164 protein-coding genes and 1 other RNA gene (1 of these 165 only partly in view) are annotated in these 207,076 nt (G+C 34.7%); 97 read left to right on the forward strand and 68 right to left on the reverse strand.

Going from position 1 to position 207,076, the window contains the following annotated elements; genetic code table 11:
• The 3 genes from ACFSTE_RS19720 to ACFSTE_RS19730 all read right to left on the reverse strand — a co-directional run.
• On the reverse strand, window positions 1-256 hold the beginning of the coding sequence (locus ACFSTE_RS19720; RefSeq protein WP_176029954.1) for a phosphoenolpyruvate carboxylase. It extends 2,330 nt beyond the left edge of the window; only the first 256 of its 2,586 coding nucleotides appear in the window; its start codon is at window positions 254-256; its stop codon lies off the left edge, out of view.
• Between the two features lie 97 nt (window positions 257-353).
• Window positions 354-833, reverse strand: coding sequence for an Lrp/AsnC family transcriptional regulator (locus ACFSTE_RS19725; protein WP_176029953.1), 480 nt, complete (start codon window positions 831-833; stop codon window positions 354-356).
• 76 nt (window positions 834-909) lie between these two features.
• On the reverse strand, window positions 910-2,067 hold the full coding sequence (locus ACFSTE_RS19730; protein ID WP_176029952.1) for a M14 family zinc carboxypeptidase: 1,158 nt from the start codon (window positions 2,065-2,067) through the stop codon (window positions 910-912).
• Window positions 2,068-2,429: 362 nt separating this feature from the next.
• On the opposite strand from ACFSTE_RS19730, the gene ACFSTE_RS19735 reads away from it, so the two are divergent.
• The 6 genes from ACFSTE_RS19735 (at window position 2,430) to ACFSTE_RS19760 (ending at window position 8,157) form a co-directional block, all read left to right on the forward strand.
• The gene (locus ACFSTE_RS19735; protein WP_378255283.1) at window positions 2,430-2,954 is read left to right on the forward strand and encodes a helix-turn-helix domain-containing protein; all 525 of its coding nucleotides are present in this window, start codon (window positions 2,430-2,432) and stop codon (window positions 2,952-2,954) included.
• A gap of 67 nt (window positions 2,955-3,021) precedes the next feature.
• Window positions 3,022-3,393, forward strand: a complete 372-nt coding sequence (locus tag ACFSTE_RS19740) for a DNA topoisomerase IV (protein WP_176029950.1) — start codon at window positions 3,022-3,024, stop codon at window positions 3,391-3,393.
• Window positions 3,393-4,184, forward strand: coding sequence for a TerC family protein (locus ACFSTE_RS19745; RefSeq protein ID WP_176029949.1), 792 nt, complete (start codon window positions 3,393-3,395; stop codon window positions 4,182-4,184). Before ACFSTE_RS19740 ends, ACFSTE_RS19745 begins: the two co-directional genes overlap by 1 nt.
• A 176-nt stretch (window positions 4,185-4,360) precedes the next feature.
• On the forward strand, window positions 4,361-4,894 hold the full coding sequence (locus ACFSTE_RS19750; RefSeq protein WP_176029948.1) for an HD domain-containing protein: 534 nt from the start codon (window positions 4,361-4,363) through the stop codon (window positions 4,892-4,894).
• A gap of 72 nt (window positions 4,895-4,966) precedes the next feature.
• On the forward strand, window positions 4,967-5,743 hold the full coding sequence (locus ACFSTE_RS19755) for a LuxR C-terminal-related transcriptional regulator (protein ID WP_176029947.1): 777 nt from the start codon (window positions 4,967-4,969) through the stop codon (window positions 5,741-5,743).
• Between the two features lie 68 nt (window positions 5,744-5,811).
• Window positions 5,812-8,157 (forward strand): TonB-dependent receptor, encoded by a 2,346-nt coding sequence (locus ACFSTE_RS19760; protein ID WP_378255286.1) that lies wholly within the window; start codon window positions 5,812-5,814, stop codon window positions 8,155-8,157.
• Window positions 8,158-8,230: 73 nt separating this feature from the next.
• Here the strand turns inward: ACFSTE_RS19760 and ACFSTE_RS19765 are convergent, their stop codons facing one another.
• From ACFSTE_RS19765 to ACFSTE_RS19775, 3 genes are all read right to left on the reverse strand, one after another.
• Complete coding sequence (locus ACFSTE_RS19765) at window positions 8,231-9,076, reverse strand: mechanosensitive ion channel family protein (RefSeq protein ID WP_176029945.1); 846 nt, start codon at window positions 9,074-9,076, stop codon at window positions 8,231-8,233.
• Window positions 9,077-9,151: 75 nt separating this feature from the next.
• Window positions 9,152-11,818: a DNA gyrase/topoisomerase IV subunit A gene (locus ACFSTE_RS19770; protein WP_176029944.1), complete on the reverse strand. Its 2,667-nt coding sequence runs from the start codon at window positions 11,816-11,818 to the stop codon at window positions 9,152-9,154.
• Window positions 11,819-11,844: 26 nt separating this feature from the next.
• The gene (locus tag ACFSTE_RS19775) at window positions 11,845-13,704 is read right to left on the reverse strand and encodes a DNA topoisomerase IV subunit B (protein WP_176029943.1); all 1,860 of its coding nucleotides are present in this window, start codon (window positions 13,702-13,704) and stop codon (window positions 11,845-11,847) included.
• 343 nt (window positions 13,705-14,047) lie between these two features.
• Between ACFSTE_RS19775 and ACFSTE_RS19780 the strand changes: the two genes are divergently transcribed.
• From ACFSTE_RS19780 to ACFSTE_RS19800, 5 genes are all read left to right on the forward strand, one after another.
• The gene (locus tag ACFSTE_RS19780) at window positions 14,048-14,467 is read left to right on the forward strand and encodes a GlcG/HbpS family heme-binding protein (RefSeq protein WP_176029942.1); all 420 of its coding nucleotides are present in this window, start codon (window positions 14,048-14,050) and stop codon (window positions 14,465-14,467) included.
• A gap of 407 nt (window positions 14,468-14,874) precedes the next feature.
• On the forward strand, window positions 14,875-17,232 hold the full coding sequence (locus ACFSTE_RS19785; RefSeq protein ID WP_254884026.1) for a GH92 family glycosyl hydrolase: 2,358 nt from the start codon (window positions 14,875-14,877) through the stop codon (window positions 17,230-17,232).
• A gap of 308 nt (window positions 17,233-17,540) precedes the next feature.
• Complete coding sequence (locus ACFSTE_RS19790; RefSeq protein ID WP_176029941.1) at window positions 17,541-18,590, forward strand: NAD-binding protein; 1,050 nt, start codon at window positions 17,541-17,543, stop codon at window positions 18,588-18,590.
• A 49-nt stretch (window positions 18,591-18,639) separates the two neighbouring features.
• On the forward strand, window positions 18,640-19,521 hold the full coding sequence (locus tag ACFSTE_RS19795; protein ID WP_378255290.1) for a hypothetical protein: 882 nt from the start codon (window positions 18,640-18,642) through the stop codon (window positions 19,519-19,521).
• Window positions 19,491-19,907 carry a DUF3293 domain-containing protein gene (locus ACFSTE_RS19800; RefSeq protein ID WP_378255292.1) on the forward strand — a complete coding sequence of 139 codons (417 nt, stop codon included), beginning with the start codon at window positions 19,491-19,493 and terminating at the stop codon, window positions 19,905-19,907. The genes ACFSTE_RS19795 and ACFSTE_RS19800 overlap by 31 nt, the downstream gene beginning before the upstream one ends.
• Before the next feature lie 65 nt (window positions 19,908-19,972).
• Here the strand turns inward: ACFSTE_RS19800 and ACFSTE_RS19805 are convergent, their stop codons facing one another.
• The 4 genes from ACFSTE_RS19805 to ACFSTE_RS19820 all read right to left on the reverse strand — a co-directional run bounded on the left by ACFSTE_RS19805 (window position 19,973) and on the right by ACFSTE_RS19820 (window position 23,874).
• Window positions 19,973-20,404: a hypothetical protein gene (locus tag ACFSTE_RS19805; protein WP_378255294.1), complete on the reverse strand. Its 432-nt coding sequence runs from the start codon at window positions 20,402-20,404 to the stop codon at window positions 19,973-19,975.
• A gap of 36 nt (window positions 20,405-20,440) precedes the next feature.
• Window positions 20,441-20,818, reverse strand: coding sequence for a PH domain-containing protein (locus tag ACFSTE_RS19810; protein WP_176029937.1), 378 nt, complete (start codon window positions 20,816-20,818; stop codon window positions 20,441-20,443).
• Between the two features lie 90 nt (window positions 20,819-20,908).
• Window positions 20,909-22,624, reverse strand: a complete 1,716-nt coding sequence (locus ACFSTE_RS19815; protein ID WP_378255296.1) for a helix-turn-helix domain-containing protein — start codon at window positions 22,622-22,624, stop codon at window positions 20,909-20,911.
• 560 nt (window positions 22,625-23,184) lie between these two features.
• Window positions 23,185-23,874 (reverse strand): helix-turn-helix domain-containing protein, encoded by a 690-nt coding sequence (locus tag ACFSTE_RS19820; protein ID WP_378298352.1) that lies wholly within the window; start codon window positions 23,872-23,874, stop codon window positions 23,185-23,187.
• A 962-nt stretch (window positions 23,875-24,836) separates the two neighbouring features.
• On the opposite strand from ACFSTE_RS19820, the gene ACFSTE_RS19825 reads away from it, so the two are divergent.
• The 5 genes from ACFSTE_RS19825 to hmpA all read left to right on the forward strand — a co-directional run bounded on the left by ACFSTE_RS19825 (window position 24,837) and on the right by hmpA (window position 31,183).
• A complete protein-coding gene (locus ACFSTE_RS19825) occupies window positions 24,837-25,403 on the forward strand; it encodes a hypothetical protein (protein WP_176029934.1) in 567 nt (188 codons plus the stop codon).
• Window positions 25,404-25,583: 180 nt separating this feature from the next.
• Window positions 25,584-28,628 (forward strand): sensor histidine kinase, encoded by a 3,045-nt coding sequence (locus ACFSTE_RS19830; RefSeq protein WP_176029933.1) that lies wholly within the window; start codon window positions 25,584-25,586, stop codon window positions 28,626-28,628.
• 1 nt (window position 28,629) lies between these two features.
• Complete coding sequence (locus tag ACFSTE_RS19835; protein ID WP_176029932.1) at window positions 28,630-29,385, forward strand: LytR/AlgR family response regulator transcription factor; 756 nt, start codon at window positions 28,630-28,632, stop codon at window positions 29,383-29,385.
• Window positions 29,386-29,528: 143 nt separating this feature from the next.
• Window positions 29,529-30,011, forward strand: coding sequence for an HPP family protein (locus tag ACFSTE_RS19840; RefSeq protein ID WP_176029931.1), 483 nt, complete (start codon window positions 29,529-29,531; stop codon window positions 30,009-30,011).
• Window positions 29,981-31,183 carry an NO-inducible flavohemoprotein gene (gene hmpA, locus ACFSTE_RS19845; protein ID WP_378255305.1) on the forward strand — a complete coding sequence of 401 codons (1,203 nt, stop codon included), beginning with the start codon at window positions 29,981-29,983 and terminating at the stop codon, window positions 31,181-31,183. The genes ACFSTE_RS19840 and hmpA overlap by 31 nt, the downstream gene beginning before the upstream one ends.
• 62 nt (window positions 31,184-31,245) lie before the next feature.
• Here hmpA and ACFSTE_RS19850 read toward each other — a convergent pair whose 3' ends face one another.
• From ACFSTE_RS19850 to ychF, 14 genes are all read right to left on the reverse strand, one after another.
• Window positions 31,246-31,953, reverse strand: coding sequence for a hypothetical protein (locus ACFSTE_RS19850; protein ID WP_378255307.1), 708 nt, complete (start codon window positions 31,951-31,953; stop codon window positions 31,246-31,248).
• 327 nt (window positions 31,954-32,280) lie between these two features.
• Window positions 32,281-33,201, reverse strand: coding sequence for a DMT family transporter (locus ACFSTE_RS19855; RefSeq protein ID WP_378255309.1), 921 nt, complete (start codon window positions 33,199-33,201; stop codon window positions 32,281-32,283).
• Window positions 33,202-33,473: 272 nt separating this feature from the next.
• Complete coding sequence (locus tag ACFSTE_RS19860) at window positions 33,474-35,351, reverse strand: M61 family metallopeptidase (protein ID WP_378255311.1); 1,878 nt, start codon at window positions 35,349-35,351, stop codon at window positions 33,474-33,476.
• A 259-nt stretch (window positions 35,352-35,610) separates the two neighbouring features.
• Window positions 35,611-36,246, reverse strand: coding sequence for a hypothetical protein (locus tag ACFSTE_RS19865; protein ID WP_378255313.1), 636 nt, complete (start codon window positions 36,244-36,246; stop codon window positions 35,611-35,613).
• 218 nt (window positions 36,247-36,464) lie between these two features.
• Window positions 36,465-36,929: a hypothetical protein gene (locus ACFSTE_RS19870; RefSeq protein WP_378255315.1), complete on the reverse strand. Its 465-nt coding sequence runs from the start codon at window positions 36,927-36,929 to the stop codon at window positions 36,465-36,467.
• 115 nt (window positions 36,930-37,044) lie between these two features.
• Window positions 37,045-37,971, reverse strand: a complete 927-nt coding sequence (locus ACFSTE_RS19875) for a DUF4249 domain-containing protein (protein ID WP_378255317.1) — start codon at window positions 37,969-37,971, stop codon at window positions 37,045-37,047.
• 16 nt (window positions 37,972-37,987) lie between these two features.
• The gene (locus ACFSTE_RS19880; RefSeq protein WP_378255319.1) at window positions 37,988-40,576 is read right to left on the reverse strand and encodes a TonB-dependent receptor; all 2,589 of its coding nucleotides are present in this window, start codon (window positions 40,574-40,576) and stop codon (window positions 37,988-37,990) included.
• Entirely contained in the window at window positions 40,577-41,539 is a 963-nt protein-coding gene (locus ACFSTE_RS19885; protein ID WP_378255321.1) for a FecR family protein, read from the reverse strand.
• A gap of 75 nt (window positions 41,540-41,614) precedes the next feature.
• The gene (locus ACFSTE_RS19890; RefSeq protein ID WP_176029921.1) at window positions 41,615-41,926 is read right to left on the reverse strand and encodes a hypothetical protein; all 312 of its coding nucleotides are present in this window, start codon (window positions 41,924-41,926) and stop codon (window positions 41,615-41,617) included.
• A gap of 320 nt (window positions 41,927-42,246) precedes the next feature.
• Window positions 42,247-42,630, reverse strand: coding sequence for a hypothetical protein (locus tag ACFSTE_RS19895; RefSeq protein WP_176029920.1), 384 nt, complete (start codon window positions 42,628-42,630; stop codon window positions 42,247-42,249).
• A gap of 67 nt (window positions 42,631-42,697) precedes the next feature.
• Window positions 42,698-43,210 carry an RNA polymerase sigma-70 factor gene (locus ACFSTE_RS19900; protein WP_378255325.1) on the reverse strand — a complete coding sequence of 171 codons (513 nt, stop codon included), beginning with the start codon at window positions 43,208-43,210 and terminating at the stop codon, window positions 42,698-42,700.
• Window positions 43,211-43,227: 17 nt separating this feature from the next.
• Window positions 43,228-45,432, reverse strand: coding sequence for a tetratricopeptide repeat-containing hybrid sensor histidine kinase/response regulator (locus ACFSTE_RS19905; protein WP_176029918.1), 2,205 nt, complete (start codon window positions 45,430-45,432; stop codon window positions 43,228-43,230).
• A 154-nt stretch (window positions 45,433-45,586) separates the two neighbouring features.
• Window positions 45,587-46,483: a DMT family transporter gene (locus ACFSTE_RS19910; RefSeq protein WP_176029917.1), complete on the reverse strand. Its 897-nt coding sequence runs from the start codon at window positions 46,481-46,483 to the stop codon at window positions 45,587-45,589.
• A 124-nt stretch (window positions 46,484-46,607) separates the two neighbouring features.
• Window positions 46,608-47,702 carry a redox-regulated ATPase YchF gene (gene ychF, locus ACFSTE_RS19915; protein ID WP_378255328.1) on the reverse strand — a complete coding sequence of 365 codons (1,095 nt, stop codon included), beginning with the start codon at window positions 47,700-47,702 and terminating at the stop codon, window positions 46,608-46,610.
• A 343-nt stretch (window positions 47,703-48,045) separates the two neighbouring features.
• Here ychF and ACFSTE_RS19920 point away from each other — a divergent pair, with 343 nt between their 5' ends.
• Complete coding sequence (locus ACFSTE_RS19920; protein WP_378255329.1) at window positions 48,046-50,871, forward strand: TonB-dependent receptor; 2,826 nt, start codon at window positions 48,046-48,048, stop codon at window positions 50,869-50,871.
• Window positions 50,872-50,922: 51 nt separating this feature from the next.
• Here the strand turns inward: ACFSTE_RS19920 and ACFSTE_RS19925 are convergent, their stop codons facing one another.
• Window positions 50,923-51,534 carry an outer membrane beta-barrel protein gene (locus ACFSTE_RS19925; protein WP_176029914.1) on the reverse strand — a complete coding sequence of 204 codons (612 nt, stop codon included), beginning with the start codon at window positions 51,532-51,534 and terminating at the stop codon, window positions 50,923-50,925.
• A gap of 128 nt (window positions 51,535-51,662) precedes the next feature.
• Complete coding sequence (locus tag ACFSTE_RS19930) at window positions 51,663-52,013, reverse strand: 4Fe-4S dicluster domain-containing protein (RefSeq protein ID WP_378255332.1); 351 nt, start codon at window positions 52,011-52,013, stop codon at window positions 51,663-51,665.
• A 66-nt stretch (window positions 52,014-52,079) separates the two neighbouring features.
• On the opposite strand from ACFSTE_RS19930, the gene ACFSTE_RS19935 reads away from it, so the two are divergent.
• The 6 genes from ACFSTE_RS19935 to ACFSTE_RS19960 all read left to right on the forward strand — a co-directional run bounded on the left by ACFSTE_RS19935 (window position 52,080) and on the right by ACFSTE_RS19960 (window position 57,343).
• Window positions 52,080-53,141 carry an acyl-CoA reductase gene (locus ACFSTE_RS19935; protein WP_378255334.1) on the forward strand — a complete coding sequence of 354 codons (1,062 nt, stop codon included), beginning with the start codon at window positions 52,080-52,082 and terminating at the stop codon, window positions 53,139-53,141.
• A 126-nt stretch (window positions 53,142-53,267) separates the two neighbouring features.
• A complete protein-coding gene (serC, locus tag ACFSTE_RS19940; RefSeq protein WP_378255336.1) occupies window positions 53,268-54,332 on the forward strand; it encodes a 3-phosphoserine/phosphohydroxythreonine transaminase in 1,065 nt (354 codons plus the stop codon).
• Window positions 54,333-54,359: 27 nt separating this feature from the next.
• Entirely contained in the window at window positions 54,360-55,310 is a 951-nt protein-coding gene (locus ACFSTE_RS19945; RefSeq protein ID WP_176029910.1) for a D-2-hydroxyacid dehydrogenase, read from the forward strand.
• Between the two features lie 262 nt (window positions 55,311-55,572).
• On the forward strand, window positions 55,573-56,208 hold the full coding sequence (locus ACFSTE_RS19950; RefSeq protein WP_176029909.1) for a DUF937 domain-containing protein: 636 nt from the start codon (window positions 55,573-55,575) through the stop codon (window positions 56,206-56,208).
• Between the two features lie 148 nt (window positions 56,209-56,356).
• Complete coding sequence (locus ACFSTE_RS19955) at window positions 56,357-56,782, forward strand: DUF6146 family protein (protein WP_378255338.1); 426 nt, start codon at window positions 56,357-56,359, stop codon at window positions 56,780-56,782.
• A 39-nt stretch (window positions 56,783-56,821) separates the two neighbouring features.
• A complete protein-coding gene (locus ACFSTE_RS19960; RefSeq protein WP_378255340.1) occupies window positions 56,822-57,343 on the forward strand; it encodes a DUF6787 family protein in 522 nt (173 codons plus the stop codon).
• Here ACFSTE_RS19960 and ACFSTE_RS19965 read toward each other — a convergent pair.
• Window positions 57,340-57,639, reverse strand: a complete 300-nt coding sequence (locus tag ACFSTE_RS19965; RefSeq protein WP_176029906.1) for a hypothetical protein — start codon at window positions 57,637-57,639, stop codon at window positions 57,340-57,342. The two genes, ACFSTE_RS19960 and ACFSTE_RS19965, sit on opposite strands and share 4 nt — an antisense overlap.
• A 57-nt stretch (window positions 57,640-57,696) precedes the next feature.
• Window positions 57,697-58,293 (reverse strand): GTP cyclohydrolase I FolE, encoded by a 597-nt coding sequence (gene folE, locus ACFSTE_RS19970; protein ID WP_176029905.1) that lies wholly within the window; start codon window positions 58,291-58,293, stop codon window positions 57,697-57,699.
• Window positions 58,294-58,635: 342 nt separating this feature from the next.
• Here folE and ACFSTE_RS19975 point away from each other — a divergent pair, with 342 nt between their 5' ends.
• A complete protein-coding gene (locus ACFSTE_RS19975; RefSeq protein ID WP_176029904.1) occupies window positions 58,636-61,065 on the forward strand; it encodes a DUF5916 domain-containing protein in 2,430 nt (809 codons plus the stop codon).
• Window positions 61,066-61,130: 65 nt separating this feature from the next.
• On the forward strand, window positions 61,131-61,793 hold the full coding sequence (locus tag ACFSTE_RS19980) for an ABC transporter ATP-binding protein (protein WP_176029903.1): 663 nt from the start codon (window positions 61,131-61,133) through the stop codon (window positions 61,791-61,793).
• Between the two features lie 82 nt (window positions 61,794-61,875).
• Here the strand turns inward: ACFSTE_RS19980 and ACFSTE_RS19985 are convergent, their stop codons facing one another.
• On the reverse strand, window positions 61,876-62,721 hold the full coding sequence (locus tag ACFSTE_RS19985) for a M57 family metalloprotease (protein ID WP_176029902.1): 846 nt from the start codon (window positions 62,719-62,721) through the stop codon (window positions 61,876-61,878).
• 1,266 nt (window positions 62,722-63,987) lie between these two features.
• Between ACFSTE_RS19985 and ACFSTE_RS19990 the strand changes: the two genes are divergently transcribed.
• The 4 genes from ACFSTE_RS19990 (at window position 63,988) to ACFSTE_RS20005 (ending at window position 69,599) form a co-directional block, all read left to right on the forward strand.
• Window positions 63,988-64,752 (forward strand): TIGR02757 family protein, encoded by a 765-nt coding sequence (locus ACFSTE_RS19990; protein ID WP_378298361.1) that lies wholly within the window; start codon window positions 63,988-63,990, stop codon window positions 64,750-64,752.
• Window positions 64,753-64,938: 186 nt separating this feature from the next.
• Window positions 64,939-66,402, forward strand: a complete 1,464-nt coding sequence (locus tag ACFSTE_RS19995) for an alkaline phosphatase PhoX (RefSeq protein WP_176029901.1) — start codon at window positions 64,939-64,941, stop codon at window positions 66,400-66,402.
• A gap of 68 nt (window positions 66,403-66,470) precedes the next feature.
• Complete coding sequence (locus ACFSTE_RS20000) at window positions 66,471-68,198, forward strand: cytochrome-c peroxidase (RefSeq protein ID WP_378255344.1); 1,728 nt, start codon at window positions 66,471-66,473, stop codon at window positions 68,196-68,198.
• Window positions 68,199-68,396: 198 nt separating this feature from the next.
• Window positions 68,397-69,599, forward strand: coding sequence for a GAF domain-containing sensor histidine kinase (locus ACFSTE_RS20005; RefSeq protein WP_378255346.1), 1,203 nt, complete (start codon window positions 68,397-68,399; stop codon window positions 69,597-69,599).
• A gap of 11 nt (window positions 69,600-69,610) precedes the next feature.
• On the opposite strand, the gene ACFSTE_RS20010 is transcribed toward ACFSTE_RS20005, so the two are convergent.
• Together ACFSTE_RS20010 and ACFSTE_RS20015 are read right to left on the reverse strand one after the other, a co-directional pair.
• Window positions 69,611-70,333, reverse strand: coding sequence for a copper homeostasis protein CutC (locus ACFSTE_RS20010; RefSeq protein ID WP_378255348.1), 723 nt, complete (start codon window positions 70,331-70,333; stop codon window positions 69,611-69,613).
• 32 nt (window positions 70,334-70,365) lie between these two features.
• On the reverse strand, window positions 70,366-71,919 hold the full coding sequence (locus tag ACFSTE_RS20015) for an NAD(P)/FAD-dependent oxidoreductase (protein ID WP_378255350.1): 1,554 nt from the start codon (window positions 71,917-71,919) through the stop codon (window positions 70,366-70,368).
• 326 nt (window positions 71,920-72,245) lie between these two features.
• Here ACFSTE_RS20015 and ACFSTE_RS20020 point away from each other — a divergent pair, with 326 nt between their 5' ends.
• The 14 genes from ACFSTE_RS20020 to ACFSTE_RS20085 all read left to right on the forward strand — a co-directional run bounded on the left by ACFSTE_RS20020 (window position 72,246) and on the right by ACFSTE_RS20085 (window position 88,585).
• Window positions 72,246-72,917 (forward strand): class I SAM-dependent methyltransferase, encoded by a 672-nt coding sequence (locus ACFSTE_RS20020; RefSeq protein WP_254884024.1) that lies wholly within the window; start codon window positions 72,246-72,248, stop codon window positions 72,915-72,917.
• A gap of 23 nt (window positions 72,918-72,940) precedes the next feature.
• On the forward strand, window positions 72,941-73,384 hold the full coding sequence (locus ACFSTE_RS20025) for a GNAT family N-acetyltransferase (RefSeq protein ID WP_378255352.1): 444 nt from the start codon (window positions 72,941-72,943) through the stop codon (window positions 73,382-73,384).
• Between the two features lie 252 nt (window positions 73,385-73,636).
• Window positions 73,637-74,953 carry a short-chain dehydrogenase gene (locus ACFSTE_RS20030; protein WP_176029895.1) on the forward strand — a complete coding sequence of 439 codons (1,317 nt, stop codon included), beginning with the start codon at window positions 73,637-73,639 and terminating at the stop codon, window positions 74,951-74,953.
• 235 nt (window positions 74,954-75,188) lie between these two features.
• Entirely contained in the window at window positions 75,189-77,114 is a 1,926-nt protein-coding gene (locus tag ACFSTE_RS20035; RefSeq protein ID WP_378255354.1) for a vWA domain-containing protein, read from the forward strand.
• Complete coding sequence (locus ACFSTE_RS20040) at window positions 77,111-78,364, forward strand: dihydroorotase (RefSeq protein WP_176029893.1); 1,254 nt, start codon at window positions 77,111-77,113, stop codon at window positions 78,362-78,364. The genes ACFSTE_RS20035 and ACFSTE_RS20040 overlap by 4 nt, the downstream gene beginning before the upstream one ends.
• Window positions 78,365-78,385: 21 nt before the next feature.
• Window positions 78,386-78,715: a hypothetical protein gene (locus ACFSTE_RS20045; RefSeq protein WP_176029892.1), complete on the forward strand. Its 330-nt coding sequence runs from the start codon at window positions 78,386-78,388 to the stop codon at window positions 78,713-78,715.
• 216 nt (window positions 78,716-78,931) lie between these two features.
• On the forward strand, window positions 78,932-79,528 hold the full coding sequence (locus tag ACFSTE_RS20050; protein ID WP_378298354.1) for a hypothetical protein: 597 nt from the start codon (window positions 78,932-78,934) through the stop codon (window positions 79,526-79,528).
• A gap of 12 nt (window positions 79,529-79,540) precedes the next feature.
• On the forward strand, window positions 79,541-80,203 hold the full coding sequence (locus ACFSTE_RS20055) for an alpha/beta hydrolase (protein ID WP_378255358.1): 663 nt from the start codon (window positions 79,541-79,543) through the stop codon (window positions 80,201-80,203).
• A 385-nt stretch (window positions 80,204-80,588) separates the two neighbouring features.
• Window positions 80,589-81,209 carry a GNAT family N-acetyltransferase gene (locus tag ACFSTE_RS20060; RefSeq protein ID WP_176029890.1) on the forward strand — a complete coding sequence of 207 codons (621 nt, stop codon included), beginning with the start codon at window positions 80,589-80,591 and terminating at the stop codon, window positions 81,207-81,209.
• Between the two features lie 219 nt (window positions 81,210-81,428).
• A complete protein-coding gene (locus ACFSTE_RS20065) occupies window positions 81,429-82,403 on the forward strand; it encodes a sterol desaturase family protein (RefSeq protein WP_378255361.1) in 975 nt (324 codons plus the stop codon).
• Between the two features lie 23 nt (window positions 82,404-82,426).
• Window positions 82,427-83,524, forward strand: coding sequence for a heparan-alpha-glucosaminide N-acetyltransferase domain-containing protein (locus ACFSTE_RS20070; protein WP_378255363.1), 1,098 nt, complete (start codon window positions 82,427-82,429; stop codon window positions 83,522-83,524).
• Between the two features lie 63 nt (window positions 83,525-83,587).
• Window positions 83,588-84,679 (forward strand): alpha/beta hydrolase, encoded by a 1,092-nt coding sequence (locus tag ACFSTE_RS20075; RefSeq protein WP_378255365.1) that lies wholly within the window; start codon window positions 83,588-83,590, stop codon window positions 84,677-84,679.
• 37 nt (window positions 84,680-84,716) lie between these two features.
• On the forward strand, window positions 84,717-85,556 hold the full coding sequence (locus ACFSTE_RS20080; protein ID WP_378255367.1) for a crotonase/enoyl-CoA hydratase family protein: 840 nt from the start codon (window positions 84,717-84,719) through the stop codon (window positions 85,554-85,556).
• Between the two features lie 158 nt (window positions 85,557-85,714).
• Window positions 85,715-88,585 (forward strand): esterase-like activity of phytase family protein, encoded by a 2,871-nt coding sequence (locus ACFSTE_RS20085; protein WP_378255369.1) that lies wholly within the window; start codon window positions 85,715-85,717, stop codon window positions 88,583-88,585.
• A gap of 412 nt (window positions 88,586-88,997) precedes the next feature.
• Here the strand turns inward: ACFSTE_RS20085 and ACFSTE_RS20090 are convergent, their stop codons facing one another.
• Window positions 88,998-89,495: a hypothetical protein gene (locus ACFSTE_RS20090; protein WP_176029885.1), complete on the reverse strand. Its 498-nt coding sequence runs from the start codon at window positions 89,493-89,495 to the stop codon at window positions 88,998-89,000.
• Between the two features lie 2 nt (window positions 89,496-89,497).
• Window positions 89,498-90,259 carry an MBL fold metallo-hydrolase gene (locus ACFSTE_RS20095; protein WP_176029884.1) on the reverse strand — a complete coding sequence of 254 codons (762 nt, stop codon included), beginning with the start codon at window positions 90,257-90,259 and terminating at the stop codon, window positions 89,498-89,500.
• Window positions 90,260-90,646: 387 nt separating this feature from the next.
• Here ACFSTE_RS20095 and ACFSTE_RS20100 point away from each other — a divergent pair, with 387 nt between their 5' ends.
• Window positions 90,647-90,904, forward strand: coding sequence for a hypothetical protein (locus ACFSTE_RS20100; protein ID WP_176029883.1), 258 nt, complete (start codon window positions 90,647-90,649; stop codon window positions 90,902-90,904).
• A gap of 180 nt (window positions 90,905-91,084) precedes the next feature.
• Window positions 91,085-92,530: a TonB-dependent receptor gene (locus ACFSTE_RS20105; RefSeq protein WP_176029882.1), complete on the forward strand. Its 1,446-nt coding sequence runs from the start codon at window positions 91,085-91,087 to the stop codon at window positions 92,528-92,530.
• Window positions 92,531-92,620: 90 nt separating this feature from the next.
• On the opposite strand, the gene bcp is transcribed toward ACFSTE_RS20105, so the two are convergent.
• Entirely contained in the window at window positions 92,621-93,070 is a 450-nt protein-coding gene (gene bcp / locus ACFSTE_RS20110) for a thioredoxin-dependent thiol peroxidase (protein ID WP_176029881.1), read from the reverse strand.
• Window positions 93,071-93,342: 272 nt separating this feature from the next.
• Here bcp and ACFSTE_RS20115 point away from each other — a divergent pair, with 272 nt between their 5' ends.
• Window positions 93,343-94,011 carry an endonuclease III domain-containing protein gene (locus ACFSTE_RS20115; RefSeq protein WP_176029880.1) on the forward strand — a complete coding sequence of 223 codons (669 nt, stop codon included), beginning with the start codon at window positions 93,343-93,345 and terminating at the stop codon, window positions 94,009-94,011.
• Window positions 94,012-94,025: 14 nt separating this feature from the next.
• Here the strand turns inward: ACFSTE_RS20115 and ACFSTE_RS20120 are convergent, their stop codons facing one another.
• Window positions 94,026-94,169 carry a hypothetical protein gene (locus ACFSTE_RS20120; RefSeq protein ID WP_176029879.1) on the reverse strand — a complete coding sequence of 48 codons (144 nt, stop codon included), beginning with the start codon at window positions 94,167-94,169 and terminating at the stop codon, window positions 94,026-94,028.
• 78 nt (window positions 94,170-94,247) lie between these two features.
• Entirely contained in the window at window positions 94,248-94,832 is a 585-nt protein-coding gene (locus ACFSTE_RS20125) for an RNA polymerase sigma factor (protein ID WP_176029878.1), read from the reverse strand.
• 239 nt (window positions 94,833-95,071) lie between these two features.
• Between ACFSTE_RS20125 and uvrA the strand changes: the two genes are divergently transcribed.
• The 8 genes from uvrA to ACFSTE_RS20165 all read left to right on the forward strand — a co-directional run bounded on the left by uvrA (window position 95,072) and on the right by ACFSTE_RS20165 (window position 105,724).
• Window positions 95,072-97,852: an excinuclease ABC subunit UvrA gene (uvrA, locus tag ACFSTE_RS20130; RefSeq protein WP_378258905.1), complete on the forward strand. Its 2,781-nt coding sequence runs from the start codon at window positions 95,072-95,074 to the stop codon at window positions 97,850-97,852.
• A gap of 71 nt (window positions 97,853-97,923) precedes the next feature.
• Window positions 97,924-98,559: a peroxiredoxin-like family protein gene (locus tag ACFSTE_RS20135; protein ID WP_176029877.1), complete on the forward strand. Its 636-nt coding sequence runs from the start codon at window positions 97,924-97,926 to the stop codon at window positions 98,557-98,559.
• Between the two features lie 137 nt (window positions 98,560-98,696).
• Window positions 98,697-99,359, forward strand: a complete 663-nt coding sequence (locus tag ACFSTE_RS20140) for a hypothetical protein (RefSeq protein ID WP_378255374.1) — start codon at window positions 98,697-98,699, stop codon at window positions 99,357-99,359.
• Window positions 99,360-99,526: 167 nt separating this feature from the next.
• On the forward strand, window positions 99,527-100,252 hold the full coding sequence (locus ACFSTE_RS20145) for a helix-turn-helix domain-containing protein (protein ID WP_176029875.1): 726 nt from the start codon (window positions 99,527-99,529) through the stop codon (window positions 100,250-100,252).
• Window positions 100,253-100,390: 138 nt separating this feature from the next.
• Window positions 100,391-101,065 (forward strand): peroxiredoxin-like family protein, encoded by a 675-nt coding sequence (locus ACFSTE_RS20150; protein WP_378255376.1) that lies wholly within the window; start codon window positions 100,391-100,393, stop codon window positions 101,063-101,065.
• A 20-nt stretch (window positions 101,066-101,085) separates the two neighbouring features.
• On the forward strand, window positions 101,086-102,159 hold the full coding sequence (locus ACFSTE_RS20155) for an L-dopachrome tautomerase-related protein (protein WP_378255378.1): 1,074 nt from the start codon (window positions 101,086-101,088) through the stop codon (window positions 102,157-102,159).
• Window positions 102,160-102,604: 445 nt separating this feature from the next.
• Window positions 102,605-104,128, forward strand: coding sequence for a hypothetical protein (locus ACFSTE_RS20160; protein WP_378255380.1), 1,524 nt, complete (start codon window positions 102,605-102,607; stop codon window positions 104,126-104,128).
• Window positions 104,129-104,419: 291 nt separating this feature from the next.
• On the forward strand, window positions 104,420-105,724 hold the full coding sequence (locus ACFSTE_RS20165) for a hypothetical protein (protein ID WP_378255382.1): 1,305 nt from the start codon (window positions 104,420-104,422) through the stop codon (window positions 105,722-105,724).
• 68 nt (window positions 105,725-105,792) lie between these two features.
• On the opposite strand, the gene ACFSTE_RS20170 is transcribed toward ACFSTE_RS20165, so the two are convergent.
• The 4 genes from ACFSTE_RS20170 to ACFSTE_RS20185 all read right to left on the reverse strand — a co-directional run bounded on the left by ACFSTE_RS20170 (window position 105,793) and on the right by ACFSTE_RS20185 (window position 111,325).
• On the reverse strand, window positions 105,793-107,253 hold the full coding sequence (locus ACFSTE_RS20170; RefSeq protein WP_378255384.1) for an MATE family efflux transporter: 1,461 nt from the start codon (window positions 107,251-107,253) through the stop codon (window positions 105,793-105,795).
• Window positions 107,254-107,284: 31 nt separating this feature from the next.
• Complete coding sequence (locus ACFSTE_RS20175) at window positions 107,285-108,568, reverse strand: glycosyltransferase family 4 protein (protein ID WP_378255386.1); 1,284 nt, start codon at window positions 108,566-108,568, stop codon at window positions 107,285-107,287.
• 6 nt (window positions 108,569-108,574) lie between these two features.
• The gene (locus ACFSTE_RS20180) at window positions 108,575-110,914 is read right to left on the reverse strand and encodes a YfhO family protein (RefSeq protein ID WP_378255388.1); all 2,340 of its coding nucleotides are present in this window, start codon (window positions 110,912-110,914) and stop codon (window positions 108,575-108,577) included.
• A 138-nt stretch (window positions 110,915-111,052) separates the two neighbouring features.
• Window positions 111,053-111,325 carry a DUF4834 family protein gene (locus ACFSTE_RS20185; protein ID WP_176029867.1) on the reverse strand — a complete coding sequence of 91 codons (273 nt, stop codon included), beginning with the start codon at window positions 111,323-111,325 and terminating at the stop codon, window positions 111,053-111,055.
• Between the two features lie 100 nt (window positions 111,326-111,425).
• Here ACFSTE_RS20185 and ACFSTE_RS20190 point away from each other — a divergent pair, with 100 nt between their 5' ends.
• The 3 genes from ACFSTE_RS20190 to ACFSTE_RS20200 all read left to right on the forward strand — a co-directional run bounded on the left by ACFSTE_RS20190 (window position 111,426) and on the right by ACFSTE_RS20200 (window position 114,942).
• Window positions 111,426-113,087 (forward strand): transporter, encoded by a 1,662-nt coding sequence (locus ACFSTE_RS20190; protein WP_378255390.1) that lies wholly within the window; start codon window positions 111,426-111,428, stop codon window positions 113,085-113,087.
• A 91-nt stretch (window positions 113,088-113,178) separates the two neighbouring features.
• On the forward strand, window positions 113,179-114,297 hold the full coding sequence (locus tag ACFSTE_RS20195; RefSeq protein ID WP_176029865.1) for a GTP cyclohydrolase: 1,119 nt from the start codon (window positions 113,179-113,181) through the stop codon (window positions 114,295-114,297).
• 150 nt (window positions 114,298-114,447) lie between these two features.
• The gene (locus tag ACFSTE_RS20200; RefSeq protein ID WP_378255392.1) at window positions 114,448-114,942 is read left to right on the forward strand and encodes a hypothetical protein; all 495 of its coding nucleotides are present in this window, start codon (window positions 114,448-114,450) and stop codon (window positions 114,940-114,942) included.
• Between the two features lie 118 nt (window positions 114,943-115,060).
• Here ACFSTE_RS20200 and ACFSTE_RS20205 read toward each other — a convergent pair whose 3' ends face one another.
• The 3 genes from ACFSTE_RS20205 to ACFSTE_RS20215 form a co-directional block, all read right to left on the reverse strand.
• Window positions 115,061-116,320, reverse strand: coding sequence for an aminotransferase class I/II-fold pyridoxal phosphate-dependent enzyme (locus ACFSTE_RS20205; RefSeq protein WP_176029863.1), 1,260 nt, complete (start codon window positions 116,318-116,320; stop codon window positions 115,061-115,063).
• A 248-nt stretch (window positions 116,321-116,568) separates the two neighbouring features.
• Entirely contained in the window at window positions 116,569-117,609 is a 1,041-nt protein-coding gene (locus tag ACFSTE_RS20210; protein ID WP_378255394.1) for a PLP-dependent cysteine synthase family protein, read from the reverse strand.
• A gap of 74 nt (window positions 117,610-117,683) precedes the next feature.
• Window positions 117,684-119,822 (reverse strand): S9 family peptidase, encoded by a 2,139-nt coding sequence (locus ACFSTE_RS20215; RefSeq protein WP_176029861.1) that lies wholly within the window; start codon window positions 119,820-119,822, stop codon window positions 117,684-117,686.
• Window positions 119,823-119,892: 70 nt separating this feature from the next.
• Between ACFSTE_RS20215 and ACFSTE_RS20220 the strand changes: the two genes are divergently transcribed.
• Window positions 119,893-120,216 (forward strand): YbaB/EbfC family nucleoid-associated protein, encoded by a 324-nt coding sequence (locus ACFSTE_RS20220; RefSeq protein ID WP_378255397.1) that lies wholly within the window; start codon window positions 119,893-119,895, stop codon window positions 120,214-120,216.
• A gap of 76 nt (window positions 120,217-120,292) precedes the next feature.
• On the opposite strand, the gene ACFSTE_RS20225 is transcribed toward ACFSTE_RS20220, so the two are convergent.
• Window positions 120,293-121,396, reverse strand: coding sequence for an OmpA family protein (locus ACFSTE_RS20225; protein WP_176029859.1), 1,104 nt, complete (start codon window positions 121,394-121,396; stop codon window positions 120,293-120,295).
• 234 nt (window positions 121,397-121,630) lie between these two features.
• Here ACFSTE_RS20225 and ACFSTE_RS20230 point away from each other — a divergent pair, with 234 nt between their 5' ends.
• Window positions 121,631-121,951, forward strand: a complete 321-nt coding sequence (locus ACFSTE_RS20230; protein ID WP_176029858.1) for a YegP family protein — start codon at window positions 121,631-121,633, stop codon at window positions 121,949-121,951.
• Window positions 121,952-122,028: 77 nt separating this feature from the next.
• Here ACFSTE_RS20230 and ACFSTE_RS20235 read toward each other — a convergent pair whose 3' ends face one another.
• Together ACFSTE_RS20235 and ACFSTE_RS20240 are read right to left on the reverse strand one after the other, a co-directional pair.
• Entirely contained in the window at window positions 122,029-123,039 is a 1,011-nt protein-coding gene (locus ACFSTE_RS20235) for a threonine aldolase family protein (protein ID WP_176029857.1), read from the reverse strand.
• 24 nt (window positions 123,040-123,063) lie between these two features.
• Entirely contained in the window at window positions 123,064-125,397 is a 2,334-nt protein-coding gene (locus ACFSTE_RS20240) for a zinc-dependent metalloprotease (RefSeq protein ID WP_378298356.1), read from the reverse strand.
• 192 nt (window positions 125,398-125,589) lie between these two features.
• Here ACFSTE_RS20240 and prfB point away from each other — a divergent pair.
• From prfB to ACFSTE_RS20255, 3 genes are all read left to right on the forward strand, one after another.
• A protein-coding gene (gene prfB, locus ACFSTE_RS20245) for a peptide chain release factor 2 (RefSeq protein WP_378255402.1) occupies window positions 125,590-126,688 on the forward strand; the annotation gives its coding sequence in 2 pieces (ribosomal slippage) (window positions 125,590-125,652 and window positions 125,654-126,688; 1,098 coding nt in all).
• Between the two features lie 18 nt (window positions 126,689-126,706).
• On the forward strand, window positions 126,707-127,048 hold the full coding sequence (gene arsC, locus ACFSTE_RS20250) for an arsenate reductase (glutaredoxin) (protein WP_378255404.1): 342 nt from the start codon (window positions 126,707-126,709) through the stop codon (window positions 127,046-127,048).
• A 153-nt stretch (window positions 127,049-127,201) separates the two neighbouring features.
• Window positions 127,202-128,203: a hypothetical protein gene (locus tag ACFSTE_RS20255; RefSeq protein WP_378255406.1), complete on the forward strand. Its 1,002-nt coding sequence runs from the start codon at window positions 127,202-127,204 to the stop codon at window positions 128,201-128,203.
• A gap of 73 nt (window positions 128,204-128,276) precedes the next feature.
• Here ACFSTE_RS20255 and ACFSTE_RS20260 read toward each other — a convergent pair whose 3' ends face one another.
• Window positions 128,277-129,779, reverse strand: a complete 1,503-nt coding sequence (locus ACFSTE_RS20260; protein ID WP_378255407.1) for a hypothetical protein — start codon at window positions 129,777-129,779, stop codon at window positions 128,277-128,279.
• Window positions 129,780-130,117: 338 nt separating this feature from the next.
• Here ACFSTE_RS20260 and ACFSTE_RS20265 point away from each other — a divergent pair, with 338 nt between their 5' ends.
• Window positions 130,118-132,559 carry an outer membrane beta-barrel family protein gene (locus tag ACFSTE_RS20265; RefSeq protein ID WP_176029851.1) on the forward strand — a complete coding sequence of 814 codons (2,442 nt, stop codon included), beginning with the start codon at window positions 130,118-130,120 and terminating at the stop codon, window positions 132,557-132,559.
• A 79-nt stretch (window positions 132,560-132,638) separates the two neighbouring features.
• Here ACFSTE_RS20265 and ACFSTE_RS20270 read toward each other — a convergent pair whose 3' ends face one another.
• Window positions 132,639-132,815, reverse strand: a complete 177-nt coding sequence (locus ACFSTE_RS20270) for a hypothetical protein (RefSeq protein ID WP_176029850.1) — start codon at window positions 132,813-132,815, stop codon at window positions 132,639-132,641.
• Between the two features lie 184 nt (window positions 132,816-132,999).
• Between ACFSTE_RS20270 and fumC the strand changes: the two genes are divergently transcribed.
• Window positions 133,000-134,397: a class II fumarate hydratase gene (gene fumC / locus ACFSTE_RS20275; RefSeq protein WP_378255409.1), complete on the forward strand. Its 1,398-nt coding sequence runs from the start codon at window positions 133,000-133,002 to the stop codon at window positions 134,395-134,397.
• 543 nt (window positions 134,398-134,940) lie between these two features.
• Window positions 134,941-135,396, forward strand: coding sequence for an Lrp/AsnC family transcriptional regulator (locus ACFSTE_RS20280; RefSeq protein WP_176029848.1), 456 nt, complete (start codon window positions 134,941-134,943; stop codon window positions 135,394-135,396).
• A 17-nt stretch (window positions 135,397-135,413) separates the two neighbouring features.
• Here the strand turns inward: ACFSTE_RS20280 and ACFSTE_RS20285 are convergent, their stop codons facing one another.
• Window positions 135,414-136,664: a cystathionine gamma-synthase family protein gene (locus ACFSTE_RS20285; protein WP_378255411.1), complete on the reverse strand. Its 1,251-nt coding sequence runs from the start codon at window positions 136,662-136,664 to the stop codon at window positions 135,414-135,416.
• A gap of 293 nt (window positions 136,665-136,957) precedes the next feature.
• Here ACFSTE_RS20285 and ACFSTE_RS20290 point away from each other — a divergent pair, with 293 nt between their 5' ends.
• Window positions 136,958-137,692, forward strand: coding sequence for an SDR family oxidoreductase (locus tag ACFSTE_RS20290; protein ID WP_176029846.1), 735 nt, complete (start codon window positions 136,958-136,960; stop codon window positions 137,690-137,692).
• 11 nt (window positions 137,693-137,703) lie between these two features.
• Here the strand turns inward: ACFSTE_RS20290 and holA are convergent, their stop codons facing one another.
• Entirely contained in the window at window positions 137,704-138,708 is a 1,005-nt protein-coding gene (holA, locus tag ACFSTE_RS20295) for a DNA polymerase III subunit delta (protein WP_378255413.1), read from the reverse strand.
• 26 nt (window positions 138,709-138,734) lie between these two features.
• On the opposite strand from holA, the gene ACFSTE_RS20300 reads away from it, so the two are divergent.
• From ACFSTE_RS20300 to ACFSTE_RS20315, 4 genes are all read left to right on the forward strand, one after another.
• Window positions 138,735-139,178, forward strand: a complete 444-nt coding sequence (locus ACFSTE_RS20300) for a type I restriction enzyme HsdR N-terminal domain-containing protein (RefSeq protein WP_378255415.1) — start codon at window positions 138,735-138,737, stop codon at window positions 139,176-139,178.
• A gap of 38 nt (window positions 139,179-139,216) precedes the next feature.
• A complete protein-coding gene (locus ACFSTE_RS20305; protein ID WP_378255417.1) occupies window positions 139,217-140,203 on the forward strand; it encodes a glycosyltransferase family 2 protein in 987 nt (328 codons plus the stop codon).
• A 107-nt stretch (window positions 140,204-140,310) separates the two neighbouring features.
• Window positions 140,311-141,177, forward strand: coding sequence for an OmpA/MotB family protein (locus tag ACFSTE_RS20310; RefSeq protein WP_176029842.1), 867 nt, complete (start codon window positions 140,311-140,313; stop codon window positions 141,175-141,177).
• Between the two features lie 193 nt (window positions 141,178-141,370).
• Window positions 141,371-143,473 carry a DUF5723 family protein gene (locus ACFSTE_RS20315; protein ID WP_378255420.1) on the forward strand — a complete coding sequence of 701 codons (2,103 nt, stop codon included), beginning with the start codon at window positions 141,371-141,373 and terminating at the stop codon, window positions 143,471-143,473.
• A gap of 93 nt (window positions 143,474-143,566) precedes the next feature.
• On the opposite strand, the gene ACFSTE_RS20320 is transcribed toward ACFSTE_RS20315, so the two are convergent.
• Window positions 143,567-144,187, reverse strand: coding sequence for an L-threonylcarbamoyladenylate synthase (locus tag ACFSTE_RS20320; RefSeq protein WP_378255422.1), 621 nt, complete (start codon window positions 144,185-144,187; stop codon window positions 143,567-143,569).
• Between the two features lie 81 nt (window positions 144,188-144,268).
• Window positions 144,269-146,602 carry an ATP-dependent helicase gene (locus tag ACFSTE_RS20325; protein WP_176029839.1) on the reverse strand — a complete coding sequence of 778 codons (2,334 nt, stop codon included), beginning with the start codon at window positions 146,600-146,602 and terminating at the stop codon, window positions 144,269-144,271.
• 269 nt (window positions 146,603-146,871) lie between these two features.
• On the opposite strand from ACFSTE_RS20325, the gene ACFSTE_RS20330 reads away from it, so the two are divergent.
• The 6 genes from ACFSTE_RS20330 (at window position 146,872) to ACFSTE_RS20355 (ending at window position 154,031) form a co-directional block, all read left to right on the forward strand.
• The gene (locus ACFSTE_RS20330) at window positions 146,872-147,159 is read left to right on the forward strand and encodes a hypothetical protein (protein ID WP_254884021.1); all 288 of its coding nucleotides are present in this window, start codon (window positions 146,872-146,874) and stop codon (window positions 147,157-147,159) included.
• 249 nt (window positions 147,160-147,408) lie between these two features.
• Window positions 147,409-149,793, forward strand: a complete 2,385-nt coding sequence (locus ACFSTE_RS20335; RefSeq protein ID WP_378255425.1) for an Ig-like domain-containing protein — start codon at window positions 147,409-147,411, stop codon at window positions 149,791-149,793.
• A gap of 211 nt (window positions 149,794-150,004) precedes the next feature.
• Window positions 150,005-150,625, forward strand: a complete 621-nt coding sequence (locus ACFSTE_RS20340; protein ID WP_176029837.1) for a DsrE family protein — start codon at window positions 150,005-150,007, stop codon at window positions 150,623-150,625.
• A gap of 4 nt (window positions 150,626-150,629) precedes the next feature.
• A complete protein-coding gene (locus ACFSTE_RS20345) occupies window positions 150,630-151,922 on the forward strand; it encodes an amidohydrolase (RefSeq protein WP_378255427.1) in 1,293 nt (430 codons plus the stop codon).
• A gap of 4 nt (window positions 151,923-151,926) precedes the next feature.
• Window positions 151,927-153,498, forward strand: coding sequence for an FMN-binding glutamate synthase family protein (locus tag ACFSTE_RS20350; protein WP_378255429.1), 1,572 nt, complete (start codon window positions 151,927-151,929; stop codon window positions 153,496-153,498).
• 20 nt (window positions 153,499-153,518) lie between these two features.
• Entirely contained in the window at window positions 153,519-154,031 is a 513-nt protein-coding gene (locus ACFSTE_RS20355; RefSeq protein WP_176029834.1) for a DUF7935 family protein, read from the forward strand.
• A 70-nt stretch (window positions 154,032-154,101) separates the two neighbouring features.
• Here ACFSTE_RS20355 and ACFSTE_RS20360 read toward each other — a convergent pair whose 3' ends face one another.
• Genes ACFSTE_RS20360 through ACFSTE_RS20370 form a run of 3 tightly spaced genes read right to left on the reverse strand, consistent with a single transcriptional unit; the run spans window position 154,102 to window position 158,042 of the window.
• Window positions 154,102-155,025 (reverse strand): patatin-like phospholipase family protein, encoded by a 924-nt coding sequence (locus ACFSTE_RS20360; protein ID WP_378255431.1) that lies wholly within the window; start codon window positions 155,023-155,025, stop codon window positions 154,102-154,104.
• A 3-nt stretch (window positions 155,026-155,028) separates the two neighbouring features.
• Window positions 155,029-155,922 carry a patatin-like phospholipase family protein gene (locus ACFSTE_RS20365; protein WP_378255433.1) on the reverse strand — a complete coding sequence of 298 codons (894 nt, stop codon included), beginning with the start codon at window positions 155,920-155,922 and terminating at the stop codon, window positions 155,029-155,031.
• An 8-nt stretch (window positions 155,923-155,930) separates the two neighbouring features.
• Entirely contained in the window at window positions 155,931-158,042 is a 2,112-nt protein-coding gene (locus ACFSTE_RS20370) for a M1 family metallopeptidase (RefSeq protein ID WP_378255435.1), read from the reverse strand.
• Window positions 158,043-158,240: 198 nt separating this feature from the next.
• On the opposite strand from ACFSTE_RS20370, the gene recG reads away from it, so the two are divergent.
• Window positions 158,241-160,343, forward strand: a complete 2,103-nt coding sequence (gene recG / locus ACFSTE_RS20375; RefSeq protein ID WP_176029830.1) for an ATP-dependent DNA helicase RecG — start codon at window positions 158,241-158,243, stop codon at window positions 160,341-160,343.
• Between the two features lie 72 nt (window positions 160,344-160,415).
• Here the strand turns inward: recG and ACFSTE_RS20380 are convergent, their stop codons facing one another.
• A complete protein-coding gene (locus ACFSTE_RS20380; RefSeq protein ID WP_378255437.1) occupies window positions 160,416-161,996 on the reverse strand; it encodes an endonuclease in 1,581 nt (526 codons plus the stop codon).
• A 405-nt stretch (window positions 161,997-162,401) separates the two neighbouring features.
• On the opposite strand from ACFSTE_RS20380, the gene ACFSTE_RS20385 reads away from it, so the two are divergent.
• Together ACFSTE_RS20385 and ACFSTE_RS20390 are read left to right on the forward strand one after the other, a co-directional pair.
• Complete coding sequence (locus ACFSTE_RS20385) at window positions 162,402-163,139, forward strand: outer membrane lipoprotein-sorting protein (RefSeq protein ID WP_176029828.1); 738 nt, start codon at window positions 162,402-162,404, stop codon at window positions 163,137-163,139.
• A gap of 180 nt (window positions 163,140-163,319) precedes the next feature.
• Window positions 163,320-166,388: a WD40/YVTN/BNR-like repeat-containing protein gene (locus ACFSTE_RS20390; protein ID WP_378255439.1), complete on the forward strand. Its 3,069-nt coding sequence runs from the start codon at window positions 163,320-163,322 to the stop codon at window positions 166,386-166,388.
• Between the two features lie 512 nt (window positions 166,389-166,900).
• Here ACFSTE_RS20390 and ACFSTE_RS20395 read toward each other — a convergent pair.
• Window positions 166,901-167,602 carry a VWA domain-containing protein gene (locus ACFSTE_RS20395; RefSeq protein ID WP_176029826.1) on the reverse strand — a complete coding sequence of 234 codons (702 nt, stop codon included), beginning with the start codon at window positions 167,600-167,602 and terminating at the stop codon, window positions 166,901-166,903.
• Between the two features lie 912 nt (window positions 167,603-168,514).
• On the opposite strand from ACFSTE_RS20395, the gene ACFSTE_RS20400 reads away from it, so the two are divergent.
• From ACFSTE_RS20400 to ACFSTE_RS20440, 9 genes are all read left to right on the forward strand, one after another.
• Window positions 168,515-170,332, forward strand: a complete 1,818-nt coding sequence (locus tag ACFSTE_RS20400) for a type VI secretion system Vgr family protein (protein WP_378255443.1) — start codon at window positions 168,515-168,517, stop codon at window positions 170,330-170,332.
• 20 nt (window positions 170,333-170,352) lie between these two features.
• Entirely contained in the window at window positions 170,353-170,817 is a 465-nt protein-coding gene (locus ACFSTE_RS20405; protein ID WP_378255445.1) for a PAAR domain-containing protein, read from the forward strand.
• 12 nt (window positions 170,818-170,829) lie between these two features.
• Window positions 170,830-175,437 (forward strand): hypothetical protein, encoded by a 4,608-nt coding sequence (locus ACFSTE_RS20410; protein ID WP_378255447.1) that lies wholly within the window; start codon window positions 170,830-170,832, stop codon window positions 175,435-175,437.
• Window positions 175,438-175,446: 9 nt separating this feature from the next.
• Window positions 175,447-176,274, forward strand: a complete 828-nt coding sequence (locus tag ACFSTE_RS20415; RefSeq protein ID WP_378255449.1) for a hypothetical protein — start codon at window positions 175,447-175,449, stop codon at window positions 176,272-176,274.
• Window positions 176,275-176,296: 22 nt separating this feature from the next.
• Window positions 176,297-176,725, forward strand: a complete 429-nt coding sequence (locus ACFSTE_RS20420; protein ID WP_378255451.1) for a hypothetical protein — start codon at window positions 176,297-176,299, stop codon at window positions 176,723-176,725.
• On the forward strand, window positions 176,716-177,564 hold the full coding sequence (locus ACFSTE_RS20425; protein WP_378255453.1) for a hypothetical protein: 849 nt from the start codon (window positions 176,716-176,718) through the stop codon (window positions 177,562-177,564). Before ACFSTE_RS20420 ends, ACFSTE_RS20425 begins: the two co-directional genes overlap by 10 nt.
• A gap of 280 nt (window positions 177,565-177,844) precedes the next feature.
• On the forward strand, window positions 177,845-178,777 hold the full coding sequence (locus tag ACFSTE_RS20430; RefSeq protein ID WP_378255455.1) for a hypothetical protein: 933 nt from the start codon (window positions 177,845-177,847) through the stop codon (window positions 178,775-178,777).
• A 59-nt stretch (window positions 178,778-178,836) separates the two neighbouring features.
• Window positions 178,837-179,361, forward strand: a complete 525-nt coding sequence (locus ACFSTE_RS20435) for a hypothetical protein (protein ID WP_378255456.1) — start codon at window positions 178,837-178,839, stop codon at window positions 179,359-179,361.
• Window positions 179,345-180,340 (forward strand): hypothetical protein, encoded by a 996-nt coding sequence (locus tag ACFSTE_RS20440; RefSeq protein ID WP_378255458.1) that lies wholly within the window; start codon window positions 179,345-179,347, stop codon window positions 180,338-180,340. The genes ACFSTE_RS20435 and ACFSTE_RS20440 overlap by 17 nt, the downstream gene beginning before the upstream one ends.
• Before the next feature lie 223 nt (window positions 180,341-180,563).
• Here the strand turns inward: ACFSTE_RS20440 and ACFSTE_RS20445 are convergent, their stop codons facing one another.
• The 3 genes from ACFSTE_RS20445 to pta all read right to left on the reverse strand — a co-directional run bounded on the left by ACFSTE_RS20445 (window position 180,564) and on the right by pta (window position 184,742).
• Window positions 180,564-181,169 carry a hypothetical protein gene (locus ACFSTE_RS20445; protein ID WP_176029818.1) on the reverse strand — a complete coding sequence of 202 codons (606 nt, stop codon included), beginning with the start codon at window positions 181,167-181,169 and terminating at the stop codon, window positions 180,564-180,566.
• A 285-nt stretch (window positions 181,170-181,454) separates the two neighbouring features.
• Entirely contained in the window at window positions 181,455-182,639 is a 1,185-nt protein-coding gene (locus ACFSTE_RS20450; protein ID WP_378255460.1) for an acetate/propionate family kinase, read from the reverse strand.
• A 9-nt stretch (window positions 182,640-182,648) separates the two neighbouring features.
• On the reverse strand, window positions 182,649-184,742 hold the full coding sequence (pta, locus tag ACFSTE_RS20455) for a phosphate acetyltransferase (protein WP_176029816.1): 2,094 nt from the start codon (window positions 184,740-184,742) through the stop codon (window positions 182,649-182,651).
• Between the two features lie 455 nt (window positions 184,743-185,197).
• Between pta and ACFSTE_RS20460 the strand changes: the two genes are divergently transcribed.
• The 5 genes from ACFSTE_RS20460 to ACFSTE_RS20480 all read left to right on the forward strand — a co-directional run bounded on the left by ACFSTE_RS20460 (window position 185,198) and on the right by ACFSTE_RS20480 (window position 192,343).
• Window positions 185,198-186,535, forward strand: a complete 1,338-nt coding sequence (locus tag ACFSTE_RS20460) for a hypothetical protein (protein WP_378255465.1) — start codon at window positions 185,198-185,200, stop codon at window positions 186,533-186,535.
• Between the two features lie 133 nt (window positions 186,536-186,668).
• A complete protein-coding gene (gene pheT / locus ACFSTE_RS20465; RefSeq protein WP_378255467.1) occupies window positions 186,669-189,095 on the forward strand; it encodes a phenylalanine--tRNA ligase subunit beta in 2,427 nt (808 codons plus the stop codon).
• Between the two features lie 263 nt (window positions 189,096-189,358).
• Window positions 189,359-191,221, forward strand: coding sequence for an outer membrane protein assembly factor BamB family protein (locus tag ACFSTE_RS20470; protein ID WP_378255469.1), 1,863 nt, complete (start codon window positions 189,359-189,361; stop codon window positions 191,219-191,221).
• Between the two features lie 189 nt (window positions 191,222-191,410).
• Window positions 191,411-192,124 carry a hypothetical protein gene (locus ACFSTE_RS20475; protein ID WP_378255471.1) on the forward strand — a complete coding sequence of 238 codons (714 nt, stop codon included), beginning with the start codon at window positions 191,411-191,413 and terminating at the stop codon, window positions 192,122-192,124.
• A gap of 21 nt (window positions 192,125-192,145) precedes the next feature.
• The gene (locus ACFSTE_RS20480; RefSeq protein ID WP_176029811.1) at window positions 192,146-192,343 is read left to right on the forward strand and encodes a hypothetical protein; all 198 of its coding nucleotides are present in this window, start codon (window positions 192,146-192,148) and stop codon (window positions 192,341-192,343) included.
• Window positions 192,344-192,397: 54 nt separating this feature from the next.
• Here ACFSTE_RS20480 and ACFSTE_RS20485 read toward each other — a convergent pair whose 3' ends face one another.
• The gene (locus ACFSTE_RS20485) at window positions 192,398-194,020 is read right to left on the reverse strand and encodes an ABC-F family ATP-binding cassette domain-containing protein (protein ID WP_176029810.1); all 1,623 of its coding nucleotides are present in this window, start codon (window positions 194,018-194,020) and stop codon (window positions 192,398-192,400) included.
• A 159-nt stretch (window positions 194,021-194,179) separates the two neighbouring features.
• On the opposite strand from ACFSTE_RS20485, the gene ACFSTE_RS20490 reads away from it, so the two are divergent.
• Window positions 194,180-195,610: a TlpA family protein disulfide reductase gene (locus ACFSTE_RS20490; RefSeq protein WP_378255473.1), complete on the forward strand. Its 1,431-nt coding sequence runs from the start codon at window positions 194,180-194,182 to the stop codon at window positions 195,608-195,610.
• 188 nt (window positions 195,611-195,798) lie between these two features.
• On the opposite strand, the gene fsa is transcribed toward ACFSTE_RS20490, so the two are convergent.
• The 3 genes from fsa to ffs all read right to left on the reverse strand — a co-directional run bounded on the left by fsa (window position 195,799) and on the right by ffs (window position 197,562).
• Window positions 195,799-196,452 (reverse strand): fructose-6-phosphate aldolase, encoded by a 654-nt coding sequence (fsa, locus tag ACFSTE_RS20495; RefSeq protein ID WP_176029808.1) that lies wholly within the window; start codon window positions 196,450-196,452, stop codon window positions 195,799-195,801.
• A 77-nt stretch (window positions 196,453-196,529) separates the two neighbouring features.
• On the reverse strand, window positions 196,530-197,351 hold the full coding sequence (locus ACFSTE_RS20500) for an SDR family oxidoreductase (RefSeq protein WP_176029807.1): 822 nt from the start codon (window positions 197,349-197,351) through the stop codon (window positions 196,530-196,532).
• 112 nt (window positions 197,352-197,463) lie between these two features.
• Window positions 197,464-197,562: signal recognition particle sRNA small type (gene ffs / locus ACFSTE_RS20505), an RNA gene on the reverse strand.
• Between the two features lie 89 nt (window positions 197,563-197,651).
• On the opposite strand from ffs, the gene ACFSTE_RS20510 reads away from it, so the two are divergent.
• The 3 genes from ACFSTE_RS20510 (at window position 197,652) to ACFSTE_RS20520 (ending at window position 201,478) form a co-directional block, all read left to right on the forward strand.
• A complete protein-coding gene (locus ACFSTE_RS20510) occupies window positions 197,652-198,701 on the forward strand; it encodes a glutaminyl-peptide cyclotransferase (RefSeq protein WP_378255476.1) in 1,050 nt (349 codons plus the stop codon).
• A gap of 106 nt (window positions 198,702-198,807) precedes the next feature.
• Window positions 198,808-200,562, forward strand: coding sequence for a DEAD/DEAH box helicase (locus ACFSTE_RS20515; protein WP_176029805.1), 1,755 nt, complete (start codon window positions 198,808-198,810; stop codon window positions 200,560-200,562).
• A gap of 136 nt (window positions 200,563-200,698) precedes the next feature.
• Complete coding sequence (locus tag ACFSTE_RS20520) at window positions 200,699-201,478, forward strand: carboxypeptidase-like regulatory domain-containing protein (protein ID WP_176029804.1); 780 nt, start codon at window positions 200,699-200,701, stop codon at window positions 201,476-201,478.
• A 237-nt stretch (window positions 201,479-201,715) separates the two neighbouring features.
• Here the strand turns inward: ACFSTE_RS20520 and ACFSTE_RS20525 are convergent, their stop codons facing one another.
• The 4 genes from ACFSTE_RS20525 to ACFSTE_RS20540 all read right to left on the reverse strand — a co-directional run.
• Entirely contained in the window at window positions 201,716-202,381 is a 666-nt protein-coding gene (locus tag ACFSTE_RS20525) for a TrmH family RNA methyltransferase (RefSeq protein WP_378255478.1), read from the reverse strand.
• An 86-nt stretch (window positions 202,382-202,467) separates the two neighbouring features.
• The gene (locus ACFSTE_RS20530; RefSeq protein ID WP_176029802.1) at window positions 202,468-204,432 is read right to left on the reverse strand and encodes an OmpA family protein; all 1,965 of its coding nucleotides are present in this window, start codon (window positions 204,430-204,432) and stop codon (window positions 202,468-202,470) included.
• 11 nt (window positions 204,433-204,443) lie between these two features.
• The gene (locus ACFSTE_RS20535; protein ID WP_176029801.1) at window positions 204,444-205,397 is read right to left on the reverse strand and encodes a PorP/SprF family type IX secretion system membrane protein; all 954 of its coding nucleotides are present in this window, start codon (window positions 205,395-205,397) and stop codon (window positions 204,444-204,446) included.
• Between the two features lie 117 nt (window positions 205,398-205,514).
• The coding region (locus tag ACFSTE_RS20540; RefSeq protein WP_378298359.1) for a T9SS type B sorting domain-containing protein at window positions 205,515-207,076 on the reverse strand (1,562 nt) is incomplete at its 5' end.

A 207,076-nucleotide genomic window follows, 5' to 3' on the forward strand; every position in this document is an offset into this window, starting at 1 on the left:
GAATAAACCGAAATAATAAATCGTGTTTATCTTTATCCGAAGGATTGTTTTGATACTGCTCAAAAAAACTTTCTACAATTTCTTTTGGGTTTTGCTTATCAGCATACCCTTTAATACATACTTCCTGAAATAATGGGAGTAGTACTCCTGTGTTTGTAATCGTATCAAACGGTAAGGTAATAAATATACTATTGTATATCTGATACTTAGAGAGAACGTTGTGGTTAAAACGTTCGATTTTTGGTTCTCTTGCCATCTTAGGTTATTGGTTACTATATGGTTAATAATCATAAAAAAGCCCCTTAAAAGGTATCTTTTAAAGGGCCGTTATCTTTTCTAAAGAGAAAAACCCTTTACAAATCTTTAAAAATAGAATGCATTAAACGTTTCTTATCATTAATGCTTTCCTCTAAAGAGATCATAGTTTCTGTACGGTACACTCCTTCGATATCATCTAATAAAAAGATAATGTCTTTTGCATGAGTAGTATCTTTCGCTCTAATCTTACAGAAGATGTTGAACTTTCCTGTAGTGATATGTGCTACAGTTACAAAAGGAATATTGTTAATCCTTTCCAACACAAACTTAGTTTGTGATGTGTTTTGAAGATAGATCCCTACATAAGCTATAAAAGAGTAGCCTAGTTTTCTATAATCTAATGTTAAGGAAGACCCTTCTATAATTCCTGCTTCTTCCATTTTCTTTACTCGTACATGAACTGTACCTGCAGAAATCAATAATTTTTTCGCAATATCCGTAAAAGGGGTACGGGTATTTTCAATCAACATGTCTAAGATCTGGTGATCAATTTCGTCTAATTTAAACTTTGCCATAGTTCGTTTTTATAATTTTCCCTATTATTTATATATGCAAAAATAAAAGAAAAATAATGTCTTAACCTGCGTATCGTTAACTTTTTGACAATTCTAATGAGAATATTTCAAAATCCAGGGTGATTTTAGGTAACACAACCTCTCGAACTATCTCTACTACATCGTTATAGTAGCGTATCGCTCTTTTTTTTCCAAAAATCTCTCTATGACCAAATTTTTTTTCCAAATTTCCAATTTCAGCCACTTTTGGGATGAATTTCACTTCATTTTCGATCAATTTTTCCTCATACTGGACACCTATATCGACAATTTCCCCTTCCAGAAGTACCTCCCTGATGATGATATCATAAAAGCATTTTTCATTTTCCGGTATGGTAAAATATGCTTCGAACTGATCTCCTGTCACAGTATTTGATGCCAGATATAACGCAGACGATATCAGTGAATAGTAGATAAGAGCTCTTGTTTTCTCTCTATCATAATCGGTAGGGTAATGTCCCGCTTCAAAAAGAACCGTAGGAATCCCTCTAAACTCCATCGTATCTCCCGTACAATTGATATTAAACCCATCATCATATCTTCCTACACTATCCGGGATGCATTGCTGTAATATAGTATTCATCTCTGCAATTACCTCCATCGCTATTTTTCGACTGGGAGATATCGATCTTTCCTGATCTCCTGCCGCAGACAAAAAAGAAACAATAGCTGATGCATTCGTTTCACCTGCACTAAAAATAGTACGTTGCCCATGTAGATTAAAGGCAAAATCAGGTTGTAATTCATCAATTACCTTTTTAAGAACCACACTTTCTTTCTGTGTTAAGTCCTGAGCATCTCTATTAAGATCAACCGAGTTATAATTTAATCGGGTATACGCTTTTGCGCCATCAGGATTAAGTATTGGTATAATATATAAGCTGCAATTTTCTAATACTGTAGAAGATATTTCGTTATCAGCAGCTATCAATGTATTTATAAAATCAAAGACCGCCTTGGTGGTGGTACTTTCATTTCCATGCATCTGAGACCAATATAATAGTTTCTTTTTTCCGTTTCCTAAACGAGTCATATAAATAGGAGCATTGTTTTCTGAACGCCCAATAACAGTTACCTCAATGGTGTCTGACAAGGATTTTAACAACGGTTCTATATGTTCTAAATGGATGTATCTCCCAAACAAACTCGATTCTTTATAGTTTGCAAATGCGGTCTTTAATCTCTCTATATTCATAAAAATGTATCGAAATGGAAACACGAAAATACTATAGTTTACTTTGGTATCATAAGAAAAAGAAAGAAAGTTACAATTGTAAAACTCTTCCTTGTTTACAACTGTAAAACACCTGTATTTACAAATGTAAACCAATGTGTTTCGATTAGTTGTTTAGTATTGTAAACAGTGGTTTATGACAAAAATATTTTACAACAAAAGCTTTATTAAAATACTTTCAATTAATTAATTTCTAGATATTTAAGTGTTATCATATAAATTTATAGTTTAACACTGTAAAATTCTTTTTTACAGGGTTTACCATTTGTAAACACTCTTTTGTTTATCTTTGTAAACATATAACTTTTAAACTGTAGTTTACAATGGTAAACAGTGAAGATTTCTCAAAAAGATTGGAAGAATTAATGAATTATTACGCACTGTCAGCTTCTGCTTTTGCGGATTCTTTATCTATAGGACGTTCTTCTATTTCTCATATTCTCTCAGGAAGAAATAAACCGAGTTTGGATTTTGTTTTAAAAATTACGGAGCGTTATAACGAGGTTGAGTTGGAGTGGTTACTTCAGGGAAAAGGAACTTTTCCTGCTAGTAAACAAACTGCCCCACCGGTAACGAGCTCCCCTCCTGTTTCCGTTTCTCCACAGGTTCCTGCTGAAACAGCAACTGACACAGCTCAGGATTTATTTTCAGAACCAGCATCGACACCAGTCGTAAACACACCTGTACATGCCCCCACTGCTCCCTCTTCACATCAAGTGCCTGATACATCTGCTCCTGTAGAGGCTATAAAAAAAGCAATCGTTCCTTTTAGTAATGATATTGATCGAATCGTTATTTTCTTTTCTGATGGGACCTTCACCTCCTATTGTCAAAAAAAATCTCAATAATTTTTTTCAGCATTCTTGTATTTTTTCTGGAAATAGATTTATTTTCGTTCAGCCTTATTATTCATATATGAAGCCAATCGCTTTTATCTGCATTTTTTTAATGCTTACCGGATGTTATCAACAAGAGAGAAATTGTAAAAAATTTCAAAACGGGACATTTGAGTTTGAAACATACCTCGACGGGGAACTCGCCAAAACCCAATTCATCAGAAATGATTCTATAGAAATTGATTTTTTTCTTGGCAAAAGTGACACTTCCAGTGTACGCTGGATAAATGATTGTGAATATATCGTCAAGAAACTTCATCCTAAAAACAGATCTGAAGAAAAGGCTATTCATATGAAAATTTTGACAACCGATGGAGATTCCTATACTTTTGAATACGGACTTGTCGGGTCGTCGACAAAACAACGTGGAACCGCTAAAAAAATAAAATAATGTTTGACATTTTATCATCCCCGGATGCATGGGGAGCCCTGGTTACTTTAACCTTCCTGGAAATTGTATTAGGAATAGACAATATCATTTTTATATCTATTGCTTCTAGTAAGCTAGAAAAGACACAACAAAAAAAAGCCACTAATATTGGATTATTCCTGGCTATGATTATGAGAATTGTATTGTTATTCGGTATTTCTCTTCTGGTAGCGATGGAAGCTCCATTCTGGCATATCAACCTCCCCTGGTTAGAAGCGGGAATTAGTGGTCAGGCACTTATACTATTTGGAGGAGGGATTTTCCTTCTTTATAAAAGTGTACATGAAATCCACGAAAAAGTGGAAGAAAAAGGAGAAGAAGAAAAAGAAGTCAAGGCAAAAAGCTCTAATTCATTATCACGAGCTATTCTTCAAATCACTCTGATTAATATTGTTTTTTCATTTGATTCAATCCTGACAGCTGTAGGAATGACAAGCGGTCTTAGCGAAAATCCTAATGATGCGTTGATCATCATGATTATCGCTGTCGTTTTATCTGTTTTGGTTATGATGATTTTTGCTGTACCTGTCGGACGTTTTGTCAATAAACACCCTTCTGTTCAAATTTTAGGTCTTTCTTTCTTAATCCTGATAGGGTTTATGCTTATCACAGAAGCTGCCCACCTGGCTCATTTCAAAATTTTTGATGAAGAGATTGGTGCAATTCCTAAAGGGTACCTGTATTTTACCATTACCTTCTCTCTATTTATTGAATTTTTAAACTTTAAGCTGAGAAAAAAGAACAGTCAATAAATTTTAACATATACCGGGAATACCAAAACCCGTCATACAATATATTTAAAGCTAGTATACTATCAGATACTAGCTTTTTTGTTTTGCTTCGCCTCCCCTGTTCTTCTTTCAATTTCCTGTAGTATAATTTGCTGCTCAATTTCCTTAATAGTATATTTATCGAAATCACCTATGTTTTGACAAACGAGTTATATCAAAAAGCGATCAAATTTGCAGGGGAAAAACACGCTACGCAAAAAATTCCCGGATCTGAGGCAAATTATCTGGTTCATATTTCTAATGTCGCTATGGAAATCCTAATGGCATATAGTGCACAGAAAAATTTCAACATCGATCTCGCAATTCAGGCAGCAATTTTGCACGATGTAATCGAAGATACTGACACCACCTATGAAGAGGTAAAAAAGAATTTTGGAGGTTCGGTAGCAGATGCTGTATTAGCGCTGACCAAAAATGTGAGCCTTCCTGATAAACGGGATCAGATGAAAGATAGCCTATCCAGAATAAACAAGTTATCAAAAGAGGTAGGCATGGTGAAACTCGCAGATCGAATCACCAACTTACAATCCCCTCCTCCTCATTGGAAAAAAGAAAAAATACAGGCATATCATGAAGAAGCAAAATTAATTGCGGATACATTGACAGAAAAAAATACTTATCTTATGACTAGATTACTAGAAAGAATAGAAGCATACCATCAATATCTATAAATCTTTTTTGTAACGAATACTATCTAATTATAATCTTCTTAAAATTATTAATAAATCTAACCCTTTAAAAAAATGGATGATTTACAAAAAATCATGCAAGAATACTACACTGTTCTTGACCAACAAAAATTTGTAGAAGACACCCTTGATTATTCTATATTCGAAAATCAAATTCCTTTTTTGGACCAAATGGCAAAAGTAAATAATAGTGGAATTACTGTTTTTGACCTTTTTCAGAAAAGACATATTTATTCTTCACGTAACTTACAGGATATTTTTGGATATGATACCGAAAAAGTAAAAGATACGACTAATGAATACAGTAATTCCAGAATACATCCTGATGATTTAATGCAATTAACCGCACATGGTATTGCTCTATTAAAATTCATGTATTCCATCGCCCCGGAAAAAAGAAAAGACTATAAACTACAAAATGAATACAGGGTCCTCAACCACGAAAATCAATATGTTCGTGTTATAGAACAGCATATGGTCTTAGAATTAGATACGCTTAATAATTTTTGGCTGGCTCTTAATGTTATGGACGTATCTCCCAACCAAGAAAGTTATCCCGGAATCAAAAGTCAATTGATAAACAGTAAAACTGGTGAAGTTTCTTCTGTAAAAGAACAATTTCTTAAAAACAATACTACAGATCTGCTCTCTAAGAGGGAATCTGAAATTCTAATTTTGGTAAAAGAAGGTTTTTTGAGTAAAGAAATATCTAATAATCTATCAATTAGTATTCATACAGTAAATACACACCGTCAGAAAATACTCAAGAAATTAGGAGCGAACAATTCTTTCGAAGCAGTTGAATATGCCTCCCGTTTAGGCTTAGTATAATATAAATACTGATTAATCAGTATTGCGGTTCCTTATAAAGAAAGATAGTTTTGATATCAAAAAAGTAAATGAATATTAAAGCTTTCTTTCTTTATGTACTACTCTTTGCTTTGGCTCCATATTGTGTTTTTTCTCAAGAACTTACACAAAACATTAAGGGAACCATCATTGACGAAGTTACCCAAACCCCGCTACCCTTTGCTACAGTAGTATTAGTCGGTACAGATCCTGTTATCGGAACAACCAGTGATATTGATGGTCAATTTTTGTTTGAAGATATTCCTGTAAAACGATATGATATTCAGGCTTCTTATGTAGGATATGAACCTGTTATTATCCCTGAAGTTTTAGTAACCAGGGCTAAAGAGGTGGTACTGACATTCAAACTAAGAGAAATGGCTGCCAGCTTAGACGAGGTGGTTATCAAACCGAGAATCCAAAAAGAGAAGGCATTAAACGCCATGGCTACTGTTAGTGCCAGAATGCTCAGCGTAGAAGACGCTAATAAATATGCCGGAGGATTTGATGATCCGGCACGACTTGCTTCTGCTTTTGCTGGAGTAGCCAGTAGTGTCAGTAGTAATGCAATTGTGATTCGTGGAAATGCTCCCAAGTTTCTACAATGGAAAATTGAGGGGATAGAAATTCCCAATCCTAATCATTTTGCAGATCTCAACTCTTTTGGAGGCGGTGGATTAAGTGCTTTAAGTAGTAACTTACTGGCGAATTCCGATTTCTTTACCGGAGCTTTTCCCGCAGAATATAACAATGCCCTTTCTGGTGTGTTTGATATTCGTATGCGATCAGGAAACAGTGGTAAGCATGAACATAGCGTACAATTAGGATTGATTGGAATCGACGTGGCTTCTGAAGGTCCTTTAAGTAAAAACAGCAAGGCATCTTACCTGTTTAATTATCGATATTCTACTCTTAGCCTTATCTCTCCTATTCTTCCTGAAGGAACAGAAGGAATAAATTATCAGGATCTGGCCTTTAAATTTAAATTTCCAACCAAAAAGGCCGGTACTTTTTCTCTTTGGGGAATCGGACTCATCGATAAATCCGGGAATGAAATAGAAGAGGTTGTTGCCGATCGTCAGTATTATGATGATATCGAAAATGAAGATGCCAGACAATACATGGGAGCTGCCGGAATCAATCACAAGATTATGCTCTCGGATAAAAGCTTTCTTAACTCTACCCTAGCGATAACAAATAATGGGCTGGATATAGAAACAGACCGGTTAAACAATGCTCAGCATCTGGTACCTCAAAGTACGATTGATAATCGCTATTATAACATTGTTTTTAAATCATTTATCAAAACAAAGTTTTCTAAAAAGCATGCTAATAAAACCGGGGTTACTGCCACCAGAATGACCTATGACTTATCGCTTAAAGATGCTCAAAATACAGGGGACCCGCTAAATACCATTGTTTCTGAAAACGGATCTAGTAACCTGCTGGCTTTCTTCTCTAATTCCAAGTTTTCTGCACAAAACTTTACCCTTAACCTCGGTATAAATGCTCAATATTTTACCTTAAATGACAATTATACGATAGAACCGAGAGTCGGACTTGCTTATCAACTGCACAAAAACCATGAACTGAGTATCGGATATGGATTACACAGTAGACTGGAACCTATTAATTTCTACTTTATAAAACCACAAACTGCTAATGCTGCTGTGACGAATAAAGAGCTTGATTTTACAAAAGCACATCATTTTATTCTTGGATATGACTGGAATATTAATGAGCACTTGCACCTAAAAATAGAACCTTATTATCAGTTATTATATGATATTCCTAGTATAGAAAACAGTAGTTACTCACTTTTAAATTTGCAAAATGACTGGTTTATTACCGATACTTTTACCAATTCTGGAGAAGGAAAAAACTACGGAGTTGATGTAACTCTGGAACGGTATCTCGATAATGGACTATACTATATGTTTACCGGGTCTATATTCGAATCAAAGTATAAAACTGATCTAAACGAATGGTATAATACCCGATTTAATAAAGGATACTTAGTAAACGCTCTAATCGGAAAAGAGTTCCCTATGGGAAAAACCAAACAAAATATACTGGGAGTAAACCTGAGAGTAGGACTTCAAGGAGGAGAAAGACATTCTTTAGTTGATGAAGAAGCTTCTCTAAATGCAGAGAAGGTAATTTATGATGAGACCACTCCATTTACAGAACAGGTTGATCCTTCTTTGGTTTCTCATATCACTGTCAATTATACTTGGAATAAAAAGAAATCATCTCAACAATTGTCACTAAAAATTATAAATGCGAATAAAAGTGAAGAATTTTTCGGACATCGCTACAATTTTAAACATCAGACCGTAGATGAGCAAAATGAAACCATCATGATTCCTAATATAAGCTATAAACTCTCTTTTTGATTTTTTACATATACCCTGAGTGCTGTCTATGTTGAATTGCAATAAGCCTATTTGACGCAGGCGGCACTCCTTCTTAAGCTTCTGAAATAATTTTTCTGAGAGGAATCGGCATCTCTACCCCTTCTGCCAGAAAGCGCTTATGTATATTTTCTTTCAGTTTGCATTTCATTTTAAACTCTTCAAAAGGTTCGGTTATCCATACATAAGCACGAACATGAATATAGGATTCATGTACATCAATCACCCGTACTTCTGAAGCATCTTTTACTTCATTACTAAAATCCGCAATGTATTCCAGTTTATTCGCCTCCTCCAAAATGATTTTTCGCACCAGATCCAAATCTGCATTAATCCCCACTTTAAAATTATTAAAACTCAAAACCTTACTATCCTCGATTGTATGATTCAGGATAGATTCTGTACTAATAATGGAATTAGGGATAATTAATCGTTTATTCTCAAAGGTATTTATCACGGTATGTCGAAGCGTGATATCCACAACAATACCTACTCGCTCCAAATCCAATTTTATATAATCCCCAATTCTGAAAGGCTTGAAGATAACGATAAACATCCCCGCAATAAGGTTAGAAATCGCTGCCTGCGCTGCAAAACCTATAATTGCTGCAAGAATTCCTGCCCCTGAAAAAATTAAACCTGCTTGTCTTCTTAGAAAAGGTACTGTGCCTATTACAATAATAAAGGCGATTATAAAAAATATAAATCGCACCGAATTACTGACAAATCGCAAGCTGGTCACACTATACCTGGATTTTTGCTCTTTTTTATTCAGAAAAAGCATCAGCATTTTCCTGAAAACTATTGAAATTCCCCAGCTAATAAAGAAAATAATGAAACTGTATAGAATAATACCTTCTATACTATCTACATCTATATATTTTTTAATAATCTCTGTCAAAACATCACTTCTTTATGGGATATTCACTCCCTGAGATTCTACTATTCCTAGATCGTATCAAAAGACTTTTTCTTTCTAAAAAAGAGAAGTTTGCTCTCCATTATCTTCAGAAAAATCATCATCAAGCTCTATTGTTTCTCCATTTGCTGCTCCTGCCGCTTCATCTTCTGTAGCTTCTTCCGCATCAGGAACATCTGCTTCCTCTTCCGGCAATTCATATGGCAATGGATCCAGCAAGTTTATCTGTTTTATTTTTTCTGTTGTCAACTGATTCCCTAATGCTTTTAATCCTTTGATAGCAATAAACTCTTCCAGGTTTACTTCCCAGTTTGGTTTTTGGTCTTTTCCTCTGATTTTAGAATAAACTACTTCGGCAATAGGTCTGTAATCCGTAGAAACGATCTCCATTCTCGATTTTGGATGGTCTGTAATAAACAGATCTTCTCTGTCAGCACTTTCTATCAGGAAACGTTTCACATAATACCGTTCTTTATCCCCCTCCCAATAAATAGCTGAAATTGGCTTTTTAGGTTCCCACTTTTCTAATACAATCATATCAGAATCAAAATGCAAGGTCATTTCTGGCACTAAGGTTTTGATATATCCTTTCTGAGTAACAATTAACAAGCGGTCCTCTCCTTTAAATTCTCCTAACAACTCTCCTCTTCCATCAACATTTAATCGCTGTACCGTATCATCAAACCATATTTTTCTCGGTTTTAAGGTAGAAACTCCTTGTTCTTTTAATTCTATTCGTTTGATATTATACTTAGTTACTACATTCCCTTTTACGCCTCTTCCTTTGATCAACAAATCGGCAAAGTTAAGGTCGAATTTCAGTTTTTTGATACTTCCTGCTTGTCGTAATAAAATGGTTACTACTTCAGCTTCTCCATTTGGATTTGCAGAAAAATAAGTAACCTTAGAACCTTTTTTTCCTTGTGTAAGATCGTATTCTTTATCTCTGGTTACTCCTGTTACTGCGAATCGTTTCACATAGGATGTACCTCCTCGCCCATCCTGATAGATCATATTATAGATGGTTCGTTTATCTTTTTTCTTAAAGACTGCTACGTGAATAATATCCTTACCGACAAAAGTTTTGGAATCAACTCGAGTAATCATCATTTTTCCTGACGCCATAAAACAAATTACATCATCAATATCCGCACAATCTGCAACATACTCATCTTTCCGAAGAGAAGTCCCTACAAATCCTTCTTCTCTGTTCACATAGAGTTTAGTGTTTCGGATTACAACCTTAGTTGCTTCGATATCATCAAATATCTTCATTTCTGTTTTTCGCTCTCTTCCTTTTCCGTAAGTATCTTTTAATCTTTGGAAATAAGAAATCGCGTATGCTACCAGATGTTCCAAATTGTGTTTTACCGCTGCAATATCTTCTTCTAATGCCTCGATACGTTGCTGTGCCTTATCAATATCAAATTTTGAGATTCGCTTGATTCGGATTTCTGTAAGACGAACAATATCTTCTTCTGTAACATCTCTTTTCAGATGTGTTATATGTGGTTGCAGCCCTTTATAAATAGCAGATATAACTCCTTCCCAGGTTTCTTCTTCTTCTATTTCCCGGTAGATGCGGTTTTCTATAAAAATTCGCTCTAAAGAAGCAAAATGCCACTGTTCCTGTAATTCATTTAATTGAATTTCTAGTTCTTGCTTCAATAATTCTACTGTATTATCAGTAGACCTTCGAAGCATTTCTGATACCCCAATAAAATTAGGTTTATTATCTTCAATTACGCATCCCAAAGGAGAAATTGATACCTCGCAATTCGTAAATGCATACAATGCATCAATTGTTTTGTCAGGAGATATTCCCGAAGGCAAGTGTATCAATATTTCGACTTCTGCCGCAGTATTATCTTCTATCTTCTTGATTTTTATCTTGCCTTTATCATTTGCTTTAAGAATAGAATCAATCAGAGAAGTCGTAGTGGTAGAAAAAGGAATTTCTGTTATGACCAGGGAATTCTTTTCGTGCTGTGCTATTTTAGCTCGTACTCTCGCTTTTCCTCCTCTATTCCCATCATTATAGTTTGTAAAATCCGCAATCCCCGCAGTAGGGAAATCCGGATATATCGTAAACTTTTTCCCTTTCAGATGTTTTATAGAAGCATCGATTAATTCTATAAAATTATGAGGCAATACTTTGGTACTCAACCCTACTGCAATTCCTTCTGCTCCTTGTGCTAATAGTAAAGGGAATTTTACCGGTAAGTTTATAGGTTCTTTTTTCCTCCCATCATATGACAATTGCCAGTCGGTAACTTTGGGATTGTACACAACATCCAATGCGAACTTAGACAATCTGGCTTCGATATACCTGGAAGCAGCCGCCCTGTCTCCTGTGAGAATGTTCCCCCAGTTTCCCTGCATATCGATCAATAAATCTTTTTGACCAATCTGCACCATCGCATCTGCGATACTGGCATCTCCATGTGGGTGATACTGCATCGTATGCCCGACTATATTGGCAACCTTATTATACCTACCGTCATCCAGGTCCTTCATAGAATGAAGAATCCTTCGTTGTACAGGTTTTAACCCATCTTCGATAGCCGGAACAGCACGTTCCAGAATTACATAAGAAGCATAATCCAGGAACCAATCTTTATACATTCCGGATACCTTGGTTATCACTTCTTGTTGCTCTTGATGCTCCGAAGATTCTGAAGGGTTATATAATTCTTCGTGTTCGTGTTCGTTTTCTATATCCATATACTATAATGCCCTCACTTTAATAATTATGCTTCATCTTCCGGGGTATCTAATTCCACTTTTAGATTATCAATGATAAACTCTTGTCGCTGTGGTGTATTCTTACCCATATAGAACGACAATAACTCTTCTATTGACTTATCTTGATCCAACATTACAGGATCTAATCGTATATCATCTCCGATAAAATGTACAAATTCATCAGGAGAGATTTCCCCAAGTCCTTTAAATCGTGTTATTTCAGGTTTTCCGGATAGTTTATTGATCGCTGCAATACGCTCTCTCTCGGAATAGCAATAAATCGTTTCTTTTTTATTTCGTACCCTAAAAAGTGGTGTTTGCAATATATACAGATGTCCTTCTTTGATCAGCTCCGGAAAAAACTGCAAAAAGAAAGTTATCAATAATAAGCGTATATGCATTCCGTCGACATCGGCATCGGTAGCGATCACAATATTGTTATATCGCAAATCTTCCATTGATTCTTCGATATTGAGCGCCGCCTGAAGCAGATTAAATTCTTCATTTTCATATACAATCTTTTTAGTCATATTATAACTATTCAAAGGTTTCCCTCTAAGACTAAAAACCGCCTGCGTATTTACATCTCTTGATTTCGTAATGGAACCACTCGCCGAATCTCCCTCCGTAATAAACAAGGTACTCTCCAGGTTTCTTTCTTTTTTACTATCCGAAAGGTGAATTCTACAGTCTCTTAGTTTTTTATTGTGTAAGCTTGCTTTTTTAGCTCTGTCTTTCGCTAGTTTCCGAATTCCCGAAAGCTCTTTTCGCTCTCTTTCTGCTTGTAGTATTTTGCGCTGTAGTTTTTCTGAAGTCTCCTGATTTTTATGTAAGAAATTATCGAGATCTCTTTTTACAAAATCATTGATATACGTACGCACAGTAGGTAAGTCTCCTCCCATCTCCGTAGACCCTAATTTTGTTTTTGTCTGACTTTCAAAAACGGGCTCCATCACCTTAATGCTGATCGCAGAAACTATTGATTTTCTTATATCACTCGCCTCGTAATTCTTTCCATAAAATTCGCGAATTGTTTTTACTACTGCCTCTCTAAATGCTGCCTGATGGGTTCCTCCCTGGGTGGTGTTTTGCCCATTGACAAAAGAGTGGTACTCCTCGCTATACTGAGTCTTACTATGCGTTAGGGCAACCTCTATATCATCTCCTTTGAGGTGAATAATATCATACAGTCTGTCTTCTTCCTTGATACTTTCTGATAATAAATCCTTTAATCCATTTTCCGAAAAATACCTTTCTCCATTAAAGACAATGGTCAACCCCGGATTCAGGTATACGTAGTTTTTCAGCATTTTTGCTACATACTCTAACCTGAACTTGAAGTTCTTAAAAATCGTTTCATCAGGAACAAAAGATACTTTGGTTCCTCTCCTTCTGGAGGTTTCGTCCAGGCTCTCCTGATTCGTCAGGTTTCCTTTTTCGAATTCTGCCGAAGCTGATTTTCCATCCCTGGTTGATTCTACTCTAAAATAGGTGGATAATGCATTTACTGCTTTGGTACCGACTCCGTTTAGTCCTACCGATTTTTTAAATGCTCTGGAATCGTATTTTCCTCCGGTATTCATCTTTGATACCACATCGACAACTTTTCCTAATGGAATTCCACGTCCGTAATCTCTGACAATCACTTTGGTACCTTGTATGGATATTTCAATTATTTTACCGGCTCCCATCACATATTCATCGATAGAGTTATCCAGTACTTCCTTGATCAAAATATAAATCCCATCGTCTGCCGATGAACCATCTCCCAACTTTCCTATATACATCCCGGGACGCATTCGAATATGCTCTTTCCAATCCAGGGATCGTATATTATCCTCTGTATACTTACTTTTTTGACTCATATATTTTTAGGTAGAATGCTTGCTAATATAAGGTTTCACCTAAAGAATTAAAATAGTGTTCTTACAAAGTAATTAACAATTATTCCCTCTTTTTTGTTGATTATTTGAAACAGAATATCTTACCTTTTCCCGCATTACTTTCTACAAATAAAAAACTAAAAGTCTCCTTCATTATTGTCTTTCTTTTACTACCTTAGTTTGGTACTAGAGGAGCAACATTGTTTGTTGTTACAAGCCGATTCTTTTTTTACTGAGTATGCAATATTATAATTAGTAGGAATACCGGTAGTATCAAAAATAGTATTCTCCTAATTTTATTAATCCTTTAATTTCACACATAATCATGAGTATCACCCTAAAACAAGCCGAAAAAATTATTGAAGTTGCCAAGCAAAAATCTATTGACTTAGACACAAAGATGAATATTGCTATTGTAGATTCTGGAGCGAATCTATTGGCATTCGTGCGCATGGACGGAGCCTGGATTGGTTCTACTGATATTGCTCTCAAAAAAGCAAAAACAGCTCGTTTATTCGATATGAATACTGGTAATATCGGTGCCTTATCCCAGCCCGGAGGCACTCTGTACAATATAGAACATTCTAATAATGGACTGATCACTTTTCCTGGTGGAGTTCCTATCAAAAATCAGGAAGGAGATGTCGTTGGTGCTATTGGTGTTAGTGGTAGCACTGTAGAAAATGATCACGCCGTAGCAGAAGCAGGAGCTAATGCATATAGCACTGCTCCGGTACTACAATAGAAACGTTCGCTAATAAATAGTAAAAACCCCTCAGGTATGATCAATGCTTGAGGGGTTTTTAAGTATTCTCCTGATCATCAAATGAAAATATTTAATTTTTAGTCATTAAAATAACATTCATTGTAGATAGAAAACGGCATTTGGGATAGCAGGATTCAAAAAAACTCTTATCGCATACCATAAAAGGAATAAAAACTACAAAATCTCATTATCCCCATAATTATCACTTAATTTTAGCTTATAAAAAGAATCGATGATTAAGTTTTGTATTTTGGGCAATAGATTTTAATAAAAACAGATGACGATTTCCCGAATTAAAAGGAGATTGTATCCTCAAAATGACCTAATGAGTCATTTTAGTTTTTAACTATTTTCTCTGAACTATGAAAAACACAAAGAACAAACGAATGAAACAACTAATCATTCTCTCTGTATGCCTTTCTATGGTATATAGCTGTAACTCGGAAAAAAATACTTCTACTAAGGAGGAAACAACTCCAAAAGAGGTGGATACTCCCAAAGAAACACCTCCTGTTTCAGATCTTGCTCAATATGTAAACCCCCTGATCGGAACTAAAAATATGGGACATACTTTTCCTGGTGCTACAGCTCCTTTTGGAATGGTTCAGCTAAGCCCTGAAACAAACCAGCAAGCCATGTTCAAAGAAGATGGCAGCTACAATAAAGACACGTATAAATATTGTTCTGGATATCAATATGATGACCAAACCATTTTTGGGTTTAGTCATACTCATTTTAGTGGTACCGGACATTCTGATCTTGGAGATTTTCTGGTAATGCCAACTACGGGAGAACTTACCTTGGAACCAGGGAAAGCGGAAACTCCTAAAAGTGGTTTTCATTCTCAGTTTGATCACGCCACAGAAAAAGCAACTCCAGGGTATTATGCTGTAGATTTAGCAGACTATGGAATCAAAGCCGAGTTAACAGCTACAGCCCGTGTTGGTTTTCATCAGTATACATTCCCAAAATCAGATAATGCTCATATTATTCTGGATTTAATTTCCAATATATACAACCACGATGATAAAAATGTCTGGACCTTTGTCAGAATTGAAAATGATTCCCTGGTGACCGGATATCGTCAGACCAATGGATGGGCACGAACTAAAAAAGTGTTTTTTGCCATGCAGTTTTCTAAACCTTTTCATAGTTATGGTCATAAACGATATGAAAAAGTTATTTATAACGGATTCTACAGACGCTTTAATGAAGAAGAGAACTTCCCTGAAATGGCAGGAAAAAATATACGAGCTTATTTTAACTTTAAAACAGAAGAAAACGAGAAAATAAAAATAAAATTTGCCTTGTCTCCTGTTAGCACAAATGGAGCTGTCAAAAATCTGGAACAGGAAATTCCACACTGGGAATTCGACCAGGTAAAACAAGAAACAAGAGATAAGTGGAATACTGAGCTTTCCAAAATACAGGTCAAGACAAGCACTAAGGAACAAAAAGAAACATTTTATAGTGCACTATATCACACCATGCTAGGACCTATTATCTACGAAGATGTAGATGGATCTTATAGAGGACTGGACCAAAATATCTATCAATCTGAAGGATTTACGAACTATACGATCTTTTCTTTATGGGATACCTATAGAGCACTGCATCCACTGTTCAATATTACACAACCTTCCCGAAACAATGATATGATCAAGTCTATGATAGCACATCATGATCAAAGTGTTCATAATATGCTTCCTATCTGGAGTCATTATGCGAATGAGAATTGGTGTATGGTAGGATATCATTCTGTATCAGTTATTGCGGATGCGGTTGCCAAAGGAACCACAGATGTCAATTTAAACAGTGCTTTGACCGCAGCAACTAATACCGCGACAGTTCCTTATTTTGAAGGTCTTGATAGTTATATGGAAAAAGGATATGTACCAGAAGACAAAAGCCCCTACTCTGTTTCCAAAACATTAGAATATGCTTATGACGATTGGTGTATTGCCCAAATTGCAAAAAAGAACAACAATCAGAAAGTAGCTGATCTCTACACCAAAAGATCTAAAAACTATCTTCATGTTTATGACAAAGAGATCGGATATATGCGCCCTAAATTATCTGATGGAAGCTGGCGCCCAAAATTCGATCCAATAAATACACATGGACAAGGTTTCATAGAAGGGAATGCCTGGAATTACGGGTTGTATGTTCCTCATGAAACCGAAAATATGATTCGTATCATGGGAGGAAAAGATGCTTTCTCTCAACATCTGGACAAAATATTTACCACTGAGATTGAAGATAAGTATATTGAGAAAAATGAAGATATTACCCGCGATGGAATTATTGGTAATTATGTACATGGCAATGAACCCGGTCATCACATTCCTTATTTATACAACTGGACGAATGATCCCTGGAAAACACAAGCACGTGTACGAATGATTCTGGATACCATGTATAGTAATGGTGTAGATGGTTTATGTGGAAATGATGACGCAGGACAAATGAGTGCCTGGTATGTATTTAGTGCATTAGGTTTCTACCCTGTTAACCCAGGATCTGATCTATATGCAACCGGAAGCCCAATGATAGAAGAAGCAGATATCTATCTGGAAAACGGAAAAAAATTAACAATTAATACTGTTAATCAAGGAAAAGAAAATGTTTATGTATCCAAAATAGAGATTAATGGTAAAACTTTAGAAGGTACCAACATCCGACATAAGGACATAACAAACGGAGGCATTATTACTTTTCATTTAAGTAACACCCCTAAAAAGTAATCATATTTTTTTATTTTTTTCCCTTTTCGTATCTATTCACAGGTATGGGAAGGGATTTTTATTTTTATGATTTACCGTTATAACGTATCTTCTTTAGGTTATAGTTCCCTTAAAAAAGGACAAGCTGCACCACCCGATATTGATTAGCAACTCATTATTAAGATTTTAACAAAAAAAAACCTTATTAAATAGATTTCTAAACAAACTGTTAAAATAAACACAAAAGACTCATAAACAAAATATTAAAAGTGTACAAATCATAAAAATTGTGATTAAGTTGCTGTAAAAACAACTTAAAACCACATGCTATGAAAACCCTGTTTCAATTTATTGATTCGATAAAGAAAGAGTATCCAGATTCGGAACTCCCTTTTCTAAAACGACAATTAAAACGAGTACAATCGTCAAAACCCTATCAGGGAATCCGTATTCTTCACAATATCCCCTTTACTAAAGAAACCATTGTCAAACTGGAGGTTTTATATGCTGGCGGAGCAGATGTTACGGTAATTTCCCCCTCATTTATGGAAGTAGATCCGACTCTGGTAGCTTCATTTATTGATGCGGGAGGCATATGGAAAGACGCTCTTACTCCTAATGATTCTTTCGACATTCATTTAGACTGCGCAGCAGAGTTACTAACTCATAAACAACCAGCCATAGGTACCGTAGAGATTACAGGTACCGGAACCAATAAATATAAAGCAACTACCACATACCCTGTTATCTCTGTGGATCAAAGTGCTATCAAGATGTTAGAAGGAGTACTAGGAACAGGGGAAGCATTTATACGAGCTTTTAAACAACTTGCTACAGAAGAAATACATAATAAGCATTTCATGATATTCGGGTATGGAAAAGTAGGGAAAGGCATTGCTCATTATCTAAAAAAAGAAACTCCTCATATAACAATCGTAGAAAATGACCCGCTTAAGGTAGCACAAGCCCAACAAGCAGGGTTCAATGGATTAATTGCCCGGGAAACCACTCAAGTACAAGCGGCAGCAGATAAAATGGATGCAATTGTCACAGCTACCGGAGTTAGAAATGTAATTTCAGATACTTATGACTCTACATTCTTCGCTTCTAAATATCTGGCCAATATGGGAGGTGAGGATGAATTCGGGACCGCTTTTGCTACAGAAGATGTGCTGTGCAATAAAATGCCAATCAATTTTTTTATAGAAAAACCAACACTGATGCGGTATCTAGATCCTGTTTTTTATGCTCATAATTCAGGGGTCGACCTCTTATTATTTGCCAACTTAAAAAATGGGCTCCATCCTTTTCCTGCTTTTATAGCAGATGAAGTTGTAGAAGAATGGAAAACACTCTTTAAGGAATCAATTCCTTCTTAACTTTTTTTCAAAATAACTATCTCTTAAACAAACAAATCAGCTTACTCTTATGAAAACCTTACGTAAACTTGTCAAAGACTGCGATTTAATTGCTGTCAATAAAGGGAAATGTCCTATGCTATTAAAAATAGCAACAGAGTATAAAAATAAGTATCAAATCAAGCACAAACATCATCGATACCGGGATAAGATGTGTCAGAAAGCAGGCGTATTAATTGCCGATCTATTCGAAAATGCTGTACACAGCCCTTTTGATCCAATGGTACAGGCAGCATATACTCAATTAGCGGAAGAGGTCGTGTCTCAATTCTCCTTTCTGAAATCCAAAGAGAATATTGTTTTCGAGCCATATACAGGAGAAGGAGAACCATATGCTGATAGTTTTGAAATGTTAAAAGACATACATCAACATCATCTGTACTTCTTTACTACTTCTTCTGGTTTTGGAGAAGATACCCTTCCTGAAAGTAGTATTATGCTACAAAAAACAGGTATCTATATCGATGATTACGAATTGGTGATCAACGATATTTTTAGAATTGTTCATGATATTTTCGGGCATGCCATGGAAGGTTATGGATTTGGTCCTATTGGAGAGGACTACGCTTGGTTCGAACATCTCAAAATGTTTTCTCCTCTGGCAGCTGCTGCCCTTACTACAGAAACCAGAGGTCAAAATTGCTGGGTTAATTTTGGTCCTCATATGAGAGATACGAAAGGTAATTTACGTTCTAAAGAAGACCCTAAGTGGCTTGCTCCTAATAAACGCCCTTTTGCCGAACAAAAAATGGCTTTATTACCTGAATATGTCAGCGGAATACAAATTACCAAAGAGAATACAGAATTTAAAACCTCTTTATGTGATTTTTGGGATCCTTGTCTTAGTCTAAAACATGATGCATGGAAGCAAGCTTATACAACGCCTATTTAGAGACAACCTATCAGATCAGTCAGGGTAGCCTTCCTATTTCTCTAAAAATAGGGCATAAAAATGGGAGGTTTAAAAAATGGTGCGAGGAAAAAAAAGTACTTTCCTGGGCAATTATAACTGCATACAACCCTTATTCTATGCTGTGTTCCAATGTAGAAAACGAAAACCGGCAACAGATGCTCAAAACTTATTTGGTTCAAAATAAGCTTTGTAGTATTAATGCTCTGGGGGTTCCTGCTGATGCTAACTGGGAAGCTGAAAAAAGTCTTTTTATCTATAACCTAACTATTGATAAGGCAAAACAAATCGGGAAGCTTTTTGAACAAAATGCCATCGTTTATGGTAATACTCTCACCCCTCCCCGATTATGTGTTCTCGTGACGTAACCCCCTAATAACTCAAGAAGTGTTTTAGCAAACACTTCTTGAGCTTATAAAGTATTGTGATTATGTTATGGAATAGTAATCATTCCTTCAAACCAGTATGTATCGTTTTTTTTTCTAAACATATAAATTCGATTCCATCCTTCTAGCCTAAAAATATTCTCTTGAAACTCATAACTGATTCGTACAATGGAATCGTCCTCATAAACCGTATATGATCTGTTATTTAACTCATTCTTATTGTATAATCGGTCTCTGTAGTTCTTATATACTAGCCAGGCAGGCAATCGTTGTTGGTCTGCTCTCTGATTACAGTCTACACAATCAATCGTATCTAGTGAATGTGCTAACAAATATGCTACATCTCCTGTTTCTATTTTTTTTGTAAAAACTTCCCAAGCCTGATGTTTTTCACTGCTAATATCAGACCGACAAGAGCTAGTTGTTATCCATAGAAGACAATAAATACCAGCAAGCTTTATACAACCTTGTATTCTCATAATTCCATGGAATTAACAGCTACTAACTAAGTCTACTTACATGACTTTTGTAGCCAGATATCTTTGCACTTCATAAATATCAATACTCTTATTAAATTTTTTGCTCACTGTGGGGGTATTCTCACTCGATATCCAGATTTTTAGTTCCGCGTCCAAATCAAATGTCCCTGCTGTCTCGAGAGAAAATCTGGAAATGTTTTTATAGGGTAAGAACTTATATTCTACTTTGCTACCTGTAAGCCCTTGTACATCTATTAAGATTAAACGCTTATTCGTAAACATAAACACATCTCTCAGCAGCATAAATCCTAATTCTATTTCTTCCTTTTCAATAAGGAGTTGTCCATATTTTTCCTGAAGTTTATCAATAGAGACTTCGCTGGCATTCCCTAACAATTTATTTAGTATTCCCATTTTTTTGATTGTTTAGCTACTAAAATAGTAAAAGAAAACGTATGATTTCAACCAATAGGAATTATCGTGGAGTCGATCAATAAGTAAGGGTTATACGACTTCTTTTAACTCTCTGATATAGTGAGAAGGACATACTCCTACATTCTTTTTAAATATTTTAGAAAAAGAAGAAGCATTAGAGTATCCTACATCTTTTGCTATTGCATCTAACGAGTGTTTCCTTAATCGAGGTTCTTCCCGCAATGCTTTCATTATATATTGAATACGTAAATTATTAATATACTCTTTTACTGTTTTTTCTGTATGGTGATTTATTATTTTCGAGACATATGAAGTATTACTTCCTAGCTCTTTGGCTATATAATTAAGGTTAAAATCATCTCGTAAAAAGGCTTTTTCCTTTTCTAGTTTTGTAAGCCCTTCTATAACCTTTTCTACAATCTCCTTTTTAATGTTCAACTGCATGGTTTGTGGTGGGGATACTCCCTCCTTTAGATTAACTACTTCTGTCTCTTTTATCCTGGTTTTTCCTGCTAAAAGCTCTTTCTCTTTCTTCTTTTTCTTTTTTGAAATTTCGGTACAACAAAAGCGCCCAATAACTATTAATAAAAGTATTAATCCTACAGCAACAATGATCTTATGTTGAAACCAAAATGATTTCTTTTGCTCCAACAATAACAACTCATTTTCTTCCTGTATCTGTTTCAAGGCTAAAAAATTAAGTTTATCCAAGCCTTTACTTTTTAAGGTGTCTAGTTTACTATTTTCGATTAAGGCCAGGGCTGAAAAATTATAGGCTTTTTGTAGCTCCTGTAGCTGATGGTGTGCATTGGCTAATAATGTATAACATTCCAACTTTAACTGATCATTCCTTGCGTATTTTTCATTTTTTTTCAGGAATTGATTGCCGTAATAGATAACAGAATCTGGTTTTTTTAATTTATCGAATGTTTCTGCTATTAGAAAATCTATTTTTTGGTCCGTAAAATGTCTGATCTCTATCAAGGGGATTTTTTTTGCCCTTTTAAAATATGATAGTGCTTCTTTCGTATTTCCTTTATGTTGTGCAATAACGCCTTTATTAATAAAATTCAATTGTTTGGTATAAGCTTCTTGCCCTTTGAGGTCTTTAGCTTGTTCAAAGTGTTTTTCATAATATATCTCTGCCGAATCAAGATCTGTCTGTTGCTGAGAAACTTCATAGTTTTTTATATATAAATCTCCCAAAGCCATATAAATAGATGGGATTGAAAGATTGCTTAATAAACTTGTGGCATCATCAAGCAAAATATTATGTAAAGTTGTTATTGCTTCTTGATACCTCCCTAATTCTTTATATATCAATGCTGATTGATACAATACGGAGATTGCTGATCTTTTCGAGGGGGGTTCTTTAGTCGCTTTTAACAACTTCTTATTCATCTCTATATATTCCAGTGCTTTTGTGTAATTCCCTAAGCACTTTTCTATATACATCAGCCTGCCTAGAACATGGGATTTTAATCGCAAATAGCATTTTTCATCTTGTATTTTATCCAGTTTTCCCAAAATATTTTTGCATAGCTGTTTTGACGCTTCACAATCTCTCGAAAAATAGATAGCATTCGCTTCGAACATTACTCCATCGACATATTGACAGGATGAAGTTGCAGTTTCTTGCATCTTTTTGGCATAATGCATTGTACTGTCATTATGTATTCTGTAAAATTCATCTGTTTTTTGACGCCAATAGGAGTACTCCTGGGAGTATTGTTGTCCGTGTACAGAAAAAAGTATCAAAAAAGGAATAAAATACAATTTGCTCATGGAGGGGTTATTAATTTCTGTGTACAAATAATTTTATAATGTTTTTTTACGTGTCACTTACTTTATAAATGATTCGTTAGCTGCTCTATATACTAATGTCTTCAATCAGAAAATTGTTACAGGCTTTCTCTTATTTTTATGGGTCTTTTTAAAGCCTATTCTCAAAAAATTATCTCTTTTGATCATCGGGAAGTCTCCAAATATCAACAGCATCTACTTTTACAACAAATAAACAATGGTTCAACCTTTTATTCGCCCCAATAGAAGACTTGATACCTTTTTTAAAACTCTGTTTTACTATCTAATAAGGGAATTTTTTCTATTTTTTTTCTGAATCGTATCGAAACGTATCTGATAGATTTCTCATGTATACATTTTTATCCATACGGAATAATACAGCCTTATATCCTGCAAAGAAATAGTACATTATACCCTTATACCTGACACATTTGTGACTAACTTATTTTTATCTTTATTGGCACCGCCAAAGAGTATAACATCCTTAGACACTTGCCATAAAATTGAAAATTTGTTTCTAACGAATACCCCAGGTAGTTTATTTATAGCTGTTTTGTATTGCTATCTGAATGAAGTTTTTTGTATTCGGATGGAGAGATTCCTTCTATTTTTTTAAAAATTCTATTGAAGCTTGTTTTTGAATTAAATCCACTGTCATATGCTATTGCCAATAAGGTAAGATGATCAAAAGTTCTATCATTTATTTTTTTCTTTACCTCCTCTACCCGATATCCATTTATATAATCATAAAACGATATGTTCATATATTGATTTAATAATGCTGATAGTTTTTTATCTGTTATCGAAACTAAGGACGCTAATGATTTCAACGATATATTGGGGTCTAGAAAAGGTTTGTCTTCTCTCATTATTCTTTTTAATAACCCAATCTGTTCTTTCACTTCTGAAGCATCTATTTCTTCCCCTTTCTTTTGTTCTTTTACAGCAGTACCGCCAGAAGACTTTTTTTCTATATCGAATGTGTCTTTTAGTAAAAATTCAGGTAATAGTACCTTTGATTGCATAATCCCATAATACCCCACATATCCAACAAATACACTAACTCCTATTGCTATAACATAAAATGAATTAAACGGTAGTTCTTTTTCATCTATCAACAACTCCATGATGGTCGTAAAAATATCCAGGCTGATAACGATAATACCTCCATATAATAGTTTTTTTATCCATATCAAATCTATTCCACTGGTATTAGAATAATAATGCTCCATGATATGACGAACTTTTTTCAAGACATTCAACGATACAAAACAATATATCAAAGAATAAATAATTGATAATGAAGATAGATCTTCAACATATTCGAGATAGGAAAAAATAAACAACTGACACCATGTAGAAACAAGAAATGGTATACTGATAAATATGAGATAAAAGAAAGGAATAATAAAATGTATCAGATTCTTCTTTATCAATGAATCTGTTGGTAAAAAAATGGACTTTACATAGAGTAATAATAAAGGACCAAAACAAACATTTGATACATCTTCAAAAACAAAAGTGCTATAAAACAGAAATGGTATTTTATGTAGAAATCCGTAGAAACATATCAATACTAACAATACCAAAAAAAAGATAGCAAATAATATTCTCCTGTGATATTCTTTATGTTCATTTTTAAAAAGTATAAACAGAATCATACTATTTACCAATAGTCCCATTACTAAAATGAAATCCAGTAGTAATTTCATATACAAATTCGATATCTCTCGTTGATAAATTGTTTTTAGAGAAATCGAAGTTACTACTATTCATGTTTAAAATTTCATTTTAATGTTTTTTTTTAACAAACAACAAACTGATGCTTTTTCTAATATTTTATAACCATAATGGCATTCTATCACAGGTTGACTACAACAGAGATCCCATAACATTATCTGTTTCAATACGGTATAGCCCTTTTCTCTATACCAGAAGAGCCAGTCCTTTAGAAATTGCTTGTTATGCTGTAATATTAAGCACGTAACTACAATGCAATACACTATCAAAAACGAATTCTAGTTAGGTATCGACGAATTCTAGTTTACCTACATTTCTCATGTGTTTTGACTGTACATTTACATCACAAATCATCGGAATATTTTCAAAATATGAGAAACGGATTTGCCTTATGCAATCCGTTTCCATATAACAAAAAAACGATGTTATTCAGTAATCATTAAAATCCAAACAGATGAAAAAAATAGCTTTTATATTTATCTTGATTTTGAGTTTACACACAATTAGTGGTCAAGAGTTCACAGCTTCTACTGACTACATTTACACGAAAACGATCAAAAAAACAGGTAAAGAATATCCATCGTATGTGATTGATTTATATCAGAATAGTGATAACGATAAATCGCTGGTTTCTTTTACTATAGAAGACACAGAATTGTTTGAGGGTATCTTCTTATCTGTCAATAAAACTCCTGGATTAGAGGGTATCACTGAAGTTATAAAAATAGAAGTTGAATACCTGGGGTGTTGTGCTCATGTAGATGCATTATATTATATGCTTACAGATGAGAACAAAGTAATCAAACTTCCTAATCTAACCAATGTGTATTGTACAAATTCTAATGCTGATTTTCAATATACATTTCCAAATCAGCAACACGGTATTAAAAATAATATCTTAAAAACTAAAACTACCTATACAGATTCGCACAATAAAGGATTTGTGACCACAAAAGAAAGTTTCACATGGAATAACATGAATTACGCCCCTTCTCAGTCTACAGCTATAACAAGCAACTAACTATTAACACAAACTCAACAACAAGTATACAAAAGAAGGGGAATCCTTTTGTCTATTCGCCGGCTATTCTATTACGTGAGGAATAGTCGGCTTTTTCTATGATACAATAAATTGGTTTATTTATATTTGTGATACTCACAGAACGAGATAAATATCATAAAAAACACTTCGGTTCTTCTTATGCAATCATTTCTATATCGATATGTGCAACTTTTATTCTTCTTTCTTCCGCTACTATCAACAGCTCAAAATAGTCAACTAAGAGCCTATTCTTCTGAAGATGGGTTACCGCAATCAGAAGTATTTGATATCATACAGGATGATAAAGGGTATTTGTGGATTGGAACACAAGGAGGTGGTCTTTGTCGTTTTGATGGAGATGAAATAAAAGTATGGAATGAGAACCAGGGATTACCATCTAATTATATCAATGCTTTATTATATCAGGCTGATACGCTTTTTATTGGTACAAAGCGAGGATTATCTTTAAAGACTAAATCAAGTTTTTATCATGTAGAAGGTCCCAGAATCAACAAAATATTCACGATAAAAAATACGCTATATCTCAGTAGTACGATCGGATTATATACGTATAACAAATCAAATGGAATCCAAAAGGTTCCCCTCCATCCCAAAATCAATACCAGTAGTATTAAAGATATTGTATACGATGGAAAACTATATTGGATTGCAACAGATAAAGGATTGTGGAAGCTCAATTCTCTACAACAAAATGCTAGTATTATTGACCTTCATAGTCCCTATCATTTTACTACAGCCCGAATGCATCAGCATATTCTCTATGCTGCCGTAGCCAACACGGGAATTTTACGAATTAATACTCGTGGAAAAAGTTATGAAAACATCTGGATCAGGCACCGAAATATCAGAATTAACCAATTGTCATTTCAAAAAGAAAATGAACTATGGATGGCTACTGATAATGCGGGTATTATTATTTTAGACTTACATAACTACCATATAAAAGAAAAAATAAACCGAAGAAAAGGGCTTGCTGTTTCTCATATAAAAAAGACATTTACCGATACACATGACAATATATGGATTGCAACTGTAGGAGGCGGTTTTTATAAATATTTTACGAATAATTTTATTCATTATAATAAAAACAATGGCTTAAAAGGCAACCGGGTATATGCGGTTCATCATATCAAAAATAACATATGGGCTTCTAACTCTGAAGCCGGACTGGTTCAAATTGATTCCAGTGGTGTTACACACTTCGAACAACATCCATCATTATCAGATGTCCGTATCAAAACAATTACACATGATTCTAAAGGAAGCCTATGGGCTGGTACCGAAGGAAAAGGAATTCTCTATAGGCGTTTTTCATATAGAGACAGTATTGTAATTGATAGTAGTATCGCTACATTACCCAGTATTGACACAATACGAAAAAAAGTGAGTACGGATTATGTCATTGATAAAGCGACCTATAAAAAACTCCCTTCTGATTGGATTAAAGTACTCAATGCGCATAAAAATACGATCTGGGCAGCTTCTTATTCTTCAGGTATTTTCAAATTTCAATTTGACCCTGATCAAAAAAAGATACAAGAACTTACAGTTTTTAGAAAAAAACAGGGGATTAAAGACTTGCTTATTAATGATATGAAGACAGATTCGCTGGGAAGGGTTTGGTACAGTACCCAAAACGGTCATTTAGGATACATCCTAAACAATAACGTCTTTCATTTCGATAGTATCATCAAGCAAAAAACTTCTATCCGTTCTATTTTATTTCACAAAGGAATTATTTATATCGGAACCGCTGGAAAAGGTATTTGGGCTGCAAAAATGACCGACAAACCATACTTCACACAATTAAAAGGCGTCAAAAAACTGTATTCTAACAATATTTATCAAATTATCTTCGATAATGAAGGGTATTTATGGGCTGGAAGTGAAAGTGGTGTCGATAAAATTAGTCTGGATAAAAAGGGGGCGATTCTCGATGTGTTTCATTATGGAAGAAACGATGGTTTTCTGGGGATTGAAACCTGCCTTAATGCAGCTACTAAAGACGACGATGGGAACTTGTGGTTTGGAGCCATATACGGATTAACCAAATACAAGCCTTCAACTATTGAAAAACGAAGCCATGCTCCCTCTATTTATTTTGAAAATATAGAAGTATCCTATAAAAGTATTGATTCCATCAACCTCAACCAATGGGTACAAGAAGAAAAAGTACTACAACTTACCCCAGAACAAACTGAACTATCCTTTGATTATATAACAGTAGATATCGATCACCCACAGGATATCGAATACCGGTTTAAACTCAACAATTCGGAATGGAGTGATTGGTCAACCGATAGTAAGCAAAATCTGGCAGGGTTAGCATATGGTCCTCATACTTTCACAGCACAATCCAGAAACTACCGATGGCAGGAAAGTAATCCGATATCATTTCATTTTTTTATAGATAGTCCCATCTATGAAAAAGTATGGTTTCAATGGTCCATGGTAGGGCTTAGTATCTTTTTATTACTCGTTATAACTGCTTCCTATATCAGACGAGTAAAACGTGCCGGAAAAATTGAACGGGAAAGATTAGAACTTAAGAATCACCTTTTATCATTAGAGCAGAAAGCATTGCGATTACAAATGAATCCTCATTTTATCTTTAATGTACTGAATGGTATTAAGGCTATGGGAACCCGGGATCCTGAACGTATGAATACAACAATAAATACATTTGCTGTATTACTAAGAGAAACTCTATATAATTCGAGAAAAGATTATATCTCCCTGGATCAGGAAATAAAAACTATAAAACACTATATCGAAATTGAACAGCTGATGTCCAGCAAGCTGTTTACTTATGAAATTAATACAGATACAGAACATGATCCAGAAGAGATTCTAATTCCCCCTATGTTAATTCAACCTTTTGTAGAAAATGCCATTCGGCATGGAATTCTTAAAGCAATCTACCCTGGACACCTAAAAATATCATTTCATACCAGTGAAGATTTCTTATATTGCAGTGTACTTGATAATGGGGTTGGTATTTTTCAATCTCAAAAATCAAAAACCAGTACAGATCATCAATCAATGGCACTTACTGTAACGGAAGAAAGATTAGTTTCTATTTCAGGAAAAGATGCGCTGAAAATTAGTGAGATCATTGATGATGATCAAACCGTAAAAGGTACACAAATACAATTTAAAATTCCCCTAGAAACTGAATATTAATATGAGCCTACTAACTGCTATACTTGTTGAAGATATGCCTGATGCGCTTCAGCTTTTAGAAAAAGAAATAACAAGCCACCACACTGACATAAGTATCTTAGGAACAGCTCAAAGCGTCGTAGAAGCAGCAAAACTCCTACGGGTCAAAGAACCGGATATTCTCTTTCTGGATATTATGCTGGGTGATGGAACCGGTTTTGATATTCTCGAAATTTTCCCACATCTAAAGTCTAAAATTATCTTTGTTACAGCCAGTGATGAGTTTGCCATTCGCGCATTCAAATTTGCGGCTATTGATTATGTATTAAAACCCTATTCCAGTGAAGAACTAAGCCTGGCGATTAGCAGGGCAAAAGCTCAAATACACCCTACTAAAGAGCGATTGGATATTTTAAAAAACACCTTATCTGCTCCAGAAGAAAAACCGAATAAAATTTCTCTTCATACACTAGATAAAATTATTATTGTCAGCCTGGATGATATCATTCGCTGTGAATCTGATAGTAATAATACTATTTTTTATCTCCTGGACGGTCAGAAAATATTTGTAACCAAAACATTAAAATATTTTGCTGATATGCTTAAGTCATATCAGTTTATTCGGGTACATCAAAGTCATTTAATCAATTTACAACAAATCAGTGCTTTTATAAAAACTGACGGAGGGTACCTTTTATTAAAAAACGGAGAAAACATCCCTGTATCCGTTAGAAAAAAAACAGAAATCATAGAAATTCTGGATCAAATGCACCGCTAATTTCTTTAGTTTACTAACTCAATAACCAGCTCTAACATATTCATACGCTTTTTTTCTCTTTTGCGTTTATGATTCTAATCATAAACACCTCTCTATACGAGGTATTATTTTTGCCTTCTCAAAAAAATGTACAAGTGAAAAGAATGCCTGAAATACTTTTATCATTTATACTGGTAGCTAGTTGCTTCTCCTGTATATATCTGGTTCATGCTATCTTTTTTGCTACAATAAAGGAAGATGCCATTCTTGCGGCATTTGGAGCTTCTGCCGTGTTATCTTTTGGAAGTCAAACCACTTCCTATGGTACCAAAGACGCCTTTTTTGGTGCAGTTATCGGAGCTATTGTAGGTGTTAGCATTACCTATCTGGAAATTCCCGCTACTGTAGGCAGTATTCTCTCTATAAGCATCTGCATTGCAATAATGCAGGCAAGTCAAATTATCTATCCTCCCGGAGGAGCAATATCTTTAATCCCGATTATGGCAAATCAGCAGCTACAAGAACTCGGGTTTTTATTTGTCTTATCTCCTGTTTGTACAGGAATCTGTGTACTACTATTATTTTCTAAACTTAAAAACCTCATAAATAAAACCTCATGGCAAGTACAAAAACAATCGAAATCGTAAAAGCCACCGCTCCAGTACTGGAAGTACATGGAGAGACCATTACAAAAGTCTTCTATAAAAGACTCTTTAACCAGCATCCTGAGCTCAAAAATATTTTTAATATGAGTCATCAAAAACAGGGAACGCAACCAAAGGTCTTAGCAAATGCCATTTTTCAGTATGCACGTCATATTGACCAATTAGATCTATTAAAAGGAGCTGTAGAGTCCATTGCTCAAAAACATAGCAGCTTATCAATACGTCCGGAGATGTATCCTATCGTAGGAGAAAACCTACTGGTAGCAATAAAAGAAGTATTAGGCGATGCTGCAACTCCTGAAATCATGAATGCTTGGGAAGAAGCTTATGGGGATCTGGCAGCTATTTTTATAAATAGAGAGGAACAACTCTATAATGAAAAGGAAAAATCCCTTCATGGATTCAGAGGGCAAAAAGAATTCATCGTTTTTAAAAAAGTAGCAGAAAGTAATGTCATTACCTCTTTTTACCTAAAGCGAATTGACGGTACTCCTGTTCCTAGCTTTATTCCCGGACAATATGTAGGTATTACACTGGAAATTCCCGGTACCTCTCATAAACACACCCGTAATTATAGTTTATCAGATGCTCCGCAAAAAGACTATTTACGCATCAGTGTCAAAAAGGAGAAAGGAGACCCTGATGGGATTGTTTCTAATTATTTACATAATAATATAGAAACTGGTGATACCTTATCTGTAGGTATGCCATCAGGAGAGTTTGTAGTAAGAGATTCTAATGCTCCTGTTGTCTTATTAGCAGGAGGTGTCGGGATCACTCCTCTATTAAGTATGTACAAAGCTTTGGTTAAAAATCCACATAGAAGGGTGATTTTTATTCAATGTGTATTACATAGCGGCACTCATGCTTTTAAACAAGAAATAGCAACCCTAGCACATCCTGATGTTTCATCTGTTCATATATATAGTGCTCCTCTGACAACTGACACATTAGGCGAAACTCACGATTTTGAAGGGTTTCTAAGCAAGGAAATTCTCAAAACGATTGGTATTACTGCAGAAAGCGACTTCTACTGCTGTGGTCCTGCTCCTTTTATGGCTAATGCATTACACCTATTAGATGAATTGGAGATTCCCACATCTCAAATTCATTATGAGTTTTTTGGTCCCGCAGAAGAACTGGAATTGGTTTAATACTAAAAATAGCACCTCTAAAAAAGAGGTGCTATCTAATTTTCTCTCCTATACCGGAAGTATCACCATACCTCCACAAAACCGAGACTCTCTAATCGATTAGGTTCTCTGGATATTCCAGGAATTCTAGGTGCAGAAGTCAGACTCTCTTCTATAGTTGGCGTACCTATAATCTCTCCTGTATCTTTTCTTAGTTTATAAAATGACCCCTTATATGCGCTATTGGGGTTTTCTGGCTTTTCTTCTATAGCATAATGATCTAGTTCTTCAAAAATGGTCATTTTTATATTCCAGGCATATGTATTAATAGCTACCTGCTCTCCATAAATTACCTTCATGGCTTTATTAATAATATTTCTATGATCAACAGATTCAAGATATAGTTGTGTTTTAGAGGAAAATCCGGTACCACTTGCTTCATAAAAATTCCCTTTATTACCATAAAAATTATTACGATACCCACTTAATTGTACTTTTCCTGAAGGCAATTCTACTTGTATGTCATAAAAAAACTTAGCATACATAGGAACGAATCGTACATTTCTTTCAAAGGAAACGATTATTTTTCTTTGATTAGTCATAACTCTCACAAAGTCAAAATCAGCAATTGTCATAGCTGGTCGAATCGTTCTGTCTTGTTTGATTAATTGTAGCGCAATATCTATGATTTTTTCCCTACCTAATCTTAACGTTTGTTGAAGGTTATACCTCTTTTTGATGTTTTCTAATAAAAATAATTGCCCTTTTTCTCCAATAACTTGCGTGTTCATAGTCAAGATTTTTTCTTTTAGTTTTAAGATGTAATATGGTGGGGATAAAGTAAGCTAGTACATTTCATATTTTTATAAATAAACAGGTATGTGATTAAGTATAAAAACCATATGTACTTCTTATAGTGCTATATGGATATTATATGTATTGTACTTCTGTAAAAGTAAGAGGCTTTTCTTCAGAAAACAATAGCTCAAAGGGGGGATTTTTCCCCTAATTGCAATAGTTTCAGTAGATTTTTAGAATAATGAAGATGATAAATTTTCATTATTTGTTTTTTAAAGCATTTAGATAGGATTTCTTTGGGAATAAGAACTATGATATTCTTAAGACATAATACTATGCAAAACCATTCCTATACAAATCAGTAGCATACCAATAATTGCATATTCATCGGGCATGTGTATTTGTAAGAGAATTACCTCTCCTATAAATGCGAATACAACTTCTGTTGCTTGAGTTGCTTCTACCGCTGCTAACCTATTTTTATTTGTTCTAACCTTATCTGTAGCCATAAAAAATAAGGTAGTTGCTATTACTCCCGATGCTATAGCAACAATAAAAGTTTGAGATACTTCTACTATGGTGGGTTGAGGTGCCGTGAAAATTCCAACAATGGTTATCACAAACCAAAATGGCATACTTGCTATGGTCATTCCTAAAGTACGTTGCAATCCACTCAATTTCCCATTCGTTAATTCCATCATTTTTCTATTCCCTAACGGGTAAGCAAAAGCAGCTAGAATCACCGGTAGTACACTTATAAGCAAAAGGGATCCTGATATTTGTTCTAGTTGCCCAATTTGAGTTAAGAAAACACCTTTCAATATGATCCCTGAAAAAAGATATCCTTTTTTCTGTTTATTTTTATGATAAAAGGTCCCTTTGGATAAGGTATCTAATATAAGTCCTGCAACAATGGTTATCTGCCAGGTACAAGCAATTAACCAGGAAGGAGCATATGAAGCTGCAAAAGTAAGTGGTAGATAGAATACCCCAAAACCAATAGTACTCCAGATCATCCATTTACTTGGTTTTTTTAAGATCTCTCTTATCAATGGTTTTATTTTTTGTTGGCTTCCTACTACAATTAGTAATAATGGCAACATCCAGAAAAAACGAAAAGAAGCACTCCATATCCAGTGACCGCCAGATACAGACATAAAACGATTCAAAACAAAAGTGACTGCAAAGAACAATGCTGATAATATCCCTAAAAAAATTGGGATTAATTTTCTAAATTTCATAACTAATATTTTTTAATGGCCCGCAAAAAAAAATATTATTGTGTTATGAAAATTGTAAAAAAACGAAATATAAATTCAAAACATTAGCACACACCTCCTCTTTGCTAATACACATGGCATACATATTCAGAGTAATCCTCAAGGCATTTAAACCTTATTATCCAGTAAAATACTTTATATGGACAACCTTATAGATTTATCCCTATAAAAAAGCAGCAGTGTTAATTATCGAATTAACACTGCTGCTTTTTATTTTATTTTCCTGAAAGGTTTTATCCTTTTAACCAAGATTTTCTAAGAGATTGTTGTTGTTCTGTCGCGTTTTCTAAAGTACCTAATATTTTACCAACGGTATAAGACTTGGCAACTTTGGTATCTATCACTACTTCTTTACCTGCTCTATTTAGTTTTAGAGTAACCGGGTCTCCTTCCTTCCACTGCATTGTTGCTCCTAATACATCTTGCGCATTCATAATGGTTACTTCTTTCCCATTCAATGAAACGATCTCATCATTAGGTAAGACTCCATTATCAGCCCAGAAGCTATTATTTTTAACCAATTCATTAAAGTAAATGGTTCGTTTCTCCTGATTACCTGCCAGAATTAATGCCCCGTTATTCATAATATAATTGGTTTCGACTTTTTCTTCTTTCTTTCCCAATCCTACTTTATCAAAGAATTTTTGATAATCAATAGGGGTTGTTCCTACTACATGAGTTTTTAGAAATTCTCCAACAGAAGGATATGTCATTTCTGTAATTTCATCAATAATTTTATCATCTTCAAAAGGTTTGTTTTTTCCATATTTCAATGATAACTCTTTCATTAATGATAATATTCCTCTGGTACCATTACTTTCTTCTCGCATAAGGATATCAATACACATTCCTATCAGTGCTCCTTTTTGATATACATTATAATAGTTCGGAGCATAAGGGTCTTCCAGAATATTTTCACTCATCACCGTAAAACTCATGGAATCATCCATCGTTTTTGAAGTTTCAATTTTTTCAGTAATCTTTTTATAGAATTCTTTTTCTGACACTAAATCCTGATCTACCTGAAAAATACTTGCAAAATATTCAGTTACTCCTTCATACATCCAAAGATGTTTAGAAAAAGTCGGTTGGTCATAATCAAAATAATGAACATCTTCTGAATGTACACTTAGAGGAGTTACAATATGAAAGAATTCATGAGAGACTACATCAATCATTGATTGTGCTAAAGCATCCGCAGGCATTTGTTCTGGTAATACTACTACTGTAGAGGTATGGTGTTCTAAGGCTCCAAATCCTGTTGGTGCTGTTTCTGTTGCTGGAGCCAAGTATAAATAGATATCGTATCTCGGAGTACTATTAATATCTCCTAAATATGTCTTCTGCGCCTGCATCATCTTGTATACAGTCTCTTTTATCCCTGCTGCAGTATGTACTTTATTAGGAGAATACACACTCAATACAATTTTGATATCTCCTACCTGAAATTCTTCTACATCCAGATTTCCATAAAACATCGGATTATCGGTTATATCGAAATAACGGTTTGCTGCATACTTATCAATAGTAACTGTTTTTGCTTCGTTTTGTACAGAACTTACTTTTTGTAATGCAGAAGTTCTCTTCATAGAACTAGCTGCTGATACATCTAATGAATACTGTGCATTTTTTAACACATCAAAATACCCAATAAATCCGTGAAGGTTTAGTACGAAGTTATCTGGTTCTATGTTTGTTCCTGATGGAGAAAAAGGAATTTCTTCTTCTTTATTTTCTATATCATACGTATCATTAACCTTATAGGTAATTTTATCTAATTCTTTGGCATTGACAATCTTCCAGGAATTCGCATCCTTTTTTTCTACAGATAACTCATTCCCGTCATAATCCAATGCTTTAAAATCGTCTACAAATCTCCCAAAATCACTTACAGCATATGTTCCCTGTACGACACGTGGCAATAAGTATGTTACGGTGTCCTGTGTAAACCTACCAGGGTTTACGGTTACCGGAACTTTATCCTCTACTACTTTTGTCAAGTCTATAGAGGTAGCTATTGGTGTAGTTGTTGCACCATCTGTAATTTGTTTAGTCGCTCCACATCCAACAAGTAACATTCCTATCGAAATTGTGGCTAGTGTATTTTTCATCTATAAAGTTTTTTGTTTTCATACAATTACTTTTACAATAATAACCTTCTTTCTCAGTCTATCCTAGAAAAATAAATTGTATTGTAAAAGTAGACGCTTATTATGGGGCAATGTTACATATTCTCAAATTAAAATGACATTTTTATTTTTAATTCGCAGCTAATCATGTTTTTTTAGTTTAAAAAATTTCAAATTAATAAAAAACTCCCCCAGATAAACTATGTCTGAGAGAGTTTTTAAATGCTTTTATATTCTTTTTTTAGAATTGATATGAAATTCCCACATTTCCAATTCCTTTATATCCATATCCTGCTTCTAATGATACGCCCAGACGCTTTCCGAATCGCACTCCCAATGCAGTAACATGAAAGTTAATCAGGTTTTCATTCTTTTTATAAGAAACAGCACTACTATTCGCTGATGATCTAAAATCTTCTTTGACATTTGTGAAACCAAGTCCTAAACCTGAATACAACTTGAACCAATCTTTATTCAGGTATTTATAATTAGCTTCAATAGCTATTGTTCCATGCTCCTGCTCTCTTTTTCCCAAAAGGTTTTTTCGGTCAGAAACTAATTGTCTCTCAACAATATCATCTTTAATTTGTTCATATGATACAAAAAGACCTAATTGAAACCTTTCCGATACGGAATGATTGTATGCCAGATATAATGTTCCTGTTCCGGATTTAAAATCACTTTCTAGCTTATTAAATCCCTGGCTTATACGAAAATCTTTTCCCAAATCTGCACTCTTGATACTGTTTTTAAAAATTAAACTTGATGAAGGTAGTCCTAAACCAATTTTCACTTCATGTTTTTTACTCTCCTGGGCATAAGTAGCATAACTACTGATTGCCACTACTAAAAATGTAATTACTTTAATTGTTTTCATAACTATTTATTTATTAATTATTAGGGTATTTATAGATTGAGTACTCTACACATAGAGTAAGTTTCACTACTCTAAAAAATCCAAATTACACCTCGACAGCTGTGTTTTTCGATAAAAGAAACCTTTACTTCTAATAAGTTCTCTATGATATCTTTTTCTCCAATCAAGCTCTTACTTAAGTGCACTTTGAAAGGTGTGAAGTTCTCAGGTTATTCATTTTAATTTTTATTTGTTTCGAGAAAAGTAAAACTATAGGTATCAGACACACTCACATGTCCTTTACTATCAATAGCTTCTACACTCCAGAAAACTCTTACTGGATTTAGTACTTCTACTTGATTTCCAGCTGTGAGAATACTTAAATCATTTAATTGTTGAATTCTTCTCGCTAATTTTTGAGAAAAAACAAATGAGGTTTCTTCCCCTACATCAAATTTTTCTTCCAGAGAAGTTAATGAGGTATACACTATTGTTACCCTATATGTAACCGCTTCTTTTTCTTTAGAAACCGATGGAGTCCATTTTAATTTTAAACCTTCTAAAAAAACGCGCTTTGCATTATTGATGGGCAATACCAACTTAGGTGGTGATAGTAATGAACTTTTAATCGGCGCATCTTCTTTTTCACAGGAAGTGAGTATACATAGAGTGGTCATTACAAAAATGAAAATACTCTTTTTCATAGTTTTAAAATCGTTAAAAATTAATAATACAAGGGCTGTCTACCTACATTTTGTAAGCAAACCACCGTGTAAAAACCAGAATATATTATACTGGTTGGTTATAAAAAATGATTGATTATTGGACGACTACAACATTGGATTGTTCGAATAATTGATATCCGCTAAACACGCCAATTCCATTAGTAACATTACTTCTAAAATTGGAGGGTTCATAGAATGGGTGATTAGGATTGTATTCTGACAACAATTTATGGAAATCATAATACAGTTTATCGACGGTGTATAGATATGTTTTAATTCTCATCTTCTGTCCTTCATTTCTAGTAAACAAGGCCTTTCCATAGAAATCGATAATTCCATCAGGAGATCTTTTATCGGTTAGAAATTTAGGCGACGGATAAATTTCATCAGATATCTCTGAATAAAAATTATCAAGCATATCACTATTAATCCCAAAAGATATCGCCCTCTCTGTACCATCTGAAGGTCCATCCGAAGTTTCGTAAGTATCTGTAGCAAACACAATATAATAGTTCTCTTGATCTGGTATATCCCCGATCTGAAAAAACACATTTTCTGTCTGATATGTTCCCCCAGAAAAAAACTTAGGTTCCAAAATTGTAGTATTCATAGAAGGGATGGTCGTCTCTGCTGTCACTTTTTGGAAACCATCTACTATAACTTCCAGGGTATACATCTGCCCTTCTTTTATAGGAAACTCAGTACCTGGCAACATATATTTCTTACGAACCGGGTTATATGATAACTCTTTTCTCAGTCCATTTCCCTCAATGGTTACTTTGGCATCTTTAACCAATAAATCATCCAGTAAGGTGTCTTCCAATCCTAACTGATCAGCTCTATTAAATGATTTTGACACATTTATCTTTATAGTATCTTCTTGAGGTGATATAAAACCAAACACTACTATTTTTTCTCCATATATGTCTAATCTATCTGATAAATCTACTTCTTTTTCACAGGATGAACTGCATATTAGCGCTATGCATAGTACCCCATAAAATAACTGTATATTCTTCATGATCTTATGTTTTTTTTTAAAATTCTAATTTGTATGAAAAAGAAGGAATAATCCCCAATAGAGATATACGCTGTAATTCATACAAATTAGAATCGTAATTTTTCTTTATTCGATACCCAAAAGGGTTATATCTGGCATACGCATTATATATACTAATCTCCCAAGTTCTTTTTCTTCCTTTCTTCTGTTTGTGAAACTGAATCCCTAGATCCAATCGATGTGTACTCTCTCCTCTAAAATCATTTTTTTGACTAAAAACCCCTAGATTACCGATAACATCGTCTCCATTGGGTCTGTACAAATCATTAATCGGAGTATTAAAAACAGTTTTAATACCTCCATTAGCCAAGCTATAGTTATTTCCTGATCCATATATCCAATTCGCTCCTAATGTTATTTTCTTGCTCGGTTTATAACTCAATACGACAGATGCATCATGTCTTCTATCGTATTTTGCTAAAAACTTTTTCCCAAAATTAACGTCATCAAATTGTCGTTCTGACCAGGATAATGCATACCCAATCCACCCAGAAAACTTTCCAAATTTCTTTTGTAAAAAAAACTCTGTTCCGTATGCCCATGCTTTTCCCGATGTTACTACTTCATTAAAATCGAATTGTTCTACACTTGATGAATTTGTTCCCAAAAAACCAGCTCCTTCCTTATAACCTATTACATTGTCTGATTTTTTATAATACGATTCTATTGAAAGTGATATATTATTTTTAAAATCTTTTATTGCTCCTATTGCTAGTTGTTTTGAAGATTGGGGTCGGATTTTTTCGGTAGATGGCACCCATAAATCTGTGGGTAATAAAGCTCCGGAACTGGTTAATAAATGCACATATTGATTCATTGATGAATAAGAGGCTTTTATTGCCAGGTTTTTTTGTATTCTATAACCGAATGATATCCGTGGTTCTGGTTTAATATAAATTTTACTCCCGCTTTTAAAGCTACTGATCCGCGCTCCGATATTAGCCTTCAATCGTTGGGTTATTTTCCAGTCATCTTCTACATAAACTGCCAACTCATTATTGATATATTTTCTTCCCAGAAAAGTCGAAGCATTGCTCGAATGGTCTACTGATAATACCCCTGGATTAAATTCGTGATTTGTAAAATGTACTCCTGTTCGAATATGATGTTCCAGAGAGGGTATTATATCCATGTCATACTTAATCCCCAAATCCCTTATATTCGATTCATACATGGTTGCGACAGTATTTTTTTCCAAACTTCTCTCTGTTTTAATATAGAAAGAATAATCACTATAGATTAAAGAGGTATTGGCAAAACTTTTGGCATTGAATTGGTGGTTCCATCGAAGGGTTGTAGTTGCATTTCCCCATGACATTTCTGAAAAATCATCTCCAAAAACTTTATCTTTTTCTTCTGAACCAAAACTATCCCGTCCAAAATACCCACTGGCATACAACTTATCTTTTTTACCCAGTTCAAAATTGACTTTCATGTTCATATCAAAAAAACTAAGTGTCGGACGTTCACCTTCTTTTTTAACAAGAGGTCTTACAATTAAATCGATATAACTTCTCCTTCCTGAAAACAAAAAGGAACTTTTATTTTTCTTAATTGGTCCTTCTATGGTAACATTCGAAGAGATTAATCCTATTCCTATTTTTCCGTGATATTCTTTTTTATTCCCTTCTATCATTCTCATATCAATAACAGATGATAAACGACCTCCATATCTGGCTGGAAAGGCACCTTTGTATAATTTTGCACTTTTTAATGCATCTCCACTAAATACTGAAAACAGCCCCAAAACGTGATTTACATTATACACGGTAGCATCATCCAATATAATCAGATTCTGATCTGGTCCTCCTCCTCTTACGTACAGCCCGGTATTCCCTTCTGCTCCTGCATGTACTCCCGGCATTAACTGAAATACCTTGAGCATATCTTTTTCTCCTAATAACATGGGAACATCTTGTGCTTGTTTTATCGGTAACCCTATTTCACTCATCTGAGAAGATCTGCTTTCTTTTTCCTTTTCTTTTTTATCAGAGACTACCACTACTTCATTGAGATATGTAATATCTTCTTCCATAAAAAAATCTTCTTGTATGTTTGATGTCAAAACAATGTCTCTGGAGATTGTTTTAAACCCTAAAAACGAATATGTAATTTCATGTGTCCCCTCTGGTAATGTCAATGAATAAAAACCATATCCATTGGTTATTACCCCTTTCTGTAAAGAGGTTGCGTAGATCGCAACTCCTGGTAATAACTCCTGACTATCTTTATCTTTAATATACCCTGAAATAGTATATTTTTTTGGAGGTTCTACTTCAAGAATCACGACCGTTTCTCCTATATATTTATAGGAAAGAAACGCCGGGGATAATATCTCTTTTAATATGTAATCTAGACTTTTATTTACATATGTTTTATCTATTTTATTTTGAAGCGATTTCAGATTATTATTGAAAGCAAATGAACCTTTTTTGGTATTCTTTTCTAATCTTTCTAATGCTTCTTTTATTGTTATATTCTCTAATACTATTGAAATACCACTCTCTTGCGCTTGTATTGTTTTTGCAATACAGAAAGTGAATAAAATCCAAATAAGTTGTCGCATTTATTCTATTTTATAACTCTCTTTTTCTTCTATTATCTGAATTCCACATGTAATTCTTAAAATTTCGATAACTTCTGAAAGGGCTATTTTACTAAACTTGGTTGATAAATTACAATCTATTGATGTTTCATCAACTACACTAATTTGTTTTTCGTAATATTGATTAAGATATGTTATTACTTCGGTAAGCGGTGTATTATTAAACTCGAATATTCCTGTCTTCCAAGACATAAAATTTTTGTCTCTGTTTTCATATGCTACTAGTTCATGAGCATTCAGGAATGCAGTATATCCGGGAGTCACCACAACAGAAGCATTTATATGAGATGCTTTTACCCCAACTTTTCCCGTTGCTACTGTCACTTTTGTTTCTGTACTATCGTTTTTAATATTGAATGAAGTTCCCAGTACTGTTACCTCTGAATCATTCATTGTAATTACGAAAGGTTTCTCTTTATTTTCTGCTACATCAAAGAACGCTTCTCCTTTTAGCTCCACATTTCTTATATTAGAAGAAAAGCGATTCGGATATTGTAGTGTTGCATTTTTATTTAACCATACCTTTGTTCCATCAGCCAGTATAACTTCTTTTCCTTTTGAGGAATTCGTATTTTCTGCTATAACAATGTTCTCCTCAGTCATATCCGAATACAAATAATAGCCGGCAGCAGTAACCATAAATAACACTACTAATATCGCAGCTATTCTTCTTAGATATGTATATAATGGAATGACTTTGGGCGTTTCTTTTTTTCTAGCCTGAACAGCTTTTTCGATCTTATCCAATGCTGTTTCTGTATCAAAATCAATTATATTAACCTCTGCCCCTTCTAAGTCCCATAGCCGCTTAAGCATTAGATATTCAGTTTTATTTTGCTCTATAAACAAACTTACTTGTGCTTCTTCTGCAGCTGTTGTTTCTTTTAAAAAGTGCTTTGATAATATTTCATAAAAATTATCCATATTCTGGTGTTCTTAGATGGCTACACTAATATGTCGATAAAAATTGACCACCCCCCTATTCCGAGCTTCTTTTTTTTAATTGTATCTCGTTGGTTGGTCAAAAACCATGATATCATATAACTCTCTCGTCATTTTATCAAACATTGCAGTAAATTCTTCATTCTCGTTTTGAAAAGAGCATTTAGTATTCTTTTTACAAAGGCGCTTCTCTCTTCCTTCCCGAGAATTCTTTTCTATTTTTAGCAAGCCTCCATCTAAATTACTAAAAAACGGAAAGACAACTGATATTTCATTAATATTATCACATCTTTTTATGATATCAAATCGTAACTCATTTGAGTCTGATACTGCTATAAAAGCAATCATAAGTAACACATATAGTTTCATATCGATCCTTTTTATGGGTATTACCCTATTAAAAGATAGCCGATATTTAATTTGTGCTCGAAAACACCATTGAGTAAAAAAATTATCCTAGATCTAAATTCCTCAAAGGTTCGTACAAATCATATATCAAAACTTCCTCGCGATTTTTAATTCCTAATAAATTCATTAACAAAACTGGTTTCTCGTTTTTCTCATAAAAAGTTCTTTCTGAGAAAGTGTTTTTTTTTGGGTACATCATATTAATTTGTTTATTTCTATGTCGAATAAAAAAAGAAAACACCCCTATAGGTGGATTTCTTTTTTTAATATTTATCTTATTTTTAAGCTATAATTCCTAATAAATAAATCAAAATAAGAAAATCATGTCTGCTTAGGATTTTATACATATGTCTGAAAGTTTTCTCAATCTGACTTTGTATAGAATCATCTTTTACGGAAAATTGTGTAAACATTTCCAGGTACGATATATTTTCTTTATTTTTTTCAAAAAAGAACTCTCTTATATTTGGAGAAAGCTTACAAGCAAAATATTGAAGTAAGGTACCTAAATATTCATTGTCCAACCGAGTCGTCACATAGGTCTCTAAATCATAGATTAGAAATTCGTTTTTGATTCTCTCTTTGAATTGCATAATCATCATTTGCTCCTGATGATTATTTTTTCCTAAGATTGATTTAGACAAAACATAATTTATACTATACATAAAGCAACATCTTTAATAGTTCTTTTACTTTATGTCGTAAGAAAACAGTCCCTCCCCTATTCTGGGATTAAAAAATTTTAAGTAGGACTAATAATGCGAAGAAATCATGAGTTTTGAGAAGGCTTCTCATTTCTTTTAAAGCTTTTCCCATTTGGTTTTCGACTGTTTTTATCGATACTCCTTGTTCTTCTGCTATTTCTCTGTATGTCAGACCGGATTTTCTACTTAAAAGAAACACTTCTCTGGTTTTGAGTGGGAGTTTAGAAGCAAAAAACAATAGTAGCGGTTCAATATCCTGTTCATCCATATCTGCAGTTTCTACAGTTCCAAAATCAGAAAAAGAATCAACTGCTACTTCTTTTTGAGTAGTTTGTTTCCGTAAATAATCAATACATTTAAATTTTGTACTTCTCAGGAGAAAGCGCTCTGGTTTATCTATAGTAGTAACCTTATCATTTTCCCATAATTGTATAAACAACCCTTGCACAATATCTTCTGCAATATCATTGTTATTGACAATTTTAGTCGCATAATTACATAAGGGACTATAATACTCCTGAAATAAATCTTTGATTGACAATTGGAATTTTTTTGGGTCTATTCACGCTGTAAAGATAAATTTTTTAGAATTATATTTTTCAAATCATCTTTATTTAACGGTTTATTTATGATATCATTCATTCCGATTTCAAAGCATTCTTCCTGAACCTCACCTAATTCCGAGGCTGTTAACGCTATGATAGGAATGCTGGTATTAAACTCCCGAATCTGCTTGGTAGCTTCTACTCCATCCATATATGGCATATTCAGATCCATCAAAACAAGGTCAAAATCGTATTCTTCGACCATACGTTTTGCATTAAATCCATTCTCTACAATAACACATTCATATCCTATAATTTTTAACAGGTTTTGAGTAACAATCTGGTTTATTTTATTGTCTTCTGCTACTAGGATTTTTTTCCTTTCCACTTCTCTGGATACCTCTATGTTATCTGGTTCTTCTTTTTCTGCTACTATTTTCAATTCTATATCGAAGAAAAATTTCGTTCCTTTTCCTTCACAACTTTCCAGATGAATATCACTATTCATTGTTTTGAGCAAGTTTTTTACAATGGAAAGTCCTAAACCGGTTCCCTCTGATGTATTGGTCTTGCTATGTATTTGAGAAAACTTTTCAAACACATATTCTTTCTTATCTTCAGGTATTCCTACCCCATTATCCTCTACCTCAAACTTTAAAACCGCATGGGTATCTGTTACTGACTGAGTATTAATTCGCAACCATATTTTTCCGTCATCTGTAAACTTAGAAGCATTTCCTATTAAATTAACCAGTATCTCCGACAGACGAAGAGAGTCTACCATTAATGATTTAGGGATATCTTCTGATACCTCTAAGACTAACTCATTGTTTTTACTTTTTGCCTGATATTCGAATGAGTTTAATAAATTTCTGGACAGCTTTAAAATATTGGTTGGTGTTTCTGTCAGTTTTATTTTCTTAGACTCTATTTTACTAATCTGGAGCACATTATTTACCAGGTTTAATAAGTAGTCTCCTGAAAATTTTAAAGAATCTAATAATTTTCGGTGTTTTCCTAATACCCGATTATCTTCGAGTAAGAGTGATGTAATTCCTACCACTCCATACAAGGGAGTTCTCAATTCGTGGCTCACCGTAGAAATAAACTGAGATTTCATCAGGGTCAACTTTTCTGCTTCTTTTTTAGCTTCTATTAACTCCTGATTTTTTTCTTTGAGCACTTCACTTAATTTCTTTTCAGAACGATACACTTTATTAAAAAAGAATACTGCTCCCAGTAATGAAATTAACCCCACAACAGAAATGACATTAATACTTCTATTATTTCGCGCTACACTTGCCTGATAGTTTTTTTCTTTTTTAGCAGATTCTAACTCCCTTTCATATTCGGCTACACTAAAACTAACTTTGGCTATTTCTATTTGTTTTAGTTGTTCTTTATTGTACAATCTATCCTTGAAATGCTCATATGTCTTTAGATCATAGTAGGCATTTTTATAATCTCCTTGATTAAAATACAGCTCCGAGCGTGCTTTATAAACATCTGATAACTCTATCAGCATATCATTTTTTCGAGCCATTTCTATGGCTTCGTTAAAACATTTTTTGGCGATAGCCAGCTTTTTTTTGCTCATGTAATATCTTCCAAAAAGATATTTTACATTACAGAACATACTATCATCCCCAATTAACTTTAAAAGCTTATCTGCTTCTAGCAGGTATGCATACGCTTTATCAAATTCTTTTCTATCTATATATGTCCAGGCTAGGTTGATTAATGGAGTAGCATATTGATAACTATCGTCTACTGATCGACCTATTTCTCTGGCTCTATTATAGAATTTTAATGACTCTTCGAGGTTATTATAGCCATCAGAGTATACATTCCCAAGACCATTAAGATTCCATAAAATCAATGTAGAATCTTTAGCTAGCTCTGCATACCTCAGTGCTTTTCTATAATTTTTTTCGGAACTTTTGAAATCTACCAGTACCTCATAATTGGTCCCTAAGAGGAAATAGGCTCTACTTTTGTAATAATCACTATTAATTTCATATGCATAATTTGTTGCTTTTATTGCATAATCAATTGATTCTTTTATACGGTATTCTTCAATAAGTATATGTGATCTTTCTATGAGTTTTTGCAAGCTATCATTAACTACATGGGTAGGCTTTTTTTGGGCAACAGCAGCAAAAAATGAGTAAAACACCAAATATGTCACCATTAATATCCTTCTCAAATTTCGTTTCATTTTATTTCAGTATTTTCCTCTATTTTTTCTCTTAATTCATTTAGTGTTGTGAGTTTTTTAGATTAAATATTGCCCTTAGTTGTTTAAGTTACTAAAAAATATTTTTAAAAAACATTGTTTTCCACATTAATTAATAACTTTTTTTTATTCGTGTTTATTGTCTTTTTTTTCGCGTAACTATATATATTCCAATTATTACAATACCAGATCCAATCATTTGTACAGATGAAAGCTGCTCCCCTAGCAGAAAATAAGCTAATACAATGGTAGAAGCCGGTCCTAAACTCGCTATAATAGAAAAATTAGATGCTCCTAATCTGGCAATAGCCGCCGAAACCAAATACGAAGGGGCTAAAGTAGAAAAAATTGCCATAATTCCTCCTATTAAATACACTTCTGTTGGATAAACTGTCAAATCTTCTCTATCAAACAACAAATACTGTACTAGTACACATATCGAAGAAACAATCATCACATACGAAGTAAATGTTACAACCCCAAACTTAGGGATAAGCCATCCGCTTCCTACCAGATAAGATGCATATGTTAATGCGCTTAGAAATATTAAAAATGCTCCTAGTTCTAAGTGTGAAGAGTTGGCTCCCACCTCCTCCCAGAATGTTATTGTGACTCCCACATAAGTTATCCCTATAGCGATCAACTGCCTATTACTTATTTTCTTCTTAAAAAAGAACCGAGAAATCAGAAGAACCAGCGTCGGATAGATAAAAAGAATAATTCGTTCTAAACCTGCCTTTATATATTGTAATCCCAAAAAATCAAAGTAACTAGCTAAATAATATCCAATTACTCCAAAAAACAAAACCCAGCCATAGTCTGATTGTGTTACTTTTTCTGGATGTTTCAGACGACTCCATATACCGATAACAATATAGAACGGTAATGAGAAGATCATTCTAAACAATAATAAATGTTCTGAAGAAATCTGATATTCATACGCCATTTTTACAAGCACTGCTTTTGCCGAGAAAAGAATAACTCCCAAAATAGCGAATACGATTCCTGTATATGTGCTACTATTTGTTTTCATAAAACCAAAATAACTTCTTTGAAATGACATAGGAACTACGAAATAAATATGAATTACGATTCCCAATAAAAAAAGCCTTTTGAATTATCAAAAGGCTCTCTTTCTATTTTTTTATATTTTAATTTTAGACATTAAATAAGAAATGCATCACATCTCCATCTCCAACGATATATGCTTTCCCTTCTACACCTAATTTTCCTGCTTCTTTTACTTTCGCTTCACTTCCATACGAAACAAAGTCTTCATATTTTATCACCTCGGCTCTAATAAAACCTTTCTCAAAATCTGTGTGAATAACTCCGGCTGCCTGAGGGGCAGTTGCGCCAATAGGAATTGTCCAGGCTCTTACCTCTTTTACTCCTGCGGTAAAATACGTCTGTTGATTTAATAGCTTATATGCTGCCCTAATTAATACAGAAGCTCCTGGTTCCTCTAATCCCATATCTTGTAAGAATAACTGTCTTTCTTCATAATCTTCCAATTCTGTAATATCTGCTTCTGTAGCCACAGCCAAAATAATGACTTCTGCATTTTCTGATGCTACTACTTCTTTTACCTTATCCACATATGCATTTCCTTTAGTAGCAGCTCCTTCGTCTACATTACATACATATAACACAGGCTTATCTGTAATAAACTGTAATGGTTTTACATATGCTAAATGATCATCTTCAGATACCTCTATTGCCCTAACAGAGACTCCTGATTCCAAACCTTCTTTCAGCTTTAATAAAACAGCTTCTTCTTTTTGGGCTTCTTTATTTCCTGTTTTTGCTGCTCTTTTTACCTTATCCAGTTTTTTATCAACTGTTTCTAAATCTTTAAGCTGCAACTCAATATCAATAGTTTCTTTATCTCTTATCGGATCTACAGACCCATCCACATGGACTATATTATCATTCTCAAAACATCTCAAAACATGAATAATAGCATCCGTCTCGCGAATATTTCCCAGAAATTGATTTCCTAACCCTTCTCCTTTACTAGCTCCCTTTACCAATCCTGCGATATCAACAATTTCTACAGTAGCAGGGATTACTTTTTCCGGATTTACTAAATCTTCTAATTTTTCTAATCGAGGATCCGGAACGTTTACCACTCCTATGTTAGGTTCTATAGTACAAAAAGGAAAATTAGCACTTTGGGCTTTTGCATTCGATAAACAATTAAACAAAGTAGATTTTCCTACATTGGGTAACCCTACAATTCCTGCTTTCATAGTTGTATTAAATTATTTGTAATCTAAAAATAAGATATAACGTATTCTATTTTTTTAAAGAGAGCAAAGATAAGAGTATTCCTCTATAGAAAACAATATTAATTTTCTGAATACAACACATCTTTAGTGGTTTCATAATCTTTATCCTGTTTTCATTCTAAAACCAATCAAATTATTGATGTAAAAACATAATTAAATTACGGAAAAACCGCTAATGTTTTAACATTAAAAATTATTTTTAATCAATAAACTTAACCGTTCATTAGCAATTCCTCATATTTTTATGTTAATAAACAATAGTTTTTAAATATATTTAGCGTCAAATTAATTTAAATATTCTTTTATGAAAAAATTCACAATCATCCTTTTTGGCTTAATAACCAGTGTTTGTTTAGCCCAACAGACCGTCACAGGTACCATTACGGATTCTAATGGTTCTCCCTTACCTGGAGTTAATATTATAGAAAAAGGGACAAATAACGGAGCTTCTTCTGATTTTAATGGAAAATATTCCATTGATGTCGATGCAGGTGCTACTTTGGTATTCAGTTATGTTGGTTTTACCACAAAAGAAGTTGTCGTAGGTAGTCAAACTGTAATTGATGTAACACTTGCTAGTGGAGATGAATTAGAAGAAGTATTATTGGTTGGTTCCAGAGCCTTACCCAGAAGTAATACAACATCCTCTCTTCCTATTGATGTTTTACCAGCTAAAGAACTTTCTTCTACTGGTCAAATCACATTCGATAAAGCACTACAATACAAAATTCCATCATTTAACACCGTACAAACGCCTGTTAATGATGCTACCTCCTTATTAGATCCATATGAAATCCGAAATATGGGACCTAGTAGAACTTTAATTCTGATTAACGGAAAACGAAAAAATCTAAGTGCGCTATTATATACACAAACATCTCCTGGTAGAGGTGAAACTGGAGCTGATATCTCGGCGATTCCAACTGATGCGATCAAACGAGTAGAAATTTTACGTGACGGAGCATCTGCTCAATATGGATCTGATGCAATTGCTGGGGTAATGAATATTATCCTGAAAGATGATGTGAATCAAGGTTCTGCAACCTTACGTACAGGAATTACTTCTGAAGGAGATGGAGAATCTATCGCTTTTAGTCTTAATAACGGAAGTACTATAGGAGATGATAAAGGATATATTAATTATACTATAGACCTGTCCAAAGTAAACCTGGCAAATCGTCCGGGTACTGTTGATGCAGCAGGAGAAGCTGCCGATTTCGAAGCAGACATAGCAGATGTAGAAGCCTTTCTAAGATTACATCCTGATGCTGGAAATATCAATGGTTCTCCAGAAACTGCAGCTTCTAAGTTTCTGGTAAATGGAGCATACAATGTAAATGAAGACTCTGAATTATATTTTAATGCTGCCTATGTTTATAAAAAGGTAAATAGTTTTGCTAACTACAGAACTCCATACTGGAGAACCGAAAGTGACTTCCCATACTTAGCTGACTTTTTTCCGAATGGACCAAATGGTGAATATATCGGGTATCTTCCTACTTTTGAAGGGGACTTAAATGATTATAACGGTACGATAGGTTTCAAAACTAAGAAAAACGGATGGAACTACGATATCAGTTATACTACAGGAGGAAACTCACAAGACTATTCCGTAAACAACTCTCATAACAGAAGTGATGTAAGAAACCCAGATACATATCTTGGAGATATAAATAATAATGGAACTGTAGATCTTACACCATACGATCTTAATAATGATGGTACCGTAGATCCTAATGAAGGAGTTGAACTATTACAAGGAGATTTTAAGTATAGAGAAAACAGTCCTATTTCATTTGATCCGGGTGGTACAAAATTTAGACATAGCGTTGGAAATATCGATATTGCCAAGTTATTATCAGAACAAGTTAGTATTGGTTTTGGTGCGGAGTTTAGAACAGAAACATTCGAGATCATTGAAGGTGATTTAGCTTCATATGACGGAGGAGGTGCAGATTCTTTTGCTGGAAACCGTCCTGAAAACTCTGGAAAATTCAATCGCTATAACTTTGGAGGATATTTCGATATCTCTGCTGATATTACAAAAGATTTCCTTGTTAACGGAACCATTCGTTTAGAAGACTATAGCGATTTTGGAGAAGCATTTGTCTGGAAATTGAGTACCCGATACAAGTTCCTTGATGACAAATTAACGATAAGAGCCTCTGCATCAACTGGTTTCAGAGCCCCTACATTACATCAAATTTACACCCAAAAAGCACAATTTAGTTTTGTTCCTGGACAGGGAATACAGGTAGGTGGATTAATCAATAATGTATCCCCTCAGGCTAGATTACTGGCAATTCCAAAATTAGACGCAGAAAAGTCAACCAATATTACGGTAGGTTTTGGAGCAAAATTAAACAGAAATATCAATTTTACATTTGACTACTATAACATTCAGGTAAAAGACCGAATTGTATTAAGTACAGAAATTACTGGAACAGAAGCTGGAAATACTCCACTGGATCAGGTATTACAGGACAACAACCTATCTGATGTAAGTTTCTTTGTTAATGCATTAGACACTAGAACTTCTGGTATAGATGTAGTAGCCAGCTATAGAAACATTGAAGTAGGTTCCGGAACTCTTGGTTTTAGTCTTTCTGGTAACTATACTATTGAAAACGAAAGAGACGGAGATGTAAAAAACCCTACCTTAATAGCCAATGCAGGACAATCTGTTGTAAATGATACCCAGGAAGCCTTATTCTTTACCTCCAGACCAATAACAAAATGGATCCTGGGGACTAATTATAAAGTAGGTCAGTTTGGTTTCTCTTTAAACAACACATACTTCGGTAAAACGACGTTCAGACAGCAAGGGATGAGCAATGACCTAAAAACCGAATTTATCCCTAAAATTGTAACAGATCTAGGAGTGAATTATAATGCTACAGATAACCTTACATTTAACCTTAATATAAATAATATTCTGAATGTACTGCCTGAATGGGAATTTAAAGCAAGAAATGCTGCCGGAGAAGCGATCCTGAATGACCCTGCACAGGTTGAAAATCAATCAAACCTGATTACCTTTAACCAGCGATATTCTCAAATGACATATGATGGATACCACTTTAGTCAATTAGGGACGTTATTCAATCTGTCGATGAATTATAAGTTTTAAAAAACGAGAATTATATAACAAAAAAACCTGCACAAAGCAGGTTTTTTTATTTTATCTCGTTGCATCGTATATCCTGAACCTAATTCCTATACGGGCATAATAATCAAAAAATTTACTTTCTACATCTACCAGGTTATCTACGAAATCATTTGTGATCCCTGCTTCTGCCATCACATCTACCATTTCTCCAATTCCCCAACTTGCTCCTACTCCATAAACACCACTAATGATAATTTGTTCATATTGATCCGATTCTAATTTCTGATCTCCAATTTCAAAACCGGTATTTACTCTAAAAGAAGGTCCTACATTAGCAAAGACTCTGAACTCTTCTCCTCCTATAAAATACCGAAACTTAGGACTGAACCCTACCTGTAGTGCTTGAAACTGATCTCCATAGGCAACTCCTAATCCAGTATTACTCTCGGTTATTTTACTATTTCGCTGTAATAATTCAAAAGAAAATACAATACTGGATCTGGCTCTGTTATCCAACATATATCCATAGCCGGCATTTAAATAAAAACCATTACTAAAAACAGTCTCTACATTCTGATGATCCATTTTGGATCGGAGTAAACCTCCTGTTACTTCCCATCGATACTGTCCGTAAGAAGCCATTGAGGAAATAATTAGTACTAGTAAAAGTGCTATTCTTTTCATAAATAAAAATAATTACATCTGTTGTATTCGGTTAAATAATGTACAACACTGCGAAAATACTAAAAAATTAAGGGCATAAAAAAACCTGTCTATACAGACAGGTCTTCTTTATTAACACGTGTTATATATTACAATTTGTGCATGAACGCTTGTTTCTGTAATAAAAATTCTTCTGTTTCTTCAATATCCTCATCAGGCACGCAACAATCCACTGGGCATACAGCTGCACATTGTGGTTCTTCATGAAACCCTTTACATTCAGTACATTTATCCGGAACGATATAATATACTTCGTCACTTATTGGTTCTTGTGATTCATCAGAGTTTACTTCTTTTCCTCCCGGAAGTACTACATCTCCTTCCAGTTCGGTACCATCGGAATATCTCCAATCGTCGGCACCTTCATAAATAGCGGTATTTGGGCACTCAGGCTCACATGCTCCGCAATTTATGCATTCATCCGTAATAATAATTGCCATAGCTTTTTTTTCTTCTAAATTTGTACTACAAAATTAAGTCCTAAACTAGTTATAAACAAATTAGAAATGATTTTATCTGAGCGAATTGCTGCTTTTTCTAAGTTGAGTAAATTTTTAAATCAATTCACCCATCCCGATTATACAAGGGATGAAAGCGTTTTATTAAACCATAATTTTTTTGATAAAATGACCGAACTTATCCATGCGGCTAGCCATCATAATGGCTGGTTTACCCCTGATAATGTCATTTTTTCACTATCCCAATGGAGCAAAGCGCTTCAAAAAGAACAACTTACCAACTGGATTTCAGCATACAAACTCGAGGAAAAACCACCCAAAAAGATTGGACTTATATTAGCTGGAAATATTCCACTTGTCGGTTTTCATGATTTTTTATCTGTTTTGATCTCAGGAAATGATGCTATTATCAAACTCTCTTCTGATGACACCAAACTATTACCTTTTCTCGCTTCTTACTTAATCGCAGTGGAACCCAGATTCAAAGAAAAAATCAGTTTCACAGAAGAAAAACTACAATCTTTTGACGCTATTATTGCTACTGGTAGTAATAACACTGCCCGATATTTCGAACATTATTTTAATAAAGTTCCCAACATCATCAGAAAAAACAGAAATTCTGTTGCTATACTTACCGGAAAAGAAACTCCTGAACAATTAAATGCCTTAGGAGAAGATATTTTCCGCTATTTTGGTCTAGGTTGTAGGAGTGTTTCCAAATTATTTGTTCCCGAAGGATATGACTTTGATACTTTTTTCAAAGCTACTTTCCAGTATAATGATATAATAAACGGTGCAAAATATGCGAATAACTATGATTATAATAAAGCGGTGTACTTAATGAGCAATTATACCTTATTAGAGAATGGTTTCCTAATGCTCAAAGAAGATAGTAGTTACTCCTCTCCTATCGCAACCTTGTTTTATGAGAAGTATAAATCCTTAGAAGAGCTAGATAAAAAACTAACAGCAGATCAAGATAAAATCCAATGCATTGTAAGTGCCTATCTAGACAAAAAACACATTGCTTTTGGGCAAACTCAATCTCCCCAGCTTGATGATTATGCTGATGGGGTGGATGTTATTGAATTTTTGATAAAAATTCAGTAAATAATTTATTATTTTCACAGCTGTTTTGTACCTAATAATTAGCACCTTTGTAGAGGTTCTTTTAATAACGTAGAACCGTAAAGGGAAAATGTGAAATCAATTAATTAACAACAATAAAAACTACTGATGAAAAAGCATAATTTTAGCGCTGGACCTTGTATCTTACCACAAGATGTATTTAAAGAAGCTTCTCAAGCCATATTAGATTTTAATAATTCCGGCCTTTCCATTTTAGAGATATCGCATCGTAGCAACGATTTTGTTGATGTTATGGAGGAAGCCAGAAGCTTAGCATTAGAGCTTTTAGGGCTAGAAGGTAAAGGATATAAAGCGCTATTTCTTCAGGGGGGAGCCAGTACACAGTTCTTAATGACCGCTCAGAACCTACTCAGTAAAAAAGCGGGATATATCAATACCGGAACTTGGAGTAGTAAAGCGATCAAAGAAGCAAAGTTATTTGGTGAAGTAGTAGAAGTTGCTTCTTCTAAAGATGCTAATTTTAACTACATCCCAAAAGGTTATGACATTCCAACAGATTTGGATTACCTACACCTAACCAGTAATAACACTATTTTTGGAACTCAAATAAAAGAGTTCCCTACAACCAATGTTCCTTTGGTCTGTGATATGAGTAGTGATATTTTTTCCAGACAATTAGATTTTTCTAAGTTTAGTTTAATTTATGCTGGAGCACAAAAAAATATGGGACCGGCGGGAGCAACATTGGTGATTATAAAAGAAGATATCCTCGGGCAGATAGAAAGAGAAATCCCTTCTATGCTGGACTATCAGATTCATATAAGTAAAGGCAGTATGTTTAATACACCTCCTGTATTCGCCGTATACACTTCTATGCTTACATTGAGATGGGTAAAGAAAATGGGAGGAATTGCTGCTGTAGAAGAACTCAATGAGAAAAAGGCTAAACTGATATATTCTGAAATAGATGTCAACCCATTATTCCAAGGATTTGCTGCTATAGAAGATCGTTCTGATATGAATGCCACTTTTAAACTTGTTGACGGAGACCTAAAAGAAGCCTTTGATTCTATGTGGAATGAAGCAGGAATTAATGGTCTAAACGGTCACAGAAGTGTGGGAGGCTATCGAGCAAGTATATACAACGCATTAAGTTTAGACAGTGTAGCCGTACTGGTAGACGTAATGGGGGATTTAGAAAGAAAAGCATAAACATTTTAATTTTTTTAAGAATCTATAATGAAAGTATTAGCTAACGACGGGGTTTCTAAAAGCGGAGTTCAAGCGCTGGAAAATGCCGGTTTTGAAGTAATTACTACCAATGTAGCACAAGATCAGTTGGTAGATTATATTAATCAAAATGAAATTACAGTATTATTGGTACGCAGTGCTACCAAAGTGCGAACAGATATTATTGATAACTGCCCTTCTCTGAGAGTTATTGGTCGTGGAGGAGTAGGAATGGATAATATTGATGTAGCCTACGCCAGAGAAAAAGGATTGAGTGTTATCAATACCCCTGCAGCTTCTTCGGGATCAGTTGCAGAATTGGTATTTGCACATTTGTATAGTGGGGTTCGTTTTTTACACGACTCTAACAGAAATATGCCACTGGAAGGCGACAGTAAATTCAAAGTATTAAAGAAAGCATATGCTGCCGGAACTGAATTACGAGGAAAAACCCTAGGAATTATAGGAATTGGAAGAATCGGACAAGCAACTGCTAAAATTGCTTTAGGAGTTGGGATGAAAGTGATCGCTTATGATCCTTTTATTGAAGAGGTTAGCATTCCTTTAGAATTTTACGATGGACAAAAGGTAACCTTTGACATAAAAACTATTTCCAAAGAAGAAGTACTTAAAAATTCAGATTTTATTACCCTGCACGTACCTGCTCAGAAAGAGTATGTAATCGGTAAAGGAGAAATCGAACTTATGAAAAATGAAGCAGGAATTATCAATGCTTCACGGGGAGGAGTTATTGACGAGGTTGCTCTTGTCGATGCACTTGACAAAGGAAAACTAGGTTTTTCTGGCTTAGATGTGTTTGAAAATGAACCAACTCCTGCAATAAAAGTATTAATGAACTCGAAAATATCTCTTACTCCTCATATCGGTGCTGCTACCGGAGAAGCACAAGATCGAATCGGGAAAGAGCTTGCAGAACAAATTATCGATATTTTAAAGTAATTTTTTAATATCATATTTATTTTATAAAACATCGTTTTTTCTGATCAGAAAAAACGATGTTTTCTTTTTAGAATAAAAAATATACACTCTCTATAAAAAATTAAAAGAAGCTACAAGTCAAAAACATTAATAAAAAAGCCTTAAAAAAGCTCTTTAGCGACAAAAAGCAACATTTTATCGATATTGATTTAAAAATCATATAATACAATTCTATTCCTTCGAAATAAAATGTAAATTTATGTTATAACAAAATAAACAAAATATGTCTGGAATTTTAGATTTATTAAATAGCCCTATTGGTAAGCAAATTATTAGTGGTGTTAGTAATCAAACAGGTCAGTCTACTGACAAAACAAGTAATTTATTAAGTATGGCTATGCCTGTATTAATGGGAGCAATGCAACGAAACGCATCTACTCCTGAGGGAGCCTCTGGTTTATTAGGAGCTCTTACAGGTAAGCATACCGGTGGAATTTTAGATAATTTAGGTGGTCTTTTTGATGGAGGAGTTGACGAAAGTGTAACAAACGATGGAGCAGGAATATTAGGACATATTTTAGGAAGTAAACAAACAGCTGTAGAAAACAGTCTAAGTCAGAAATCAGGTATCGACGCTGGTTCTGTCGGACAAATCCTGAAAGTAGCGGCTCCAATCTTAATGGGAGTACTAGGAAAACAAGCTTCGCAAAACAATGTAAGTGATGCTAGTGGGTTAAGTGGTCTACTTGGCGGAATGCTTGGTGGAGGAACTGGTTCTAAAGAGCAATCACTTATCGAAACATTCCTTGATGCAGATGGAGATGGAAGCGTGTTAGATGATGTAGCTGGTATGTTATTAAATAGTGGAAAGAAAAAAGGTGGTCTGGGAGGATTATTAGGAGGACTTTTTGGTAAATAACCTTCTGATATTATCCGGCAGACGTCATTATACGATGCATAAAATTAACGCTCTTTTCTACAAAGGAGCGTTTTTTGTTTTCCTTCTAAAATGTTAAAGACATTCTATTATCAGTATCTTTTTCGTACCTTGATCACCGTATAAGCATATGAAAACTATCCTACAAATATCATTACTCTTCATTTTTATTTATAGTTGTTCTTCTACAAATAAAGGAAAAGATATGAATGCTCCAATCACCACAGATATTGGTTCTGATACGATTAGAATTAGCAATGATAGTCTGTCATATGAAATTATCATTATAGAGCCCGGATTCAATGCCTGGCTAGTAACCCAAAGACCCAGAGGATTTTACTCTAAACAATTTCTTGCGAATCGAAACAGACAATATGTAATTGAATACAATCAACGAGTATTACAACCTCAGCGATTTAACCCCAATATATACGAGCAACAAATCAATTATCAAAGCAATATTGATTATGGATATGAAGTAAATTACTTACTGTTTAATTACTTCTTATTCTTAGAGCAGCGGTATCGACAACGATTCATATTAACAAGATCTTAAAGTTTTGATTCTGGATCTTTTTAATTGTATTTTCGTGCTATGAAGAAACTAAAAGATCGGTGGGAAATCAAAAAAAACTGGCAATTAATTTTTCCCTTTTTAGGTCTGGTTGCCCTACTCTTTTGCTCTTATTTATTAAGCAAAGCTTTTTTGAGTTTTTTTCCTTCCTTATTACATACTATTACCTACAAGAGTATTTTATATCCTCTTATCTTATTAATTACATACGTGCTATATAGAGTAACCATATATCTATTTCATAAACTGGAAAAAAAATGGAAGATCAACTATAAATGGGAAATGATAGCCATCTTCATTGTGTTTGCAATTACGGGATCCGTTTCTGCAAAAATATCAGAGCCTATCATTTCTTTTTTAGGAATTCATAAAGGCAATACAAACGGTTGGATTTATTGGCCTGTACGGTTACTATTAATATTTCCCGCCTACCAAATATTACTTTTAATTACCGGGTGGCTATTCGGGCAATTCACATTTTTCTGGGACTTTGAAAAGAAAATGCTTCGAAGAATGGGATTTGCCAAGATGTTAAGAGATTAAGAAGGATCAATATCTACAATTGTATCTTCCTTTTTCTTTTTGACAACATAGGTATACAGCCACATAATAGAAAACGTAGGAATTACATCTAATCCTGGAAGTGCTTCTTCAATAAGAGTAAATATCCCAGCTGCTTTTCCTGTATTCCCTTTATACATTCTGGTCATCAACCAAGCAGCGATCGGAGCCCAGACAATATCCCCGAACTCCCCTACTCCGGGAATAAAAAAAGTTACCATTCCCATGGCATCAAAAAGTATACTCAGAGCTAGTTTTTTGTATTTATCATCTTTCATATAATAACATAATAGGTTTTATATCATAAAGATAACAAATAGTATTCCAAAAAAATACTATGTCAAATCGGCTGTAATCAACCTCAAAAACTCCGTTCTTGTTTCTATTTTTTCGAACTGTCCTCTAAAACCAGAAGTTGTAGTAACTGAATTTTGTTTCTGAACTCCTCTCATCATCATGCACATATGAGATGCTTCAATAACTACTGCCACTCCCTTAGGCTGTAAAGTACTATTAATGCATTCCAAAATATCATGCGTCAATCGTTCCTGTACTTGCAATCTTCTGGAAAACACATCGACAATTCTTGGAATTTTGCTCAAACCTACTATATATCCATTAGGTATATAAGCAACATGTGCTTTCCCAAAAAAAGGCAACATATGATGCTCACATAAGGAATACAGTTCAATGTCTTTCACTATAACCATATCATCATAATCTTCCTTAAACATAGCACCTCTTAGAATTTCTTCCGGGTTAAGGTGATATCCCTGGGTAAGAAATTGCATCGCCTTAGCTGCTCTTTCTGGGGTTTTTACAATTCCTTCTCTTTCTACATCCTCTCCTATATCTTCTATTATCGATCTGTATTCATTTTTAATACTTTCAGTAACTTTTATATTGTATTCTTCAAAATTTTTATACGCCATTTTTTTTCTTTTACCAGGTTATCTTTCCTCTTTTCATCTAGCATAATTCATACCAAGTTCAGAGATTTTACAAACCTAATTGTTTCCTTTTTTTATCAGTTGTTAAAAATAGTCAAATAATACCCGTAAACATATTTTAGGATCAAGAAATTGATCGGAGTTTATTTCTTACTTATCATTTCTTTATTTTTCATAAATTATTGTTAAAAACAATATTTATTTAAGAAAAACAAAGGGAATCAAGTCGCTATAATCCAGTTTTTAACTTTTTATTAGTAAGGGTGCATGTATTACAAAGCTAGTTTTGCAAATGAAAACAAAATAAGAAACGCCAAAAGATTTATGAATTTGCAATTTCCTCTAAGAATAAGCCTTCTTCTTTTATTCTTTAGTACCGCTGTAATCGCACAAGATAAAAAGGTATTAACTGCGACAAGAATTGATACTCCCCCTACTATAGATGGCATTCTTACGGATAAGATTTGGGATGAACTTCCTTCTTTTGGAGATTTTCATATGTGGCAACCTGGAAATGACGGTGATATTCCTTCTTCAATTCGAAGTGAAGTAAAAATGGGATATGATGATAAAGCTGTTTATTTTGCTGCATATTTATATGATGACAAACCGGAACAAATTTTACGACAAATTAGTCAAAGGGATGATGTTTTTGTTCAAGCTGATTTTTTTGTTATTTCTTTAAACACCTATAATGACGGTTTAAACGAGACGCGTTTTTTTGTAACCAGTGCTGGTACCATCGGGGATGCCCGTGCTGATCAGTTTCAAGAAGATTTTAGTTATAATGTAGTATTTGATGCCAAAGTATCTATTGATGAAAAGGGATGGTATGCTGAGTTCAAAATCCCGTATAATGCCCTCCGGTTCCCTGATACAGAAATACAGGATTGGGGGATCAATTTCTATAGAAAATTAAGTCGTCAGAACGAAACACATACCTGGAACAGAATTGATAACTCAATAGGACAGCAAACACAATATTCAGGAATAGTAGAAGGCGTTAAAAATATAACTCCTCCTATTCGTCTGACCTTTTTCCCTTTTGCTCAGGTTGTAGAAACCTTTAAAGAAGGAAAAGCAAAAACTGATTTTACTGCCGGAATGGATCTAAAGTACGGTATCAGTAACAGTTTCACACTGGATGCTACCCTTATCCCTGATTTTGGACAAGCTGCTTTTGATGAAGTCCGGTTAAACTTAGGTCCATTCGAACAGACCTTTGATGAAAACAGGCAATTTTTTACTGAAGGAACAGAACTTTTTAATAAAGGAGATATTTTCTTCTCCAGGCGTATAGGAAATGCTCCTACCAAAAGAGTTTCTGATGATGAACTTTCGGAAAATGAAGTAGCAGAAGATGTTCCTGCAAAGGTAAATCTGCTCAATGCGTTAAAAATTTCGGGAAGAACCAAAGATAATTTAGGAATCGGCTTCTTTAATGCTGTCACCGAAAAAACCGAAGTCACTATTACAGATACTGTCTCGCTAGAAACAAGAAAAAAAGTAGTTGAGTCCCTAGCTAATTATAATATTCTGGTATTTGACCAACAATTTAATAACAATTCCTCTATCTCTCTGATCAATACTAATGTCACCAGAAATGGTAGTGACTTCAGAGATGCTAATGTTACTGGACTGGTATGGAACTTAACAAATAAAAGGAATTCTTACCGGTTAACCGGTAGAACTATAATGAGTCAGGTTAATACTCCCGGAGATAATATTGCTGGTTTTGCAACTGAAATTGATTTTGATCGAATTAAAGGAAATTTCAGATATGGTTTTGGATATGACCTAGCCAATACTTCATATGACATTAACGATATGGGGGTTAATTTCAGAAATAATTTTAACAATTTTAGAGTAAATGCTTCTTATGAAAGTTTTAAACCTGTAGGCTGGTTTAACAAATATCGGGTCAATGTATTTGTACGACATAATCGATTGTATGACCCCAGTACACAAACAAGGAATGTATTTGGCGGAAATGCTTTCTTCAGTACTAAAAATCGAACTGCATTCGGTGGGTTTACTTCTTTTAATACTAAAAATAAAGACTATTTCGAACCCAGAGTTTCCGGTAAATTTGTATTGATTAATCCGAGTTACGGAGGATCTATGTGGATATCTACTGATTACAGAAAAAAATTCGCTTTTGATGCTGATCTCCGCTATAGAAAATGGTTCGATGACCCAAGACGATTTTATAGAATGGAATTCTCTCCTAGGTTTCGGTTTTCCGATCGTTTTCTGCTCATTCTCTTTTCTCAATATCTAAGATCTGATAATGAGTTTGGCTATGTAGATAATGATGATACAGATGTATTTTTTGGTCAAAGGGATATTACTTCTTTAGAAAACTCCATTAGTGCCAGCTATAATTTTGATCCCTTTAAATCAATCAACTTAAGGTTTAGAAACTTTTGGAGCACTGCTGATTATTCTGATAATATCTTTACGCGATTAAATGATAATGGGACCCGTTCTTTGATTGAGAATTATGATATCTCTGAGAATGATCCTAATCGAAATTTCAACATTTGGAATTTAGACCTTAGTTTTAACTGGAGATTTGCTCCCGGAAGTCTTGCTACTCTTCTATACCGAAATCAAATTTTTAATCAGGATGAGCTCTCTGATATTGATTATATAGAAAGCCTGGATACCCTATTTGATCAGAACATTACTCATAATGTATCCCTGCGCATTGTTTACTTTCTGGACGTAAATAATGTAAAAGAATTCTTTTAATTCACGATCATTATGATTAAGCAGTATATTTTGATTATTTTCACTGCTTCAAGCTTGATGATACTATGATAAAAGCAACCGATATTCATAAATACTACGGAGATTTACATGTTTTGAAAGGTGTTAACCTTCATATCAAAGAAAGTGAAATCGTCTCAATTGTAGGTGCTTCCGGAGCAGGAAAAACTACATTACTGCAGATTTTGGGTACTTTGGACACTCCTAATCGTACAACAAGTTCCTTTCTGGAAATAAGCGGTTCGGATATTACCCGGCTTTCCAAAAAACAACTGTCTAAGTTCAGAAACGAAACCTTAGGGTTTATTTTTCAGTTTCATCAGTTGCTTCCAGAATTTACCGCTTTGGAAAATATATGTATCCCTGCATTTATAAAAAATACTCCAAAAGCAGTTGCAGAAAAAAGAGCAAAAGAATTATTGCATTTTTTGCAGCTATCCCACAGAAGTAATCATAAACCTAGCGCATTATCCGGGGGGGAGCAACAAAGAGTTGCTGTTGCCAGAGCATTAATAAATAACCCCAGAGTTGTTTTTGCTGATGAACCATCTGGAAATCTGGATAGTGAAGCAGCAGAAAACCTACACAAATTATTCTTTAAGCTTCGGGATGAATTCGGACAAACCTTCGTCATAGTTACTCACAACCAAGAACTTGCTAATATGGCAGATCGAAAATTGGTGATGGTAGATGGTAAAATCAGTACTTAAAAAAAATAATCGCATACAAAAAGAGTTGCCTTTGGGGAGACAACTCTTTTCTTACCATTAATTCAAAATTTCCCTTATAAAATTAATATAAGTATTGTATTGCCCTAACATCGTTGGCTGTGAATTCTCCGCTATAAGTATTAGGGTCTGTTCCTGGTGGGGGGCATGAAATCATAATGGATGTAATATCAATATAATTTGGAGTTCCTGGAATATGGATAGCTCCTATTCCTCCATCTCCTTCATTTACACCATTACATACTCTATTAAAATAATCTGTGTGACGTAATCCGATACAATGTCCTATTTCATGAGTGATTACATGTTCAATAAAATTTGTAGGATAACTTTCGTTTCCCTGATTCAGTTGAATCCATTTAAAAGCTCTTCCTCCTTCAGGAAATCCTGCTTCTCCTCCTAAATTCGGAAGATTATTATTGTAAACAACCATATCAGCTGCCTGGTAGTTTGTTCCAAATGTCAGCCTAAAATGTAAAGAAGTATTTAGACTATTATAGTTATTTACAGCCCATTGCAATGCCGTACGCATTTTTCCTGTCAATGCATTTCCATTACCAGTATATCCTAAAATATCGATGGTTCTATTAAAGTTAGAAATAAGGTTCCTTGTTCTGTAGTGCTTATTTCCTTGTTTATTTTGTCCTAAATCATCATAAGAGCTCAAATCATATGAAAACAATAAATCAGTATCGTTCTTAAGAAAACTTTGAGTTACTCCATCTAAAAAAGTCCTCTTAACAACAGTAACATCATCTGTATTCACCCCCATTGCTGCGAGCTTAAGTAATTGTTCTTTTGACACTTCTTCTTTTTCATCTTGTATTTCTTCTGCTACATCATTCTTCTGACATGAAATAACACTTCCTACTAATAAAGTACAGATAGCTAAGTATTTAATTCTTTTCATAATATTTTGAGGTTTGTTTAACTGTTAATTATATCTTAAAATTAAGTTAACAATATGTTTATATGAAATACAAATACACCAACTGTATGTTTTAGCGTACGAACCGTACATTTTTTACAATAAAACCGTAATTTAATGTAAATAAACGTAACATTTTAACATTTTAACCGTTAAAAATCAACCAAATACCTGTTTTCAGAACAAAAATCACATACTAGCAAACACTACTCGCATACTTTATAAATGATTTCCTATCTAAGTAGTTCTCTTATTTCTAAATAATAGATGTTTTTAATCAATGTATAAGTGAAGTACTTCTGAACAAAACGTTTTGGAAATATTCATATGTAGGATACGATTTTTTTAATTTAGAGGTAAACGTAACCGTATTTACATATCCTACGATATAAGAAAGAAAGTATTTATAATACATCTCAAGAATACAGGGATGTGCTACTTATCCCGAAGATAGTTAAAAAAATAAAAGAGGTTTCCAGTTAAGAAACCTCTTTCTTTCAACAATAATATTGTCTTTTAGATTACTAAAGTAGGTAAACTATTGCTTTATAGAGATAGATGCATACAATACCAATCTATTAAATAAATTGCGCACCCGTTGATATTGTAATTTATGTGAAAAAGATACTATTAAAATAAGATATGGGTTTATGTCATCGGTAATAAACAATCTTATACATCTTGATAATATCCACTCTATATTAAAAAACCTACCAAAAAGACAATGCTTTGTCACATATGAAAAACTATTCCATATGCAGTAAAACTCTTCCCATAAACATATAACTATAACCTAATATTTATAAGACTTTTTTAATAATGGGTTTACCAATTTCCTAATACAAAATATCTTTTTCCTTTGGAATAAGAATAAAATACCTCCGATGTTCGTGCAAGGGACACAGGTGAGATAAGAGTTTTCATTTGAGCTTGTGTTAAATTAAAAAGTTGCAACAATTTATACTTAAAGTAAATTTAATGAAAGTTGCAACATACTAAATGTCGTTTTCACTGTACGAAGTGTATTAAATCAATGACTAAATCCATTTTTATTATAATTTTCACTTCCCGTATAAATAATACTTAGTTATCACCTTCTGAATCGTATCTTTGCCTCTGTAACATCTATCATTATAGTAACTTTAGTAACATATAGAGGCTTAACGGGAAATTGTATATTCTTCCCACATAACCTCTCATAACAAAGGACTTAGTGATCTATTTTATACAAACTTCTTAGTGAAAAAATTGACAAAATCAGAAATAAAGAGCTTTTTAAACGAAAAAGCTTCCTTCTATGAACATCCTAAATTCATTGAAACTGACCCTATTCAAATTCCTCATTTGTTTTCTCTCAAACAAGATATCGAAATTGCAGGATTCCTGACTGCCACCATCTCCTGGGGGAATAGAAAAAGTATATTGACGAATGCTCATAAGCTAATGAAATTACTGGGAGATAGCCCGTATGATTTTGTTATGTCTCATACACAATCACAATTAGAAGGGTTGGATGGTTTTGTACACCGTACCTTTAACAGTATAGATCTTGCTTATTTTATTACTGCGCTAAGGCATCTTTATACCATACATGATGGATTGGAGCCTTTTTTTGCCATACATGCAGAAAAAGACACATTACAACATGCAATCCATGAATTCAAAAAAGAGTTTTTTAGCATCCCCCACCCCAGTAGAACACAAAAACACATTAGTGATCCTCATAAAAATTCTGCTGCTAAAAGAATCAATATGTTTCTCAGGTGGATGGTTAGAGACGCCAAAGCAGGAGTTGATCTCGGCATATGGAATAAAATCTCACCTGCGCAGCTATCCTGCCCTCTAGATGTACATTCTGGCAATGTTGCCAGAAAATTAGGGCTTCTAAAAAGAAAGCAAAATGATGGGAAAGCGCTTGCTGAATTAGATCAAACACTACGGAAATTCGATAAAAATGATCCTGTGAAATATGATTTTGCGCTATTTGGTCTGGGAATATTCGAAAAGTTTTAACCTACTATATAGTAATAATATAAACCAAAAACAGTTCTTAATAAATTAGATTCATTCTAAAAAACAACACTAATTTTACATAAGAAACAGTAACTTTACCATACCTTAATACTTATAAAATATCTACATAAGAACTAAGTAAGTACTCTTAAGTTATTTTGTGATTATAAAACACAATGCATAATCATGAAAAATTACTTACAAGTAACTACACTAGCTTTTCTATCACTATGCGCATCATGTAACAAAGATGATGATCAGGCAAATAACTCTTCCAGAGGAGAAGCTATAGAATTAAAAAGTCACTCAAAATCTCCTTCGTTTTTAAAAAAAATGTCAGGATTTGAAGATGTCGAAGTATATACTCTTTTATCATCAGAAGATACCTATATTCCTAATTTCACCTATGGATCTATGGCCGATGGTGCGGGCTTATTATATAATGAAGATGAGACATATACTTTAATAAATAATATAGAGGCTGATTATGCCATTGCCAGAATCACACTGGATAAAACCTTTAAACCAATCAAAGGAGAACATATCCTTAATGCAATTGCTACTGCTGAGACAGCTCAATGTTCCGGATCTATGATCTCTTTGGAGGAACACGGTTTTGGTCCGCTATATTTATCAGGAGGTGAATGGGGAGGTTCTTCCAAAGGGGTATTTGCTACCAATCCATTTAAAGCTGCTACTGCTGCCAGCTCCCCAAAAATGTTAACTGCTATGGGACAGTGGTCCACTGAAAATGCCGTAGCAATCGGGCAAGATGCATATCCGGGAAAAACAGTTGTATTCATAGGAGATGATCACTCTGATAATGAAGTCCCTTCCGGACAATTAGGTATGTACGTAGGAGATAAAGGAGAACTGGAAAATGGAAAACTATACGGTCTAAAAGTAATCGCTCCTGGAATCACCTATGAAATGGATATGAAAGAAGGAACCTCTTACGATATCGAGTTTGTAGAACTAAAAGAAAAAGAAGTAAGTCTTCTAGATGCAGAAGCCAAAGAAAAAGGAGTTATGGGATTCTCTAGATTAGAAGATATCGACTGGAGAAGAGGATCTGCAGCTAATAACAGAGAAGTTTATTTTTGTGTAACTGGAAGAGATAAACCTGGATTGGTAGGAAAAGGAAGTAGATCTGGTCGCGTATACAAAGTAGTTCTTAACGAAAATGACCCTACCAAAGCAGGGAAAATAACCTGCATTCTCGACGGGGATAAAACAGATGGAAAAGCTGGAGAGTTTCACAGTCCTGATAATATTCTTGTTACAGAAAATTACCTTTATATACAGGAAGATCCTAATGGAATTCAGGATTTCAAACCTGCTGCAAATCATTATGCCAGATTATATCAATACGGGATCAACACTGGTCAATTAAAACCTGTATTCGAATGTGATCAAGTAGCTGCTGCTGCTGCTGGATATGGAAATACTGAAAAAGCATGGGAAATAACAGGAATGATTGATATTTCTGATATTATCGATGTAAAAGAAACATTCTTGCTTATTACCCAGAATCACGGATGGGAAAAAGCAGATGGAACTCCATTTACAGATCCTACAGCCAATCCGAATATCGCTGAGAGTAGAAAAGAAGGTAGTACCCTATATATAATCAAAGGTTTAGATCGTTAACATTATAATTTTACAATTTGAATTACAGAATATTTAAAGGGGCTTATCTATGTATAAGCCTCTTTCTCATGTTCCTTACTGCCTGTAAGCAATCTCCTGAGAAAACAGAAGCCATCCCTCCTGAGGTTTTATCCAAAAACAAATTTACAAGAGATATTACCCTGGCTATTCAATACCTGGATAGTATTATTATTGATAGTACAAATGCGAAAAAACACTTTCTAACATCCAGAAAGTATTTTAAATACATGGAACCTCTTCTAGCATCACTGGATGAAGAAAATTATAATTTTCTCAATCAGCCAAATATTTTAAAAATTGAAGAAGAAGACTATACAGACATCAAAATTAAATCTCCGGGTGGTTATCAAGTGATCGAAGAAACATTATTCGCTGACACACTGATTCCTGATGCTATTACCCGGCATACAACTCTTGCTAAAAACAGACTAAAACTGGTAAAAAAGAATATTTCTTTCAAACATATAAAACCATATCATTTTTTATGGATGTTTCGAAAAGGAATTCACCGGGTAGCACTTACAGGAATTACCGGTTTTGACTCTCCTGTGTTAGAAAATTCGCTCTTCGACGCTCAATCCGTCTATACTAGTCTTAAGGAATACTTATCATTTTATAAAACTGAATTCCAGGAGATTCAATTATACCAAGCATGGAATCGAGAAATTGATCAAACTATTCTTAGCTTACAGGGTGACTTTAACGATTTTGACAGGTATCATTTTATCAAAAATCATACACACCCGCAAATGGAACTTTGGAAGAACACTGTTACAGATTGGCATGTTACTTTTCCTTTTGAACTTGCTATTAAAAATGAGGCGACTTCTCTTTTTTCTAATTCGACATTCAATACGAACTATTTCTCTGACAGAAATTCAGGAGCAATCACTAAAGAAAAAATAGCTTTAGGAAAAAAATTGTTTAATGATACTAATCTAAGTGCCAATCAGAAAATCAGTTGTGCTACTTGTCATCTAAAAGAAAAGGGGTTTACAGATGGTCTGAAAACACCAAAAGGATTAACCAGAAATAGCCCTACCCTGCTATATGCTTCCCTACAAAAAGCTTTTTTTTATGACAAAAGAGCCGGAAGCTTAGAAGGACAAATTGTTTCGGTAGTAAACAATAAAAATGAATTTCATACAAACCTTCTGGCATTAGAAACTGTAATTAAAACTGATAGTTCTTATAGAAAGCAATTTGCTGATGCATATTCAGGACAAGACATCTCAGAAAAGCAAATCAGAAATGCCATTGCAAACTATATACGAAGCCTGACTCCTTTTAATTCTAAATTCGATAATAACATCAATGGTTTGGAAAATACACTAACCGCAAGTGAGATTAATGGTTTTAACCTGTTTAACGGAAAAGCTAAATGTGCTACTTGTCATTTCCCACCTTTATTTAATGGTACCGTCCCTCCTAATTATAAAGAATCCGAAATAGAACTATTAGGTGTTCCCTCTACAAATGATACTATAAATGCTATGATCAGTGACGATCTGGGCAGATATTACGTATATAAAACTCCCGAACGAAAACACTTTTTCAAAACCTCTACAGTAAGAAATGTCAGTAAAACGGCTCCCTATATGCATAATGGAGTATATACAACTCTGGAAGAAGTAATTGATTTTTATAATCGTGGCGGGGGAAGTGGTATTGGAATCCATCAGGAGTACCAAACCCTCCCTTCTGATCCTTTACATCTCAATCAACAGGAAATTAATGATCTCATTGCATTTATGAATGCATTGGAGGATTACTAAAAACAAGGCACATCTAAAAGAGAGATGTGCCCTATTTTTTACGGAAAATCCCCTAAAAAAAAGGAATATATATTGTCATTTTATCCTTTTATCATGTTTTTACAGTAATTGAATAAATAAGCACTAGGTAATTAACTAATTTTTAACTAATTTTAGTTTGAATTGTATATAAGTAATGCAATTACTCTTAAGAAGCCCATGATCATACCTGAAACACCTACTAATGAAAGCTTTAGAATCAAAGCATTAAAATCTCTTCATATTCTGGACACAGAATCTGAAAAAGAGTTTAATGAAATTACAACATTGGCTGCTCACCTCTGTGAGGTGGAAGTAGCTTTGATTTCTTTAGTAGATAGTAATCGGGAATGGTATAAATCTAAATATGGAATTTCTGTATGCGAAATCCCGAGAAAATATTCTTTCTGTGCTCATGCAATTCTGACTCCAGAAAAACCCTTGATTATATCGGATACCAGAAAAGACCCAAGGTTCCATAAAAACCCATTTACTGAAGGTGATCAACCCTTCATCTTCTATGCAGGAATTCCGTTAATTGATCACAATGGATTTGCCCTTGGTACTTTATCAGTTATTGATAGTGCCCCCAAAACCTTATCTGATACACAAATCAGCTCCTTAAAAGCGCTAGCTAATCAGGTGATTATTCTTTTTGAACTTAATAAAAAAAATAAGGATTTGGAAAAAATGCAAGGCAAATTAAAGCATCGAAATGAAACCCTGAAAGAATTTGCTCAGGTTATATCACATGATCTCAAAATGCCTTTGGCCAATATTATAACTACCTCTGATGTTTTAAAACTCAAATTGACTAAATATCTGGATAAAGAAACACTAAAGTATTTTGACTATATCAGACATTCTTCTTTCTCCATGAGTACATATATAAATGATGTACTGGATCACTATGAAAGTGATTCTCTGATCCAAAAAGAACCGGAACAATTTCTTTTTGAAGATTTACTCCGTGAGATTCTGAATTTATTAAACATTTCTAGTAACTGTACTATTCAATTTCCTAAAAACACTCAAACATTAAACTGTAATCGATTGGCTTTAAAACAGATTTTGATCAATCTTATTGGTAACAGCTTAAAATATAACGACAAAGAAAAAATACATATCAACATTGACACTTCAGAGGATACAAGCTATTACCGTTTTAAAATCACTGATAATGGTATGGGAATTCCTGAGGAGAAATTAAAAACCATCTTTGATTTATTTGCAACTGCCAATACAGTGGATCGTAGTGGAAATAAAGGAAATGGGATTGGTTTATCTACTGTAAAAAAAATAATAAATAATTTAGGAGGTTCTATCAATGTCGCTTCTACTATGGGGGTTCAAACAACTTTTGAGTTCCTGATCAAAAAATAAAAAGCACGAATTTACTTTATCCTTTCTAATAGCCCTTTAATCTTTTGCTTATCAGATATTATTTCTTTCCCATCATCAATCATAGCGGTGGTATTCATAGATATTCCTGTACCAATACCAGAAGCTATAATCTTCGTTGCCGAGGAGTGTACCTCTTCAAAACCCTGCTCTTTAAAAACGGATACATTCGATGCTGTAATCCCTCCTCCAGGCATGATAATCAATTGATTCGAAGCAATCTTTTTTAAACGATTCAGTAAGTCTATTCCTGCCACGGCACTTTTTTCTTGCCCAGAGGTCAATACTCTATCAACCTTCAGAGACAATAATTTTTGAAGTTCTATTTCCGGAGACAATACCCAATCAAATGCCCTGTGAAATGTAAAAGACATGCCTTCTGATGCAGTCATCAATTCTGCTGTTTTTTCTACATCAATCGACTGATTACGATCTAATACCCCGGATACAATACCTGCACACCCAATTTCTTTACAAAACTTAATATCTGCTTTCATTACAGATAACTCTTCTTCAGAATAAGTAAAATGACCTCCTCTGGGACGAATCAATACATGAACCGGAATATTCAATGTTTCCATTACCTGCTTTAGCATGCCATAGGACGGAGTGATTCCTCCTATTCCCAGTGCAGAACATAACTCTATTCTATGAGCTCCTGCTTCCTGTGCACATACTGCTGATTCGAAAGAATTCGCACAAACTTCTAATAACATTACTATATTTTTTCTTAGACAATACTATAATTTTATAACGAGCGAATGCAAGCTTCCATGCACTTTTCGCCGTCAATAGCAGCAGAAATAATCCCTCCGGCATATCCCGCTCCTTCTCCACATGGATACAATCCTTTTACGACTATGTGTTCTAAGGTTTGTCTATCTCTGGGAATCCGGACAGGAGAAGATGTTCTGGACTCAGGAGCATGCACAACAGCCTCATTGGTTAAATACCCTTTCATGCTTTTATCAAAATCGACAAAGCCTTTTTTCAAAACATCATGAATAAAAGGTGGAAAAACAGCTCCCATATCTACTGAGCTTAGTCCTGGTTTATAAGATGTCTGTGGCAAATGAGTAGAAACTTTTCCTGCTACCAAATCCATTAAACGTTGTCCCGGAACTCGTTGGGTTTTTCCTGCCAGCTCCCAGGAACGTTGCTCTATTTCTTTTTGAAAATAAACTCCCGCCAGTGGGCCAAAACGTTCATACGCTGCAAAATCCTCTAATCTCAATTCTACCACAATCCCACTGTTAGAAGTTGGATGATTACGCTTTGAGGGAGACCAGCCGTTAGTAACTACCTCTCCAGGACTAGTAGCACAAGGAGCAATAACCCCTCCTGGGCACATACAAAATGAGTACATCCCTCTTCCATTGACTTGTTTTACTACACTATAAGGAGATGGTGGTAAATATCGACTTCGTACATCACACTTATATTGAATCTGATCTATTAGTTCCTGGGTGTGTTCTACTCGAACACCAAGTGCAAAAGGTTTCGCCTCAATAGCAATTTTTTTTCGATATAGCAGCTCAAAAATATCTCTGGCAGAATGCCCAGTCGCTAGAATTACCTTGTTGGTATCTATTACCGTTCCTCCCTGAGTAATAACCGCTGATATCTCCCCATTTTTCAGTTCAAAATCTGTAACCCGGGTTTCGAATCGAACTTCTCCACCATGAGCCACTATCTTTTCCCTAATTTCGGCTATAATAGCCGGCAACTTATTTGTTCCTATATGTGGATGCGCTTCTACTAAAATTTGCTCCGTAGCGCCAAATCCAACCAGTAATTTCAAGATTCGTTGTACATCTCCCCTTTTTTTAGATCTGGTATATAGCTTTCCATCACTATAGGTACCTGCTCCTCCTTCTCCGAAACAGTAATTAGAGTCTTCATTAACAATATGATCATTGTTGATAGCTTTTAGATCTCTTCTTCTGGCTCGTACATCTTTCCCTCTCTCTAATACAATAGGTTTATATCCCCACTCTACACAACGTAATGCTGCAAATAATCCTGCTGGTCCAGCACCTATTATAACAATTTCTCTGGCAGTATCAACAGTCGGGTATTCTGGTAATTCAATGGGCGTTTTTACAAAATCTTCATTTACAAAAACCTTTACTTTTAGATTAATCTTTACAATTCTTTGCCTGGCATCAATAGATCTTTTTAGTATTTCTATATACCGTATTTCTTTCAGAGAGAGATTGTTCTTTACTGAAATTTCTTTCTTTAATAATTCTTCTTTTGCCGCTACCTCCGGAAGTACCTGGATTGTAAATTCGTATTGCACCTGCTCGTATGTGTTTATCCTTATATTTAGCGAAGATACAACAATAGATATTTCAAAATTCTATATTCAAGTCTTTACACGCCTAAACAATTTTGTATTCGTTAAAATTTTGTTAGAACTCTTTCTACCTGTTCTATTGTTTTTATTTTTACTTGTTAGACATTGATTTTTATTTGTGCTAACAATAGTACAATTATACTGTCTATAAACCATTTACTGGTTTATACTTTTATTTTTGTTACGGAAAACCATATATTCAATACAATCTCCTAAGATGCCCCCAATATCTAATGTAGTTTTTAAGAATGTATTAATCATCCATGCCCATGAAAACAGTACAAGAACTGTCAGAAACAGAAATTAAAGAACTTGCCGAACAACTTAGCTGCCCTAATGGCAAAAAAGGGATTGATATCGCCAATCTTATGAATGAGACGAATATCAGTATGACCCTTCAGACCGCTAATGCTTTAAAAATAGCAGACTATGACATCATTTTAGAAATTGGTCACGGAAACTGTGAGCATCTATCCAGATTGTTTGATATCAAACAGACAATCAAATATAATGGTCTTGAAATTTCTGAGTTAATGAGGGAAGAAGCCATCCACATTAATCAATTTTTTATAAAAGAGAATGGGGCTACTTTCACACTTTACAATGGAGAACAGATTCCATTTCAGGATCATTATTTTGATAAAATAATGACCGTCAACACAATTTACTTTTGGAGAAACCCTACTACTTTCCTTAATGAACTATATCGGGTATTAAAAGGGAATGGTCGAGTAAATATCACTTATGCTCATAAAGATTTTATGGAAAAATTACCTTTTACAAAATACGGTTTCACCTTATATGATGATGAAAAAATAGTAGAACTAATTAGAAAATCTCCTTTTAAAATAGAAAAAAAAACTACGTTTACAGAAACAATTACCAGCAAAACAGGAACAGCTGTTGAACGCTTCTTTTCTGTTGTTTCTCTGATTAAATAACCAGTATTTTAGTTTGATCCTACATGAATGTTTCCATCAGAATAAAAAATGCGACACTTGATGATATGCAATGGGTAAATAACACCTATTCCAGCATTGGGTTTACACATTCTGATTTTTCAAATGAATTTATTGTTATCGCAGAAACTGATCAACAAAAATGTGGAGTCGGACGCCTGGTATTCATTAATAACATACATAAAGAACTAGGAGGAATTTTTGTTGCTAAAAAATATAGAGGACTAGGAATTGCAAAAAAAATTGTCTTGCGGCTTCTCCAGGAAAAAAGCAAAGGACAAAAAATATGGTGCCTTCCTTTTAAACATCTATTTCCCTTTTATAAACAATGTAATTTTATACTATACGATCATAAAACACAACGCGATGTCCCCCAGAGTATTCTAGATAAGCATCAATGGTGTAATAAGACATATGATCAAAAAGTACTAATTCTTGTTCAAGAATAACGTAAGACAAACAGTTTCTCGAAATTCCTGAAGCTGTTTGTCATATATTTTGTCTCTATATTTAACAGGACTTTTAGTTTTAAGAATGACGTAAATTCGTTTTTTAGTTGATATTTGTCAGCTACAATCCTGTATTGTCTTTTTATAGAACGTTCATATATTCAGGTCTCTTGTGAATGATCTATAGATAGTCAATCTGTTTTTTTATTAAAATGTAGAAGATCGATCTGATGCACTTGTAACTTAGACCCTATGAGAATTCAATTTTTACTTATCATTTCCTTTCTTTTTTGTAGTTGTTTTAATGAAAAATCGGATAAAGCCCTCTTAGAACAAGATAAATTAGCCTTGGAATCGCAATTAGACTCCGATAAAGTACTCCTCTATAAGTTTGGAAAAATATGTATTCGATCCGCTGGTGCCGAAAATCATAAAAATCAGGAATATCAAAAATTCAAAAAAACATTAGACAAAGTATCGAATACTTTTCTCTCAGAACAGGCTAAATCTCCTGAAGAATGGTCTCTAATGGATTATATAAACCTGTATAAAGATTATAATTCTATTAAAAAATTTATAAAAAAAACAGATGAAGATTCTTTTCCTACCCTCTTAGAAGTATTCCATAAAATTAGTGGAGACTCCATCTTGGTACAACATCCGATTGCCGAAAAAAATGATAAAGAATTTATTCAAAACATGGAACATGCTTTATTAAGCATTATTGTCATTGCCAGCCGTGATCTGGGAAAAGAAATTTCATTATATGAAAGTGCAAAAACGCATCCAGAACGTCTCCCTGATGGAGAAATCAAAGCACTATTACAATTCTTCAGAGGATTTCTCTTCTTTGAGAAAAAATTATTTTATTTATCAGAAGATGAAATTTCTAAAAATATCGAATGGCTGGAAAAACACCCTACAATAGACCTGGCTTTTACCAGAACAATTTTTCAGTGGGGAAAGCTGGATAATAAAAAAACGCACATTGCATTTCATGCGATTAATCATTTGTTCAGAGGTTTCGATCGATTAATGATGGATCGCGAAATTGATGAAAAAAGAGCCCTTAAGGATTTTGAAAGTTTTATTTCAGATGCAAAAGAAATAGGATTAGACAATGAAATTGTCTGGGCAATAGAAACGTTTTTGTACCTAAAAAATGAAGAACCCGAAAAAGCAATTATTGCCATAAAAAAACTAAAAACCAGTCCCCTGCTATCAAATACCGAAAGAGCATCTATGAATGAATCAATAACATACCTGCAAAACAGAGAGACCGGAAAAGTACTAAATGGGGTATACGACAAATATTTCCTCAGTAAGGTTGCCACAAAATATATGATTTCGATACTTATCAAAGTGGATTGGAAAAAGCTGATGAAAGCACATGAAATCCCTTATACTGACGAGGTTTTTGACACGATCGATTCCTTTAATCATTTTATTGAAAATATCGACAAATACTCAAATATGGAAACTATCGAAAATGCGGGAAAAACACTGAAAGATGAAGGGAGTAAATTATGGGATAAGGCAAAGGAATTATTACCCGAAAAAGAAGAATAACCTCTTAAAATAAGTATCTATCTAAAATCTTCTTTTATAAAGAATCTTAATTCCGATGCATCTAAGTACTGATGATCAGAAAATAACTGTGTTTCAAATTGACCATTCGCATGAAAATTTCTCTCATACTAAATCATTAAGTTTAAATCTTATAGTATATTTACGAAATAGAAGAAAATCCTCATTTTTTTTAGAGGATATGTATAACTAAACTTATTACCTACGTACCATAGAAATGCAATTCAAACATCCTGATTTTCTATATGCACTTTTAGCACTTATCATTCCGATACTCGTTCATTTATTTCAATTAAGAAAATTCAAAAAAGTTGCTTTTTCTAATGTACAGTTCTTACAATCAGTAACACTCCAGACCCGAAAGAGTTCTAAAATAAAAAAGTGGCTAACTCTCTTGACCCGTTTGTTGCTTTTGGCATGTGTTATTATTGCTTTTGCTCAGCCATACTTTTCTGCAAAAGAAAATAGCAGTAAGCAAACTGAAACTGCAATCTATCTCGACAATTCATTTAGTATGCAGGCTAAAGGACAAAAAGGACCTCTGTTGCAACGAGCCATTCAGGAATTATTAGCAGCAATAGACGATGATGAACAAATTTCTATTATTACCAATAATGAAAGTTATAGAAAAGTCTCCAAAAAAGATATTCAGAATGATTTACTCCAATTAGATTATAGTGCTAATCAATTACCGTATAGTGCAGCCTATCTAAAAGCGAAACAATTACTCAGTACAGATTCCAAAACGAACAAACGGGTAATCATGATTTCAGATTTCCAGCAAAAAGAAGAATCCTTGTCAATCCCTACCACTACAGATACTCAAACAAACCTCGTACAACTACAACCAGTAACGCATCAAAATCTTTCTATCGATAGTCTATATGTAAATTACGATACGAATAATGAGTTGCAACTTCATGTAGAGCTTAGTAGTTCTGATAATGCAGTGGATAATGTTCCTGTGGCGGTATACAATGAAGAGCAGTTATTGGCTAAAACAACCGTTTCTATCCCCGAAAAAGCAAAAAACACCGTTACCTTTAGGTTAGAAGAAAACACAAAAATAAATGGGCGTGTTCTAATTGAAGACCCAACGATCTCCTTTGATAATTTTAGATATTTCAATATCAATACCCCTGAAAAGATTAAGGTTATAGCAATTAATGAGAGTGATGATAAGTTTTTAAAAAGTATATATACTCCTGATGAGTTTACCTTAATCAGTAGCCTTTTACAGGATGTTAACTACAATAATTTACAAGATGCCAATTTAATTATACTGAACGAAGTAAAACAAATCCCGGTATCGCTTATTGATGTACTTCAATCGTTCTATAAGCAAGGAGGAACACTTTGTTTTATTCCTGCTACTGACGGTAATATTCCTTCGTATCAGCAATTAACCAGTCAACTTGGGGTTACAGGACTAACAGCAAAAAAAACACAGGAAAAGCAAATCACAACTATTGCTTTTTCTCATCCATTATACAATGGGGTTTTTGATAATACGGTTCGTAATTTTCAATACCCAAAAGTAAACAGTCTCTATACAACAAATGCATCCAACACGATCCTCGCTTATGAAGATAAAAGCCCGTTTCTCTATACATCAGGAAATTTTTATGCCTTTACTGCTGCTATAAACACTGAAAATTCTAATTTCAAAAATTCTCCTCTAATCGTTCCTACTTTATATAACATAGGAAAACAAAGTTTACAATTATCTGATATATCATATACTATAGGGCAAAATAATTCTTATGATGTCGCTATAAAACTAGGACAAGATGGGATCCTCTCATTGGTGAATGAAGAAGAAAATATCATTCCCCAGCAACATAGTTTTTCTACGAAAGTTAGAATTACAACAAATGAAATTCCGACAAAAGCAGGAATTTATTCCCTACAAAACAAAGAAAATATCATACAGCATATCAGTTATAATTATGACACCTCAGAAAGTGATTTACAATACTATAGACTAACTACTAACGATCAGTATGAGGTTTCTGATGCAGTATCCAGCCTTTTTAATCAAATAAAAGAAGACTCCAGAGTCAACGAACTTTGGAAATGGTTTATTATTTTTGCGCTGTTATTCCTCATTATTGAAATACTATTATTAAAATATCTGAAATGAACTTTTTATTAAAGGCAGCTACCATAATCGATCCACAATCAAGTTTTCATAATAAAACTGTAGATATTCTTATCAAAGACGGAATCATTAGGTCTATCGGTTCTTTAATTGAAAAAACAGAAGACACCACAGAAATCAATTTAAAAAATCTTCATATATCACAAGGATGGTTTGATAGTAGTATTAGCTTTGGAGAGCCCGGGTATGAAGAAAGAGAAACTATTTCTCAAGGGCTGGATGTTGCAGGAAAAAGTGGTTTTACTACTATTGCTCTTAATCCGGATACGAATCCTATTATCGATAACAGTACAGCAATAGGATTTGTAAAAAACAAAGCATTGGGACACCCGGTAACCGTACACCCGATTGGAGCACTAACTATCGGATCTAAGGGAATAGATCTGGCAGAATTGTACGATATGAAAAAAGGGGGAGCAATTGCTTTTGGTGATTTTAAAAAATCAACTCCCAATCCTAATCTGATGAAACTTGCCCTGCAATATGCACAAAACTTTGACGGGTTGGTGTTATCTTATCCACAAGACAATGATATTGCAGGAAAAGGTATGGTAAATGAAGAAGAACAAGCTACGTTATTAGGATTAAAAGGAATTCCTGCCCTCGCTGAAGAATTACAAGTATCCAGAGATCTATTTCTATTACAATATACAGGAGGTAAATTACATATTCCAACAATTTCTACCGCTAAATCCGTAGCCCTGATAAGAGATGCTAAAGAAAAAGGATTACATGTAAGCTGTAGTGTAGCGATCCACAATACAGTGTTAACAGATGAGGAGCTAAAAGAATTCGATACTTCTTTTAAGCTACACCCTCCTTTAAGAACGCAAACAGATCTGGATGCCATTTTAGAAGGAATTAATGATGGAACCATTGATATGCTTACCTCTGATCATATCCCTATGGATATTGAACATAAAAAAGTAGAATTCGACAATGCTAAATATGGAAGTATTGGGCTAGAGAGTGCTTTCGGAGTACTCAATAATTATTTGGGAACCTCAAAAACAATAGACGTACTAACGCAGGGAAAGAAAATATTCGGAATTCCCAACACTCCTATCGAAGAGGGCGCTATTGCTGATATATCATTATTTAATCCAGAAGGAACTCAAACATTCTCTGAAGAAGCAATTTTATCCAGTTCTAAAAATAGTGCCTTTATAAATAAGGACACTAAAGGGCATGTATATGGGATTATTGCGAATGGAATACTTTTAGAAAAATAAATCATAAAATCAATACAACGTATGCAATCAGATTATGCCAAACAAGGAAAAACAGCAGCTATCGTTGCCTACCTGTCTGTCATCGGAACCATTATTGCTTTTTTCATGAATCATGATGATAAAAATGAATTTGCCAGTTTTCATATCAGACAAGGATTTGGGTTATGGGTTACATTTTATATTGTCGGGGCGATTGCTAATATTTTTAATAACTGGATTATCGATACGCCACTGTATATTGGAGTTATTATTCTTATCATTTACGGTTTAGTTACCGCAATAAAGGAAGAACAAAAAGAAGTCCCAATTCTGGGAAAATATTTTCAGGAGTGGTTTACTTTTATCCGATAAAATCTCAGTATTTTGATCTTGTTATTCAAAATACTTTCCAAATGTTTTTTAGTAATATTTCTTACTATACTAACGCAGCTAGGAGGAATATTATATCTGATTACGGAACTTGTTATTACTAGAAAAACTCCTTTCTATCGGCTAAAAAAAATACTCGTATTTGTTCTGGTTTACAGCTTGACTACTTTTTTTATTATTCCTAATACAGCTCCTCTATTGGGTCGAATAAAAATAAAAGACACCCCTTCTATAACTGCACATACATTGCTAACTAAAATATGTAATAGAGATTATGTCACTCCAGATACATATAAAGTATTAACTACAGTAGCAAAACAGTTATCACATAAGTATCCTTCTATCAAGTTGGTATACCTGGATGCCAATTTTCCTTTTATAGATGGATACCCCTTGTTTCCACATCTAAGTCATAATGATGGAAAAAAAATTGATCTTTCTTTTATATATAAAACAACTAATGAAAAACTAACAAATAAAAAACCCGGGATTACCGGTTATGGGGTTTTTATTCCTCCTCCTAATAACAACAATCAAACTGAGTATTGCAAAAAAAAAGGATACTGGCAATACGACATTACTCGTTTTTTTAGTTTAGGAAACTGGAATAGAAAATTAATACTGTCAGAGAAAGCTACAAAAGATTTACTTTTGTTACTTTCTAATCAGCCAATGGTTCGAAAAATTTTTATAGAACCTCATCTAAAACAACGTTTAAGAATCAGTAACACTAAAATACGATTTCATGGCTGTCAAGCAGTAAGACATGACGACCATATACATATACAATTATAAAATAAAGTACACATGCAAACTACAAAAGCATTATCCCTTCATCATATTATAAAAACCCCTACAGTACAAAAAGAAAAAACTCCGGTATTATTTATGTTTCATGGATACGGAAGTGATGAAAATGATCTTTTTTCCTTTGCTTCAGAATTACCGGATGAACTCTGTATTATCTCTGTTCGTGCTCCGTATCCGATGCAACCAAGCGGAAACGCCTGGTATGCTATCTATTTCGATGCTGATAACGGAAAATTCAGTGATGATGAACAAGCAATCGAATCCAGAGATAAAATAGCAACATTCATTGACGAAGCAATAGAAGCCTACCATTTGGATGCTTCTAATGTATCCATTCTCGGGTTTAGCCAAGGGACTATTCTAAGCTATGCCGTAGCCTTATCATATCCCGAAAAAATTAAAAATGTTATCGCATTAAGCGGTTATCTGAATGAAGCTATTCTTCATGAAAACTATTCTAAGAATGATTTTTCTAAACTCAATATCTATTGCTCTCACGGAAGTGTAGATCCTGTTATCCCAATAGACTGGGCCAGAAAGGCACCAGCATTCTTCGATACACTTGGAGTCAAAACAACATTACAAGAGTTTCCTGTAGGTCATGGGGTTCATCCTCAAAACTTTTATCAATTCAAAGAGTGGTTGCAAAATCGCATCTAATTACATACACTTTACATGCTGACTATACTGTCAGCATGTAATTCTCCCCCCTATACCTTCCTATTCCTTATTCCTTGACAGGCTATAGCAACAAAACAGTCCCATTAATACGATAAAACACTTCGTATAAGACTCTTTCTTCCTTCTTAGTTTACAAGAATATTTTGAAAAAAATATACTTGAACGAATTAGATAGTTTTAACGTCTTTTTTATTCCCCTTATCGTCATTTTATTATTTAAGTGCCTTCTATTTTTGTATAACATTATTTAGATTAAATAAAAACAGTAAAATAACAAACGTAATACCTCATTTAATAGAAAAACTAAATTATTAATAAGGTGTTTAAGAAATATTAAAAGCGAAAATACGGCTCTTAAACATACATGATACAACGAACTCAATTACCAAATAAAAGTAATGAAAGTACAGTGTACTCCATATTTATAGAAAATTTCGGCCATGTATCTTTAAAGCATTTTGATATCAAAAGGGATGCTTCGATTTTACATACATGGGTGAATGAACCATATGCTTTTTTTTGGGGAATGCAAGGTTCTTCTTTAGAAGAAGTAAAAAAGGAATACATCGAGCTGCTCAAACCTGATCACTATGATATTTTTACAGGATATCACAATGATCAACCAGCTTTCTTTTTAGAGCGTTATACTCCATCAAAAGACATCATCAGTAATTATTATGATGCAAAAAACAGCGATTGTGGAGTTCATATTATAGTTGCTCCTCCGGTACAAAATAAAATCCCAGGGTTTACACTTCATTTATTTCAAACCATTATGGATTTTGTATTTACCAACACTACTATAGACCGAATTCTTGTAGAACCGGATATACGCAATAAAAAAATGTTTACGCTTTGCGAGCGCATTGGTTTTGTAACCGATAAAACGGTAGAATTACCTCATAAAACTGCTCAACTAGCATTCTTAGATAAAAACAGATATCAACAACAGAAAACACACAAATTATCCATACATAAACAATGATAAATACAATTTAAAATCAACTAGAAATTGATATTATTCCATTTCTACAATCTCTAAAACAAAATTAAAACCTAATGCTCTTACAAACCTCCCCCTACTACAATTCAAGAAAAATATAAAACCTCTTGATTAATAAATTTCAGATTAATCAGCATACGATCCTATTTGGCGTATTGTGTCGTATGATACATCAATCATATCTATTAATCAAAAAAAATTATGAACCAAGCAATACAATCATTTTTCGGGGAATCCAGAAGTCTGTTTTTTATAGTTTCAATTAGCTTAATAGTTCTTGAATGGATCATTCTTTTATTCTCAAAAGATATAAAAAGTAATAAAGAAGGTTTTGTGAATATCCTATCTTATTTACTAGAGATAATTCCCTACACCCTTTTGGGGAAAATTGTTATTCTGGGTGGAATGATGTGGATGTACCAATATCGCCTGTTTACATTAGGAACAGAATGGTATATCTGGGGTTTAGCATATCTATTATATGATTTTATGTTCTATAGTATTCATGTACTAGGGCATAAAGTACGATTCTTCTGGTGCATTCATGGGGTACATCATACTGTAGAAGAAATGAAATTAACTGCTGCCATCAGAGGATCTTTTATTGGTTTTATTCAAGGACCACTTACAATTATTTTTATTCCACTCCTGGGTTTTGATCCCTTTATGGTTTTTATTGTAGAATCAATCGCTCGAATTTATGGACTATATGAACATATTCACGAAAAGTTCGTAGGGAAACAACCTTGGTTGGAAAAAATATTTATTACCCCCTCTGTACACAGAGTACATCATGCAAAAAATCACAAGTATTTAGACACCAATTACGGAGAAACTTTTTCTTTCTGGGATCGCATATTTGGAACTTTTCAAACACAACTTGAAGACGAAGTTCCTGAATATGGGATTGTTCATGATAAAATAAACAGTGAGAACTTATGGGATGTACAGTTTATTTTATGGAAAGACCTCTGGAAAGATATCAAAAGTGCTCCCCGGTTTATTGATAAACTAAAATATATTGTTATGTATCCAGGCTGGAATCATATTGATGGTGGAAAAAAAGCTAGTAAATATAGAAATGACGCCTGGGAATCAGACGTAAAACAAAAAGAAGCTACTCAAATACTTCTCTCTGATACTACACCTAAAACGCTAGAAAATAACACTAACTAAAACTTCAAAAAAACAACTCAAAAATGAATCCACAAAAAAAGAAGAATCGAATACTAGCCATAGACTTTGTACGAGGGTTTAGTGTGCTTGCCATTATACCGGTTCATTGCATGCTAATCTATGGAAGTTCTGAAGCCTGGGGCTCTTTTATAGGTCAAATTATTAGAGTTATGGAAAAAGGGACTCCTATATTCCTGGTCGTAATGGGAATTTCATTTGCCTTTTCTTCCAGAAATTCTTTTTCTACCGCTATCAAGAGAGGTCTTAGTATCTTGGCGCTCGCCTATTCATTAAATATCATACGATTTGTTATTCCTCTTTCTATAGGTATCATCCCGGACTCTTTCGTGCTTAGAAACAGATTAACTCTGGGAGACCCCTATAACTATGTATACTTTTTCCTCTTAGGGGATATTCTGCAATTAGCGGGACTTTCTCTCTTACTAATGGCTGTTATCAATAAAATTTCAAAAAACAAATATGTAATATTATTTTTTGTCTTACTTATCGTATCTGTCTCCAAAGAACTAAGTGGTTACAGAGTCGGACATCCCGTATTAGACTACCTCTGTGATTTATTTTGGGGAAACAAATTCAATATATATTTCCCTGTATTTCCATGGGTATCCTTCATCCTTATAGGCTTATTTTTTGGAAAATGGTATAAAGAACTCAATCAGGACGCTGTAAAAATGTACACCTGGATGTGGCGTATAGGACTTTTATTTGTCACCGCAGGAATTGGTTTATGCTCGTATAATTACGAATACCATTTTGGAGACTACTACCATCTGGGGCCAGGAGGATTTGTATTACTCATAGGGATTAATTTATTGGTGGTTTGGACAGGACATATTATTGTCAAATTTTGTAAACACAATAAGTTCTTCGAGTTACTATATTTTGCCAGTAGAAATGTCACCGTATTTTATATTATCCAGTGGATTCTTATCTATTGGGGAATTGCTCTTTTTGGGGTTTCTATTAAAAACGAATATACTATTCTGATGATAATCGTTTTAGTCACTCTTACTACTTTTTCAATTTTATACTTAAAAAAAATCGGAATGAAATATCTAAAAAATCAAAAAAAGCATCGGATGCAAAATTCTCTAAGTTAGTAAAAGAAGTACTACTACTACAACTATTACTTATATAACTACTACTTCTTTCTACTACTACATATGAAATATTCAGTACTAATAATTAAACTCATATGTTTTTCATATATCTCATTTTGCACGGGACAAGAAAAACATAACGTTCTAAACAATAAATACTTAGATAAAGACGTAAAAGCTTTCCTGGAAACTATAAATTCATATACAGGACCTCCTATTGAGACTTTTCCCGTATCCAAAGCCCGGCAAAGTTATATCAACTTACAGGCTGGTGAAACTGAACACTCGAATTGTTCTATGACCCATCATCAAATAACTATGCCTTCTGATCAAAAGGTAGATATTACAATAGTAACCCCCAAAACTACTATTAAACCTCTTCCCGTTCTCCTCTATTTTCATGGAGGAGGATGGATTCTTGGTGGATTAGAAACACACGAAAGGTTTATAAAAACAATCTCAGAAAAAGCAAATACTGCGGTTGTATTTGTTCATTATTCACTAGCTCCCGAAGCGATATACCCTACAGCATTAGAAGAGGGCTATGCCGCACTGGAATGGATAAAAGAACATGGGGATTCCTTTGGGCTAGACTCCCAAAGAATCGCAATCGGAGGCGATAGTGCCGGGGGAAATATGGCTACTGTTATATCCTTGTTGTCTAAAGAGAGAAAAGGACCAAAAATTGATTTTCAATTATTGTTCTATCCTGTCACTGATACCCGAATGAACACTGTATCCTATAAGAGGTTTGCAGAAAAGCATTATCTGACAAAATCAGCAATGGAATGGTTTTTATCCTCCTATGCTCCTGATAAAAAACTACGAAAAAAACATACCGTTGCTCCCCTGAGAACGAAAAGAAGGAAACTATCTCAATTACCTCCTGCACTAATTATCACAGCAGAATACGATGTATTAAGAGATGAAGGAGAAGCCTACGCTAATAAATTAAGAAAAGCAGGAGTTCCTGTAATTTCCACCCGATATCGTGGCACGATACATGATTTTGTAATTCTAAACCGATTAGCAAATACAGCACCTTCTAAAAAAGCAATAGAGCAAGCTACAGCTGCTTTACTATTTTTTTATAATAAGAAAAAACCCCTCTCCCAACAACCATTTTGTTCTGTACATAAAGGCAGTAATGACTAAAAAAGCATCAAAATGGTAATCAAAAAAAGATACTAATATGAAAACATTCAATTGTGTAACCATAGATTACTACAGAGACCATGAACTTCTACTCTGGAAGATTAAAAATACAGGAATGCCCAATTTTTGCTATCACGGATTAAAAGAGTTTAAAGATTGCATCCAATGGATACAATCTTATTTCTCACATCCTGACCGCCCTGTAAAATTCGTTGTATCTGCCTCAGAACACGAAGGAATCTATAACATGGGCGGAGACCTTCCTTATTTTTTAAAGCATATCAAAACAAAGGATAAAGAGGCATTAACACGATATGCACACTTATGTGTAGATGCCATTTATGCAATCTATACTGCCTTTGGCTTGCCTGCTATCTCCATAGCTTTAGTAGAGGGAAATGCTTATGGAGGCGGGTTTGAGTGTGCCCTTGCTCATGATTTTATTTTGGCAGAAGAACATGCCAAATTCTGCTTTCCTGAACAAAAATTTAATCTCTTCCCAGGAATGGGAGCCTATAGCTTTCTTCCCAGAAAAGCAAACTTTCTGGATGCACAAACCATCCTGAAAAATGGAGAATTATACAGTGCAAAAGAATTATATAAAAAGGGACTCATTCATCAAGTAGAGCAAAAAGGACAAACAATGATGGCATTGTACGATTTTATAAATAAAACTAAATCTGCCTTTAATTTTGAATATCACCATATCCAATGTCTAAAGAAAATGAACCCTGTTTCTAAAGAAGAGCTCATAGAAATTACCGATTTATGGGTAGACGCTTGTTTAAAAATCGGAGCATTTGATCTTAGAAAAATAGAAGCTTTTGGCAATGCACAATCCAGAAAAGCTGGAGTTTCTCTGAATGCAACTACCTAGTTTGGTAATTCCAATATTCTGGCAACTTAAAAAACATTTTCTTCATTTTTTAAAAGTAGAAATTCATAACCATATCGTAATCTTTTATTTATAAAAAGCAAACAAGAAAAAGCGGTTCTCATAATATCTTTATGTCATAAACTTAAAGCTTATCACACATGAACCGCTCTTATTACCCTAAGTCTAAAATAATGTTAGTAGTATGGTGTTTAACCTTGTTATATCTGCCAGGCGCTATCAACGCACAAGAACGTACAGTTACTCAAAAAGGGGTTTCCTTACTGATAGAGAAGACATCTCCCACATCCTCTTTGTACAAAAAAATATATCCAAAAGGAACCGGTAAATCTTTCTACAACTTTGGTGACATTCTTGTAGCAAGAGCCGTATTACCTGCTGCTAGTTTTTCTAATGGGCCGACCTCAGGAAATTACATTGGTACTGCTCCTATCAATGATCAAATAATTCCTTTCCCTAACAAACAACCTATTCAGGGGTTTTCTGCCGTATTAAACAATCATGACGGAACTTTTTTGGCTATGTCTGATAACGGTTTCGGAACCATTGAAAATTCTGCAGATTACCATCTGAGGATCTATACAATTCGTCCTAATTTTAAATCCATCTTTGGACTTGGAAAAGGAACCATCGAAATAATAAATCACATCGAATTAAAAGATCCTAATCGTTTAATTCCTTTCGCGATTACAAATGAGTTTTCTTCCGATAGGATATTAACTGGAGCTGATTTTGATATCGAATCAATCCAACAAACTCCTAATGGAGATCTGTGGATTGGAGATGAATTTGGTCCTTTTTTACTTCATTTTGATCGTAACGGTATTTTACTAGAAGCTCCTTATACGCTTCCCGATTATGACATTCCTGGAAAAGAGCTTCGTTCTCCCCAAAATCCATTTAGTGAAGAATCCAGTGCTATCCGTATCATGAATGCTATGAGAGCACATGCATTTCAGAATGGGGCTAAAGCTCCGGTTATGTCACCATGGTATGTAATGCTTGATGACGAAAATAAAGCGACATATGTTTCTTCGAGAAAAACACCTCCTTCGGGGTTATCCCCTGCTTCTAGCGAGCTTTTTAATGTAGAATCACTGCAAAAATCAGGACATCCCATCGTAGTATATACGGTTAATGATAGCATACATATCAATCAATTGTTAGATACTGGTATTAATGGCATTATCAGTGATCGTCCTGACTTATTACTGACTGCAATTCAAAACTTTGACAAAAATAAAGATGGAACTCCTGACTACATTGATAAGGATGGATTAATTGACATCAATAAATTTGATGCGCAGGGGCATCGAGGCGCCAGAAATCTACGTCCAGAGAACACACTCCCTTCTATGGAAGCTGCCTTGGATTTTTTAATGCCTACACTGGAAACTGATTGTGGTATAACTAAAGATGGAATCCCTGTTCTTGATCACGATCCACATATAGAAGCTGCCAAAACCAGAAAAGTAGACGGGGCTTCTTACGAATATAAAGACGAGGTACTGGTTAAGGACATGACATTAGCCAGTATACAAACTACTTTTATAGCAGATAAACTTTTATCCGGCAGACCTCATCAAACCAATGAACTCTCTCTATCTCCTGTATCCGTAGCATATGCAAACCAACAAAATTTTATACATCCATACATCATTCCTTCACTGCAGCAAGTATTCGATTTTGTAACATACTATGTAGCTTACTATAAAGACGGTGCAGGAAAAACACATCCGGAGGCTCAAAAAAGATGGAAAAATGCTGCTAAGGTTCGTTTTAATATAGAAACCAAAATAAATCCAAGAACAGATCGCGATGAAAGAGGTGATGTCTTTTCATTAAGAACAGTAGATTTTGCCTCTTTTACAAAAGCTATTGCAGAAGTTATCCAGGCGAATAAGATGGAAGAACGTGCTGATATTCAAAGTTTTGATTTTCGTACATTATTATACACACATAAACACTATCCAGCCATAAGAACAGTCTGTCTGTTAGGAGATTTCCCTAAAGTAGAAAATGCTGGTGATGGAACCAACCTACAAGATCAAAATGGTGAAAATACTCCTTGGTTAGCAGGAATGTATTGGCCTTATAGAAGTACAAAGTTAACTACTCCCTTTAAAGTGAAAAAAAGTGGCGGTTTTGAAGGAATGGCATTATCCAAAGACAAAAGAAAATTATTGCCCTTATTAGAAAAGCCATTAGAAGGAGAAGAGGAAAATCACCTTCTTATCCATGAGTTTGATATTAATTCAGCTTCGTATACGGGAAAAAAATACATTTACCCACTACACCAGAAAGCTACTGCAATTGGAGAGTTTATTATGTTCTCTAAAAAACGAGGAGTTATTATAGAACGTGATGGCACTCAGGGAGATTTAAAAGGGTTTAAAGCAATTTATGAAATACAATTAAATCCAAAGCAGGAAAAAATAAAAAAGAAAAAAACAATCAATCTTCTTAAGATCAAAGATATCAGAAGAATTTCCGAACCAGGATCAGAAGGAGACATTGGTATCGGTCGTGCCTTTGCTTTTCCTTTTGTTACTATCGAGAGTGTAATTGTTTTTAACCCATTTTTAATCGGTGTGGTCAATGACAACAACTATCCTTTTAGCGTAGGTAGACATGCAGGGACAAAACTACCAGACGATAATGAATTTATCTTAGTCTGGCTAGATACTCCATTAGGTATGTCCTGGAAAAAGAAGAATGCCTCTCGGGTAAACGATCACCTAAAAGTATTCCCCACTACTTTTGATAGAGAAGTAACATTTTCTATCCCAGAGAACACATTAACACAAGATCATACGACAATTACTATCAATATTTACGATTTATACGGAAAACAAATTAGATCATATACTCAAAAAAATGACTTATCCCTTCCTTTTTCATATAGCTGGAATGGTATAAGTGATAATGGTCTGCAGGTAGCAAGCGGAGTATACATTGCAGTAATTGAAATCAATGGAGAATTTATCAAAAGAAAAATAATCAAAAAATAACAATAATAATTGTGTTAATTGATGATCAGAAAAGACCCTGTCTTAACATTGATACACTTCAATTTCATGACAGGGTCTTATTGATATCATTTTTATGTTTTTACAAAATGCTCTATAAAACAAGTATTTTTTCATTATCATCTAAAACAATACTATGACTGAAAAGTGCAAAACTCAATCGATATTTTGGACTTATCCTATAATACCACCTCCTCTTAGCCAGTGCATAGTAATTTTATAGGGCATTTTTATGTATTAGCATTTCATAATAAAGTTTGAAAATGAGACAAATAAGATGTTTCATCTAGTTAAGCATAACAATACGATGGTTAATAAGAGAAATATAACGGAATGACATCTATTGAAGTCGTGTCCGATTGTAATAGATTTCTAATATACAATCTTAATTAAATCAGTTTCTAGGGTATAAAAAAGACTTTTCTACCTCAAAATCCACTGTTTGATCTTTATTTACTTCATAAGAAATGAACAATTCTCCCCAATATACTCCATCGGTAAAATCTGCAATAATCCATTTGTGATTCAATAAACGTACTTTATTAATTTTCATATTTCCTTCCATTCCTGCAAATGGAATTATCGGATTATCATCGTCTACTTTATTCTGTCCTATAATCTGATCAGATATTGTTGAGGCCAGCTCTGAAGCATTGTATCCATTTTCTTCAAAATAAGAAACCGCTTCTTCACTACTCTCCAAAGAAAAATATGTCAAATCCATCGTTACATCTACTAACGAATCAATGGCAGCTTCTTTTTCTTTAACCTTAGTTGTTAACCGATCAATTTTTTTATCATACGCTTCTTTTGCTTTTTTAGCATTCATAAACATAAAAAGGATGAACAATAAGGAAAATACAAACAGATACAGAAATATCTTACTTCTCATTTTTAAATAGTAATTTTTAGGTTGTCATATGCAATAAAAACATGCTCTGGCAATGTTTTTTCTACTGCTGCATGAAATCCAAGATTAGGGCTTATATGCGTTAAATACGCTTTTTCAGGAGCAACTTCTTCAATAAATTGCAAAGCTTCTTCTAAATTAAAGTGTGAATGATGCGCTTCTATTCTCAATGCATTTACCACCAACACTTTTAATCCTTTTAATTTTTTTACTTCTTCTGCGGCTACAGTCTTTACATCTGTGAGATAAGCAAACTCCCCAAATCGAAATCCAAATACCTGTAACCTGTTGTGTGATGCATTAATCGGAATCACATCCAGGTTTCCCAGCGCAAATGGTTGGTTAGTTAGTACATTTTCTATGACGCTGGGAGCTCCCGGATATTTATTTTCTGAAGAAAAAATATAATCAAATCTAATTCGTAATGCTTCCATCACACGTTTATGTGCATAGATCGGAATATCTCCTTGTCTGAAAAAGAACGGACGAATATCATCCAATCCCATGGTATGATCTGCATGTTCATGTGTAAACAATACCCCATCTATTCGTCTAACGTCATTAGACAACATCTGCTGTCTAAAATCCGGTCCACAATCTACCACATAGGTATAATCATCCCAGGATACCAATACAGAGACCCTTAATCTCTTATCTCTGGGATCTTCACTTTTACACACAGGATGATCACTCCCTATAATCGGAATCCCCTGAGATGTTCCCGTACCAAGAAATATTACTTCCATTCTTTATTGAAATCAATAGACTCGGAGCAAGCTCGCGAGGGATGCTTCCGAACAAAGATCCTGAGGTAGTCTCAGGAAATTCCTTCCAGAAGAAGGATTAAAAACAAATGTACTTATATTTTTTTTACCAAAAAGTACGCACTTCTTTATTTTATTCTTCTCTTAGAAGAATCTTTCCTCTTTTCTGCAAAAAACAGCCTCTTATACTTCTAATATATAATTACATCTTATACCGCTATGAGGATAAGCAATTACACTTTATAATAAAAGCACTAAAAAAAATGTAATTATGTATATGACTAACAGTAAAAGTTTTAAAACTAAAAATCGTTACCAGCGTTCCCCTTTTCTCTGTGTAACGAGCTAATAAATAATTAAACACTACTTATGATAAAACGAGCCAATATCCGGGTACACAATTTAGATTGCCCTCAATGTGCGGAAGGACTAAAAAAAGAATTATCGAGTATAAAAAATATTTCTTTTATAGAAATACGACATACACAAGCTACAATTGCTTTTAATTTTACAAAAGCGAACGATATTTCTACAGTAGAAAATCAACTTACATATCTGGGATACCCTCCTTTTGGTGATAAAATAAGTTCGAAAAAGCAATTTGAATGCTATTGCGACAATGCTTAAACCACCCATACAAAGTGTTGATTCCCTTCATTTACCCAACTAGTAAGCATAGGCTTATCGATGCCAATACACATTTTTATTATTTTGAATTAATAAAAAATACAGAATTTCCTTAGGCTCCTTTTTTATTTTTATACAGGTATTAGTACCTTTACATAAACAAAAAAAGCCCATTCAGCTATGCCTATCACGATTATGGGAGACAAAGAATTCGAATCTGTCCCCTCTATTAAAAGTAAAGCGCTACGAATTAACCTTAATGAAAATATCTATGGTACTTTTGCAGAAATAGGTGCGGGCCAAGAAACTGTTCGAAATTTTTTTAGAGCAGGAGGAGCATCTGGTACGATTGCAAAAGCGATGAGTGCATATGACAAGGATTTTAGTGATGCTATCTATGGAATCGAAGATGATAAAAGATACGTCACAGAAGCGCGATTGAAAAAAATGCTTGCTCATGAAGTAAACTTAATTGAAGAGCGAATATCACGAGACAAACATCCTAACAAATTATTTTTTAGTTATGCTAATACCGTAGCAACTATTGATTTTGCTAAAAAATACAAAGGACACGGGTGGGTTGGTATTCGATACCAAACTACACCTAATGAAGCATATAACGAGATTGTTTTACACATCCGTTTTCATGAGAATGATGCCCGGTTACAGCAAATAACTTTGGGAGTATTAGGAGTGAATCTTATTTATGGTGCATACTATAAATACGATAATCCGAAAAAGCTTCTTCGTTACTTGTACGATAATCTTGATAAAGATCAAATAGAAATCGATACTATTAATTTTTCTGGTCCAAGATTCTCTAAGGTAGATAATAGACTTATGAGTCTTCAGTTAGTGAAAAACGGAATGACGGAAGCTGTCATGTTTGGTCCTGACGGAAATAATATCCTTCCTGCCAGAATCCTGTACAAGAAAAACATTTTAGCCCTTAGAGGTAGTTTCAGACCTGTTACCAAGGTAAATATGGATATCTATGAGAAATCGTTAAATATGTTTCTCAAAGAAAATAAGGTAAACAAAAACAAAACTGAAGTTATTTTTGAAATTACTTTATCTAACCTTAGAGCAGAGGGAGAAATCGATGAAAAGGATTTCATGGACAGAGCACAATTGCTTTGTTCTCTGGGACAAACTGTAATGATTTCTAATTTCCAGGAATATTATCGAATGGTTGAATACTTCTCTAACTATACCAAAGAGCGTATGGCCTTAGCTATGGGAGTGAATAACCTTATCGAAATTTTTGACGAGAAATATTATCGCCATCTGAGTGGTGGAATCCTAGAAGCTTTTGGTAAACTATTTTTCAAAGATCTCAAAGTATATTTATATCCGCTAAAAGATCATAAAACCGGAAATATCACCACTAGTGATAACCTAAAAGTTCACCCTCGTATGAAAGAGCTGTACAAGTTCTTTAAATACAACGGAAAATTACAAGACATTGTAGACTACGATCAAAGTATCATGGATGTATTCTCCAGAGAGGTGCTACAATGGATACAGGAAGGGAAAGATGGATGGGAAAACAAGTTACCAGAAGGAGTTTCTCAAATAATAAAGGACAATCATCTATTTGGTTATAAAGAGAAAGAAACAGTATAATACTTTATTCTTTATTATATATAAATTAAGAGCGGTTAGTATTTTTCTAACCGCTCTTATTATTTTTATTGTGTAATTCAATGCTGTTCTCTACAGTATCTGAGCAGCGTGTTCTTTAGTTTTTACCTTGGAGATTACATCTGTTATTACGCCTGATTCGTCAATAACAAAAGTAGTTCTGTGAATTCCATCGTATTCTCGTCCCATAAATTTCTTAGGTCCCCATACACCAAAAGCTTCTATTACTTTTTTATCTTCATCTGCTAATAAAGGATAAGGCAGTTCATTCTTGGTTTTAAAATTTAATTGACGTCTGGCACTATCTGCACTTACTCCCAGAATCTCATATCCTTGTGCTAAAAATGTCTGGTAATGATCCCTTAAATTACAAGCCTCTGCAGTACATCCCGGAGTACTTGCCTTAGGGTAAAAGAAAACTACTAGTTTTTTTCCTTTATAATCTCCCAATGTTATCGTATTTCCTTCCTGATCTAATGCAGAAAATTCAGGAGCTTTATCTCCTATTTTTAATGTTGTCATAAATCTGTTATAAAATTAATAAGACCGGTTCTTATTTCTGAAATTAAAAAAAATAGTACCTGGCAATTTTTGCTATAAAAGTATAACAAATATTTAAGGTCTCTCAGATTGGAATTATAATATTTTTCAATCTGCTTATTATCTTTTCATATTATAAAAACCTTGCTTTTTTTATAAAATAACTCCATTTTTGATATCACATATTCAAAATATGAAGCCCTCTGACAGCAGATATGCGTCTTTGATTTTATATTTTAGCAAAAAAATACACCATGACGAAACAGGAAAAAGTTGATTTTACCATAAAAACACTTCAGGAGCTCTATCCGAGAATTCCTGTTCCTCTTGATCACAAAGATCCATATACATTATTAATCGCTGTACTAATGAGTGCCCAGAGTACGGATGTACGGGTTAATCAAATCACTCCTTTATTATTTGAAAGAGCAGATAATCCTTATGCAATGATTAAACTCTCGGTAGAAGAAATCAGAGATATTATCAGACCTGTAGGATTAAGCCCTATGAAATCCAAAGGGATTTATGAATTATCCCATATCCTGATTAATAAACACAATGGAGAGGTTCCTCAGACTTTTGAAGAACTAGAAGAACTTCCTGCAGTAGGACATAAAACTGCTGGAGTGGTCTTATCCCAAGCATTTGGAATCCCTGCTTTCCCTGTAGACACTCACATTCATAGGTTGATGTATCGCTGGGGTTTTAGCAACGGAAAAAATGTTACACAGACAGAAAAAGATGCCAAACGATTATTCCCTAAAGAACTATGGAATGACCTTCATCTTCAGATTATATGGTATGGAAGAGAATACTCTCCTGCACGTGGATGGGATCTGGAAAAAGATATAATTACTAAAACTATCGGAAGAAAAACCGTTATCAACGAATATCTCAAAAAAAATAAAGCCTCTATTAAATAGAGGCTTTTTGTTTCTTAGTTAAGAAGTGCTTCAAACTTTAACTTCTTATATTCTAAAATTTCTAATGCTTTCGAATAATTAAGAATAAAGTCGATTGTACTTTTTCTTGGGTTTAATTGTTTATCTCTCTGTGAGGATTCAAAGTAAAATTTTGCCATAAATAATGTTATTGTTTTGTTATAATTTAATAACGAGGCAAAAAATACTTTATTACATTCTTAACACTTTTTAACTTTTTAATTAGTTAATACGATATTATTTTTATCTATCACTTTTCTTAAATTAATCAAAGCATATCTCATTCTTCCTAATGCCGTATTGATACTTACTCCTGTTTTATCAGAAATTTCTTTAAAACTCATATCTTTATACATACGCATTACCAGTACTTCTTTCTGGTCTTCAGGCAATTCTAGGATAAGATTTCTCAAATCTTCCTCTACCTGATCTTTAATCAATCTTCGCTCTGCATTTAAATTATTATCACTAATCACAGAAAAAATACTGAACTCTCCATTATCTTCGAACTTAGGCATGCGATTTCCTTTTCTAAAATGGTCAATGACCAAATTATGAGCAATACGCATTACCCAAGGAAGAAATTTTCCTTCTTCGTTGTATTTTCCTTTTTTTAATGTTTGAATCACTTTTATAAAAGTGTCTTGAAAAATATCTTCAGAGATATCTCTATCAAAAATTTTCGAATAAATAAAGCTGTAGATTCGTTGTTTGTGACGTTCGATTAAAATAGACAAAGCACTTTCGTCACCTTTGATATAATTATTAACCAAAACAGCATCAGTCAGGGTGTACTCTTTCATACTTTTTACTTTTTACTGCACCAACAAGCTTGGGGTCGGGCCATGTTAAACTTAAAAGTAAAAATGTACTATAGGCTATCTTTTCTTAGTTAATAATATGAGTGTTTCGGTCGCTAATATAATAACTATCCTTTAAAATCAAGTATTTTTTGTTAATTTTTTTATCAAAACTTCATTTATAAAAGCATTATAATACTTTTATCGTAATGATTATCTTTGCTGTTTTACTGTATTTAATCATGGTTCAGGACATCTCAACTAAAGACCCAAAACATCATATTTTAATCAAAGGCGCTAAGCTCCACAACCTTAAAAATCTGGATGTATCAATTCCCAGAAATAAATTGGTAGTCATTACAGGCTTATCTGGTTCCGGAAAATCCAGCTTGGCTTTTGATACACTATATGCAGAAGGACAACGTAGGTATGTAGAGAGTCTTTCTTCTTATGCCAGACAGTTTCTGGGGCGATTAAATAAACCAAAGGTAGATTATATAAAAGGAATCGCTCCTGCTATTGCTATAGAACAAAAAGTAAACTCTACCAACCCAAGATCGACAGTCGGAACTACTACTGAGATCTATGATTATTTAAAACTTCTCTATGCGCGTATTGGGAAAACCTACTCCCCTGTTTCCGGAAATCAGGTAAAGAAAGAAACTGTTAGTGATGTAGTCGCCTATGTAAAATCATTCGAAGAAGGCGCTAAACTATTACTTTTATCTACTATAACCGTAGAAGAAGGCAGAACACTCGAAAAAAAGCTGCAGGTACTCCAACAACAAGGATATGCCAGAATCAAAGTAAATGATACTGTATACCGAATTGAAGAAGCTGAATACAAAGAAACTGATGAGATACATTTAGTCATTGACCGAATCATCAAAAGAGATAATGAAGATTTTTATAACCGATTAGCAGATGCTGTCGGTACCGCTTTTTTTGAAGGAAAAGGAAGCTGTTATATACAAACCCTACAAGACAATACCCTAAGAGAATTTAGCAATAAGTTCGAACTGGATGGGATTACTTTTTTAGAACCTAATGTCCATCTTTTTAGTTTTAACAATCCTTATGGAGCTTGCCCCACTTGTGAAGGATATGGAGATGTTATTGGAATTGATGAAGATCTGGTAATTCCCAACACAGCACTTAGTATCTATGAAGGCGCTGTATTCCCCTGGAAAGGAGAAAGTATGAGTTGGTACAAAGATCAATTAGTCAATAATGCATATAAGTTTGATTTCCCAATCCACAAACCATATTATCAGTTATCAGAAGAAGATAAAAGCTTGCTGTGGAAAGGAAATGAATACTTTGAAGGAATTGATAGTTTTTTTAAAGAACTAGAAGCCAAAGCATATAAAATCCAAAATCGTGTTATGCTATCCAGGTATCGAGGTAAAACCAGATGTAACACCTGTAAAGGGACCCGTTTACGTCCAGAAGCTAACAATGTAAAAGTAGGAAATAAAACTATAACGGAGCTGGTAGAAAAACCACTTCATGAAGTCAGTGATTTTTTTAAAAATCTAGAACTAAGTACACATGAAATATCTATTGCCAAACGCCTACTAAAAGAAATTAATAGCCGTTTGGGCTTTTTGGAAAATGTAGGGCTTGGATATCTTACACTCAACAGAAAATCCAATACACTATCAGGAGGAGAATCTCAACGTATAAATCTGGCAACATCACTGGGAAGTAGCCTGGTAGGTTCTATGTATATTCTGGATGAACCCAGTATTGGGCTACACCCTAAGGATACGGAAAAATTAATTAATGTATTGCTATCTTTACGTGATCTCGGTAATACTGTGATTGTTGTTGAACATGATGAAGATATTATGAAAGCCGCAGATGAAATTATCGACATAGGACCGGAAGCCGGGAGTTTTGGAGGAGAAGTTGTCGCTACAGGTACCTATGATCAAATTATTAAAAAAGACTCATTAACCGCAAAATATCTCAGTAATAAGTTATCAATTGAGGTTCCTGAAAAAAGACGTACTTCTAAATATCACATCGATATCGTAGGAGCCAGAGAAAACAACCTGAATAATATAGATGTAACTATTCCTTTAGGAGTTTTTACTGCTATTACAGGAGTATCCGGAAGTGGAAAAAGTACTTTAATAAAAAAGATTGTCTACCCTGCACTCCTCAAAGAACTGGGAGGTTATGGAGAAAAAGCTGGACAATTCACAGAAGTAAAAGGAAACTACAGCAATATAAAACATGTAGAGTTTGTCGATCAAAATCCAATAGGACGATCGTCCCGTTCTAATCCTGTTACATATATTAAAGCTTATGATGATATTAGAGCTCTTTTTGCCAATCGGAAACTATCTGCAATAAGAAATTATAAAAGCAAACATTTTTCTTTTAATGTAGATGGAGGAAGATGTGAAACCTGTAAAGGAGAAGGAGAAGTTACCATAGAGATGCAGTTCATGGCTGATGTACATTTAGTCTGTGAAACTTGTAATGGAAAACGCTTCAAAAAAGAAATTCTGGAAGTTACTTTCCAAGATAAGAATATCGATGATATCCTCAACATGACCATTGATGATGCTATTGATTTTTTCTACACTCATAAACAAACTAAAATCACCAGAAAACTTCAACCGTTACAGGATGTCGGGTTAGGGTATGTCAAATTAGGGCAAAGTTCCTCTACACTATCCGGAGGAGAAGCACAACGAATCAAACTGGCCTCTTTTCTAGTAAAGGGAAATACCAAAGACAAAGCCTTATTTATTTTTGATGAACCTACTACTGGATTACACTTTCATGACATCAAAAAATTGTTAAAATCTTTTAATGAATTATTAGATAAAGGACATTCTGTTTTGGTTATAGAACATAATATTGATCTGATCAAATGTGCAGACTATATTATTGACTTAGGTCCTGAAGGAGGGATACTTGGAGGTACAATTATAGGGCAGGGAACTCCGGAAGAATTAATAAATATTAAGGCTTCTCATACAGGAAAATACCTCCGTGATAAATTATAAAGCTTTGTTAATAGATGTAAACCAATCACTGTGCTTACGACTACAAGGATATAACAATAAATATAACCTATATGTCACTCACAAAAGATTTAAAAGCATATGCAGATCTTTCTGCTACTAAAATTCCACAAGCTTCTCAAAAAGTAATGGGCGCTGCAATTGAACAATTACGCACCGAGAAAATCCTTGCTCAGGCATTAAAGAAGGGAAATAAAATTCCTGAAATTACGCTTCCTAATGCTAATGGAAAACAGGTATCTGTACAAGATATTTTAAAAGAAAAGAAAGTGGTACTTTCATTTTATAGAGGAGGATGGTGCCCTTATTGTAATTTAGAACTTAAGGCCCTCCAAAATGTATTACCAGAAATAGAAAAAAACGGAGCTACCCTGGTCGCCATCTCTCCAGAAACTCCTGATCATTCTCTGAGTACAACCGAAAAAAATGAACTCAGTTTTCAAGTGCTTTCTGATAAGGATAATGTAGTTGCTAAAAATTTTAATCTGACTTTTGCACTACCTGATGAACTGGTAGAAATCTATAAAAGTTTTAACATTGATGTAGAAACAAGTAATGGCAATTCAGACCACGAATTACCCATCTCTGCTACCTATATAATTGAACAAGATGGAACCATTAGCTATGATTACCTAGAAGAGGATTACAAAAAAAGAGCAGATCCTCAAGACATTATAAACCAGCTATAAAGCCTATAATACCTATTAAAAGTATCATTTTTTTTATCCAAATAACTGCTTTTGGCACATCCTTTGGTTATTTCTATCTCAAAAACAGTGAATACCGAAATGCTAGCCAGTAGGTGTACACAGTAAACGTTTTAGATATGAAAAAAATGGTACTTTTATTTGCAGCTATGCTACTGGTGGTAGCAACTGCTCAGGCAAACCATCCAAGATACACACAACATCACACAAAAGGAAAAAATTCCTTTTATCACGGGGAAGCTGTTATTTTTGAAGAAGCTGGAGTTAAGTTTTTTGTATTTCCAGGGGGGCAATTAGATTATAGAATTCCCAGGTATCACCATCGTGATCACTGGACAAATGCAAAACGCTACAAAACTCCCCATAGAGATCGGCGCTATCGCCATCCCAGGTTAGACATACGATATGATCAATTTGGCAGGATACGAAGAATTGGACGTGTGTCTATTAATTATGATCGATATGATCGAGTTCGAAGAATTGGTACTGTCGGGGTACGCTATAGAAGAAATTTAGTATCTCAGATTGGTGGATTATATATCTATTATGATCGTTTTCATAATATTAGGTATACAGAAGGTGATATCTTTTTTGACTATTGTCAATATTGTCGCTATTCCGAAGAAGATAATTGGTACTACCTGGATGGCAAACGATACAAGCCTTATAGAAAAGGTGATGTTCATCATCATAAAAGAACATTTAGGAAAAGAAAATATGACGACGATGATGACGATGATGACGATGATGACGATGATGACGATGATGACGATGATGATTAAAATAAATATCCTCTTTTGAATAGTTCTCAAAAGGGGATTAATCATATTTATTTTTTAACGAGGAATCGATAAAATTGATTCTGTTAATAAAAAAGCTGTTTTTTTTCGATTTTATAATTAGCTCCTGTGCAAGTTTTTGCATATATTAATCTAGTATTTTTTAAGAAATGATATCTTTTGTCAAAAACAACCAAACTATTACTCCCGAAAGCAAAAATGTATGTATTCTTTTTGGAGGAACTATTAGTATAGAAAGAAATGGGAAACAACAGATTATTCCTTCCAAAACATATTTCTTTTTTGACACTTCTTTTGATATCATTACAGCTTCCCCTTTTATAGACGGTTTCATCATTAAACTGACTCCTGATTTCCTATCGTCTTTTCCAGAGATAAAAACAGGGCTGGAACAGTTGCATTCTAATTTTGAATTTCACACTATAAAAGATATCCCACAGAAAAAAAAACAAATTCAATCACTTCTTCACAACAAAAACAACAAACCTATAACTAACAGCTACTTACACATTTTATGGAATGAGTTGTTAAACGATTACATTAATAGTTTACAAGAATTATCAATTGTTGAACAATTTTCTGAGCTCATAGATCAGCATATAGATCAAAACTATTGCGCTGGAACCTATGCCGAAATGTTGGGAATACCTTTAAAACAACTTATCAGAGAGGTCAAAAAGGATGAAAACAAAACTCCCTGTAATTTCATTACCGGAAAAGTGATTGAAAAAGCCAAAGAAAAATTACTAACCACAGACGATACCAGTCAGATGATTGCCTACCAATTAGGGTTCGAAGATCCATATTATTTTATTAAATATTTCAAAAAAAACACACTCTTTACTCCTACTCAGTTCAGAGCTCAATTTCAATAGAAATACGGGGAATTTTTTCCATCTTTTTGTTTTTTTTTCTATTTCCTTCCTCCTCCTATAGTTCCATCTTTGTTCTATAAATAACTCATTATTGTTTGAGTTCATTACAACAACTATAACAATATAATACATATAAAGATGAAATTATCAAAAACACTTGCTGCCAGAAAAGCAAAAAACAAAGAAAACATCCCGGCAGCTACCTGGGATATTATGGAACGAAGTACTGAGGAGCTCAAAAAGCAATCTTTGAGTAGTAAAGCCATTCAGAAAGGAAACAAACTTCCTGATTTTAAGCTCCCAAACAGCACTAACAAATTAATGTCTATTGCTGATTTTACACATGATTTTTTAGTCATTTCTTTTTATAGAGGAGGATGGTGTCCTTTTTGTAATATGGAATTACGAGCACTTCAGGAAGTACTACCTAAACTTAAAAAACTAAATACTGAGTTAGTAGCAATTTCCCCGGAAACACCTGATCATTCACTAACAACAACAGAAAAAAATGCACTGACATTTTCTGTTCTTAGTGATCTTAATAATGAATATGCTACATCACTGGGACTTACTTTTGCCCTTCCTAAAGATTTGATAAATGTCTATCACTCCTTTAACCTTCATGTGGATATTCATAATGGGAATACAGACTATGAATTGCCTATGCCTGCTACCTATATCATCAATAAAAACAGAGAAATTCTGTACAGTTTTATTCCAGAAGATTACACCCACCGATTAGATGTAGAAACAATTTTGGAAGTGCTCAGCTCACACCAAAACGAATCTTCAACTCACCATAATCATCACTAAACAAATAATTTATACTATATATGAAACTTCATATTATTTCTCTGGTTCTACTAGCGATAACGGCTTGTACTACCAATAAAGAAAAAGAAACGAATCCTATATCCAAGGAAAAACCCATAGGTACGCTAGAAGTTGTAGCAGAAATGGATATCAACCCAGGAAATGTCGCTGTATCTAAAGAAGGAAGAATTTTTTCCAGTATTCATCCATTACGAGCTACCAATCTACAACTTGTAGAGATAACAGATAGCACTAGCTATAAAGCATTCCCTACTAAAGTAGTGCAATCGACCATAGACACCAAATCAGATACCAAATTAGACACTCCGTTAGGAATCATTTTTGACACCGAAAATCGTTTATGGGTAATCGATGCTGGATTAAACATTGGTAAAACAAGAGTATTTGCTTTTGATATTGATCGTAAAAAAGAAATCATGCGTTTTGACATTCCAGTGGAACTTGCCCCTAAAACCAGTTTCGTTCAGGATCTGGCTGTGGATGAAAAAAATGGGTTTGTATATCTGGCTGATTTTGGTAACCCAGGAATCATCGTAGTAGATATTCATAAAAGAACGTATAGAAAAATAAGCCATCCCGCGAGCATGAAATCAGAGGACATCGATATGATTATCGACGGAAACGTTCAACACTTTTTGGGTAACCCTGCCAGAATAGGTCTAAACCCTATAACACTTTCGGCTGATAGAGAAACCTTATTTTACGGAGCTATGAATGGTACTAAATGGTATCAGGTTCCTACCAAGATAATACGAGATCAAAGTGAAGATGCTGAAATTTTCTCACATATCACCATAACTGGAGCAAAACCGATATCAGATGGCGCTGCAACTGATCGTCAAAACAATCACTATTTTACCAATATTCAAAACAATAGTATTGATGTCTTAACAGCTAATAAAAAATTAAAGACACTAAAAAAAGATCCTTTATTAGATTGGTCTGACAATCTACGAATTCATAAAGACTGGCTTTATATCGCCGTAAATCAATTGCATAAATCTTCTGCTTTTACAGGAGGGAAAGACCTGGCAAAAACTCCATTCAGAATATTAAAACTAAAATTTAAATAAAATGCTAAAATAATCTCAGAGTAATACCAAGTACACAACAAGCAAATATATGAACTAAGAATAGCTGGAGTGTATCAGATAACCCCTTATTTATCAGATACATTTACATTTTAACGTTTATAGAAATTCCCAATTAACAACTGTTTAACGTTCAGAAAGGATATTAATAATACTTTTGCGCACGCATTGATACCAGATAATCTTAGTACGATACTAAGAGGTATATTTTAGTTGCTATACCATCATAATATGGAACTCCCCGTAGCATCTCATGCAAAAGCATATTATCTTCTTGTTAGCTCATAAGATATTTGCTTGTTTTTTTTCGTTTCGAAATTCAAGCTGAAACATCAATTGCTCACTTTGTGAGTTATATATCATTGTAATATTAGATTGAATTGCAATGCTTATTAAGTATATAATAAACCTTTAGAAAACAATTAAAATGAAAAAAACAGTGTACTATCTCGGAGTTCTTCTTTTATTTATCTACGCCTGTCAGAGTGATGATGATACTAGTAACGCTCCAAACTCCCCAATTATTAATCCCGAAAATATCTATAAAGGAGACCTCTATCTAAATAGTCAAGAAGCTCTCATTGATTTTTACACTAAAAACAACTACCTACGTATTGATGGAAATGTATTTATTGCTGGTATTCATGATATCTCTCCATTCAAGGATGTTGTAGAAATCACAGGAAATCTTTCTATAAGCTATACTAAAGAAAATGCTTTATTAGACACTCCTGACCTGAAAACAATCTCTCCAATAGCCTTAGAAAAAATAGGAGGATCACTCTCTATTTCTAAAGCAGAAGCATTGACTAATATTAGTGGTTTATCACAATTGCAATTCATAGGAGGTGATTTATCTTTAAATAATAACGGACAATTAAGTTCTCTTAATGGATTAACGTCCCTTACCGAAATCGGAGGAAGTCTTATCATTGCCAACCATCCCTCTTTTATTCAGTGGAAAGGACTTAACCTATTACAAAAAATAGGAGGATCGGTTCATATTCGATCCAATAACAATCTTTCTGATCTGGAAGGACTACAGCAGTTAACATCAATAGCAAAAGATCTTTCAATTACATCCAACACCTCCTTATATAATTTTTGTGCTTTGCAAAATACAACTATTCAGGGGAACATCATTATTAACGGAAATGGATATAACCCAAGTAAAGAACACCTTACTAATGACAATTGTAAAACCGCAGGGGAAAAAGTATTTACAGGAAATAAATTTATTAGTAATCAAGACGAATTAGAAATATTCGCTGCCAAACAATACACTAAAGTAGAAGGAAGTCTTATTATCAATAATGTTATTGATATGAGTTCCCTAAAAGATTTGAAAACAATTACTGGCGAACTACGTATCAAAAACAATCGTTCAACAGTATATTCCAACGGAACAAAAAAAAGTTTAAAAAACCTGAGAGGATTAGAAAACCTACAAACTGTCGGTGCTAAGCTAACAATACAGTATAACACTTTTTTAGAGAATGTTGATGCACTGGAAAACCTTACTTCCCTAACCAATCTCTTTATAGAAGATAATGGATCCTTACACAATCTTCAAGGCTTCAAAAACCTCGAAAATATCACCGAAGAATTACGTATAAAAGACCTTCCTTCACTTACCGCTCTTACAGGTTTTGACAATCTGCGCACAGCAGGCTTTATTCGCATTGTCTCTAATGATATATTGGAAAAAATCAACACATTCGAATTGCTTCAAAAAGTTGATAATTTATGGATTCTTGCTAATCCAGAGTTAATCGATGTAAAAGGATTTACAACCCTAAATAATGTTGATAACAGACTATGGATTTTTAATAATAAAAAATTATCCAATCACTGTGCTTTTAAAAACACCGTGATTCATACGTTTCAATGCAGTAAAAATGCTTATAACCCAACAAAGGAAATGTTAGCCACAAATGCATGTAGTCCCTAAACACTAATCCGTATTATAATATATATAAACAGTAATGATATTCCATTACTGTTTTTTTTATTTAAAAAAGTAAAAAAATCTGATTTTCCGAGGTCTTTCCTCTACTCTATCAGGAGGATTTCTTCTCTATAACTATTATCATTATATCAATAAATTCAGCACTTCACAACAGATTACCCTATATAAACTCCACTTTCTTTAACATATTCTCATAGTTTTTGGCACGCTGCTTGCATATAACTAATCGAGTTCGGAATTAAAATTTCTGCACTTTCTTAAAAAACACTGATTATGAAAAAATTTATGCTATTATTTGCCGGGGTTATGTTAGCGACAATATCTGCTAATGCATATGAATCAAATGAAGGAACAAGTTATAATAGATCCTATAACTACGGAAAGTCTTTTATCTTTACAGAAGGAGGCATTGAATTTTCTATATACCCGGATGGTCAATTTGATTTTTATATCAACAGACCTAACAATCACATTAATGTAAATGTAAACGCTCCCGGGATTAACATCAGTTTTAATTCAGGATACAACTATGATCCGTTTGTACAGTACGATGATTATGGAGCTGTAGTACAGGTAGAAGAAGTACCTATATTCTATGATTATTACGGAAGAATTATACAAGTAGGTGATGTATTTCTTAACTATAATAACTTTGGTCGTTTATCCAGATTAGGAGGGTTATATATCAACTATAACAGCTACGGAAATTTCACTTATTGTACCGGATATATCAATAGGTTCAACAGACAGTACGTATACAGACCTTACCACAGATATTTTACAGTACCCGTTGTGAGCAGATGTATTGTATACAATAGACCATATAGAAGATATTACACTCCTTTTAGATGTTCTTACAGAACCTATAGAACTAATTACTATAGCGGGTATTACAGAACTCCTTATAGAAATAGAAATTATTACAGACCTAGTCAGCGTTCTGTAGCATATCACAGAGGATCAAGAGCTCGTTCTGCCAGAAGTCTGGCATATCAGTCTAGAGACCGAAGAGCTGCTATGTATTCCAGAAATGACAGAAACTATACTGCATATTCTTCTAGAAGCAGAGGTGCTAATCGATCTAATGCAACTACCAGAAGCCGATCTAATTATAATACCAGATCAGTAGCTCCTACCAGAAGCAGAAGTACAAGTCGTTCTACCGTGAATACCAGTAGATCTACTCATACTAGCAGAAGCACGACTCCTTCCAGAACCAGTAGAAGTAACTATTCGAATTCTAGAAGCAAAGCGCCAAAAGCAAGAACGGTGACAACTAGCACCACCAGAAGTAGAAGTAGTGTAACAAATCGTCCTTCGTATACAAAAACAAGAACACATACCACTACTAGAACTACAACAAATCGAGCTCCAAGAACTGTTTCTCGATCTGCGAACAGAAATTTCTCAGGAAATAGAACTAATGGTGCAACAAAACGCTCATATAATCGTCAATATAGTAGTAAAAGCAATGCTGCTACCAGAACGCAGACAAGAAAAAGTAACGCTTCCCGAAGTAACAGAACTTCAGGTTCGAGAGCTACAAGTTATCATAGTCGCTCCAGGAGAAGCATTTAAAATAAAATATACTTAGTATATATATTTTTTGGTTGGTTAGTTGAAAAATCCCTCAAGAGTTGAATGCCTTATGCACCTCGAGGGATTTTTCTTATTATGTCAGTAATATCAGGAGAAAGCTTTGTAAGTAAGACAGCTCCCACATAACTTATCCCGATCAAAATACTCTTTAAAACAATATTCACTATCGGAGAAAAAGAAAATTCCCAAAAATAAAAAGCAGCAGTAGCCGTGAGAATAAGAATCCCTCCTCCAACAATACGCTTCGAAAAAGGATGCATCCCGAATTTTTGATAAACAATCCAAAGCTTCATTGTGTTATATACAAAAACAGCAATGAATGTAGCCAAAGCAGCTCCTTTTATCCCAAAAAAAGGAATACACAATGCATTTAGTACAAAAGCTAACAAAGCCATTCCAATCCCTATGATCAATACAATTCGATAATAATCCGAATTATATAAAACCGCATTATTATTCCCTAAAAAATTATCATACAATTTGGTAAGTCCTATAAAAAGAATAACCCAAATATGTAATTGATACTTATCTGAAATCAATTCGAAAAGCTGATGTACATTACACAAAATCAAGACAAAAAACAATCCGCTAATCACAAATAAATTCAAAGCACTTTTTCGATATAAAGTTCTCAGAGCATCATACTGCTTCTCATTAATCAACTTTGCTGTTAATGGATATGTTATTTGATGCATAGCTCTGGAAGGCATAATAATCACACTGGCGATATAAGCACAAATCGTATAATTGGCTAAATTACCGATAGGCATAAAACGTTCAATCATTACTTTATCCAAATCAATCAAAAAAGAAGCTACTGACCCCGCTAATACAATTAAACCGGAGTATTTAAAAACAGAGCTATAATTAGATGGAAGCGTCCATCGAAACCTAAAAGTACGATGAAGCGATAAGGCATAGCCCATCATTATAAATAACCGAAGTATATAAACCGCCATTAACCAATAAACAAATGCTTGGACTTCTATTATCTTTACTGCTACTAATATCAATAAAACAGCAATTCCAAATCGGGTAAATATTTCTTTGAGAAAGTTTCCAAAAGCACTCTGCAGTTTTACTTTGGTCCAGGCATAAAACACTTCAAAATATGTAATAGCAAATGCCAACACAAAAATAGTCCACACATAAGGCTTTACAATCGCATTCTCTCCATCAAAAAATACGAGTAACTGCTGATAAAGCAGTATTCCCATTCCTGCTAATACTACAGACAAGAATAATGGAATTAGTAATAACCAACTCAATAAACGATGCTGTTCTGATGAATCTGTATAGGCGGAAAAAAACTTCACTAATGTATTATGAGCTCCAAAAATTAAAAAAGGCCAAACAAGATTGGCTGCAGATATTACATAACTAATCAATCCGTAATACTCCTGCTCCAGAAACCAGGTCATTAAAAACAAGGTATTAACAGCTCCAAGACCAAAGCCCACACAGGTAGTAATTATATTACGTATGGATTGTTTTATGACGACCCCCACTCAAGATATTTTTGATATTTGTAGTATAAAATTATAATTTCTTCAGGACTTCTGATAACGTACGGGTTAATTCTTTTCTACTAAAACGCTGCAAGCCTATTGGCTGCGTTTGTAATGTCCCTTTTAAAAACTGCTGATAGTATTCCCACAGTTGTTTTTTGATATCAGTATAATCCCCATATTGATAAAAAACTCCAGTATTTGTTTCTTTGATCAACCCTTCAATATCTGCTCCTTCCGGTCCAATAGCTAATATCGGGCGATTTGACACCATATACTCAAACAATTTACCAGGGATGATACAGCGTGTCTCTGGAACATCGATTTCTATTAAAACTAATAATTGACTGCTACGCTGAATAGCCACTGCTTCTTGATGAGACACATATCCTTTTAATGTTAAAAAAGAGGTCAATCCTGCTCCTTTTATACTTTCTAATACATCCTCACTTACTGCTCCTACCAATTGTATCTCTAATGAAGTAGCAAAATCAGGATGTTCTTCGGTAAGATCGTATAGTGCTTTCCATAACATAACAGGATTTCTCCCTGACAATAAAGAACCAATATGAGAGATCGTAAAACGATCTGACAATGAAACTTCTACTCCCTTCTCGTAATCATAACCATTAGTAATTACTGTTATTGGTTGTAGTGTGATGGCTTCAAACTCATGTTTTGTAGTATTACTTGTTACCAAAACATGATCTGCATTCGTCAATACTTCCTCTTCCAATAATGTGTGTTTTTCTTTAGCCCGTTTTCCCAGCTTCAATTTATCATGATACCCGATAGTAGTCCAGGGGTCTCTAAAATCTGCCACCCATTTACTGCCCATCTCTTTTTTGAGCTCTAAGCCTATAAGATGAACACTATGTGGAGGGCCGGTTGTAATAATCGTATCTATCTGATGTTTTTTGAGATATTTTTTTAAAAAGCGAACCGATGGTTTTACCCAAAACTTTCTGGCATCCGGGATAAAGTAGTTCCCTCTAATATACAATAACAACCGCTGTATAAATGATTGTTTTTCTCCCCTAGCTATAATTCCTTTACTAATTGTATTGGTGTCTTTTTTAGAAAAAAACTGAGCAAATCGATAGGGTTCGAAAATAGAACGCTTAAGTACCGTAATATCCTCAGGTATTTCTGTCGATAATGAGGTATCTTTTATAGGATATGTCGGATTTTCCGGGACAAACACCACCGGATCTATAGCATATTCTCTAAGGTATTTTACGAACTTTAACCATCGTTGTACCCCTGGACCTCCTGCTGGCGGCCAATAATATGTTATAATCAATACTTTCTTCATACTAACTTAATGCACCTGATCAGTATGTGTTCCTTTTTTATTTTTTCTAAAGTCATAGAAGATAAAACCTGCCAATAACAGTATAAACAAAATAGAGCTTGCAACTGTAATTGTACTTCCTGTTTGTATTACCTGTGGTTCAAAGGCAAACGTAACTGTATGCTTTCCTTCTGGAATCTCTAACCCTCTTAGTATATAATTTACACGAACATGAGATACTGGCTTCCCATCAATATATGCCTGCCATCCATCTTTGTAATAAACTTCAGAAAAAACAGCAAATCCTGCCGCTGAATTATTCGTAGTATATACTAGCTTATTAGGTTGATGAGTTTGTAACTTAATCGTTGCCAAACTATCTACCGAATACTGAGTATTTTTTACAGAAAAATCAGTATGAATAAGTGCCGTCTCTTTATTTTTTAATCCTTTTAATCCTAGAATTTCATCATCAGCTGTTGTTACTTCCTTCAGAGAAGAAACAAACCAGGCATTCCCATTCGTATAAGGGTTTTCCTGTACTATCGCTCCTTTTTCATCTTTGGTAATAAAATACTTGACATTAAACATATTCAATATACTTACATCTCCTTTGGAAATATAAAATTCGAATAGATCTTGAATTCTTCCCATTTTTGCTGCATGATATCCTCCTAATGCATTATGAAAATACGAAGCTCTTCCACTATTAAAAGGATCTCCTAATAAATCGTATACACGATAATGTCCTTTATCTTCTAATATCTTGTTATCTGCTTTAGTGGCTACAAAAGCACTTCGAAACTCTTTAGCAGATACGAAGTTATCATTATTCACATATTTGCGATCTATGACCACTAAATCAAATACGATCAATATCGCTATTCCTACTATGAGCAGCGGTTGTTTAATTTTATTCTTTAGGTATGCCCAACAGCCTCCGGCAACTAATAACACTAATACTAAAGATCGTAAAGTATCTGCCGTAAAAATAGCTTTTCTATCCTCCTTAAGTGCATCGACAAAATCAAGCCCTAGTTGCTGTATCAACATCCCATCTCTGGCTCCAACAAAATTAAAAAGAGTCCCTTTTAGCAACAAAAACAAGATAGCAATTCCTCCGACAATTCCAGTCGCATACTTCAGAGCTGTTGTTTTTTCTTCTTCAGTAACCTTATTACTAAAAAAACGTTGTAAACCAACAACTGCTAATATAGGTACACATAATTCTATAATGACCTGTATAGAAGATACCGCTCTGAACTTATCATACATTGGGAAATAGTCAATAAACAAAGTAGTCAATACACTAAAATTCTTCCCCCAGGATAATAGTAAGGTTAGTACAGAAGCACCTACTAACCACCATTTTAGTTTTCCTTTCACTAAATACAACGCCAATACAAACAAAAATAGTACTACTGCTCCTATGTAGGCCGGGGCGCCTACAAAAGGCTGATCTCCCCAATATGTTGGAGCTCCCTCTGTATACATAGATGCCTGAGAAGGACTGGCCCCCATAGCCAATAATTTCTCATAGATATGCGCATCTTTTCCTATATTTTCAGAAGAAGACCCTCCCATAAAACGAGGAATAAATAAATTAAAGCTTTCCAGAATACCATAACTATAAGTAGTAATATACTCATAATCTAAGCCCGAACTTGTTTTTTGCGAACCATCTGCCGTGATCGTTATATCAGAAGACCCCCTGGTACTGTATTTTGTGTATTCTTTTGTAGCCAGCAAGCTTGTGGCATTCATCAATACAGAAAACAACACTGCCACAACCATAATTCCTACAGATTGAAAAAAAGCAGGAAGTGTTTTCTTCTTAAACGCATCGACCAAATAACATATTCCCATAATCAATACTGCCAAAAACAAGTAGTATGTCATCTGAAAATGATTAGCCGCTATCTCTAATCCCATTGATAATGCTAATACTCCGAACCCTAAGATTCGTTTTTTCTTAAAAATCAATAAAATTCCACTTAATACCAAAGGCATATAGCCTATAGCATGTGCCTTTGCATTATGTCCCACTCCAATAATAATGATGAAATAGGTAGAAAAACCAAAAGCCAAACTCCCTAGAAAAGCAAGCTTATAATCTACTTTTAGCACCAATAACAAAATATAAAACCCTATAAAATAAAGAAATAAATAATCTGCTGGTCTGGGTAAAAACCGAATCAATCGATCTATTTTTTTTAAATAACTATGTGGATACTGCGCTCCCAACTGGTAAGTTGGCATTCCTCCAAAAGCACTATCTGTCCAATAGGGCTCTTCTCCGGTATTATTTCTGAAATCTGTTTGCTGACGTGCCATTCCAGTGTATTGGACAATATCACTTTGCCGCATTTTTTTCCCACTTAACACCGGGTTAAAATAAAGAAGTGAAATAATAACAAAACCTATAAAAACAAATATATGCGGTAAAAATCTTTTGAAAAAAGATGTCATGAAATGTGTGTTTTTAGACCTATTGAAAAAGTCAAATTAATCAATCTCTTCATAATCGATATACTCCCCTACCTCTTTATTAGAAGTGCTTCGTTTCGATTTTTTAGTATAGTTAATTTCTCCATCAGTAGACGGCTGCTGTTGCTGTTGATACTGATCGAATTGTTGTTGGAATTTCTCTCCTGCTTTCTTTGTTACATACTTAAGCAATAGAGGACCAAATATTCGCGTTATAATCTTTACCCCATAATACACTAATGCGATAATGAGAATAATTTTTAATACCCCTACAACGGAAGCTTCTTGCATATTATTTTTTTTCAAAAATAATGAACTCCACATACAAATACCCGCATTCAATCCCAAAAAAATGATAATTTCTCCTATATTTGGTCTAAATCTGTTGAATATGAGCCCAAAATCTATTCTGATACTTATTAGCTTTCTCACAATAAGCTATTCTTTATCAGCGCAGTACACCAAAAAAATAAACACAAACAGACCTGGAAGATCTCAGGGAGCATTCTCTGTGGGGAATAATGTGCTTCAAGGAGAAGGTGGTTTCGGGTTTGGTAAGGAAAAGCATACATTGCGCGATACCCAAACAAGCTTTTTTACAATGGACTACGAAGCACGCTATGGGTTATTGATAGAACAATTAGAAATACGCCTTGATGGAACTGCTCGCGGGGATGTAGTAAAAAGAACTGTTGGTGCTAATGAACAGAAAACAACTCGTTTTAATTTTGTCAACAATACAATTGGAGCAAAATATTTGGTATTTGATCCTTATAAAAGACCTAAGAAAGATTCTATAGACCTCAATAGTTGGAAAGCACAACATCGATTTAAATGGAAAACACTTATTCCAGCAGTTTCTGTATATGCCGGAATGAACTTCAATACAGCTGATAACCCATTTACACCTGTAGATGACCCTAGTATCAGCCCTAAATTTGTACTAATTACCCAAAACAACTGGACTACCAATAATTTTAAAAACTGGGTATTAGTCACGAATATCATTATAGATAAGATCACAACCGAAAACCCTACATATGGATGGATTATCACCACCACGCATACGATCAATGACAACTGGGCTGTCTTTGGGGAATATCAAGGGCAAAAAAGTGATTTCTACAGTGATGATCTTTTTAGAATCGGAGGAGCTTATCTATTAAATAACGATATACAGTTTGATGCCAGTTTGACTACAAATTTTAAAGACACTCCTTCTATATTCTCACTAAACTTTGGAGGGGCCTATCGATTTGATTGGCACAAAAAAGATGAAATCATCTTAGAAGAAGGAGAAAGTATCGGAATACAAGAAAACCCGGATGACCTCGAAGATAATGAAGGGGATAATTTCGAAGATATTGATTCTGAATTCGAAGAAGAAGAAAACGATACGTTAAACGCTAGAAAAACACCATTCATTAACGACTTCGAAGATGATGATCATCGACAGGAAATCGAAAGAGAATTGGATGAACGCAGAACAGCAGAACGATTAGAACGAGAGCGAATCGCTAATGAAAAACAAGCTAAAAAAGACGACAAAAAATTCAGAAAAGAAGAACGAAGACGTCTTAAGCGAGAAGCAAAAGAAGCTAAAAGAGCTGAAAAAGCCCGTTTAAAAGAAGAAAAAGAAAAGGCTAAGATGATCAAGGAAATTGACAAAGAGCTTGATCAAATGGAAAAAGAACAAGGAGTCGATCAGGAACTGGATGAGATTGATAAAGAACTACAAAAACTAGACAATCTAGAAAAGGAGCTCTTCAATGAAGAAGAAAAGGATACGAAAGAACTTGAAAAAGCGAAAGAAAAAGAGCTGGAAGAAGAGGAAGAAGACATTGATGCTCAATATGAGCAAATGAAAAAAGAAGAAGAAAGGGCTCAAAAGGAAGAAGAAAAGCGATTAAAGAAAGAAGAAAAGAGAAGAAAAAAGGAAGAAAAGAAAAGAAAGAAAGAAGAGGCAAAAGCTAAAAAAGCTGCAGAAAAAGCCAAGAAAGAAGAAGAAGAAAAGGAAAAAGAGTTAGAAGAGGATGACGGAGAAGGATTATAACATATTTTCTCAAAACATATAGAAATCATTCCTCTCTAAGCAGTATATTTTCATAAAAGAATATATATTTGCTATGAACTAGAGAATATCTATGATTACGACAAAAGAAATTACCTCAAAAGGAGATTTAACCACGTTTGTTAAATTTCCTTTTGAAATATACAAGAATTCCCCTTATTATGTTCCCCCAATCATAAAAGAAGAACTGGATGCCATTGACCCTTTAAAAAATCCTGTCTTCAAAAATGCCGTAGCTAAATATTTTTTAGCCTACAAAAACAATAAAGTTGTGGGACGTATTGCCGCAATTATCAACTGGATAGAAGTAAAAGAACAAAAAAAGAAAAAAGTTCGCTTTGGTTGGTTAGATATGATTGATGATATCGAAGTTACCAAAGCATTATTACAAGAAGTAATCAAATTTGGCGTAGAACATTCTCTGGAATTTATGGAAGGACCGGTTGGTTTTTCTAATATGGACAAGGCGGGAATTCTTATTAAAGGTTTTGAAGAACTCAATACCATGATCACCTGGTACAATCATCCTTATTATCGTACCCACCTAGAACAGTTAGGTTTTGAAGATGCTGCTACCTGGGTAGAATATCGCATAAAAGTCCCCACCAAAACAAAAGACAAGGTTGTTAAGTTTGCAGATATTATTAAGGATCGCTATAATCTAAAACTTATCACTTTCAAAAACAGTAAGGCAATTTTACCTTATGTAAATGAAATGTTTGATCTTTTAAACAAAACCTATAGCAGCCTACAAACCTTTGTCCCTATACAACAATATCAAATCGATATGTATAAGGAGAAATACATCCCATACATCAACCCTGATTTCATTACCTGTATTAGCGATGAAAAAGGAAAACTAATTGCATTCTCTATCGTTATGCCATCTTTCTCCAAGGCACTGAAAAAAATGAAAGGAAAAATGTTTCCTTTTGGCTTTTTACACATTCTTAAAGCACAACGAAAAAACAATACAGCAGCCTTTTATTTAATAGGAATTGATCCTGAATATCAAAACAAAGGAGTAACAGCACTCATCTTTAAGGAAATGAATGAAACCTTTATCAGAAAAGGGATTAAAATTGTAGAAACCAACCCTGAACTGGAGGAAAACAAAGCAATACAAGCATTGTGGAACGGCTATGAGCACGAACTACATAAAATGAGAAGAACCTATAAAAAAGCATTGTAAACAACCCCATAAAAGAAAGAAAGCAATAGTTCAACCCCTAGTACAATTGTCTGATCACTTTCTAAAAACAACCCCTTATTTAGATTACTGAATTCTTACGTCCCTTTCCCTATACGATAATATTAATTTTTAATACAGAAAAGAGACGAAATGAAAAAGTTTGTAATGTACAGTTCGGCAATCACATTGCTGGCATTAACCGCAATCACTACTGGAGCTTGCTCATCAGATGATGATATTTCAGCAACTCCGGTCGGAGATATCAGCCCCACTCTAGATTCCGATGGAGACGGAGTTGTTAATATTACTGAAATTAGTATAGGAACCAATCCTTATAACGGATGTGATTTCACCACGCAAGATCAAGATCGGGAGCTTATTGACGACGATTGGAAATCCGGTGATTGTGATAATGACGGATTAGAAAACGGTATTGAGCTTGATCTGGATATCGATCCTCTGGACAGGGATTCTGACGATGATGGAATTGATGATAAAAAAGAAATTGACTGGGAACTGGATCCTAATGATGACGATTCTGATGATGACGGAATTCTTGATGGAGATGATGATTTTGATAACGACGGTACTCCCGATAGAGATGACGATCACGATGACCGTGATGACCGTGGAGAAAAACTCTAACCCCTTTCCCTGCTTTTAAAAATTCAAAAAACAATTGTACGAAATAAAAAAGGAGTTTACTTTATCAAGTAAACTCCTTTTTCTGTTTGGATTCAGCCTTTATAAAGACTGTTAATATTTATTCTCCCATTACAGAAATTAATTCCGCAGAGATTTTTCTATATGTTCCATTTTCCAGTGTTTCTCTAATAGCAGAGAAAGCTGCAAGAGTCTCATCTATATCCTCCTGTGTATGAGAAGCTGTAGGAATTAATCTTAATAAAATTAATCCTTTAGGGATTACCGGATACACTACAATAGAACAGAAAATCCCATAATTTTCTCTAAGATCTTTTACCAATGCCATTGCTTCAGGAATACTTCCTTTTAAGTATACCGGAGTTACACAACTCTGAGTAGTTCCTAAGTCAAACCCTCTTTCTCTCAATCCGTTTTGCAACGCATTGACATTCTCCCAAAGTTTATTTTTAAGCTCTGGCATTGTTCTGATCATATCCAGTCTTTTTAATGCTCCAACCACCAATTGCATCTGCAATGATTTAGCAAACATCTGAGATCGTAGGTTGTACTTCAAAAAGTTAATAATTTCCTGATCAGCAGCAATAAAAGCTCCAGTACTAGCCATAGATTTTGCAAAAGTAGCAAAATACACATCTATTCCATCCTGAACTCCTTGTTCTTCTCCTGTTCCAGCTCCTGTCTTCCCTAAGGTTCCAAATCCATGTGCATCATCTACAAACAATCTGAAATTGAACTTTTCTTTTAGGGCTACAATTTCTTTTAGCTTTCCTTGCTCTCCACGCATCCCAAAAACTCCTTCAGAGATCAATAGTATTCCCCCTCCGGTTTTTTCAGCCATTTTGGTAGCTCTCATCAGATTTTTCTCTATACTAGCCATATCATTATGCCTATAGGTATATCGCTGTCCCTGATGAAGTCTAACCCCATCTATAATACACGCATGTGCATCTACATCATATACGATAATATCATCTTTGGTAACCAAAGCATCAATGGTAGAAACCATTCCTTGGTATCCAAAGTTTAATAAATATGCTGCCTCTTTATTGACAAAAGCAGCCAATTCATCCTGTAATTGCTCATGAAGGTCAGTATGCCCACTCATCATTCTTGCTCCCATAGGATATGCAGATCCATAGGCCGCTGCTGCCTCTGCGTCAACTTTTCTCACCTCTTCTTTATTTGCTAATCCGAGATAATCATTGATACTCCATGTTACTACTTCCCTTCCCTGAAACTTCATTCTATTAGATATGGGTCCTTCTAACTTAGGAAAAACAAAATATCCTTCTGCTTGATCTGCCCATTTCCCTAATGGTCCTTTATCTTTGTATATCTTATCAAATAAATCTTTCATTTATCAAAAAATTGACTTTATTAAGATTGCGAAAATACATAAAATCGAGTTCATGACATAATATTATCTCCATTGAGTTTCATTATATCCAAAATTGTCATTATTATTTTCTACTATACTCTTACGAAAGAGCAAACAATTCTTATTTACTAGTATTCTTATATTATTAAAATAATTCTCAAAAAAAATAAGCACTATAAGATACATCCTTATAATGCTTTATTTTCTATATCAGTTTATACCGTTAGCTACTTAACAAACTGAACTTTTATATCTTCTAATTCGTGATTACTATCTGAAAAACCTTGTTCCATCATCCAATCATCACTAAAAACTTTACTCATATACCTGGATCCGTGATCTGGTAATATTACAACAATATTGCTATCTTCTGTAAATTCACCTAATGCTGCAAATTGCTTTATTCCCTGAACAGCAGCACCACTAGTATACCCTAAGAACAATCCTTCTTTTCTAACCAGTTCTCTTGCTGTATGAGCACTATCTTCATCACTTACTTTTTCGAACTGATCAATTACATCAAAATCAGTTGCCGTAGGAATCAGGTTTTTCCCTAATCCTTCTATTCGGTATGGGTAAATTTCTTTATCGTCAAACTCTCTGGTTTCATGATATTTTTTTAGAACAGATCCATACGCATCTATTCCTAAAATCCTTATATCATTATTTTGTTCTTTTAAATATTTTGCTGTTCCTGAGATAGTTCCTCCGGTTCCACAGCAAGCTACTAAATGTGTAATTTTACCATTTGTTTGGTTCCATATTTCAGGACCTGTAGAATTGTAGTGCGCATCAATATTTAATTGATTAAAATACTGATTTATATACACTGATCCTTTGATCTCTTCATGTAATCGTCTGGCTACTTGATAATAGGATCTAGGATCATCCGCACTAACATGAGCTGGACAAACATATACTTTGGCCCCCATATTTTTTAGCATCGCTATTTTATCCTTAGATGACTTGGAGCTAACTGCCAGAATACACTCATATCCTTTTATTACACTCACCATTGCCAAACTGAAACCAGTATTTCCACTGGTTGTTTCAATAATGGTATCTCCCGGCTTAAGGATTCCCTGACGTTCTGCTTCTTCTATAATGTAAAGTGCGATTCTGTCTTTTGTGGAATGTCCCGGGTTAAAGGATTCTATTTTAGCATAAAAATTCCCAGGAAAGTCTTCTACTATTCTGTTAAGTTTAACAAGTGGGGTGTCACCTATAAGCTCCAGAACATTGTTATACGCTTGTATGTCTTCTCTCATAAGGTAGTGTTTAACGCCTTTTTATTTTTTCAAAACGTTACAAAAACTTCACGAAGTTACGTTATTTTTTTTAATTACTTATTTATCCCTTCTAAATCTAATAAAAATGCATATTCTTCCGCCACATCTTTTAGCGCTTCAAATCTTCCTGAAGCCCCACCATGACCTGCATCCATATCCGTATGCAGTAATAAAACATTTTTATCAGTTTTTAATTCTCTTAATTTGGCTACCCATTTTGCAGGTTCCCAATATTGTACTTGCGAGTCATGAAATCCTGTTGTCACTAATACATTTGGATACTCTTTTGCCGCTACATTATCATATGGCGAATACGATTTCATATACTCATAATATTCTTTTTCGTTAGGATTCCCCCATTCATCATATTCTCCGGTAGTTAAAGGAATCGAATCATCAAGCATTGTTGTTACCACATCTACAAATGGAACCGCTGCTACAACTCCATTATACAATTCTGGTGCCAAATTCATCACTGCTCCCATCAATAATCCTCCAGCTGAACCTCCCATTGCATATAAATGTTCTGGAGTAGTATATCCTTCTGCTATTAAAAACTTAGAACAATCAATAAAATCTGTAAAAGTGTTCTTCTTTTTTAGCAATTTCCCGTCTTCATACCAGTTTCTTCCTAAATATTCGCTCCCTCTTATATGAGCTATTGCAAAAATAAACCCTCTATCCAATAAACTTAATCTAACTGTAGAGAAATAAGGGTCAATCGTTGATCCGTACGAACCATATCCATATTGCAATACTGGATTCTTTCCATTTTTTTGTATTCCTTTTCTATAAACTAAGGACATTGGAATTTTAGTTCCATCAGCTGCTGTCGCCCAGATTCTTTCTGAAACATAATTTTCTTTATCAAATCCTCCTCCGAGAACTTCCTGTTCTTTCTTGACTTCTTTCTCCTTAGTTTCCATATCGAAATCGATAACGGAATTTGGAGTTGTCAATGCATTATAGGAATATCTCAATACTTGTGTATCAAAGTCTGGATTGGTACCTATGTATGCTGTATAAGTCTCATTGTCAAACGGCAGGTAATAATCAGCCTTGCCATCCCATCTTTTTATATTGATTTTATTAAGACCATTATCTCTTTCTGTAATAACCAGATAATCTTTAAAAATTTCGATATCTTCTAATAAGACATTTTCTCTATGAGGAATTACATCCACCCAATTTTCTTTTGCTGTTTCTTTTTCCGAAACTTTCATCAATTTAAAATTAGTGGCATTGTCTTTATTTGTCAACACATAAAACTCATCTCCATAATGTGCAATAGAATATTCGAGTCCTCGTGTTCTTTCCTGAAAAACCTTAAATTCTTCCAGAGGCGCATCTGCCTTTACGATACGGCACTCTGTCGTCATAGTACTATTAGAACCTATAATGATATACTTATCTGATTTTGTCTTGTACACATAAGTATTAAAAGTATCATCATCTTCACTATACACAACTACATCTTCTGATGCTGGTGTTCCCAGGATATGTCTGTAAATTTTATGTGATCTAAGTGTCTTGGGATCTTTCTTAGTATAAAACAATGTTTTATTATCTGCTGCCCAGGTACTGGATCCGGTAGAAGCATCAATTGCTTCTGGATACAACTCCCCTGTTTTCAGGTTTTTTATACGAATAGTGTAATTTCTTCTACTTACTGTATCAACACCAAAAGCCACTAAAGAATTATCAGGACTTACATTCAGTCCTTTCATATTAAAATAACTATGACCTTCTGCTTCTTTATTACAATCAAACAGCAATTCTTCTTTGGCATCCAGACGCTCCTCTTTTCTTAGGTAAATAGGATAATCTTTATTTTTTTCGAATTTGGTTATATACCAGTATCCGTTATATTTATATGGTACTGAAGCATCCTCCTCCTTAATTCTTGCTTTCATTTCTTCAAAAAGATTTTTCTGAAAATCTTTTGTATGAGCCGTCATCTTATCATTATAATCGTTCTCTCTTTCAAGATAATCGATCACTTCAGGGTTTTCTCTTTCTTTTAACCAGAAATAATTATCCAAGCGTCGGTCCCCATGTTTTTTATGATATGTTTCTTTTTTTTCGGCAATTGGTGGTTGATGCACTTCTGTCTCCAATGTCTTCTTTGAATTAGTATTACACGAAGCTCCAAAAATAAGTGATAATAGGAACATAACCTTCAGACTTTTCATAATATTATTTTAGTTTATTAACAAGCAAAGTACTAATTTTGTTCTTAACTAATTCTTAAAAGACATATAAATGTTTGGAGACATGATGGGAATGATGGGTAAATTAAAAGAAGCCCAGCAAAAGGTTGAAGACACCAAAAAAAGACTTGATACTGTTTTGCTAGACGAGACAAGTTCTGATCAATTACTAAAAGTAACTATCACTGCTAATCGCACAATAAAAGACATTAGCATTAGTGATGAATTATTAGAGGACAAGGAGCAATTAGAAGACTACCTAACCTTAACAATCAATAAGGCAATTACCCGAGCCTCTCAGATTCATGAAGCAGAGTTGGCTGCAGCAGCTAAAGAAGGAATGCCTAATATTCCAGGAATGGATATGTTTAAGTAATATTATTTTCTTTATATAACAAAAAAAACGGAAGCTTAAAAGCTTCCGTTTTTTTTGTTCGTTAGTCTCTATTTGATTAATTGTTGATTAATCTAAATTCTGTTCTTCTGTTTACTGCATGCTGACGTTCTGTACAAGAAACTCCATCTGCACATCTATTCTTCAATCTGTTCTCTCCATATCCATTTGCTACCAAACGGCTCGTATTAATTCCTTTTGTTATCAGGTAATCAACTACCGCTTTTGCTCTTCTGTCAGAAAGATCTTTGTTACTAGCTTTACTACCTCTGGAGTCTGTATGAGAAGCGATTTCCATTTTAGTTCCCGGGTTGTTTGCCAATACCGGCATTAATCTGGTATCAATAATATTTTTAGCTTGTGCTGTTAATGTTGCGCTTCCTAAGTTCCAGTTGATTGGTAACGCAGAATACTCTACTAAAGAACATTCTACTTCTCTCCAGGTAGTTAATCCTCCTTTTTTAGAAACAACCTCTTTTTTCACCGTCTTATAAGTAGCTGGCACTACAATTTCTTCTGAATATGCATCTTTTACCAATACCGTTTTCTTTACTGTAGAGTATTGTGCTGGAATTTCTTTTTCTACAACTCTAGCTGGTTCAGAAACCACTCTTTTAGTATATGTTGCTGTTTGCTCAGATATAGGCGATTTCTGCACATTTGCATTACTTGCTAATGTCTTGGTAGGAATTGTTGTAAACTCTGCCGGGTATCCTTTATAACACCAGTAACGACAATCATCAGGATTAGAAGAAGCACAATCAGGTGCAGGCGCTCCTAATTCCCATTGTGCATATGCAGGTTTAATTTCTACTGTTTCAGACCCATTTCCTAATTTTGCAGGAATAACTTTTAATGTAGAAGCTCCCTGTTTCTTTACATAAGTAACCGTTTCTGTTTTGTATTTAGCAGGAATAACAGTTAATACTTTAGATGCTTCTTTGACTAAAACTTTCTCAGTAACAACTTCATAAGTTGCTGGATACGATTTTAATTTTTTATACTCAGGAGTTACCATCACTTGTACATCTTGATTTTCATACACATCTGGAGTAGTACAGCGAACATAACATTTCCCTGGTTCCGGATTTTGGGGTAAATCTTGAGCTTTAAGCCCTGTACCTAAAATTAAAAAAGACACTAGTAAAGCGATTTTTTTCATAGTCGATTATTTATGTGGTTATTACTTGTTGATTTTTAAAGGTACAAAATTAAATACATGAAAAACAGGACTTCCAACTCTTAGTTTAAAAAAAAGATGCTTTTCGACCACTTGTTCTTTTTTTCGACAAAAGGCAATCCAGAAGGTTTTTGAGATCAGAATATATTTTTCATTTTCCTTTTAATTCCATATTTTTATCAAATTCATCATTAGTAATAACTAAAATTTGACACTATGTTTGAACTTAAAAATAAGGAAGGATCACAATATCATTTTACACTCAAAGCAAAAAACGGACAGGTGATATTAAGTAGTGAAGTTTACAACAGCAAAGCTGCTGCTCAAAATGGAATTGCTTCTGTTCAGAAAAATGCTTCACAGGATAATCGATATGAACGAAAAACAGCTAAGGATGGAAGATTCTTCTTTAACTTAAAAGCTTCTAATGGTCAGGTAATCGGTAGTAGTCAGATGTATACCTCAGAATCCGGTATGGAAAACGGAATTAATTCTGTAAAACAAAATGCTGTTGATGCACAAATCAATGAAATTTAATTTTTTTTAAGTGTTTATAAAAACATTAGAAATTTATTTGTCTGGACATCCCTTACGATATATAATTTCTAATGTTTTTACTTTTTCAAAAGCTTCAGCACATAGTTGTGCTGCTCTTGTGTATAATCTAAGTGAGTAACAAATCGCAACTTCCCTTCTCCCATCCCATAAAAAAGGACTCCTTTTGCCTCCATATCTGCAATAAATTTTTGTGCGTCTCCTTTTATTTTAAAAATAACAATATTAGTATCCACTGGCGCTACTTCTGAGACAAATGAAGCTTTTTTGAGGGTTTCTTCCAATTCTTTTGCTTTCTTATGATCTTCGGCTAATCGATCAATATGATGTTCCAAAGCATATAAACCTGCTGCTGCCATATACCCTACTTGTCGCATTCCTCCTCCAAGTACTTTTCGAACCCTTATCGCCTCTTTCATAATAACCGAATCTCCTAATAAAACAGATCCTATCGGTGCACCTAAACCTTTACTCAAACAAACAGAAATCGTATCAAATACAGCTCCGTATTGAAGCGGGCGCTCCTTTTTTTCTACCAATGCATTCCATATTCGGGCTCCATCCAGATGATACCCCAATCTATGTGTTCTGCAAACCTCTTTTATCCTTTCTATTTCTGAAAAATCATAACACGCCCCTCCTCCCTTGTTTGTTGTATTTTCGATACACACTAAACTTGTTTTAGGACTGTGATAAAAATCCGGAGGATTTATAGCTTCCTGTACTTGATCATATGTGATCCTTCCTCGTTCTCCAACCAGTAGCTTACAGGAAACACCACTATTAAAGGACACTCCTCCTCCTTCATAGTTATAAACATGCGCATAATGATCCGCTATTAATTGTTCCCCGGGATTGGTATGCAATTTAATTGCTGCCTGATTCGCCATGCTCCCAGAAGGGAAAAACAACGCTTCTTCTTTACCAAACATGGTGGCGAGTTTTTCCTCCAATGCATTCACACTTGGATCTTCTTTATACACATCATCCCCTACTGCTGCACACATCATCGCTTCTAACATCTCTGGAGTAGGTTTGGTTACCGTATCACTTCTAAGGTCTACTTTCATTTCTTTTACAACTATACATTTTAATTAATACATGCAAGAATCACTTCCTATAGGAGAGCCATCCGGAATTTTTGGAGCAGAAATCACTTTAAAACCTTCCGGCTTTTTCATAAAGTCCCGAATTTGTTTTTCATAATATTGATCATACATTCGCTGAGCTCCCTGAGCTGTACTTTTTTTAAGCATATCCATAATCGAAATAAGTTTAGCCTGTGCTATTGCATTCACCTGAGGATATACTTCTTTATGCACACTTAAATTCTTTAAATATTTCAGCAAGTTCCGTTTTACAACCTCCTGAATTTCCTGATAGTACCCATCTTTTTGTTTCTTTTTAAAAACCTCGGCAATCAATTCATCCATAACCTCTGACAATCCTAACTGAGAGGAATCCATTCCTTTTTGTAGCACTAATCTCGAAGCCCTCTGAGGGTGGAGCAATAATGACAAGCTCATATCACTGGCCGTCTCTGCTACACTAATCGGATCGAAACTCACTCCTGTTTTCCCTTTAAATGATTCTCTTGTTCGCCAATACCCATAAGCTCTCGGAGGAAATAGCTTTAATTTATCTTGTGGAATTGCCAGTGTTTCCGGCAATATTGTTTTTATCAATGTATTAAGTGCTACTCGTTGTTCCACATTAGAAACTACCGAAGTAATATGTTGCTCATCTCCTTTCACAGCATAATTATAAGACAATCCTCCTATCAACTTTACTGCTGCTTCTGTTTGATACCTGTGAAAAAAGTATAAAGGAACAAATACATCTTCCAAAACAGTATAGGGCTCTCCGCTTCTGATATTATCTTTAGAAAAATGTGCAATCGCAGTATTACGTACTTCAAGTACCCTTTTTAACTCTTCTGAAGCACTTGCGCCGTTATCCCACAAATGTGCTCCGGCATGTGCCCCTCCAGGGGGTCTCGCATCACTATCTGAGATAAATCGATGCCCTTCCTGATATGCTTTATCCAAAATTGCATTCAACGCTTTTTTCTCCTCTATTCCAGCTTCAAATTGAGAATAACTGTATGCCACAGTCACTTTATCCCAGTCTCCTATTCCTACAGCGTATGCATTCGACAAGTCAATCTGCCCATCTTTGAGTGTAATAAGCGGATGCGGATAATCCATAACAGAAGCTCTATTATGCATACTTGCTGCAAAATTATGTGCAAACCCAATAGTATGCCCCACCTCATGAGCTGATAATTGACGTATACGACTTAGCGCCATTTCCAGCATCTCATTATAATTATCATCTCTTTGCTCGAAAGGTTTGTTCAACAATGCCTGGGCTATTAAGAAATCTTGCCGTATTCGCAAGCTTCCCAAGCTTACATGACCCTTTATAATCTCTCCTGTTCGGGGGTCCACAACACTTGCCCCATAACTCCAACCTCTCGTCGAGCGATGCACCCATTGAATAACATTATACCGTACATCCATCGGATCTGCATCTGCAGGTAACATTTTTACCTGAAAAGCATTTTTAAACCCAATAGCCTCAAATGCTTCATCCCACCATTTTGCTCCATCCAGTAAGGCCGATTTTACAGGCTCTGGCACTCCCGGATCCAAATAATATATAATAGGTTCTTTTGCCTCACTTATTGACTGTGCAGGGTCTTTCTTTTCCAAACGATGTCGTGTCACAAACCTTTTTACGATTGGCTCTTGTACAGGAGTAGCATAATCCAGATACGATATAGAAATTGCTCCACTTCTAGGATCAAAAACTCTTTTTTTATACCCTTTATCTGGCAAAGCTACAAAAGAATGATGCTGTACCAAACTAAAAGAACGAGCATCCGAAGCCACAGACCGAACTTGATGCCCTTTTGGTGTTCCTTTAAAAGTAACCAATGCTTCAAATTCTACATTATTAGGGAACGCCTTGGTTCTTTCTAACTGAATAGCACTCCGGCTCTTATCAATCGAATACACCCCGTCTTTACGCCTTTTTAACAACCCGATAACCCCATTAACATCTTCTAATAGAAAAGATGTGATATCAATTATATACGTATTCCCTTTTGTTTCTTTAATCGGAAAACCATGTAAGACAGAACTGGCAAAAGCTTGCCCCACACTCTTTTTTTCTAACTCATTCGAAGTAATCGCCCTGTATTTCAGATTTGGCTGAACTAATAACAATTTATTTCCGGCTTTCTGAAACTTAACCACAACCCCATTTCCTATTTTTCCTCTATCCAAACCTACATCATTAGACCCTAATCCCGAAGCAAGAGAATACACATACAAAAACTCTGTATCCAGTTGATCCACTGCTAAAAATATCTTATCCTCCTCCTGACTGTAATAAAAATCAAAAAAACCTTTATAAGAAGACATATTTTTTTGTTTTTCTAAAAATTGCCCATGTGATAACAATCCTATCAATAAAAACAAGAAAAAGTTATATTTTTTAAAAAAAGAAGCCTTCATAATGTTAAAATTTTATAAAAGCCTAAAACTATAAAATTATATCAAATTTGTTTCTTGCTGAATTGTTAAATCTTATTTTTGCCAAAAAAGTAAACGATTATGATCAATACTGAGACGATATTAGATCTTAGAAAGCGCCTGGTTGCGTTAAGGAGGTATCTTTGACATTGATGCCAAACTTATAGAAATAGCTAACGAAGAAGAAAAAACCTTTGCTCCCAATTTCTGGAATGATGCACAGGAGGCAGAAAAGATAATGAAAGCCTTAAATGCAGAAAAAAAGTGGGTAGCAGATTATGACAAAGCAGTCTCTTTGGTAGATGATTTAGAAGTTCTCTTCGAATTTCATAAAGAAGGAGAAAGTAGCGAGCAGGAAGTAATGGATCGCTATAATGAATCTATTACTGTTATTGAGGATTTGGAATTTAAAAACATGTTGAGTGATGAAGGTGATAACATGGGTGCCGTATTACAAATTACAGCTGGAGCCGGAGGAACGGAAAGTTGTGATTGGGCAAGCATGCTTATGCGAATGTACTTAATGTGGGCAGAAAAACAAGGATACAAAGTAAAAGAACTCAATTATCAAGAAGGAGATGTTGCAGGAATTAAGACAGTCACCTTAGAAATTGAAGGCGAGTATGCTTTTGGATGGCTCAAGGGTGAAAATGGTGTACACCGCCTTGTCAGAATTTCTCCTTTTGACAGCAATGCTAAGCGTCATACTTCCTTTGCTTCCATCTATGTTTATCCACTTGCAGATGATAGTATCGAAGTAGCCATTAACCCTTCTGAATACGAAATCATCACCTCTAGATCCAGTGGAGCCGGAGGACAAAATGTAAACAAAGTAGAAACGAAAGTGCAATTAACTCACTTCCCTACAGGAATTCAGATTTCTTGTTCAGATTCCAGGTCACAGCATGACAATAGAGAAAAAGCTTTACAAATGCTAAAATCACAACTGTTTGAAATCGAATTAAAAAAACGCCAAGCGCAACGTGATGAGATAGAAGCCTCTAAAATGAAAATCGAATGGGGATCTCAAATTCGCAATTATGTAATGCACCCCTATAAATTGGTTAAAGATGTTAGAACCAGTGAAGAAACCGGAAATGTAGATGCTGTAATGGATGGTAATATTAACCCATTTTTAAAAGCATATCTAATGATGATGGGACAGCGAAACGATGAATAACACAACCGTATAATAATTATGACAACAATATATCACAATCCCAGATGCAGTAAATCCAGACAGACGCTGGCTATTGTAGAAGAAAACACAAAAGAAGTGAACATTATCAAATATTTAGACACTCCTCCTACAATAGAAGAATTATCTGAAATCATTTCTCTTTTGGGTATAAAACCAATCGAGCTCATTCGAAAAAATGAGGCTATCTGGAAAGAAAATTTCAAAGGAAATGAATACAGTGATCAGGAGCTTATAGAAATTATGAGTCAACATCCAAAGCTCATTGAGCGTCCTATTGTAATCAACAATAATAAGGCTGTTATAGGCAGACCTCCTGAAAATGTAAAAAATATTCTTTAAAAGAAGAATATATCATACTATCTAAAAGAGTTGTTTTCTCAGGAAAGCAACTCTTTTTTACTGCTTACAAATTCATTTCGCTATTCATTAAGTAATTTATATTCACTTTTAGTGGGCTTCTTATACTTGCGACGTATTACTAAAACACTATATATGAAAAAAATTACTTGGCTCACATTACTGATAATTTGCTTTATTGATTTTTCCAGAGCACAAGATCAAACCCAACAGCTGACCAATATTCAAAAGGGGAACTATCTTTCTTACCTAACAACCCGAAATTCTTCAGGAAAGTACGAAGGGGGTCTCAGAGACTTAACATATCGAATTACCAGTATTAAAGACTATAGGATTTTCCCTGAACACAAAGAAGTTTATATGATACGCGGTGGGGATCCTGATCGACCAGACAAAAATAAAGAACTTATGTTTCTTCCTGATAATGAAGCATACCCTATCACATACATAGAAAAGGTTTTTGAAGGAAATAAATCAATGCAAGAGGAGCTCGGTTTTGCTCCCAGAATTAATCCTTATACAGACGGAAACAGACTGGTTTTTCTGGACCAAAAAATCTATATGATTGAAAACTGGAAAGATAAAGATAACTACACCCTCCTGGCCGTACTGGAATATCAACCCAAAAAAGTAAGTAAATTTAAGTTAATGAAAGAGACGATGAAGTCTCCCAAAAAGATGAATGCGTTACAGCCCCATGAGAAACTTCAGCAGTATCTGGATACCGCTTTTAAAAAACAAAAAGAGCACTATGCTACATGGATTAAAAAAGCAGAAAATACTAACAAAGTAGCACACACTAAATCAGTACTTGATCTCACCCTCAAGGCTATCAAAAAGAAAAATGAAGACTGGAGAAACTCTGCAGAATACAAACGTATTAAGGAGCGAAATCAAATGGCAAAAAGTCATGCTCAAAACAGCTATGCAATTGTTATCAACCAAACCGGACAAGATATCTACCTCTATACAGAAGGCTCCAATAACGGTTCTGTTATAAGAAATGGAAGTAGTGTTTCCACTATAGATTGCACTAAAAATCAATATTATACCTTTAGCGCAGGAATGTCATCCAGAGAAGGAACTAAAATCATAACCGCTAACCAATCATGTGGTTTACAAGTCATCGTTAAGTAACAATCATCGTTATTTAAAAATAAAAAAGCTCAGGAATTCCTGAGCTTTTTTATTTTTAAATATGTCAAAACTATTATTCACATATTTCTTTATATTGTGTATGAGTATCCTTAACCCACTCATAAGAAGTATTCGAATTCATGTACGTTTCTGCCTTCTCTATATCATCTACCTGCACACATTGTAGTTCAGGGTTATCACTGGTATCTAATGATTGAAGTACTTCATTATTTCCATTATTAATATTCAAAAATGTCAGTTTATTTTCGGAAACATTCAGATAATTAATCTTGGTAAGATGAGATATATTTACAGATGTCAGTTCATTACCTGCTAAAAAGAGATGTTCTACATGTTTACTCAATGGAATTGATAACTCCTGAAGCCCACTAAAGCCACATGACAATTCTCTTAGTGCTTCACTATTTACTTCTAGCTTCACTAAGTTATTTTGAAATAGTTTTATGCTTTCTATCTTTTGATTCTTACTTAAATCGATAGCCGTCATCCCATTTTTTTCTGCCTGAATATCTTTTAAGTGCAGATTCTTAGAAAGATTTAGTACCGCAATTTGATTATTATCAATATTCAACCTTTCTAGATTTTTAAAATATTTAATCTCATCCAAACTGTTAAGTCCTTTATCTTTCAAGTTTAATTCCCTAACTGTTTCTGCTTCTATCAACGAAATTTCTCCATCATTATTAAAATCTACATCACTATCTAGGTTAACTCCATTTAATGAAACAACTTTTTCAAAACGAAGCACTTCTTTGAATGTTTCATTTGTAAAGACAATGATTTCAGAACGATTGCAATCAGTAGCATACAATGTAATTGTATCTTTTTTCCAACTGATATTCGTATCCGCATAGATAACATCTGGCACTCCAATACATTCCAACTCATTATTTACAACATTAAGATTTTGCAAAAGTTCAATTTTGTCAATATTCAAAAGTAACCGCGACAATCGGTTATTAGCTACTGATAACGAAACTACTTTTTCATGAGCATTAATATCTAATGTTATCAGCTTATTATTATCCAATTCAATAGTATGAAGTTTTTGATTCCAAAAGAAATCTACTTCAACTAACTGATTATTCTGTAACGATACCTTTTCTAAATTAGGAAGTTTTTTAGTATCGACAGATCTAAGAGCATTCTCATCAGCTACCAACTCTCTTATTTCTAAATTTGTTAATGCTAACGTTTCTAAATCATGCCCACTTACATCCAGAGTAAATAAGTTTTCAAAATATTTAATTCCTTTTAGGGATGTTAATTTTTCATCTCCCCCTTGCAAATCACTTCTCTTAAGAATCATATTAAAAACTGCATCCGCTTCTGTTTTTTGAATTTTTCCATCTTTATTTTGATCCAGACTTGCATCTCCTTTTCCATCAGAATCCGTATCAATCACCAATTCATTTAATAATATGTTTTCCAGGATAGGGTTTTCTAGCGTGATCACTGTATCCAAAAAGCTTTCTTCTTGCACATCATTCTCTGATGAGCATCCAAAAATCATCATAACTAAAATAAATACAACACTAATTTTACCTCTTGTCATTTTTTCTATATTAATTCGTATTAAAAACCAATAAATCAATAGATTAATACATCTATTTCTTTTTTTTGCAAAAAAAAAATTTTAAACCATTTTAAAAAAAACATCATATACATTTTTCTTATGATAAGTATAAATTATTACTATTGTACTTTTTTAATCCTTCTTCTGACAAGAATAAACACACAAACAAATGAATACCAATAAATTACCTAAAACCCCCTTCCCTATTAACAATACTTTAACTTTTAAACAATTAATCCTTTAAACAATTAATTGGTCTTAGATCTTATGTGCTACAGCCCTACTACACATTAAAAGTTTATATTAAAATAGATCAAATGAAAAAAACTACATTAGTAATTCTTTTTTGCCTTTTATCCCTCTTTACTTTTTCGCAAAGAAAAGAGGTCTCTATCAGCGGTACTGTAATTGACAAAGACTCTTCCATTCCTCTGGAATATGCCACCATTTCATTTTATAGCCCCAAACAAAAAAAGGTAATTACAGGAGGAATAACTGATCAACAAGGAAGGTTCTCCATTAGCATTCCAGTAGGTCTTTACGATATTCGGATAGAATTTATTTCATTTGAAACCAAACGATTCAATAAAAGAAAGCTTTTTTCAGATGTAGATCTGGGAACGATCGCATTAGCATTAAACACTGAATCTCTTGATGATGTCCTTGTTGTTGCAGAAAAAACAACGGTAGACATTAAACTAGACAAAAAAATATATAATGTAGGAAAAGATCTAACAGTTAGCGGAGGAACGGTTAGTGATGTTCTGGACAATGTACCTTCTATTTCTGTTGATGTAGAAGGAAATGTCGCATTGCGAGGAAATGACAATGTACGCATCTTAATCAACGGAAAACCTTCGGGTTTAGTAGGATTAAACAGTACCGATGCTTTGAGACAACTCCCTGCCGAGTCTATTGAACGGGTAGAGGTAATCACCTCCCCTTCTGCCAGGTATGATGCTGAAGGAACTGCAGGTATCGTCAATGTTATTTTAAAAAGAAGTAAACTTCAAGGACTAAACGGAGCCATAACAACCACAACCGGATATCCTTTTCTTGCTGGAGTATCAGGAAACATCAATTACAGAACAGGAAATTTCAACTTATTTACGACCTCTGGATACACATATAGAGAATCTCCCGGAAATTCTTTTTTAGAAACGCACTATTTTAATTCAGAGACTCCAGATACCTTTCTTGAAGAAGACCGCACATTCGATAGAATTCGAAAAGGGGTAAATGTCAACACAGGAGTAGAATGGTATATCAACGACAGTTCTTCATTAACCGCTTCTTTTCTTTATCGATCCAGTGCTAATGATAATAATACAACAAATATAACTACTCAAAAAGATATAAATGGAGCCCCTATCAGTAGCTTTACCCGTTTTAACCCCGAAAAGGAAGATGATAAAACCAGACAATATTCATTAAATTACACAAAGGACTTTGGTGAATCCAATCACAAACTAACAGTTGATTTTCAAATAGAAAACAGCGAAGAAACAGAATTATCCCATATCACCCAGGATAACATTTCGGTAATTGAAATGGTGGATACACAAGAACAGCAAGATCGTATTTTATTACAAGCAGATTATGTTATTCCTCTGAACGAACAACAACAAATAGAAATCGGATATCGGGGAAATTTTAATGATTTAGCTACAAACAATCTCGTAGAAAAAGATAGCTTAGGTACTATTATTAAAGATGAAGGACTTTCTAACATACTACATTATGGAGAATCAGTAAATGCTGTATACGGACAATTTGGAGGAAAAACACAAAAGCTGTCATACTTAATGGGATTAAGAATGGAAGGAACCAGAATCACTATAGACCAACAAACCAGTAATGATTTCTCCAGGAAAAACTACATAGATTTTTTTCCGACAGTTAATTTAGGATACAGCATATCAGAAAACGAAACCATAACACTCGGTTACAACAGGAGAATCCGACGTCCCCGATCTCGTTTTATCAATCCATTCCCTTCCAGATCAAGTGCTACCAGTCTTTTTCAGGGAAATCCAGACTTAGATCCTAGCTACTCCAATGCTTTTGACCTGGGATACATTAACAAAATAGGAAAACTTACATTGCAATCCTCCATCTATTACAATCGGGCTACTCAGGTATTTACATTTATACGAGAAGATACTGGGGAAACCATCGTCATCAAAGAAAATGATACTGATCCGGGAGTCGAAGTTCCTATAACAAGATTAAACCCTATCAATTTATCTCGTTCTGACCGGTATGGAGCTGAATTCACCATCACATATAGCCCTAATAGAAAATGGCGCATTAATGGAAACTTCAATGCTTTTGCCAACAGTATCAGAGGGTCACACAATGAAGAATCATTTGATGAAGATACGTTTAGCTGGTTTGCCCGTGTAAGTAATAAACTCACACTTCCCTATAAAATCAATTGGCAAACCACTATGATGTATAGAGGACCTAATGAGAATGCTCAGAACGAATACAAGAGTATGTTCAGTGCCAACACAGCTTTCAGTAAAGATATATTCAAAGAAAGAGCTTCTTTGACCTTAAGTGTTAATGACATATTCAATTCTCGAAAAAGAATGAGTATCACTACTACAGATACTTTTAGAACAGATAGTGAATTCCAATGGAGAGAACGAAGTTTTGTCCTTGCATTCACTTATAGGTTTAATCAGAAAAAGAAAAGACAAAGATCTCGGAATACTTTTGACAATGAAGGAGGTGAAGGTTTTGGCACCCCATAAACCTCTGTTATCACCCCATTAAGAACTAAAAAAGGAGCTATTTGAATAGCTCCTTTTTAATAGTATATATCAAAATATATTATGCCTGCTCTCTTGCTTTTTTCTTAGCCTCTCTTCTTAGCTTAAAGTTTTCTAAGTTAGCTCCTATAATCCAATAAGGTACTACAAAAGTTAATAAAAATATCAATAACCAGAATCCTATGGTAAGAATCGTTAAAAATGCTAAAAAACCAAGATATTGATCAAATTCAAACATAACAATTTATTAATTTTCAATTTTGAGCAAAGATAGCAACTCTATCCTATATCTCATAATATAAACTGCAATTATTTAAAAAATAAAAAAAGCCCTTCAGGAAGCGTTAAAAATTGAGCGTTTATGCTAAAATAGTGGCTCAAATTCTTAAATTTGCCTTCCTAAAAATTCAAATCATCGTACTATGGAATTTAGAATAGAAAAAGACACCATGGGTGAAGTAAAAGTACCAGCTGATAAATTATGGGGAGCACAAACAGAGCGTTCCAGAAATAATTTTAAGATTGGTGCTCCAGCCACTATGCCATTAGAAATCGTATATGGTTTTGCTTACCTAAAAAAAGCGGCTGCTTATACGAATTGTGAATTAGGTGCTTTACCTATCGAAAAAAGAGAGCTTATCTCTCAGGTATGTGATGAAATCCTAGAAGGTAAACACGATGATCAATTCCCGTTAGTTATCTGGCAAACAGGGTCCGGTACCCAAAGTAATATGAATGTTAATGAGGTGATCGCTAACAGAGCACATCAATTAGCAGGAAAAACGATAGGAGAAGGAGAAAAAACCCTACAACCAAATGACGATGTAAACAAATCACAGTCATCAAACGATACATTCCCTACCGGAATGCATATCGCAGCGTATAAAAAAATTATAGAAACGACAATTCCTGGAATTACTAAACTAAGAGACACTCTTAAAAAGAAGTCGGAAGATTTCAAAAATGTTGTTAAAATCGGGAGAACGCATTTTATGGATGCCACTCCACTAACGATAGGACAAGAGTTCTCCGGATATGTTTCTCAGTTAGATCACGGATTAAAAGCGCTGGAAAATACCTTGCCACATTTAGCTGAATTGGCATTGGGAGGAACAGCAGTAGGAACCGGACTGAATACTCCTAAAGGATACGCAAAACGAGTTTCTGAATTTATCGCTCAGTTTACCGGACTTCCTTTTATTACTGCCGAAAATAAATTTGAAGCATTGGCGGCACATGATGCATTTGTAGAAACACATGGAGCACTAAAACAACTAGCGGTTTCATTAAACAAAATAGGAAATGATATCCGTATGCTTGCATCAGGACCTAGAAGTGGTATCGGAGAATTAATCATCCCTGCAAATGAGCCTGGAAGTTCTATCATGCCTGGTAAGGTAAACCCTACGCAATGTGAGGCACTAACTATGGTATGTGCTCAAGTAATGGGTAATGATGTAGCGATCAACGTAGGAGGAATGCAAGGACATTTCGAATTAAATGTATTCAAACCTGTAATGGCTGCTAATTTACTACAGAGTGCTCAGCTTATAGGAGATGCTTGTGTATCATTCGATACGCACTGCGCACAAGGTATTGAACCTAATCACAAAAGAATTACCGAACTATTAAACAGTTCATTAATGCTTGTAACAGCATTGAATACCAAAATAGGTTACTATAAAGCTGCAGAAATTGCCAATACCGCTCATCAGAACGGAACCACATTAAAAGAAGAAGCTATCGCACTTGGACATGTAACTGAACAAGAATTCGAAGATTGGGTAAAACCAGAAGATATGGTAGGTAGTCTTAAATAAAGACTTCAATACTACTAAAAACAAAACCTCCTGCATTATTGATAATACAGGAGGTCTTTTTGATATGAGATTTATTGTATTTTGATTTGAAAAATCTGGGCCGGAATAAACATTTTTATATGTATAACTGATAACAATCCTTCCATAAAACGAGTAATATCCTTTTCCTAAAAAAAATGTACTCTATTCAATTTACAGAAGCACAGACTTCTAAAAATTAACCACTAACTTCCTAACCCAGACATCACAAAAACTATCCTATTTTTGTTATTGCCAGTTATTTACCCTTCATAAAGTTTTTGTTATTCTATCCAATGTCCAATGGATCTAGAAAGCCTATCTATTAATTTACACTAAAACTCTACTCAGGATAAAAGCCTGGCAAATCTATCTCTGAAACAGGTTAAAAGTAAGTAATACAGAATTTAAACCATAATAAAAAGAAAGAAACAGAATATTTAACCTACATTTACGTTTTAATAGAATTAAATTCTATTAAAAGGAATTTTAGACATCATTTATAGAAAAATAATATTCTCACACATGGACAAAATTGACAAATCTATACTACTACTCCTACAAAAAAATGGCAAAATTACCATAAAGGAGATCGCTGAACGATTAAACCTTACCACTACTCCTATATTCGAAAGAGTAAAAAAATTGGAACGCGATGGGTTTATAAAAAACTATAAAGCAATTCTGGATAGAAAAAAAGCCGGCTTGCAATTAATGGTTTTTTGCAATGTCACTCTAAACCTTCATCAAACCGATTACCTCAAAAAATTTGAAAAAGATATTCTTCAATTTCCAGAAGTTGTAGAATGTTATCACGTAGCCGGTATGTTTGACTATCTAATCAAGATATATGCTCAAAACATGGAACAATACCAGGATTTTTTATCAAACAAGTTAGCTTCTCTGGAAAATATTTCCAAGGTACAAAGCTCTTTTGTTATGACAGAGGTCAAAGATTTTTCTTTCTTACCGATTCCTTAAGCAGTATCATAAGATTATCATTCTACCCCTAAAGCTTGTTCGATATCCCAGATAATATCATCACTATTTTCTACCCCTATCGAAAGACGAACTAGCTTCTCTGTGATGTTTATTTGTCTTCTGTGTTCAGGATCTACTCCTGCATGTGTCATCGTCATTGGATGCTGAGCCAAACTTTCTGTACTCCCCAAACTAACCGCCAGTTTTATTAATTTTAAGCGATTTAGAAACGTAAACGCTTCTTTCTCTCCTCCTTTAATATCAAAAGAAAGCATTGCCCCTGGGGCACTACATTGCTTTTTATAAACAGCATATGCCTTCTCTTCTTTTTCCAAAAGTCCTAAGTAATATACCTTTTCTACTTTTGGATGCTCCTTCAGGAACGCTGCGATTCGACTTGCGTTTTTTGTCTGTTGATCCATCCGAACCTTTAATGTCTCCAAACTTCTCAATAACAGCCATGCCGTATGCGGGCTTACCATATTCCCTAAAAAAGTACGTAGAACTTTGACCCTGCCTATCAGCTCGCTATTACCTAAAACAGCCCCCGCAATTAAATCACTATGCCCTCCTATATATTTAGTCGCCGAATACACCACTAAATCTGCTCCACATTGTAGAGGATGCTGCCAAAGCGGTCCCATATAAGTGTTATCTACTCCTATCAATACTTTTTTATCTCCTGTACTATAGCGTTTAGCTAGCTCACTGAATCCCTCTATATCAAACAACTGATTTGTCGGATTTGCAGGAGTTTCTAAAAAAAACATAGCTAACCGGTCTTTCTTTCCACTAGCCTCTATTAAAGCCGCAACTTCTTCTATACTTTGATTAGGCATCACCCCAATAGTATGTACTCCTATTTTTGATAAAAAATGATTGATAAAATGATCCGTACCTCCATACAATGGATTACTATACACTAATAAATCTCCCGGATTTAAAAACTCTAACAAACAAGTACTTATCGCTGACATTCCACTCTCAAAAACAGCACAATCATCCGACTGATCCCACAAGCATAAGCGATTTTCCAGTATCTCTAGATTAGGGTTATTAATCCTGCTATATATCAATCCTAATTCTTCTTTTGGTTTTTTTTGCCGAAGCCCATAAGCCAATTCAAAAAATGCTTTTCCTTCTTCCGCAGTTTCAAAAACAAATGTGGAAGTTTGAAAAATAGGACACTTAATAGCACCTTCAGAAAGCTCTGGCTTATACCCATAAGTCATCATCAGACTTTCCGGATTTAAATCTTTTCGTTTCATAAATGAATTATTCCTTTATTTTTAACAAATTATCTACGTAAATGTAACCAAAAGACAAATAAATCTGAATTTATATCAAAAAATAGATTTATTTTATTTAAAAATGAAAATAATAGATTATTTTTCTTTATACCGTTTTTTCAACACTCGAATTTAGAAAAATAAACTTCTCAAAATTGCTGACAGACAATTACACTGATAAAACTGAAAATTAAATTACAAAACACCTAACCTGTTTAACAAAAGATTTAGAACACATACCTTATTTTTGAATAAAAACAAATACCTATAAAATGAATATCAGAGAAGCAAAAGTATTAATCACAGGAGGAAGCTCCGGAATAGGAAAAGAAACTGCTAAATTACTAAAAGAAAAAGGAGCTGCTGTTACTATTAGCGGAAGAAACGAAACTACCCTAAAAGAAATTGCAGAAGCCCTAGATATTTCATATGTCAAAGCAGATATCACTAATGAAGAGGATGTAATAAAAATGGTGGCTACTGCCAATCAAAAAATGGAAGGGCTAAATGTACTGATTAATAATGCTGGTTTTGGCTACATATCAAAACTCACCGAAATAGATGCTGTTAAATTCACAGAACAATTTAAGACTAATATTCTGGGAGCTACTCTAGCTGCTAAAGAGAGTGCTAAACTATTTATAGATCAAAACAGAGGAAACATCATTAATATTGGGTCTACTTCTGCTCTAAAAGGTTCTCCTAATGCTTCTCCTTATGTAGCTACTAAATTTGCTCTGAGAGGAATGACAGAAAGCTGGAGAAATGAACTTCGAGCACATAATATCCGAGTAATGTTAGTCAACCCCAGTGAGGTAATGACCAACTTTGCTAATAATATATTGAACAATGGCGATACTAGAGGACAAAAGGAATATACCCAAGAAGAAAAACGCACTAAATTACGAAGTCTGGAAATTGCACACACCATTGCGAGTTTACTGGAAATGGATGATAGGGGCTTTATCACAGAAGCGACTGTATTTGCGACCAATCCCAAAGTATAAGGTATTTGTGTTCATCCCATGATCTTCACCAGCAGTTCTTTTAGAATATCTCCGGGCGGTAAACTTGCCGCCCCTACTCCTTTACTTTTTACATCTGCATTTCTTAACAATGCAATAATCTGACTGACTTTTTTCATGGGATAGTTTTTTGCAGCATCTGCATAATCACTCACAAAATAAGGATTAATCTTTAAGGCACTCGCTACATTTCCCTTGGATTTATCGCTAAGACCATGATATTGCAACACCTGAGAAAAATATGCATATAACAGGGAGATTGTTACAACAAGAGGATTATCCTTTGGATTTTGAGAAAAGTAATTAATAATACGATGAGCCTTTATAACATCTCTCATTCCCACTGCTTTCCGCAATTCGAAATTATTAAAATCCTTACTAATTCCTATATTTTCTTCTATATGAGATGCTGTAATAGCAGATCCTTTGGGAAGGATGAGTTTTAATTTTTCAAGCTCGTTATTAATTTTTCCCAGATCCGTTCCTAAAAACTCTACTAACATCTGGGCGGCCTTGGGTTCTATCTGATATTTAGCTCCAGAAAGTACTCTTCTAATCCAATCAGCTATCTGGTTTTCATATAACTTTTTACTCTCATAAATCACTCCGCTCTTTGCTACCGATTTATAGAGTTTTTTACGCTTGTCTATTTTCTTATACTTATAGCACATCACCAAAACAGTTGTCGGTTGTGGATGATCTGCATACGACACTAATTTTTCTATTGTTCGGGATAATTCCTGTGCTTCTTTGACAATAACGACTTGTCGTTCTGCCATCATAGGAAATCGTTTAGCATTAGATACGATTTCTTCCACTGTTACATCCCTACCATATAAAACTACCTGATTAAACCCTTTCTCCTCCTCCGCTAAAACATTCTTTTCTATATATTCACTAATCTTATCTATATAATATGGTTCTTCCCCCATCAAAAAATAAATGGGTTTAATATTTCCATTTTTTATATCACTTACAATCTTCTTTACTTCCTCCATTCAGAAAAAATCATCACTTTTGTGGTATGGTCAAACTTAATTTCCCTAATTATAACTTTCGATTCAAAAATAGCGAAAATAAAGTTTCTATTTTTGATCGGATTCGCAAAAAATTTATCATATTGACCCCCGAAGAATGGGTCCGTCAGCATGTTGTACATTTCTTAATCGAACACAAAAAATATCCCGAAAGTTTAATCAATGTAGAGAAAATGATTAAAGTCAACGGATTGACCAAACGATATGATGTAATTGTATACAAACCAAATGGGAAAATTAACGTTATTGTAGAATGCAAATCTGATAAAGTAAAAATCACTCAGGAAGTTTTTGATCAAATTGCCCGGTACAATCTGGTGTTAAATGCTGATTATCTTATGATCAGTAATGGCTTAAATCATTACTATTGCCAGATGGATTACCAAGAGCAATGTTATAGTTTTCTAAGAGATCTTCCTGATTATAAATAAGAGGCAGAAAGTTACTTTTTGTTTATTTTTTTTAACATATGAATGTAGCCGTAGTAATATTAAACTGGAATGGCAGGCAAATTCTGGAAGAATTTCTTCCTTCTGTAATACAACATTCCAAAGAAGCAACCATCTATCTGGCAGATAATGCCTCTACTGATGACTCTATTGCATTTGTCAGTGCACAATACCCAGAAGTTAGTATTATTAAAAATAAAACCAATGGAGGGTATGCCAAAGGATATAATGAAGCCTTGGCCAAGATTGATGCTGATATTTATTGTTTATTGAACAGTGATATCGAAGTAACAAAAAATTGGCTTCCTCCGATTATCAATGCATTTGAAACATCTGAAACAATTGCTGCAGTACAACCCAAAATACTGGATTATAAAAAGAAAACTCATTTTGAATATGCCGGTGCTGCCGGAGGTTTTATCGATCGTTTAGGATATCCTTATTGCAGAGGTCGTATATTCGACACTCTGGAAGAAGACAAAGGACAATACGATGATATATCTCCTATATTCTGGGCTAGTGGTGCTTGTCTCTTTATCCGAAAAGATATCTTTGAAAAAGTAGGGAAATTGGATGAAGATTATTTTGCGCATCAAGAAGAAATTGATCTCTGTTGGAGAATTCACAATTACGGATACCAGGTACTTTATGTCGGTACCTCTACCGTGTACCACCTGGGAGGGGCAACGCTAAACAATATGAACCCAAAAAAAACCTATCTTAATTATAGAAATAGCTTATACTCTCTATTAAAAAATGTTAAAGGAAGAAACGTCTGGCTAATCATTCTTTTGCGTTTGTTTCTTGATGGAATTGCAGCTATTAAATTTTTAATCGACAAAAAACCATCTCATATCCCAGCCATTTTAAAAGCGCATTTTGGCTTTTATACCGCTATAAAAAGCTTACTAAAAAAAAGAAAAAAACTCCCCAAAAAGGAAAAATATTATTCTATTTACTCCGTTGTATGGGTATACTATATACTAAACCAAAAAAAACTAAATTAGTTCTGGGATAAAAAAACTAAATTATTGTTAATAGCCGTACGTCCTGTCACATTTTTAATAATTTTGAGTCTTATAAACTAGAACTAAAGACTAAAACAAATTTTCTAATGAAAAAAGCGATGATTATTGGGGCCTCTATGGCGGTATTTTTATCTTCCTGTGTATCTCAGAAAAAATTTGCCGAGCTAGAAGCCAAACAGAAAGAAACCCAAGACTTACTAAACACAGCTACCGTAAAGCTAAATAGCTGTCTTGAAGAGAAAGCTAGTTCTAAATCTGAGTTAAAAGTACTTCAGGATCAAGTAAAAAACCTAAAAAATACAAATGCTGCCCTACTTAACAATGTTGGTAACCTTGCTACCCTATCAACAAAAGAGGCAGAAAACTTAGAGCGCTCACTGGAAAGCATCAAAGAAAAAGATCTACAGATCAAAACTATGAATGATGCATTAAACAAAAAAGACTCTGTGACATTAGCCTTAGTTACCAGTCTAAAAGGAGCCCTAGGAAACCTTGCAGATGAAGATATCGAAGTAAATGTAGAAAAAGGAGTTGTTTACGTTTCTATCTCTGATAAACTTTTATTCAAAAGTGGTAGTTATAATGTATCTAGTAAAGCAAAGTCTGTGCTAGGTAAAGTAGCAAAAGTAGTAAACGACAAGCCAGATATCGAATTCCTGGTAGAAGGACATACTGATAATGTGCCAATTAAAAATAAAGTTTTATTAGATAACTGGGATTTAAGTGTCAAAAGAGCAACGGCAGTAGTACGGGTATTACAAAATACATTTGGAGTAGATCCTAAACGTATGACAGCAGCCGGACGTAGCCACTACATCCCTGTAGCCGATAACAGTTCTGCCGAAAACAGAGCAAAAAACAGACGTACAAGAATCGTTGTACTTCCAAAACTAGATCAATTCTACAATATGATAGAAGATGGAATGAAAAAAGCTTCCAATAACGGACAGTAATTACTGATTTCCAGAAAGAATTAAAAAAAGGGTTGCCAGTTGGCAACCCTTTTTTTAATTTTAAGAATATCAACCACTTAAAACCTATTTAATGAAAACACTGCAATTAACTAACACTTCCCTTGATTTTTCAAAAAAAATAAGAATACTTTTGCATTGCTAAAATCTAATCATAACTTAAACCAATTAAACTATGAAAAAAACCTTATTTCTAGGGCTATGTCTATGCGCATCTGTCTCTATTAAGGCACAATCATTTATCGGTTTTTTAACTGATAATTATAGCGGTGTAAATAGTGTTATCAGTAACCCTGCTAATATTGTTGACTCGCGATTCAAGACAGATATCCATTTAGCCGGAGCAAGTGCTCTAGGAGGAAATGATTATTACAGTACTGATCTTGATAAACTCCTGGACAGCGACTTTGATTTTGATAGAGATGGAACCAAATCCCCGAAAGAAAAGAATTATGGATTCGGGAATGTAGATGTATTTGGACCAGCTTTTATGTTCAATCTAAATGAAAAAAGTTCTATTGCCGTTTTTACCCGAGCCAGAGCCTTTGTCAATGTCAATGAAATAAATGGAGATACTTTTGATAATTTTGAAAATGACTTAGATACCAGTAATGACTTCTTTATAAATGAAGGAGATATTTTTGCAACCACTCATGCCTGGGCTGAAATTGGTGTCTCATATGCACGCGTTATTCTTAATAATGACACAAATTTCCTGAAAGGAGGAATCACACTAAAATATTTACAGGGATTAGGAAATTCTTATGCCTACGGTAGAAATGTACTAATTGATTACGATGCAGACGGTACTTTATTACCCGGAGGAAACAGAACAGGTAGCATCGATACTCAAGGAGAAGTCGCTTATGGATATAGCAATAATGTAAAAGAAGATTTTGAAGATTTAAAACTGCAAAGCGGTGCCACAGGAATCGGTGTTGATTTTGGAGTTGTATATGAATGGAGACCAGAAATTGACTCTTATAAAATCAAGGATAGTAAAGGAAAAACTTACTTACCAAAAGATGTTAACAAATACAAACTAAAGTTTGGTTTATCAATTACCGATCTCGGGGCAATCTCATATGATGAATCTACCGAAGAAGTGTACGATATAACAAACGCTATAGGAGAAGATGACTTTAATAACTTCGACGATTTTGATGATAAGTTAGAAAACCTATATACCTTAGTACGATCAGGAGGTACTTCAAAAGCAGTACTTCCTTCTGCATTACACCTTACCGCTGACTGGAACATAAACAATTACTTTTATGTAAACCTGAACACAGATTTGTCACTGGTATCAAAAACAAAAGAAAACGCTAATCAAGTTGCAAACATGCTATCTCTAACACCTCGATTCGAGAGAAAATGGTTTAGCTTTTACTCCCCTATTAGCCTACAACAATACTCAGGATTCCAATGGGGAGCAGGGTTCAGAGCAGGTCCTCTCTATGTAGGTTCTGGGTCTGTATTATCAGTTTTACTAAGTAATGATTCCAAAGCTGCTGATGTATATGCAGGATTAAAAATACCTGTATATCAATCTAGGTTAAAGGACAAAGACGGAGATGGTGTATTAGACAAAGTTGATGATTGTCCTGAAGAAGCAGGCCCAGAAGAAAACTTCGGATGCCCATGGCCGGATACGGATGGTGATACAGTACTTGATAAAGATGATCAATGCCCTGAAGAAGCAGGACCTGTAGAAAACAACGGATGCCCATGGCCTGATACAGATGGAGATACGATCTTGGACAAAGATGATCAATGCCCTGAAGAGGCTGGTCCTGTAGAGAACAAAGGATGCCCATGGCCAGATACAGATGGTGATAGTATATTGGACAAGGATGATAACTGTCCTAATGAAGCAGGTACCGTAGCAAATAACGGATGTCCGGAAGTAAAGGTAACTCAAGAAGTTCAGAAAACACTTAATGAATATGCCAAGACTATTTTATTCGACTCAGGAAAAGCTACCATCAAGAAAAGCTCATTCGAAGTATTAGATGATATTGTAAAAATATTAAATGAATATCCTAAAGCTGCTTTCAAAATAGAAGGACACACAGATAGTTCAGGAAGTAACGCTTTCAACCTAAAATTATCAGATGCCAGGGCCAATGCAGTAAAAACACATTTAATCAGTAAAGGTATTAACGCTGTGAGACTGTCTTCTATAGGTCATGGAGAAGAAAAACCTATTGCGACCAATAAAACTAAAACCGGAAGGGAACAAAACAGACGAGTAGAAATAAACCTCATAAAAGAATAATCCCTTCTCTATAAAAAAAATCCCTGATGTATTCAGGGATTTTTTTTATTATAAATTTTCCCGGAGTATAGAAACCCGAGTATTAGACACTTATTAAAAGATGTCAATCTCTCCTCTTCCTTCTCTTACTATCACAGGGTCTTCATCAGTTAAATCAATAATTGTAGAAGGAATATTCCCTCCGTAGCCTCCATCAATAACAATATCTACTAAGTGATCCCACTTCTCCAGAATTAATTCTGGGTCTGTTGTATATTCAATTACCTCATCTTCATCATGAATCGAACTAGAGACAATAGGATTCCCTAACGCTTCTACAATTGCATTACTGATAGAATTCTCTGGAATTCGAATTCCAACTGTTTTCTTTTTCTTGAAGACAGTTGGCAAGTTATTACTCCCAGGCAATATATAGGTATACGGTCCCGGCAATGTTCTTTTTAGCAACTTAAAAGTACGATTATCAATCTGTCGTACATAATCTGATAAATTACTAAGATCTTTACAAACAAAGGAGAAATTAGCTTTTGCTAATTTTACATTTTTGATTTTTGCAATGCGTTCCAATGCTTTGACATTTGTAATATCACACCCTAAGCCATACACTGTATCCGTCGGATAAATAATAACACCGCCTTTTTTCAGACATGCTACAATTTTTTCAATCTCCTTTGGATTAGGATTATCATTATATAATTTTATAAATGCTGCCATACATTGGTTTATTATTCTTTATTAACAAATAAAAAATAGCGGTTATTAGTGAATATACATATAATTAACAAAAAAGCTCTATTACTCAATAACTTTCAACTTAGCAAAGCGAAGTAACAGTTTTTTTAACCCTCCGTTATCAAAATTAATTTCTGCTTTCCTGTCTTGACCCATTCCCTCTACTCTAACAATTTTCCCTAGCCCAAATCGCATATGTTCTACTCTCATTCCTGCCGCTAGATTATCAGACGGGGTACTTGTAATTCTTGTCGAACCTGAAGGAGCATTAGACACAGGTCGTAACTTACGTAATTTCCTTAACTGTTCTTCTGTCGGTTTATGTGCCAATGGAGGAGTTCCTGAGATAGGCTTTTTTAATCGTAACTTACTCTTATCTACTTCTCCAAAAATATCCTTATCCACCAGAGGCTTATACCTTCGAGTTTCTATTGGTGTTATATACTCCAGGTATTGGTCATCAATTTCTTCTATAAAACGGCTAGGCTCAGCATCTACCAGCTTCCCCCAACGATACCTTGATTGTGCATAGGTAAGATATGCTTGTGTCTCTGCTCTGGTCAGTGCTACATAAAAAAGACGTCTTTCTTCTTCCAGTTCACTTCGGGTATTCATACTCATTCCCGATGGAAACAAGTCTTCCTCCATCCCCACGATATAAACATATGGGAATTCCAATCCCTTGGCTAGGTGAATAGTCATTAACGCAACACGATCATCATCCCCTTTATCCATATCCATATCGGTTGCCAAGGCTACATCTTCCAAAAATTCTGATAAACCTCCTGTACTATCTACTACTTCTTTTTGCCCTTCTACAAAATCCCGAATACCATTGAGTAACTCTTCTATATTTTCCATTCGAGCCACTCCTTCCGGGGTACTGTCTTTTTTAAGTTCTTGTACCAAACCTGTTTGTTTTGCTACCATTTCAGTAAGAGCAAAAGCATCCATTGTTTGATTACTAACCTGAAAACTTTTAATCATATTCATAAAGTTCTCTAGTCGGGTCTTCGTACCACTATTAATCTTAAGATTAATTCTATCCAGATGTTCAATAACTTCAAAGATAGATCGTCCGTAGTGATTCGCCGCTACAATCAACTTATCTACAGTCGCATGACCGATCCCCCTTGCCGGATAATTAATAACCCGCTTTAATGCTTCTTCATCTTTTGGGTTTACAATCAATCGAAGGTACCCCAGCAAGTCTTTTACCTCTTTTCGCTGATAAAATGACAGTCCTCCATAAATTCTATACGGAATTCCGCGTTTTCTCAGCGCATCTTCCATGGCTCTGGATTGCGCATTGGTTCGATATAGAATGGCAAATTTTCCATTATCTAACTGATGTTCCATTTGGTTTTCAAAAATAGAACTCGCTACATATCTTCCTTCATCAGCATCAGTAATCAGCCGGTTTACTTTAATCTTTGGACCATATTCATTAGCTGTCCAAACAACCTTATCCAGTTTCGTTTTATTCTTATCTATAATTGAGTTCGCCGCTTCTACAATATTACGAGTAGAACGATAGTTCTGTTCCAAACGGTACATCTGTACATTATCATAATCCTTCTGAAAATTCAGAATATTATTAATGTTCGCCCCTCGAAATGCATAAATACTCTGCGCATCATCCCCTACCACACATATATTCTGAAACTTATCAGACAGTGCTCTTACAATAAGGTACTGAGAATGATTCGTATCCTGGTACTCATCTACTAATATATATCTAAAACGATCCTGATACTTAGCTAACACCTCGGGGAATCTATTTAACAGCTCATTGGTTTTTAACAACAAATCATCAAAATCCATAGCACCTGCTTTGAAGCAACGATCCATATAGGCTTCATAAATTTCTCCCATCCTCGGGCGTTTAGCCATAGCATCTGCCTCCATTAACTCTGCATTCTGATAATATGCTTTTACGGTAATAAGACTATTCTTATAGGACGAAATACGAGATTGAATCTGTTTATATTTATAAATATCTTTATCCAGTCCCATTTCTTTTATAATAGAAGAAATCAATCGCTGAGAATCCTGAGTATCATAAATGGTAAAATTAGAAGGGTACCCTAGTTTATCTGCTTCATACCTCAGTAATTTTGCAAAAATAGAGTGAAAAGTTCCCATCCATAGGTTTTTAGCTTCACTTGCTCCTACAATCTTAGCAATACGGGCTTTCATCTCTCTGGCCGCTTTATTAGTAAAAGTCAATGCCAATATATTAAACGAATCCACTCCCTTATACATCAGATAGGCAATCCTATAAGTCAATACCCTGGTTTTTCCGGAACCTGCCCCTGCAATAACAATCATCGCTCCATCAACCTGAAGCGTTGGTGCTCGCTGCGCATCATTTAATTCTGCAATATAATCTTCCAAATCTTTACTCCTTTAATAAGATGTGAAATTTAAGTAATGTATCGATCTTTTAGAACCAATATGCATATAAATTATGAACAAAATATAAAACGATTATTTATAAGAGATAAAAAACGTCTTTCACCTCTCATTTTTCCTACCTTTTAATATAAAATTAAAAAAAACATCGACAAAAAGCATAAAATATAGATAAAAAACACTATTTTTACATAAATTAACAAACAAACCAAAAAGTAAAAATTGCTGAAACCCCAAAATTCTTAATGCATATGACCCCAAACATGAACATTCAAACCATTGAAAAAGAACAAATTAAATTTTTAAAATTTCCAAAAAAAGAAGTACTCAATAAAAGAAAAGATCAAATCGATCGAATTTTAGAATTACAACGTGCAATGGTTCTTGGAAATATAGAACATCAAAAAGTAAAAATTGTTTTCGTAGACGACAATGGGATAAAAAGAGTGGAAACTACTATATGGGGAATTACTGATAAAGAAGTAATCCTAAAAGGATCCACGATTATTCCATTAAAAAGAATTATTAGAATATCATAATCATGAAAAACTGGTATATAAAAAAACTCTCAATAATTCCTACCATATACATACGTTCTACCTACAACATTGAGAGTTTTTTATATTCAGCTACCAAGAGCATGTTTACGAAAAACGCAATTATTTAAAAAAAATAAACGAAAAAATATTTATATGTTAACAAAGCCCCTCTTAAAGCTAAAAATATTTAATTACCTTGCGTCGGTCCCCCTTTAAAAAACAAAGTAAACAAACTCGTTAATTAAAAAAATGAATCATACGAACCTAACCCCCTTTATCTTACTAAACCTACTGTTTATTACTTTTATTTCTTTTGGTCAAGTTCCCGCTGATTATCTGATTTCATCAGATATAAACAACTTTATCCAGGAAATTGAATCAACGAAATCAAAAAACCTTGACATTACAATAGAAAAGGGCATATCAATGTCTTTTGCTATAAAAAATAAAATAACTTCAGGACATACTTCCTCTTATCTGGGAAACATTGTTAATGAACCCAATTCTTCTTTTGTTTTCCTTGTACACGAAAACGTTGTAGAAGGACATGTTCTTTTAAAAGATAAAGAAAGTGCCTATAAAATTTTTGCCAATACAGATGGCAAAATCTATAGTAAGAAAGTTGATATTCACAGTATTCTCTGTGTTAATTATGAAAAACTAAAAAAACCGGAAAAATCCACCGGAAAAAACAATCAGGTAATTCCGGAACTAGAAAGTTTGCCTGGTGCCGCCGGAGTTGTATACCTTGATTTTGACGGGGAAATTGTAGAAAACACCTGGTGGTTGAATGGAGCTAGAATTGATGCACAACCGACAAACTTCTCTACCAGACAGATCGAAGAGATATGGCATATCATGGCAGTTGATTTTCGTCCTTTTAATATTAATGTTACAACGAGAAGAGCTGTATTTGATGCTGCTCCAAGGACACAGCGAATGAAGTGTATCTTTACACCGACTACAGATGCTGAGCCGGACTCTGGAGGTGTTGCTTATTTAAACTCTTTTTCCGAAGGGCAAACCGACAATCCATGTTGGGTATTTAATATTGGAAATGCCAGAGTAGCTGGAGAAACAGGTTCTCATGAAGTAGGTCATGCACTAGGATTATCTCATGATGGTCAACAAAACCCTAATCAGGAGAAAACAGAATATTACAGTGGTCATGGCAATTGGGGACCAATTATGGGATGGAGTGCCAGTAACTCCATTGGTCAGTGGAGCCGTGGAGAATACACCAATGCTACTCAGCGAGAAGACGATATCGCCATCATTGCGAACAATAGAAACAATGTAGGTCACAGAGATGATGACCATGCTGATACCAGTGAACAGGCTACTCCTATTCTAGTCAGTGATCAGGGAGTTGTAAGTGCAGATAACAATAAAGGCATTATCACTACCCGTGCAGACAAAGATGTTTTCTCTTTTGTTACAGAAACAGGAGATGTTTCTCTATCCATAGAAACAGAAGCTACTCATGCCAACTTAGACATTCAAGTTCGGTTATTAAACGGAATTGGAGAAGAAATTACCCTTTCTAACCCAGAAGGGCAACATGCAGCTATCAATCAAACCTTAGAAAAAGGGCAATACTTTCTGGAAATAGATGGTGTTGGAGATGGGACCCCTTCTAATGGATATACTGATTATTCTTCTCTTGGTAATTATTACATTTCCGGCACCTATACTCCTGGAGATAACAACCTGCCGCCATTGGCTAATTTTTCTGTACAGGTAAGTTGTGATGAAGTACAATTTACAGATGAAACATTTAATCAGGCTACTGAATACTTATGGGATTTTGGAGATGGAACTACAGCTACCGAACAAAACCCTACACATACGTATACCGCTAATGGGAACTATACAATTACCTTGACTTCTACCAATCCATATGGTAAAAATGTAAATATTAAAAAAGACATTGTATCAATAAATCTTCCGGATTCCCCTACAGTAAGTGATCAAAACATCTGTACAGGAGAAACAGTTATGCTTTCTATTTCCGGAAACAGTAATTACAGCTGGTTCGAAGCATCTACAGGTGGAGAGGCAATCGCAACCGGAAATGAATTTACCACACCACAATTATCTGAAACTAAAACTTATTATATAGAAGGTGCACTCAATAACTGTATTTCCAAGACACGAACACCTGTACAAGTGGTGGTAAATGACACCCCAGAAAAGCCAATAATACAGATAACAGATACCAAAACACTATCATTATCCACATCTCATACTAATTACAAATGGTATATTAATGATGTCCTTATAGAAGAAGCCACATCCCCTACACTACTTCCTGAAAAAGAAGGTTCTTATACTGTAGAGGTGTTTAACGAATTAGGGTGTAGTTCTTTTACTGATCCTTTCTTCGTTTCCCTAACACAAGTAAATATTAGCCAATCGACAGAAGTATTAAAATATTATATAGACCCTATAACCAAAGAATTGATTGTAGAAGGGCTCACTCAAAAAGATCGTTCATTAACAATTGTCGACCTGAAAGGAATTATTGTTCAGGAAATGGACCCGGTCAGAGAGATTAATATAGATGTATTATCCAGTGGATTATATATTTTATTAATAAACAATAAAGCCAAAGGTAAATTCGCAAAACTATAAGGTATTTACAGGAACGAATCTCTACTTTCTAAAGAGACTTTTCTCAAATACTTTATTCTTTAGGATCAGATATATTTCCTGTACCATATAAATACCTCTTATAAAAACTCAATCTTTATAAGAATCAAAATATCAGAAAATCACATCTTAACTTGTTTAAGATGTGATTTTTTAAATATATTTAAGAAAAAACATGTATTTTGGGATAAACATGGAACAAAATAAGAATTCGACACATATTGATGCTCTGTTTACATCGCACTATCAATTCGTTATTTTATACATACATTCCTCTCATAAATATAGTATCTGGACATTATGTTTCTTACTCTCTTTTACATGTATGGGACAACACTCTAAACAAAACAACGACATTATAAAGGAATATGGAAGTACTTATACTGTAGAGAACCCTGATTTTAAAACTGATCTTTCTCAAGACTTTAAAGCCGTATTTGATGTAGGGCGGTCGTTTGGTGCTCCTGCTAAGGTCAATCCACTAATCAATACGGCAGCCAGGTTTATAAATATGCATTACAAAGCAGGAGTTCCTCTTGACAAGATCAAAGTGGCGCTAGTCATCCATGGAGATGCTGCATTTGATGTTTTAAACAATACTGCATACCAAAAAAAATACCATATAAAAAACCCAAATACACCATTGATTCAGCTACTTTCAGAGCAAGGGGTAAAAATTATTCTCTGTGGACAAACAGCTGCATATCGCAACATCACGAAACAACAAACACTTCCACAAGTACAGTTTGCTCTTTCTGCAATGACTGCATTGGTACAATTACAAAACACAAACTTTCGTCTTATCAACTTTTAACTCCATGAAAAACAATCAATACCTAGTAGGCATCACATTTCTTCTTTCCTGTTTCTTTCTTCAGGCTCAAAAAATAGATCCTGCTATCAATTCAACTGCTGAAAATGTAGAAGAACAAGTAATTAAATGGCGACGTGACTTTCATCAAAATCCGGAATTATCCAACAGAGAGTTCAAAACAGCTAAAAAGATAGCCACTTTCCTTACCTCATTAGGAATGGAAGTAACAGAAAATGTTGCAAAAACTGGAGTAGTCGGCATTTTAAAAGGAAAACAACAAGGCAAAACAGTAGCCTTAAGAGCTGATATTGACGCCCTTCCTGTAACAGAAAAAGTGGACATCCCATTTAAATCTACTGTAAAAACAACCTTCCTTGATCAAGAAGTAGGTGTTAGTCATGCCTGCGGTCACGATACACATACCGCTATCCTTATGGGAGTAGCCAAAACACTCAGCAGTCATAAAAACAAACTAAACGGGACTGTCAAATTTATTTTCCAACCAGCAGAAGAAGGTCCTCCTCCAGGAGAAGAAGGAGGTGCTAAACTAATGATTAAAGAAGGAGTGCTGAAAAACCCAGATGTAGATGCTATTTTCGGGTTACACATCAACTCAGGGACACCTGTTGGTATGATTCGATATACTCCGGGAGCTACAATGGCTGCAGTAGAAAGATTCGTGATTAAGGTTCAGGGAAAACAAACCCATGGATCTGCCCCCTGGACTGGGGTCGATCCTGTGATTATCTCTGCTAAGATTATAGACGGATTGCAAACTATTGTGAGTAGAGAGGCTCCGTTGGTAAAAGAAGCTGCCGTTATTACAGTAGGAAAAATTACCAGTGGGGTTCGTTTTAATATTATTCCTGATACGGCAGAAATGATCGGTACTGTACGTACCTTAGATACACAAATGAGAAGCCTTATCATACGAAGAATGCAAGAAATGGTCCCTGCTATCGCCAAAGCATACGGAGGAGAGGCAACTATTGAATTCCAAAACAATACCGCAATTACCTATAATGATCACAAATTAGTAAAACAAATGCTTCCTACAATAGAAGGAATCGCAGGAAAACAAAATGTAATCCTGGCACAAGCGACCACCGGAGGAGAAGATTTTTCTTATTTTCAGGAAAAAGTCCCCGGTTTTTATTTCTTTCTGGGAGGAAAAGCCATTGACGATACTAATCCGCCGTCGCATCATACCCCCTATTTTAAAATTGATGAAAGCGGCCTTTTATTAGGCGTAAAAGTGCTTTCGCAATTAGCTATTGACTATTTAAATCACGAATAACTATATGGAAGTTTTTTTTACGTTTATTCAATCAATCCCATGGTGGGGATGGATTCTAATTATTCTCTGTCTCGTCGCAATCAGGGATGTCTTTTTTAATAAGAGACATACAATTAGTCATAATTTTCCGATTGTTGGGCACTTTCGATATGCCCTGGAGAGTATCGGACCAGAAATAAGACAGTATTTTGTAGCGAATAACAGAGAAGAATTACCTTTTAACAGAATTGAAAGAGGCTGGGTATACGCCTCTTCCAAAAAGGAAAACAATTACGAAGGGTTTGGAACTGATAGAGACATCTATCTTCATCAACACATTTTTATAAAAAACTGTATGATTCCTTTTCAACCTTCGGAAAATCATCCCAGTAAAAAAGACAAAACATTTCTTCCCTGTGCCAAAGTTATGGGGAGCTATAATAAAAGAAGAAAACCATATCGCCCGGCATCTGTAATCAATATTTCGGCAATGAGCTTTGGGTCTCTATCTGCAAAAGCCGTGGAATCTCTTAATCTTGGAGTTAAGGGATGTGATGCATACCACAATACAGGAGAAGGAGGATTATCTCCCTATCACAGTAATGGAGGTGATGTTGTATTCCACTTCGGGACAGGATATTTTGGAGTAAGAGGAAAAGACGGTAATTTTTCCATGGATAAAATGAAGGAACTGGTACAAAATAACCCTTTTGTCAGAGCCATCGAAATAAAGTTATCTCAGGGAGCCAAGCCCGGGAAAGGCGGAGTACTCCCAGGATCAAAAATTACTCCTGAAATTGCAGAAATCAGAGGAGTTGAAATAGGAAAAGATGTACTATCCCCCTCTGCACATACCGCTTTTAGTACTGTTCCTGAATTGTTAGAGTTTATAGAAGATATTGCCGAAGAAACCGGATTGCCTGTAGGTATCAAAGCTGCTATCGGAAAAACTGAACAATGGGAAGTACTCGCTAAACTCATGAAAGAAACTGATAGAGGACCTGACTTTATTACGATAGACGGAGGTGAAGGTGGAACAGGAGCTGCTCCTCCGAGTTTTGCTGATCACGTTTCCTTACCCTGGGTTTACGGATTCACTGCTATTTATAAAATATTTCAGAAATATGAACTTACTGATCGCATTGTTTTTATCGGAAGCGGAAAACTAGGGTTTCCCGCAAAGGCAGCAATGGCATTTGCTATGGGAATTGACTGTATCAATGTTGCCAGAGAAGCCATGATGAGTATCGGGTGCATACAAGCTCAAATTTGTCATACCAATAAATGCCCTACGGGAATTGCCACACAAAGTATGTGGTTGCAAAGCGGAATCAATATTCCCCTCAAGGCTGATCGATTAGCACAGTACTTCAAAACCTTTCGAAAAGAATTTGTAGAAATAACTCATGCTTCAGGTTATGAACACCCCTGTCAATTTACTATGCAAGATGTTGATCTTAATGTAGATGACGGAGAATTGACAAAAACGCTGGAGACCTCTTTTAAATATTCAAAAACTCCTGTTCCTTTTTCCGGTATGCAAAGTTTAAAAGATTGTATGTATCTTGGCGGACATTCTAAACAAGTAGAAGCTTAACCTTATTTTTTTACATTACAATGACTATTGAAACCATTTTATTATCCTTAATCCCCTCAGCACTTATTGCTGTCATTACCATCTATTTTTTTAATCTTCATACCAAGAATGAAGAAAAACGCCGCCGGTATTTATTACACAGGGAACATCAAAAACAAGCATTGCCCTTACGATTACAAGCCTATGAACGAATGGCATTGTTTCTGGAAAGAGTTTCTCCTGGGAAACTGTTATTGAGAACCCCTCCAATTGCCGAAGATAAAAAAAGCTATGAATCCCTACTAATCAATACAATAGAACAAGAATTCGAACACAATCTCACGCAGCAAATCTATCTTTCTGATGAATGCTGGAATCGAATAAAAGCTGCTAAGAATGGCATCATTACCCTTATCAGAAAATCTTCTTTACAGGATAGTATAAAGGATGCTGATGCACTTAGAGAAGCTATTCTTACAGAAATAGTTGAAAAAGGATCTCCCAGCGATATTGCACTAACCTTTATAAAAAATGAGGTTGGAGAATTGTTTTAATCCTATCCTAAAAGGAATAACAACTACAGCAACTTACATATAATATACAACGAGGTGTCCGGGTATACTGTTATCCGGACATATCTATATCTTTCAATTTGTTCTCTTCTCTTCGTTTGGCTTTTTGAGCAGCATATTCATATCCTTGCTTCCACCACGTACGCATCAGTTTTTTATTAAAGATCAATGAATTTTCTGTCAATTTACTAGGCGTATAATACAGGTTTAATTTGACATCATTATGCGTAGCTGCTAATTTGCCCAGTAAGGTATCATGTCGTTCCACCTGATCCAGCATAAAACCATACAGTCCAACCATTAATGAGAATGGGTTTTTCCCCAATACCTTGTGATATTCCATATTTTCTGATTCCAGAATAATTGCATCGACCTCTGTTGCTCCACGGCGAATCGCTTCTCTAATGGGTACGATACAACCGAACCCTCCATCTGCATATTCACAGTTTTCTTTGGTAACCAAACTCATAAACGGAACATAATTACAGGAAATCCAAATCCAATCGCAAAAATCCTCATATGAGAAATCGTTAATCGACTTATATTCTGTTCGGTTCTTCGTCAGGTTTGATACGGTAACAACAATATCCTTTACTTTCGTCTTAGCCTCATCAAATTCTACTTCAGAAAAACTTCTGCGTATAGAACGTCTCAGATTTTTACTCTCTCCGAAGGTTCGTTTCATTTTGATAAACTGTAATAAAGAAGAAAAGAAATTTATAGAGACAAACTCCCTATTTCCTTTTTTTCGTACGATAAAGGGATTGATATTAAAAATAGTATGTTGGGTAACATTGGTATAAATCTCTCTTACCTTGGATACATTGCCCAGCGCTAATTGAGGAATCAATAAGCTTCCGGTAGACGTTCCTAAGAAGAGGTCGTATCTTCTTTTTTCCTGTTCTATGAGGTATTCTGCCACTCCTCCAGCATAAGCTCCTTTACTACCGCCTCCAGAAATAACTAATGCTCTCATACTTTATACTCTATTAAATCGGTTTTGTTTTTTAGCAAATTCATAGCCATCTTTCCACCATTTGGTCATTTTTACTTTGTCAAAAATCAAAGAATTAGTCGTTAATACCGTTGGAGTATAATACAGATTCATCGACACTTCCTGATTCATTGCTTTGAACTTTCCTATTCTTATGTTTTGTATTTCGATCTGATCCATCATAAAGTTAACCATATTGGTAATCAAGGAAAAGGGGTTTTTAGTAGGCATTCTATTTAAGTGATTTACTTCAGTTTCCAGAATAATAACATCTATTTCTTTAGCGCCTCTGGTAATTGCTTCTTCTATGGGGACCATTGACCCTAATCCTCCATCTACATAATCACAATGGTTTTTTCGTACCAGACTCATAAAAGGAGGGTAATTACACGAAATCCATATCCAATCCAGAAAGTCCTCATATGTACACGCTTTGATCGATTTGTATTCTACTTCATTAGTAGACAAATTTGTTACCGTAACGATAATATCTTTTGAGCTTTCTCTAAGGCTCGTATAATACTCCCGGGGAATAGATTTAGAAAGTAACGTTCTAAGGTTTGTACTATCTCCAAATGATTTCTTCCTCCGAATCAGATTCCGCAATACATTATAATGATTAATTCCTATAATCTCATACCCTTTTTTTTTCTTGATACTAAAAGGGCAATTAGAAAAAATTGATTGCTGAGTAACAGAAGTATAAATTTCTTTTATTTCTTCGATTTTAGACAATGCCAGATGAGAAACTAATAAGCTTCCGGTAGAAGTTCCCAGAAACAAATCATACTCCATTCCCAAATCCTGGATCAAATGCTGCGCAACACCTCCTGCAAAGGCTCCTTTACTCCCTCCTCCGGAAATGACTAATGCTCGCATAGCTTTGTTTACTTTGGGGTTAACTTTCGCTCCAAAAATGCTTGTTGCTTTTCGGACAATCGATCCTTTAAAGCTACATATTTCTTTTGATATTTAGAATCCTTCAGTAAATTATCTACTATTTTTCTGCAAAAATTTCTGAATCTCCAGTTATGATGTGTCGCTCCCTCTATCAGATAGGCTAATGATGCATCAGAAAAAGCACCTAGGCTCTCCAGATATGAAAAAGCATTCTCCCGGGTACTAAAGTGATATGCAGGAGAGGTATATGCTGATAATTCACTATAAAAATCCTGATGTTTATCAATGTGATACCCTTTAGTACTCAATGCCAGAACCAACCATAAGGTACGTACATTTTTATCAGAAAAACCGATTACGTCTTTGGTTTGATCCAGATAGCTTGCTCTATCATTGGGAAAATTTACCCAAAGGTGATATAACGCCGCTTCTTTAGTCGCATATGAAGCATCAGACAATAATGATTCGAATTGTTTTTTAAGGCTTTTAGGAATCGTATTCATCGTAGTACCTATGGTCTGCCGAACAATCAGATTATCCGTATCAAAAGCTTTGTCATACAGAGCAATCGCTTCTGGTGATGTCTCTCCCTGTAATTGATAGATAACTTCCTGCCCTATAAAATCATTCACCAATCCATCTAAACCCCTTGCCAAAGTTCCCCATTTTCCTGCCAATGGTTGTGTTCGTTCCTTAGCTAAGCTCAGGTAGTTTTTAATAAAAGGAATCTGTGCCAATATTTCCAATGCTTCTTGAGATGGAAATGCTACCTGTTCCAACCACAATTTTCTGTACAATGACATGTCTTTTCCACTTACTTCTTCTACAATAGTTATAAAATCATCTGTATTTACATTTTTGAATCGATGTGTTTCTAGGTAATTATTGATTGCTATTTTAAAATTAGTTGCTCCAATCTCATTTTCCAATGCAAACAACGCCCAGGCTCCCCGCTGGTAAAAAGTCAGTGAAGTTGCTTTGGCATCTAGTAAACTGGTCGCTTCTTTTTTCTCTGAAGCTGCTGTCAGTTGCTCTGCACTCTCATACAATTTATAATAAAAATGATCCGAGCCAAAAATCTCTTTTTCTGCCAGCAAGGCATAATAGGTTGCAAAACCTTCTTGTAACCAATGATGTTTTCCTTCTGTTTCTGTAACCAAATCACCAAACCACTGATGTGCCAATTCATGGGCATTGACATTTATATAGTTTCTGTCCTGATAAGCCACCTCATCCACTACAAAAGCATCTGAGAATATTGTAGTTCCCGTATTTTCCATGCCGGCATATAAAAAGTCTTTTACAGGGATTTGTTTATAATTTTGCCAGGGAAAAGGAACTCCAATGGTTTCTTCCAGAAAATTAAAAATTCGGGTACTATGGGCATAGGTCGATTCGAACATATCCTTATCCGCAGGATAATAGTACATCTCTAATGGAATTCCACTCTTAGATGTTTCGACAATTTTATCATACTTCCCTACGACCATAGCCAATAAATAACTACTCATCGGATCTTTCATATCATAGGTCCAGGATTGAATAGAATCATTGATCATTTCTTTTTTCTGTAACTTCCCATTGGCGATCACTTCATAATCTTTATGGTAGCGAATCGTCAGGTCAAAAATTACCTTCTCATTCATATCATCAAAACTAGGAATCCAGTTCGAACTGTATTTCCCTTGACCTTGTGTCCATATTTGGTCATTTCCCTGATAATCTTTTAAGAAATACAATGCTTTTTGAGGTTGTGCTTCATATTGGATTTTTAAGGTATATTGTTTCCCTTTTTTCAACGAATTCGTTATCCTTATTTTTTTATCGTCATATGAATAGTTCGCTTTTACTCCATCCAGTGTTACCGAATGAATTACCATCTTCTGTGCATCGATAAACACCGTCTCTGTTGGTTCTTCTACCGTCATTGTATAGGTAACTGTCCCCGTTACTTTTTTATTCTTTGCATCTAGCGATATACTGGCTTTTCCTGTTAAGAAATCAATGGCAGGCTGTTCTTTTTCTATGTAAGTATCAGAAGCCTTTACTATCGCTATAGAATAGATACTAATAATAAGGAATGTCAAAAACTGTTTCACACGAATAAACTTTTAATTACGCATACTATCTGTCAGTAGAACTGGTATGTTCTCTCTAACAAAAGATCTGCCAAAATAACGATTTTAAAACCGCATTGTGGCAATATTGCGATGTATTTCTACCGATTCTTCCTATCTGTATCTCAAATTTTATGGTCTGTATTGAACTATTTTATCAGATGTAGTATCTTCGCTCAGATGAATCCTACTATCCTACAAACCCCGATTGATTATTTAAAAGGTGTTGGTCCTGCCAGGGCTGACTTACTTCGGTCGGAATTAGGAATCCATACGTATCAGGATTTGATTAACTTATTTCCCAACCGCTATATTGACAAAACCAGATACTATAAGATCAATGAATTGCAGCGTACTTCTGCTGAAGTTCAAATGGTAGGAAAGATCATTCATCTCAAAACGGTTGCTCAAAAAAGAGGAAAACGCCTGGTCGCCAAATTTATTGATGATACCGGAGAGATGGAACTGGTATGGTTTAGAGGTCATAAATGGATTAAAGAAAATATAAAACTAAACACTCCTTATGTTATTTTTGGCAAAACCAAATACTATAATGGTTTTAATATGCCACACCCCGAGATGGAGTTACTTACGGAGCATGAAAAAAATCTTAGAATTTCGATGCAACCGGTTTATCCTTCTACAGAAAAGCTTACCAATAAAGGAATTACGAATCGGGTGATTAATAAAATCATGCAACAGCTCTTTATTGAGACCAAAGCTCGGTTTTATGATACGCTTTCACAGGAAATTTTAGGCGAATTAAAATTGATTTCGAAAAGTGAAGCCATGTTTAATATTCACTTTCCCAAAAACCAGGAAGTTCTCGCTAAGGCACAGTATCGTTTAAAATTTGAAGAACTCTTCTATATCCAATTACAACTCATTACAAAAAAATTAGTCCGCAAACGAAAAATAAAAGGGTATCCATTTACACATGTAGGTGATCATTTTAATGATTTCTATTCTAATCATCTTCCTTTTGAACTGACAGGAGCTCAAAAACGAGTGATCAAAGAAATCAGAAAAGATATGGGAAGTAGTGCCCAGATGAATCGTTTATTACAGGGGGATGTAGGTTCTGGAAAAACAATCGTTGCCCTACTGACTATTTTATTAGCCATGGACAATAATTTTCAGGCATGCCTAATGGCTCCAACTGCTATTTTGGCAAATCAACATTATCAGGGAATTACAGAATTAACCAAAGACCTGCCTATCAATGTTCGATTATTAATGGGAAGTACTAAAGCAAAAGAAAGACGAGAAATTGCCGCAGCTCTCGAAGATGGTTCCCTACATCTATTAGTAGGAACACACGCTATTCTGGAAGACAAAGTACAATTCAAAAATCTGGGGCTTGCCATTATAGATGAACAACATCGGTTTGGAGTAGCACAACGTGCCAAACTATGGCATAAAAACACCTACCCACCTCATATATTAGTGATGACGGCCACTCCTATTCCCAGAACACTTGCAATGAGTTTATACGGGGATTTGGATATCTCTATAATCGATGAGCTTCCTCCCGGAAGAAAAGCCATTAAAACAGTACATCGGTATGATAGTAACCGACTAAAAGTATTCAAATTTATTCAGGAAGAAATCGAAAAAGGACGACAAGCTTATATCGTCTATCCGCTCATTCAGGAATCCGAAGCGATGGATTATAAAGATCTGATGGATGGATATGACAGTGTTGTCCGGTATTTTCCAATGCCAAAATACCAAATATCTATTGTACATGGTAAGATGAAACCCGCGGATAAAGATTATGAAATGGATCGGTTCGTACGAGGAGAAACACAAATCATGGTGGCTACCACGGTAATAGAAGTAGGTGTGAATGTCCCTAATGCCAGCGTGATGATTATCGAAAGTGCTGAACGATTCGGACTCTCTCAATTACACCAATTACGCGGACGTGTAGGACGTGGAGCAGATCAGAGTTTTTGTATTCTCATGACCGGATACAAGTTATCATCGGATAGCAAAGTACGCATAGAAACCATGACACAGACCAATGATGGTTTTGATATCGCAGAGGTCGATCTAAAATTAAGAGGTCCCGGAGATATTATGGGGACCCAACAAAGTGGTGTTCTCAACCTGAAAATAGCAGATATTGTACGTGATAATGACATTCTAAAAACAGCACGTTATTACGCCCTCAAAATATTAAAAGAGGATCCAGCGCTATCCTTAGAAAAAAACAAAATCATTTTATATACCTACCAGCAACTTGCCAAGCATAAAAATATCTGGAACTATATTAGTTAGCAACCATTAGAAAAAAACACCCCTTTTTTTAAGCGGTGTTCTTTTATAACGCATAACCAATACCAATTCTCGTTATCTTTTTATAAATTTCTTTGTAATGATTGAGTTTCCCCTTTTAAGGGATACAAAATACAACCCGGGTTGTAGACCTTCTATAGGAATTACATTCGTATACAGGGTTCCCTCTTTCACCAACTGTCCGGCATAGTCTAGCATCCGGTATTGTTGTCCTTCTTTTGAGGAAACCTCTAAAGTAATGGAATCCGAATCTACCCCAACAATAGAAAAATCCCAAACAGGAATCATTGCTCGTTCTTCTATGGAAGATTGCTGGGATATATCGGTCGTTAGATGAATTCCATCTATAGCCATATCTCCTTTCCAGGTAGTTCCAGTAACCCCATTCAATCGTAGTTGAATCTTCTTTCCGGCATAATCTGATACATCTATAGTTGCTGTTTTCCATGAATTCCCCTGATTTCCCGAACGACTCCATATCGAAGACCAGTTTTTTCCGTCTAGACTGATTTCTACATCCAGGCTTCCCATAGAAGAAGCTCCATACATATGATATCGAAAAGAAATAGAAGCCTGATGCACACCTGATAACTCATAGCAGGGACTATAAAGAATGGCTTTTTTTCTTGAATAATTCGGTCGAGAAGACTCCATATAAATATAATAAGTTCCTAAGGCAGCCCCACCGGGACCTGTATAAGAAGATGAAGTCTTTCCTCTATGCCGGGTCCAGTTAAAATCATCTGAAGAAACTGCCTGTTTCCACTCGCCAAAATCAGTTTCAAAACTTTCTAGATAAGGGAAATTAGCTACCGTAGAACGGCACAATGTATTTCCTCCTCCATCAGTATCTCCAAATCGGTTCTCTGCCTGTGGTCCTCCCCATATACTAGTAGCAAATGCTGGATTATCTATAAATGGATTCCTATTTCCCTGTAATTCCTCCAGAATAGGATTTCGTTGTAGCTCCAACGAAGACACAGGATCTTCTGCATTCCACCTCAGGAATAACTGTAACATGTTCGCATCACTTGTTGCCACAGCTCCGATTCCCACATTTGATGGCAGACATCGGTTACCATATCGGATATACATATACATCATCATTCTAGCGACATCTCCTTTGAATTCATCACCAGGATACCAATATCCCTGAGGAGTAATGGTTGAATTCCCTGATCCATCGGCAAATTTCCTGTTTCCTCGTTTCGAATTTCGGCTTACATCCGCAGGTCTCAGGTGATGTGCATCTGCTCCGGCACCTGAAGTTCCCAAATTCGGATTTCCTAATGATTTTGGATATACATGCTCTCTGTTCCAGTCTGTTGTCCCTCCTCCATTTTGATGTATACTTCGGGTTCTATCTGTCGATGGTGTATTATCTGTATCATCATACCCGTAAATCAAAATAACTTTTCCTGATCCCGGAGCAGTAAGATCCGTCTGTTTTAAAGCATTCCAGACTCCAGGTGTATATGACAGATCTGTATGATGTGTATGAATTACTTTTGAGGATAGTTCATTTTTTAATGCAGTTCCTGTAGCATTGATATTAACATCATTATAATAAGAAGGAACCTGACTATATCCTATATAAGAAATAGGAATCAACAAAAATAAAAGAGCATTTTTCATGAGTATGTAAGTGGTTTTAAAATTAGGCTAAAGGTACACCCCACCAGATCACGATATTGTAATGTACAGGTTACAAAATCATTACTATTTTTCTACGACAACTTTCTTCATACGATAATGGGTATTTATATAACGTTACGAATCTATTTTTATTCAGGTATTATCTAATTAGATCAAGAAATGGTCTTAATGCAAGCTAAGCTTCCGAGTATTTTAAACATTTGATTATCTGGTACAATTATGTTCAAACCTCCTTATTCTTCTAACGAATACTTGTTTTGATTTCTTAAAAAAAAGGAATGATATCTGGTCAATTCACTATATATTAATTTAATACACAAAAAAATAATGTAACAAAAAAAACTTTTTACAGACTAACGTTATACAGATAAAAAATACACACTCATGAACGCACTTAAACATTTTATAGTAGGGCTTTTTTTTATAGCTGCACTCTCTTCACAGGCACAGACTGCCGATGAAATCATTGACACCTATTTCGAAAATACCGGTGGAAAAGAAAACTGGAACAAGTTAAAAGGTGTCGAAATGATCGGAGTTATGAAAATGCAGGGACTGGAGATCCCTTTTGAGCAATTGATGACCAAAGATGGAAAACAATCTACTACCATTGAATTCCAGGGACAGCGCATGATATGGGCTGCTTATGACGGAACCACTTCATGGTCTAGAAATCAAATGACAATGGAACCCGAAAAAAGCGATAGTGAAGCTACGGAAAATATGAAGAATGCGGCAAAAGACTGGCCTTCTCCATTCCTTAATTATAAGGAAAAAGGATACACTGTAGAATTAATCGGTAAGGAAACTGTAGATGGTACAGAAACCTTTAAGGTTAAAATTACTAAAACTCCACTACTGATTAACGGACAAAAACAACCTAATATCTCTCACTATTATTTTGATACAGAAAACTTTGTTCCAATTGTAGTTGAGGAGCAAATTACAGAAGGTCCTATGAAAGGACAATCTATAAAAAGTTCAATCAGTGATTATCAGGAGGTAAACGGATTATATTTCCCGTTCTCTCAGAGTAATCAATTCCAAACAATGGAGTTCAAAGAATTCAAAATTGATCCAGAAATAGCAGCAGAGAAATTCGCTTTCCCTGAAAAAAAATAATCCACTACTTTGATCTCTATTGTGCTATCGCAATAGAGATCTGTTTTTAAGTATTAAATAACATTCCCCCTTCTATCTGTTTTCTACTAAAAGCTATTTTCTACTTTTGGTTACTGCCTAAAGTATACACCACCAATGTGGAACTCACTCAGTGAGCAAATCATCAAAAAACAATATACTATGTACAGAAAATTAACCATTGCCTGTATGGTTATTGCTATGTCATTATCCATACAAGCTCAGGAAATCGTACTCAAAGGAAAAGAACTCTTCGGTAATCTCGAGGCCAGACATATTGGTCCTGCTCTTATGAGTGGTCGTATCATTGATCTACAAAACCACCCTACCAATGATCGTATTATATATGCTGGTGCAGCAGGAGGAGGAGTTTGGAAATCCACTAATGGCGGAGCCAGTTTCTCTCCCATATTCGACAAACATGCGCAATCTATCGGGGCGATTGCTATAGACCCTAATGATCCTGATAACACGATCTGGGTTGGAACTGGAGAAATCTGGACTAGAAATAGCGTCTCTATCGGAGATGGGTTATACAAATCTAATGATGGAGGAGCCAATTGGAAAAAAATAGGTTTCGATAAATCTGAACGTATCAGTAGTATTCAGATCAATCCTAAAAACTCAAATGAAATATATGTAGGTGTATTAGGTGCTTTGTGGGGGGATAGTGAAGAACGAGGCGTATATAAAACCACCGATGGAGGAAAAACATGGAATAAGGTATTGTATATAGATGCAAAAACCGGAATCAATGACCTGGTTATGGATCCAGATAATCCGGCAATTCTATATGCTGCCATGTGGGAATTCAGAAGAACCGCCTGGGGATTTAACTCCGGAGGTCCTAACAGTGCCTTGTATAAATCTACAGATTCCGGAAAAACATGGAACAAAATACACAATGGATTTCCAGAAGGAGACTTAGGACGATTGGCAATAGCAATAGCTCCTTCTAATCCTTCTATTATCTATACCGTAATCGAAAGTAAAAAAGACAAAGGGCTATACCGATCGGATGATGCGGGAGCTAGCTGGAAGCTTCTCAATGGAGATTTTGGTTTAGTGGTACGCCCTTTTTATTTCTCCAGAATTGTGGTAGATCCTAAAAATCCGGACATACTGGTCAAAGGTGGTTTATTCGGGTCTATCTCCAGAGATGGTGGAAAAACCTTTAAGAACCTGGGAAATATGCATGCTGATATTCATGATATTGTATTCGATATTCACAATTCGGATCGTATGTATGTAGGAACTGATGGAGGAGTATATCGCAGTTGGGATGGAGGAGCTACTATGGATATGGTTGATAACCTGCCTCTTTCTCAGTTTTACCACATCAGTGTAGACAATCAAGAACCATACAATATCTATGGAGGATTACAAGATAACGGATCCTGGTACGGTCCTTCTACTTCGCCGGGAGGTATCGAAGCAAGAGACTGGAAATCGGTGGGGTATGGAGATGGATTCAGGGTATTAAAACATCCTAAGGAACATATTATTTATTCCGAAATGCAGGGAGCACAAAGCGTATGGAGATACGATGTCACCAAAAACAAGGTAAAAGACATTAAACCCCTACAAATAAAAGGTGAAGCGGAGTTACGGTTCAACTGGAATGCCCCCATTGCCATCAGTGAGCATCAGGCTGACAGAATCTATATTGGTAGTCAGTTTGTACATATCAGTAATGACAAAGGAGATACCTGGACTAAAATATCTCCGGATCTTACTACCAATGACCCTGCAAAACAAGACAAAGAATCAGGAGGGATCTCTACGGACAAATCAGGAGCAGAAACGCATACGACTATCTTTACTATTGCCGAATCTCCTATAGATGAAAACATCATTTGGGTAGGAACCGATGACGGGAATGTACAAATTACCAAAGACGGAGGGAAAACCTGGCAAAATAAAACTTCCAATATTCAGGGAGTTCCTGCCCATACCTGGGTCTATCATATAGAAGCAAGTGTACATCACAAAGGAACTGCCTATGCAGTATTCGATGGTCATACGCAAAATGACATGAAACCTTATGTCTATAAAACCACGGATTATGGAGATACCTGGACCTCTTTGGTTACTGATGACATTGTAGGATTCGCCAGAAATATTCAGGAAGATTATGAAAATAAAGACCTTTTATATCTGGGAACAGAATTTGGTTTATTTATTACTATTGACGGAGGAAAACATTGGTCGCGTTTTACCAATAACATGCCGGCAACCGCAGTACATTTTATAGACCTGCAAAAGAAAACCAATGATCTGGTCATGGGAACTCACGGACGAGGAATTATCATTATTGATGACATCTCTCCCCTGCGTCAAATCAATCAGTCTATGCTACAAAAAAACGTTCACTTTTTTGATAGCAAACCTATGGTTATTAAGGAAGAAGGTGGTTTTGGCGGAGGAAGTACCGAACTTCAATTTGTCGGAGATAATCCACCCTCAAATGCCCAGATCATATACTATCTCAAAAAGCGACACACGTTCGGAAAAATGAAGCTGGAAATTGCAGATATGAATGGGAATGTATTAGTAGATCTCACTCCTGGAAAATCCAAGGGAATCAATATTGTTTCCTGGAACTACAGAACAAAAGCGCCTAAAGTAGCAGCCGGAAAGACATTTACTTTTGGAGGATTTACTGCCCCCAGAGTCCCTGCCGGAACCTATAAGGTACTCTTGACTAAAGGAAAGAAAACATACGAGTCGCTTATCACCCTGCAAAACGACCCCACCTCTATTATCACTTCTGAGGAGCGAATTGCTCAACAAAAAGTAACAACAGCTCTGTTTAATGATATGGAAACTCTTGCCTATCTGGTATATCAAATCGATCAGCCACTACAGCGAGCACGGCAATTATTAAAAGAAGATCCTGCTGCTAAAAAAGTAGCCACTCAGGCGATCACCGCCTTAGAAGAGTTAAAAAATAGTTTGGTTGTTACCTCTGGGGATAATTATGTAAATGAAGCTGAACCTCAATTACGTGAAAAATTAGCCGATCTATATGGAGATGTTGCCAACCAGTTCGAGAAACCATCTGCAGCACAGTTAGAAAACAAAGAAGTACTGGAAACTCGTTTGAAAAAAGGAAGCACTGCTTTTGAAACAATTTCAAAAAAACAATTGGCAAAATTGACGAAATACCTGGCTAAAAAGCAGCTACCACCAATTGAAGTAAGTAATAAAACTGATTTTCTCAAAAAATAACTACCCAGAGAATAAAAAACGCTTCTTTATACTTATAAAGTGGTTTAAATTCATAAAAAAGCACCCTCAGGAATAATGAATATTCCTGAGGGTGCTTTTTTTAAAGGGTTTAGGGGGCTCTTATCTCCTATAGCATCACTAACCGCTTTTGAGTTGATATGATACCCCTCTGCCCCTATTGTCAAACTTCTTTTGACATCCTATACAACTATCCCTAATAATCAATGTGATGTTTTGAAACAGTATATAGAAAGCATAGCTGCCCAAAAATCGGGCAATCACCCCTCACAGTAAGCCCTATAATTCATTATTTTGGGCAACTATTTATACATCTGGTAGATCCTCATGTAATTGTTCTCATTTACTACATCATATATTCACCGCAAACAGATTCCCTATTACTGCTTTAAATAAGGAGTACAAAACATTCTTGCTTATGATAGTATCAAAAATTTTTAGAATCCCATTCTTATTCTCGCTGGGGCAAACTCGCAAAAATCGCTACTTTTATATCACATTTTAGAAGTCACGAAGGTTCCTCCATTCTCCTGTGCCAGTGTTCTCATAAAATTATGATCCGCATCTTCTCCAAATGCAATGGTATGAATCACAATTCCTTTAGTATTGCTTTTTCGTATTTCTTCCAGTATCTGATCAGGGTTTGTATTTGGTAATCCATCACTCATTAATACGATTTCTTCTACTCCATTCAGAACCAGCCCTTCTAAGAGTGCTTCCATCGTATGAGTTCCTCCGGAAGCTTTGAGATGCTCTACAAAAATATTAGATGAAGTTCTCGAAGTATTACTGGCTATTCTCAACTCATTCGATTGTTTTGTCACCTTATCCGAGTATGCATATACCGCAAACTTTTTACCATCAGGTAACCCTTTGATTGCAGGAATTAGTTTACGCTTTACTGCTCCTAGTTTTGTCGCTTGTTTCGTTACTTGTTTCCCCAACAGACTTCCGATCTTACCTCCTATTAATTTCCCTACTTCACTTCCTGCTTTGTTTCCTGCTTCCCGCATCAACTGATCTTTTACAGACCCTTCATCTATTCCCTCCATACTCCCGGAAATATCAATCACGTATAAAGTATTCTTACCCGTAGTTCCAATCCCATAAAAATCATCTGATTTTTTTAATACATAACAAGAGTTGAAAGACAGTAAAAGAATACAGCAGCTTACGGTAATAATAATTCGCTTCATAATCAATTAAGATGTTGTTTTTTTTTTAAAAGTACCTGTGTTTTAATGTTGAATTTGTGTTCCTCAAAGAATACATTTCTGTTCCTTTTCGGTTCTATTCATTATACCAAGTTGTAATCGTAACTCCCTTACTAAACACCGTTTCGGTATTGATAAATTCAAATCACAACGGGTATAACACCTACGAAAGTACGCTGTTTCCGTACAGCATCTCTCAGGCATTAGAATTCTCTAGTAAAAGAATAGAAAACACGGGAATTTGATGAGAATTCAACAATAAGAACAACAATCATCATCGTTCTTTTCTAGCCCCCCTCTCTCTAAAACAATTCAGCGCGAACCTGATCTTCCTCCACTCATCTGATTTTTTTATAAAATAACCTATTTTATAAAAACGTGATATAGAACAAGAAAAAGAGCCTGTCATTTTATAAGAAGCTTATACTTCTTCACACCAGAGCTTCCTAAAAGTAAGAACTAAGCTATAAAAACACGGCTTTACAGAGAGATTTTTAGTTCAAAAACATTAAAAAATGCTGTAAAATCAGCAGTTTATCTACTACTTTTTATACAATAATCAAGGGACATATTTGAATGAATTTCTCTTAAGTACCCCGCTGTATGTAATAAGGATTCCCCGCTGTGAGAACTATAAATACAGTTTTTTTTGAGTATCAATAAACGATCTACGCAAGAATTGAAATTTAATGTCCTGAGGCATTCTCTGAATGAATCCTCTTTTCTCGTAAGAACATTTCTCGTTTTTACGTTGAAGTGATTTACTGAAACTACTGCAAAAAGGGGAAAAATCCCCTCCCTGTCTTATTTTTTAATTCATTTTTTCTTTTTATTTTTGGAGCTCCCCGCGCTTAAAAACCTAATTAATAACCATATACAGACTTTTCTCTCAACATGGCAACGCTTAGCAATACCCAAATAGCAATCTCCGGAAGGGTCATTCCTTCGTTTCGCAGCTTATCTATTCAACAACATTTAGGGGATCATCACCATCTCGAATTGGTGTGTAGAACCGATGTATTAGAGCATGCTTCTGATGAAATTATCGGAGACAGCAAGGATCTTTTAGGAGAAACCATTATTGTACAGGTACAGGCAGAAGCACAGTATCAGGATTATCGCGAATTACAGTTCAAAGGATTAATCACAGCAGTTAATGCGACCAAAGCACATCAGTCTGGAGCTTCAGGAGATATTGTGATCATTGAAGCAATGAGTACGACAATATTGGCAGATGATGGAATCCATACGACTTCTTATATGGATCTCGACCTCACAGAGTTGTTAGAACGAACCTATCAGGGGTACGATGTAGGGAAGTTAGCCACTGCTTTTGCTCCCAGACAATCTGATACCATTCATTATAGTGTACAAAAAAACGAAAGTAATTTTGCCTATAGTGCCCGCTTAGCAGCTAGTACGAATAACTGGTTCTATTACGATGGTGTACAACTGGTTTTTGGAACCCCTTCTAATGAAGAGACCCAACTTGTATATGGAAGAGATCTGGAATCTTTTTCGGTACGAATGCGGCCTACACCTAATAAGTTTGCCTATACAACACAAGATTACTTAACCAATGAACTGTATCAGAAACGAAGCAGTGAAGTCGCAACCGCTGCAGCAGGCTATCACAGTCTGGCAACCAATAAAGGGAATGTACTCTATAGCAAGGAAACCAATATCTATCATCACGGAGTAACGGATCAAAATCTCCAACAACGTTTTGAGCAGCAAGTAGAGTTCCATACACAAGCTATAGAATCCAAGCAGGTGATTGCTCATGGTGTCAGTGACAATCCCGGAATACAGTTGGGAGCAGTGGTTCGGGTCGAAGGCTATGGAAGCTTTCGGGTAATTGAGGTACGACATACGAATATAGAAGGCGGAAATTACAAAAATCACTTTCAGGCAATTACCACAGAAATAGATGTATATCCTTTAGCCACTATGTTACAGCATCCGGTTAGTACTATCGAAATAGGGAAAGTAACGGACAATGCTGATCCGGAGGGGATGAGCCGGGTAAAAGTACAATTTCCTTTTCAGGAAATTACCGGAGAGACCACTCCCTGGATTCGGGTATTAACACCTCATGCCGGGGCAGATAAAGGATTTCATTTTATTCCGGAAATAGGAGAAACCGTAGTATGTCAGTTCGAAAATAACCATTCAGAACGTCCCTATGTAGCAGGGAGTTTATATCATGGAGTCGCTAAGGCAGAGAACTGGCAGAGCGAGCAGAATAATGTCAAAGCTATTCGAACCCGAAGCGGTCATACCATAGAACTCAATGATACCGAAGGAGAAGAAAAGATCAATATCTATGATAATGATGGTAGTATCATCACTTTTGATACCCAGGCAAAATCATTGACTATTAATGCTACAGAAGATATTAATATCTCGGCAAAAAATGTACATATCACTGCCGAAGAAAACATCACCCTTGGTGCCCAGCAAAATGTAGAAGTCGCTGCCGAAACAGCGGTAAAAGCGATCAGTCAGGGAACCGTAGAACTGCAATCCGAAGCAGATACGACAGTACGCAGTAATGCAGCACTGGCAATAGAAGCCAGTAGTGATATGACTGCCAAAGGACAAAATGCCATTGTAGAGGGACTGGCTGGGGCAGAGCTCAATAGTCCACAAACCAAAGTCTCCGGTAGTGCCATGACTGAAGTATCCGGAGGAATCTTAAAATTAAATTAATCGCTAAAACCTAGAGTATTATGCCAGGACCCGCCGCCACCATCGGAAGTATGCATACCTGCCCTATGTGCAGTGGAACCACTCCTCATGTAGGAGGACCTGTTACCGGTCCCGGAATTCCCACCGTACTGATCGGAGGTAAACCCGCCGCAGTTATCGGAGATCAATGTACTTGTACCGGCCCTCCAGACACCATCGTTATGGGGTGTGCGACTGTACTAATCGGGGGAAAACCTGCCGCTACTGTGGGGGATATGACAGCCCACGGAGGAACGATCACCGTAGGAGAAACTACCGTATTAATCGGTACCGGGTGTACTGCCCCAACAGCAGTAATGCCTGTCCCCGAAATCCCTTTTCCTGAAATCAGTATCCTGAATCGCATCCTGAGAAACACCCGGGAAGCACAAACGAATCAGGAAAAGCTTAAAGAAAAGAGTGAACAACAGCATGGTTATTTATCAGAATTTAATATGAGTTTTTAATAAATCAATAGTATGATTATTACATTCCCTGCGGATAAACTTGATAGTGAAAAATTTAACTTTAGAAGTGAACAAGGTAACTTTCTTATTGGTAGAGAGAACACTTGGCATGGAGGAATTCATATTGAAGGAAAAGGTATCGGTATCAAAGCCATTGCCGATGGAAGAATTATTGCCTATCGTTTTGAAGAAGCATATAAAAAAATCACCAAAAATCAAGGAAAAGATAGCAAGTATACATCCGAATACTCCAATTGTTTTATTATAATGCAACATGATTTTACGTATGTAAAACACATCGTTAATAATAAAGGAAAAGAAAATGAAAGTACAGAAAAGAAAGAGGAACATATAACTTTCTATAGTCTATATAATCATTTATTACCAATTAACGCCTATTCTGATAAAGACACATCTAAAAATGTTAAGTTTCCTCCTTTTCTGGCAAAAAAGGAATATCAAACAGGGAAAGACCAAAAAATAAAAGGTTTAGGAGTCTATCAATTTGAACAGCATGAAGAAACTAAAACGTACAAAAAGCTAAAGAACACCGAAGTGGTATTGCCTGTCAATACAGAATTCACTTTGGCTGATGATTCTAAAAAAGAAAATACGATTGTTATACGTTATAAACGTAATGGAAAAACCAAAACAAGTACGTATAAAAAACTTGCGCCATTTAAAGACTTAGCTGGTGAGACTTGTACCAATTATTACGCTAATGTAAATCGTGGAATTAGCACCAAGCTTACTGAAACAACCTATAAAACTACCTATAAAAAAGACATTTCAAAAATTAAAGGAATTCCGGTATATAACAACTCATCTACTAATGCACCCGTCATCAGGGTTTTAAAAAGTACGCAACCATTACAGACAGATGGAGAAATTAAAAATGGATATATTCCGATCAAAGGAACCAATGAATTTGTAAAGCTTAAACATCTAACAACCGTACATACACTGGATGAATCTAAGTTTAAAAAAAATACGATTGTTGCTTGCGACATTCCGGTAAAAGCAAAGACACAGCTAGGGTATACAGGTTTAAAACAAATTAAAACAAATAAGGATTATTATGTATGCCATCATGAAATATTTATGGCTGCAGAGAATGATGATACGATTAAGAAATTTATAAACCATACTTTTGATATTTATTCTGAAGAAGAAAACCCTTTGGATAAAAAGAAGTATTATAAACTGCCAAAAAATGCTATCCTTTATAAAACACTAAAAGCCCCCAATAATCCAACTATAGAGGCTAAAACCCCTGTCAAGGTAATTGCTAAAAAAGGGAATTTCTGCAAAGTAAAAATTCTAAACACCATAGAACGCACTGTCGAAAAAGGCGCATTATCCATCAACAAAAAAGAGTCAAAAGGAAAAAAAATAGTTTATGACATTATAAATTATGATTATATCTCTAAAATATTTGATGGAACTATTACTAAAAAAGATACTCTTACTCATATATCAGGTGTAAAAAACAGTTTAGTAAAAGTCCGGCACACACCAAAGAAAAGAGTTGTTGATTATGATTTTTGGGTTCCTATTTCGGATTTATCCACTAACTATGAATATGAAACTAAAACCACTCAAACAAAAATATATAAGAGTGTTAGAGATGCAGAAAGTATAACAAATTATGTAGAAAGACCTAAAACACTATTAGAAGAAATAGAATATTTACACTTTAATTTTCTACTAGATCCGGCAAAAAATAATGAACCACAAGAAGTAGGAAGAAAAAATGTAACTAAAAAAACGTATCAGAAAGAAACTGAAAAAAAAATATCAGGTGTTGTTAAACGTAGTCTGATGAAAACTACAGAAGGGAAATTAATAAAATGGACAAAAAATGATCCCAAAGAGCCCAAACATCATTATCCTGTAATCCCTAAAAACACGCCAAAATTTAATGAGATAAATGCGGCTTTTAATGGAAAATTAAGTCTGACAGAAGTATCTCGCTTATTTTCGAATGGTTCTTTTTATTGTAATAAAAATGGAATTAAAGGAGATAAAAACTCTTTATACAGAGGGTTAACTTATATATACATAGAAAAAGAGGAAGCAGCTATAGTCCCCAATATTATACACGAAGATGAGAAAGTAATACAAGCCATACTGCCCGTAGATGTGTATAAAAAATTTGAAATCAGTGAAACCAATTATAAAATCTTACCCGTAGACAATACAGGAAAAGACCCTAAAGTCCATGAGGATGTAGACACCCTATTTGCTTTTTTCGAAAATAAGCTACCTAATGTATCCGGTTTTGAACTCAAATGGAGAGGAGCCTGTAATGAAAAAGGAGATAAAGTGAGAGCTTCAAGCAAAGCAGCCACTCATCGAATTGTAGAGTTTAATATAGAAGAGTTTAACAAAAAACAAGAAATACAAAGCCATGAGCTAAAAGAGAGCTATACCCCAAAAGTTGGAGACGAAATAGGTCTGGTCAAAGATGTAACTGATATCTGGCTGGCTAGACCTGATAACAAGGACGATATCGATTTTCTGCTGGAAAAATCAACAGTAGTAAAGCTCACTAACAAAAAAGATATTATCTTAGGAGAAGAAAATGGTGAATTCCATTACAAAAAAGTAGAGACCCATAACCTATACCTTGGTAACGAAAATGAGATAAGTCAAAAGGGGTGGGTAAAAGTTCAGGAAATGAAGGACAACAAGTTTTTTAGCCCTTATAATTGGGGTCAGTTTGGGTTCAATATTTTGGATGGTGGGGATGAGTACATCTACGAAATAAAAGATTCACAGGATTTTACCAAAACCAAAAGTAAGTTTATTAAAAAGATATGGAACAACTTCAACATAATGGATCATGTGATAAACGCAGATGAAGTTAGATTTGCATTAGGATTCAATGAAGTGCGGTATGAAATGAGTAGGATCATTGCCAAACATAAAAACGAATGGAATTATACCTATGAGGAAATAAAAGCCGATGTAGAAAAGTTTTATAGTGCACAAATCAACTTTGCCAAAAATAATAAATGTGAGCAAAGCATAATTGATGAAATGGAAAATCTAAAACAAGAATACCTTGCTAACTTAAAACAACAAGTTACAGATTTAATGTTTTGGGATGCTGCTGCTAACACGACCTATCAACCAGAACCCCCTAAAGAAAAGAATCCAAAACCTAATAAAATAGATTTTGGAATTACTGATCAGGAAAGGGCAATCAGTGAAGGATCAGTAGCAACCACTACCCTACCAAAACCTGCAGAGACAAAAAAAGAAAAACCGAAACAACCGGAACGTATCTTTCCTGCTAATTCTACCGTATATCATTTTCATCCTATTGCTTTTGTTAATCAAATGAAATTGATGTTTGAGCAGCAGGGTGGAAATGAAGATTGTCCTGAGCTTGTTTGGGGTAAAAAAGTCTCTTGTGAGTTTAGAAAACGAGTGGTACAAATCTCTAAACGTCTGGAATGTGACCCTAACCACCTAATGACTGCAATGGCTCTTGAAACTGGTGGGAAATTTAGTCCTAGTATTGATAATGGGTTAGCAAAAGATGCAAATGGTATAGGGTATGTAGGATTAATTCAATTTGGTAATGATGCTGTAAAAGATTTGAATAAAAATTACTTTATACATAAAGCAAAAATTAAAAAGATAGATTTAAAGAACATGACAGCCGAAGATCAATTATGTTATGTGGAATGTTTTTTATCTCGACACAAGGGTAAATTAAAAACATTAGCAGATTTTTATTTAGCCATTTTATGGCCAAGTGCTGTTGGTCAAGGTGTAAATCCAGATTTTATAGTTTTTGATGATAATGCATCGGGAGACAAAAAAGATGCGTATCATAGAAATCCTACTTTTCATAGAGAAGAAGACGAATTTAAAAAGAATAGCAAAGGAAAAGTTTATGAAAGACATGGAAAGGTTGGAGGTAAAACCTATGTTTGGGAAATAGCCGAAGCGATACAGGAATGGTATGATAAAGGAGTTCCGCATACAAATACTTCTAATGATTGTCCAGCATGCTCTTGTGAAGAAAAATGCATTGATCTTACTGGTAAAGTTGCTTGGATCTCGCAATTTAATAACTCGGAATGGGCTGTGTACAAAACAGGTAAAAATAAGGGAAAAAAATACATGCAAACAGATGGTTGTTGGAGGACTTCACAAAAACTATTAATGAGTGCAGGACTTAGTAAAACCTCTGGTTATAAAACAGGAATGATTATAACTGCTTTGGAGGATAATGAGCATACTAAGTTAACATTAACCGCTAAAGCAAAAGAAGGTGTTGAATATATCAACAGCCAATTAAAAAAAGGTAATCCTGTATTAGTCGGTTTAAATCATACAATTAATTATAGACATAATGGAAAAATAATTAACAGGGATCCTAAATTAGGTGATCCTGGAACAACAGATCATTATGTTGTCATAGTTGGACGAGGGTGTGAAAACAATAAAACTTATTATAGATTTTATGAGGTAGGTACTAGTTGGTTACATTATGGACAACATGCTAGTAATAAGTTGTTTTTAGGAGATGATTTTTCTTTAAAAGGAACTCCTGCCCATAATAAAAGTAGGAACTATACCGTAACACAAGTTCGTAAAAATTAATACAAAAAAATGATCAGACTAATACAAATATTTTGCTTGTTTCTTTTTTTAAGTGCTTGTTCTAAAGCGAAACAAACAAATCAGTCACAAAAAGGTAATCCAAGCCTTACTGCTGTTGAACAACAGTCAAAAGAGCCTTCACAAGAACAAGAGTACTTTTCTAATATCGAGGATTTTAAAAAATTTGTTAGTAGAAAATGGGTGGCTTTGATAGGCGATGAACCTTGTGCATCGTTCAAGAGAACTATTAAATTTGAAAATAATTTTCTTTACGAGTATGACGGAATGGAACCTACACAATATAAAATAGAAAAAATTAAACAAATTGATTCAAAAACACTGGATATAAAAATTGAGAATGATTTAGATTATGATGTTATATTTAGAGTTGAAGTCTTAGACTTAAAAGAAAAGTTAGTGAAATGGACTGTAAATGGAGAAGAATATTACGAAAAAACTAAACCTTATGATATTGTTTGTGGTGGTTCTGGTGATTATAAGGAAGGTGCTATTATGTCAAATGAAAGTAGTTTTTCTAAAAAATGGGAAGGATTTTATCAGTTTACTAGTGTAGAAGAAGGAGAAGAAAACGTAGAATTAGGTGAAGGTAAAAGTTATGACTTATATATTTCTTTAGATTCTGTTAATTTAAAAAGTTATGGTTATCGACATTTAGAAAATAGAAAAAGTTATGCAATAGAAAAAGAAGGGGCTTTATTTATTTATAACCAAGACCCTGATGAAGGGTTGTTATTAAAGCTTATTCTTAAAGATAACGAATACATTGCTACTTCTTTAACCGATAGAAAAGGAGAGTTTAAAGTTTTGAAAAAATAGTCCCCCTGCTACCGCAGGCTTCTTGAAAAGGTTTGGAATTAAAGAGCCTGAACCACAAGACCCCATAGAGAATAAAAAAGAAGGACTTGATCTAAACAAAGTAATCAAAGGATTGAACAAAAGAGCCAGTGCTATGGATGTAGCTGTAGGCTATTGTGCTAAGTATGTGAGATGGGCGTTAGAAGCAGGTGGAATGAGTACTCTAGGAAGACCTTTGTCAGCGAAAGACTATGGTCCTTTTTTGCTTAAAAAAGGATTTGTAGAAATTTCTGATGGAGATTATGAAATAGGTGATATAGCTGTTATGGAGTCTTTCAAAGGAAATCCAGATGGTCATATCCAAATGTATAATGGAGAAAACTGGGTTTCTGATTTTATCCAAAGAACTTTTTACCCTGGGAATTCTTATAGAAAAGCAAAACCTAATTACAAAATATACAGATGGAAATAAATAAAATAATAAAACTTTTGATTCTTTGTTTTTTTGTACAAGCCGTTGTTTCATGCAAACAGCAGGTCAAAAATGATAACAGTTTCACTACCGATACTTTAGCAATAAAAGTTGAAACGGAAAAAACAGAATTAAATAACGATAATAAAAATGACAAAGATAAAATAATCAATTTTATTATAGACTTTTACACTTCATATCTTATCGACTTTAATAATAGTACAAACACATGTGACATAAATAAATATTTATCTAAAGATTTTAGTAAATATTTAGGTAGCCTAGATTATGATGGTATTATACATGCCCAAGATTATGATAAATTTGATTTAAACACATTAAAAGCTTCAAAAACTTCTAAAAACAATGTTTATAAAGTCGAATTTATAAATATGGGACATGAAACGGTTTTGTATGTAAAAGTTAAATTAATTAATAAAAACTACAAAATCACTAATATCGCAAAAGACTCTAATCAGATAGCCGATATCATCCTATCAGAGATAAAACAAAATGAGTATGATTTTGATTTTTTAAAGTATAATACTAATCCTGATGATCCGCATTTTTCAATTATTTATACTCTTGAAGACTTTGATTCGGATACTGCTATTTTTCAAAAGGTTTCAAATGATGAAAGTTTTGAGTACTTCTGCCTTAAGAAGAATACAAAAAAAGGTCTAGAACTATATTATGAAGAAGATTCAAAATATAATACATATACAGGGGATACGAGTAAATCATTAATCACTATCTACAAAAAGGGAGACGATTTCTATGCAAAAAGTCCTCTAATAGAGGGAGGTAAAGAAATAAAGCTAAAAGAACGAGGGTTTTAAGTCCCGAACCCAAAAAAAGAGAAGAAAACAACAGAAATATGATAAAACTACTGATCATTATGTAACAGCAGTAGGTCGTGGTTATGAAAATGGGAAACGGTTTTTTATATTTTATGAAGTAGGAACAAGCTATCCAAATAAAGGACAACATGATGAAAACAAGCTTTTTGTAAATGAAGATTTGTCAATCACAGGGAATCCACAACATAAAACAGAACGAACATATACTTTAACCCAAGTAAGAGGAAATAAAACTAATGGTAATTTTAAGTAAGCTGCTATGAGAATTTTAATTGTTATATTCTTTTTTTGTGCTTTTAACATAACATGCAAGAATAAAGTTGATAAAGGAATTTCTTCTGAAAATATTATTTCTCAAAAGCAAATAACTAGTTTGCCATCTGAAATAAGTTTAAAAACGTGGATTTTATTAGACGACATCAGTTCTTCATATGAAGAAATATTAGATTATTCAGAATCATCTTTGATAAAAACAGAATTGAATAATTTAAATATGACTGTTGATGTATATGAAGATAATCTTTTAGAAATAGGCATCAAATATATATTGAAATTAGAAAGCGGATATAAAATAATTTTAAATAGTACAGATGTTGAATACTGTATTTTTAGATGGAAAAATCAAAGCAAAGGTATTGGAACTTGGACAATTAAATATCTTCGTTATGAAAATGGTCAAGAAGCTACGTTTACAAATGACTACGTTATTAAAAATTATGTTACATCTGAAAATTTCCCCAAACCAAAAGAACAAACTGTTATTATAGAAAAAGATCCTTCTATGGATTCTAAGTATGTTAAGGTGAACAAAATAGGAGTCACAGGTAATTTTTCTTGTGATTATAAAGAAAATGGTAACATATATAAATTAGGTAAAACAAGAATATCTGATAATAATATAATTGAAATAGAATTAGGCGAATATTTTAATGTTTCTTGTCAAGTCAGAAAAATAAGTGGTGTAGAAAATAAATATGCTTTGTTTTTCGATTATTTTTTTGACACCAAATACAAGATCAATGATATTGAATATTTTTCAAAAACAAGACCAATAGCAGAAATAGAAATTATAGATTCCAATACTATAAAAAAGAAGTGGTTTGGTTTGTATAATAACAAGACAAAGAATTACCCCAAACTATCAAATCATGATTGGAATAATGATACCTGTGAGATTATAATAAAACAGTAACCGCCGATACTTAGGGATCACATAGTCATCAAAGCTGGATGTGCTACAACACCTCGTTAATGATTCTACAAGAATTTGTAGGATTAACAGCTGGAGGTAAAAGAGGAAATAAATCAACAACTGTAAACGGTAGAGATTTAGGCACTTCTAATAACCTAATTCAAGTAGCTTTAGAAGAGACTGAAGCAGATGGAAGTTATACTACAACTACACCTATTGCAGAAAATACTAAAACAGGTATTGATTATTTAGATCAAGAGTTAGAAAAAGGGAATCCCATATTAGTTGGTGTTCGCCATACATATAAACAAGTAAAAAAAACAAAAGGGTTTAAACACGAGCAAAATCATGATAAATCTACTGATCATTTTGTAATTATAGTAGGTCGTGGTTATGAAAATGAAAAAAGATATTTTCTTTTTTATGAAGAAGGAACAAGTAATTCTGCTAATGGACAACATGACCAAAATAGATTGTATGTAAATGATGATTGGTCAATTACAGGAATACCGCAACATAATCTAGCTAGAACCTATACACTAACTCAAATCAGAGGTAACAAAACCAATGGAAACTTCAAATAATATGAATAGATTAGTTTTCTTACTTATATTACTTTTTACAATAATATCTTGTAAAAATAATGCTCAAGAGAATATTTCGTTAAATAATGAGCAAAAAATCTTAAAAGGTTTACCTGATGATATTGCCAACAAAACATGGATATATATCCATAGTAACCCTGAATATGATAAGTATAACACTTATAAAAATATACTAGATTATAATGCAGGAAATTCGATTAAAACAGAAAAGAATCTTTTTCATACAGTACTTGATGTTTATGAAACATATTATTTTGAAATACCATTTGATTCTGTAACCTTAATTAATAATATATATCAGATAAATTTTAAGCATTCAGAAATAGACTATGCAAAATTTAAATGGTTAAATAAAAATAAAGGTATTGGAGAATGGGAGATAAGATATTTAAGATATTTTGATGGACTTGATAGTATTGTTAAAAACAAAAGTGTTATAAAAAGTTTTGTTACTAAAGATAATTTTCCAGAACCTAAAAAAGAAGATAGAGTTTTAGAGAAAGAGAAATCCGAAGATAATAAGTTTGCAAAAATAGAGAAGCTTCCTATTATAGGTGAATTTGCTTGTGTTAATGAACCTTCAAGCTTTTTGTCATTTAAATATGAAGAAGTAAAATTAAGAGATAGTGAAGGAGAAGTTATAGAAATACAACCTTACAAGGTTATTTTATCTCTTACCAATCAAATTTATTTGTCTTGTACTTTAAGAAAAGTAAAAGATGCTAAAAATAAGTATGCGCTTTTTTATAGACACGCTGAGAATACTGAATATTTTCCTGAGGATATTTTGTCTTTTTCAAAAACCCATCCCATAGCTGAAATAGAAATTTTAGAAAACAATACCATAAAAAATAAGTGGATTGGCATGTATAATAGACGTACAAAAAAAGTAGAAGGATATGGTGTTTATAATTGGATAGATAAATGCGATAATACACTTAGTAAGGTAGAAGATTAAAATCCGAAACGTATCTTTCCTGCTAATTCTACCGTATATCATTTTCATCCTATTGTGTTTGTTAATCAGATGAAATTGATGTTCTCTGGGAAAAGAAAATAACATACTTATACGAAGTAAGTTCAAATCTGTTTGGTTAGTAACTGCTCTATTTCCCTTTAAGAAACAACACCTCTTATAATAAACAACTGCCTTTACTAAGTAAAGGCAGTTTTGCTTTCTTTTAGAAAAAAGAATCTGCTTTGTTGTCAAAGGGAGTATGGACAACAGCAGTGGGTCCTGGAATAATGGAAAATAAGACAAACTTACTTCCTTTAAACCATTTCTTATCACATAACACAACTGTTCCCGGGCTTATAGGTGACCAGCTGGATGCTTTATTTCTCTTGCTGGCTTTCAGGTTCAAAGGGATAGTGGTTACACTTAAAAACCCAGTAGCATGACCATCCCATAATATCCCGTTTGTCGATTTGTTATATACTTTATGATTACTATATTTTTGCTGTATTTGCTGGCTGTATTTCTTTTCCACATCGGGATCTGTTAAGTCCAGTGTACTTGCATACTTCATCTCTTTTTGGAATAGGTTAATCTTACCTATCGCATTTTTTACTGCCTTGTTATTTTGATCATAGCGTTTGGCTATAATTACTTTTACTTCATCAAGACTTTTTACCGTAATGGTTTCATCTACATCTGCCAGATATAATGTAATTGATTCCTCTTCTGTAATATTTACCTCTTCTGCAGGAAGCGCTTCTTTAGTACAGCTTAGTAATGTCGTGAAAGAGAGTAAAACCAGTAATAATGTAATGTGTGTATTGTTCATAACGTTAGATTTTTTTTCCTACTCTTTTTATCAATTGGATTTTCGGATTCCTCCACATGGGTTTCTATTGATAAGAGTGTACGCATGTATTTCATTACCCAAAAAAGAGGATTTTTATTAAAATTATTTCCAGTTACTGAATTATCTATTTAGAACAACAAAGAAATTACCTGTGACCTTTTAGCAATCTACCGAGGAAAAGAGATTGAATACTGCTTAAAAAAATACCCGGTATTTCTTGTTAAGAAACACCGGGTACTATTCGTACTATCATTTATATCGCTATTATTCTAATAACGCTACAGATTGTTTGGCGATTTCCAACTCTTCATTAGTCGGTACTATTAAGATTTTTACCGAAGCATCTTCCTTGTTAATCGCTCTGATTTCTTTGGATCGTACTGCGTTTTTTTCTTCATCCAGCTGAATTCCCAGAAAATCGAGATCAGTACATACCAATTTTCTGATCACGTCTGAGTTTTCTCCAATTCCTGCAGTAAAGACAATAGCATCAAGTCCATTCATAACAGTAGCAAAAGCTCCTATAAACTTTTTTATCCGATATGCATTCATTTCTAATGCCAGCTGACATTCTTTATTTCCAGCTTCAGCGGCAGCTTCTATATCCCGGAGATCACTAAAACCTGTTAAGCCTAGCATACCACTTTCTTTTTGTAGTAACGAACTCACTTCCTCCATGGTATACCCTAATGAATCTACCAAATGAAAAATAATTCCCGGATCAATATCTCCGGAACGAGTTCCCATAATAAGACCATTCATAGGAGCGAATCCCAATGAATGCTCTATACTTTTTCCATCTTTTACAGCAGTCATACTACACCCATTCCCTAAATGAATGGTAATTATTCGGGAAGCAGCCTTCCCTAAAAAAGCATTGGCTTTTTCTGATACATATTTATGACTGGTTCCATGAAACCCATATACCCGAATATAATGGGTATCCAAAAACTGATTTGGAATTGCATATTTATATGCCACTACAGGCATCGTCTGATGAAATGCGGTATCAAAAACCCCTACCTGAGTAGCTTGGGTAAAAATAGTTTCTGCTACTTCAATTCCTATCAGATTAGCTGGATTGTGCAACGGAGCCAAAGGAGCTAATTCTGCAATCTTTTGTTTCACCTCCTCTGTAATTACTACCGTCTCTGCAAACGAGCTTCCTCCATGTACCACTCGGTGCCCTACAACGGCAATATCATCTGCGGCATTAATCACCCCTGTCTTCTGATCCATCAGATAGGATGCAATGCACTCTAATCCTTCTTTGTGATTGGTTATAGATACCTCCTCCTCTAGAGTATTTGTATCGGTTTTATACGTAATCCGGGCATTCTCCAAACCAATACGTTCTACCAGACCTGCGCAGATTACCGTCTCCTCTGGCATGGTGAATAATTGAAATTTTATAGAAGAGCTTCCTGAGTTTAAAACGAGTACTTGCATATAAGCTTTTTATAATCCTTGTGCCTGAATGGCTGTTATTATTACGGTATTGTATACATCATCAGCAGTACATCCACGACTGAGATCATTTACCGGTTTATTTAGTCCTTGTAGCATCGGTCCGATGGCTAATGCACCTGTCTCCCGCTGAATTGCCTTATACGTATTGTTTCCGGTATTGAGATCAGGAAAGATCAATACACTTGCTTGTCCAGCGACTTCAGAATCCGGAAGTTTGCTTTTTCCTACTTCCATATCTACCGCCGCATCGTACTGTATCGGTCCTTCGATTTTGAGATCCGGACGTTGTTTTTTTACAATCTCCGTAGCAGAACGCACAATCTCTACATCTGCTCCTTTTCCTGATGTTCCTGATGAATATGACAGCATCGCTATTTTAGGTTCTATACCAAAAGCTGCTGTAGAATCAGCAGAGGTAATTGCGATTTCTGCCAGTTCTTCTGCATTTGGGTTGGGGTTAATCGCACAATCTCCAAATACCGATACCCGATCGTCCAGACACATAAAAAAGATAGAAGAAACAATATTCGCACCTGGTTTGGTCTTAATAAATTGTAATGCTGGTCGTATCGTATGCTGAGTAGTATGTACAGCTCCGGATACCATTCCATCTGCATGACCTTTATAAATCATCATAGTTCCAAAATATGACACATCAGCCATCATATCTCTAGCCATATCCATGTTCACATTTTTGTGCTTTCGCAACTCGTATAATGTCTGCGCATATTCCTCAAAATATGGAGATTCAGTTGGAAAAACAATGGTTACCTTATCAAAATCGATGGCAATATCCAGAGAAGAAGCCTTGCTTTTTATTTTCTGTTCATCCCCTATCAGGGTTACATCCACTACCTCTGATGCTACTAAACGTGCAGTGGCTCTCAGAATGCGCTCGTCTGATCCTTCTGGTAATACGATATGTTTTTTATGGAGCAAAGCTCTTTTAAACAAATCATATTGAAACATACTAGGTGTCAACCCTTCTGATGTAAAAGTGATCAAAGAATTAGATAAGTGTTCCTCGTCTACATACTTTTCGAAAGTACTGATAGACGTATTTATTTTCTGTAAGTTATCAGCGTATATTTTGGGCTTTATTGCTCCAATCTGATTGGCTATAGAAAAGGTCCCGCTAGGTACTGATACAATAGGGAAAGATAGGGAGACTCCTTCTATCAATTTCAGAATAGGTTCTTCCGGCACAATACCTCCGGTAAGAATAATTCCTGAAATTTTAGGGTAATTCGCAGAAATATCTGCCTGCAATACACCCAAAATAACATCTGCCCGATCCCCTGGAGTAATGACTAGGCTATTCTCTTTGAGATGGGTAAGGTAATTTCGCAACTGCATTGCTCCAACACCAAAGTTAACTGCCTGATTATTGAGATGTTCTTTTCCAAATAGTACCTTGCCATCTAACTCTTTTACAATTTCTTTAATTGTCGGACTAATTAAGGAAGCTACCTGTGGAATGACTATCTTATCAATTTGATCTCCGAATTCTTTTGACAAATCAACTTTTAACTGCTCCTCTTTTCCGTTTAATACCTTATTAGCAAAAACGCCCAGTACTTCCACGTCTTTTCCATGAAAGGTATCATGTGCTAATTTTAGATTCGAAACAATCTCTTCATTGGTTTTATCCACTCCATTTGCTACAATAATCGCAGGAATCCCTAAATTTTTAGCAATCACAACATTGATATCAAATTCGATAATACTCCCTTCATCAGAAAAATCAGTTCCTTCTACCAGAATAAAATCGAATCGCTCTGTCAGATTCTTATATTTTCTGATGATTCCATCGATCACCTCTCCGGATTTTCCCTGATTGTATTTTTGTAATACCTCATTGCGAGTAAAAGCATAGGCATTTTTGAAATTAATATCCAGTTCGAAATGGGAGATTACCGTATTGATATGATTGTCGACCTCTCCTTCTTTGGGGTCATCAATAATAGGTCTGAAATATCCTACTCTGGCAACCTTTCCTAGCAGCATACGCATTAACCCTAAAACAATTATGGATTTACCACTGTTTGGTTCAATGGTCGCTATATAAACAGATTTACACATGTACAGTTAATTTGGTGCTGCAAAGATACGCCAATATTGAATATTTTCCACAAAAACAGCCAAATCAAAGAAATGTTATAGGAATTTTACAACAAATTAACCAATATTGTAATAATACCATAATTTTAATTTAAAAAACAAATGTACTTTACTAAATAACTCTTCATTTTTTAACAAGTAATTTCTGTCTTTATACATTTCGAAGAGTCTTCCATAAATATTTAGTAAAAACAGCCCTATGATTTCTCTCATATTCCTTTTACAAAGAGGAATCGAAATATCTTTTATACACAGCGTTTTTTCTGAATTCCCCATTAACTTATCGCTTCGTTTTAACAGCTTTTTACTTTTTTTTAAGTAATTTGCTTACAATCGGATCTAGTGCGGGATCATTCTTAGTGAAAAACCATACCCCCCTATTAATTTTCCGGTTGATGTACTACTAATAAATCAATATGAAAAAGTATTTACTTAGCTCTTTTATATCTATACTTTGTATCCATAGTTTTGGACTCGCTCAAACAGGTCCGGGAGGAGTTGGTACCAATGATGGAACTTCATCTCTTGTCCTTTGGTTAGATGCTAATACGATGACAGGAACCAATGGGAGTGTATTAAACAGTTGGGGCGATAACTCCGGGAACAATTTTAATTTATCGGCAGGAAACGGGGCTACATTTATGTCTGCGGCGATCAACGGATACCCTGCATTTAATTTTAACGGGACTTCCCAATACTTTGAAAGACCGTTTACAGCTGCAATTACTCCTGCAAGTTTCACTGTTTTTTCCGCTACGAGAGTTACAGCTACAAATCGATATAAAGCGGTTATCTCCAATAGAGATGATCCTGGAGGAAGACCGACTGCCGGTTTTATATTGTACGCTACCCCTAACTCTAATATATGGCAATTCTGGACCGGAAGAGCCAGTGGTCCCTGGCAGGTAAATTCATCTGGAGTTTCTACCGCAGGAAATTGGGCTTCTCAGATGATCGAATATCAAAATGCTGCCAATGGAAAACGATTAGCTGTCAACGGGACAATCAATTCGACAAGCTCTCATGTAATGACATCTAATCCTTCTCGACCTATTCGGGTTGGTGCCGGAAGAAACGAAGGAACTCCTAATTATTATTTTTCCGGAGACATCGGAGAGGTTATCATGTTTAATACAGTTATTAATGATGCACAAAAGATCATTATTCATAACTATCTGGCTGCCAAATATAATTTTGCCTTATCTGTGAATGATGTTTTTAATGAGGATAATGCGACAGCAGGAAATTACGATCATGATGTGGCAGGGATCGGTCGAATTAGCGCTACTCATCTTCATACAGATGCCCAGGGTACCGGAATTGTACGGGTACTCAACCCTACAAACCTGGGAAATAATGAGTTTTTTATGTGGGGGCATGATAATGCTGCCTTAGAATTCAACACCACAGCTGATATCCCTGGAGGTATTCGTACACGACTGGACAGGGTCTGGCGAATCAGTGAATCCAATACAGGAGGGACAGCTATAGATGTAGGTGCTATTGATCTTCGATTCGATTTATCGGGAATTCCTGCTGCTACTGCTGCCAATTTGCGGTTGATTATCGATACGGATAATGATGGTACATTCAGTGATGAGCTTCCTATAGGAAATGCTACAGCGATTGGAAGTGGGGTATTTAGTTTCGCAGGTATTAACCAATTTACTGATAATACCCGGTTTACCTTAGGGCTAGGAATCACCACTATTATTACCAATAGAAAAATAACGTTCAGAGTGCGAAATAACTAATCCGATTTTTGAATTTACCCTCCTTTTTCTTCGCTTCGACATTTTCTTTATTTTTTTAAAATCTACACTAGTTGCAGTTTGTCAGCTGTATTCAATATAGTATCTTTACCAACTAAATTCAGAAAGTTCACAAATGAAAATTTCATACAACTGGTTAAAGCAGTTTATCAAGCTAGATTGGGAAGCAGAAAAAGCAGGAGAATTACTAACTGACCTAGGACTAGAAGTCGAAGGAATTGATTCCTACCAAAGTGTAAAAGGAGGATTACAAGGAGTAGTAGTAGGTCATGTTTTGAACTGTAGCCAACACCCAAATGCTGATAAGCTAAAAATAACCCGTGTAGATATCGGAGAAACAGAACCATTACAGATTGTTTGTGGGGCTCCTAATGTTGCAGCAGGTCAGAAAGTACCAGTTGCCACGATTGGTACCAAACTGTATGATGAAGATGGAAAAGAATGGGTGATCAAAAAGGGAAAAATCCGAGGAGAAGAAAGCCATGGTATGATCTGTGCCGAAGATGAATTAGGTCTTGGAAAAAGTCATGACGGAATTATGGTACTCGATCACGATATCCCTGTAGGGACGCTGGCTTCTGAAATTTTTAATATTGAAAATGATGCTGTTTTCGAAATTGGTTTAACTCCTAACCGGGCTGATGCAATGAGTCACTGGGGAACTGCCAGAGACCTAAAAGCAGGATTACAACAACAAGGAACCAAACTGGAACTAATCACTCCTTCTGTGAGTAATTTCAGAGTAGAAAACAGATTGCACAAAATAGATATCGATGTTATCAATAAAGAGTTAGCTCCCAGATACTGTGGTGTTACTATTTCTGGATTACAAGTTGCAGAATCTCCTGCCTGGTTACAACATCGATTGTTAGCCATAGGAATTACTCCAAAAAACAATGTAGTAGATGTTACTAATTATGTATTACACGAATTAGGACAACCATTACATGCTTTTGATTCTCAATTAATTGAAGGAAATAAAATCGAAGTAAAAACAGTAGCCAAAGGAACAAAATTCACTACCCTTGATGAAGTAGAACGAGAATTACACGAAGAAGATTTAATGATCTGTGATGCTAATAAACCACTGTGTATCGCCGGAGTTTTTGGTGGTATTAACTCGGGAGTGACCGAAAATACTACTTCCATTTTCCTGGAAAGCGCCTATTTCAACCCGGTAAGTATTCGAAAAACAGCTAAAAGACACGGATTAAATACCGATGCTTCTTTTAGATTCGAAAGAGGAATTGATCCGAATATAACAGAATACGCTCTCAAAAGAGCAGCACTGTTAATTCAGGAATTGGCAGGAGGAGATATCACCAGTGATATTATCGATTTATACCCAAGAAAAATTGAAGATTATCAGGTATTTCTTTCTTTCGACAACGCTACAAAATTAATTGGAGAAGAATTACCAAGAGAAACGATCAAGAGTATTCTCACATCACTGGATATTAAAGTAAACAATGTAACTGAAAGTGGAATCGGGCTCACAATCCCTTCCTATAGAAATGATGTCCAAAGAGAGGTTGATGTCATCGAAGAAATCCTGAGAGTATATGGATATAACAATATTAATTTCACTCAAAAATTAAATGCCTCTATCTCTAATTCAGACAAATTTTCTGATCACAGTGTGCAGCAAACCATATCATCTCTATTAGCGGCAAAAGGGTTACATGAAATGATGGCTAATTCACTTACTTCACCTGCGTATATCGAATTGAGTGAAGATCTACAAGCGGATAATAACGTCAATATGCTCAACCCGCTAAGTAATGATTTATCAGTGATGAGGCAATCCATGCTTTTCTCAGGTCTGGAAGCTGTATCGTATAATGTCAATCGAAAAAGATCCGATATCAAACTTTTTGAATTCGGAAAAACATATCACGCATATGATGATAAGCGTATAGAGAACAAACATCTTAGCATTATCATTAGCGGAAATCAGCACAAAGAAAACTGGAACACTCCTACACAAAAAAGTGACTTCTTTTTCTTAAAAGGAATTGTTCAGGCAACATTAGAACGACTTGGTATCAATAATGCCAGAACGACTCCTCTAAAAAATGACGTATTCTCTGAAGGACTTGCTCTAAGCATTGGCAAGACCAAATTAGTAGAATTCGGTATGATCAAAAAAACAGTCTTAAAGCATTTTTCTATTAATCAGGAAGTACTCTTTGCTGATTTTAACTGGGATAATATTTTAGAGGTAGCAAAACGTACCAAAATAAAGTACACAGATATTCCTAAGTTCCCTGAAGTTCGAAGAGACTTTGCGTTACTATTAGACAACAAAGTTACCTTTGCCGAGATTCATACCATCGCAAAACAAACAGAAAAACAACTGTTGAAAGACATTAATCTGTTTGATGTATATGAAGGTAAAAATCTTCCTGAAGGGAAAAAATCATATGCGGTAAGCTTTATTATTCAGGATGAAAAGAAAACCCTGACAGATAAGCAAATTGATAAGGTAATGAATAAACTGCTTCACAATTTTGAAAATAAATTAGGAGCAGAATTACGATAGAACAATACGCCCGCTTTGATACAAACAAAAGGCGCTACACTAAAAAATAAATCCTACTTCAAAACTCTCCGAGAAGTAGGATATCACGATAATCGAGTCAACGTAGTACTCAAAAAAAGCAGGTTATAAAGACTTTATAACTTGCTTTTTTATAAATGGACATGTCTATTTTACACTTTCTTCATTATAAAGCTGACGAAATTTTGTAGTATCAAAAAAACAGTAGATATTTAACAAAATTTAACATTATCAGCTATATTTTTATGAAAAAAATCATACTAATAGCACTACTTATCTTGAGTAGTGTCCCTACTATCTATTCTCAAAAAAAAATATGGGAAGTCAACCTAAAAGAACAATTATATGAAGTAGGTTGGATCAAACAATCCAATGATGGATATATTATTGCTTCGGGTGCAAAAGGTTTATTAGCCATGAACAATGCCACCGGAGAAATCATATGGCACAACAAAGAACTCAAAGCTATTGACAAAAACACTTTTCTGACGATAGATGGTCTTCCTCTTTTCTACATTGAATATGTTCCCATTGCAGGAAAAACTCGTGGAATAATCATCAATTCCAGTAACGGAAATATCGTATACGATACCAAAGATGAAGGAGCTAGAATAAAAAATTTCTCCCTCTATCCGGATAATAAAATCATCCTTTTTGAACTCCTAAAAGACAAAACAAGAAAACTAATGTGTTTTAGCCTGGAAAGCTGGTCTAAAAAATGGGTTGCAGATCTTGGAGAGTCAAAAGGACTTATCCAAAAATACTTCTCAGGATCTTTTATTAATCAAGGTCCCTATTTTAGCAAAGAAAACAACTTAATTCTGGGAATTAAAGAAAAGATATATACGATCAATGCAGAGACCGGTGCTATCGTTTGGACACATGAGGCTAATAAAAAAATAAAAGCATTAGTATACTCTGAAAAAAATAACAGCCTATACCTTGGAGTAAAAAAAGCAAAAACCCTAAAAGTATTACAACCTGCTACAGGAGAAGATATCACTCCTGGAAAACTAAAACTACGAGGAACATTAATCGATGTACGTCCAGATAAAGACAATAACCTCATCCTGGTTGAGACAGAAGGGTTTAACATTATCGATCCACAAACAAATGAGTTTAAATGGAAAAAGAGTTTTAAAATTGATTACCTGGATGAAGTAATTCCTCATGAAAAAGGACTAATTGCTATTGGGAAAGACGAAAAAGACGGAACTATATCTTTAGTAGATCCTAACGGAAAGAAAATATGGACCAGTAAAGTAAAAGGATATGCTTACTACATTACCCCTACAGAAAATGGAGTATTATATGTATCTACCGAGCGTTCTAACATCCTCGATTACGACAAAGGAAAAGATGTATGGGACAAAGATGTAAAGTTCAAAAGCATTCCTGCCGTTACTTTTGATGAGCAAGAAAAAAAGGTAATGCTTTTTGAAAATAAAAAAGGATACAAATTTGACTTATCTTCTGGAAAAATTGATCTTTTTGCGCAAGATATCGAATTGGAAAATGTAAAGAGAAAAACCCCTTTAATGGCTGAGTATGTAGCCGGAGCTGGATACCTTATCCAAACACCTCAACACATCTCTTTATTAACTCCTGACGGAGCTGTTAAGTACAGTAAATATTTTGATCCTCCTTCTTCTATCGGAGGACTGGTACAAGTAGCACAACTAGGGCTTAATATTGCTGGAGTTGACCTGGATATCAAAGGAAACCTGGACAATATAAAAATGTTGTCTTCCTTATCAGGAGGAGCATTACGCGTATCCAATGATCAAACAGATGCAGTTGTAGAGGAATCCGTTGTTGCTGGATTATACACAGGTCCGGACAGTAGTAGTATGACCCCTGTTTTTGAAGTTACCAAAAAACGTTTTTTTAATTCTAAATCGATTCAGGGGCACAAATTTATCGTAGCAAAAATAAAATCAGAAAATGCCCCTACTAAACATCATATTTATATGATTAACAAAAAGACCGGAGCCATTGATACTCAAATAGAATTACTAGATAAAACTCCCAATTATTTTATTGATGAAATAGACAATGTTGTATTCATCAATGAGAAGAATCATTTGATATCTGCACATCAGTTTTAATATCAAACAGACAATCCAACAAACAAAAGCACTGTCTCCATAATGACAGTGCTTTTTTTAAACACTTATGGCTTCATTTCTTCTTAGCAAGAAGTTAACATTTCACCTCTTCTAGTTGTTAAAGCTTTCTTTACCCATTGATTTCCCCCTCAAAAATACGTACCTTAGTATACTATAAAGCTGCATCGTATGCTACTAAAAAGGACAAATATCCATGAAAAACTTACTCAGGTAAGAGCTCGTGAATTCAATGAAGACAGCTGGGAAGAGCAAGTAAAAGCTATTTTTGTTCGCGAAGCAAAAAGAGAAGACAGAATTGCAGCTACACTTGCTTCTACTGCCCGTGAAACCATTTTTAACTTTGATTTACTGGATACTAATCGCATTTATTATATCGATCAAATAAAAAAAATATGCATTGACTATCGTCTTCGCTTTTTAGATACTGAATACTTTAAAGGAGCACTTCCTCCTGAAGCTATTCGTATTATAAAAACTCTAGAAAGAGAACATCAAACCACTATTGAAGGGTATAAAATTATAGCTCCTTCTAAAATGTTTAAATTAGAAAATGAAGATGACCCCCTGCTGTTTACTCCTATAGGGAATGATTATTTCTACCTGATTCACAAATGGGGAAACGATCTTCATCCTGCGAGAAAACTTTTAGTATGGTCCTTCAAAAGCCTTGAGAATCTAGTATTGTTAATTTTTCTTTTAAGTGTTATAACTACTTATTTTATTCCTATAGGACTCTTTAGCAAGACTCCTTCTCATTCACAAACTGTTATCGTATTTCTATTTGTTTTTAAATGGATTGCAGCCATAGCTCTTTTTTATGGTTTTGCTCTAGGAAAAAATTTCAATCCCGCAATCTGGAATAGTAAATTCTATAATTCATAATTTGTTAGTATTTTCGTTCCTATGGAAGAAAACAATCAACAACCGAGAAAACACTGGGACTTATTAATTGGCTTTGCATTAGTCATTTTTGGAAGTTTCAGGCTGTATAACAGAATCAATAACGGAGGAGAATGGAATTTCAGAGCCTTTTTTACTGTCGCAGTAATTATCTATGGAGGGTATTCTATTGTCAAATACTTCTCTAATAAAAAACAATAAAAAAAGGCTACTGTATAAGTAGCCCTTTCATTTTCTTTCTTTTTAATTCAGGTATTACGAATACATTTTTTCTCGTAATTCTTTTACTTTGGCATCTCCCATATACTCATCAAAAGCCATGTAACGATCAATTACCCCCTTAGGTGTCAATTCAATAACACGATTTCCCACTGTCTGTGCAAATTCGTGGTCATGAGTAGTAAACAATACGGTTCCCTTAAATTTCTTTAACGCATTATTGAACGCTGTAATTGACTCTAAATCCAGGTGGTTTGTAGGTTCATCCAACATTACCACATTGGCACGGGTCATCATCATTTTTGACAGCATACAACGCACTTTTTCTCCTCCTGATAGCACATTACATTTTTTCAAAGCTTCTTCTCCGCTAAAAATCATCTTTCCTAAGAATCCCCGAATATATACTTCTTCTCTTTCTTCTTCTGTAGTTGCCCACTGACGTAACCAATCCACCAAAGAGAGATCACTTCCAAAATACTCACTGTTATCAGCCGGTAAGTATGATTGTGTAGTTGTTACTCCCCAGGCTACAGTTCCTGCATCAGCTTTTTGCTTATCATTTACAATCTGATAAAAAGCTGTTGTCGCTCTTGAGTCTTTTGAGAAAACAACAACCTTATCTCCTTTATTCAGGTTAACATCTACATCCTTAAACAACAATTCTCCATCTACACTTGCCTCCAATCCGCTAATATTCAGAATTTGATCTCCTGCTTCTCTATCTCTTTCAAAAATGATTGCTGGATATCTTCTGCTAGAAGGCTTGATATCTTCTATGTTTAATTTCTCTATCATTTTCTTACGAGAAGTCGCTTGCTTTGATTTTGCAACATTAGCACTAAAGCGTGCAATAAACTCCTGTAATTCTTTTTTCTTCTCTTCTGCTTTCTTGTTTTGCTGTGCTCGTTGTCTCGCTGCCAGCTGAGAAGACTCATACCAGAATGTGTAATTACCACTATAATGATTGATCTTTCCAAAATCAATATCTGAAATATGTGTACACACTGCATCAAGGAAATGACGGTCGTGAGACACCACAATTACCGTATTATCATAATTAGCCAAGAAGTTTTCTAACCAGGTGATCGTTTCATAATCAAGATCATTGGTAGGCTCATCCATAATCAATACATCTGGATTACCGAACAATGCCTGAGAAAGTAGAACCCGAACACGTTGTTTAGTGTCCAAATCCGCCATCTTGGTGTAGTGAAGATCTTCTTTAATCCCCAGATTGGATAACATTGATGCCGCATCACTATCTGCATTCCACCCATTCATTTCTTCGAACTGCACCTGAAGTACTCCCACTCGCTCCCCATCAGCATCACTAAAATCAGGTTTGGCATAGATCTCATCCATCTCCTTTTTGATTTTATACAACGGTTTATTACCCATAATCACCGCTTCTAATACTGTATACTCATCATATGCATAATGATCCTGTTCTAATACTGACATTCGTTTTCCCGGTTCCAGATGTACATGACCGGAAGTTGGTTCCACTTTCCCAGAAAGTATCTTTAAAAAAGTAGATTTTCCTGCTCCATTAGCACCAATAATACCATAGCAGTTACCCTGTGTAAAGGTAGTATTCACTTCATCAAACAAGACGCGTTTACCGAACTGAACAGAAAGATTAGAAACTGATAACATGTTGTATAAATTCTATTGAGTTTAATTTTTCGGCAAAAGTAGACAAATCAAACAAAACCCTAAAACATTCTGTACACAAATACAGAATTAACATATTATTAACTGCATACAATATGTATAGCTCTATTTTTGTAGGTTAGTGCACTAATTAACAAACAAATGCTCACCCTCAAAATAAGATTCTATATTTGTATATTATTTTCTCTGATACTTTATAGTTGTGGAACAGAAAAAGAAGAAATCAGAGAAAGCACCTATTTTGGAGGGGAAATTGTCAACCCTAATTCTCATTATATCATTCTTTACAGAGAATATGGAAAAGGAGATACTATATATCTGGATAAAAACAATCGATTCCTATACAAAATGGACAGCCTACAAGAAGGAGCATACCTTTTTTACCACAGCCCTGAGAATCAGATTGTACTTCTGGAAAAAGGAGATAGCACCTTGATACGTCTCAATACACTGGAGTTTGATGAATCTTTGGTCTTCACAGGAGATGGGGCAAAAAAAAATAATTTCCTGATAGACATGTTCCTTCAGAATGAAAAAGAACGAAAAAACCTAAACCGGTATTACTTTAATTTTTCTCCTGAGGATTTTCGCAAAAAACAACAATATCTACTAAAAGAGCGGTTAAACAAACACGATCAATTTGCTGCAAAAAATACACTTAGCGATCTGGCAAAAAAAATAACAAAAGCCAGCTTTACTTATGATTTTTATTCCAGGTACGAAATCTATTTCTACAAACATTACGGAATTACAAATCTGGATTCTATCACAGATTTACCCAAAGATTTCTTCAATTATCAAAAGGAAGTAGATTTTAACGATCTCGTACTATCCAATTTATATTCGTACAATCGTTTCTTAAGCAATTACCTGACTAATGCTGCCTATACCAAATATACCAAAGGAGGTCTGATAAACAGAAACTCTCTGGGAATAACCAAATATGAAATAAACCTGGTCGATAGCCTTATTGATCAACCCTATATAAAAGACAATCTACTCAGAGCCATTACCAAGCGTTATATCTTAAATTCAGAAGATGATATTGCTTCTAATAAAGTTCTGAAGTACTTCCTGTCAAAAAGTAATAACAAAAACAACCAACGTGAGTTAAAAAAACTAGCAAAAGCCGCATACCGGTTAAGACCTAGAAGCAGTATTCCAGAACAGGACTTATTAACACATAAAGGAGAGATTATCCCGCTTACTTCCTTACTAAAAAAACCAGTTACTGTATTTTATTTTTGGTCGCTACAAGAACATAGAGACCTCTACCTAAAAGCTCATAAAAAAGCAGCTGCGTTAGAAAAACAGTTTCCTCATACTGAATTTATTGGGATCAATATTGATGAAGAATACAATAGTAACTGGAGAAGAACCATTCAGAGAAACCAATACGATCTCAATAAAGAATTTGCTTTCAGATTTCCTAAATGTTCTTCCGAAGACTTAATTATTTATTATAGAAACCAGGTCATACTTGTAGATCAGGATGGTAAAATCATTAACGCCCGATCTAACTTGTTCTCAACGCAATTAAAAGAAGAACTAAAACAACAAGGTAACTTGTAACAGTCATATCATTGATTCTTTATATCAATAAAAAAACAACATTAAGAACAAATACAATCTTCCTCTAAAGCTTTTATCAATAAAAAACTTTTATTTGCCAATCATCACTGGATGTACAGGATCATTTACAATATAAAAAACCTCCCGAAATAGGGAGGTTTTATTTATAATAAGAACCTGTATCTGGCTTAATTTCCTTTGTTATAATCTGCTAAAAACTTAGCCAAACCAATATCTGTCAATGGGTGTTTTAACAACCCTTCGATAGAAGATAACGGACCTGTCATAATATCTGCCCCAATTTTAGCACAGTCAATAACATGCATTGTATGACGTACTGAAGCTGCTAAAATTTGCGTATCAAAATTATAGTTATCATAAATCATTCGGATCTCAGCAATCAGATTAAGTCCATCTGTAGAGATATCATCCAAACGACCAATAAATGGCGATACATATGTAGCTCCTGCTTTAGCAGCCAATAAAGCTTGTCCTGCAGAAAATACCAATGTACAATTTGTTTTAATTCCTTTATCACTAAAATATTTAATTGCTTTTACTCCATCCTTTATCATAGGAACTTTAACAACGATCTTATCATCCAATTTTGCCAACTCTTCTCCTTCTCGAACCATTCCTTCAAAATCAGTAGAGATAACTTCTGCACTAACATCTCCGGTTACAATATCACATATTTTCTTATAGTGATTGATAATGTTTTCTTTTCCTGTAATCCCTTCTTTTGCCATTAAAGAAGGATTCGTCGTTACTCCATCTAGCACTCCTAAATCCTGTGCTTCTTTAATCTGGTCCAGATTCGCTGTATCAATAAAAAATTTCATGCTGTTGTGTTTAGATTTATAACTTTTTCTTAGACTCGGCGAATATATAAATAATCATTGTCGCACAGTCATTAAAATTACAATTTATAATGATTCATTATTAATTTTTCATATATCGTATCCGGTAATATCCGTTTAAGGACAATCGAAAACTTCTGCATAAACTCCCCTACCTTATAATGTACCCTGGGACTCGAACTATTTATAATCTTATACATTGCCTTTGCCATTTCCAGCGGATCTTTCCCATTATCGACATGATCATCCATCAGTTTTAATGTATTTCCATATACTTCTTTATATGGAGAGCCATCTAATACCGGAGCGTGGTATCTTCCAGCTGCAATATTGGTCGCAAAATCTCCAGGAGCCACATTCGTCATTTGAATATTGAATTGTTTCAGCTCCATTCTCCATGCTTCGGTAGTTATTTCCAGAGCTGCTTTTGAAGCACTGTATACTCCCCTATAAGGCAATCCCATATACCCGGCAATAGAGGTAACGTTTATAATCAATCCGGATCGTTGCTTCCTCATCTGGGGTAACACTGCCTTAATCACATTGACTGGCCCGAAATAGTTAGTAGTAAAATTCTTTATGATTTCTTCTTCAGGAATTTCTTCTATAGGTCCTGTAATTCCTGCTCCTGCATTATTGATCAGTACATCAACCCTCCCTTCTTGATCTACAACTGCTTTTACTGCCGATACAATGCTATCAACATCTGCCACATCCAGTCTAAGCAACTCAAAATTAGAAGTCTTCTTATAGTTATCAGGATTACGACTTGTTCCATAAACAATCATTCCTAAACTCGTAAGATAATCTCCTACCGATTTCCCTATTCCCGAAGATCCTCCGGTAATGAGTACTACTTTTTGCTTAGCCTTTTTATTCATGGCTACAAATATCAGACATTTTTTAATGCTTCTAAAGGAGAAATCAAAAGAAAATACGGGATACTAAAAAACAAGCACGAAAGAAAAGAAGATAGAAACTTTATTGCATAAAAAAAGGCAAGCTACCTACATCACACTGCTACAACCGTCTACCTTTGCTGCGTTCCCGCCCTGGAGGATTCAACAGGAGCTAGTTGTGTAGGACTTGCCGGGTGCAAATATACAACCTTTCCTATATTTTACAACCATTTTTTAAACTCAATTAAAATAAATATCTTGCTTTGCATAATATTAAACTCAATGAAAAAACGTAACCTATTAGCCCTCATAACATTAAATTTACTCCTGTTTTCTTGTGGAAGTAATCCGGACAAGAAAAAAAATTATTTTTCTTTGTCTTTAGCTCAAAAAAACTCAAAATTTAAGGCTGGAGAGACTATAAAAGGTAGTATTACGAACAAAAAAAATATTCAAATTGACTCTACCTCTTTCTTTTTAGGAGATACAAAAATAGAAAGTACCTCCAATACTTCTTTTTCTTTTAAAACTACAGATAGAAAATTAGGGAATCATCAGTTAAAGGCGACTGTATATTTTGAAGGTACTCAACAAAGCATTACCAAAAATGTGATTATCCTAAACAAGACTGCTCCTAAATTATATTCTTATGAAATTGTAGCTACATATCCGCACGACAAAAATGCATTTGTACAAGGTTTGGAATTCTATAACGATACTTTATATGAGAGTACTGGACGCTACGGAAGCTCCTCACTCAGAAAAATAGCATATACTACTGGAGAGATCCTTGCTAAAAAAGATATCTCTAAAGAATATTTTGCCGAAGGAATTACGATTCTTAACAATAAAATCATTCAACTAACCTGGAAAAAAAGAGTTGGTTTTATCTACGACCTAGCCACACTAGAAAAAAAAGGAGATTTTGGATATAATCAAAGTAAAGAAGGTTGGGGATTATGCAATGATGGTACCCGAATCTACAAAAGTGACGGAACAGAAAAAATATGGATTCTCGATCCCGAAACACTTGCCGAAAAAGAATATATAGAAGTTACCACTAATAAAAGTGTCAAATCCAAATTCAATGAACTCGAGTGGATAGAAGGAAAAATATATGCCAATACCTGGCAGAAAGATGGAATTGCGGTGATCAATCCTTCTAATGGGGCATTGGAAGCGGTGATCGACTTATCTGGTTTACGTGCGAAGGTAAGCCAACACCCAGAGCTTGATGTACTAAACGGAATTGCCTACAATAAGAAGACCAAACAATTATTTGTAACTGGTAAAAATTGGGATAAACTATTTGAAATTAAGATTCTTAAATAGGCTTTTGAAGAAAAAGAGCCAATATTTTCATGCAACATCATAATTAATAGCTCGTTATTATTGTAGACAGAGAATAAAGCGTACCTTTGCAGCTTATTTATTTTATATGAACAAATTTGAAGCGTTAGGTCTGGATGAGTCTATTATAAAGGCTGTGAATGATATGGGGTTTGAATCTCCAAGTGAGGTACAGGAAAAGGCAATCCCTATCCTATTAGAAGAAGAGACCGATATTGTTGCCCTTGCTCAGACTGGAACAGGTAAAACTGCGGCTTTTGGTTTTCCATTAATCCAAAAGACAGACAGCAGTAGTCGAATTACTCAAGGGTTAATCTTATCTCCTACCAGAGAACTTTGTTTGCAAATAGCAAATGAATTAAAAAATTACTCTAAGTTTATTTCGGGATTACACACTGTTGCAATCTACGGTGGTGCCAGTATTACTGAACAAGCAAAGCAAATCAAACGTGGCGCACAAATTATTGTTGCTACTCCAGGGCGTATGCAGGATATGATCAACAGGAAGATGGTTGATATTTCTAATATCGGATACTGTGTATTGGATGAAGCTGACGAAATGCTTAATATGGGATTCTATGAAGATATCAACAGCATTTTATCACATACTCCACAGGATAAAAACACCTGGCTATTCTCTGCTACTATGCCTAGAGAGGTATCAACAATTGCTAAAAAATTCATGTCTAATCCGGTAGAAATTACCGTAGGTCATAAAAATACAGGGTCTAAAAATGTATCTCATGAGTATTATGTAGTAAACTCCAGAGATCGTTATAACGCCTTAAAAAGGTTAGCTGATGCCAATCCTGATATCTTTTCTGTTATTTTCTGCCGTACTAAAAGAGATACACAGAAAGTTGCAGAAAACTTAATTGAAGACGGATATAATGCAGCTGCATTACATGGAGACCTGAGTCAAAATCAGCGTGACCTTGTAATGAAAAGCTTTAGAAACAGACAAATACAAATGTTAGTAGCTACAGATGTTGCTGCTCGAGGGATTGATGTAGATGATGTAACCCACGTAATCAATTATCAGTTACCTGATGAAATAGAAACCTATACTCACAGAAGTGGTAGAACCGGAAGAGCTGGAAAAAGTGGGGTTTCTATGGTAATTGTTTCTAAAAGTGAAATACGAAAAATCAAATCCGTAGAGCGAATCATCAAAAAATCATTTGAAAAGAAAGAGATTCCCAGCGGAGAAGAAATATGTCAGGTTCAATTATTTCACCTGGCGAATGATATTAGTAAATCAGAGATCAATCATGAGATTGACAGTTACCTGCCTTCTATTAATGAAGTACTGGAAGCATTTAGTAAAGAAGAACTTATTAAAAAGTTTTTCTCTGTTGAATTTTCGCGTTTTCACAATTATTACAAAAACGCAAAAGATCTCAATACGGTTTCTGATCGCGATCATTATAATGACAGAGAGTCTTCTACCCGTTATTTTATCAACGTAGGTGAGAAAGACGGATTTGACTGGATGAAACTAAAAGATTTCCTCAAAGAAGCTTTAGATCTGGGTAGAGATGGGGTGAATCGTGTTGATGTTAAAGAAAGTTTCTCTTTCTTCAATACCGGCTCCGAATTACAGGATAAAGTATTGGAGGTTTTTGATAATTACACCTTAGAAGGAAGAAAGGTTAATGTAGAAATTTCTAAAGATTCCCGAAGAAACAGAGGAAAAAGAAGAAATGGCGGAGGGGAAGGAAAAAACTTTAAGGGTCGCAGAAGAAGTGAAGGTTTTAAAGGTCGGGACCGAAGGAGAAATGAGGATAAAAATAATGGTGGAGGTCGCAGAAGAGATCGCAGAAGACGTAATGATCGAAAGTAAGCTCTTATGAGATTACACAAGAAACGAGCTCAGGATTTGCTTATTGAGCTCCGATAAAATAACTATTGACTATTGGGAAAATCCAAAGTTACAACGTCTCACCTGGTGAGTACTTATTAAATTATTGAACAGCTGTATGAAAAAACTTTTTTACATCTTATTTCTTATATCTCATATTGGACTATATGCACAAGAGACTTCTACTGAAACTCCTGAGAATCATGAAATTCACGGAAAAGTTCTCAATGCTGCAAATGATGTAAAGTTGGAAAATGTACATATTGTCAATCTCAGCCAGGTTATTGGAACCATTACAGATGCTGATGGTGCTTTTACCATTCCCGCTAAGGTTAATGATACTTTATACTTTTCGTATATCGGATACAAACCCTTAAAAGTCAGAGTAACCAATGACTGGATTAAATTCGGAGATGTAAAAATAAAAATGACTGAACTGGGTATTGCTTTAGAAAAAGTAGTTGTTTCTAAAATACAATTAACTGGATATCTGGAGATTGACGCAAAAAAAATACCTGTATATAACAACTACCGCTATAGCATTTCCGGATTGAATTCTGGTTATGAAGGAGGTAGCAAACAACCCGGAGCGGTTAATAAAGTCCTGAGTGCCATTTTTAATCCTGCCGATTTTCTCTATAATATGTTTAGTAAACGTTCTAAAGAACTAAAGAAACTGAGAAAAATGAAAAAGGACGATGAAATTCGAAACTTATTAGAAAATAAGTTCGACAGAGAAATGCTACAGGCTTTACTACAAGTAGAACGGGTAGATATTGATGAGATCTTACGTAACTGTAATTACTCTGCGGATTTTATAAAGTTTGCCAATGACCTGCAAATTCTGGATGCTATTAGTGAGTGCTATGAAGAATACAAAACACTAAACCGGGAATAAACTGATTTCCTTAAGAAAAATAACTAAGATCGGTGCAGATTATTTAATCTGTGCCGATTTTTAATATAATGGAGTTCCTTTCCGCTGTGTTTTGTAGAGATATAAAATTAACTTGACTAAAAATAAGATAATTCCAATTACTAGTCTAAATGTTTCCATGTTAGTTCCAGCACCTCTAATATTTAATTTGTTTTAAAATGACACATAATTACATATCAGGAAAGGAGTAACAACATTCTATTTCTTTTGATCTTCATCAAATCGCTGAATAATTTGCTCATAGCTCTTGACCGTATTTTTAGCCCATTGCATTCTAAGACTACATTTTTCCTCTTCCGTTAATTGCCAGTTGATCTCTTTATTACTTCTCATTTCTCCGGATAGGTATTGTAAAATAATTGCTGCCGAAACAGAAATATTCAGGCTCTCCGTAAATCCATACATAGGGATATGCAGCATGGAGTCAGCTTTCTGGATTACTTCATCACTCAACCCTCTAAGTTCACTTCCAAAAAAAATAGCAGCGCGTTTTGTAACATCAAAATGTTGAATTGTTGCTGCATGTTCATGAGGAGTTGTCGCTACAATCTGATACCCTTGTTTTTTCAAGTTGGCAATACATTCTTTGACAGATGTATATCTATTAATATCAACCCATTTCTGAGCTCCCATAGCAATTTCTCTATCAATATTTTTCTTATTTACCTCCTCAACTACATGAATATTTTGAATCCCAAAAACATCACAGCTTCGTATTACTGCACTGGTATTATGTAACTGATATACATCTTCAACTGCTACTGTAAAATGATTTGTTCTTTTTTCTAATACTTCTTTATATAGTGCCAGCCTTCTCGGGGTTAGAAAAGATTCCAAATACTCCAGTAACTCATGATTTATCATATTACAGAATTTAAAAAAACGCCACTAATACTAGCGGCGTTATACATATATGTGTTTATTCTTCTAAATATTCACAAAAATAGGATTTATTTCTTTACAATAATAAATTCACTTCTTCTATTTAATTGATGTTTCTCTTTACTACACGGAGTTCCATTGGTACATGAATTAACTAATTCCGATTCCCCATACCCTCTACCTGTGACTCTCGATGGATCAATTCCTCCTTTTTTGATAATATAGGCGATGGTACTCTTAGCTCTTCTATTACTTAATGCCAGATTATAAGCATCATTCGCTCTACTATCCGTATGAGAACGAACATCTATTTTTAATTGAGGATATTCTTTTAGCGCTGCAATAATTTTTTGTAATTCTATCTCTGCATCTTTTCGGATTCTGGACTTATCCAAATCAAAATAAATTGGAGATAACACTAATAGTTTTGCTAAATCATCTCCTTCATTTACTTCTTTTACCTCTAATAGACTATCTCCTATTTCTAATGGTACATCGTATGAATACTCTAACACCTCTGTTGTTACCAAACTCTTTTCTGTAGGTTTATAATCTTCTTTTAAAGCTCTGACAATATAGGAAGAAGCACATTCTACATTAAACTTATATGCTCCAAATGTATCTGTTCTGGTTCTGTTTATTTCCTGGTTATTATTATCTAACAGCACCACTTCTGCATCTGCTACAATAGAACCATCTGATTTTTTTAATACTGTTCCTTTTACATATTGCTTACAACTGGTTATTAATTCATCTGTTTGTTTAAAACTATAAATATCGTCATTTCCTTTCCCTCCATTTCTATTACTGGCAAAATAGCCTATTTTCGTTTCTTCATTTAACACAAAAGAGAAATCATCTTCCGGTCCGTTAACTGGTCGACCAACATTATATGGCACAGAAAAAGCACCTTCTTCAGGAACTGATACAAAAACATCTAACCCTCCCAATCCAACATGACCATCACTGGCAAAATACAACCTACCTGAATCACTGATATAAGGAAATGTTTCGCGTCCTTCTGTATTAATCAGATCTCCTAAATTCTCTGGAGTACCATAACTTCCGTCTTCATGAACAGCAACTTTATATAGATCTGATAGGCCTTTACTTCCAGGCATATCACTAGCAAAATACAAGATTGTACCATCAGCATTTAAGGCAGGGTGTGCCACCGAGTACTCATCCCCATTAAAAGGTAATTCTTCTATATTGCTCCATTTATCTCCTTCTAACGTTCCTTTATACAACTTTAACAAAGTAGTTCCTTCTGAATTAGCTTTTAAACGTCTCTTCGTATAATTATTTCTGGTAAAATATACTGTTTTTCCATCTTTACTAAATGAAGTTGAAGATTCATGGAATTTTGTATTAATACGTCCTTTTAGCTTCTCAGGAGCCTCTAAACTGTTATCTTCTCCTATTTTGGAAGAAAATAAATCCAGAAAACGCATTTCATTCCACTCATGTAATGTCTTGGTCATCGAATTTCCAAATCGAGAAGAAGCAAATACTAAAGTCCCCTGGTTTGTAAAACTAGGTGCATAATCTGAATCCTTGGAATTGACATCCAATTTCACCAAATCAAACTTACCAGACTGTAGTTCTATAAAATTTAGATAATCTTTGGAACTCATATAGTTTGAGGCTCTGGTGTCTGCATTAGTCAATGCATTAAATTTTTCCATTACCTGATCAGATTCATCGTACCGGCGAACACTTTTTAAACTCTGTGCATAACGAAACAAATACTCAGGGTCTACTTCTTGCTCATATTCTGACAGTAAACGCTCATACCATTTTGAAGCATCTTCTAGCTCTCCATTAAAGTAGTAAGAATCCCCCAATCTCCTATATAAATCAGAAGAAGTATATCCATTTTCTGCCACCTCTAAATAAATTTTTCTGGCATCGACAAATGCATATTGCTCAAATTTTTCATCTGCTTTATGCAGTTGTTTCTCCTGAGCGGTTGATAATTGAGGAATCGTCACCAATAAACCTAAAATTAAATACGTATATAAATTCATCATCTTCCCGTTTTTTAAAAGAACCGAGGTGTTAACATTCTATTATATTTCTTAAAGAGTTCAAATCGCAGTAATACTTCATAACTCCCATCATTAAATACCGCTTTTCCTAATTCTGTGGTTTCTCGGTCATAGGCAAAACCAACCATCAAACCATCTGAAATCTGAAATCCAACCATACCACTCAATGCAGCATCCCATCTATAACCTGCTCCAAGACTTACTTTTTCGTATAGTAAAAAACTAGCTGATAAATCTACCTGTAACGGAGCTCCAAATACCAACTTAGTCAATAAGGCTGGTTTAAATTTTACATTATCGCTTAAATCAAAAGTATGTCCGGTAATTAAATAATAATTGATACGTTCTTTAGCGACAAAGGTTGAAGAGTCATCGTTTCCTACAGTAGCGCTCTCATCAAAATGCTCTGTCTCTAATAAATTTGGAGCACTTAACCCTAAATAGAAACGATTGGTATGATAGTAAAATCCGATTCCAATATTAGGGCTAAATTTGTTATCTATATTGTTTTCAAAATTAGGATCATTAATATCGAACTTACTCAATCGCTGAAAATCCACATCTAACAAATGACCTCCTGCTTTTAACCCAAAACTTAGTTTTCCCACATCAGAAGTAGGGATCGTATAGGAAAAATCAATATCAAAATAGGTTTCTTGTGTTGGTCCTATCTCATCATTAACTATCGAAATACCAAGCCCCACACGATTACTTTCCCCTACGGGGGTATTCATCGACAAGGTCTGCGAACGAGGAGCTCCGTCTAGCCCTACCCATTGGCTTCGATGAAGACCGCTGATACTCATCACTCCCCGACTTCCTGCATATGCCGGGTTCACACTAATGGTATTATACATATATTGGGTATACTGGGCATCTTGCTGTGAATAAATGTGTTCGGCGGCAAAAAGCAATATGGCAATAATAATTATATATTTTTTTTTCATTTGTTTTTATTTTTTTCTAAAAAACAACGTTTTACGGTGTTAACAAGTTACATTATGTATTTTAATTATTTACAAATTCTCTTCATTTATCTGCTCAGAAAATCATTTTATATTTACCTATTTATTGATATAAATATATCCGGATCGTTGTTTATGTTCTCCACTTGGAGCAACATATTCCAAGACATAATAATATGTTCCTACAGGTAATTCTTCATCTTTTCCAATTGTAACTCTTCCGTTACTTTTTCCTTCGAAGAAGGTATCATTTCTTCCATAATTATCTGCCGAATATACTTTCACTCCCCATCTATTATAGATACTCAATGTATTGTCTACATTTTCTATCCCTAATATTCTCAATCGATCATTATATCCGTCCCCATTTGGAGAAATTCCTGTAGGTATATCAATCCCATCTTCTGCTGTACCATCTAACCCGTGAGTTTCTAAATAATTAGGTATTCCATCATTATTATCGTCTAATGCATCGTCTGGATTACCATCTCCGTTCGGATCTGAGTTTTCATCAATGGTGTTTACTCCATCGCCATCATCATCTATATCTAAATGATCAGGAATCCCATCATTATCCGTATCATCCGGTATGCTTCCATCCTCATTAGCATCTATTTCGTACTCTGTATTTACTCCATCGCCATCATCATCTATATCCAAATAATCAGGGAAGCTATCTCCGTCAGAGTTTAATGTGTCTCCTGTAGAAGGGTCTCCATCATTATCCGGATTCGCTCCTTCATCAATTGTATCAATACCATCACCATCATCATCTTCATCTAAATAATCTGGTATTCCATCTGTATCTGAATCCTGATTTACCGGATCACTATCGCCGTCATAATTTTCTAAAGATGTATTTACTCCATCATTGTCATCATCTATATCTCTAAAATCAACATTATCCTCATTATCTGTATTTTGTGTATCCGAAGCTCCATTGGTTAACTCATCATTTACTATAAACCCATCATTTACATCTGCTCCTTCGTACGCATCAAGAAGTCCGTCATTATCAGCATCAGTAGTTGAAACAGCTACTGTAAACCCAGCTTCCAGAGCATCTGTTACGAGATCATTATCCGAATCCAAATCCAAATAATCTGGCGTTCCATCAGTATCAGTATCTACAGCTATAATAGCAGTTCCTCCATTATCTATATCATACGCATCATCAATACCATCATTATCTGTATCTGTTCCAGTAGGAGCTATATAATCGTCTGTAGTTTGTATTTCTACATTATCAGGAATACCGTCATTATCGCTATCAATATCCAGGTAATCTGGTACTGAATCGCCATCTGTATTATTTGTTATCAAAGCAGTACCTCCATCGTTGGTACCTGCAACCGTATTATCATCCGTATCAACACTATCAGCAAATCCATCGCCATCAACATCACTAAGATCATCCAAAACTCCATCGCCATCTGCATCAACTCCTCCATTTTCTGCTATATCTGTTATACCATCATTATCACTATCTAAGTCTGCAGTATTAGGAACACCATCACCATCACTATCAGGATTCGGTAAGGCTGTACCTGTAGTAATCTCTCCTGCTCCACTACCACTGTCAATCGTATCCAGACTATCTTCTAATCCGTCACCATCTGCATCCGTCATAGACGTTGGATCCCCTGGAGTCGGGTAATCTA

The organism is Aquimarina hainanensis, from assembly GCF_042684685.1.
Taxonomy (GTDB): Bacteria; Bacteroidota; Bacteroidia; order Flavobacteriales; family Flavobacteriaceae; genus Aquimarina; species Aquimarina hainanensis.

Excerpts from the sequence above, each read along its gene's own strand:
- ACFSTE_RS20145 (WP_176029875.1), top strand. The coding sequence starts at position 99,527 with ATGATATCTTTTGTCAAAAACAACCAAACTATTACTCCCGAAAGCAAA.
- ACFSTE_RS20350 (WP_378255429.1), top strand. The coding sequence starts at position 151,927 with ATGGAAGTTTTTTTTACGTTTATTCAATCAATCCCATGGTGGGGATGG.
- ACFSTE_RS20055 (WP_378255358.1), top strand. The coding sequence starts at position 79,541 with ATGCAAACTACAAAAGCATTATCCCTTCATCATATTATAAAAACCCCT.
- ACFSTE_RS19850 (WP_378255307.1), bottom strand. The coding sequence starts at position 31,953 with ATGAACACGCAAGTTATTGGAGAAAAAGGGCAATTATTTTTATTAGAA.
- ACFSTE_RS20445 (WP_176029818.1), bottom strand. The coding sequence starts at position 181,169 with ATGAACAATACACACATTACATTATTACTGGTTTTACTCTCTTTCACG.
- ACFSTE_RS19730 (WP_176029952.1), bottom strand. The coding sequence starts at position 2,067 with ATGAATATAGAGAGATTAAAGACCGCATTTGCAAACTATAAAGAATCG.
- ACFSTE_RS20390 (WP_378255439.1), top strand. The coding sequence starts at position 163,320 with ATGTACAGAAAATTAACCATTGCCTGTATGGTTATTGCTATGTCATTA.
- holA (WP_378255413.1), bottom strand. The coding sequence starts at position 138,708 with ATGGAGGAAGTAAAGAAGATTGTAAGTGATATAAAAAATGGAAATATT.
- ACFSTE_RS20450 (WP_378255460.1), bottom strand. The coding sequence starts at position 182,639 with ATGCAAGTACTCGTTTTAAACTCAGGAAGCTCTTCTATAAAATTTCAA.
- ACFSTE_RS20115 (WP_176029880.1), top strand. The coding sequence starts at position 93,343 with ATGACGAAACAGGAAAAAGTTGATTTTACCATAAAAACACTTCAGGAG.
- ACFSTE_RS20165 (WP_378255382.1), top strand. The coding sequence starts at position 104,420 with ATGAAAAAATTTATGCTATTATTTGCCGGGGTTATGTTAGCGACAATA.
- ACFSTE_RS19860 (WP_378255311.1), bottom strand. The coding sequence starts at position 35,351 with ATGAAAAATACACTAGCCACAATTTCGATAGGAATGTTACTTGTTGGA.
- ACFSTE_RS20190 (WP_378255390.1), top strand. The coding sequence starts at position 111,426 with ATGAGCCCAAAATCTATTCTGATACTTATTAGCTTTCTCACAATAAGC.
- ACFSTE_RS19965 (WP_176029906.1), bottom strand. The coding sequence starts at position 57,639 with ATGAAAGATGATAAATACAAAAAACTAGCTCTGAGTATACTTTTTGAT.
- ACFSTE_RS19920 (WP_378255329.1), top strand. The coding sequence starts at position 48,046 with ATGAAAAAATTCACAATCATCCTTTTTGGCTTAATAACCAGTGTTTGT.
- ACFSTE_RS20480 (WP_176029811.1), top strand. The coding sequence starts at position 192,146 with ATGGAAGAAAACAATCAACAACCGAGAAAACACTGGGACTTATTAATT.
- ACFSTE_RS19725 (WP_176029953.1), bottom strand. The coding sequence starts at position 833 with ATGGCAAAGTTTAAATTAGACGAAATTGATCACCAGATCTTAGACATG.
- ACFSTE_RS20240 (WP_378298356.1), bottom strand. The coding sequence starts at position 125,397 with ATGTCTTCTTATAAAGGTTTTTTTGATTTTTATTACAGTCAGGAGGAG.
- arsC (WP_378255404.1), top strand. The coding sequence starts at position 126,707 with ATGACAACAATATATCACAATCCCAGATGCAGTAAATCCAGACAGACG.
- ACFSTE_RS20060 (WP_176029890.1), top strand. The coding sequence starts at position 80,589 with ATGATACAACGAACTCAATTACCAAATAAAAGTAATGAAAGTACAGTG.
- ACFSTE_RS20035 (WP_378255354.1), top strand. The coding sequence starts at position 75,189 with ATGCAATTCAAACATCCTGATTTTCTATATGCACTTTTAGCACTTATC.
- ACFSTE_RS20330 (WP_254884021.1), top strand. The coding sequence starts at position 146,872 with ATGACCCCAAACATGAACATTCAAACCATTGAAAAAGAACAAATTAAA.
- ACFSTE_RS20105 (WP_176029882.1), top strand. The coding sequence starts at position 91,085 with ATGCCTATCACGATTATGGGAGACAAAGAATTCGAATCTGTCCCCTCT.
- ACFSTE_RS20380 (WP_378255437.1), bottom strand. The coding sequence starts at position 161,996 with ATGAAAAATGCTCTTTTATTTTTGTTGATTCCTATTTCTTATATAGGA.
- ACFSTE_RS20525 (WP_378255478.1), bottom strand. The coding sequence starts at position 202,381 with ATGATAAATCATGAGTTACTGGAGTATTTGGAATCTTTTCTAACCCCG.
- ACFSTE_RS20200 (WP_378255392.1), top strand. The coding sequence starts at position 114,448 with ATGAAAAAGTTTGTAATGTACAGTTCGGCAATCACATTGCTGGCATTA.
- ACFSTE_RS20085 (WP_378255369.1), top strand. The coding sequence starts at position 85,715 with ATGAACCGCTCTTATTACCCTAAGTCTAAAATAATGTTAGTAGTATGG.
- ACFSTE_RS20255 (WP_378255406.1), top strand. The coding sequence starts at position 127,202 with ATGAAAAAAATTACTTGGCTCACATTACTGATAATTTGCTTTATTGAT.
- ACFSTE_RS20335 (WP_378255425.1), top strand. The coding sequence starts at position 147,409 with ATGAATCATACGAACCTAACCCCCTTTATCTTACTAAACCTACTGTTT.
- ACFSTE_RS20510 (WP_378255476.1), top strand. The coding sequence starts at position 197,652 with ATGAAAAAACGTAACCTATTAGCCCTCATAACATTAAATTTACTCCTG.
- ACFSTE_RS20100 (WP_176029883.1), top strand. The coding sequence starts at position 90,647 with ATGATAAAACGAGCCAATATCCGGGTACACAATTTAGATTGCCCTCAA.
- ACFSTE_RS20515 (WP_176029805.1), top strand. The coding sequence starts at position 198,808 with ATGAACAAATTTGAAGCGTTAGGTCTGGATGAGTCTATTATAAAGGCT.
- ACFSTE_RS20075 (WP_378255365.1), top strand. The coding sequence starts at position 83,588 with ATGAAATATTCAGTACTAATAATTAAACTCATATGTTTTTCATATATC.
- ACFSTE_RS20150 (WP_378255376.1), top strand. The coding sequence starts at position 100,391 with ATGAAATTATCAAAAACACTTGCTGCCAGAAAAGCAAAAAACAAAGAA.
- ACFSTE_RS19820 (WP_378298352.1), bottom strand. The coding sequence starts at position 23,874 with ATGGAGCATTATTATTCTAATACCAGTGGAATAGATTTGATATGGATA.
- ACFSTE_RS20360 (WP_378255431.1), bottom strand. The coding sequence starts at position 155,025 with ATGAGAGCATTAGTTATTTCTGGAGGCGGTAGTAAAGGAGCTTATGCT.
- ACFSTE_RS20260 (WP_378255407.1), bottom strand. The coding sequence starts at position 129,779 with ATGACAAGAGGTAAAATTAGTGTTGTATTTATTTTAGTTATGATGATT.
- ACFSTE_RS20400 (WP_378255443.1), top strand. The coding sequence starts at position 168,515 with ATGGCAACGCTTAGCAATACCCAAATAGCAATCTCCGGAAGGGTCATT.
- ACFSTE_RS19870 (WP_378255315.1), bottom strand. The coding sequence starts at position 36,929 with ATGAAAAAGAGTATTTTCATTTTTGTAATGACCACTCTATGTATACTC.
- hmpA (WP_378255305.1), top strand. The coding sequence starts at position 29,981 with ATGGCAAGTACAAAAACAATCGAAATCGTAAAAGCCACCGCTCCAGTA.
- ACFSTE_RS20235 (WP_176029857.1), bottom strand. The coding sequence starts at position 123,039 with ATGAAAGTAGACCTTAGAAGTGATACGGTAACCAAACCTACTCCAGAG.
- pta (WP_176029816.1), bottom strand. The coding sequence starts at position 184,742 with ATGTGTAAATCTGTTTATATAGCGACCATTGAACCAAACAGTGGTAAA.
- ACFSTE_RS20315 (WP_378255420.1), top strand. The coding sequence starts at position 141,371 with ATGAAAAAAACCTTATTTCTAGGGCTATGTCTATGCGCATCTGTCTCT.
- fumC (WP_378255409.1), top strand. The coding sequence starts at position 133,000 with ATGGAATTTAGAATAGAAAAAGACACCATGGGTGAAGTAAAAGTACCA.
- ACFSTE_RS20270 (WP_176029850.1), bottom strand. The coding sequence starts at position 132,815 with ATGTTTGAATTTGATCAATATCTTGGTTTTTTAGCATTTTTAACGATT.
- ACFSTE_RS19980 (WP_176029903.1), top strand. The coding sequence starts at position 61,131 with ATGATAAAAGCAACCGATATTCATAAATACTACGGAGATTTACATGTT.
- ACFSTE_RS19890 (WP_176029921.1), bottom strand. The coding sequence starts at position 41,926 with ATGAAACTATATGTGTTACTTATGATTGCTTTTATAGCAGTATCAGAC.
- ACFSTE_RS19855 (WP_378255309.1), bottom strand. The coding sequence starts at position 33,201 with ATGAAATTTAGAAAATTAATCCCAATTTTTTTAGGGATATTATCAGCA.
- ACFSTE_RS20120 (WP_176029879.1), bottom strand. The coding sequence starts at position 94,169 with ATGGCAAAATTTTACTTTGAATCCTCACAGAGAGATAAACAATTAAAC.
- ACFSTE_RS19760 (WP_378255286.1), top strand. The coding sequence starts at position 5,812 with ATGAATATTAAAGCTTTCTTTCTTTATGTACTACTCTTTGCTTTGGCT.
- ACFSTE_RS19935 (WP_378255334.1), top strand. The coding sequence starts at position 52,080 with ATGATTTTATCTGAGCGAATTGCTGCTTTTTCTAAGTTGAGTAAATTT.
- ACFSTE_RS20025 (WP_378255352.1), top strand. The coding sequence starts at position 72,941 with ATGAATGTTTCCATCAGAATAAAAAATGCGACACTTGATGATATGCAA.
- ACFSTE_RS20395 (WP_176029826.1), bottom strand. The coding sequence starts at position 167,602 with ATGAAGCGAATTATTATTACCGTAAGCTGCTGTATTCTTTTACTGTCT.
- ACFSTE_RS20385 (WP_176029828.1), top strand. The coding sequence starts at position 162,402 with ATGAACGCACTTAAACATTTTATAGTAGGGCTTTTTTTTATAGCTGCA.
- ACFSTE_RS20135 (WP_176029877.1), top strand. The coding sequence starts at position 97,924 with ATGTCACTCACAAAAGATTTAAAAGCATATGCAGATCTTTCTGCTACT.
- ACFSTE_RS20205 (WP_176029863.1), bottom strand. The coding sequence starts at position 116,320 with ATGAAAGATTTATTTGATAAGATATACAAAGATAAAGGACCATTAGGG.
- ACFSTE_RS20225 (WP_176029859.1), bottom strand. The coding sequence starts at position 121,396 with ATGAAAAAAATCGCTTTACTAGTGTCTTTTTTAATTTTAGGTACAGGG.
- ACFSTE_RS20530 (WP_176029802.1), bottom strand. The coding sequence starts at position 204,432 with ATGATGAATTTATATACGTATTTAATTTTAGGTTTATTGGTGACGATT.
- ACFSTE_RS20355 (WP_176029834.1), top strand. The coding sequence starts at position 153,519 with ATGACTATTGAAACCATTTTATTATCCTTAATCCCCTCAGCACTTATT.
- ACFSTE_RS19925 (WP_176029914.1), bottom strand. The coding sequence starts at position 51,534 with ATGAAAAGAATAGCACTTTTACTAGTACTAATTATTTCCTCAATGGCT.
- ACFSTE_RS20460 (WP_378255465.1), top strand. The coding sequence starts at position 185,198 with ATGAAAAAGTATTTACTTAGCTCTTTTATATCTATACTTTGTATCCAT.
- folE (WP_176029905.1), bottom strand. The coding sequence starts at position 58,293 with ATGGCGTATAAAAATTTTGAAGAATACAATATAAAAGTTACTGAAAGT.
- ACFSTE_RS20220 (WP_378255397.1), top strand. The coding sequence starts at position 119,893 with ATGTTTGGAGACATGATGGGAATGATGGGTAAATTAAAAGAAGCCCAG.
- ACFSTE_RS19950 (WP_176029909.1), top strand. The coding sequence starts at position 55,573 with ATGTCTGGAATTTTAGATTTATTAAATAGCCCTATTGGTAAGCAAATT.
- ACFSTE_RS20065 (WP_378255361.1), top strand. The coding sequence starts at position 81,429 with ATGAACCAAGCAATACAATCATTTTTCGGGGAATCCAGAAGTCTGTTT.
- ACFSTE_RS19910 (WP_176029917.1), bottom strand. The coding sequence starts at position 46,483 with ATGAAAACAAATAGTAGCACATATACAGGAATCGTATTCGCTATTTTG.
- ACFSTE_RS19755 (WP_176029947.1), top strand. The coding sequence starts at position 4,967 with ATGGATGATTTACAAAAAATCATGCAAGAATACTACACTGTTCTTGAC.
- ACFSTE_RS19735 (WP_378255283.1), top strand. The coding sequence starts at position 2,430 with ATGGTAAACAGTGAAGATTTCTCAAAAAGATTGGAAGAATTAATGAAT.
- uvrA (WP_378258905.1), top strand. The coding sequence starts at position 95,072 with ATGGTTCAGGACATCTCAACTAAAGACCCAAAACATCATATTTTAATC.
- ACFSTE_RS20520 (WP_176029804.1), top strand. The coding sequence starts at position 200,699 with ATGAAAAAACTTTTTTACATCTTATTTCTTATATCTCATATTGGACTA.
- ACFSTE_RS19830 (WP_176029933.1), top strand. The coding sequence starts at position 25,584 with ATGCAATCATTTCTATATCGATATGTGCAACTTTTATTCTTCTTTCTT.
- ACFSTE_RS20030 (WP_176029895.1), top strand. The coding sequence starts at position 73,637 with ATGAGAATTCAATTTTTACTTATCATTTCCTTTCTTTTTTGTAGTTGT.
- bcp (WP_176029881.1), bottom strand. The coding sequence starts at position 93,070 with ATGACAACATTAAAAATAGGAGATAAAGCTCCTGAATTTTCTGCATTA.
- ACFSTE_RS20230 (WP_176029858.1), top strand. The coding sequence starts at position 121,631 with ATGTTTGAACTTAAAAATAAGGAAGGATCACAATATCATTTTACACTC.
- ACFSTE_RS20020 (WP_254884024.1), top strand. The coding sequence starts at position 72,246 with ATGAAAACAGTACAAGAACTGTCAGAAACAGAAATTAAAGAACTTGCC.
- ACFSTE_RS20305 (WP_378255417.1), top strand. The coding sequence starts at position 139,217 with ATGAATGTAGCCGTAGTAATATTAAACTGGAATGGCAGGCAAATTCTG.
- ACFSTE_RS20280 (WP_176029848.1), top strand. The coding sequence starts at position 134,941 with ATGGACAAAATTGACAAATCTATACTACTACTCCTACAAAAAAATGGC.
- ACFSTE_RS19775 (WP_176029943.1), bottom strand. The coding sequence starts at position 13,704 with ATGAGTCAAAAAAGTAAGTATACAGAGGATAATATACGATCCCTGGAT.
- ACFSTE_RS19840 (WP_176029931.1), top strand. The coding sequence starts at position 29,529 with ATGCCTGAAATACTTTTATCATTTATACTGGTAGCTAGTTGCTTCTCC.
- ACFSTE_RS20415 (WP_378255449.1), top strand. The coding sequence starts at position 175,447 with ATGATCAGACTAATACAAATATTTTGCTTGTTTCTTTTTTTAAGTGCT.
- ACFSTE_RS19745 (WP_176029949.1), top strand. The coding sequence starts at position 3,393 with ATGTTTGACATTTTATCATCCCCGGATGCATGGGGAGCCCTGGTTACT.
- ACFSTE_RS20405 (WP_378255445.1), top strand. The coding sequence starts at position 170,353 with ATGCCAGGACCCGCCGCCACCATCGGAAGTATGCATACCTGCCCTATG.
- ACFSTE_RS20300 (WP_378255415.1), top strand. The coding sequence starts at position 138,735 with ATGGTCAAACTTAATTTCCCTAATTATAACTTTCGATTCAAAAATAGC.
- ACFSTE_RS20080 (WP_378255367.1), top strand. The coding sequence starts at position 84,717 with ATGAAAACATTCAATTGTGTAACCATAGATTACTACAGAGACCATGAA.
- pheT (WP_378255467.1), top strand. The coding sequence starts at position 186,669 with ATGAAAATTTCATACAACTGGTTAAAGCAGTTTATCAAGCTAGATTGG.
- ACFSTE_RS20490 (WP_378255473.1), top strand. The coding sequence starts at position 194,180 with ATGCTCACCCTCAAAATAAGATTCTATATTTGTATATTATTTTCTCTG.
- ACFSTE_RS20410 (WP_378255447.1), top strand. The coding sequence starts at position 170,830 with ATGATTATTACATTCCCTGCGGATAAACTTGATAGTGAAAAATTTAAC.
- serC (WP_378255336.1), top strand. The coding sequence starts at position 53,268 with ATGAAAAAGCATAATTTTAGCGCTGGACCTTGTATCTTACCACAAGAT.
- ACFSTE_RS20070 (WP_378255363.1), top strand. The coding sequence starts at position 82,427 with ATGAATCCACAAAAAAAGAAGAATCGAATACTAGCCATAGACTTTGTA.
- ychF (WP_378255328.1), bottom strand. The coding sequence starts at position 47,702 with ATGAAAGCAGGAATTGTAGGGTTACCCAATGTAGGAAAATCTACTTTG.
- ACFSTE_RS19930 (WP_378255332.1), bottom strand. The coding sequence starts at position 52,013 with ATGGCAATTATTATTACGGATGAATGCATAAATTGCGGAGCATGTGAG.
- ACFSTE_RS20290 (WP_176029846.1), top strand. The coding sequence starts at position 136,958 with ATGAATATCAGAGAAGCAAAAGTATTAATCACAGGAGGAAGCTCCGGA.
- ACFSTE_RS20180 (WP_378255388.1), bottom strand. The coding sequence starts at position 110,914 with ATGCGGCAAAGTGATATTGTCCAATACACTGGAATGGCACGTCAGCAA.
- ACFSTE_RS20195 (WP_176029865.1), top strand. The coding sequence starts at position 113,179 with ATGATTACGACAAAAGAAATTACCTCAAAAGGAGATTTAACCACGTTT.
- ACFSTE_RS19880 (WP_378255319.1), bottom strand. The coding sequence starts at position 40,576 with ATGCGACAACTTATTTGGATTTTATTCACTTTCTGTATTGCAAAAACA.
- ACFSTE_RS20485 (WP_176029810.1), bottom strand. The coding sequence starts at position 194,020 with ATGTTATCAGTTTCTAATCTTTCTGTTCAGTTCGGTAAACGCGTCTTG.
- ACFSTE_RS20345 (WP_378255427.1), top strand. The coding sequence starts at position 150,630 with ATGAAAAACAATCAATACCTAGTAGGCATCACATTTCTTCTTTCCTGT.
- ACFSTE_RS20470 (WP_378255469.1), top strand. The coding sequence starts at position 189,359 with ATGAAAAAAATCATACTAATAGCACTACTTATCTTGAGTAGTGTCCCT.
- ACFSTE_RS19960 (WP_378255340.1), top strand. The coding sequence starts at position 56,822 with ATGAAGAAACTAAAAGATCGGTGGGAAATCAAAAAAAACTGGCAATTA.
- ACFSTE_RS19815 (WP_378255296.1), bottom strand. The coding sequence starts at position 22,624 with ATGAGCAAATTGTATTTTATTCCTTTTTTGATACTTTTTTCTGTACAC.
- ACFSTE_RS19785 (WP_254884026.1), top strand. The coding sequence starts at position 14,875 with ATGAAACAACTAATCATTCTCTCTGTATGCCTTTCTATGGTATATAGC.
- ACFSTE_RS19805 (WP_378255294.1), bottom strand. The coding sequence starts at position 20,404 with ATGAGAATACAAGGTTGTATAAAGCTTGCTGGTATTTATTGTCTTCTA.
- ACFSTE_RS20090 (WP_176029885.1), bottom strand. The coding sequence starts at position 89,495 with ATGAGAAGTAAGATATTTCTGTATCTGTTTGTATTTTCCTTATTGTTC.
- ACFSTE_RS19835 (WP_176029932.1), top strand. The coding sequence starts at position 28,630 with ATGAGCCTACTAACTGCTATACTTGTTGAAGATATGCCTGATGCGCTT.
- ACFSTE_RS19985 (WP_176029902.1), bottom strand. The coding sequence starts at position 62,721 with ATGAAAAGAATTAAATACTTAGCTATCTGTACTTTATTAGTAGGAAGT.
- ACFSTE_RS19905 (WP_176029918.1), bottom strand. The coding sequence starts at position 45,432 with ATGAAACGAAATTTGAGAAGGATATTAATGGTGACATATTTGGTGTTT.
- ACFSTE_RS19780 (WP_176029942.1), top strand. The coding sequence starts at position 14,048 with ATGAGTATCACCCTAAAACAAGCCGAAAAAATTATTGAAGTTGCCAAG.
- ACFSTE_RS19955 (WP_378255338.1), top strand. The coding sequence starts at position 56,357 with ATGAAAACTATCCTACAAATATCATTACTCTTCATTTTTATTTATAGT.
- ACFSTE_RS20040 (WP_176029893.1), top strand. The coding sequence starts at position 77,111 with ATGAACTTTTTATTAAAGGCAGCTACCATAATCGATCCACAATCAAGT.
- ACFSTE_RS20140 (WP_378255374.1), top strand. The coding sequence starts at position 98,697 with ATGAAAAAAATGGTACTTTTATTTGCAGCTATGCTACTGGTGGTAGCA.
- ACFSTE_RS20155 (WP_378255378.1), top strand. The coding sequence starts at position 101,086 with ATGAAACTTCATATTATTTCTCTGGTTCTACTAGCGATAACGGCTTGT.
- ACFSTE_RS20425 (WP_378255453.1), top strand. The coding sequence starts at position 176,716 with ATGGAAATAAATAAAATAATAAAACTTTTGATTCTTTGTTTTTTTGTA.
- ACFSTE_RS20500 (WP_176029807.1), bottom strand. The coding sequence starts at position 197,351 with ATGAATAAAAAGGCTAAGCAAAAAGTAGTACTCATTACCGGAGGATCT.
- ACFSTE_RS20475 (WP_378255471.1), top strand. The coding sequence starts at position 191,411 with ATGCTACTAAAAAGGACAAATATCCATGAAAAACTTACTCAGGTAAGA.
- ACFSTE_RS20210 (WP_378255394.1), bottom strand. The coding sequence starts at position 117,609 with ATGAGAGAAGACATACAAGCGTATAACAATGTTCTGGAGCTTATAGGT.
- ACFSTE_RS19790 (WP_176029941.1), top strand. The coding sequence starts at position 17,541 with ATGAAAACCCTGTTTCAATTTATTGATTCGATAAAGAAAGAGTATCCA.
- ACFSTE_RS20215 (WP_176029861.1), bottom strand. The coding sequence starts at position 119,822 with ATGAAAAGTCTGAAGGTTATGTTCCTATTATCACTTATTTTTGGAGCT.
- ACFSTE_RS20000 (WP_378255344.1), top strand. The coding sequence starts at position 66,471 with ATGTTCCTTACTGCCTGTAAGCAATCTCCTGAGAAAACAGAAGCCATC.
- fsa (WP_176029808.1), bottom strand. The coding sequence starts at position 196,452 with ATGAAATTTTTTATTGATACAGCGAATCTGGACCAGATTAAAGAAGCA.
- ACFSTE_RS20005 (WP_378255346.1), top strand. The coding sequence starts at position 68,397 with ATGATCATACCTGAAACACCTACTAATGAAAGCTTTAGAATCAAAGCA.
- ACFSTE_RS20175 (WP_378255386.1), bottom strand. The coding sequence starts at position 108,568 with ATGAAGAAAGTATTGATTATAACATATTATTGGCCGCCAGCAGGAGGT.
- ACFSTE_RS20160 (WP_378255380.1), top strand. The coding sequence starts at position 102,605 with ATGAAAAAAACAGTGTACTATCTCGGAGTTCTTCTTTTATTTATCTAC.
- ACFSTE_RS20010 (WP_378255348.1), bottom strand. The coding sequence starts at position 70,333 with ATGTTATTAGAAGTTTGTGCGAATTCTTTCGAATCAGCAGTATGTGCA.
- ACFSTE_RS20430 (WP_378255455.1), top strand. The coding sequence starts at position 177,845 with ATGAGAATTTTAATTGTTATATTCTTTTTTTGTGCTTTTAACATAACA.
- ACFSTE_RS19770 (WP_176029944.1), bottom strand. The coding sequence starts at position 11,818 with ATGGATATAGAAAACGAACACGAACACGAAGAATTATATAACCCTTCA.
- ACFSTE_RS19795 (WP_378255290.1), top strand. The coding sequence starts at position 18,640 with ATGAAAACCTTACGTAAACTTGTCAAAGACTGCGATTTAATTGCTGTC.
- ACFSTE_RS19825 (WP_176029934.1), top strand. The coding sequence starts at position 24,837 with ATGAAAAAAATAGCTTTTATATTTATCTTGATTTTGAGTTTACACACA.
- ACFSTE_RS20365 (WP_378255433.1), bottom strand. The coding sequence starts at position 155,922 with ATGCGAGCATTAGTCATTTCCGGAGGAGGGAGTAAAGGAGCCTTTGCA.
- ACFSTE_RS20440 (WP_378255458.1), top strand. The coding sequence starts at position 179,345 with ATGGAAACTTCAAATAATATGAATAGATTAGTTTTCTTACTTATATTA.
- ACFSTE_RS20185 (WP_176029867.1), bottom strand. The coding sequence starts at position 111,325 with ATGCAAGAAGCTTCCGTTGTAGGGGTATTAAAAATTATTCTCATTATC.
- ACFSTE_RS20340 (WP_176029837.1), top strand. The coding sequence starts at position 150,005 with ATGGAACAAAATAAGAATTCGACACATATTGATGCTCTGTTTACATCG.
- ACFSTE_RS19995 (WP_176029901.1), top strand. The coding sequence starts at position 64,939 with ATGAAAAATTACTTACAAGTAACTACACTAGCTTTTCTATCACTATGC.
- ACFSTE_RS19975 (WP_176029904.1), top strand. The coding sequence starts at position 58,636 with ATGAATTTGCAATTTCCTCTAAGAATAAGCCTTCTTCTTTTATTCTTT.
- ACFSTE_RS19895 (WP_176029920.1), bottom strand. The coding sequence starts at position 42,630 with ATGTATAGTATAAATTATGTTTTGTCTAAATCAATCTTAGGAAAAAAT.
- ACFSTE_RS19810 (WP_176029937.1), bottom strand. The coding sequence starts at position 20,818 with ATGGGAATACTAAATAAATTGTTAGGGAATGCCAGCGAAGTCTCTATT.
- recG (WP_176029830.1), top strand. The coding sequence starts at position 158,241 with ATGAATCCTACTATCCTACAAACCCCGATTGATTATTTAAAAGGTGTT.
- ACFSTE_RS20310 (WP_176029842.1), top strand. The coding sequence starts at position 140,311 with ATGAAAAAAGCGATGATTATTGGGGCCTCTATGGCGGTATTTTTATCT.
- ACFSTE_RS19865 (WP_378255313.1), bottom strand. The coding sequence starts at position 36,246 with ATGAAAACAATTAAAGTAATTACATTTTTAGTAGTGGCAATCAGTAGT.
- ACFSTE_RS19740 (WP_176029950.1), top strand. The coding sequence starts at position 3,022 with ATGAAGCCAATCGCTTTTATCTGCATTTTTTTAATGCTTACCGGATGT.
- ACFSTE_RS20095 (WP_176029884.1), bottom strand. The coding sequence starts at position 90,259 with ATGGAAGTAATATTTCTTGGTACGGGAACATCTCAGGGGATTCCGATT.
- ACFSTE_RS19800 (WP_378255292.1), top strand. The coding sequence starts at position 19,491 with ATGGAAGCAAGCTTATACAACGCCTATTTAGAGACAACCTATCAGATC.
- ACFSTE_RS19885 (WP_378255321.1), bottom strand. The coding sequence starts at position 41,539 with ATGGATAATTTTTATGAAATATTATCAAAGCACTTTTTAAAAGAAACA.
- ACFSTE_RS20045 (WP_176029892.1), top strand. The coding sequence starts at position 78,386 with ATGCAATCAGATTATGCCAAACAAGGAAAAACAGCAGCTATCGTTGCC.
- ACFSTE_RS19945 (WP_176029910.1), top strand. The coding sequence starts at position 54,360 with ATGAAAGTATTAGCTAACGACGGGGTTTCTAAAAGCGGAGTTCAAGCG.
- ACFSTE_RS20285 (WP_378255411.1), bottom strand. The coding sequence starts at position 136,664 with ATGAAACGAAAAGATTTAAATCCGGAAAGTCTGATGATGACTTATGGG.
- ACFSTE_RS20435 (WP_378255456.1), top strand. The coding sequence starts at position 178,837 with ATGATTCTACAAGAATTTGTAGGATTAACAGCTGGAGGTAAAAGAGGA.
- ACFSTE_RS20265 (WP_176029851.1), top strand. The coding sequence starts at position 130,118 with ATGAAAAAAACTACATTAGTAATTCTTTTTTGCCTTTTATCCCTCTTT.
- ACFSTE_RS20535 (WP_176029801.1), bottom strand. The coding sequence starts at position 205,397 with ATGAAAAAAAAATATATAATTATTATTGCCATATTGCTTTTTGCCGCC.
- ACFSTE_RS20125 (WP_176029878.1), bottom strand. The coding sequence starts at position 94,832 with ATGAAAGAGTACACCCTGACTGATGCTGTTTTGGTTAATAATTATATC.
- ACFSTE_RS20320 (WP_378255422.1), bottom strand. The coding sequence starts at position 144,187 with ATGGCAGCATTTATAAAATTATATAATGATAATCCTAATCCAAAGGAG.
- ACFSTE_RS19875 (WP_378255317.1), bottom strand. The coding sequence starts at position 37,971 with ATGAAGAATATACAGTTATTTTATGGGGTACTATGCATAGCGCTAATA.